Source organism: Exiguobacterium sp. H66, assembly GCF_018618705.1.
Lineage (GTDB): Bacteria > Bacillota > Bacilli > Exiguobacteriales > Exiguobacteriaceae > Exiguobacterium_A > Exiguobacterium_A oxidotolerans.
Genome location: NZ_JACSMQ010000003.1, coordinates 229680 through 393896, shown reverse-complemented (window position 1 = coordinate 393896; position 164217 = coordinate 229680). Strand labels below are relative to the sequence as shown.

Below are 164217 nucleotides of genomic sequence, written 5' to 3'. Positions count from 1 at the left end.
CATTCGATTTTATAATGAGCTGCGGTATCAAAAACGATTAAACGGCTTAAGTCCGCTGGAATTCAGGGCTCAAGCCGTTTAAAAAATTTATATTATTTGACCTGTCTACTTGACGGGGAGCAGTTCATTCAGAGGCAGGCAAGACCCTGCTCGTTGTCCGTTAGGGTCAAGGAGCAACGGCTTGCGCCTCGCCCGAGGCAAGCAACGAAAAAAAGAAGCTGTTTTTGCCTAAGACTATGCTTAGACAGTCGATATTTGACGGGATAGACCATGACACACGAAACGCCGATAATCCCGTTTTTCATACGGAATCATCGGCGTTTTTTCAGGAAGATTCTTTTCGTTTGCGAGAGGTAAATACTCTTCTCACATCACGCGTTTAAACAATTTCTCCAGTTCATATGTCGTCCATTCGATGATGACCGGTCGGCCGTGTGGACACGTGAACGGCATCTCGGTTTGTGACAGGTCGACGATTAACCGTCGCATCATCTCTTCATTCAACGGATGATTGGCTTTGATGGATTTTTTGCAGGCCATCATGATCGCCGCATCTTCCCGGTACTGTTCGATGTCGACTTTTTGTTTTACCAACGCTTCATCCATCAGTTCTTGAATCGTCTCTTCCTGCCGGTGCGCTGGAAACCAGGTCGGCACTTCACGGACGATAAAGCTTTGCGGTCCAAACGCCTCCAGCTCAATTCCGACTTCCAGCAGTAACGGTAATGCTTCTTCCATCCGCTTCATGTCGTCAGATGAAACTTCGAACGTGTACGGCAATAACAGTTGCTGTTGTTGTTCGAGCGGACGACCAAACATCACTTTGTACGTTTCATACTTGATGCGCTCCTGGGCAGCATGTTGATCAATCAAATACATCCCGTCCTCGCCGGAACAGACGATATAGGACGAGTGCAGTTGACCGATGACATCGAGATGGGGAAACTTCGGTCGAGTGTCCTCCGGTTGTCGAACGTTCTCTCCTTCTTCTTCCCGTTGCTCCCCTTCGAAACTGACTGCTTGGTCAGATTGTCGTCCTTCTGTCTCATGAACCGCTTCGCGTTTTGGAATCGGATAGTTCCAGACTGCACGCGACGACGTTTCTTCGATTGGCGCGACGCTGTACGAGAAGTCGAGTCGTTCCTGAGCACTCGGGTCTTTTTTAGGTTTTGGTTTCGTCACTTGCGGAATCAACGTCTCGCGACTGAGTGTCATTCGAATCGTCTCTTGAATCAATTGACATAGCTCCGCTTCCTTCGACAAACGGACCTCCCGTTTTGCCGGATGAACGTTGACATCAATCAATAGCGGGTCCATCGTCACCTCGATGACGGCAATCGGAAAACGACCGATCGGCAGCAGCGTATGATAACCATTCAGGACAGCTTGCGACAAGGCAAAGTTTTTGACCGACCGCCCATTTAAAATCAAGGTGATGTAGTTTTTCGACGCCCGTGTGACTTCGGGTTTAACGAGATGACACGTCAATTGATAATCCGCATTCGATGCTGTCGCAACAAGTGTCCCTTGAATCGTCTGATGCCCGTAGACGCTCGCTAAAGCTTGACGGACGTCACCGGAACCATTCGTCTGAATCAACACTTTCCCTTCATGGACGGCACGGAACTTGACCTCCGGGTGGGCGAACGCCATCCGGTTCAAGACATCGGTGATTGCCGCAAGCTCCGTATGTGTCGTCTTCAAATACTTCAGGCGGGCTGGTGTATTGAAGAATAAGTGTTCGACGGTCAGTTCTGTTCCGCGGTTCATCGCGCTAGCCGAACGCTCGAGTAATTTTCCGTATTCGAGAATCAATTGGACCCCTTCTTGATCGGCTCGTTTCGTCTTCAGCGTGACTTTACTGACGGACGCAATCGAGGCCAATGCCTCACCCCGAAAACCAAGTGTCTTGATCCGGAACAAATCGTGTTCATCCTTAATCTTACTCGTCGCGTGACGAACGAAAGCGAGTTCCGCATCTTCCGGATAAAACCCGTGTCCGTTATCGCGAATCGTCATCCGTTTCATCCCTGCTTCTTCAAGTTCGACATCGACTTGTGTCGCTCCGGCATCGAGTGCATTTTCGACGAGCTCCTTGACGACGGAAGCCGGTCGCTCGACGACCTCTCCCGCCGCGATCCGGTTTGCTAACGAATCCGATAATTCACGAATGATGCCCATCCCTTATCTCCTCACTTTCTGGCTTCTGCTTGCAACCGATACAACGTATTGAGTGCATCGAGCGGTGTCATGTTAATCAAATCAAGCGTCGCAATCGTTTCCTTGACAGGGGCCGGTTCCGCGAACAAGCTCAGCTGATCGATTGGTGCCTCGAGTACTGGCGGTGTGACGTCGACCGGTGGTTTGACGCTTTGATCAGCTTGTTCGAACTCAGACAATAGCACTTCTGCCCGCGAAATCAAGGTTTCCGGTAAATCTGCGAGACGGGCGACATGAATCCCGTAGGATTGATCAGCTTTCCCGTCCCGGACTTCATGCAGGAATACGACGCGTCCGTTTTGTTCGACGGCCCGAACATGGACGTTCGCAAGCTTCGCAATCGTTTCCTCGAGCACCGTCAACTCATGGTAGTGGGTCGAGAAAAGCGTTTTTGCGCCGACCGACTCGGCAATGTGCTCGACAATCGCTTGGGCGAGGGCCATTCCGTCATACGTTGACGTACCCCGACCAATTTCATCCAGCAAGATAAGTGACCGATCCGTCGCTCGTGCCAATGCCTCTTGTGTCTCGACCATCTCGACCATGAACGTCGATTGTCCACTGACTAAATCATCCGCTGCCCCGATCCGGGTGAAGATTTGATCGAAGACGGGAAGTTCCGCCCGTGACGCCGGGACGAACGAACCGATCTGGTGGAGTAAGGCAATCAAGGCGAACTGACGCATGTAGGTTGATTTACCGGACATGTTCGGTCCCGTAATCAATAACATTTCACGCGCTTCGTCTAATGCAATCCCGTTTGCGACGTATTCACCACGTGGTAAGACTGTTTCGATGACCGGATGACGGCCGTCTTCAATCGCTACGCTTCGACCGTTCGTCGTCACCGGACGAACGTAATCATGTGTTTCGGCGATTTCCGCGAGCGCGACGAGGACATCGAGTTCCGCAATCCGGCGGCTGACCCGTTGCAAGCTCTCAATGTGTGTTTTGACTTGGTCACGGACACCACAGAAGAGTTCATATTCCATCGTGATACTTTTTTCTTCCGCTCCGAGAATCAAGGCTTCTTTTTCTTTCAATTCCGGCGTGATGTAACGCTCAGCGTTCGCAAGCGTCTGTTTTCGTTCATACCGTCCTTCTGGGAGCAACTTGGCGTTGGCACGTGATACTTCGATGTAATACCCAAACACACGGTTGTAGCCGATTTTTAACGTTTTAATGCCCGTCGCCTGCCGTTCACTCGCTTCGAGTGTCGCAAGCCACGTCTTCCCGTCTTTTGAAGCCGTCAGCAATTCATCGAGCTCGGCGTTAAAGCCGGTCCGGATCATCCCACCGTCCTTCGTTGAAATCGGTGGGACTTCGACGAATGCCGCATCAAGCAACGTCGTTAACTCGTCATGCGGATCAAGTCCAATCGCTAATTGCCCGAGACGCTGGCTGAGCAGTTCTTCGAGCGCTGCCTGTATCCGTGGAATCAATCGTAACGTCGTTTTCAGTTGGACGAGATCCCGGGCAGAAGCTGTGCCGTAGCCGACTTTTGCGACGAGTCGTTCGAGGTCATAGACTTCTCTTAACGTATCCTTCAACTGGTGCCGCTCAAAGTAGTGTCCAAGCAGTTCTTCGACCGCGTCGAGCCGCTCCGTAATCGTCTGTTCCGACAAGAGCGGTTTTTCAAGCCAACGCTTAAGCATCCGGCCGCCCATCGCTGTTCCCGTGATGTCGAGTAATCCAAGCAACGAACCCTTTTTGTCGCCTGTTCGTGCAGAGCGGACGAGTTCAAGGTTTTTGACCGTATTCGGCTCGAGCTGCATAAAGTCCGTCGCTTCGTAGACAAGCGCCGGTTGTAAGTGCGACAAGGCACGTTTTTGCGTATCATGCATATAGGCATAGAGGACAGCGAACGCATCCGCTTGTGCCGCGTCGATCGCCCGGTCACCGTGTGGATGGCTTTCACGGCGCGTGCTTTCCGTCAACGGAATCCGTAACGACTGTAATGCTGCTGTGTGCTCCGGATTCGTCACGACGATTTCCCGGGGCAAGATGATACTCAGTTCCTTGATGACGGCGTCGAGCGAAGTAACACTCGTCAAAGCACTCTCGCCTGTCGAGACGTCCCCACGGGCAATTCCGAACCGTCCTTCCTGTTCAGCGATTGCGACGAGGTAACGGTTTTCCTTTTCCGTTAAGGACGACATTAACGTACCCGGCGTGATGACTTGAATAACTTCCCGCTTGACGAGTCCTTTCGTCAGCTTCGGATCTTCGACTTGATCACACAGAGCGACTTTATATCCCCGTTCAATCAATTGTTCGATATACCCGTTCGCCGCATGATGCGGCACGCCGCACATCGGAATCGGATGTTCAGCATTCTTCCCGTTCTTCGCCGTCAACGTCAGCTCCAGTTCATGGGCCACTTGTTTGGCATCATCAAAAAACAATTCATAAAAATCACCGAGTCGATAAAATAAAAAGGCATCCGGATAATCCGCCTTAATTGAAAAATATTGTTTCATCATTGGTGTGTTGTGTACTGCTTCCATCTTTCCACCTCATTCGTAGAAAAAGCCGACGGATTTCCGTCGGCTTCCCCATTCGTTTCATTGATTAATAGCCGCAACCGCCGCTTTTGTTTTCAGCTTCCATCCCACTGCCCGTTTTCCCAGCTAAGACATCACCATCCGTTGCTTCGATGATTTGATCCGTAATCCCGTTCGAGATTGTCACCGTGATGTACTGAAGTAAGCCGTTGACTTCTTCTTGCGACTCTTGGAACTGTTGGACGACCGGCATCTCATCGAGCTCAGCAAATAATTTATCCAGTTTTGCTTCAACACGCGCGAGTGCCTCTGTTTTTCCGTAGTGCTGGCAGTTGACTGCCTCTTTTTGGAGGAACTTGATTTGTTTCATCATCTTTTGGACTTTTTCGTTGCCATTGATGTTGGCCTCTGCCGCTTTAAACCGTTCGACTTCTGACGTTTCAGAAATCATTTTCGCGATTTCATTTGCTTTTTCGATGATTTGTTCATCTGTATACATACACATTCGTCCCCTCTATGTCGAGCGGTCAGACCGCTACTCGTCGTTTCTGCGAACGATGACTCGTTCTGTCGCATTCATTATACCGTTCTCACTAGAGGGTGACAAGAATAGTTCCTTATTCAATCGAACGCCACAATAAGTAAGCAGCGTGACTGCGGTACGGGGCAAATTGTTCAGCGAGAACAATCGCTTCATTGACAGTCGGACGAACGCCATTCAAGCGTTCGAATGCCCGCAAGATTCCGATATCGGACGCCGGAAATAAATCTCTCCGCCCATAGCCGAACATCAACACATTTTGGACCGTCCAGGGACCGACGCCTTTTAAGGCAATCAATTGTTCTGCGATGACCGCATCTTCCGCCTGCCGGAGTTGTTCAAAATCGAGATCGGCGGTCGCCGCCCGTAACAAATAATCGACTTTACGACCCGACAGCTGCAGCGCCCGAAGTTGTTCTTCCGAAGCACCCGCAAGTTCAGCTTGCGTCGGTGGAAAAACAACGCCGTCGATTGTCGTCCCGAATGTCCGAAAGACCCGGTCTGTCAAGACGCGTGCAAACGACAGGTTGATTTGCTGATGGATGATGCAGCGAATCAATGCTGTAAACGGATCAACATCGAGCACAAGCCGTTCCGCACCAAACGTTTCAACAATCGGTGCCAGCGTCGTCCGCTTTAATTCAAGGGCCGGGTTCGATTCATCTAAACGAAACCGCCGGCGCATCGCGTCGACCATCGGTTGTTTTGGTCCATCCCCCGCCAACACGATCGTTCGACGATCGTCCGCCCGGATTTGACCAATCCACGGCATTTCGTCGATACGAATTGGAATCCGTAAGGCATCTGCCGATTGTTGCTGTAGCGAATCATTCAACAGGCGGGTCCGGACGCCCTCAAAATCATAATCAGACGTCAATGTTACTTCTTGTTGCCACATCAGAAGTCTCCTTTTACGCAAAAAATAGTTTGACTCCACCTAAAATTAAACCGATGAAAAATCCACAAATCGCTCCGTTGACCCGAATCCATTGTAAGTCGTTTCCGACTTTGTCCTCAATCATATGAATCAACGTTTCCGTATCGAACCGGTTCAAGTTCTCACGGACGAGTCCGCCGATCCGCGCATGATTTTGGTCGACGAACCGGACGAGTTGGTCTTTCATCCAGCGGTCGCTCTCGTCTTTGAACGTCGGATGGTGTTCCCACTCATCAAGCGCCTGGTTCATTAAAGGCAGTGCCCGTTGTTCCCAAAATGCATCTGATATAAAGTACGTCTCTAGCTCTGCGATGCCTGACGTGTAGGCACGATCGAGGATCGGCTCTAAATCAATCCGTTCGATTTCTTGCATCTTCCACGCATCGATTTTTCCTAATCGGACATCATCTTGTGCGAGCTGTGCCAAATTCCGACGGATGTGATCGATGATCGCCAACCGATTTGGATGATGGACGTGTTTCATGTCTTGAATCACACTCAAGAGGACACTTTGGATGACAAGGCTGAGGCGTTCCTCCGAATAGACTTTTTGGACCGTCTTCGCTGTCACCCGTAAGAAGGTATTTTTTTCTTGATCAATCATTGCCTGATAGGCAAGTCGTCCGATTTGATCGCGGATGACGGGGTCTTGCAAGAGTTTTTGTCCGTAACCGAGCAGTTGATCAATCGCCAACTCATCGAGTCGGCGCTCATCGTTCAAATCGATTAAGCGATCGGCTAATTTCTTCGCCGGGTAAGCACGAATCGTTTCAACGATTCGCTCATCGACCGCCTTGATGATTGATGCCCGTGGAAGCTTTCGTAAAATCCCGATCAATAGTTCCGTCACGGTCGATCGAAACGCCGGGACTAACACAAGTGAACGTAATAATTTGATGAAGCGATCTGCAAGCGTCATGTGGCGCAGCTTTTCGACGATGCTTTCTTTGTTCAATAAATCTTTTTCGAGCATCTGGACAATCGATTCGATGACCCGTTCCCGATTTTTCGGCAGCAAGTTCGTATGTGGAATCTTTAAACCGAGCGGATGACGGAACAGGGCTGTAATCGCGAACCAATCGGCGATTCCACCGACGAGACCGGCCTCAAAACCACTTTGAAGCCAAAAAATCCAAGCATTTTCTTTAAACGGTAGCGACGCGACAAAACCGACTGCCATAAAAATCAACGAGACGGTCGCGAGGCGTCGTGTCGAAGATTTTGGTGTGTTCACCTCGTGTTGCAAAACACTTCCTCCTTTTCGTAGAAAGGGATTGATTGAGCGTATAGTTGATTATACGTTACCCCATTCTGATAAGTTTCGACAAGAAAGAGCCCCAGCCTCACCTGACTGGGACTCGTTATGTAATTAAAACGTGTATTCTCCGAATTTTTTGCCGTCCCACGTCGCCGTTGCCGTTGATACGAAATAGACTAATCCGTTTCCGAATGTGTTCTCCATTAAAGAAACAAGCTGTTGTCCGTTCGTTTGTTCGACAAATGCTAACCGAACCTCTTCCTTGCCTTGATAAATTCGTTCATAGACACTCAGTCCTCGGGCATTGATGAACGTTCGTGCCGTTGCAAAAACAATTGGCCCGACTTCCGGACGACGCTCCTGGATGAAGAGTTGACATTTTTCCTCAAAGGGATTCACGCGATTCACTCCTTCTCTCTTTTTATGGTCATGACTACTTACTTCCCGTCTCTCCCTCATCATAATCCTGTTCTGAAAAAAAAGCGACCATTCGGCCGCTTCTTTCATGATTTCACAAAGTCATTCAAATCTTGACACCTAACTGTCGGGCAACATGAATCGCTGACGTCGACGCACCGATTGTCCCTGCCCCCGGAAAGACGGTATCGCCAATGACATAGAGATTCGGGACACCGGTCCGAAATGATGCCGCGCGGAACAAACTCGTTGAACGCAATTGCGGATAACCGCCGACGCCACCGTCCGGTCGTGACGTGTAACGCACCCAGGCGCCCGGTCCACCAGGATGACGTTCGATTACCTGCTCGCGAAAGCCGGGAAACTCCTGTTCGACAATCGTTTCGAATACATCCTGCATTCTTTCAATCTGATGCCCGTAATGTACGTTGTCCGTAGCATCAAAGTAACCAATCGGGACGTGACAGGACATCGTCAATGTCCGTACGCCCTCCGGAGCCCGTTTTACATCACCCGAACGTGATAATGACAAAAAGGCATGACCCGACGGCAACCGTTCATCATGAATTTGTCGAAAGGCACTATCGGATGTAACCAGTTTTTCCGGAAAGGCAGCATAATACGTGAATGTGGCCCATTGCGCCAGTTTCCTTTGTCTTGCGTACGTCCGTTTAAGCGTCCGTAAAAGAGGTGGACTGACGAGACGCTGCATCGCTTCGAGTGGGAGCGCGCCGATGACGACATCCGCTAGCATTAGACGACCGCGACGATCTTCTAGTAAAAAACCATCTGCCGTTTGCTTGACCGACGTGATTTTACGACCAAGTAACATCGTCGCCCCGTCATGTTCTGCCGATTCTTTCAGGATTTCTGCGACTCGATAAAGACCGCCCGGCACATAGTACGCACCGTCGTGATAAATCGATAAGGCAACGGCACCGAGTAACGCGGACGCTTCCTGACCGGTCTGCATACTGTCTAATAAAATCCCGTCCACCAGCCGAGCGAAAACCGATCCTTCCAACCCATGGCGCCGTAACACTTGTCCGACGGTCTGTGTGACGTACGGAAGTAAAGGCAGGCTCGATTGCGCTTCTTTTATTATCAACTGTGCATCGTACAAAGTTCGTACAGGTAGTGCCGGAAGTGACTCCATTAAAGGAGCGACATGACGTTGAATCTTATCGATTTCTTCAAAAAATGCGCCGATTTGATGCGCCTGTTGTGGGAATACATCCTGTAGTTCCCCGATGAATCGAGCACGGTCACGGTAATAGGCAACATCGTGCCCGTCGATTTTAATCGTCATCACAAGATCAAGTAACTCCGTTTCGACATCTAACCCCAAGTGTTGCAAAACCCGGTCATGAATGCCGCCTCGTTGAAAGCCCATCCCGAGTGTCGCGCCGACCGGGTACGTCAAGTCTTTCCGGGTGAATTTGCCTGCGGAGCCCCCCCATTCGCGACTTCCTTCAAGCAATGTCACGTCATGCCCTTCTCGAGCGAGGAGTGCCGCCGCTGTCACGCCGGCAATCCCTCCGCCAATAATCGCGACGCTTTTCATTGATCGTCCTCCTCTTCCAAGACTAGATTTTCTTTAAATAAGAAATCGCGTACTTCGCGGAAGACCGGTTCGCGCCGGTGAATCGTGAAGTGATCATACTTATATGACTTCGTCTGGATGTTGTCCGTATAATCTTCGAGCGTGAACGAACTGTCTAACGGAATCAGATTGAAGTCGCCTCCTTTGGCACCGAAGGAGTAAACAAGGACATCACGCGGCCATGTCTCGAGCCGCGCTTTCAACCGCTCGATCGCCTTTGAGTTCTCTGCTAAATCCTGAATCGCCGGACTGTTCGTATTCGTCCCGAACGGAGCAAGCGTCAAGCCGAGCGTCGCATAATTTGATCCACCAATCGGTGCATCAAGCGTGACGACTTTTCGAATCGTATACGGAAGATTTTCATTCAACGTATATTCGACGACGTCGACTCCGCCCATACTGTGACCAACAAGTTGGATGTCGGTAAACGTCGCCTTTTGTTGCTTGTCATACTGAGCGATCGCGGCTTCAAGCCACGTCTGTTGCTGCGCAAGGCTTGCTTCATCGTCTTCAAAAATGATACGAACGAGCGGGAAACCGGTCGATGAGTCCTTGACTTTACAGGTTACCTTCCCGGTCCGATCAACATCACATCGCCCTCCGTCATCCGCTAACTTTTTTTCCGTAAAGTTTTCAATCATCGGTAAGAAAGTCCGTTCCGTCCCGAACAAGCCATGTACCATGAACGTCGGGACAATCTCCCCCTTCGATTCCGTCACGATTTGCGTTGTCGGCGGCGGGGCACTGGCCGTCTCGTCAGCAAAGATTAACCAAGCACCACCTCCGAGTAACAGACAAACGAGTAGCGAGATACTGATTGTCTGAAGTTGCTTGCGGCGTAATTTCCGCACGTGGTGGATGATCCAAAACGTCAAGAGACCGAGTCCGATCAATAAGACGACCCCTGTGATAATCCAGCCCGTCGGATTCGGAACGTATGCCACGAGTTGCAATTGATTGTCTTTCGTCCCGTATAATTTCCACGAGACGTCATTGTAGTTCGCCCAGTCGATTTTCTCCGCATTTTGCAAAGCGACGACTTCCGGGACGTGCAGTTTAATCTCGATGTCCGCTTGACGGATGTAACGATCGGCTAACTTTTTAACTTGACCTGTAGGATGATAGCCCTTGATATTTAAGCGATCGATACTTAAGTCGATGTTCGTATTTAAACGGTACGTATTAAACCAAAAACCTTCATGCTTGTCCACATCATACGTCGTATCGGGCGGAATCAAGATTCCCCCGACACCTGTCTTCCATTCCTCTTTAATCGAGGCCAAATCTTCAAGATTCGCGAAGGTTTTTTCCATACGAAGTCCTTCATAGTCGTCCTTCGTTTTGAAGGTCGACGCTGCATAGCCGTTTTTTTCAGCCTGCTTCGCATACATCTCCCAGTCCGGATTAAAGTTCAATAATCGTGCGACCGGATGTTCTTTTGCTGCATACGTCGTCTTCAAGGTGACACTTTGATCCAGATGGACAGTCGCATCATACTGAATGCGAATGCAGCCACCGAGCAAAAACGTCAGCATCAGTAAAGACGCCAGCAACAGCTTTTTTTGAATCGTCATAAAGCACGTGCACTTCCTTTCTGAAGTTCTCTTTTCCCTATCATACAATCGAAAAAACAGCCGAATCAATCATCGGCTGTTTTTCTATCCTGTTAAATCAAGTTTAATTCTTGTCCGACTTGTTTGAAGGCTTCGATTGCTTGCTCCAAGTCGTCCCGCGTATGCTCTGCCGTAACGATTGTCCGAACACGTGCTTTCCCTTTGGCAACGGTCGGGAAGGCAATTCCTTGCGCGAAGACGCCGTGAGCACGCAGTTGATCGGACAACTTATGACAAAGCGCTTCGTCCCCGACGATGACCGGTGTGATTGGCGTCGTCGATGTCCCGATGTTAAAGCCAAGATCACGTAGTCCTTGTTTAAAGAACTCTGTGTTTTCCCAAAGACGATCGAACAGTTCCGTCTCTTCTTCCATTACCCGCAGTGCTTCCCGATTTGCTTCGACGACTGCCGGCGGATGTGACGTCGAGAAGAGGAACGGGCGCCCTTTATGGATTAAGTAATCTTTAACATGCTGTTCACACGCGACATACCCGCCAAGGACACCAATTGCTTTCGACAAGGTACCGACTTGGAGGGCGACACGACCGTCAAGCCCAAAGTGGTTGACCGTCCCGCGACCACTTTTTCCTAAAACGCCTGAGGCATGCGCGTCATCGACCATGACAAGCGCATCGTACTTTTCTGCGAGTTCGACGATTTCCGGAAGTGGTGCGATGTTACCGTCCATTGAGAAGACGCCGTCCGTGACGACGAGTCGTGTCCGTGCGTCTTGCGTCTCTTGGAGCGCTGCTTCAAGATCAGCTAAGTCGACGTGTTTGTAAATGCGGCGTTTCGCTTTCGTCAAGCGAATCCCATCGATGATCGAAGCATGATTAAGGGCATCGGAAATGACGACATCCTCTGGTCCGAGCAGTGCCGACAAGACACCGAGGTTCGTCGCAAAACCTGACTGGAAGACGAGTGCTGCTTCCGTATGTTTGAATGTTGCGAGTTCTTGTTCGAACGCTTCATGCATTTCGAGTGTTCCCGCAATCGTCCGGACCGATCCTGTCCCAGCACCGAATTCAAGCGCTGCATCCGCTGCCCGTTTTGCGAGGCGCGGGTGCGCTGCGAGTCCGAGATAATTGTTTGAAGATAGTTGAATCAGTTCTTTTCCATCAATCGTCACACGATTGTGTTGTGCACTTTCGAGTGGTACGAGCTTGCGGAACGTCCCCGCCGCTTTCATTTCCTCTAATTCTGTCCGTAAGTGTTCGAAACCCATTAATTCGTCCCCCTTGGTTGTAGTACAACTTTGCCACATTTCCCTTGGCGCATCAATTCGAAGCCTTCTTCAAATCGCTCGAGCGGTAATGTATGTGTGATTAACGGTTTGACATCGACCTTGCCGCTTGAAAGAAAGGCTGATACTTGGCTCCATGTCTCGTACATCTTCCGCCCCGTGATTCCTTGGACGCGGACCCCTTTAAAGACGACATGGTTCGTCAAGTCGATTTCAACCGGTTTGACGGGCAGACTTAAGATGTTGACATCTCCGCCTGCCGTCACCATTTCAAAGGCTTGACTAATCGCGACCGGATGACCACTCATCTCGCAGACGACATCGATTCCGTCGCCGTCCGTCATCATCATGATCCGTTCGATGACATCATCATGGCGTGAATCAAGAACGACATCTGCGCCCATCGTCTTCGCAAGCTCTAACCGATACGGATTGACATCAATCGCGACGACTTCCGCTGCCCCTGCTGCTTTCGCGACCGAAACGGCCATCAAACCGATTGGACCGCAGCCGACGATGGCGACCGTCTTGGCACTGACGTCGCTTGCAAGTACCGTGTGGACGGCATTTCCCATCGGTTCTTGAATCGACGCGATGCTTGCCGGCATTTCTTCCGGGTTGACCCAGAGGTTTTCTTCCGGCATGACGACGTACTCGGCAAAACAGCCTTGCGTATCGACACCGATGATTTTCGTATTTTTACAAATATGATACTGTCCCCGTAAACACTGTTTACATTGATGACAGACGATGTGTGTCTCAGCTGAAACATGATCCCCAAGCTTCAGACGTTTTGTCCCTTCGCCGAGTTCGACGACTTCTCCCGAAAACTCATGTCCGAACACGTATGGCGGATTGACACGAGACGCGGCCCAGGCATCCCATTCGTAAATGTGGACGTCTGTCCCGCAGATTGAAGTCGCTTCAACGCGAATCAATACTTCACCGCGTCCCGGGACAGGAACCTCGACTTCTTTCAAGACCGCTCCAAAACCACGCTCTTCTTTGACGAGTGCCCGCATCGTTTTTGTTTGCGTCGTCTGTTCTTCCATCGTCACTAACTTTGTCATATTTCCCCGACTCCTTCATGGGTCTTACCTGTTTCTCTAATCGGTAATGACCAAATGTTTAGCATCCCCAAAAACCAAACCATCATTCGACTCTATTTTACATGAATTCCGCAGCGAGTTGGTTAAATGTTTTTTGATTCATTTCAAGATCGGCAAACGTCAGTCCCGTCTCATCATACCCATCGATTTGTGACTGATAGTCCAGCCGCGAATCATCTTGATAAATCAGACCCATGACGAGTCCGTCGTGCTCATGGACGACGCGTTTCGCTGTATCGAGATTTGTTGCATCGTACCCCTCAATCTCGTCCAGTTTCGTCAAATTTTGTTTAAACCAATCGTACGTGTTGACCTTGTTAAACGTCACGCAAGGACTGAACACGTTGATGAAGGCAAACCCTTTATGTTCCGTCGCCTGTTCAATCAGCCGCGTCAATCCTTTCAAGTCGTTCGAGAAACTTTGGGCGACGAACGTCGCGCCGGCCGTCAATGCGAGTTCGACAGGCGAAATACTTTTTTCAATCGACCCTTTCGGTGTCGACTTCGTCTTGAATCCGGGAGCAGATGTCGGCGACGTCTGCCCCTTCGTCAAGCCGTAGATTTGATTGTCCATAACGATGTACGTCATGTCGACATTTCGTTTGAACGCATGAACCGTATGCCCCATCCCGATCGCAAACCCGTCGCCGTCCCCACCGGACGCGATGACCGTCAACTCACGGTTTGCCATCTTGACGCCTTGGGCGATTGGTAGCGAACGGCCGTGGACACCGTGAAACCCATAGGTGTTGATGTAACCAGAAATGCGACCGGAACAGCCGATTCCAGAAATCAAAGCCAGTTCTTCCGGCTCAAGACCGACGTTCGCGACGGCACGTTGAATCGCTGCTTGAATTGAGAAGTCACCACATCCCGGACACCAGTTCGGTTTGACATCATTTCGAAAATCTTTAAAGGTTGCCATTAAAAACGCCTCCTGCTACTACCTGTTCTACGACTTCTGCCGGATAGAACGGATCACCGTTGAATTTCAAGATGTGTTCAATCTTGTCTGCGAACCCACAGTTCATCTGAATCAGTTTCGCGAGTTGACCGGTCGCATTGTATTCGACGACGACGACTTTTTTCGCCCGCTCAAGATGTGGACGGACGAGTTCACTCGGGAACGGGTGCATTTGACGAATATGCAAGTGATCGACTTTCATCCCTGCATGCTCTAGACGTGGCATCACTTCTTCAATCGTCCCGCGCGTCGAATTGAAGCCGACGAACAGGATGTCTGGTGTCTGATGCTGTTCCGTCACAAGGACCGCGTCTGCTAGACGAAATTGATTGAGTTTGCGTAAACGTTTCGTCATTTGATCGACCCGGTTCTTCGTTGCTTCCGAGGGACGTCCTTCTTCGTTATGTTCGACGCCCGTCACGTGATGAATCCCGTGTTTCATTCCCGGGACGACACGCGGGCTGATCCCGTCTTCCGTCACTTCATACCGTTTGAAGTAGTCTTTCCCGGCAAGTTCCGGTAAGTCGCCTTGCAGTAATTTTCCGCGTCGGATTTCGACACGTTCTAAGTCGAGCGGTTCGACCGATTGTTTTCCGAGCGATAACATCAAGTCGGTCAAAAGGATGACCGGACATTGGTATTCTTCTGCGATATTAAAGGCTTCTGCCGCATCATAAAACGCTTCTTCGACCGTCGACGGTGCAAGGACGACTTTCGGAATCTCGCCATGCGTACTGTAAATCATCGCCATCAAGTCCGATTGTTCTTGTTTCGTCGGGAGTCCCGTTGACGGTCCTCCCCGTTGTGTATCGATGATGACGAGTGGTGTTTCCGTCATCCCGGATAACCCGATGGCTTCCGCCATCAACGACAGTCCTGGTCCAGCTGACGCCGTCAAGGCACGGACACCGGCATAGTTCGCGCCAATCGCCATCGTGACAGCTGCCAGTTCATCCTCTGTCTGAACGACCGTTCCCCCGAACTGTGGTAATTTCTTGATTAAGTACTCCATGATTTCTGACGATGGTGTAATCGGGTAAGCGGCCATCAAGCGGGCTCCCCCTGTCACGGCACCGAGGGCAATCGCATCGTTGCCAATCATGAACATGCGTTGCTTCCCGTCGGCCGGTTCCAGGATGAACCGCTCGGCATCGAGTGCCATCTCTTCAAAAGCAGCTGCTCCTTCCCGAATCGCCGATAAGTTCTTTGCGACCATCTCCGGACCTTTGCGACCAAAAATTTGTTCGACGACGGCTTCAAACCGTTCTGGATCAATTCCGAGAATCGCACTTGAAGCACCAATCGCGACCATGTTTTTCATCAGTGCGGTTCCAAGACCCGCTGCAATTTCCGTAAACGCAATCGGATAGAGATCGGCACGCGAAGCATCCGGATTCGTCGGCTTGAACTTTGCGTCGGCAATGATGATTGCCCCCTGGCGTAACTCGTGGAAATTGACATCGATCGTCTCTTGATCAAATGCCACTAAAATATCGAGATCGTCCGCGACGGTCCGAACTTCATGTGTCGCCACACGAATCTTATTGTTTGTATGTCCACCTTTGATGCGTGAAGAAAAGTGACGATATCCATATAAATAATAACCAAGACGGTTGAGGGCAATCGCAAAAATCTCACCTGTCGATTCGATTCCCTCTCCCTGCTGTCCGCCTACTTTCCATGACAATTGATTGTACATCGACGTTCGCTCCTTCTCTGTCCCCTGAAATGATGGAAGCGTCTTACTTTACTATCCTCCCTCATGATACCGATTTACAGATACTTGTACAATCCTCCCCCGGAAATCCGTTCGTTTTTTTGATTTTCGTCACGACAAAAAGACCATCTACTCTAGCCGAGTAGATGATCACGTGTATTTAGGACCTATGTCCGAACGATCTTAGCGTGGTTCAACGATGAGTTTAATTGCAGTCCGTTCTTCGCCATCAATCATGATGTCGGTAAAGGCTGGGATACAGATTAAATCCATGCCAGCCGGCGCAACGAATCCTCGCGCAATCGCGACCGCCTTAATGGATTGATTGAGTGCACCCGCACCGATAGCCTGAATCTCGACAGAACCTTTCTCTCGAAGCACGCCCGCAATCGCTCCTGCGACGGCGTTCGGATTCGATTTAGCTGATACTTTCAGGGCGTCCATGCAATGTACCTCCCAATCAAAAATGACACTTAATCAAAGAATATCGATTGATCCGTCAAATGAATCCGTTCAATCTTCGTTGCTTTTTTCGTCGCATCATCGATATGAATCAAGACTCCATTTAATTGTTCCCGTCCTTCCGCAACTTCAAACCGAGTTGGAAGCTGTGTCTTAAATTTTCGTAAGACATCATCTTTACGCATCCCGAGGACACCGTCCAGTGGACCTGTCATGCCGACATCCGTGATGTAAGCTGTTCCACCGTCAAGCACACGTTCGTCGGCAGTTTGGACGTGCGTGTGGGTTCCGACGACGGCTTGAACACGTCCGTCGAGGTGATAACCCATCGCGATTTTTTCACTCGTTGCTTCCGCATGGACGTCAACGAAAATCGCATCGACTTCCCCTTCGACTTCCGCAATCAACGCGTCAACAGTCCGGAAGGGATCTCCGAGTGCTGGTAAGAAGACCGTTCCTTGGACGTTGATGACGGCAATCTTTTTATTCCCGACCTTTAAGACCATCATGCCACGACCTGGTGTTCCTTCCGGATAGTTTGCTGGACGGACAATCCGGTCAGCGTCATCAATCCAGTCGAAAATGTCCCGATTGTCAAACGTATGATTTCCCATCGTGACGCCGTGGAAACCAAGTTCGAGTAATTGGTGATAAATCGATTTCGTGATGCCACGACCGTGTGCTGCATTTTCACCGTTGACGAGCATGACAGTTGGATTGTACTTCGACTTCAGACGTGCCGTAAATTGTTGTAAGATGTGTCGACCTGGTGCGCCAACGACGTCTCCGATAAATAAAATCTTCATGCTAATTCCTCCAATACATTAAAAAAGTGGCGGTCGCCCGCCACTTTGCTTATTTTGCGTATTCGACTGCTCGTGTTTCCCGAATGACCGTGACCTTGATATGACCCGGATAATCGAGTTCTTCTTCGATTTTCTTCCGGATATCACTCGCCATCTTGTGTGCTAAGACATCATCGACAACGTCAGGACGGACGATAATCCGAACTTCACGACCGGCTTGAATCGCAAACGATTTTTCAACACCATCGAATGATTCTGAAATTTCTTCCAAACGTTCGAGGCGTCGAATGTAACTTTCAAGCGTTTCTTGTCGTGCACCTGGACGTGCTGCTGACAGTGCGTCTGCTGCCGCGACAAGGACGGAGATGACCGAAGTCGCTTCCGTATCACCATGGTGAGAAGCAATCGCATTGATGACTGTCGGATGCTCTTTGTACTTCGTACCGAGCTCGACACCAATCTCAACATGACTTCCTTCCACTTCATGGTCAATCGCTTTTCCGATATCGTGCAGGAGACCTGCCCGTTTCGCAAGCGTGACATCTTCGCCAAGTTCCGCTGCCATCATTCCCGCAAGATGCGCGACTTCAAGTGAGTGGAACAAGACGTTTTGTCCGTAACTCGTCCGGTATTTCAAGCGACCGAGAATCTTGACAAGATCCGGGTGGATTCCATGAATCCCGACATCATATGTCGCTTCTTCTCCGATTTCGCGAATTCGCTCATCGACTTCGCGACGTGATTTGTCGACCATCTCTTCAATCCGTGCCGGATGAATTCGACCGTCTTGGACAAGCTTTTCAAGCGCCATCTTCGCCACTTCACGACGAATTGGATCAAATCCAGACAAGATAACAGCTTCCGGTGTATCATCGATGATTAAATCGATTCCCGTTAATGTTTCAAGTGTCCGAATGTTACGCCCTTCACGACCGATGATTCGACCCTTCATCTCATCATTCGGTAGGTTGACGACAGATACCGTCGTCTCAGCGATATGTTCAGCGGCGAACCGTTGAATCGCGAGGGACAAGATGTTACGTGCTTTCTTGTCGGCTTCTTCTTTTGCTTTTTGTTCGATTTCTTTTTGTAGCATTGCCGCATCATGCAGCGCAGCTTGTTTTGTCTCATCCATGATGATAGCGCGCGCTTCGTCTTGCGAAAGATTCGCAACACGTACGAGCTCTTGGCGACCTTCTTCATACAGATCCTCAACTTTGCGTTCTAACGCTTCAGCTTGTTGCTTCCGCTTCGCGATCTCAGCGTCTCGTGTGTTGATTTGATCTTCCTTTCGGTCGATTGAGTCGACACGGCGATCGAGAGTCTCTTCTTTTTGGAGCAAGCGGGCTTCTTGTTTTGTTAGCTCTTGACGACGTTCACGAAGTTCTTTTTCTACTTCATTGCGAAGTTTAAAGGCTTCGTCTTTCGCTTCGAGTAATGCTTCTTTTTTCGTTGCTTCCGCTGACACTTGTGCCCGTTCGACGATTTTTGTCGCTTCGGTTTCCGCGCCTTGAATCTTTGCTTCAGCAATCGATTTCCGCAAGAAGTAGCCTACGATGAATGCGATGAGCAAAGTGAGGAGAAGTATGATAATCCAAGTTATTGTATCCATGGGTTCACCTCCCCTTTGCAAGGTGTTTCTTAGTTCATTTCGGTTTTTCATCGAAGCTGTCTAAAAAACGTACATCTATATTGTAAGGATAGCACTCGTTCATTGTCAACGAACGGGCGGGAAAGAATTCCTTTGTTTTCCTCTTTTCAACAAAAAACACCTTGAATCGAGGTCACTTCAACGAAAAATCTAAAAAAAAAGATAACGTTCACTCCAGCGAGTAAACGTTATCGATTGTTCGATTCACCTTCAAGAAGGAACCGCCTCTATATTATTCTGCGAATAGATCTTCTGTTTCTTCTTCTACTTCCGCATCAAGTGCACGTTCAACAAGACCGTGGTGTTCACGAATCAAACGTTCGACTTCCTCAGCGACCTCAGGATGCTCGACCATGTATTGTTTCGCGTTTTCACGTCCTTGACCGAGACGTTCTGAATTATAAGAGTACCATGCACCACTTTTTTGAACGATATCGAGATCTGTCCCGATGTCGATTAACTCACCGACTTTAGAAATCCCGAGACCATACATGATATCAACTTCTGCTTGTTTGAATGGTGGTGCAATTTTATTTTTAACGACTTTGATTTTTGTTTTATTCCCGACGATATCCGTTCCATTCTTCAATGCTTCCGCACGACGAACTTCAAGTCGAACAGACGAGTAGAATTTCAAGGCACGTCCACCTGGAGTCGTTTCTGGGTTCCCGAACATGACACCGATTTTTTCACGGATTTGGTTGATGAAGATGACAATCGTCTTCGATTTGTTTGTTGCACCAGACAACTTACGTAATGCCTGACTCATCAAACGTGCTTGAAGACCTACGTGGGAATCACCCATTTCGCCTTCGATTTCAGCTTTTGGTACGAGCGCTGCAACCGAGTCGACGACGAGCACGTCTACTGCACCTGAACGGACGAGGGCTTCAGCGATTTCAAGTGCCTGTTCCCCTGTATCCGGTTGTGATAACAATAACTCATCAATGTCGACACCAAGTTTATTTGCGTAGGCTGGATCTAACGCATGCTCTGCGTCGATGAACGCTGCCTGACCGCCTTGTTTTTGTACTGCTGCAATCGCGTGGAGCGCAACAGTCGTTTTACCAGAAGATTCTGGACCGTATACTTCGATTACCCGTCCACGTGGATATCCACCTGCACCGAGAGCTATATCTAATGTGATTGATCCAGAAGAAATAACAGATACTTTCTGGTCTGCATTTTCACCTAGTTTCATGATTGAACCTTTACCAAATTGCTTCTCTATCTGGCGTAATGCCATTTCAAGTGCTGCTTTACGATCACTCACGTAGCAGGCCTCCTTCTATTTATCTTACTGAGATTATTGTACTTCTTTTGAGACCGAATGACAAGCTTTTTACGAACATTTATTCGCATACTTGGAATTATTCTTATTTCGGTTGAACGGCAATTTTCTTAAGGTATTTCAACAGAAGGAAGTACGCATCTTTTACAGAACGTAATCTAATCATACCACGGTCGAATGCTGGGTAGGTAAATTCAACGACCTCCGTTCCGTCCGGTGTTGCTAGGGCGCAATAGACCGTTCCGACTGCTTTTCCACTATTACTCGTCGGTCCCGCTTCCCCTGTCAACGCAATAGCAAGATTCGATTGATAGAGACGTCTCGCTCCTTCAGCCATCGCAATCGCGACGTCAGCGCTGACGGCCGTTTGTTCGCGCAGCAAGGTTTCGCTAACGCTTAACAGGTTACGCTTCGCTGCATCGTCATAGACGACGGCACCCCCACGAAAGCTGTTGCTTGCTCCCGCAATGTCAGTCAAACCGCTCGCAAAGGCTCCTCCTGTTAAAGACTCCGCTGCCGCAAGCGTAACGCCTGCCTCTTCACAAGTCCGTAAGACGACTTCCGGTAAACTCGTTTCACCATAGCCATAAAAGTATTCCTCGACCTCCGCAAGGACAAGTCGTTCGAGTCCGTCAAGCATCTCGATGGCAACTTGTTCCTGCGCGGCTTTCGCCGTCAAGCGTAACCGTACTTCAGCAAGTTCCGCATACGGTGCGATCGATGGATTTTGGGAGGAACGAATCAAATCGGTCAATCGGTCGTTCAGTGCCGATTCCCCGATTCCGAAAAAGCGAAGTGTTCTCGATTTGATGGTCTCCTGTCCAAACAAATGATCAAAATGATCGGCGATGATTTGCTTCATTTCCCGCGGGACACCTGGTAATAAGATATATTGGTGATCAGCCGTCTTCAGCGACATCCCTGGCGCGAGACCCGCACCGTTCGAAAGGACATCCGCCCCTTCAATGACCAGCGCCTGTTTTTTTTCATTATCCGTCATCATGCGACCACGTGTTTTCAAAAAACCTTCAATACGGTTGTACGCGACTTCGTCAACTTGAAGACGACGTCCGAGCAGCTTAGCGAGCACTTCTTTCGTCAAATCATCTTCCGTCGGTCCAAGTCCCCCCGTGATGACGAGGAGATCGGTACGTGCTTGCGCCTGTTTGAAGACGTCCGTCATCCGCGCCTCATTATCGCCGACGACACTATGATAATGGACATCGATGCCGCAACTCGCGAGCCATTCCGAGAGGTACTGTGCATTCGTATTGGCGATTTCCCCTAATAATAGTTCACTTCCGACCGCTATGATTTCTGCTTTCATCTTTATTCCCCGCTTTCAAAAGTATATAAAAAGACTGTCCGATTTAGCGAACAGCCTTGTTTGAGATAAGTTACATCGATTTCGTAATTAATTTAATGTTTTTCGAGAAATACTCAACGCCTGAGTAAATCGTTAAGATTAACGCCAGCCACATCGTGATTTCAGCGAACGGGATATTCAGTAATGCGAATCCGATGTCGTGGAGCAAGAAAGCGATGATTGACGTCAGTTGAACCCACGTCTTCGCCTTGCCTGAGTTTCCGGCTGCTAAGACGATTCCTTCATCTGATGCGACGAGACGAAGCCCTGTCACGGCAAACTCACGGCAGAGAATGATGACGACGACCCAAGCTGCAACGAAATCGAGCTCTACAAGGTAAACGAGTGCAGCTGCGACTAACATCTTATCAGCGAGTGGATCCATAAACTTTCCGAAATTCGTGACTAACTTATTTTTACGTGCCAAGTAACCATCCAACCAGTCCGTGATGGCAGCAACTGAAAAAATCATCGCCGCAACAAAGTGAGAAACCGGAAGTTCGGCACCAAGAACGTCCCATTGACCCCAGTTTGGGTCGATGGCGAGTACTGCGACAAAGACAGGAATTAACAAGACACGTAATACCGTCAATTGATTAGGCAAGTTCATTCTGGTATCCTCCTCCTTTTTATGTAAGATCAGTAGCTATGCCGTCTTACGGCGTAGCTACTTTCTTCAAGTAAATATTTTGAACGAGGAGCGAACGGTTAAGTTTAAGCTCCTGATCATTGACGACGATTTTATCGATGCCTTTAATTGAACCGATGCGAATCCGAATCAAATCTGTTTTCGCATCTTTGACGACGACCGGGTTCGGATCGGACGCATTGATATGGTCTGGCGCGAGCGCCTCTCCTTCAAGCGATGTATCACGTACTCCGACAAACGGTGACGGCGATGCATCTTTTTTGATGCTGATCGAGACATCCATCGTTTTATCCGCCGGTACTTCATATGTGATATCTTGCCCAGAGGTCGTTTTCGCCACTAGTGGCTTCTTGACTTCCTCTTTCGGTTCTTCTGTCACTTCTTCTTTTGGTTCTTCTTTCGGCTCTTCCGTTGCCAGAACATCCGTCTCCTTACTCGGAGCGTCTCCTTCATCAATCGTCACATCACTCTGTTTCGGTGCTGTCGTATTGGCTTTATCACTCGAATCGAGGAAATTTTGCAACGCATAGTAAAGTGCGACACCAATCGCAAAGATTAACAGGATGATAATGATGTTTGGAATCCACCGTTTGGCAACACTCTTTTTCGGAGCCGTCGACTTCGAATAGGTTGCGCGTCGTGACAACTCGACGACCGGTTGTGCTTCAGGTTCCGGCAAGTCTCGTTTATACGTCTCAAACACTTCGTCTACGTCCAGACCGAGTGCTTCGGCATACGTTTTGATGAAAGCACGTGCATAAAAAGCACCGGGCAATTGATCGTAGGCACCTTCTTCAATCGCGACGATATAGCGCTTTTGAATTTTAGTCGTGCTTTGAATTTGTTCTAGCGAGACACCTAATGTCTCACGTTGTTCTTTTAAGTAGGTTCCGAGCTCGGTCATCGGTAACACACCTTCCATTTTCATTACTTATTTAAAAATTGAACCATTCATTTCCGCCAAGTGCACGTGGAGGTTCGGTCACGATGATTTCTTCGGTCGTGTTGCGTAATTCAATGATGTAATCGAAATCATCCCACGTGTATTCACTCGACTTAACGAACGCATCCGGATGTTCGACGATTTTCGTCGCTGGCAAACGCATGACTTCACGTAAAATTTGCCAATGACGCTCATCGAAGTGCCGTTGGGACACAAGGGCATCGATGATGTAGACGTAGTCGCCCGTCCGTTCATCGTCAAATAACGAAGTTCTGACCGTTTGTTTGATTAAAGTCGACGATAAGAACAACCATTTCTTATTTGCACTGACACTTGCTGCGACGATTGATTCTGTTTTCCCGACCCGCGGCATGCCACGGACACCAATCAGCAGATGCCCATCCTGCTTACATAGTTCAGCCATGAAATCGACGAGAATCCCTAAGTCTTCTCGAACAAAACGGAATGTTTTTAATTCATCACTACTATGGTCGATATAACGACCATGACGAATCGCAATCCGGTCACGCAACTTCGGCTTCCGGAGTTTGACGATTTCAATCGTCGGCATCGTCTTTAAGATGGCTGCGAGTCGCGGTATTTGATCAGGCTGTTTCGTTTGAAGTAACATGCCGCGGCGCTCACGATCAACACCATTGATCGTGACAATCGAGATATGCAGCATCCCCATAAGTGAGGCAATATCTCCAAGCACCCCCGGACGATCGACATTCAATTCGTACTCAAGGTACCACTGTTCGAATTCATCCACTCGCTAGCCCTCCTCGTCTATACGGTTATCCATTCCTCATGTTAAATGATTTTTTGAAAAATGAAAAGCATTCCTCGTTCAATTCTCAAGCGATCACATCCACGCGCCATCAATTTTTAAAATGGCTCCCGAGATATATCCAGCCTCTTCCCCCATCAAAAATGTGATAGCCGAGGCTACTTCTTCTTCCGTCCCGAACCGACCAGCCGGAATCTCCGCTAAGGCTTGTTCGCGATCTTCCTTCGAAAAAACAGCATTCATCGGCGTATCAATCCAACCAGGCGTGACAGCATTGATCCGTCCGTTCATTGCGCCTAGTTCTTTGCTATAGGCTTTTACGAAACCAAGTTGTGCCGCCTTACAGCTCGAATAAACGACTTCCCCGGCTACGCCGAACTCGCCTAAGACACTGCTGACGACAACGATCGACAACGGTGCGGAGAATGGTTTCTTATGTGTCAAGAATTGACTGATGCGAATGAGCGATTCGACGTGCAAGGTCATCATCGATTCAATTGAGTTCGTCGATTGATCGATTAACAATCCACTAAAGCTCGTCCCGGCGATATGGACGAAACCATCGACTGGTGGCAAAGCCTCACAAAGAGAGGCAATCTTTTCCCGATTCGACAAATCGCCTGCGACGATTTCAGTCGTCACAGGCAACTCCTGCACAAATTGCTCAAGCTCGGTTCGGCGTTGATGTGTATGCAAGACAAGTTCATGTCCGGCTGCTGCCAGGCGTCTCGCTGTCGCTAGACCGATGGCACCACTGGCACCTGTAATAAAAATCCGCATCGGTTAGACATATGGTTTGACGATTGAAATCGCTCGGTTCTCAAGCGCAAACAATTCGTCAAAACGTGCTTCAATTTCCTCTTTCGTAATCGAAGCAATCAGTGTCGGTAATGCAAACATGTTCGTGTCCGCTAAAGCATGACGTGAAAACTGATTGGCGATAAATTCCGGCGAATTCAATGCCCGTAAGAATTTCCCTTGCATCATATTCCGCTTTCGGACGACTTCCGTCTCGCTGAACGAGGGACGCTTTGTAAGAAGCTCCTCATACGCTGCGATGAAACGTTCCGGATCTTCCGTTTCCATCCCGAATGTTGCAAAAGCAAATTCTTCTTCGCTCGAATAATCAAAACTGAATGTATCGTCAATCAATCCTTCTTCGTACAAGTCGAGATATGTCGACGAGGTTTGATCAAACAGGAGATGTAGGAGTAACTCACTCGTCATTTCTCGGCGGACTTGTTCTTCGCCGCGAAGTGATTCATCTTTATATCCAATCAAGACTTTCGGTGTCTTGACGTCGAGCTCGAGTTCGAATCGCGGACGTGCGACTTCTTTTGGTTCAACGCCGTAATCGCGTTCGATTGCCGGACGGTCTGTATAATCTTTTTTCGCTTGATTTTGTTTGATCAACTCAAGCGTTTCCGCAGGATTGATGTTTCCGACGACAAACAAAACCATGTTCGACGGATGATAGAACGTCCGGTAACACGTATACAAATCATCGGCTGTAATCTTGTCAATCGACTCCGGTGTACCTGCGATGTCAATCCGAACCGGGTGATTCGCGTACATCGATTCGATGAGTCCAAAAAATAGACGCCATCCTGGATTATCTTGATACATTTGAATTTCTTGCGTAATGATGCCTTTTTCCTTCTCGACACTCTCCGGTGTAAAGTAAGGATCTTGAACGAAGTCAATCAATGTTTCGAGATTTTGCTCGATCAGCGATGTCGCAGAGAACAAATACGCTGTCCGTGAGAATGATGTAAAGGCGTTCGCTGATGCACCGAGACGACCAAATTCTTGGAAGACGTCCCCTTGCTCCGACTCAAACATTTTATGCTCGAGGAAGTGGGCAATCCCGTCCGGTACGCTCACCCAGTCCTCACCTTTTTTGAAACGATTGTCGATTGAACCATAGCGGGTCGTAAACGTCGCATACGTTTTTTCATAACCTTTTTTCTGAAGTAAATAAACAGACAAGCCATTGTCTAATTGTTCGAAAAATACCGTTTCGTCTGTATCATGATACGTTAACTGTTCCATTATTCTTCACCTCGCAATAAATAGACTGCCTCTAATTCGATTTTAGCGGCTAGACGGACGACATCTTCACGCGTAGCCGTCTCGATGATATGAATTTCATCTTCTAGCGTCAATCCACGCATTTTCGATCCGTTCAACCAGCCAATCAATTGTCCGGGTTGATCGAGAATTTGACGACGCGCATTGATGAGCATCGCTTTCGTTTGCGTCAACTCTTCAGCCGTAAAGTTCCCGGCTTTCAAATCGACAAGCTGTTCCTTGATGATTGTTTCTGCCCGTTCCGCTTTTTGAGTTTCGACACCAGAATAAACGTACAAGGCACCGTTCAAGGCTGCGTAGCGGGAAGCTGCGTAATACGCGAGGCTCTCTTTTTCACGGACGTTCATGAACAGCTTCGAGTGCGGGAATCCGCCAAAAAGTCCGTTAACGATTTGCATCCGGATCGAATCAGCAGATGTCGGATCGACTGCAACACGGTAGCCTAAATGTAACTTTCCTTGTTTGATTGGTTGTGTCTCTGATGAACGCTTCACACCGGCGACTTGTTTCAAGGCCGGGATATAATGACTCGTTTTTTCACTGTGCGAAGGCAAGAAGGATAATGCCTCTTCCATTTCGTCACGTGTCACATGACCGACGACGAAAACATCGATCCGGTCGTTTTCAATCATCGACCGATATGTATCGCGCAAGGAGGATGTTGTAATTGCCTCTAATCCTTCGAGCGTACCGAGTGACGACAGTGAAACGGCTTCTCCAGGGGCCATTAACTCAAGAAGACGCTGCTGGGCAAAACGCATTTTATCATCGTAAAGTGAGCTGATCCGTAACGCATGGAGACGCTTTTCCTGTTTGACGAACTGTTCACGGAAGCCGCCTTCGGTTAAGTCAGGATAGAAAATCATTTGTTCGAGCAAATCAAGCGCCTCTTCAAGCAACGTCTCATGCCGTACGAGATCACCTCGTACGACGTCGAGCTGGAATGAAATAACATGCTCTTCGCCGAATTTCGAAGCATCTGCATAAAGTCCCGCATCATATAAGGTTTCGAGTGGTTCACGTAGCGCCTTCATCGATGGATAGGCCGCTGTCGATTTTTCCATGATGTACGGTAAGATCGCCCGGCTCGTCAGCGTTTTTTCTTCAAGTGGTGCAGAAAATGTGACGAGTACGGTCGTTGTCTTGAATTTATCGGTCGGGACGAGATGGTACGTCGTCCCCTCTTTTTTCCATGTTTCGAATGACTGACTCATTTACTCTCCATCCTTTCGTTTAAACACATGTGCACTGCGAAGGTATTCAATATCTGCTGTTTGATTGACTGCATTCTCATAACGCGCTGCGGCAAAGAAAAAGTCACTCAGTCGGTTGATGAATGGCAAGAGGTGACGGGCTTGAGCGACATCGACCATCGAACGTTCAATCCGTCGACAAATCGTTCGCGCAACATGCAGGCTTGCCGCCGCTTCCGTTCCGCCTGGCAAGATAAACTTATCGAGCGGGGGAGATAATTCCGTTAAACTATCAATCCAACTCTCGAGATTTTCTGTCGCAGTTTGACTCAAGCGGGATTCTTTTTGTTCGACGTACATTAAGTCGCTCCCACAATCAAACAAGGCATGTTGAATGACAATCAATTGTTCTTTTACTTCAATCGAAGTTGCTTTTGTCCGTGCGAGGCCGACGAAGCTGTTCAGTTCATCCAGTTCACCCATCAAATCGATTTGCACATCATTTTTTTTAACGCGGCCACCGACGAGCGATGTTTCCCCTGAATCCCCGGTTTTTGTATAAATCTTCATTTTTCTCACTCCTATAGCGAAAGGAAGCGAATCAGAGAGTTCGCTTCCTTTGTTTTTTCGGTAATCGAATTCGGAATGTCGAGCCTTCGCCGAGCTGGCTCTCGACTTCGACCTCCCCTTCATGGGATCGGACGACGTTCACGACAATCGCGAGACCAATCCCTGTCCCCGTCTTGCCACGCGTCCTTGCTTTGTCCGCCTTATAGAAACGATCAAAAACGAACGGGACATCTTCTTCCGGAATTCCTGTACCGGAATCAATTACGGATAGGAATATGTTTTCCCTATCTTCCGTAATGTTAATCTCGATTTGACCATCCTCGGTGTAACGAAGCGCATTGCCGAGTAAGTTCGTCAACACTTGCTCCATTTGATCGGGATCCGCTTCGAACTCGACGTTCGGTCCGACGACGTCAAACGATACACGTTTGTCGCGTCCCATTTGCTTGAATTTTTTAATCATCCGTTTTGCAAACGGGACTGCTTCCATCGGTTCAATCCGTAACTCTTGATGACCTGCCTCCATTCGGGCAAGATCGAGTAAATCATTGACGAGACGCGATAGACGTTGCGACTCATCATAAATGACTGAAGCAAATTCTTTTGTCGCTTCATCGCTTTCCGTCATCCCGTCGACGATCGCTTCCGAGTACCCTTGGAGCATGACGAGCGGTGTCCGCAATTCATGACTGACGTTCGCAACGAAGTCGGCGCGCATCTTCTCGAGCTGCTGCGCTTCTGTCATGTCCCGTAAAACGGCAACAGCACCAATCTGCTCTTCGTGCTCAAGTAACGGACTGACGATAATGATGTAATAACGACCTTCCCGTTCAAAGGAAACGGTCATTTCTGTCTCTGTCCGCATGACGGTCTTGAACAAATCAATCAGTTCTTCCGGAACCGGTGCCCCTGCCAAAAAATCTTCTGCCGGCGGATTTGTCGCGAGCAACTCCCCGGAATCAGAGAACGTCAAGACGCCATCTGCCATACAGCGTAAAATGGATGACAACAGATGTCGTTCTTTATCGAGATCCGTAACATATTGATTCAATTGGCTGCTCATTTCATTGAATGCCAACGCCAAGTCCCCGATTTCATCGCGTGAACGTTGCGTCAGACTTTGGTCGAACTTTCCTTCTCCGGCTTCGACGACAGCTTGACGAATCGTCCGCAGCGGCGCCGTAATGCGCGTCGAGAGGAAGAAGGCGAATACGGTTGTCCCGATGATCGCAAGCAGGACACAGAGTTGAATGATCTGCCTCGCGCCTTCATTCGCCTGTTCAATGTTCGTCAGTTCTTCAATTAAATACGTCGTTCCCGCCTCACTTGATGTGACGAGCGGGGCACGATAGGCGAGTGCTGCCTTGCCATTGAATACTTCATAGTTCCCAATCGCCGTCTCGCCCTCTTCACCGTCAACTGCTTTCCAGTTCTGACGCTCGAGCTCCTTAATCATACGTCGTGCCTTTTCCTCTGAAATATTCGTTTGAATCGTTTCGTCCTTCGTTGTCGCAATCAACGTCGCCCCGTAAATATCCGTAATTTCGACGGCGGTCGCCGACCCTTCCTCTAGCCCATCGTGCGCTTGGAAAACGGTCTCAACTTGTTGACCTAGCTTCGCGAGATGTCCTCGTTCTTGTTCAATGTGAAACGAGTTAAAAAATTCGAGCAACAAAATCGTCAAAGCAATTAAAACGACAGAAACGAGCAGTAAAATCGTTCCCCATAATTTGATGACGACACTCTGTAACCACTTCATCGTCAAGCAGGACTATTCTCGAATTTGTAACCGACACCCCAGACTGTCGTGATCATCTGAGCCGCGTTCGGTGACAAGCGGTTTAGTTTTTCCCGCAATCGTTTAACGTGTGTGTCGACCGTCCGCAAATCACCAAAGAATTCATAATTCCAGACCTCTTTTAATAACTGTTCCCGTGAAAAGACTTTATCCGTCTGCTTCGCGAGAAAGTAGAGCAATTCATATTCTTTTGGCGTCAAGTTGACTTCTTGCCCTTCGACCGTCACGCGGTGGGCATCATTATCAATCGTCAGATGCGGGAAGACGATAACATCTTTCGTTTTTGCATCCGTATGCAAGAACTTCGTTGCGCTGGCACGTCGCAGAATGGCCTTGACCCGAAGCACGACTTCGCGTGGACTGAACGGTTTAACGATATAATCGTCCGCTCCCATTTCAAAACCATGAACACGATTCGTTTCTTCCCCTTTTGCCGTCAACATGACAATCGGCGTCGCTTTTGTTTTGCGCAACTCTTCACAGACCTGCATACCATCGAGCTTCGGCATCATCAAATCAAGTAGAATGACATCATATTCCGTTTCAAGCGCCATTTCGAGCGCCATCTCGCCGTTGTCTGCTTCCTCAATCGTAAAGTTCTCCCGTTCGAGGTACATCTTTAATAAGCGTCGAATCCGTTCTTCATCATCGACGACTAAAATACGAGCTTCTTCTGACATCGGTTGATTCCTCCCATAAACTAGTCTCTCTTCTCTATCCTACTACTCTTTTAGTATACTATGAAACAAAAAGAAAAAACCTCCCTAACCGGTTAGACCGGAAAGGGTGATTGATTCATTTCACGTTTCCTTCAAAATCCAATAGTTGATGCCTGGACGAAGAAAGGGAGTCACCAATCGATGTCATTCATCGATCGGTGACTCCCTGTTTCATCTTTTAGTCAGGCGTAAGAATGAAGACCTGCGACAACGAGGTTGACGAACACCAGGTTGAACATGATGACCCCAAACCCACCGACACATAACCAGGCTGATTTTTTACCGATCCAGCCACGCTGAATGCGCATGTGCAGGTAGAAGACGTAAAATAACGCCGTAATCAATGCCCAAACCTCTTTCGGGTCCCAGCCCCAATAGCGGCTCCATGCCATCTGCGCCCAAATCATCGCAAAAATCAAACCGCCCAGGATGAAGACCGGTAAGCCGATCGCAATCGCACGATAGCTGATTTCATCTGCTGTTTCTAAGTCGATTTTACGGGCGATCGGTTTTAAGCTTTCCGCAAGACGCTTCCGTAAGATGACAAATCGAAGGAGTACGTACAAGACGAGACCACCGATCAGTGACCAAAGAACTGTATTGACTTTGTTCGCGTTCAAGAAGTTCGGCAGTTCGACGACTGCGCCCGATCCCGAAATGACTTTTCCGCCTTCCGGACCAGTCAACACGGGCATCGTATAGTCGTGTTGCATCGTCGCGCCGTTTTTCGCAACATATTCAATCGTCGCATTCGTCGAAAGTGCGTTAAATAACAATCCGACAAGAATATAACCGACCACGCATGTTAACGAAAACATGACGACTTCAAGCCACGTCCGTGTTTTTGATTCTTTTCTGAAATCTGTTGCGTGAATCAAGTAAAGTAATCCTGTCGCGAAGCTGACCGCGAGGATTCCTTCACCAAGTGCAGCTGTCGTGACGTGAATTTTTAACCAGACACTTTGAAGTGCCGGAATGAGTGGTTGGACCTCATCCGGGAACATCGATGCATAGGCGATGACGAGCAAAGCGACCGGCATCGCGACTAATCCTAAAACGTTGTTCCGGTAAATCCCGTAGACAATCAGGAAACCAAGAACCATCATCATCCCGAAGAATGTCGTATATTCATATAAGTTCGACACAGGAACGTGCCCCGCCCCTGCCCAGCGTGTAAAGAAATAACCAAGTTGTGTCGCAAATCCAATAATCGCGAGCGTAAAGGCAATCTTACCTGACCGGCTCGGTCCCTTTTTCCCACTCGTCGCAACCGCAAAAAATCCGGTACTGATGAGATACAAGATAAACGATGTCAGCAGTAAATTCCCACTCAAATTAAGCAAATTCATTCTGATTCCCCCTCTTCCCGCAACTTCTGCCGGTCTTCTAGTTGAGGAAGACCTACTTCTGTCAAGGCGAGATTGGCTTCTTTTTGAAGCCCTAACGCGTTCTTGTTCGTAAAGCCGGCAATCTTAATCCGACCGTTTGTTTCTCTAATCCAAAGGCGACGATGCGGCCAGTACATGCCGATGAGCAGACCCGCCATAAAGATTACTCCACCGATGAACAGGAACGGCAGCGTCAAATCTTTTTTAATCCGCACTCCCGAGATATTCGACAGTTCAGTCCCGGCAAAGCCCATCTTGTATTGATTTTCGTCCCCGCCGACATTGAGCTTAATCCCGATCAGACTCCGTTCGCCTTCCGGGTGCTCCGGTGACTTGATGTTAAAGACGAATGCCGGATTGACCGGCCGTGAAGAATTTGTCGTCGGTTTTCCGTCTTTGACGACGAAGTCCGGTAAAAAGTCTTTTAACTCGACTTCGTAGCCATCCTTCAATTCATACGTCGAGTCCGGGTTGCGTAAATCGACTTCAATCGTATCGACAACTTTTCCGGTTTTTTGATTTTCGATATTAAACGACATCGTCTTGAATTCAGGATCTGCCGCATATTGTTCCTGGAAGACTTGATAGTTTTCGAATTCAAACGGTTGGTTAACGGCCGTTTCACCAGATTTTACTTTTTCAAGTTCCGGTTTAAAATCATCCGTCATGCCCGTCTTTTTATACAACGTCATTTTCGTATCGTAGTTTTTCGGAACACTACCACCCGCTCGTTTCAGCGCTTCACTGAATTTCGCGTCGACCTTTTCCGGGTCATAAAATTCAATGTTGAAGGCATTGTTTTCAAGATAGTACTCGTTGTCCGTCGCTTCGATCGGCAACGTTTCACCTTCACGAAGCCATAGCAACTCATCTTCATGCATCCCTGGTACAATCCGTAACATCGCTCCACCAAAGAATAAAACGAGTCCGATGTGATTGATGTATGGACCCCAACGTCCAAACCGTTGTTTTTCTGCTAATAAAGCGCCGTCTTGTCGACGGATTTTATAGCCTTTCTTTTTTAACAACGGCTCAATCGCGTCAATTTGTTTTACCGTTCCAGCCGTCTCAGCGCCAAATCGCTGACCGCCCATAAAACGGTCAGACTGGATGACCGGTTGTTTCTTCAACGCTCGATAGAGCGGGAAGAAGCGGTCGATCGATACGATGATGATGGATAAAAGTAATAAGGTGATCAGTCCGATGTACCACCACGATTCAAAGAGATTATGAAATCCTAATGCATAGTAGATATCGCCTGCCGTACCGTATTCCTTCCCATAAAATTCTTCTGGCGGTGTCGCTTGCGGGATATACATTTCCTGCGGGAAAATCGTCCCGACACCACTTGCGAGGATGATTAAGCCAATCAACCATAGTCCGACTTTAACGGAAGAGAAGAATGTCCATGTTCGGTCAATCCACGACTGTTTTTTTCGTTTTGAACGAAGCTCTGCTTCTTCATAACGCATGTCCAGTTGCTTATATTCCTGCATCATCAATTCCCCCTCGATGCGTTACTCGTTTGCTTTTTTAATCATTTCTTCCAACTTCGCCTGATCAATTTCACCCTCATACTTTTCGACGACTTCGCCTTCTTTATTGATGATGAATGTGACCGGTAAGTTATAAATGCCGTACGCTTTCTCGACGGAACTGTTCGTATCCATTAAAATCGGATAGTCCGTTCCACCAATTTCCTTGATGAAGCTCGAGACGCGAACCGGTGTTTCGCCGACATTGACGGCTACAAAATTGACATTTTCATCTTGCATCATGCTGTAGTTGTCGTTAATCAACGGCATCTCTTTTTTACACGGTTCACAAAACGTGCCCCAAAAATTAAGCAAGAGTCCTTTTCCAGCATACTCATCCATCGAGTGTTGTTTCTCACCATACAAGTCGACGAGCGTAAAGCCAGGTGCATCGTCTCCCGCCATGACACGACCATTTTTATCGCGTGTCGCTTGATCGACGAACTGCATGATGACGACCGCACCAGCAAACAAGACGATCGTCATAATCATCAGTCGCCAGAATGAGCGTTTCTTCTTTTTTTGTTTAGCGGCTTCGAGCCGCTCTTCCGGGTTTTGCTTCGTTTTTTTCATGTTATACCGCCTCCACCCATATTGTACTTGAAATCGCTTAAATGTTGAGACAATGTGAAATACGTTAATTGTTTTGTCACAAAAAAAGAAAACTCAACCTATAGGATGAGCTTTCCGCTTTACAAATTAACGTTTTTTTGTGTTCTTACGTCTTTTCGTAGGTGGCGCGACGGGATCCGCTAGCTCACGCAATTGATTGACTTCTTTTTTTGAAAGTTCACGCCAGTCTCCTGAAGTGAGTCCAGCTAACGTCAAGAATCCGAACTGCTCCCGCTTCAACTTGATGACTTCGGCGCCGAGTGTTTCGACCATCTGACGGACTTGACGGTTATGTCCTTCGTAGATGACCATCTCGAGGATTGCCGTATTCTTTTTCTTGTCGACATCACGCATTTCGACGCGTGCTTTGCCTGTCTTGAATCCGTCCGGTAAGACGACACCCTTTTCCAGACCTTTGACGTGGTAATAATCCGGCACGCCTTTGATTTTAACGATGTAACGCTTCGGTACTTTGTATTTTGGGTGCAGTAAGAGATTTGAAAATTCACCGTCATTCGTCAATAAAAGTAAGCCGCTCGTATTGTAGTCAAGACGACCGACCGGGAAAACACGATGGCCCGGCGGCACAAGATCAACAACCGTTTTACGCCCCTTATCATCTTCAACCGTCGAGACGACACCTGTCGGCTTATACAGCATATAGTAGACATGCTCTTCCCGTTCGAGCTTGACGCCGTCGACTTCGACTTCAGCACGTCCGCCGACTTTCGTCCCAAGCTCTGTGATGACTTTTCCGTTGACCTTGACGCGACCTTCTGTAATTAATTCTTCTGCTTTGCGTCGTGATGCGACACCAGCTTGTGCGATAATTTTTTGTAGACGTTCCATTAATTTATTCTCTCCTCTAGTGACGGTTCATTCCTGAAAAATAGATCGCCATCCGCTTCGAACGTTTCTTCGAATTCGAGCGGAGGTAACTCCTCGATACTATTGAGACCAAAATGGTCCAAGAAATGATCGGTCGTTTTATACAATTTAGCTCGCCCGACGCCTTTCGCGCGTCCAGCTTCTTCAATTAACCCTTTTGCACTGAGCGTATGAATGACACGCTCGGTCTTGACGCCGCGAATGACTTCGATGTCTGCACGCGTGACAGGCTGCTTGTAGGCGATGATGACGAGCGTCTCCATCGCAGCACGCGACAAACTGTCTTCCGCGAGTGATCCCGCGTAGGCTTGAACGTACGGTGACATCTCTTTTCGTGTCACCATCTTAAAGACGCCACCGGACTCAACAATTTGAAGGACACGTCCTTCCGACTCAAACAATTGCTGGACCGCATGCAGTTGTTCGCGCGCTGCTGCTTCACTGATTTCAAGCACTTGGCTCAGGCCACGTGGATCGATGCCATCATCTCCGACGACAAACAATAGACTTTCAATGATTCGATCATACGCCAATCGGATTCTCCTCCTTCGCCAAGGTCCGTAATAAAATATCGTCGTTCATCTGCTCGCAAGCAATGACTCGTTGTTTAACGAGTTCAAGGACAGCAAGAAAACTGACGACGAGTTCTTCGACTGTCGGTTGTTCCGTAAAGAAGCCAAAAAAGGTCGTCCGTTCTCGCGACAGTACATATTCTGATACGTGAACCATCTGTTGCTCCAGTGTCCGTTCCTCACGTTTGACCGTCTTCGACCGTCTCACTTTCCAGGCAACACGTTGTCGCATTTTTTCATAGGCACGCAACAAATCACTAAATGATAACGTTCCGTTATAGTCATTTGTTTCTGTATCCAGATAACGCAACAGGTCTTCCGGTTGTTTTGAAAAAAGCTCGAGTCGTGCTTCTTCCTTTTCCTTCAACACAACCGCTGCTTCCTTATACGCTTTGTACTCAATCAATTGTTGAATCAAACCTTCTCGCGTCGGCTCCTCATCAAAATCAGGAACCTCCTCGAACTCCGATTGTTCAATCGGTAACAGCTGTTTACTTTTCAGTTGCAAGAGCGTCGCAGCCATGACAAGATATTCACTAGCAACATCGAGTTCAAGATGCTGCATAGCTCGAATATAGGACACATATTGATCCGTCACGATTGAGACGGAAATATCGTAAATGTCGATTTCTAGTTTCCCAATCAAGTGTAACAGTAAATCCAAAGGGCCTTCAAACGCATCCATCTTCACACTATATGATTCCATGATTCTCCCTGCCCATCAACGTTTTTTGCGCCTTAGTATACCATACATCGTTACTGTTCGACTATGCTATATTAAAAGGAAAGGAGGTGCTCTCATGCACCCGATCGAACAATTTACTTTCGAATTCAATATACAAGAAGATTACTTCGAATGCCATGAAGTATTAGAAGAACTGTGGCAAGCCGGCAATCGGACGGACGAATCACTCGTCGCTTTGATTCAATTAGCCGTCGCCCGGTATCATCACCGGCGCGGTAATGTGACCGGCGCGATGCGGACCTATCCGAAAGCCTTTCAAAAAATCGAACGGCATGCAGCGTCGATTACCCAACTCGGCATCGATGCCACGCAACTGCTTACGTTAAAGTCTGCTTTTATGGAGCCCGAATACCGGAGAATCCGCTTACCAGTAGACGAAAGACTCGAACAACGAATGAAGACCCAATCACTCGAACCGCTTGATCGAACCTTTTTAATCGACAAACACCGGTTACGAAACCGGCAAGACGTCATCGACGCAAGGCAAGCCGCACTTAAAAATCGCGGGAAATGGAAAAACCGGCCCTGAAATAAACGGACCGGTTTTTTTCATTGATTTTTCCACTTTTCAACAAGACGACTTGTTTCTTCAGTCGAGCCGATGATATCGAGACGCATCATCTTCGCCGCAGCGTCGAGTAATGTGTACGACATCCGCTCCCCGCGGAACGATGGAGACAATGCGATGTGGCTCAATTCAGCGTGGCCATCCACTAATTGAAAACCGATCACTCCTACGAAATCTTCATCCTGTTTGTAAAGATACAATTGACGATCTTCTTCTTGTTCATAGGCTTGAACCGTTTCAAGCAAATACTTCGGATCCTTCACTTCACACGAAAAGGCGATTAACCCCATCGCGGTCCGTTCATTCAGCTTCTTATATTTTACTAGCATCTGATTCTACACCTTCCTAATTTCAACAACTCTCAGGACCATGAACGACTGAGACTCATTTATTCTACACCTTATCGGCTAGAATTACTTCATTTTTTTGTCGAGAAGGACAAAAAGAAGGAGTGAATCACTTCACCCCACCTTTTCCGAATTATGACTTCGACTTTTCTAACACGGCGATGAATTCACGCATATAGTCAGGTAGATCGGGCGGTCTCCGACTTGAGACGATGTGTCCGTCGACGACGACCGGCTCATCGTGCCACACTGCGCCCGCATTCGTCATGTCGTCCTTGATTCCCGGGGTACTCGTGACGTTGACGCCTTTGAGAATACCTGCTGAAATCAAGACCCATCCAGCGTGACAAATTTGACCGATCGGCTGTTTTGTCTCATCAAAATGGCGCACCATCTCTAAGACGGCATCAAAGCGGCGCAGTAAGTCCGGTGACCAGCCGCCTGGGACGAGAATCGCGTCGTAGTCTGCTGGATTAATGTCAGCAAACGCGATGTCGGAGACGATTGGAACACCGTATTTTCCGACGTACTTTTCATTTGCTTTCTCACCGACGATGTCGACCGTTGCCCCTTCTTCACGTAACCGGTGGACCGGGTACCATAACTCTAAATCCTCAAAATCATTACTGACGAGTTGAATCACTTTTTTACCTTGTAAACGCATCATGAAACGCCTCCTGAAATTCTATTTGTGCCTTACTACCTGTTCCCTTAGTCTAAAAAACAAAAACTCCCCTTCTAGTTGAAGAGGAGTCAGACACTTATGCTTCTACGCGAATTTCTTTAATGCCTGCACCTTGCTTCATTTTTTGAGCATGCTCAAGTCCTGAAGTGACTTGTCCGAAGACTGTATGCACACCATCAAGGTGCGGTTGCGGCTCGTGGACGACGAAGAACTGACTCGAACCTGTGTCGCGACCAGCGTGCGCCATCGAGAGTGAACCTGCTTTATGTTTGTGCGGGTACGAAGTTGACGTTTCACATGGGATTGTTTTCCCAGAACCGCCTGTACCGTTCCCGATTGGGCAGCCGCCTTGTGAGACGAAGCCCGGGATGACACGGTGGAAGTTCAATCCATCGTAGAAGTTCGAGTTCGCAAGGCTCTCGAAGTTTTCTGTCGTAATCGGTGCATCGTCGTTAAAGAGTTCAAAATCAATTTTATTTCCGTCTTCTAATAAGATATATCCAGTTTTTTGCATTGTATACCAACCTTTCGCGCTTTTCAGCTAATGGTGTTCGTCACAAGCAACTTGTGACTCCATGGAACAGTGTACCAAATTTTTTCGGAAAACGCAGGTTTTTTACTCAGTTGACGGCAGAATCTACTATTTCAATTTCAATTTCATCACCGACACGAACGGAAGCTGTTACACCGAGTGGCAATGTCAGAACCGGATCCGTATGACCGAAGTCAGCGTCGAGGACAATCGGGAAGTCGTAGCCGCGTGTTGCCCGTAAAATGATGTCTTTCAATGTAAAGTCCGGATCAAAATCGACCTGACTCTCGAACCGGCCGATAACGAGTGCTGAAATTTCGTCATACACACCAAGATGCCGCAACTGTGTAAAATAACGGTCGATCGTTTCCGGTGTTTCGCTTCCGTCATCTTCGAGCATCAAGACAACATCTTCGAAAGACGGCATATACGATGTACCTGCAAGTAACAAGAGTGTGCCACAGTTTCCGGCAAGAATCGGTCCTGTCCCCTCGCCTGTACGACCAATCAACATCCCCGCATTCGGTTGTCGTTTTTTCGGACGGTCGTCATGTACGTCCCAGCGGAGTACTTCATCCGTCCACTCGGATGAGGCGACGATTTTCCCAATCGGTTCCGTCTGCATCAACGTTCGCTTGAACGACTGTTCAGTATAGTCGTCAAGACCGTCCAGTAGACCGAACTGCGGCAAAATCGCCGGCCCTAAAAACGTCGTCAAACCTGTTTTTGCATAAATCGCAGCATGCAGTGCCGTGATGTCACTATAGCCGAGTAAAATTTTCGGGTTGTCCCGAATCAAGTCATAATCGAGCTCATCTAACAGCTGATGCGAGTTGAAGCCGCCAATCGTCGCGATGATCGCTTTGACTTCCGGATCGCGAAACGCCATATGTAAGTCTTGCACCCGTTCGCCAATTGTTCCTGCCGTATGACTATGGACTGCCGTCGCATTCGGCATCACAAGGACCTGAAAGCCCATCCGTTCCAATGTTTCAATGCCGCGTTGCAATCGGCGCGGCACGTAGGCTGCAATCGCTGATGCGGGTGACACGATCGCGATTGTATCGCCTTCTTTTAATCGAGCTGGTTTCATCTTTTTTCCTCCTTCTTTTTTGGAAAAACCTGACTTTCATCATAACAAAAAAAGTAGCAAATTGGGAAGAAGACCCAACTTGCTACTTTACATGATTTAATCGATGACAGCGTGAACGAGCGGACGTGCTTCCGGTTGCGTTTCACTGATATGATACGCATGATCCATTTTCTCAATTGCTTGATCAAGCGTTTCTTTATTCGAACGAAGTGTCGCGATGACATCGCCGACTTCAACACGATCGCCGACTTTTTTCAATAACGTGACGCTTGCTGCATGATCGATGACGTCTGTTTTCGTCGCTCGGCCCGCTCCAAGAATCATCGCTGCGACACCGACTTCATCGGCGATGATTTCAGAGACATAACCTGCTTTTGATGCCACGAAGTCTTTTTGGTATTTCGTTTCAAGTGCTTTTGACATATCGTCAACGAGTGACGCGTCGCCACCTTGCGCTGCGATGAATTTTTTAAAGACGTCGAGTGCTGCACCGTTCGCGAGACGTGTCTCGAGATCGGCATACGCTTCGTCGAACGTCGGGTAGAACTCACCAAGGACTGCCATATGTGAGGCAATCGTCAAGGCGATGACTTTCAAGTCACGCACATCTTTACCTTGTAAGACTTCGATTGCTTCTTTGACTTCGTTTGCGTTCCCGATTTCGTTTCCGAGTGGCTGATCCATGTCCGTGATGACGGCAATCGTCTTCCGGTTGACACTTTTCCCGATTGAAACCATCTCTGTCGCAAGTGCTTTCGCGTCCTCAAACGACTTCATGAAAGCACCTGAACCCGTTTTAACATCAAGAACGATGCTATCAGCGCCGGCCGCAATTTTTTTCGACATGATTGAACTTGCAATCAACGGAATCGAATTGACTGTTGCTGTCACGTCACGTAATGCGTAAAGTTTTTTGTCAGCAGGTGTTAAGTTCCCTGTCTGACCGATGATTGCCATCTTGATGTCGTTGACTTGGCTGACGAAGGCTTCTTCCGATAATTCAACATCGAAACCAGGGAAGGCTTCCAATTTATCGATTGTTCCACCTGTATGACCAAGACCACGTCCGCTCATCTTCGCAACCGGAATCCCGATTGACGCGACGAGTGGTGCGACGATTAGACTGATTTTGTCACCGACTCCGCCTGTTGAGTGTTTATCGACTTTTTTACCGTGGATTCGTGATAAGTCGATGACGTCACCTGATTCGACCATCGCCATCGTCAAATCTGCGATTTCACGATCTGACATCCCTTGATAAAAAATGGCCATCGACATGGCTGACATTTGATAATCCGGAACGTCTCCGTTCGTGAATCCTTCGACCATTGCTTTAATATCGGCTGTTGGTAACTCGCCACCGTCTCGTTTCGTTGCAATCAAATCTACCATACGCATAATCTATTTCCTCCTCTAAGGTGTTGTTACATTTTTTTGATCGAACCACGGACGAGCGACAGGAAGTGTGCCCGGACCCGTTCCGTCGTTTCGATGACTTCATCGTGATGGAGCGGCTGATCTAAGATACCTGCTGCCATGTTTGATACACATGAGATTCCGAGTACGCGCATGTCTGAGTGACGTGCGACGATGACTTCAGGAACCGTCGACATGCCGACGACATCTCCACCAAGCATCCGTGCCATTTTGACTTCAGCTGGCGTTTCATATGTCGGACCGGTGTTGCCGAAGTAAACGCCTTGACGAACATTGATTCCGAGCTCATCTGCCGTCGCTTGGGCAAGTTCCAGTAATTCTTTATCATACGGCTTCGACATGTCCGGGAAACGTGGTCCCATCTCATCGACGTTTTTTCCGATCAACGGATTCGTTCCGAAGAAATTGATGTGATCTGTGATCAACATGAGATCTCCCGGTTCAAATGCTTCGTTACAAGCACCCGCTGCATTCGTCACGATTAATGTTTCGACGCCGATTGCTTTCATGACACGAACTGGGAATGTGACCATTTCCATTGAATAGCCTTCATAGAAGTGGAATCGTCCTTGCATCGCGACGACTTGTTTGCCTTCGAGCGTCCCGAAGACGAGTTGTCCCGCATGTCCTTCCACTGTCGAAACAGGGAAGTTCGGAATGTCGCCATACGGAATCGCGATTGGATTTTCAATTTCATCAGCCAGTACGCCGAGACCTGATCCGAGAATCAAACCGATTTCCGGCTTTGCCTGCATTTTACTTTCTAAATATGAACGTGTTTCATTCCAGTTGACTGTCATCCAAAATCGCTCCTTTAAAATTAAAGTTCTGTTAAAAAGCTTTTTCCGTGTGCCGGCATTTTAACACCGAAGTTTGCAGCAACCGTCGCTCCAAGATCAGCAAATGTTGCACGCGTTCCTAAATCGTTTGCGACACCGCTCTTTTGGTACGCAAGAAGCGGGACGTACTCACGCGTGTGATCTGTTCCAGCGTGAATCGGATCGTTTCCGTGGTCAGCTGTAATGATTAAGAGATCATCTTCTTGCATCCGCTCGAATACTTCCGGGAGACGTGCATCAAATTCTTCAAGTGCATCCCCGTAACCTTGCGGGTCACGACGATGTCCGAACAAGGCATCGAAGTCAACAAGGTTCAAGAAGCAAAGCCCTGTGAAGTCACGTTCGAGTTGACCAACGAGTTGGTCCATTCCGTCCATGTTCGATTTCGTACGAATTGCATCCGTCACACCTTCACCGTCAAAGATGTCAGCGATTTTTCCGAGCGAAATGACATCGAATCCAGCTGTCTCAAGCTCATTCATGACAGTCCGGTCAAACGGTTTTAAGGCATAGTCGTGACGGTTCGATGTCCGAACCCATGCGCCTTGCTCCCCAAGGAATGGACGTGCGATGATGCGACCGAGCATGTATGGATCGTCGCGCGTGATATCACGTGCATATTCACAAATTCGGTAAAGTTCTTCGAGTGGGACGACTTCTTCGTGGGCTGCAATCTGTAAGACAGAGTCAGCAGATGTATAGACGATCAATGCGCCCGTTTCGACGTGTTCTTGACCGAGCTCATCTAAGATTTCCGTACCAGAAGCTGGTTTGTTACCGATGATTTTCCGACCAGAGAATGCTTCAAGACGGTCAATCAAGTCAGCCGGGAATTTTTCAAAGACACGGAATGGTGTATCGATGCGAAGACCCATGATCTCCCAGTGTCCCGTCATCGTATCTTTCCCCGCCGATACTTCTTCCATTTTACCGTATGATGCGATTGGTGCGGCATCAGCCGAAACACCTTGAACGGCTTCAATATGCGCGAGACCAAGCTTTTCCAGGTTCGGGATATTCAAGCCATTCATATGCTCTCCGATGTGACCAAGCGTATGTGCTCCTAAATCTCCAAATTGTTCCGCATCGGGTGCTTCACCGATACCAACAGAATCCATGACGACTAAAAATACACGTTTGAATTGTTGTGCCATTTGTATTTCCTCCTAATACGTACTGTAATGAACGACTGCCCTAATGATTTTCCCACAAACCGACTAGACAAAACGCTTCATTTGTCTGAAGTCAGACCTTTGTTTTATAAGGAACATCATGCACGTGGATGATGATTCTTATAGACTTCATGTAACCGACCTTTGTTGACATGCGTGTACATTTGCGTCGTCGACAAGTCGGCATGACCGAGCATCTCTTGGACAACCCGTAAATCTGCACCATTTTCAAGTAGATGAGTAGCGAATGAATGACGGAGCACATGTGGCGTAATCTCTTTTTCAATACCCGCTTCTCTTGCACGTCGTTTAATCATCTTCCAAAAACCTTGTCGCGATAACCGGCTTCCCCGACTATTCAAGAAGACATAATCCGTTTGCTGGCCCCCTAAACTGTTTCGTGCTAGTTCGAGATAGGTCGTGACGCTCTCAATCGCTGTCGTGCTGATTGGAATGATTCGCGTTTTGTTCCCTTTCCCAAGACACGATAAGTAACCGAGTTCGAGCTGTAGATCGTTTAACGTCAACTGTAGCAGTTCACTGACCCGCATACCGGTACCGTATAACAGTTCAAGCATCGCCGCATCCCGTCTGACGAGCGGATCGTTTCCGACCACGGAATCAAGCAACTTAACGACGTCCGTTTGACTCCAGACGACCGGGAGCTTTTTTTCTGGTTTCGGTAAATCCAAATGACGTGACGGATCACTCTCCACTTGACGCTCTTCGACCAAATATTGATGGAACGAACGGATCGAACTCGTCGCCCGTCTAACAGTCGACCGTGACTTTTGAGCGTTCAACAAGCTCTCGATATGGAGCACGATATGATGTCGTGTCACGAATTCAAGCGAAGTCACCCCTGCTTGTTCGAGCGAATGAAGATACTGGTTTAAATCATTTCGATAGGCTGCTGCCGTATTTCCTGACATTTGCCGTTCAATGACGAGATAGTTGATAAATGCTTCCAGTTGTTGTCTCACTGAATTCATCCTCTTGGCTTAAGAAATCGCTTACTTTCCCATCATATCAAAGGTGTAAACCGTTGTGAAGAGGTCTGACCTATATTTTCAAAAAGAAAAAACCGCCCTGTGTGTGGAAGGACGGTTAGACAGTTTGTGTTTGCGTTTGTTCAAGCGCTTCACGTGCATGACGCTCCTGACAAACACGGCAAACTCCGTGGAAGGTCAAGCGATGATCTTTAATTTTAAAGTGAAACCGCGAGACGATTTCTTTTTCGACATCTTCTAACATATCATCTAAAATTTCTTCGACGGAACCACATTCGATACATACAAGGTGGTGATGCGAGTGACTCGCCCCTTCTTGTCGTAAATCGAATCGAGATACGCCATCTCCGAAGTTGACCTTATCGACGACTTCAAGCTCCGTCAATAATTCGAGCGTCCGGTACACGGTCGCGAGTCCAATATCAGAGTTTTTTTCTTTCACTAATAAAAAGACATTTTCAGCACTGAGGTGATCCGACTCATGTTCTAGCAGGATACGCACAGTCGCTTCACGTTGGGGAGTCAGCTTATATCCTTTACCGCTCAGCTGTTTTTTAATGCGTTCAACACGACTTTCCATCATAGCGCCCCCTTAGGTCGAAACTGATGCTTTTATCATAGCTGATTCTCAATCAATTTTCAAATTAAAATGATTATCAACTGAAAATCAACCAAATTAGAATCATTTTAATGTACGGATATGCCAATGTTGAATCGCCATGATTGTTTTTGCATCGACAATCGTTCCATTTGCAATCAGTTCTAAGGCCCGGTCAAGTGACAATGTCTGGTTTTCAAGGAATTCATCTGCATCCAGCTGACGTTCACCAGCCGTCAAACCGATTGCTTCATATATATGTACGCGTTCGCTACAAAATCCCGGTGCCCCGTAAAAATCGAAGACATGTTTCAATTCTTCTGCCGCGTAACCTGTTTCTTCTTTCAATTCTCTTCCGGCACAATCAATTGGATTCTCACCCGCCTCAAGTTTTCCCGCAGGAATTTCAATTGATAGCTGTTCGAATGCTTTGCGGTACTGCTCGACGACAATCAAATCACCTTTTTCATCAAAGGCGATGATGGCGACGGCTCCGTTATGATAAACGAGCTCGCGCACTGATGTATTACCGTTTGGTAAGCTGACGACATGCTTTTCGACATTAAAGACTTTTCCTTCATAAATGACTTCTCGTTCGATTGTTTTTTCTTCCATTCCGAACACCTCTTCCTTCTATAACTATCCGCGCCGTAATTTATTCTTTTTATTCAGTATGCCTGTTATCTAATTCCTGATGCAAGTTTGTTTTTTTAAACTCAAAATATGAAACAGTTCCTCAACAGGGGGACGGAGAAATAAATATGATAAACTGTTCTGTAGTAGCACATATCGAAAGAAATGAGGGATTAGTCATGGGACTCGGATTAGGCACAATGACAATATTAAAACGCGGACAAGAAGAAGCAACAGAAATCCTCCGTACAGCGCTCGACGAAGGGGTCATTCATTTTGACACAGCGGACGTCTACGCGAACGGAGCCGTCGAATCGTTGATTGGACAGACATTTTCGCAAGAAGACCGCAGCCGGATTTTCCTCGCCTCTAAAGGCGGGAACCGAATGAATGCAACGGGAACGGGTTGGACGTGGGATCCGAGTTACGAGTACTTAAAACAAGCATGTCTTGAAAGTCTGAACCGACTCGAAACACCTTATCTCGATCTCTATTATGTCCACGGCGGAACGATGGAAGACGACCTCGATGCATCGATTCAAGCCGTGAAGGATTTAAAAGCAGACGGTAAGATTAAGGCCTATGGTCTTTCTTCTTTACGGCCGAACGTCATTAAGTATTGGCTCGAGCATAGTGATCTCGATTATTTGATGACACCTTACTCGTTACTCGATCGGCGCATCGAAGCACTCTTGCCTTTACTCAATGAAAAAAATGTCAAGGTCGTCGCTCGTGGTCCGCTCGCAAAAGGATTATTGACGACCGAGAGTACGTCGCGCCTCCAATCCGTTGACCAGTTCGAGCAATTTAATAAAGAACAACTCGAAGAAACATTGAATTTCTTACAAGACTACCCACTACCCGCGCTCGCTCTCCAAGCAATCGATCAACAAGCCGCAATCGTACTGCCTGGTGCGTCGAGCGTGTCGCAATTACAGGCCAATCTCAAGGCGATGCGGGAACCCGTCACGCTTGAACAAATCAATCACGTCCTAAAAACATTGCCGGTCCATCCTTATACAGCACATCAATAAGGTTTGAGTTTTAGCAAGCCGGGGAATCCTCTTATTTGTAACGTTAACCCTAGAGGAGGAATTTTATTATGGCACGTATTCTAATCGTTTCAACAAGCGCGGATGACATGAACGGACACGCAACAGGACTTTGGTTCGAAGAGTTTGCTGCACCGTTTAACTTATTTAATGAAGCAGGACATGACGTCACTGTTGTTTCTGTTAAAGGTGGCGACGTCCCAATCGATAAAGCATCACTCGTCAAAGAAATTCTGCCGAAGTTCCAAGACGCACGTAAAGCACTAAAAGATACTGCTTCACTCTCAACAGTCGATCCTTCATCGTTCGACGCTGTTTATTTCCCGGGTGGACACGGTGCGGTCGTTGACTTCCCGAACAATCCACAGGTTGCCGGCGCAATCGAAGCAATGGTCAAGAAAGACGGAATCGTCGCATCTGTTTGTCACGGACCTGCCGCTTTCGCTCACGTCATGATTGATGGCAAACCATTCGTCGAAGGTCGTCAAATCAACGGCTTTACAGATGAAGAAGAAAAATCAACAGGTCTTGAAGAGAAAGTTCCATTCTTACTCGAAACAACGTTGCGTAATGAAGGTGCAACGTTCTTGACTTCAGACGCAGGTAAAGAATTCGCAGTCATCGATGGCAACGTCATCACAGGTCAAAACCCAGCTTCAAGTGAAGCTGTCGCTAAATTGATCGTCGCTAAACTCGCGACTGTCTAAAATTTTAGTTGATGCTAAGCACTTCCACTGAACATCAGTGGAAGTGCTTTTTTCGCGTGTAGACAAACTTAGATGGAAGATCACTTGAATGTGATTAGATTAGAAAGCGAGATTTTTTTAGCTTTCTTTAAGATCAGTGAAGATACTCTGTCGTTTTGGAAACAATTCAAGACGGTCCACCTGAAAGGCGTCCCTTTTCGTCGACTCCTACGGGAAAAAATGCGTCTTTGCGTGCTCTTTTATCCCCCACGTGACGTTGTCTACATGCAAAATAGCACCTCCACTGAACAAAGGTGGAGGTGCTGTTTTCACTTCGGGTCATTTCCCTTCGTTAAGCGCCCGCTGAAGCATCAGTATTTCACGTTCGGCTGCCGCAACCGTGCGGTCTTCAATAACGAGCTGCTGCTGTCGTGCTTCAAGCTGCTCGTCAAGGTTCGTACGCTCTTCATCGGTAAACGACTGTTCAACCACACGTTCCCGTCGATACCAACGCTTCGGAATGATTTTTGGTGCTGGTCCTGTCTCAATCGTCCGTTTGATTTCATCGAATGCCGCCTGCGCTTCTGCCTGACGGTCTTGAAGCGGACGAATCTGTTGAGTGAGCACCTGTAATCGTTCGTCGACGAAGGGGCGTGTTTTTGACGCCAACATTTCTTTTACATCCATTCGTAACACGTGTTCTGCTTGCTGACGTTGCATATCTTCTTCGTGATCTGTTGGTTCGAGAAGTTCCACACGGTCGCTGTTTTCAGACTCTGTCAGAATGTCTTCGATTTCACTGATCGACAACCACGAGACATGTCGCATGACGAATTGATCGATTAGCCCCGCATCAACATAGTAGTCTCCGACTTCTCCACCTAATTTCAATTCAGCGGCGGCATATGTTGCATGTCGTTTGATGATGTCATCCGTCTCTTCGTCCAGCCAGTCTTGATAATCTTTAAATACACTCACGTTCTCTCTACTCCCTATCCCATCACAATCAAACACTCGTTTGACTTCTCTTGATTTCTTCGATTGCCCAGTCACACCAATCGAGGTAATTCAGCATCATCCGTAGACCGTATTCACTCGTCAATGTCTCCCCGAGTGTCGCCCCGTTCTCTAAATGATCTTTTCGCCACACTTGCATCATGTCGACCGCAAATTGATGATGCCGTTTTGATTCTTCAAGGTAAGCGATCGCTTCCTCGAGCGGCAAGAGGTGTAACAACGACACGCGCATTAAGTTCTCATCTTTCATTTTCGGCTTAAATTCACTCGGTGCCCGCAGCCAGGCGACGAGCTCTGTTTGGCCTTTATCTGTAATCGAATAGACTTTTTTATCTGGAAGATCCTCCTGGACGATATGAACACTCGTCACGAGTGATGCTTCTTCCATTTTTAATAATTCTCGATAAATTTGCGTATGATGTGCTGTCCAAAAATGCGTCATCTGTTTTTTGAACGTCGTACTTAAATCATAGCCTGTCGCTTCTCCCTGGGTTAGCAGTCCGAGCAGTGCGAATCGTAATCCCACTGGCTGCACCTTCTTTCATCAATAATATATATTGTTAATTATCTCAAATTACGTCGCATTACGCCACTTTGTACTTTTTTAAGCAAAAAAACTGTAGATCGCTGTCTCATCTACAGTTCCTCCTGTCACATGCTAGATTGTTCAATGCTTCGTTCGACCATCGCCCAGTACTCCGGCGGGTGCGGGACGAAGCGGTTCCGCCCGAAACGTTCACCCTCGATGCTGACGACTTCCGTTGTCGTTTCGTCACCTAACGTAGCAAATGCGTCGAATGAAAAAGCGACCAGCCGTTTGACTTCAGTCGCTTGTAAATGATAGTCAGAAATGGCTTGGTTCGATTCCGTCAAAAAGACCTGAGTCCGCTCGCGATCAATGAATCCCGGCAACGTCAGTTCTTCTAGAAAAATACCAACGTGCTCCAACTGATCCATCGCCCGGACGAGTCCGAGCTCTTCTTCGAGTTCACGAACACCATCAGCAACGGTTTCACCGGCAAGTAAATGTCCTGCCGCTGTAATGTCGAGACAATTTGGAAAATCCTTTTTTTCAGTCGCCCGTTCTTGAAGAAGAACGATTCGTTGCTCTCGATTCACGACGAAGCAGTGGAACGTCTCATGCCATAACCCTTCAGCATGTACCCGGTTTCGTGACGCCGTGAATAATGGATGCCCGGCCTGATCCGTGACCATGATTAACTCCTGTTCACTCATCCCAGCACCTTAGAGGCTTGATAGAAGCGCTCGCCTACCGTATACAGCTCTGCAATCAAGAAGACGATCGCAATCCAGATGATTGCACTTGGGAATAACAGCATTGCCGTTAAAAACAAGAACCCCTCTGTCCGTTCAACGAGACCCGGCTGGTATTGGAAAGACTTGATGCCATAATTTTCACTGACTGCCCCAATCGCGAGAAACATCGTCATACCGATGACAAAGGACGCAATTAAAAAGAGCATGACGATTTGTGTTTCCGGAAAACGAAGCGCAATCCCGATCAGCACGGACAACTCGACGATTCGATCTAGTACAAGATCAAGGATCGTTCCAATCGCTGTCGGTTTTTCGCGACGTGCCATCGTCCCATCGACGACATCAAGCATTCCAGAAATCCACAATAAGAGAATCGCAATTCCCATCATGTCATTGTAGACGAAGAATCCTGTTGCCCCTCCGATGATGCCGGAAATGATTGTGACTTGATTCGCCGACAGACCAAGCTTTTTCAAACCGGTCGCCGCTTGGTCGAACACAGGTTGGACCATCTTTCGTGCTCGTGTATCTAACATATTAGTCCTCCTTTCTGACGACATAAACCGTCGTCGCTTCGTCGAACGCTCTTCTTGTCTGAATGACGAGTCGCTCGCCGGTTGCCCGTTCGACTTCATAGAACCGAACACCATATTGGATTAATTCTTTCGTAATCGTAACACGTTCATTTGTTTGATTCGTCGGTCTTAAGACCAACTCGATCGCAGACAGCGGATACCATGTCCCGTCTAAGGCAAGACCATCTCCAAAAAACGGACTCGTCTCGCTTAAAGCAACAGGTCGCCCTTGCTCGATAATGCGTCCTGCCTGCATGACATACACATAGTCCGCCATTGCCATCGCTTCTTCGCGATCATGTGTGACAAGCAACGTCGTCACGCCTTGTTGCTCCGTCAGGCGACGAATCAACGTCCGTAATTCACGCCTCCGCGGCAAATCGAGGCTTGAAAACGGCTCGTCTAATAATAAAAAGTTCGGTTGACTCGCAAGGGCACGTGCTAAGCTCGCACGTTGTTGCTCGCCTCCCGACAGTTGATGGACAAAGTCCGCTTCACGTCCCGGTAACCCGACGCGGTCGAGCCATTCAGAGACTTGTCGGGCGTCCCCTCGCATGCCAAGGCGGATATTCTGCCCGATCGTGAGATGGGGAAACAGTAGTGGTCGTTGAAACAGCATCGTCACTCCGCGTTTACTCGGGACTGTTTTCGTAACGTCACGCTCTCCGAAGTGAATCGTTCCACCTGAGACCTTTTCTAATCCGGCAATCAAGCGCAGTAACGTCGTCTTCCCGCTTCCACTCGGTCCGACAAGGGCAACGCATTGTCCCGAGGCGATGGTTAGATCGATGTCTTGCAAGACGGTCGTTTTACCGAAACGCTTCATCACTTTATTAATTCTTACGTCCATCTAATAACCTCCGAACCCCTTCTATCCATAAGGTAAAGAACAACATTTGCCCTAGATAAATCAAAAATGGTAACCCGATCAACCAAATCGTCGCTTCTTTAGCCGCATCAACCGCATTCCCAGAGTAAAGGGGGAAGACTTCAAGTGCGAGCATCCGAACGACGCCACCGCCGATCAGCACGACGAGTGCATACTGACTAAGTGTGATGACGGTGACGAGCAATGTCACCGATTGTAATGTCGGACGAAGCAACGGTCCGACTAAAAAGAAAAATCGCTTCAAGCGGTTTGCCTCAACAAGGACCGTCTGTTCGAGTAGTTGTTCACCGAGCGCCTGAAATCCGTTCGTATAAAGGCGGACCGTGTACGGAAGTGTCGGTAACAAAAGGACGAGTAACACGCCAAGGAATTGATCAGCCAAACCTAAGCGGATCCACGTCAAATAAAGACCGAATGAGAGCAATAATACAGGTAAAAACAGTGGCAAACTAATCAACAACTCAGCCAGTTGAATGATTCGACCCGTCTGAAAGGCAATGGCTTTCCCTGCCGCATAACCAATTACGTGGTTCAAAAACGTCACTGCTGCAATCATGAAGAGCGTCGTCGTCAACGTCTCGACGATTCGCGGATTTAGAGAAAATGATTTCGGAATGATTCCCAGCAGCGGTGCAACGACGAGACAAGCAATCAATAGCGTAACGATTCGTTGCTTCATTCAATCCGCCCCTTACTGATTCGCTCTGTGATCGGTCGAATCCACCACGTGAAGACGGCTAACATCATGAAGAGCAACGTCGTCAAGACGACACTGATGGCAAAAGCCGTTGGTTGTTGCGACAGGTCTCCTTGCGTATATAAATCAAATACATATACACCAATCATTTTCGGATACGTCACACCAAGCAATGCCGGCACTTCGTAGGCAAATAGAACAAATGCAAAAACGATGAAGCTTGCTTCAAGTGCCGGAAACAAAATAAAAACACCTTTTCCATGCCAAAATCGGCGAATCCTAGATAATCCAAGCAGTTGCCCCAATTCCTCATACCGGTGATCGAGCCGTCGAAAAACAGGAATGAGATAAAAAAAGATGAACGGTGTTTCTTTATATACGTAAGTCAAGATGATACTGAAATGATTCGTCTCATGCGGACCAATCATCGGTACATTACTGAAGTAGAGAATCGCAAGATATGCTGCACCAAGATGCGGGATAAACAGCGGAAGTGCGAGGATTTGTTCCGCCATCCCCCCTCGCCTTGAGAAAAATTGAGCTAAGCCGAAACCGACCCCTAACGAAAGTAACGTGCTACTCAGTGCAACGTACAGACTTAACACAATGCTTTCAAGAAACACAGTATCGCTTAACAATGCACGATAATCGGCGACTGTCGTCATCGATACACTGATGAACAGTCCATAAAGAACCATTCCAGCAATCAAGAAGACGGCGGGGTAAGGATTACCGCGCCACACGTTCCGGCCAATCCTTTCGAATGACCTCGAAGAATTCCGGGTCGAGCTCCGCTCGGACTTTTCCTTCAAATGCATCTGGTGTCGGTGTCGATTTTGCTGCCGGGACATCCTTAAACGCTTGTTGTTCTGTTGACGTCAACGTACTTAAATCAAGACTCGTCCCGTCCCCCCAGTAGGTCGCGTCATATTTCTTCAACTGCGCATCTGCTGATAACAATTCGTTGATTGCAACGAGCGCCCCTTTTGGATTTGGTGCGTTAAACGGAACCGATAGGAAGTGGGTCGACGCAATCGAACCTTCTTCTAAGATGAGCGGACGCGTTTCTTCCGGGAAGGTCCCGGACGCTACTTCCTGTTCGGCCCGGCGTTCATTGAAGCCCATCGTGAACGCGACATCCCCCTTCGCATACAATTGATCGAGCTGAGCGAGCGTCTTCGGATAGGTTTTCCCTTCTTTCCAAAGGTACGGCTTTAAATCGTTTAAATAAGCCCATGTCTTTTTAAAGTCGCTTTTCGGGTTCTTCAACGTTTCATTTGATTCGACCCCATACATGACGTGACGCACAAACGCATTTCCCGTGAAATCCGTCACTTCCGGATAAGTGAATTTTCCTGGGTTTGCTTTGACCCAGTCTTTTAACTCGTTTAAGTCCATCGGTGGTTTGGCAACACTGGCTTGATCATAATGGAACGCAAACTGGACTTTTCCCCAGGCCGCTTCGAGCCCTTCCGTCTTCGTCCCACTATCTGAAGCTTGCGCCGCGGCATCGACTTGCTTGATGTTCGGTAAGACGCGCGCGATGTCACCATATAACAGACCGTCTTTTTTCGCATTTCGGAAATTATCGCCGTTGATCCAGACGACATCAATCACGCCTGTGTCCTTACCGGCTGTTTTTTCAGCACGCAATTTCTGAATGATGTCCGCTGTTTCTATCGGCACTCGCTTCAATGTGATTTGATGCTCTTTTTTCAACTTGGGTGCGACGTACTCGTCGATATAGGCATTGATTCCGTCATCTCCACCCCACATGTACATCCGGACCGTCGTTTTCTCTGCTTCCTGTTCAATCATTTTATAGGATGAACCTAGCACTTCGTCCTTTGCCGGCAAGTCAGAAGTTGCGCCACACCCGGCAAGCAACAACCCACCGACAGCGATACCGATTACTTTTTTTAACATTTTCATTCCACCCCATCATTTTTTGTCAAATCCGGACTTACCGAGCCATTCAATCAATCGGGGACAAACGGCATATGCTTTCGCTGAAAGTTCCATCCACCACGGTGCATTGACCTCTCGTTTTTGACGCTCGATCGCTCGGACCACCGTTTTTGCAAGCGACTCTTTCGATAACAAAATCGAGACGACATTCTTTTCATATTTGCGACTGAGATCGGCGCGAACGAAAAATTCAGTCGCGATCGGTCCCGGATTAACCGTCATCACATGAATTCCTTTTGGTCGTAATTCAAGTCGCAATGCATTCGAGAACTGAAGCAGGCTTGCTTTTGTCATGCAGTAGATGGTCGATTTCGGAGTCGGCAGCTTTCCTGCCTGACTCGCGACATTGACAATCATTCCATTCGGACGCAGGAAAGGTAGACACGCTTTTGTCAACCGAACGGGCGTCAGGACATTGATCCGGTGCATCGATTCAATCGTCTCAATCGAGGTATCCTGCAAGAAACTGAATTCTCCGAATCCGGCATTATTGATCAATACATCAATCATGCCATAGTCGACCTGGATTCGTTCGGCTAAATGCTCCGGTGAATGTTCTAAGTCATAGACGATATAGTCAGCATGCAACTCTCTTGCTAATCGTTCGAGCCGATCGGCACGACGGGCAATCAAAATCAAATTCGCTCCTTGCCGGTTCAACACGCGCGCTAACGCTTCACCGAGTCCGCTCGATGCTCCCGTCAAGACAACCGTTTTATTCATTAGATTCATCCGCTAACTCCCGCCTTCGAATAATAAAGAACCGCGTCTCGTTTTTCGACTGTAATTTGACCGCTTGCGACTAAATAATCGAGTCGTGCTTTCATCTCACTCATCACGAGCGGAAACGATTTTTTTAGACGATTGCCGTACGTCAACTGCGCTAAGTCAAATAACGTCTGCTCTCCTGTCAGATGTTTCAAAAGTTGCTCACCGCGGACCTTACGTTGGAGCAATCGTTCTTCAATCAAGGATGGAACGTCACGGATTGTTTCGCCATGACCGGTGTAGGCGATCGTGATCCGTTCACCTTGAAGCTTTTCGAGCGAGCGCATATATGCAAGGACAGGGCGTTTTATATCGGACGCATCTCCTGCTTGCGGCTGTTCAAGTAACGGGTTCGGCTCAATCCGTGCCAGTAAATGGTCGGCTGCGAACAAAGTTCCGTCTTGGCCGAGAATCCCGATCTGGTCGCTTGCGTGTCCCGGCAGCTCAATCACGCGGTATGTACCTGCCGCCGTGATGGAATCTCCTTCTTTTAGGACATAGTCGAGTTGTCCTTTTCCGAGCCATTTGAGGGCCGACAGATAACTCGGTAGCAACGCTCGTATTTCTTTCGGCACCCCGAACGACATCGCTAAGCGTTGCAAAAAGGCATCGCCACTATTCAAGAAGTCCGTATCCTGTTCTAAATAGGGACGAAGTCGTGCGTGCCCGTAAATCGCAATTCCTTTTTCAGAAAAACGATAAGCCATTCCGGCATGATCGGCGTGGTGATGCGTCACGATTACTTTGTCGAGTTCTTCGACAGACAAGCCGATTTTCTGCAACCCCTCTTGCATGGCGTGCCAAGCTTCTGCCGTATCCGGTCCACAATCAATCAAAATATTTTCAGTCTCCGTTTTGAGGACGTAACAATTGATATCACCGACTGGAAACGGCGTTGGGATCGGTAGCGTGAAGATTTCATCTTTGCTGTTCACTTGGAATCCCCTCATTTCTCTCACTAGTTTCCTTCATTATAGAGAAAAATGAACCTGAGCCGCAAACTTTGTCTGTCACTCTCTTGCATCCCTTCACTAAAGCATACGTAAACCGTCTGGAATTGGATGCAAAAAAAGCGACCTTTCGCAGAATGAAAGGTCGCTCGTTTATTGCAAATCTTATTTTAAATTAAGGACAGTCAGTTTATCACGCGTCATCGAAGCAAGGCTTCGTCCGACACCTTGAACACCAAGTCCAGATGATTTAACGCCGATGAATGGGAAGTGGTCTGGGCCACGTTCCGTCCGACCGTTAATTTGAACAGAACCTGTCTCAAGGGCATCCGCTACAGCGAAAGCTGAATCAATGTTTTCCGTGAAGACACTTGCTTGAAGACCGTATTCCGATTCGTTCGAGTACGCAATCATCTCTTCGACTGAGCTGACACGGATGATTGGTAAGACGGGTCCGAACGGTTCTTCCCAAGCAACACGCATGTCACGTGTCACGTTGTCGATCAGTGTTGGTTCAATCAAGTTGTTCGTCCGGTTTCCACCAGTGACGATTGTTGCACCTTGATCTTTCGCATCCGTAATCAAGCCCTCCACGTAATCCGCTGATTTTGTATCGATCAATGGAACGACGACACTGTCGTCTTCAGGTGAACCGACCGTTAACTTCGCGATCCGTGTTGTTAGTTCGTCAACGAGCGCATCTGCTTGATGATCTAAGACGAATACACGTTTGATTGCTGTGCAACGTTGTCCAGAATAAGAGAACGCCCCACTGATGATGTGATCCGCTGCTAACGAAAGGTCCGCGTCTTCTAAGACGAGTGCCGGGTCTTTTCCACCGAGTTCAAGTACAAGTGGAATCATCGCTGATTGACGAGACAAGTGACGTCCTGTTCCTGTACCACCTGTGAAAGTAATCATATCGATTCCAGGATGTGCTGTTAAATAGTCACCGATGACTGATCCGCGACCTGTCACGACGTTGACAAGACCTGACGGAAGACCTGCTGCGACGAGCGCTTCAATCATCAAGATTCCGCTGATCGAGCCTTGTGTTGCCGGTTTGAAGACAACCGCGTTTCCTGTCATCAACGCCGGTGCAAGTTTTGCTGCCGCTAAGTTGACCGGATAGTTGAAGGGTGAAATCGCAAGAACGACGCCGAGTGGTGCTTTTTTGATGACTGCGAGTTTTTTCGCACTTCCGCCCGGGAATGAATCGCCTTGCATCATTTGACCGTCAAAACGAAGACCTTCTTCCGCTGTATAGCGAATGATTTCCGCAGTCCGTTTGACTTCTTTGACGCCATCTGCACGTCCTTTACCTACTTCACGCATGATGACTTCGCCGATTTCGTCAGCGCGTTTTTCAAGTTCTGTTGCCCATGCATGTAATAATTCAGCACGTTTGTTTACTGGTTGTTTCGCCCAAGTCGTTTGTGCAGCTTTCGCTGAAGCAATCGCACGGTCGACTTCTGATTTCGTCATCGCTTGTACACGACCAACGAGTTCTTCCTTATATGGTGAAGAGATTTCGATTGTCTCTTTTGATTCACTCTCATACCATTGTCCATCCAATAAAAATGTATACGTTGTTTTTGTTGTATTCATTCCACTCTACCTCCATATGTTTTTTCTCTCTGTCACTTCAGTGTGTGGCTGCATAGCTATTGTAAACAATTGGTCAGACAAATGCCAAACATTTTGCTTAACATATTATGAAAGCGATTACAATAGTTTTTTTATTGAATTTGATATGGAATGTTTTACGAAATGTGCCGATAACTAGGCAGAAGTGAATGTGCAGGAACGAAAGGGGATAAATCACGTGTACAATCAACACGATATTTTGTTAGAAGCGGGTACGAATGAATTAGAAATCGTCATTTTCCATTGTGGTCCTTATACATTTGGGATCAACGTCATGAAAGTGCGTGAAATCATCGTTCCGTTACCGATGACACCACTCCCGGGAACACCAGATGCCGTCAAAGGATTAATCGAACTACGCGGTGAAGTCATGACGGTCATCGATTTGCCGACTGTCATCGGTGTAGCCCATGACGAAGCGACGGAAGATCGGTTAATCATCTGTGAGTTCAATGGCGAGAAAAGTGTCCTTCGCGTCGATTCTGTCACGGAAATCAGACGTATCTCGTGGGAACAGATCGATACACCGAACGAACTCGCACGTGGAATCGAAGGATTGACGAACGGCGTCGTCAAGACAGGCGATAAGATGATCATCTTACTCGATTATGAAAAAATCGCCCTTGAATTGTCTCGTAAAGACATCTTCGCACGTGAAGAAGGACGTCGCGTCCAACCGCGTGACCGATCGAACAAAACGATTTGGATTGCCGAAGATTCAGAAATGCTTCGGACACTCATCATTGAGACGCTTGAAGAAGCAGGATATCACGGCTTAAAATGGTTCATCAACGGAAAAGATGCATTTGACGCCTTCGAAGCAGGTAGCGATTGTGACTTGTTGATCACAGATATCGAGATGCCGAAAATGGACGGACTTCATTTATCGAAACGCCTTCGTGAAGACGACCGTTATGCCGAACTGCCAATCATCGTCTTCTCTTCCTTGATTTCAGATGATCTTCGCCATAAAGGTGAATCTGTTGGGGTCAATGCACAAATAACAAAACCAGAAATCGGTCGTTTGATCGAAACGGTCGATTCATACGTCTTGTAAGACGTTGTTGACGGTTATGTCGGAGTTCACTTTCCAGTGAGCTCCGATTTTTCAATTCACAAAAAAAGCGTCCACGAAAACGTGAACGCCGGTTTACTTTTTTCATCAATTACTTGATCGAGTCCGGATTCTTTCCAATAAAAGCATCCAACCAGACTTTTCTGAACTCCACCATAGATTGATCAATGTTTTGCAAAACTTGATTCGCATTTTCAAGCGAACCCGTTTCTGCTTCTTGTTCAAGTTGTTCGAACTCATCTGCCAAATCGTCCGCCGCGACCGAATAGGAGGCACCTTTAAGTAAATGTGCGATTTTTTCTATCTGTCCCGGATCATTGTCATTGATCGCTTGCTCTAGTTCAGGAAATTTACGATCAAACTGCGCAATGTATGTTTCACCAATCTTTTGTAAAAATACGTGGTCCCCACCGGCGATTGAACGTAATTCCTCTAACTTCTTTTGATTAAAAAAAGGCATCTGGTTCCCCCCTCTGGTTTCATTTTAACATTAAATGTCGTAAAAAAAAATCTGAGAATCATTTACACGTCCTATCTTCTGTCCCTATAATAAGCAAGTGAAGAGCAGGAGGGATAGACATATGTTGACGATTTATCGAAGTGATGTGACCGGGGCAGTCAACGAAATTCAAGAATTCACGAAAGGTTCTTGGATTCATCTTGTCAATCCGACAAAAGACGAAGCCGACCAAGTCATTGCTGCCACAAAGATTCCTGAGGATTTTATCTATGACCCACTGGACGTTGAGGAAAAACCTCGTTTTGAAAAAGATGATGAAGGGCTCTTGATGATTGTCGATGTTCCGTACATCGAAGAAGAGTCATCGGGACGACGCTACAACACGATCCCGCTCGGTATCATCGTGACGTCGAGGCATTTCATCACCGTCTGTTCGCAACAACTCGACGTGTTGACCTTGTTCTCGAACGGTAAATTACGGACATTCCGTACGAATTATCGTTCACGCTTTGTATTTCAAATTCTTTATAAAGTCAGCTCTTCTTACCTTCGTTTCCTTCGTCAAATCGATCGCCGAATGGACGAACTCGAAGATGAACTTCAACGTTCGATGCGAAATCAAGAAATTTTTCAACTGATGAACTTACAAAAATCCCTCGTCTATTTCATGACGTCACTTAAATCAAACGATGGTGTTCTTGATCGCATCATTAAAACACCGAGTCTCGAGAAACATGAAGACGATGAAGATTTACTAGAAGATGTTTTCGTCGAGCACCGCCAGGCGATGGAGATGGCACAAATCTATAAAGATATCATCAGTTCGACGATGGATACGTTTGGTTCCGTCATCTCGAACAATGTAAACTTCGTCATGAAGTTTTTAGCCTCAATCACGATTGTTATTTCAATCCCGACAATGATTTCCGGAATGTTCGGGATGAACGTCCATGTGCCGTGGGAAGGTGAAGTCATCGGCTTTTGGATTGTCTTTGGGATGATGATTTTCTTCTCCGGACTTGCTGCCTTTATTCTGTGGCGGAGACGCTTTTTCTAGCACAAAAAACCACTCGCTTTTACATGCTGAAGACGTAGCATGTACAAAAGCGAGTGGCTTTTTTAATTGATTTCGACCGTGACGAGACATAAATCATCGGCCTCATCACTTTGATCGGGCTGAATCAAGTGGTGAATGTTTGGTCCTTGTTGTTCGATCAACTGACGGATCGCACTGATCCCTTCGTCAATCCCTTTGCTATACAGCTCCATGAAACCATCCGTATAGAGGTAGATACATCCAGGAGACGTCAAGTCGATTGTCCGACTCGTATATTGTGAGTCCTCAAACATCCCGACTGGCAATCCAGTGTTCTCGAGGGCGATGATTTGATCCCCCATCCGTAACAAACCAGGTGGGTGTCCCGCATTCGCATAACTAAGTTTCATCTCATCCAAGTCGATGTACAAATAAACGGCAGTAAAATAAATTTCCGTTTCATCCCCTGGGAAAAGGCGGCTCATCTGACGGTTCAGTTCTTCAAGTACTTTTGCCGGATCACCGATGCGATGCACGAGTTCAAACAAGATCGAGCTCATCCCCATCGTAATCAACGCTGACGAGACACCATGGCCCATGACGTCAAACAAGATGATGCCATATTTATTTTGCGAGATGCGGTACCAGGCATACATATCTCCTGCTAGTTTTTTAGAAGGAATATAGGTTGCCATGATTCGAATGTCTTCATCTTCGATATTTGCACTCAAAACACTTTGCTGGAGCTTTTGAGCAAGATCAAAATCTTCTTGTAAGACTTTTTCATATCGTTTCCGTGCATCTATCGCTTGTTTTAATGACATCGCATTTCGAACACGAGCAAGCAATTCCGTTTTTCGAATTGGCTTTGTCGTATAGTCTGATGCTCCCGCATCCAGTCCATCCGCGATGTCCTCTTCATTGGAACGACCGGACACGATGACGATTGGCAGTTCATCTAAACCAAATCGTTTTCGGATCAACCGTGTTGTATCAATCCCACTAATGCCGGGCATCTCTACATCCAGTAATACGACATCTAAGTTGTCGATAAAGGCCGGGTCCTCCATCAATTCAATCGCTTCTTCCCCACTCATCGCTTTTACGACATCGTATCCTTCATTTTCAAGCAGTCGCTCCAAAATCATTAAATTCGTAAATTCGTCATCTACGACTAATATACTCATACCGTCACCTCGTTCCTAAACATGTTAATCTGAACATAGTTTATCACATCATGACCACTTTCGTTTAGACGAACGGACAGTTTTCCGTCATACTAAAAGAGAAGAATGAAAGGAGGAATGGATCATGTGGCTCTATGTTGTTTCCATTCTAATCATCGTGTTTGTCTTAGTTGCTTCAATCATCGTCATTTCAAAAGGCTACGGATATAAAGGCAATCAAGACGATATCGAAATTGACTACGATGAAATCAACCGTAAACTGACTGAAAAGCAGGATGAAGAGAAGCAAAACTAAACAACTTTGACCGTCTGAGACCATTTTAACATCGGTGGTCTTTTTTTGTTGCATGAAAAGTGCATGTTTTCCTTTTTTACGACGAGGGTACATATCTATCATGGTCAACTATTATCTTAAGGGAGTGTCTATTCATGGAACCTAATCTACAAAATGATCCACATGCTGCTCAACAAGAACATCCAAATCGTCAATTCGATCAAGAAGCTTCGTCAGGTCGTCGTGTCAATTTACTTACGGGGATGTTGCTAGGAGCTGTCGTCGGCGGATTGCTTACAATGCTGAGCTCAACGAATCGACAAAACACAAAACAAGGGCTTAGCGGCGCAAAAGATTCCGTTTCATCATTAGCATCTACTATTAAAGAAGATCCGTCAGGAAAAGCTTCACAAGTCATCGAACAAGTAAAAAGCGCTTCAGGAATCATTCAAGAAGTCGCTGGTGACGTCCAAAATGTGTATGACAAGGTCAACAATGAACTTGATACCGTCAAATCGGATGCTTCTTCTGTAAAAGATACTGCAACGGAAGCTAAAGGTGACCTGTCTTCAATCAGTGAAAAAGTGGTCGAAGCAAAAGACGTGGCGCTTGGAAAAGAAGAAGCCCCACAAAACAATCAATCAGACAATTCACAGCAAAATAAATAAACCGTTTTATCAGAAACCATCATGCTTCTGGCATGGTGGTTTCTGACTGTAGACAAAGTGCTATCGGGAGAAAAAGCGTCTGTTTTCGTTGATTACCTCGGGCGAGGCGCAAGCCGTTGCTCCTTGATCCTAGCGGACAACGAGCAGGGTCTTGCCTGCCTCTGAAAGTGCGTTAAAAACGCACTTTTTCCCGTAGGAGTCAACGAAACGTGACGCTTTTTAGATTGCAGACGGTTTAGAGCGCAATCCGTCTCGAATCGCTTTTAAAGCGAAAAGCAATCGGTCGCGACCCTGCAACTCTGCTGTAGCGGCGCGGAAGATTGCCGCTTTGAAGACGAGGCGAGACAGGGAAGCGCGAACGGATTGTACTTCGATACCGCATGTTTACGCTTTTTAATAGTTTGTCTACACGCTGAAACCATCATGCTTCTGGCATGGTGGTTTCTTTAACGTTGTCATAACAATCCATTACTCAAAAAATTTCACGATGATTGCGACACGTTCACGCATACCATATCGTAATACACCAGATAACGGTGTTTTTGCAGGAATCGCATCACTATTCAATCCTACTTTCTTCGCTTCGGTACGAGCACGATACAAATGAAAATCTGACGTCACGATTGAGACTTGATTTTCACCTTTTGGTAATAACGATTTTGAAAAACGTAAATTTTCAGTGGTCGACGTCGATTTGTCTTCGAGCACAAGACGTTTTTCAGAGATTCCTTCGTCAATCATGCCACGGCGCATCGCTTCTGCTTCTGAAATCGCTTCACCCTGCCCCTGCCCACCGCTCAAGATAAAAGTCGTTCGCGGATATTTTTTTCCGTATGCAGCTGCAGCCTGAATCCGGTTTTCCAATATCAGTGACGGTGTTTCCCCTCTCACACCTGCACCGAGGACGATGACAAACGAGTGTTTCCCGTTCGCTGCGGGACGTTTTCCTTCTGCGACAAATAAACCGATACTAAACCAGAAAATGACGAGTCCACCTAAGATTCCGGCTACTACAAGCCGATATCTTTTCAAAACGTGTTTGATCCGTTCCATGAGTCATATGATTCCTTTCAGACTGCTATTTTCGATTACATCCGTTTCTACGATGTTTTTCTAGGAAAAGTTTCAATCAAAAAAACAGGGGCGACTCAAAAATGGGGATGTCTCCCGATTAAAAGGAATCCGGACTTTTTCATGCATACTTCCGGCAAGCACTAAACTATCTTGAACAATAGAAATGACCGATGTTCCCGTGAATCGCGGGAGCAACGGTCATTTGATTAATGGAGGACGGAAACGTCCGTCACACGGATTGATGTTGATCCGACTTCTGAGTCAGACCCCTTTTGCTAGATTAATTTCCCCAAATTGCTGTCGCATATTCTGGATGATCAATGAATGGATTGCGGTTTTTTTGCCATTTTTCAAAAATGATGTCATTACGTTTCTTTTCGAATGCATCGACTGGGTCAAGTTTGTTCCACGCTTTTAACGTCGATAATTTTCCGTGAAGTGGGTTTGAACCATTGTTGACGTTTTCTGACGTCTCTAAGTCGATTTCGCCGCCACCTTCATAACGAACCGCCATATAGAAAATCATCCGCGCGATATCACCTTTGACGCGAGTCGGTGGTTCCCATGAATCACCATCTCGGTTACAATCGCATCCGCTATATTTCGTTCCGCCATTGTCAAAATCAAGGTTTCCCCGAGCACTATTGACGACGACGTCTGACGGACGTAAGTGATGCAAGTCTGTCCCTGGTCCCATGCTTGTTCCGAAGTCCCCATGCGATTTTGCCCAGACATGCTCTCGGTTCCATTGACCGACGTTCCCACCGTTGCTATTTTTTGAAATGGACTTCCCCGTGTACAGTTCGATGACGTTGTTCACATTACCTGGATCTTGATCGGTTTCTTTTAAAGCCGTCCAAACCGTGTCATACGAGACTTCCGTATGATTATCGATGATGTCATGCAGTGATGCTTTTAATGCCGCACCCGTTTTCCCCGCTGCCGGCTGATAATAGGCATCGATTGTTGATTGTGACGTGACCGTCTGTGGTCCCGCTACTACCTTTGTTGAATCTGTTTTGGCGATGACCGGCGTAAAGGCAAGTGATCCTAACGCGAGTGTCGCAACAAGTGCCCCACTGATTTTCGACTTCCAGTTCATGCTTTTTCCCCCTCAGGTTAAGTATGGACATGCAATGTCAAACCGTATTACACTCCCATTTTCACATCACTTGTCTTTCTTATGGAAGATGGACGAAAGACCTCTTCTATTTAGAGGAATCCAGAAATCAGAGTTAGCATAATTGTTCAACGGTTAGAAGGTCCTGTTTTTTAGTGAATCACGAATCAATAAACGATGAATTATTATTTAGAAGAACTATTCTAGAGGCAAAAGTCATGATTTTAAAAGATACATAAATAAGGTTTGAGGATGATATTCCCCACGTTTCAACTTGCTATAATAATTAATGCAAGCGTTTTCATAATTTGATAGAGGAGGCTTTTTGATGAAACATAAAAGCTTGATTGTCGCATCTCTTGCAAGCGTGACGTTTTTAGTGCCACTTGCGCAACCGATTGCAGTAGGGGCAACAGCAGACAACGGGACGATGATGCAATACTTTGAATGGTATTTACCAAACGACGGGAACCATTGGAATCGTCTAGGAAACGACGCTTCTAAGCTTGATCAACTCGGAATTACATCTGTTTGGATTCCTCCTGCCTACAAAGGAACGACCCAAAATGATGTCGGCTACGGTGCCTACGATCTATATGACCTCGGTGAGTTTAATCAAAAAGGAACAGTCCGGACGAAGTACGGCACGAAAACGCAATTGAAATCCGCCATCGGACAATTGCACACGGCTGGAATCGATGTGTATGGTGATGTCGTCATGAACCACAAGGGTGGTGCTGACTTTACGGAATCCGTCACGGCCGTCGAAGTCAATCCGGGTAACCGTAATCAAGAAGTCTCTGGCGACTATCAAATCCAGGCCTGGACCGGGTTCAACTTCGCGGCGCGGAGCAATGCCTATTCAAACTTCAAATGGAAATGGTATCACTTCGACGGAACGGATTGGGATCAATCCCGCTCAAAAAGTGCCATCTATAAATTCCGCGGAACAGGTAAGTCGTGGGACTCGAATGTATCTTCTGAAAATGGAAACTATGATTACTTGATGTATGCAGACATTGATTTCGATCACCCGGAAGTGCAGCAGGAAATGAAAAACTGGGGGAAATGGTACGTCAATGAACTCGGGCTCGATGGATTCCGTCTTGATGCCGTCAAACACATCAAACATACGTATCTCGCAGATTGGTTGACGAATGTTCGTCAGACGACGGGTAAGGAATTATTCACAGTCGCCGAGTACTGGCAGAACGATCTCGGGACGCTTAAAAACTATTTAAGTCAGACGAACTATAAACAATCGGTCTTTGACGCTCCACTTCATTACAAATTCGAACAAGCGAGTAAAGGCGGCGGCTTTTATGACATGCGCACAATTTTTAACGGCACACTCGTCCAAGATAATCCGACGCTTGCCGTCACACTCGTTGAAAATCATGATTCTCAACCTGGTCAATCGCTCGAATCGACCGTTCAATCCTGGTTCAAGCCCCTTGCTTACGCGATGATTTTGACGCGGGAACAAGGCTATCCATCTGTCTTTTACGGGGACTACTACGGAACAAAAGGCTCATCGAACCGCGAAATCCCTGCCCTCGCGTCAAAAATCGATCCGATTCTAAAAGCACGGAAGGACTTCGCGTTCGGGAAACAAAATGATTACCTCGATAACCAAGACATCATCGGTTGGACACGTGAAGGTGTCTCAGACCGGGCAAAATCAGGTCTTGCGACAATCCTGTCTGACGGCCCTGGTGGGAGCAAGTGGATGTACGTTGGGCTTCAGAACAAAGGAGAAGTCTGGACAGACATCACTGGAAACAATTCAGCTTCCGTCACGATCAATGCAGACGGGTATGGTCAATTTTTCGTCAATGGTGGTTCTGTCTCGATCTACCGCCAACAATAATTCGTCGTATTTAAAAGCCCCCATCCGGTACCTTTCCTTTTCAGAAAGGTTCGTGGATGGGGACTTCTTTTCATTCAGCGAGACCGACACTTTCGCGAATCGATTCTTCCTGTTCAATCGCTTCAAGCAGGAAATGGGCGACATCGGCCCGATTGATTTGTTTCGCTTGGTCGGGTACACCGTCAGCTGTTTGGCGGTACATCCCGGTTAACGGACCATTCATCAAACGGAGTGGTCGTGCGACCGTATAGTCGACGTCTGCCTGTTTCAACAAGTCAATCGCTTGCCGGTGATCACGTAAGGGATTCTTTAAGATTTGCTGTGCGAGTAATCCTTGTGCACCTGGTAATTCTTTATCAACACCTGCTGATGCGACGTAACCAATCCGCGTCACACCACTGACTTTCATCGCATTGATGATCCGGACGAGACTTCGTTCTAAAAATCCACTGTAGGCAAGGCTTTCTGTCCCTAACGCCGTCAAAACAGCATCTTGTCCGACAAGCGCCGCATTGACATCCTCTTGATTTAAGACGTCCCCCGTGACGACATGAAGTCGTTCATCTTTTAGTTCCAACTTATCCGGATTACGGACGAACGCCGTCACCTCATGGTCATGCGCAATCGCCTGTTTGACGAGTTCTTGTCCGGTTTGACCGGTTGCCCCAAAAATAATCAATTTCATGCATAACATCCTTTCCCTTTCAAGATCCACTGTTTGAATGATACCCTTACCGCTTGAAAATGAATCGTCTTCCCCCACCCTTATTTTCAGAAAATTATTTTTATTTATTAACAGTGTATGCTAAAATCTCCCTAAGTACATATGGATATTTTTTCCTTAATTAAAAGAACGACCATCTTTTTTCTTCGATAAAGACAGGAAGGCGGAATACATGTGTTACGGCAACGCTTCATCATGTCAATCGGCGTCATTTTAAGCGGACTGTTCTTGTTTCAAACTTTCACGACGTATGTCTACACGCATTACATCATGCCGGATCCTGTTAAGCCTGTTTCGGACGAAAATCTTTTTGAAGGAATACCTGTTAAAAATCAAAATGACGGGATCATCATGTCGGAAACCATCATTACGGACGATGAAATTCTACGTTTCGAACAACAATTAGCACGCTACTCAACCATTTGACCTTGGAGGGATTTCCTATGAAACTACAACAATTAAAAGACCAACTCAATTCGATCTATCTCGGTAAACCGGACGTCATTGATCTCTGTCTGACGGCACTCATCGCAGAAGGACATATTCTACTAGAAGATGTACCGGGAACAGGGAAAACGATGCTCGCCAAAGCGCTCGCTCAGAGCTTTGAAAGTGCCTTCTCGCGGATTCAGTTCACGGCGGATTTGCTTCCGTCCGATGTCATCGGTTCAGACTTCTTCAACTTAAAGACGCAGGAGTTCGAGAATAAGCGTGGACCGTTGTTTGCAAACGTCGTCTTAATCGATGAGATCAACCGCGCCGTCCCGCGGACACAATCGGCATTGCTCGAAGCGATGGAAGAACGTCAAGTCTCGATCGGTGGAACGACCTATCAGATGCCAGCCCCATTCTTCGTCATCGCGACACAAAACCCGATTGAATCGGCAGGAACGTTCCCACTACCGGACGCCCAACTCGACCGGTTTATGGTCGCGATCGAAGTCGGTTATCCGGATTTTGAGAACGAACGCCGCTTGCTGTCTGAGATTTTGACGAACGTCCGCCGATCAGCCGTCGGGATTGCGTCAGGAGGGGACTTGATTTCATGGCAGGAAGAAGCACGACATGTCCATGCGTCGCAAGACGTGCTCGATTATCTGCTGCATATCGTTCAGGCGACACGGAATCATGAACTCGTTGAAGTCGGTGTCAGTCCACGTGGTGCGATTGCCCTGCTTCGCGCGTCCCAAAGCTATGCTTTCTTGAATCAACGCGACTTCATCATTCCGGAGGACATCAAACACCTTGCAAAACATGTCTTGGCCCACCGCCTGACATTGACACTTGAAGGGGGCATCAAGACGACAAAGGCCCAAGTCTTGTACCATCTCCTTGATGCCATTCCAGTTCCTGTCGAGATTGGGTGACGCGGATGAAAATCGAACGTTCCGTCCCCTTTTGGCTCGAACAAAAATTATTTCCCGTCTATTGCATATTGACATTTTTATTCTTATTCCTCCCCGTCGTCTCGGGACTCGGGTTTCTTTTTGCCGCACTCGCGACGATTCATGTCGTCGTCAACCGGACGGAACGGCAACTCCGCCGGGAAGTCGCTTTAGAATGGAAACACTATGAACGATTGATGTTCAACCAAGAACAAACGGATCTCCAGCTGCAACTTTTCGGACTCGAACTTTTTTTTTCACTCGGCCTTAAGGCCTCGCTCCGTCTCCATGCTGCTGACGGGATTGTTTTCACGACGAGTGACGCGCTCCATCCCCACACGTATGATACCGAACTGGTCTTGACGGAAGAATTGTTTACGATCCCAATCCAGACCGTCAAACGTGGTCCGACGGCACTCGACGAAATCATCTTAACGATTCGTCTGCCCTGGCGGATGGGCGTTTACTTATTTTCATTCGACAGTTATCCGCAGTTCACGGTGCTGCCTTCGTTAACGGCACAAGCGACCCCTTTCCTGCTGAACCGCTTACGGATTGGTGATCGTCCGGACCGCTATTCACCATTAAAAAACAAATTGGTCCAGCTTGGATCAAAAGCGTATACGACGGAACCGTCGAAGGACATCGATTGGTACGCGACAGCAAAAACCGGCCGTCTGCAAGCAAAAGTCTATGAGACGAGTAATCAGGACACATTCACCATCGCCCTCAATTTGTCGGGTCCAAGTGGATACGGCTTACATAATCAATCGGAACGCTTCATCGAACAAGCTTCGTTCTTAATCAGTGAGTTGATTAAGGAGGGCTGTAAAGTTGAATTGTTCCTGAACCGTCTTAACGAAGCGAACCACATGACCCACTTGGCGTTAGGTGAAGGACAACCGCACTTGAAGCACGTCCTTGTCCACCTGTCGACGTTATCCGACCGGGATTCCTATATCGCAACAAAACAGTTCGAACGGTATGTCGTGCGTCGAAAACATCTTAACAGTCAGCTGATCCTGGTTGGGAACGACCGGATCCAGGCGATTGGCTGACGATCAAAGAAGGAGGTTTTATCATGGTTTCCCTAGTCATTCGAAAGTCGCTTCAGTTCATCGTATCGTTGGTCGTTTTACTGTGCATCAGCGCCTTACCGGCATTGATCGTCCAGTTACGTCCGAACTTTTCGAATTACACCGATGCGCTCAAACAACAAGTCCTGTTTTTGACTGGTGTCGAACCGATTCTCTATTACAATGTGACCGCACAACAGCTTCGTCCGTTGTTGCCGGACTTACAACCGTTCATCCAGGAGACGCTGCTGATCTTCAGTAGTGCCCTCGTCTGTTCGTTTATCGCCGCACTTGTCTACGCGTTTTTCTTTTATCGCGCGCGTCTGCGGACACGTAACCTGTTGAAGCAGACGACGCGTGTACTCGAGATGGTGCCGGATTTATTTTGGGTGATTTTTTCACAGTACATCATCATCGTTCTTTTTAAGACGACCGGTTTCGACCAAATCGAAGTCGCCGGCGGTTTTGCTGATTCAATCCGTTTCCTTCCGATTCTGACGCTGTCGCTGACGACCCTCTTCTTCTTCATCAAATGGTTGACGGGACAGATTCAAGAAGAGGAAGGAGCCAGCTATATCGAACTTGCCCGCGCCAAAGGGACACACACGAATCATTTATTTTGGTCACACTTGATTCCGAACTTGTTTTATCGGTTCTATCTGTTTTTCCGCGCCAACGTCATCACGATTTTATCGAGTCTCGTCGTCATCGAATACACATTCAATGTCCAAGGTCTGTTTCGGTTCGTAATCATGAATCCGCAACTTCCCGTCTTGCTCGTGACGCTCCTCTTGATTTACTTACCGTTCTTTTTGATTGACTTGATTGCTGAGCTTTGTATTCCAAAAGCTTGGAAAGGTGGTGCTTTATGAGACGTGTCTTATTGCGTGATCCGTTCTTTTGGGGCTGTATCCTGATTTTTGCGACGCTACTCCTACTCAGTGTCGGACATACTCTATTTCGTGACGGACAAGTCGACCAAATCTCGAACCGGTACGCGGCGGATGGGACGTTCCTCGCGACATCTCCACTTGAACCATCGCGTGAGCAGTGGTTCGGAACTGACCGGGCGGGCAACGATTTGTTCCAAATCATGATTGCCGGTGCCAAGTGGACGATTGGGATTTGCTTTGCCGTCGCCTTCGGACGCATCCTACTCGCTCTGTTGATCGGCGTGCCGCTCGCCTTTCGGGGTAAAAGATTAAATACGGCAATTCGTACCGTTCTTGACGGCTTTTTAATTTTACCGATTTCCTTACTGGCCTATTTCATTTTGTTGACAGGCTTATTTTTTGCAAGTCCAGAAGACATTCCGTCCTTGTCTTCCCGTGTCCTCTTTGAGACAGGCGTACTGATTTTACTCGGGTTACCTGCCTTACTGATGTATTTAGTCAGTGAAACGCGTCACTTGTTGACGCAAGAGTTCATGGTCGTCGCCCGAACACTCGGCGGCAGTCCCCATTACCAATTTAGAAAGCACATTTGGCCGCATCTTTTACCGACGCTTGCCATTGTTTTCATGCAACAGTTCGTCCAAACGTTGATGGTCTTGATTCACCTGTCCTTGTTCGGGTTATTTTTCGGCGGGACACTTTCACGCTTTGCGAACGATGTTTCACCAACGATCTTTGAATGGTCTTCCCAGTTCGGTTTCTACTTCCTTCAGTTTTCAGCCGTTTCCTGGATCAATCACCTGTTCCTGATTCCCGCAATCAGCATCGCTGCGCTCGTCTTCCTCGGGAACTTGCTGACGAGTCGTCTCGAGCGTGCCTATCGCTTACGACGTGAACAGCTAATCTTCACGGAACCGGTCGCACAGGCAGAAGCCGCTGCGACACGTTTGACGAATCCGTTTGATTCTGTCTCACCCCACTCCATGACAAAGGAGAAATTATGAAACGAGTGTTCATCATTGCCGTCATTGGTCTCTACATGACGGCATTTGGCTTGTCTTATGTATCTTACGAACAACGTGATGTCACCGTGTCGGACCAGTCACGGATTTTACCGATGCACGTCAAACAAATCCACGCGGCGACGTCGACAAATGACTTGACGGCTTGGGTCCGGCAGCTGGCTGCCAAACAGGAACATATCTCGATTGCCGGTCTGCAACACAGCCAGGGCGCTCAGACCTACCTGCCGGGTGCGACCGTTCTCGATATGAAATCGTACAACCGGATTTTAAGCTATCAGCCGACGCAACGCAGAATCACCGTCCAAGGTGGCGTCACCTGGGCAGATATCCAACAAAAAATCCAGCCCGACCGCCTGGCCATCAAAGTCATGCAGTCGCAAAATATCTTTACGGTTGGTGGTGCGCTGAGCGTCAATGTACACGGTCGGGATATCCGCTATGGTTCCTTACTCGATACAGTCGATTCATTTCGCTTGTTGACTGCGGACGGTACCATCTTGAATGTCAGCCGCACCGAAAATGAGGCGTTATTCCACCTTGTCCCGGGTGGTTACGGGTTGTTCGGTGTCATCCTCGACGTCACCTTACAGTTGACGGAAGACGAATGGTATCAGCAACAGACGATTGCCTTGTCGTACGAAGACTACCCTGCTTATTTTCGGGAACACGTGTTAGAAAACGACTCCGTTCGGATGCACATCGGTCGGATTTCGGTTGCGCCTGACGGATTTTTCCGCGAGATGTATCTAACGAACTATTTACGTTCGAGCCGTGCGGGTCCGATTGAAGACGAACCGTTAAAACAAGAGCGTATCATTGCCTTACCGAAAGCCTTGTTAGGCATGTCACGCTACAGTGATTTCGGAAAAAACCAGCTGTGGTCGTTCCAAAAATCATATTTCTTGAACCAGACCGGTACCAATGAATCACGCAACAACGTCATGCGGTCGGATAGCGCCTTCATGGAGTACACGAACCCGGGCCGGACCGAGCTCTTGCAGGAGTATTTCATCCCGGTCGATGCGTTTGTCCCGTACATCAATCGCATCCGCTCGATCTTAACGCAGGATGACTTAAACGTCTTGAACATCACAATCCGCTACGTCGAACAGGATGAGACGGCCGTATTGTCCTATGCGAAGCAGGATATGTTCGCACTCGTTTGGCTCATCCATACAAAAACCGATCCGGCGTCGCTCGCTAAAACGAAACGAGTTATTCAAAAGCTGATTGATGCGACACTCGATGCGGATGGGAGCTACTATTTACCGTACTATCCGTTTGCGACGCGGCAACAATTCAATCGTGCCTATCCGTCCGCTGCAGCGTTTAAAGCGGCCAAACAACAATATGACCCGCATGCTGTTTTCCTCAATCAATTTTATATCGACTACTTCCAGTAAGGAGATTTTTGATGAACTATCCGCTGTTTCTCCGTGTCCAAAGTATTGTTTTGATGAGCAGTAGCATCATCTTTCCCTTTTACTTGCTCTTGATTCGCGAACTGGGTGACTCGTATGCCCAGTTCGGACTCGCCTATGGTCTCTTCACCTTGACGTCCGCTTTCGCCTACTTAGCCATCGGTCGTTTCAGTGACCGGTTCGGGGACCGAGTCTTACTGGTCGTTCATACGCTTGGCATGGCACTGTTGCTCCTATACATCCCTGTCGTGACGGCAATCAGTCATGTCTATCTCATCCAAATCGCGATGGGTCTCCTTGGTGCCATCCAGAAGAATACGGAAAAAACCGTCCTCGCGCGGCAAGAGATTGCTACGACCGTCGTCGGCCGTCACATCGGGGGCTATCATTTTAAAACGTCACTTTGGTCAGCCGGAGGCATCATCCTTGCCGGTTACCTAATTGACTTCTTGACGATCGGTAGTTTGTTTTACATCATTTCCGTCTGTTATTTCTACGCAACGCTCCGCCTGTTACTCCCATCTGCGACTGGACAAAAAAAGTAAGGTTTGCGGGTATAGAAAGAGAGAAGGGACGTGAAAATGATGATTGAAGTCAAGAACTACTCCCAACGCTTCGGAAAAATCGACGTGTTGACAGATGTCAATTTTTCGATAGGTCCGAGTGAAATCGTCGGGCTGATTGGACCAAGCGGATCTGGTAAAACAACATTAATCAAGTCGCTGATCGGCCTCCAAACCCCGTCAAGCGGAACCGTCACTGTACTCGGGTCACAGCAACCGTCGTTACGTCAGGCAGAAAAAATCGGTTATATGGCACAAGCTGATGCTTTGTATGAGGATTTGACGGCACGGGGCAATTTACGCTATTTCGGCAAGCTGTACGGCTTAAAAAAAGACCGCCTCCGTGCCCGAATTGAAGCCGTCCTCCAGTTCGTCGACTTAAAGCATGATGCCGACCGCCCAATCCATCAATTTTCCGGTGGGATGAAACGCCGCCTCAGTCTTGCGATTGCCTTGATTCATGAACCGACTTTGCTTCTGCTTGATGAACCGACCGTCGGAATTGATCCCGCCCTAAAGAAAACGTTTTGGCATGAGTTCGACCAACTGCGGAAGTCTGGCGTCACCATCCTCGTCACGACACACGTCATGGATGAAGCCGAGCGATGCGATCGTTTATTATTGATTCAACATGGGCGATTGATTGACGCCGGTACCCCTGCGGAATTAATTCAGCGATTCGGCTCAATCGATGAAGCCTTCATCCGAAAGGAGCAAGTCTGATGCAGACACTGACCGTAGCAGAACGTGTCATCTCGCAAATTTTTCGGGACAAACGGACCATTGCGATGATGTTCCTCGCCCCCTATTCGTTCTCTTTTTATTGTCATCAATCCTCGGTTCGAGTTCAGATGAAGTCACGATCGGCACCTTCGACCTACCCAAAACGTTTGACGCGGTTCTCGCATCGAAAACGGCGACGGCGACCTATCCGAGTTATGCGGACGGAAAACAAGCGATGGAAGACCAACAGATCGAAGCATTGATCACGTACCAGGATGATGCTCCGGAGATTTTGATTGAAGGCGGCGACGTCTCGAAAAATGCCCACGCCATCCAAGTCATCCGCGAAACGTTAACGGCCGTCGAGATGAAGCAAGCGACGACAGCGAATGCACAGTTACGTGAAACAGTTGATCAGCTGCAACAACGGCTCGAACAATTGACGAATCAAAAATTGACCGTTCCCCCTACCGCATCACGATCAATGATGGAACCAGATATCCGCTTTTTATATGGAGATCAAGATGCAGAACTGTTTGATCAAATTGCACCTGCCTTGATGGGATTTTTCATCTTTTTATTCGTCTTCATCATCGCCGGGGTCAGTTTCCTCCGTGAACGGTCTAGCGGGACGCTCGAGCGGACCCTTGCTACTCCGCTCAGACGGTCGAGCATCGTCTTCGGATATTTTTTCGGTTTTTTCTTATTCGTCACAATCCAGACGATTTTAATTCAATTATTCATCGTTAATATCTTAAACGTGACACAACAAGGCAACTATTTTCTGTTACTCTTCGTCAATTTATTGACGGCAAGCGTCGCCCTGTCACTCGGACTCCTCCTATCGAGTTTCGCACGGACGGAATTTCAATTGATTCAGTTCATCCCGCTCGCGATCGTCCCGCAAATCTTTTTCAGCGGTCTATTTGATTTGACGGATGCCCCGACCTGGGTCGAAGTCATCAATCGGCTGATGCCGTTGACGTACGCCGCTGATGCCCTGCAAAACATCATGATTCGCGGGTACGGCTTCCGTGAAATTTGGCTCGATCTTGTGGTCCTTGCCGGATTTATGCTTGTCTTCGTCCTCCTCAACATGCGTGCCTTACGGAAACAGCGGCCGGTGTAAGGGCACTTCGTACAAAGGGAATTGACAATCCATTATTTTCCTTATATACTTTAGTCAAAATTGACTGAAATGAGGTCGTCCAATGTAAATTCATCTAAAACACTAACCACTAACTAAATATGATTGATGTGGAGGTTTTTTAGATGAACCGTTTTACGACTTTACTGGTCAGCCAGTGGATGGCGAATGCGGGGGACGCGCTCTACATCGTCGCCCTCATCGCTACCTTGTATCAACAAACAGGACAGGCGAGCACAGCTGCGCTCTTTCCGATTGCCGTAACGGCAGGCATGACGGTCAGCGGCTTCTTTTTCGCCCGCCTTGCGAAGCAGATGCCCCATGCAACGCTTTTGTTGCTCAGTCAGCTCATGAAGACCCTCTCGCTCGCCTTGATCGTCCTGCTTGATTTACCACTCGTGGCGTTGCTCCTTCTCGTGGTTTGGATTGCCTTTCTCGACGGCTTTTCCCGACCGATTGAAAGTGCCTTCATTCCGCAAATCACGACCGATTTCCAAAAAGCAAACAGCATCGTCCAAGGAACGAATCAAGTCGTCCAACTGATCATGTGGCCGCTCGGAGCGATTTTAGTCAGTACAGGGTCGCCCCAGTCCGTCTTATTCGTCTCATTGCTGCTCTTTCTTGTTGCAAGTATCGGAACGGCGTTATTTCGTTATCAAGTGCGCTCCCTTCAAGTGCCTGTAGAAGAAGAAGGTAATGAACCGACGTTTCGTTCAAGTTTGCAGTATACCCGGACTAACGTATCGGCCCGTTTGAATACGGCATTGCTTGGCATCGATGCCTTTGCGAGTACCGCCTGGATTTCAGCGTTATTCCTCGTCTACATCGCTACGCACCTGCATGTGTCGGACAGTTGGTGGGGCATCTTGAATGCATTTTATCTGCTCAGCATGATTGGCGGGAGTTACCAGATGCTGCGACGCCGAAAGCAACGTTCACTGCTACAGTTCAGTGTGTTGCTCTCGATTGCCGCGACGCTTCTGTTTGGTCTCGCTCCGCATGTTGTAGTCGCCTTGATTGCTTGCGTCGTCCAGGGCTACGCCAGTCAACTCCGGGCGATAGAATTAAATACACGGCTTCAAGCAGATACCCCGATTGCACGGTTACCTTACGTTTACAGTGTTCAACAGACCGTCTATACGATTAGCTTTTGTCTCGGGAGTCTCCTGTTCGGTCTTCTCGCCGATTGGCTGAGTATCGAAGTCGTCTATCTCATCGCGAGTATAATCGCGTTGTTAATGATTCGTCCGGCCCGGCAATTACGCAAGCAAGTAGCAACCGAACGGACGCAACAGATTTCCTAAGCAACGGTTCGTTATACAGACGTGGAGCTGAAGGGATGTGTTGGAGATTCCTCGGTTTTTTCCAAACGTTTTTCTGCACACAATGAAACGCCGCTGATTCCGTTTTTCATACGGAATCAGCGGCGTTTTCGATATCTTCCATGACGACGAACACCATGTTTTAAGCAGGCCTTCCCATGTAGCCGTCAAATCGACGATGGCGTCATTCCCATCGTTTGCTTAACCACGCAACGCATAACCAAAGGACGAACGACACGAGACATAGATACACATACGCTATGTCTAAACTCGCCCGCTCACTGATGAATCCGAACCCGAGACCGACGATGATGATCAGCACGCTCTCTAGCCAGGAAGCAATGGAAACGATTGTTGCCCGCTCTTTTGCTGACGCATAAGTTTGCAAGAGACTACTCGTCATCGGCTCCGACTGACCGTATAACAGAAACACCATGAACAGGAAGAGGATACTTGCCATTCCCGTCAAAGAAAAACTGATGACACTTACGAAAAAGACGACTAACATCCCGTTCAAGTTTACCGTCAACGAACCCTTCGTCAATGCGGGCAACAGGTTGCCAACGCCTTGCGCTACCATAATTAAAATGAACACGAGACCAAATCCAGTCACGGGAATGCCACGATCCCGCATTGACAATTGCCAAAATTCTTCGATGAAATTAATCGTCGTCCCGAATAGGACACTAAACAGAAAAATCCGGATCAACATGGGGCGTGTTCTCAGTTCTCGCCAAACGAGACGAAGTGGACGGGCTGTCGATTCTTCAACCACGAGTCGCGTTTCACGTAACGTCAGGCTAACCAGTGTCGCACTCATTAAACTGATGAGCGAAATCTTGTAATGAAATTCAAACATCGTATAATGCGTCAACCAACTGCCGATGAGGGCAGCAAGTCCCGCTGTCATGAGGCTGACTGCATTCAGTCGACCAACTGTCCGTTCGAATCGCTCGACTCGACCGACTTGTTCAAGCGTCTCGTATAAGAAGGCTTCTTCTGTCCCGCTGATCGCAGCAGCCCCGACCCCCGCGAGTACCATCGCACCTAAAAAAGCAGTCAACGTATACGCGTTCAATAGCATTGCGAAGGATAGACATTCTGCCATCATCCCGAAGACAAGAAACCACTTTCGCCCGAAGCGATCGGTGGCTCGTCCGAACGGCAACTCAAGCGACAATTGAGTCAAAGCGAAGACAATTTCTGCGTAAATCACATCGAGAACACTCATTCCACGCGCTTCCCAAAACAACCGCTCAATCACATAAGCAGGTACGAAAGCTGTTGCAAAACGCATCATGTACAATTTACGGACGTTCGCTTGAATCGCCGTTTAACAAGGAGGGCGGATTGTACGCATCAGTCAACATCCTCTCTTATTTTTTAGAAAAACCGTTAGTTTCCATTTCCCGATTTCAAGCAAGTTAATCCCATGTCCGTGATTATATCGTAGATTGACAAAACCCCCTACGCCGTATGGACGCAGAGGGTTTCCTTCATTCAAAATCAGTTATTTCCAGTGTTGGTGAGAGTGCTGTCGGATTTTCTTGAATGATGGGCAATTCGACTGTAAAGCTCGAGCCGGCACCTTCTGTCGAATCGACGTGAATCATGCCTTCATGGGCACGAACGATTTCTTGACAGATTGCAAGTCCAAGTCCTGTTCCACCAATTTTTCGGCTATCGGAATTATCGACCCGGTAAAACTTGCTGAATAACTCTGGCAAGGCGTGACGGGGAATACCGATTCCTTCATCTTGAATCCGAATCCGCAATAAGTTATCGGCAGGTTCGATTCCAATCGTAATCTCGCCGCCATCCGGTGAATACTTGATGGCGTTGTTGATTAAATTACCGAACAGTTGTCGCATTTTTTGTTCATCGGCTTGAATCATTTCGACTGCTGCGTCATCCGTCTCTAGCAAGACAGTATGAGTTTGAGACGAACCGACTTGGAACTCAGCGATTTCACGAATCATCGCTACGACGTCAAGCTCTTTAAAATGATAGTGTTGCTGACTGGATTCCATCCGTTGTACGTCGAGGAAGTCATTGACGAGTCCCGTCAATCGCTCAGTCTCGGCATGAATCGTTTCGAGATAGCGTTGTTGGCGGTTAGGTGTCAACTCTTTTGCTAACATCAGTTCCGTGTAGCCAAAAATCGAAGCGAGTGGTGTGCGCAACTCATGCGACACCGTCGAGACGAATTCCGACTTCATCCGGTCGACTTCTGTTTCGACCGTGACGTCACGCAAGACGAGCATCGTCCCACGGAAACGTCCACCGTAATGAATCCCTTCTGCATAGAGCGTGACGAAACGCTCCTCTTTATTAAGTGATAGCGAAAGACTTTCCGTCGGTACTTGATGACTACAGACTTGATTCATGTACTCAAGAAAGGCATCGTGTTGATCGACTTGAACCGCCAATTCTTCAATTTTGACATCGAGCGTCATCAAACCCTCGTCATTGAACTGATCGTGCGCTGGATGATGGAACAACGCAAGCAATGGACGATTGGCAAAAATCCGGTCTTCTTCGATATACATGACTGCCTCACGAATCGAGTGTAGCAGTTTCGATGTTTTTTCACGTTCCCGCTCAATTTCATCGAACACACGCATCCGTAGTAAGGACAAGGCGAGCTGACGAGAGAACGACCAAATTTCAGCCGTTTGGTCTTCATTGAATTGATCACGGTAACGGACAAGATAGATGCTTGCAATCATCATGTTCGTCGATGGGTCCATGACGGGTACGACCGTTTCATACATGCTATAAGGGTACGGCAACGGATGATCACTCGTCACTTGTTTCGTTGAACGTACGGCTTTTTTATGCATACGCGCTCGCTCAAGTAGAGAAAGTGATGACGTCAAAAGTTTCCGTTCTTGATCGACCGTCATGCCGTAAGAGACGATATCCGTATACTCGTCCTCGTCAAGAAAGACAATCGCTCCGAACTCGGCATCTGTAATCGAGATTAATTTTTCGATGATGGTAGGATAAGCTGTTAACGTCTCGCGTGAAGCGAGCGTTTCTGTCAATTCATTCCGGTACCGCAGATGCGTCTCATTGCGTAACGTCACATCAAGCGCTTCTTCGAGTTCTTCTTGTTGTGTTTGAAGCTCCTCTTGTTGGGCAACTAACTCTTCTTGTTGACTTTGTAATTCATCGTTACTTGAGACGAGTTGCGATTTTTGATTTGAAATCGACGCAGCCATTAAATTAAATGTCGTCGTCAACTCGCCAATCTCGTCTTTTGCATTTAAGACCTCAATGGGTGAAGCATCTTCACCTTTTGCTAATCGACTGCTCTCTCGGTTCAATTGACGCAATTGACGCGTAATTTTCGCGACAAATGGTCGAACGAATAACACGATAATGAATAAAAGAACCGCTAAGTTAATTAAGCCGAGAACTTGAGATGAGTTAATTTGTGCCCCTAGTCGATTTTGGGCAGCGAGTTCCTTCTCATTTAATGAATTACGATAATCCGTAAAGACGGTCTCCATGTCAACGATACTCGAACTCATGTCCGCTGCACTTTTCGTATCGATGTTAAATTTCCGATCTGCATCCAGGTTCGGTGTTTGCGTGACTTTACCGAGCGTCGCCATTTGTAAGAACGGTTCTTCGACTTCACCGTCTTTTTTAGCATCAACATAATTAATCAGGCTCGGCATGACGCGCGTCGTGTAGGCGTCATACAGCTCCCGTGCATCATTCGCGTATTGCTCTTCTTCTGCAAATGCCGCATTTTTTTCGAACCATGTCGTTTGTTGATCGATATTTTGTTGTTTCGCTTTAATTTCCTCTAACATTTCATCGTCTCCAAGTAAGACGAATCCCCGCATCTCATATTGAAGACTTTGCCACGATTCATATAGATTCGTCGCATTGGTCCGGTGTTCATTTAACGTCGCTAGTTCTTGTTTAGCTCCTTGCACCTGCTGTTTCGTATAGAAATATACACCTGCTGATGTCAGTAATAACATTGCTAAAATGATATAGAAAGCGGACATGATTTGGCGTCCGATTGTTCGATTAAGCCATGTTCTCATAAACGATCGATCCTCCCCCTTCTCCTCTAGTTGAATAATACGTATAGGAGATACCTGTCCTTTCTATTGTAAAGGTTTTTTATACTTTTCCATTAAATATGCTCATTTTTTTTTACTTTTCATCTAATTTTAATAAAAATAGTTGTATGTTACAAAAACATGACAAAAAGGTTCGGATTCACTCCTTTTTCGTCAGAAAAAATGCCCCGCCACATACTCGTGACCGGACATTTTTGTTCATGAGTGATGCGAATGGTGTGTCGAATGATGATGGACAGGTGCTTCATCTGCCAAGATTTCGCCGTCGAGCAGACCAAGCCTTGCATACTGTGCCGTGATGTCTTGTTTCGTTACCTCGGTGATTTGGTCTGTCGCGCTGATCAACGTTGAGATTCCTTTCACTAACCGGACCGGTTCTAAATTTGTTTTCTCGACCGGAAACGTCGACAAGGAGCGGAGATAGGCGACGTAGGCTTGTGCCCCGTCTTCCGTCGGTGTAACGAGCTCAGAAGCATGATGGCGCAAATGATTCGTCAAACTGCTTGTCGAGACGCCTTTCGTGACGGCGCTGATCAAGGCAAAAGCCATAAAAGACAAGATTACGATAAAAAAGATGACCATGAAGACCGGCATGTCTGAAAAGAAACTTTCTCCTTCGACGTAAGCCATCGTTCCTCCCGCTTTCAGCAGCGACAGGAGCGGACCCGTAGTAATACCTGACATGAAGATTTCCCCCTATTTCGTTTGATACATGTTCATACGCAAACGACGCACAAAAGGTTTCTAGTTCTTTCCATCTCCAAGCAAAACTTCCGCATTAAACCAATCTTCAACAAACAGGGATCCACCCGGTCCATCAATCTGATAGGAATACAAAACGGAAAAATCGCCTTCCGTCATCATCGGTAAGGTCAATTCGCGTAAGACCACTTTGACTTCTTCTGTCATCGTTGTCTCATACTGAACAAATCCGTCTTCCCGCGTTTGCTGTTCTGTCAAATATGGCAACAACAGTGCTTTGCCAAATGATTGGGGGTCATCGATGACTTCAGCCACTACACCGAATAGTTCTTCCGCTTCAAAAATCAAATCATCGGCTTGTCCGATCGTCACTTCATCGGGAAACCAAACCGTCAATTTTGTTCCTTCCTTCAAAAACCGTTCGAATATCGGAATAAACGCCCTGTTCTCCATTAAATCGTAATGCATCATGACTCTCCTTTCATAAACTCGAATTTTAATTGATCGCGCTCTAGATACAACATCGCCTTGAATGTCCGGCCATTTTTCTTCATCTCGAGCGGCTTTGTTTTTTGAGTCGTTAAGATTTTTTTGACTTCCGCCTGTGTCACGCGCGCTCCGAGGATTGTTTTCGGTAATGTAAAACCGCAGTTCGTTTTTTGATACCCGCTGCAGCCATAAAACTTCCCACGATCAAGCACTTCCGCCTGACAGAGCGGACATGGTCCGACCGGGCGGTTCGTTGCGGCGGCGTGACGCGTTTTTGATTTAACTTGCGACGGATCGACGTGCAGTTGCTCGACACGCGACTTCGCATCATCGACGAGGTGTTGCGACAGTTTTTTCGCTTGTTCGACGAACTGGGCAGCAGACGCTTCCCCTTTACCGATTTGGTCGAGCCGACTTTCCCACTTTGCCGTCATCTCAGGTGATGCCAAGATGCTCCCGCTGACCGCCTCGATTAAAATCCGACCTTTTGCTGTCGGATGGATCTCTTTTTTCTTCAGCTGGATGTAATCGCGTCGCTTTAATCCGTCGATGATTCCGGCACGCGTCGCCTCCGTACCAAGTCCCTCGATTTCTTTCATGATCGCCTGTAATTCATTTTCAAGGACTTTCCCCGCTGTCTTCATGCCGAGGATTAATGTTCCTTCCGTATAGCGTTTCGGTGGCTCCGTTTGTTTTTCAAGTAACTTTGCCCCTTTAATCGGGACGTGTTGTCCGTGTTCGACTGCCGGTAGTTCAACTTCCTTCGCCTCAATTTGCAAGACTTCTTTGAAACCGCGCGCAATCGTCCGGCTGCCTTTTGTCAAGAAACGATCCTGCTCCCTCGTCGTGATGATGTCTGTTTTTTCAGCGCGCGCGGGGGGTGCAAAAGCTGCTAAAAACCGCCGGACGATTAAATCGTACACTTGTGCATCACGCCCCGATAACTTCGCGACCGCTCCCGCTTCTTCTGTCGGGATGATTGCATAGTGATCACTGACTTTCGCAGAATTGACATACCGTTTATCGTGTGTGGGATCTTTCGTCAAAATTTCCTTCAGTCCACCGTATTCCGGTTGCTTCAACAGTCGATTCAAAATCGTCGGGAACTGACCCGCTTCTTCCTTTGAGACGAACGATGAATCCGTCCGGGGATAACTGATCCAACCGCGAATGTAGAGTTTTTGAGCGATATCAAGTGTTTCTTTTGCGCCAAGTCCGAACCGTCGACTCGCTTCCGTTTGCAACAACGATAAACTGAACCAGAACGGCGGTTTCTCGATTTGTTCCGTCTTCGTGATGAACGCAACGATTCCTTCCCCCTTCGTCCGTGCCTTGATTGCTTCCGCGAGTGCCCGATCGGTCAGCTTCGTCTGTTTTTTTTGATCGATGTATTTTCCTTTATACAGCGAAAAGTCAGCCTCGACTTCAAAATAGGTTTCCGGCTTGAACTGTTCGATTTGTTTCTCACGTTCGACGATCAAGGCAAGTGTCGGTGTCTGGACACGCCCCAGCGAAAAGACATCGGCAATGCCTTTTTTCTTCAGTAACGTCGTATAGGCACGCGATGCATTCATACCGATCAGCCAATCGGCGCAAGCGCGGCTCATCGCCTCATGAAAAATATTTTCCGTTGCTTTTCCGTCCAGTAGATTCGCAAATCCATGATCAACGGCTTGCGGCGTCAAACTTGAAATCCACAGTCGCTCGATCGGTTTTGCATTGTTAGCCAGGCGAAGAATTAATCGGACGATTGCCTCTCCCTCTCGCTCGGCATCAGATGCTATAATGATGGAAGTCGTCGTCCGCTCGTTCAACAGTTTTTTAATGACTTGAAACGCTTTGCTTTTCCCTTTCGCGAGCCGGTAATCGAACCGTTCCGGAATGATTGGCAGATGGTCATAGTTCCAGCGTTTCCACTTGGCATCATAATGGGCCGGTTCCTGTAATTCACAAAGGTGACCGACGGCGTAAGCCAGTTTCGCTCCACTCGGGAAACGCTCACACGGTTTGATTTCGATGTATCCGTCCCGCTTGACCGATGGATACGGTGCTGCGAGCTTTTCAGCCTGTTTTGGTTTTTCCGCAATGATCAATTGCATTGTTACACCCTCATTTCCTAACTACAGACACGTGGAGGTACTCATGCCGTATTTTACTTTATTCATGGCGTTATTCTTTATTTCGACATCGGCTATTTTTGTGAAATGGGCAGACACGCCAATCGAGGCCGTCGCTTTTTTCCGAATGTTATTCTCGACGTTTCTTTTACTGCCGCTCATTCAAGTTAAAGAATTGTTCAGCCTCAGTTCCTCAACGATTCGCCACATGATTTTAAGTGGCGTCCTGTTAGCCGGGCACTTTTGGTTATGGTTTCTCTCTCTTGATTATACGACAGTTGCCAGCTCAACGCTCTTCGTAACCGCCAGTCCCATCTTCGTCTTAGTCGGGAACGCCGTCTTCTTTAAGCAACACCCGTCACGAAAAGCGTTGTTTTTCGTCGGCGTCGCCCTGCTTGGCGGCGGACTGGTCGCATACGGTGATATCGCCGTCGGAACACGTGCCTTGATTGGTGACGGGCTGGCCCTACTCGCGACGATTTTAGTCGCCGGATACTGGTTACTCGGGCAACACGTCCGGACAAGCGTCTCGACGAATACATATTCCTTTGCCGTCTATGCTGTCGCGTCCGTCGTTTTGCTGCTGTTCTCACTGATTCAGTCCGTCGATCTCGTCTCGGCGTTTCAAACGGATTGGTTGATTTATGTGTTGCTCGCCATCTTCCCGACGTTGCTCGGGCATAACTTGTTCAACTGGGCGCTGTCCCGTGTCAGTGCGAGCATCGTCAGCATCACGATTCTCGGTGAAGCGGTCTGGGGAATGATTTTCGGGTACTTCTTATTCCAGGAATCGCTGACTTGGATTCAAATCACGGGTGCCGCGCTACTCCTTGTCGGCATCGGTCTGTTCTTACGCCGGAATGAAAAAGACATCCGGGCGCAACTCGTCGCACGTGAAACGGCGACTTCTGTTACTGAATAAGCAAACCGCTGAATGTCCTCCTCTCACCTGCGAGTCGGACGTTCAGCGGTTTTTTTAGTTTGGTTTATCGTCCGGACGAACTTTTGGTAAGCGGAACGTCATCGCGAACGCGACGAGCGCACACAAGACACCGCCGATGAAGACGAGCCGTAACCCGTCTGCTAAGGCCAGTTCCGCCGCCGTATGGACGGCATCTCCATACCGGTTCGCCGTCGTCGCTTGGAAAAACGGATCAATTGAATAACCGGATAATATTTTCGAATCGTTAAACGCTTGAATGATCGATAGATTAAAAATCGTCCCGAAGATGGCGACACCAAGCGTTTGTCCCGTCGTACTCAAAAAGGAGTTGACGGCCGTCGCTGAACCACGGAGCGAGCGACCGACTGATGTTTGCAAGACAACGATGAAGACCGGTTGCGATAAACCGAACCCGATTCCAATCAAGGAAACCGCAAGATAGAGGAACACATCACTCGTCTCACGTGAGATGAAGACTAAAATCAGCATCCCGACGACGAGTAGCCCCATTCCGGTCATCGTTCGATAACGGGGTGACGCCGTCCCAATCGATCGGCCACCAATGATTGCCGTAATCGTCCAAAATAACGAGAGCGGCATCAACATGAAGCCGGCTTCAGTCGGACTTTTTCCGAGGACGCCTTGTGCGAAAATCGGGATATAGGCTGACATCGAGACAAGCACCCAGGCGGAGAAGAACACTGCCAGATTGATCACGGCAATGACCGGATGTTTGATAACAGCCGGTGGTAAGAGTGGATCACTCGCTTTTTTCTCGGCTTGATAGAAAAAGAATAATAAGACCGCACTGATCAAAAAACTACCGATAACCGTCGGACGTAAAAATTGTTCCGCTTCACTTCCTGATAACAGACCGTATAGTAAAGCACTCATTCCGACCGCAAACAAGAGCGCTCCCCGATAATCGATTTTTCGCGACGTCTCCTTCACGGTTTCCTTGTAGAAGACGACGATCATGATGAACGACACGAGCGCAAACGGAACGTTCAACAGGAAAATATACCGCCAGGATAACGATTCGACTAAAAATCCACCGAGGAGTGGTCCAGCAACGCCGGATATCCCCCAAACGGCACTCAAGATTCCCTGAATTTTTCCACGTTCTTCATATGTATATAAATCGCCGATGATCGTCATGGCAATCGGCAGAACCGCTCCTGCTCCGATTCCTTGGACCGCGCGGAAAATGATTAGTGTTTCCATCGACTGCGCAAGCCCACACGCTAACGAAGCGAGTGTAAAAACGCCAATTCCAAATAACAAGACGCGTTTCCGCCCATATAAATCAGCCATCTTCCCGTAAATCGGCGTCGATACTGCCATAAATAAGAGAAATCCTGCAAAAATCCAACTGACGAGCTTCGCCCCATTTAATTCACTTGCCATGACGGGTGTTGCCGTCGCGACGATCGTTCCTTCGATTGCTGCTAAAAAAGTTGCTAACAACAGCGCAATCGTGACATTTTTTCTCATGCTTCCGCACTTCCTTTCTCTTTCTTATCATAACGGTTCTGCCCCTTGTTTCGAAAGTAAATGCTTACTCGGCAGGATTCAAGGGAACAATAGGGAATGGTACAATTAGAAAATGATTCAATTATGTGAATGGAGGATTTTGTTATGTTACGAAAAACTGCTTTAATTACAGGGGCTTCTGGCGGAATCGGACTTGATCTTGCCGTGCTCGCAGCGCGCGACGGGTTTGATTGTGTCTTAATCGCCCGAAACGAAAAAAAATTAACGGAACTTAAAAATGTTCTTGAAAAACGTTATCAAATCAAAGCCTATACGTTCGCAGCGGATTTATCACAGGCCGACAGCGTCTCACGTGTTCTGACGTACCTCGATGAACAAGAATTGACTGTTGATTTGTTATTCAACAACGCTGGTTTTGCGACATCCGGCCGTTTCGCGGAAATCGATCCATCGGAAGACATCGACTCGATTCATGTGAATGTCGTCGCTTTAACGGAACTGACGAAACGTTTGTTACCAGGTATGGTCGATCGTGGCTTCGGACGTATCTTGAACGTCGCTTCCGTCGCTGCTTTCATGCCGGGTCCATACATGAGCGTCTATTACGCAACAAAAGCCTACGTCCTGTCCTTCTCTGAAGCACTTGCTTCTGAACTTGATGGTTCAGGTGTTACGGTTTCATGCCTCTGTCCGGGACCGACGGATACAAACTTCTTTAATCGGGCGAACATCACATTGCCTTTCCAAAGCATGCCGTCACACCTCGTCGCCTTCGCGGGTTACCGCGGTACGCTTAAAGGGAAACGTGTAATCGTTCCAGGCGCGAGCAATCGGGCAATGGTCTCACTGGCTAAATTCTTACCTCGCCGTCTCTTGACAGAATTAACAGGTCGCATCCAGGATCCTGCTCGTCAAGATCAAGACACAACGGAAGAAGATCTCGCGTACTCCAATTAATCGACGCTTTCTTAAAACAAGTCCCGCTAGCTCGGCTAGCGGGACTTGTTTTTATAGAGGAGACTTTTTTAAAAGGTTTAATGTATTTGTTTTTTTCGCTCAAACCGACTCACAAATTGTGTCCGGAGCGTCTTCGGTAACGAAGTATAGCGATACAGATAACGAAACGTGACGGCACTCGTCACCATGAGCATATACCCCGTCGCTAATACAAGTAACCACGCAACACATCCTAAAAAGAGACCCGCTTCAAAGTAAAGTTGTGACATCAATGCCCCTTCAGCGGACGTGATGAGCATCGCTGCCGGAAAAATTGCTGCAGCCAGTAAATAAAAGCCCGCATAGCGTCCACGAACAGTGTGTTTTAACAATAGAATACTGCCAAACAGTAAACAACAACTCGACATAAGTAACAATAAGACGACATATGGTAGTGACACGGATGAACTAAGCATCTTTTTTCACTCCAATCGAATCAGGTTAATGTTCTTTACCCGCCTTTCGGTCGATTGAGTGCAAAATCCGTAAAAAAGTCGGATGAAGTAATAAAATAAAGCAAACATTTCCGATTCCATGTACTAAATCAAATACCCCGCCTGTGACGACAAGTGTCAAAAAAGCTTCTCGTGAAAATTCTGTAAAAATTAAAAAGCCGAGGTTGCTGATCCAGCCATACAAAAATCCGGCGAGAAGCCCGTAACAGGCTAACAGCCCTTTCGATTTCAATAGGGGTACGAGTCCGACGAGACTGATTGCCATGTAAGCAAGCGCTTGAAATAAAACGAACGGTCCGCTCCCTAAGAATAAACTCGACAGGACGACGACCAACAAACCCGCGACTGCACCGACGACCGGACTGACGTAGACGGCAAGTAACAGAACGAGTGCCGTGGCCGGTTGAATGTTCGGCAGACTCGAAAAAAGAATCCGTCCGACAATCGCCGCCGCAGTGACGAGCGCGATGAAGCGTAACATCGCTTCTGACAGCGGTCGACGCTCAAAACGGATAAACAGAATCAAAATGGACAGACAAGCGAGGAGAATCAGTCCCATCCATATAACCTACTTTGTTCTAAAAAAGTAGCCGCCGGACCATCAAACGCAATTTCACCTTGAACGAGATAAAGGACACGTGTCGCGTGACGGATTAAAAAGTCGTCATGCGTCGCCATCACGACTAACTTCATTGGTTGTTCGACGAGTGTTTCGACGAATCGCTGCCGTTGTGCGTCCGTTAATCCTGCTGTCGGTTCGTCAAAATAATAAGCATCGTCGCTCCAGTCAAGCCGTTCAAACAACTGCTGTTTTTGTGAAGCGAACGTGCCCAGTCGACTGTCAACTTGAGGCGCAAGGGCCGGATGCGCAGGTAAGTAATTCTTTCGCCCGCGTCGTTTCACTTTTCCATACAAGGGACGCTCGACGCCGAGTAAGAGCCGTAGCAACGTCGACTTCCCACTCCCGTTGGCACCGACGAGCACCACTCGTTCCCCTGCCGCTAAACTGAGGCGGGATACGTCTAACGCATAGCGCGTCTGCATCGGATAACGATGTTCGACGGCCCGCATCTCATCATAGATGTCTCCTTGAGTTGCTTCCTCGAACACAATCTGTTCTAAATCTGCTTGATCGGTGACTGAATAATAGATACGACATGTAAAACGACGTTCCATCTCACTCAGCAAATCGACCAATCGCCGTTTTCGCACGTGATCTAAAAACAGGAAGGGATTGTCTAAGAAAAGACTTGGCGGTAACGAAGCGAGCGCATATCCAACTGAAACGAGTTGCTGCTCTCCGGATGATAACTCACTTACCTCTCGCTCAAAGAACGGTTCTAGTCCGAGGAGTGTCGTAAGTTCTCCCGCGACAAACAGACTTGTTGTCGCTAGTAAATCCCGGACTCGCCCATGTAGCAGTCGTTCCGGATAGATGATGGGCTGCCCCGCTTCGGCCGCGAGACGCTCAAGCTGTCCGGTCGCTTTGCTGTCGTTTGAAATAATCGTTGGCATCACGAAAAGCTCCTTTCGAACAGAGTAAAATCATCGGCAATACGACTGCACCAACATAAGCATACGAGGTCAGCAACAGACTGCTGACACTAAGCAAAATCACACCCGTCCGAATGTCACGCAGCGTTAGTTTTCGAAGTCTGCTCGGTACGGCGTCAATCGGTAATAAATGATACATCGCCATTCGTTCTAACTGCTCCGATAATGAATGATGCCGATGGCTCATCTTCACTTCCGGCCATGTCCGGAGCAAAGACGGAATTAGTGCAAGCACGAGCCCGGTTAGTCGCGTCAGTCGTGGTAACATCCGAAACAAAGGTCCCATCTGTTCGAGACGAACAAGCGTGAACACGAGTTGACTTGACGTGATAAATAAGGTGATTTGTACGCTGACCGCCAGAATCCCAATCACATCAATCGATGCGCCATAGAGAAGTGGAACCATCATCATCAATGTATAGAGTAGCGGTAACATGAGATAACGAAAGACCTCGAACTGACGAATGGTAATGAAAAAGATGAGATGGACGAGCGCGAGCATTCCTATATGATCCTGCAAGACGAACGGGACCGATAGCATCACCATCAAAAAAAGAGCAACATTCAATGGATGAAGTCGCTCCCGTTCTGTCTTACTGAAAATAAGCCATTGCATCTTTTTCAAATCGCCATTCAAGGCGATCTCCGTCTTGAAGTTCGTAACTTCCCGCTCCGACCTCACCCGGTTTTTCATTGACGCCGAATACCCAGCCGCTGCTTGCTCCAGCTGACTTTTCTCGAACTCCCTCGACGGCTGTGACATAAGCCATCTCACCTTTTCCTGTTTTGACGACATCTAACTTCGTTTCTTCGAGCGCATCCAGCGCCGTCTCTTCTTGATCAAAACACATTGCTTCCTCAAACAACGTCTTGTCCTTTGCATGGTTGACGACCGAGACGTCAACCTTCACGTCGCAGGCCTCTGTTTTCGAGGTTTTAGGCTCCGCTTCCTCAGAACACCCTGCTAAGATAAGTAAACTTCCCGCTAATATCCACTGTTTCATCGAACGACTCCCTTTCGCCTTGATGTCTCAAAGCTGTAATTGTACAACAAAATCTTTTTCTCACGAAGGGATTGTCCGTCCGCCCGCAAATAGGTCAAGCGAATTGCGTTCGCGAGCACGTCTTCTCCTGTATTGACATAAGGGATCAACTCCCCTTGATCATCAATTAATAACACGGTCGCATCTTGTAGACTAAACGTTTCATAAAGACCATCCATATCCATCTCGACATACGGTGTCTTTGATTCATGTAATATTTGTTTAATCGACAGCTGGCGTAACGTATCAAATGAACGAGACGCATCAATCAGTTTCTGGTAATACGATTCGAGCGATCGTTCCAGCACTTCTTCACGTGGTCGATACGTGATTGTGCCTGTGATTTCTTGATAGGAAATGTCATAGCGGACGAACCGCTTCGGGCTTTTAGCAATCACTTCGAACGTCGCATTCCGCAAATTGCCACCCTGGTCAAATAATAGTTCGCTTTGCTCGAGCCGTAACGACTCATCTCCGACCCGCTTCTCAATTTGATTCAACAAGTGATTGAACGACTGATCCGTAATCATCACTCGCCCAATCTGTTGTGTTTCTTCACGGACTGTAAACGTATCGAATGGACCGGCGAATAATTGCAATAAGAAAAATAAAAATCCGAACAAGGCCATATACCGTTTGTAGCGTGAGTTTTTTTGCGGATGAAGCACGATTAAAAATAGAATGATTCCAAGTGGTAACTGAATATCATAGACTGGAAATGAAACGGAACCTAAGCAGGCATAAAAGACAAGTTTCATGTAGAGATAACGTTCTTTTTCCGTCCTTTTTTCTAGTAAGAATGCGAGTAGGACGGCTGCTAATAAAAAGAGTGCCCACCGAATCAATACGTCCATCACTTACGCCTTCACTTGGATGGATTGATGATCCACCATGAGATACGATTCAGGGAATACTTCCCGTGCTTCACGTTCTAAGTGATCCTCTTGCTCGACATAACGGGCTGAGACATGTGTCAATAATAACTTTTTCGCTTCCGCTTGTTTTGCAATTCCCGCCGCCTGACGTGCTGTCGAGTGTCCGAAACGTCCCGCATGTTCTGTTTCGGTATCGGCGAACGTCGCCTCATGAATCAACACATCGACTCCCCGCGCTAAGCGGATGCTCGCTTCGCAAGGTGTCGTATCGCCTAAGACGGCCAACTTCACGCCTGGTTTCGGTTTCCCTAAAAAATCTGCTGACTCGTAAAGCGTTCCCTCAAACTCGAACGAATCGCTTTGTTTAATTTGTTTATAGAGTGGACCGGACGGAATACCGTGCTCCTTTAAGCGATCGACGAGCAACATCCCTGTTTCTTGATGCCCTTCGATCCGGTACCCATACGCTAAAAAACGATGCTCAAGTGCGGCGACCGTAATCGTAAATCCTTCATGTTCGTACGTTTGACCCGCTTCGACTTCAATCACGTCTAGCGGATAGCGTAAATATGTCCCTGTGACACGAAGTGTCGCATCGAGCCACTCCTGTAACCCCTTCGGTCCATAAATCGTCAATCGTGTCGTTCCTTCAAGCGCTGCCCGCGTACTGATGAAACCGGGCAAACCAAAAATATGATCCCCGTGAAGGTGAGTGATGAAAATCGTGCTGACTTTTCGTGGTTTAATCGGACTGTGTAAGATTTGGTGTTGCGTCGCCTCACCACAATCAAACAACCACGTCATCTTCGGGTGCATCAAGGCGATTGACGACACGTTGCGTTGTTTCGAAGGCATTCCTGCTCCTGTACCTAAAAAATAAAATTCCATCTTTTTCCCCTTTTCGTAAAATTAGCATTTTTTATACACAAAATACATCTTTCACACAACGAAGCATGGTAAACTGTACCCATACTGATTCGAAAGGTGGTTTTTTCCATGACCAAAATCGAACGGACCTATGCACGAATCGTACACGAAGCCCGGATGCTGAACGAGAACTATCGGCAAAAGTACGGCAAGTCGATTCAGATTCAAGAAATCGCGACGACCTTATTATGTACTGAAGAATTTGTTCTTGAGTCAATGGAGTTCGTCGAACGTCCTCAATTAACTTAATCGTAAACGAACAAAGAGTGTACCGCAATATAGCGGTACACTCTTTTCATTATCTTCTCACTTATTTGTGATGTAATCGACGAGCGTAACACATAGTTCTGCCGTCTTGACGAGTTCTTCGATCGGCATTCTTTCATTCGTCGTATGGATGTCTTCGTATCCGACGGCTAAGTTGACGGTCGGAATACCGAAACCAGCGATGACGTTCGCATCTGAACCGCCACCTGAATGAAGTAAACGCGGTGTCCGCCCAAGTTGCGCGATTGCAGCTTTCGCAACTTCGACGACTTGATCTCCGTCTTCGAACTTGAAGCCAGGATACATGACTTTGACTTCGACTTCAGCACGTCCGCCGAGTTCAGCGGCTGCTTCTTCAAAGGCAGCTTTCATTTTTTCTGTCTGGGCTTCCATCTTCGGTGCAACGAGTGAACGTGCTTCTGCGAAGATTTCAACATAATCGCAGACGATGTTCGTCGATGGGCCACCACCACTGAATCGGCCGACATTTGCTGTCGTCTCTTCATCAATTCGACCAAGCGGCATTTTCGCGATGGCTTTTGCAGCAATCGTAATGGCAGAGACACCTTTTTCAGGCGCAACCCCAGCATGTGCCGTTTTACCATAGATTTTAGCATTCACTTTCGCTTGTGTCGGGGCAGCCGTGATGATATCGCCCACTTTACCGTCTGAATCAAGGGCAAACCCATAGTCTGCATCGATTTTTGATGGATCGAGGACCATCGCCCCGACAAGACCTGATTCTTCGCCAACTGTGATGACGAATTGAATCTGTCCGTGCGGTTGCTTCGTTTCATTCAAGACATGGACCAGCTCGATGATTGACGCAAGACCCGCTTTATCATCTGCCCCGAGGATTGTCGTACCATCCGTTTTGACATACCCATCCTCGATGATCGGTTTAATCCCTTGTCCCGGGAAAACCGTATCCATATGTGACGTGAAATAAATTTTATCGACACCGTCTTTTGTTGCTGGAAGTGTGACGATTAAGTTATTTCCTTTATGTTCCGTTTTCGATGATGCATCATCTTCAAAGACGTCACATCCGAGTTCTGTGAACGTTTTTTTCAGATGGGCACAAATCTGTGCCTCTTCTTTTGATTCTGAATCGATTTGGACTAACTCTAAAAATGTATCAAGTACACGTTTCTCATTGACCATGCTAGATTCCTCCTCATGTAAGTACTATTCGACTAGCGCTTTTTCAGTATACCATCAACTGACTGATTTGCACTTCAGAAGGGTTGTTTGTACAATAACAGTAATTACGTTTGCATTTTAGAAAGGAGTTGCACCTGTCATGTCACGCCCATCCAAACAACAACGTCTCATCAAGTGGACGACGATTGCGATCTTAGCAATCTTCTTACTTGGTACGTTTGCCTCGACGATGTTTTATTTCTTCTGATCTCGCGACGAAACGCTGCTTTAATTGTAAATATTGCTCCGTTTCTTGCAACATGTGCAACAGCGCGGACCGGACTTCGAACTCTTCACGTGTCGTCGGTAACGGCGAAGCACGGAAGGTCGCGAGTAAGTCCGCCAGTTCTTGTAAAAATAACCTTGCGTCGGCCTCCGGACGGACATTGTCACCAATCGTCCGAAACAGGTCGGCGACTTTTTTGCCTTCTTCGACGATTAACACCAAATCATCGACATTACGGACGATTCCGCGGAGCAGTTCGAACTGTTGCTCCCGCATCCGGAAATAGCTGTAGTCCTCGTCATCATTTCGACGACCGATGGCATTGCCCATCCGTTTTAACGAAGCGTCCTTTCCTTCCCGCAACAAACGTTCCGTTTCTTCGAGCGTCAGCGAATGATGATTGATCCGCCCCGTCTCGATCGCCGCGGCGACTTCAAAGAACAAAGCAGCAATCCGTTTATCGATTTGCTGACGGCGCTCCGTGATGACACGGTCAAGGCTCGGCATATACATATTGACGAGTAATCCGACACCGACGCCAATCAAAATCAAGTAGACTTCATTTAAAAAAATCGCAAGGTTGAGTTGTCGTGCCGTGTAAAGATGCGTCAAGATGACGACACTCGTAATAAAACCGTCCTGTAGACGGAGGCGTTGCGTCAACGGAAGGAATATAATGAAATAAAGTGCTAAAGCAACTGGCCGATAACCGATGATTTCGAAAATCAGGAAACCGATTCCGATGGCAAGAATCGACGCCATGATGCGTTCGTACGATGAACGAATTGATTTTTTCCGCGTCGCTTGAATACTCAAGATGGCGATGATGGCGGCGAAGACATAGTAGTCGAGTTGCATCTGCTCCGCAATCCACATCGCAAGTGCGGCTGCGACGGCCGTTTTTAAAGTCCGATATCCAATGAACATCGAGTTCCCCCCTATTCTTTGTTAGACTACCTATCCTTTACCCAAGTTGTCTATCGATTTTTTGAAGGACGTGATTTTTTGAGTACACGCACGATTCGTCCCGGCCGTCCCGCAAAACGAGCGGGATCCCTGAAAGGACTGTTATTTTTCTTTTTGCTCGGGATCGTTCTATTCTATTTGTTGAAGGACGATCCACCGTCTGTCTTAAAACCGGCTGCTCCGTACATCGCTGAAAAATATCAAGAAGGTCAAGTCGCGACGGAACAAGAATTTGATACGTTCAGCGAAGCGAAAACCTACCTTGGTGACGACCGTGGTGCCGTTAAACGAACCAAGGATGACCGTTATCTCTACTTGACTGGTCCCGGTATCGGGATCGTCGACGAAGGTGGTACGCTCAACATCTATCAAGACGAATCGTTAAAAAAACGGTTGACATATGTCGCGTCCGGTAGCCGTTTAACACTGCGCGACTTCGGTCCAGACGTCAGTCGGATTGAAATTGCCGGTGTCCGCGGCTTCGTCGCGTCGGATCGGTTGACCTTGTATCCCCTTGAACGATCGACGAACCGATCGTTTTACGAACGAACGGGTGACACGTTACGTCACTACATCGTCGCAAACGCCGGACTCGGCGGCTGGATTACCGTCGGACGTGCCCCAAAAGACATTTCGAAGCGGACGACCGACTATGTCGAAGTGACGACGTTGACGAAAGATTTACGGAAACCGACTCCTTTGTCCGCAAAAGAGCTTGATGCCTTCATCAAAAACAATGCGCCCGATAGTCCGTTAATCGGTACTGGGAAGACGTTCAAAAAAGTCGAGCGTGATTTTGATATCAATGCCGCCTATCTCCTCGCTCATGCGATCCATGAATCAAATTACGGTCGGTCGACGATTGCCCGTGAAAAATTCAATCTGTTTGGCGTCAATGCGACGGATATTGCACCTGGTCAAAATGCAACGGCTTATAAATCGCTTGACGACTCGATTCGAAAAACGGGTCAGTTTATCGCCCGCGACTACCTCGCGACGGATGGTAAGTACCACCGTGGACCGTTCCTCGGAAATAAAGCAAAAGGAATGAACGTTTTTTATGCATCGGATCCTTACTGGAGCGAAAAAATCGCTGGTATCCTGTACAAAATGGACGCCTTCTAATTCCGAGATATGATACACTAATGGGCGAGACATTAACCATTGAGGAGTGATTCAGCATGGAAAAAGTATTGATTTTTGGTCATAAAAATCCGGATACGGATACGATTACGTCAGCAATCGCGTACGCTGAACTGAAGAAAGCATTAGGTGTGAATGCCGAAGCGATACGTTTAGGCGAAATCAATGATGAAACACAATTCGCACTCGATCAATTTAAAATCGCTGCACCGCGTCTTGTTACGGCAGTCGCTGCCGAAGCGTCACACGTCATTCTCGTCGACCACAACGAACGTCAACAAAGTGCCGACGACATCGCTGACGTCACGGTCACAGAAGTCATCGATCACCACCGGATTGCGAACTTCGAAACATCGGATCCGATTTACTACCGCGCTGAGCCCGTCGGTTGTACGGCAACGATTTTGAACAAACTTTATAAAGAACATGGTGTCGCGATCAAACCGGAAATCGCAGGTTTGATGTTATCGGCAATCGTTTCCGATTCATTGTTGTTCAAGTCACCGACATGTACGGAAGAAGACATCGTCGCTGCACGTGAACTTGCAGAAATCGCCGGTGTCGATGCAAACGTCTACGGTTTGAACATGCTCAAAGCAGGTGCTGACTTATCGAAAAAATCAATCACAGAATTGATTTCACTTGACGCAAAAGAGTTTTCGATGGGCGCACACAAAGTCGAGATTGCTCAGGTCAATACGGTCGATACAGCTGAAGTGTTACTTCGTCAAGCTGAGCTTGAAGAGCAAATCAATACGATCATTCTCGAAAAAGAACTCGATCTGTTCGTGTTCCTCGTGACTGACATCTTAACAAATAATTCAGTTGCGCTCGTACTCGGACAACAAGCACCACTCGTCGAACAAGCTTATGGAATTGAAGCAACCAACCACCTCGTTTACCTCGAAGGTGTCGTTTCACGGAAGAAGCAAGTTGTTCCAATCCTGACAGATACTGCCGTTAGTTCAAAATAATCGACTACAAAAAAGAAGGAGTTCACTCCTTCTTTTTTGAATACTAATAATGAATGGTTGTTCATTCAGACTAAAGGGGGAGAAGTTAATGGCACAAACGATCATGGTGACAGGCGGTACGAGCGGTATGGGGAAAGCAATGGCACTCGCCTTAAAAGAAGCCGGCTGGAACGTCGTCGTCACAGGACGTGACTTGGAACGGTTACAACAAACGGATCATGAACTAAAGCAGATTGAGGGGGAGCATCTGACCATTCAAATGGATGTTCGTGATACCGATGCCTGTATCGCGGCCGTCAATCAAGCACGGGAAACGTTCGGTCGCTTAGAGGCACTCGTGAACAATGCAGCGGGAAATTTCATCTGTCCGACGGATGAGCTGTCTCCGAACGGATGGAAGACGGTCATCGACATCGTCCTCAATGGGACATTCAATTGTTCACACGCGCTTGTCAAAGGCTGGCAAGAAGATGACGTCAAAGGTGGACAGATTTTAAACATCGTCGCTTCTTACGCGTGGCAAGCTGGAGCCGGTGTCGCTCCGAGTGCTGCCGCAAAAGCCGGAGTCTTGAATTTGACGCGGACGCTTGCCGTCGAGTGGGGGTATAAGTATCATGCCCGCATCAATGCGATCAGTCCGGGGCCGATCGAACGGACGGGTGGTGCCGATAAACTGGCGATGTCACCGGAACACGCGGAACGAATTCGTCGCAATGTACCACTCGGACGGTTCGGGACACCGGAAGAAATCGCTGGACTCGCCGTCTGGATGGTCTCCGATCAAGCAAGCTACTTAAATGGAGAATGCATCGCACTGGACGGCGGTCACTGGCTGAACAAACAACCGTTCTGACTATCACAATCACCTTCCGAAGCGGGAGGTGATTTTTTCATTTCGTTTCTCCTCCAAAAATTAACTATGTTTATAAATCATTATCGAAAGGAAAAAAGAACAATGGAATAAGGGAGGAATCAGTTATGTGGATGGCTTTAGGTTGGGGCGCACTCGCTGGGGGCGCAGTCGTCATCGGGGCATTGATTGGATTATTTTTACCGATGAAGCAACGGTACATCGGATATGTCATGTCGTTCGGTACGGGGATCTTGATTGGGGCAGCGACGTTCGAGCTACTCGACGAAGCCTTGAATAAATCAACGACGTTCATCGTCGCTATCTCGTTCATCGTCGGTTCTCTCGTCTTTACAGGATTTGATTTTTTTGTTTCTTCGCGAGGTGCGAGTAAACGGAAACGTTCGGGTGGTGGAAACGAAGGCACAGGGACTGCCATCTTTTTCGGAACGATTTTAGATGCGATTCCGGAATCGATCATGATTGGGGCAAGCTTATTGTCGGGGAATGTCAGTGCGGCACTCGTTGCGGCGATTTTCGTCAGCAATATTCCGGAAGGTCTCTCGAGTACGACCGGACTTCAAAAAGACGGATTTTCAAAGAAAAAAATCTTAGTCATGTGGGGTGTCGTCTGGTTGATTTCCGCCCTCGCCTCGCTCGCCGGCTATTCCGTCCTCGCCAGTCTGCCGGATATGCAGTTTGCGATGATCGGCGCCTTCGCAAGCGGTGGCATCATCGCGATGCTCGCTTCGACGATGATGCCGGAGGCGCATGAGGAAGGTGGCACGATCGTCGGACTACTCGCCTCACTCGGTCTCATCACTGCCATCATCCTTAGCTGAAGGTCGGTGATTTTAAAAGAGCTTGACGAATAAGGACCGAGCTAGAAAGCCCACAGGACGGAACTATCGGAACAGAGCGCGCGGACGGATTGAGTCTTGAATCAACTCTTGTGTCCGTTTTTCACAACTCCCATTCCGTCTGAAAACGTTCCAAAAATTCAACCATGAACGCATGCCGTTCCTCTGCGATGCCTTTTGCCGTTTCGGTATTCATCAAGTCCTTTAACAAAAGTAACTTCTCATAAAAATGATTGATTGTGCTCGAAGGACTCGTCCGGTCTCCCGGCTTGCGTGGTCTTAAACCGGGTACATGCATCGGTGCTTGGGTCAATGCTCCATACTGGAAGGTCCGGGCGACCCCGATGGCACCGATCGCATCTAACCGATCCGCGTCCTGGACAATTTTCCCTTCCAGCGTCTCAAGTGGTGGACGGTCCCCCCCTTTAAAAGACATCCCGTCAATGATTTGCAGGATCTGCCGCTGCCGGTCGTCCAAGACTTTTCCTGACAAAAACAGGGCGACGGAAGAAAGCGTTCCCCCAAGTTTCGTGTCAGCGACATCATGCAGGAGTGCCGCCAGTTCAATCGTCAACAAATCCCCGCCTTCCGTCGCAGCAATCTGTAAAGCCATTTTCCGGACCCGTTCGATATGGGCATAGTCATGTCCTGAAAAATCCGTCGCGTGAAAGGCACGGACGAACTGTTCCGTTTCGTTAATCATAAAAATCCTCCCACTCCGTCTGCAACAATCCGTAAAGCAACATGTCATGCCGCTTACCATCCCGCTTTAAAAATTGCCGGTACGTGCCTTCGTGGACGAAGCCGAGTCGTTCGTATAGCGCAATCGCACGCTCATTATAGGCAAAGACCGTCAACTGGATCCGCTCGAGGTTGAGCTCATAAAAGCCGTATCGCAGTAAGAGCTGTAATGCTTTTCGCCCATACCCGTTCCCGGCTTCATTTGGATCGATTCCAATCATCAACCAGGCCGTCCCGTTCGACCATAAGATATCTTCAAGGGAGACGACACCAATCAGACGCTCGGCATCCGTCCGACGAACGGCGAACCGAAACGTCTCATGGGCATCACTCGCAAGCATCCCGTTGATTTTTTCATCTGACAAAAACCGATATGGTGTCGCACTCAAGTTGCGTGCAAACATCGCATCGTCAAGAAAGCCCCGGTAGACTTCCGTATCTGCCGCTTGGAAACGTGTCAGCCGGATGCCTTTCCCCTCTAGTAACTTCACTTCAATCATCCTCCTCAAAAAACGCCACCCCTTTGATGAAAGAGATGGCGGTTATGTGTTATAAGACTTTTTCCAAGAATTTTTTCGCACGATCCGTTTTTGGATGATCAAACAACTCGACCGGCGTTCCTTCTTCCATCAAAATGCCTTCATCGAGGAACAGGACACGGTCGGCGACTTCTTTTGCGAAGCCCATCTCGTGCGTGACGATGACCATCGTCATCCCACTTTCCGCCAGTTGCTTCATGACATCGAGGACTTCATTGACCATTTCCGGGTCGAGTGCTGATGTCGGTTCATCGAACAACATGACGTTCGGCTCCATCGCGAGGGCACGGGCAATCGCAACACGTTGCTTTTGACCACCGGATAGCTGGTTCGGGAAATTATCCCGTTTTTCAGCGAGACCCACGCGTTCAAGTAATACTTCGCCCCGTTTGATTGCGTCCTCTTTTGATAAACCGAGGACATTGATTGGGGCATAAATCAAGTTATCGAGCACTGACTTATGAGGGAACAGGTTAAACTGTTGAAACACCATTCCGATGTTTTGACGCGCTTTCGCGATATTCGCTTTCGGTTTTGTCAATTCGAAGCCGTCGACATTAATCATTCCACCTGTCGGTTGCTCCAAAAGGTTGATACAACGTAAGAACGTCGACTTCCCTGAACCCGACGGTCCGATGACTGCGACAACTTCCCCACGACCGACTGTCGTCGTGATGCCTTTTAATACTTCTAACTTCCCGAACTGTTTGTACAGATCGGTGACTTGAATCATAGGTTCCATCTGATTACCCACTCTTTCTCATAGCTTTTTCGACTTGTTGACCAATCAAGGACAATCCCATGACAAGGACGAAATAGACGAGTCCCGCAAATAACAAGGGTTCGAAGTACAATGCTTTTTCTCCACCGACGACTTGCGCCCGGCGCATGATATCGAGAACACCGACTGTCGAGACGAGGGCCGATTCTTTTGTTAACGTGATCAGTTCATTCATGATGGCTGGTAAAATGTTTTTGAACGCTTGCGGTAAGATGATTGACCGCAATTGTTTCATGTAAGGGATACCGAGTGCATCTGCCGCTTCCCATTGTCCACGATCGACTGCTTGAATTCCTGCCCGGATGATTTCCGAGATGTAAGCACCCGAGTTCAATGAAAAGGCGATGACTGCGGATTGATAGCCTGTCGTGACGTAACCCGTCAGTTGCGGTAAACCGAAGTGAATGATTGCCAGTTGCAAAATCAAGGGTGTTCCACGAAAGACTGCCGTATAGGCATGGCCAATGAACCGAATGAATTTGCTTTTCGTAATTTTAAGTGCTGCCACGATGATTCCGATGAACATCCCTGCGATGGCAGCGACGATCACGACTTGGAACAGAACCGGAATCCCTTGCAGAATATATGGGATTGAATCTTGAATCTTTGTAAAGTCTATCATAATCAAACTCCTAACGTCGCACAAAAGGGATGGGGTTACCCCCACCCCTATGCGCTTCTCTTATTTTGCTTCTTTTTGGAACCATTCTTCTGCAAGTTTGTCGATTTCACCTGAATCGATCATCTTTTTCAATTCTTTGTTGAACTCGTCACGCATCTTGTCACCCTTTTTGAAAGCGGCGGCTGAACCCGTCGGTCCATCTTCTTTAATTTCGTACGTTTTTAACGATGCATCTTGATCCATGTATTTGACCGCTACAGCATCTTCAATGATGAGCGCATCAATCCGGCCGGTATTGAGTTCTTGAATGATTTCCGGAATTTTATTCAACGATACGGCTTCACTGTCTTTATAACGATCTTTTGCAAGTCCTTCTTGAATCGATCCAAGTTGAACGCCGATTTTTTTACCTTTTAGTTCATCTTCCGAACTAATCGCTTCATCTTTTGTCATGACGAGGTTCTTTGATTCGAAATAAACATCTGTGAAATCAGCGTTTTTCTTCCGCTCGTCTGTCGGCGTCATTCCTGCCATGACAAAATCAATCCGACCTGAACTGAGTGCTCCGAGTAAGCTACCGAACTCCATATCTTCAATTTTTAGGTCATAACCGAGATTTTTTGTGACTTCCTTTGCGATTGCGACATCAAATCCAACGATGTCGTCCCCTTTCGCCGTATCGATGTATTCAAACGGGAAGTAATCTGCTGACGTTCCCATCGTCAATACTTTACTGTCATCACTTGAACCGCCTGATGAATCATCTGATGCACCACATGCTGCCATCGTAAGTGCGAGAATGCCTGCCATTGCCGTTGCTACTAATTTTTTCATAAATAAATTCCCCTTCCAACGCTCAATTGTCAGAACTTTAACAATAGTATGACTTATGTTTTTTTCTAATTCAATACTAAATAGCTCTGATCCGATTTATTACTTTTAGGATATACGAATATTTATTCATTGTAAAGTATAATTATCTCGTAATAATGCATAAATTGATTCTTTTTATACAAAACATGAGTAAATAACCACTTTTGAATCCGCTTACATTTTTTATTGCTATCCTCGGATTTTAATCAAGGGTACTTTCTAATTTGAAAAAGGGGATGCTATTGATTCGATTCGTCCTTCTTTTTTCATTGCTCTTTCAATAAGTCGGCCTCTGCTTCAGGTGGACTGCTAAAAAAACATCCCTTTCGCGCACACTCACTTTCACGACATACTAAAAACCGTGTTTCAATTAAGAAACACGGCTCCAGACTGTAGTCAAAGTGTTATTGGGCGATAAAAGCGTTTTTTTCGTTGCTTTCCTCGGGCGAGGCGCAAGCCGTTGCTCCTTAGTCCTCACGGACAACGAGCAGGGTCTTGCCTGCCTCTGAAAGTGCGTTAAAAACGCACTTTTCCCGTAGGAGTCAACGAAATGCGACGCTTTTTAGGTAATATCGTATGGAAAAGCCAGACATGCAAACGGTTTAGAGCGCAAGCCGTCTTGAATCGCTTTAGAACCGCGACAGGAAAGCGCGAACTGATTGCACTTAGATATAGCATATTCACTCTTCATAAGCGTTTGTATACACACGTGAGCCGTGTTTCAATTAAGAAACACGGCTCACGTTGATTCATTTATGCGTAAATTTCAATCAATGACTCTAATTTTTCAACAACTTCTTCTGCAGTAAACGATTCGATGTCGAAACGTTCAACCATCGAAAGAATGTTGCCATCTTGCATCAAAGCGAATGATGGTGATGAAGGTGGATACCCTTCAAAGTACTCGCGTGCCCGGTCCGTTGCTTCACGGTCTTGTCCCGCAAACACCGTTACGAAATGATCCGGCTTCACGCCTTCCATTCGATTGACGTAAGCAGCTGCCGGGCGAGCAATCCCACCTGCACATCCACATACTGAGTTGACAAGGACAAGTGTCAATCCTTCACGCTTCATCGCGTCATCGACGCTTTCAGCTGTCTTTAATTCTTCAAAACCAGCAGCTGCCGCTTCTTTACGTGCTGTCTGGACGACGTCTTCAAAATACATTTGGAAATCCATCGGTCTAATTCCTCCCTTATTCGTTCTCTTCCTTATTGTACGAGTTTAGATGAAATCTGTCCAAGTCTGCCGCTTAATTCTTGCGCCAAATATGGTTTCGCATGTAGTAGATCACGGAAGGCGACGTAACGGTCAATTTTTTCTTCCGACGGCTGACGGTCATTTTTATACGCACGAATCAAGACATTTTTTGGTGTATGCTCTAAATCAATGAACTCAAGCAATTGTGTCTCGTAACCGACGAGCGTCAAGATTTCGGCGCGGATTGAATCTGTCGCGAGCGAAGCGAACTTTTCCTTAATCAACCCGTGCTGCAACATGACGTCGAGTGGTGAACAGTCGAGTTGACGATTGAGTTCTTTTTGACAACACGGAACACTTAAGATGACAGACGCATTCCAATCAACGGCGCGGGCCAGGGCGACATCCGTCGCAACGTCACAGGCATGAAGCGTCACCATCAAGTCAACCTCTGTATCCTCATTGTAGTCATGGACGTCCCCGACACGGAACTCGAGATTCGTATAGTCGAGATCGCGCGCAATCGCTGTACATTCTTCGATGACTTCTTTTTTGAGATCAAGCCCGGTCACTTTCAAGTCAAAACCTTTGACGACACTCAAGTAATGATACAGTGCAAACGTCAAATACGATTTTCCGCATCCAAAATCAAGAATCCGTAACGTCCGATTCGTCGGTAATGCGGAAATACTATCTTCGACGAACTCGAGGAACCGATTGATTTGTTTGAATTTATCATACTTTTGCCGTTTGACTTGCCCGTCTTCCGTCATGACACCAAGCCGGACTAAAAACGGTACGGCGACACCATCTTCAAGAAGATGACTTTTTTTTCGGTTATGCGACAGTTCTGCTTGGAGTGGCGACTGTTTTGTTGTCTTTAATGATACTTTCATTTTCTTTGATAACTGGAACTGGACTTCTTCCGTCTCGAAGCGGAACAAAAATTGACGGAATTCTTCCATTAATGCGTCGAGTCGTCCTAAAAATTCGTCGACTCCCAAATTTTCATGTTTAATTATCCGCTCATATTGAAACTCTAATTGGATTGCATACGTATCTTTCAATAGAATCGGTTTTAGTTTGATTCTTCGAAGATCATTCGACTTTTGGCGCGGACCACTGATCGTTGCATGCACGAGAGCAGAAGCCTCGAGCTTTTGAGTGAGTAATTCTTTTACTTGGTGTAATTCCACTGTAGTCCCGTCCTTTTCTGATTGTTCTTTCGAAACTGTAGCAAATTCCACCCTATTCGACAAGTAAGGTAGCTTCATCATTAAAGGAGGAACGAACGATGTTCAAAAAACTTTTATCACAAATCGGAATCGGTGCCGCCACAGTCGATACACGACTCGACAGCGAGCGCTGTGAGCCAGGCGGACAGATTCACGGAACCGTCCATATTAAAGGCGGCAATGTCGACCAAGAAATCGATCGGATTTATTTAGCGTTTAATACACAATATAAAGAAGAAGTCAGGGACAGCACGACATTTACGACGTTCACACTCGATCGTTTTTCGCTTAACGAAGCCGCCTTTACGATTGAAGCAGGTGTCGAACGCGAAATTCCGTTTACGCTTCAAGTACCATTCAATACGCCGCTCTCGATCAGTCAATCGAAGTCATGGATTGAAACGGGTCTCGATATCGCCCAAGCAGTCGATCCGTCAGACCGGGACGCCATCATCGTCCAAGCCAATGACCTCCAATCTGTTATCTTAGAAGCGATGGAAGAACTTGGCTTCCGACTCAAGAAAGCGGACACGGAAAAACTTCCCGGGCGTTACCGGAAGGATTTACCGATCGCCCAGGAACTCGAGTATTCGGCACGCAATACGTACTTCGCCCATAAACTGGACGAAGTCGAACTCATCATGCTCCAAGACCGGTCCGGCATCGACATCGTCTTGCAAATCGACCGTCGTGCCCACGACTTAGGCTCGCTCTTCAGTGAGATGGCGGGTGCGGATGAGACAATGACGAAGCTATCCTTATCGAACCACGATTTGATGGACCGAAACGCCGTCAAACAACAATTAAACGATTTGATTGAGCGGTACAGCTGATTTCCTTACCAGAATCTTCATCATGCCTGTAATCCACCCACAAAAAAACCTGAGCGATTACCATGACTTTCTTTACGAAAGCTGAAAATTGCTCAGGTTTTGTGCGGTCTGCGGTCTGCCGTCTGATCGCGCTGATCGGCAGCGGCTAAAGCTGTGCTTACCGTTTCGTTACTTTTGCTTGACGCGTAACTCCTGTAAAAACACGATCAAACGTTTCTTCCGTCCAGCCCATTTCCCAGAAGAGTAATTCGTAATAACAGCTTTTGACAAAATGTTGTTTCATCCGTTCTCGTTCTGCTTCAGTCGCTTGCGCCGCCAATGCATCGAGACGGTCGACTTGTTCAAAGACGACCCGTTCGAACCATTCTGAACTGTATGTTGCAATCCACTGCTGATAGATCGGTGACGCAGGTGATTTCGTCAACAGTTGTTGTCCGACCTCATAATAGAGCCAGTAACAGGGTAATATCGCTGCAATCGTCTCACCAAGCGTCCCCTCACTCGCATGATGCATATGCGAGACATAGGCATAAGCAGTCGGTGCCGGTTCGAACGTTGCTAAATCTGCTTCCGTGATAGCAAGCGGTTCGAAAAAAGACTGGTGGAGCGACAGCTCAGCCGCATATGTCGACGTCGCATGTTCCGCAAGCTCTGCAATCGTCGCGAAATCTGTAGCTTTTGAGGCCGCGCGGGCTTGAATTTTTGCGAAATGTTTTAAGTAATACGCATCTTGCATGACATAATGCCGAAATTTTTCGAGCGGTAACGTCCCGTCACCAATGCCAGTGACGAATGGATGGGAAAAGCTGCTGTCCCAATACGTTTTTGCGGCTTGCCGAATTTCTTGACTGAATTTCATCCTAATTCCCCCTTTTGTTGAATCAAAAAACGCCACACCCTACGAACAGGGCATGACGTGAAGAGACAACAAAAGAGATGTTCACGCCACTTCCCTCCGTAAGTCCAAACTTAATCAGGTTCAAAGGGTCCGAACGTCTTCGTCGTCTCAGTCGGCCTACCGACTCCCCTAGTGGTCATTATTTAATTCTTGTTTAATTATACCACTTTTTCAGTCAAATCGTCCGTATTTCAGGAAAAACTTAGTATACTGTATGGGGCAGGAGACGCGTGTTCCGTTCCGCCTCAAGACCGATTCCGTTCAGGAACACGTCACTTACAATAGGATTAGTACCTGATACTATCTACTATACTCGGAGGATTCCTACTATGAATAAAGCAACAAAAATCATGACAACAACGCTGTTAGCGTCAAGCTTACTTCTCCCGACTGCTGCTTCAGCAGAACAAGTCGTCGATAAAACGATCATCACGCTCGGTGAATCGCTCGGTGCAAAAGACAAGGCCTGGGTGCTCGCCCGATTGAATGCGCCGGAAGGCATCACGCCCGTCATCGCCACGGCAGCTGATGAGGAAAAATATTTAGGGAAGAACGTTCCCCAATCGCAACTCGGCGGTAACATGTACTCTTCCGCAAAAATTGAACTCGCTGAAAAAGGCGACGGTCTCTCGGTCGCAACCGAAAACATCACTTGGGTCACAAAGGACATGTATTTGAATGCTCTCGTCACAGCGGGTGTGACGGACGCCGATATCACGATTACTTCTCCTTATAAAGTCACCGGTACGTCTGCTTTGACGGGAATCATGAAAGCATATGATCAAACGTCGGCAGAAACCGGTATTAAATTGACGGATGAACGAAAAGATTTAGCCCAACAAGAACTAGCCGTTACGTCCGATGTCGGAAAAACGGTCGGGACGGACAAAGTCGCCGAACTGATGAATGAAATCAAGGCCGAAATCGCAAAACAAAAACCGGAAACCAAAGTCGATATCGAGAATGTCATCATCCAAGTCATTCAAAATAACAACATCCAATTGTCAGACGCCCAAATGGACCGATTGACGTCATTGTTCAGCCAAATGGAGAAAGCAGACTTGAACTGGGGACAAATTGAGACCGGATTAAAAAGTGCCGGTCAAGATATTCAAGCATTCGCGACCTCGGAAGAAACGAAAGGATTTTTCGCAAAATTGTTTGACGGTCTAAGTAATTTCTTTAAATCGATTTCCGGACTGTTCAAGTAACTGAAAACGGTATCATGTCCAGCTTAACATATGGTAAACTGGCTTTATCGAAACGAAAAGGTGGTGTAGAAGATGGGTTTTGCTGCGTGTAAGCATTGGTTGATGGAACAACTTTATCTGTTGCGCGCGATTTTTCATGGAATGGCGTTCTAAGGGATCAGTCTGCCCTTTTTCTAGAACATCCATCTGAAAAATAAAGCAAAGCGCACATTCTACGGTAAACGGAGAGCGCTATTTGCGTTCTCCGTTTTTTTGATGCGCATGAAAGGAAGTTATTGATCATGATATGCGACATCCAACATCTGACAAAACAATTCGGAGGAGCATCCGTCTTAACCGACGTCTCGCTCTACCTTAAACAAGCTGACCGTATCGGATTGATTGGTCGAAACGGAACCGGAAAAACAACGTTACTGCGCTTAATCGCTCAACTCGATGCACCGGACAGCGGAACCATTTATCTAAAAAAAGGACTTTCCATCGGTTATTTGGCTCAAATCCCACAGTTCGCAGAAGAATTGACCGGCCTCGATGTTCTCTGGACCGCATTTGCCCAGGTCGTCGCCTTACGGACGACGATGCATCAGCTTGAACAACAAATGGCAAATGCCGACCACCTCGACGATGTGCTGAACGATTATACGCGCGTGACCGAACAATTCGAACGACAGGACGGGTACCTACTCGATTCAAAAATCCAACGTATGATTAATGGCCTCCACCTCGATGCCTTGCTGACACGTCCCTTTTCTCAATTGAGTGGTGGCGAACAAACGAAAATCTGCCTTGGCCGGATGCTTTTGACGGAACCGGACTTGTTGATCCTCGACGAGCCAACGAATCACCTCGACCTCGCAGCCATCGAATGGCTCGAACAATTTTTAAACAGTTATCCGGGCGCAGTCCTGATTGTCTCGCATGACCGCGTGTTTCTTGACGCAAGTGTCAATTGGATTGCGGAACTAGAAGATGGTGAATTGACGATCTACCCCGGAAATTATTCGGCGTATACGGTCGCGAAAGAACGCCTGCTCCTCGAACAGTTCCACGCCTACACGGAACAACAAAAGAAAATCAAACAAATGAAGGATGCGATTCGGCGGTTACGCCAGTGGGCAAATGAAGCCTCTCCTCCGAGCGAAAAACTGTTCCGAAAAGCAAAAGCGATGGAACGGGCACTCGAACGAATTGAGCGACTCAAACGACCACTTCTTGAAAAAACGGCGCCTGATATCCAATTTTCGTCGCACGGGCAACTCAGTCAAGTCGTTTACCGCTTGACGGATGTTGAGCTTTCAGTTGCCGACCGCAAGTTGTTTACGTCGCTTGACTTCGAAGCCGCGGCGCGTGACCGGATTGGGATCGTCGGTGCGAACGGGAGTGGGAAAACGACGTTATTACGTGTCTTACTCGGACAACTCGAACCGACGAACGGACATGTTACGCGTGGTCCGTCAAATCGCGTCGGATTTTTATCGCAACACGTTGACATGCCGGGTGAAGAGCGACTGATCGATTACTTCCGCTCACGCATTTCGACAGATGAAGGAACAGCCCGGTCCCTGTTAGCCCGTTTCCTATTTTTCGGTCCCCGTGTCTTCTTACCGATTAGTGCGTTAAGCGGCGGAGAAAAAATGCGTTTGATGCTCGCGATTCTTGTCCATTCGCCGCTTAATGTCCTGATTCTGGACGAACCGACGAATCACCTCGACATTGAATCCCGCGAGGCGCTTGAAGAAGCACTCGAGCACTTTGACGGAACGCTGATTGCCGTATCGCATGACCGTTACTTCTTGAATCGACTTTTTTCGAAAACGTACTGGTTAGATGACACGACGGAAATGTTTTCTGGTCCTTACCACTATGCTACCGAAAAACGACAGGCTCGGACAAACATCGAATCAGTGGAACCCGCGCCTATCGAGCGAGCCACCAAGACGCCAGTAACTGAGGCACGTCCACCTTTAAGTACAGACGAACTCGAACAACAGATTCAACAGCTAGAGGATGAAGTGGCTTTACTCGATGCGTCACTAGCGACGACAGAAGATTACGAAGTCCTTGCGCCATTATTCTCAGCGCGTGAACAGCTCGTCAGTCAAATTGATGTCTTCTATGAAAAATTGTTGGCCGTCGATCACTAATCAAAAGGCGCATCATTTCACCACCGCTCGCTTCATTAAGTGCGGTGGCTTTTTATGTTAAAAATGCTTTGATGACGATCTGTTTTTCTGAATCCAAAAAAATATATTTTAAACATTTTAAAAGAAAGTTTCGAAAAAAAGCTTGCAAGTTGTCTGAAAATTCGTATAATTCAACTTATAGCTATTATCACTTTTCAGCAAAAACACTTTGGGAGGAACTATCACATGGATGCATTTCAACAAGCTGTACAATCAGGCGTCGACTTCGCTAACAACATCTTATGGTCTTATATCTTAATCGCCGCTTTAATCGGAGTCGGGATCTACTTCACCATCAAAACGAAGTTCATCCAATTCCGTTACTTGAAAGAGATGTTCCGTGTCACACTCGATAAAAATGAAAAGACAACAGATGATGAAGGTCAGAGTATTACATCCCTTCAATCATTCTTCATCGGTGCCGCGACTCGAATCGGTACAGGGAACTTGGCCGGTGTTACGATCGCCGTCACACTTGGTGGACCTGGAGCGGTATTCTGGATGTGGATGGTCGCCCTCCTCGGTGGCGCAACTGCCCTTATTGAAAGTACGCTTGCTCAAGTCTATAAAGTACGTGATACAGGCAATAACGCTTACCGCGGTGGTCCTGCGTACTACATCGCAAAAGGATTGAACAACCGCGTCCTCGGAATCATTTTTGCAATCTTAATCGCCGTCACATTTGGTCTTATCTTTAACTCGGTTCAATCGAACACGATTGCCGCTGCTTTTGATAACGCCTTTGGAATCGACAAAATGATCGTCGGTGGTATCTTAGTCGTTCTTACAGGCCTCGTCATCTTCGGTGGTGTACACCGGGTTGCGAAAGTTTCAGCAATCGTCGTGCCAATCATGGCGTCACTCTACTTGATCGCTGCAATCTTCGTTGTCATCACGAACATCACTGAACTTCCAGGGGTTTTCGCAATGATCTTCAAGAGTGCATTCGGGATCGACCAAGCTGTTGGTGGATCTGTCGGTGCTGCGATCTCGCTCGGTGTTAAACGTGGTCTCTTCTCGAATGAAGCCGGTATGGGTTCTGCGCCGAACGCTGCTGCTGCTGCTGAAGTTTCTCACCCAGCAAAACAAGGATTCTTACAAACACTTGGTGTTTTCCTCGACACATTGATCGTCTGTACAGCAACAGCAACAATCATCTTACTCAGTGACAGCTACGCTGCCGGTAATGGTGAAGGTATCGCCATGTTACAAAATGCGCTTTCTGAGCAACTCGGTGCCGTCGCACCAGCCTTTATCGCAATCAGTGTCTTCTTGTTCGCTTTCAGTTCAATTGTCGGTAGCTACTACTACGGTGAAACGAACATTGAATTCATCAAGAAAAGTAAATCAACTGTCTTTGGCTTCCGAATTGCTACGATGGCATTTGTCTTCATCGGATCGCTCCTTAGCCTCGGAATGGTTTGGAGTTTCGCCGACCTCTTCATGGCCGGAATGACATTAATCAACTTAACAGCCATCTCGCTCTTAGGTGGAGTCGCAATCAAAGTCATCAATGACTACCAGAACCAACGTAAGCAAGGTCTTGATCCTGTCTTCTCTGCTAAAGCATTAGGTATCGAAAATACCGAATGTTGGGACGATGAAGAAGAAGCGCGTCCAGCTGCTGGTGAAGCTCCACCTGTCGCACGACGTTAAGCATTCCTTTTCTACTAAAAACCTTGGAGGCGCGTGTAATCGCCTCCAAGGTTTTTTTGCTGCGCTAGGATTATCTTGGTCGTCAGTTGGGAAAATAGGAACAGAGAGTCACTAAGGAGGAATTGAATGTGTCGAAGGCCATGTTAATTATTAACCCGTCATCCGGGAAAGAATTAGGTAAAAAATACGCAGAATTTGCAGAAGGAACACTCGCCCAGCGCTTTGCGACGGTCGATGTCCGGTTCACAGAAAAAGAACTCGACGCAACGGAATTTGCACGGACCGCGTCGCACGAGCATTATGATGCCGTCGTCGCAATGGGCGGTGACGGAACGGTCAATGAAGTCATCACGGGAATCGCAGAACAAGACCACCGTCCGACGCTCGGTATCGTTCCACTCGGGACGGTCAACGATTTAGCACGTGCGCTCCATATTCCGACGGATGCCCGCGACGCAATCAGCGTTCTCGAAGATGCTCCGATTCGCCCATTTGATATCGGTAAGTACGGCTCGCATTACTTCATGAACGTGATCGCTGTCGGTCTGATTGCCGATGCCGTCGAAGAAGTGAGTGTCGAACAGAAAACATCACTCGGATCAGTCGCCTACTTCATCGAAGGCTTAAAAGCTTTTAAAGATCACAGCCCCTATCCACTCATATTAAGAGCAAAGGAAAAGACGTTTGATGGGGAAACACCCTTACTCATCGTCTCGTTGACGAATTCCGTTGGTGGATTCGAGTCGTTCGCTAAAGATGCACGTGTCGATGACGGTTTGTTGCATGTCTTCCTCGTCAAACAATTAGGGTTCTTCGACGCCTTACAAGCGTTACCGAAGCTTTTAACAGGTGACTTATCGAACGCTGATCAAATCGAGTACTTCACGACAACCGAAGTCGAAATCGAGTCCGACGAGACACTTTCGATTAACGCAGATGGAGATACCGCGGGTGAGCTCCCAATCACGGTCCGCGTTTTACCTCAACATTTAAATGTCATCGCTCCTACATCTTAATTGAAACAATACTTGCAACCTCCCGCGTTTTCAAAACAGCGGGAGGTTTCTTACGTTCTTTTAAACCCAATAATGCCCATTACAATATATGTTATAGAGTGATAACTTTGAAACAAAACTGAAATATTTCCCCTTTATTTCCGATGCTATAATCATTCTATCAAGAAAACATTTTCTACCTTAACTACATAGAACCTTCACCTTACAATATTGAAAGACTTAGTTTTACTGACGTCCGTCGCCTTTTCCCAATTAGGAGGAACTCACATATGAAGCGTATGTTAACAACAATGACAATGACAGCACTAATGGTTTCAGGCTTCGCTACGACAGGCATCGAAAAAGTCGAAGCAGCAACTACATATAAAGTAAAAGTAATGGCTGACGGTCTCCGTGTTCGAACGGGTCCTTCGACTGCCTATAAAGCAGTCGGAACCGTCAATAAAGGAAAAACATACAAGTACCTCGGTGTATCCGGATCATGGACGAAAATTTCATACTCAGGTTCTTCCCGTTATGTCGCTTCCAAGTATGTCAAAAAGTATAAAGTCACAACAACGACGGCAACAAAAGCATCGAGTAGCTTTTCGCGACCGACAAGTGGTCCAATCACACAAGGATACGGTGCAGCGAGCGGCGTTTACGGTTATACGTTCCATAACGGAATCGATATCGGCGCTGCAACAGGAACTCCCGTCTATGCTTCTGCTGCCGGTAAAGTCATCACGTCTCGTAATTACGGTGCTTATGGCAATTACGTTATGATGACGCACACAATCAATGGACTTGCTTACACGACGGTCTACGCTCACTTGAACAGTCGCTCGGTATATGCCGGTCAAACGATTGCAAAAGGAGCAAAAATCGGGACGGTCGGTGCAACCGGAAATGCCTTCGGCGCCCACCTTCACTTTGAACTACACCGTGGTTCATACGTCTACAGTGCGTCATCTGCTGCAAGCAGTATCAATCCATTAAACTACTTCAATTAACTCAATCACCACTGACTTAAATTCGTCAGTGGTTTTTTTGTGCCTTACGTTTCTCGTGCGTCAAGGATGTCTTAGATGAAAGTTAGACAAAACAATGGTACGGTGATTAAATAAATGCTTTTAAGGAGGGATTCACCTTGAAATCACGCTCACTTTTGTTTGCCGCAACAAGTGCTGCGAGCATCGGAATTCTTGTCGGGTGTCAAGATCAGCCGACAGCAGAAGAACGACTCGCTTCCTATTCAAAGCTTTGGGAAAAACAAGACTATGACAAGATGTATGCCGATTATGTCAGTCAAACGACACAAAAAGAGTACGGTGAAAGTCAGTTCATCGAACGAACGAAAAAATTGAACGATACGCTTGAAATCAAAAATATTTCCATTACTCCGGGAAAAGCACCCGACACAGATGATGAGAAGAAACAACTATTGCCTGTCACCGTCAAATTCGATACGGTCGCAGGACCTGTATCGTTCAAGAAAGAGGTCCCGCTCGTCTACGAGACAAACAAAGATACAGACAATTGGTACGTCGACTGGGATCCTTCCTTCCTGTTCGAAGACTTTGAACAAGCGGATCAAATCAAATTGAACACGCTTACCGCAAAACGCGGTGATTTAATTGACCGGAATGAAAAACCACTCGCGACGACCGGTCAAGGCTTTGAAGTCGGTGTGACAGCTGGCCAGCTGGATGACACGACCAAAAAGAAAGTCGCTTCTCTCCTCGACCGGTCGACGGCTTCGATTGACGACGCCCTATCGGCATCTTGGGTCAAGGACGGTCAGTTCGTTCCGTTAAAAACATTTGATCCGTCTGACGAAGCAACCGTTAAGCGCTTGACGGCACTTAAAGGGGTCAGCGCCAAGGAAACAGAAGTGCGGACTTACCCATACGGTGAAGCGACGTCCCACTTAATCGGCTATGTTGGATCGGCGACCGCTGAAGACGTCGAACAATCGAACAATAAAATCCAAGCTGGTGAACAGGTTGGTAAACGCGGACTTGAACAGGTTTTCGATGATGAACTTCGCGGCCAGTCCGGAACGAGCATCGAAATCGTGAAGTCGAACCAGGACGAACCGGTAACCGTCGCCGAGACGAAGGTCAAAGACGGGAAAGACATTACGCTGACGATCGATGGTGCGCTCCAACAATCGACGTACGAGACGATGAACGGTGAACCGGGTGTCGCAACTGCAATCGATCCAAGAACCGGTGAAACACGGACCCTCGTCAGCTCACCCGGTTTTGATCCAAGTGAGTTCACACTCGGCATCTCGCAAGACCGACTCGATACATTGACGAATGATCAAGATCAACCGTTACTCAATCGCTTCACGAGTGCCTTTGCACCCGGATCCACACAAAAGCCGTTGACGGCTTCCATCGGTCTAAACGCCGGGAAGTTAAATCCCGATAAAGCCTATTCGATTGACGGCTTAAAGTGGAAAAAAGACGGTTTCAACGTCACCCGCATCCACGAGACACCTGACCCTGTCGATTTACACAATGCGTTAGTCTACTCGGATAATATTTATTTCGCGCAATCAACGCTCGAAATCGGAGCCGACACCTTTACGAATGGACTGGAGGCACTCGGTTACGGTGAAAAAATTCCGTTCGCCTATCCGATGCGGGCTTCACAGATTTCAAACGACGGGACCATTTCATCCGACGGTCAATTAATGGATACATCGTACGGACAAGGTCAGATGTTGACGAACATCGTCCACCTCGCTTCGATGTACGAAATCTTTTTGACGGACGGAATCATCTATCAGCCGACGTTACGGGCGGATGAAAAAACGAAACAGATCTGGAAACAGGATTTAATCTCTAAGAACGACGCCTCGATGATCCGGAAAGACTTGTATGATGTCGTCCATGCCGGATATGACTTACCTGCCGACATACAGGAAGTCGCCGTTGCCGGTAAGACAGGTACAGCTGAACTCAAGCAGGCGGGAGAAACGAAGGGGAAGGAAAATGGCTTTTTCGTCGGTTATGACAACGATGACCCGACGTTACTCGTCGCGATGATGATTGAATCGGTCGAGCAGGAAGACCGGGGCAGCCCCTATGTCTCCGGTCTCGTCGCCGAAGTCTTGAAAGAGGCCAAGTAAGACGATTGGTCAAGGGTGCGATTTCAGCTGATGTTTGCTGCAGGGTCGCCCGTCACCGCTTTTTACGAAGAAACGTAAAATGGCCGATGATTCCGTAAAAAGTGGAATCATCGGCCATTTGATTGATGTGGGTCTGACGGATGAGTCAGATCTTTTTTAGTCAGACGTGAAGATCGGGTAACCGGGCTGCCATCAATTGCTCAATCGCCGATCTATCTTCTTGTTGTAACAATTCAACGATTTTACTACCGACGATGACACCTGCGACCGAAGCGCCTAACTGTTTGACGTGTGCCGGCGTACTGATTCCAAAGCCGGCGAGGACCGGAACGGGACTTAGTTCCGCGACATTTGCGAGATGGGCTTCGAGCGACTCACCGAACGTCGTCTGTCCCCCTGTCGTCCCATTGACCGTGACAGCGTAAAGGAAGCCTTCACTTTGATTCGCGATTTTTTGAATCCGTTCGATCGGACTCGTCAATGAAACAAGTTGGACGAGGGCGATGTCTTGTTTATCATGCTTCGCAAAAAACTGCGCACTCTGTTCGAGTGGTAAGTCCGGAATGATTAAGCCGTCGACACCGACTTCGTGACATGTCGCAAGAAATACATCGATGCCGAAGCGGAAAATCGGATTCAAGTAGGTCATGACGACGATCGGGACCGTCGTTTCTTGACGTGCGACCCGAATCGCTTCGAGGACGTCGTGTAAGCTGACTTCGTGTGCCAGCGCCCGAAGACCGGCTTCTTGAATGACCGGACCGTCGGCGACAGGGTCCGAGAACGGGACACCGACTTCGATTGCGGTCGCCCCACTCCGTTCGAGAAATGACAAAATGTCCGGCAGACGGTCGATTCCGCCGTCGCCTCCCATGACATACGGAATAAATGCTTTTTCACCACGGTCATTGACTGTTCGGATTGCTTGTTCTAATCGCATCACGCTTCCCCCTTTAAGGCCGATCTGACCGTCATGACATCTTTATCACCGCGGCCGGATAAACAGATGACGAGAATCTCGTCTTCCGACATGTCTTTCGCAAGCTTCGTCGCATGGGCGACGGCATGTGCCGTTTCGAGCGCCGGAATGATGCCTTCTTTTTGGCATAACAACTGGAGCGCATCGAGTGCTTCTTGATCCGTGACGGCTTCATACTGGACACGGCCGATGTCTTTTAAGAGACTATGTTCCGGTCCAACGCCTGGATAATCGAGCCCTGCTGAAATCGAATGGGCTTCCGTGACTTGACCGTGTGCATCCTGTAGCAAGTACATCATTGACCCGTGTAAGACACCGACTTCCCCTTTCGTCATCGTCGCTGCGTGTTTGCCTGTCTCAATCCCGTCTCCTGCTGCTTCAATTCCGTACAGCGCAACCGTTTCATCATCGATGAACGGATGGAACATACCAATCGCGTTACTCCCGCCACCGACACAAGCGACGATTGCGTCCGGCAACACACCCTCTTTTTCAAGGATTTGCGCCCGTGTCTCTTTCCCGATGACGGATTGGAAGTCACGGACAAGTTCCGGGAACGGATGTGGCCCGAGAACCGATCCCATCAAATAGTGTGTATCCTCAACATGTTTGACCCAGTAACGTAACGCTTCATTAACGGCATCCTTCAGGGTCCGACTGCCCTGTGTGACCGGGATGACCTTCGCCCCAAGCAGTTCCATCCGGAAGACGTTCAATTCTTGACGCCGGACATCCTCTTCCCCCATGAAGATGACACATTCTAAATCAAGTAAGGCACAGACGGTCGCCGTCGCAACACCGTGTTGTCCGGCACCGGTCTCGGCGACGATTTTCCGTTTCCCCATCCGCTCTGCGAGTAGAGCTTGTCCAATCGTATTATTGATTTTATGAGCGCCCGTATGGTTCAGGTCTTCCCGTTTCAAGTAAATCTTTGCGCCACCGATTTCCCGCGTCAAGTGTTCCGCGAAGTAGAGTGGCGTCTCACGCCCGACGTAATTTTTTAAGAGATCGTTCATCCGTTCATAAAACGCCGGATCCTCTTTGACTTCGGCATAGGCCTGTTCCAGTTCAAGGACGGCTTGCATCAATGTTTCCGGAATGTAGCGCCCACCATAAACCCCATACTGACCAAGTGCATCTGGTTGTGAATAACCCATCGTGCTCATCTCCCCTTTACGGCATGTGCGAATGCCAGCATTTTTTGTTGATCTTTTTGAAACTCCGTTTCGATTCCGCTCGAGACATCAACTGCGAACGGTTGATAGCGCGCGATCGCTGCTGCGACGTTCGATGGTGTCAAACCACCTGCGACGAACATCGGTCGTGTACTTGTTAAATCCGTCGACCAATCGAACGGTTGTCCGCTTCCAGCTTGTGGCGCGTCATAGAGAATGTAATCAGCCTCCGTATCGATTGAAGTGGCGCCCGCGACGAGTGCCTGAATGATCGGAACTTTCGTTTGTGTACGAATCGCTTCGTCCACCATACCGTGAATTTGAATCAAATCCAGTCCCACCGTTTCAATCGCCGCTTCGACTTCTTGTAAGGTCGGCGAGACGAACACACCGACGACTTGGACCGTTGCCGGAACCAATTGCCGCAATTCGGCGGCCTCTTCAAGCGTGACCTGACGTTTACTCGGCGCGAACACGAAACCGATGTAGTCGGCGAGTCGGCTCGCGACCACCACATCATCGGCGCGCCGTAACCCGCAAAATTTAATGCGTGTCATAGACCGGTCCGTTGACTGCTTGGATGAAGGCGGCGGGATCCACTGCGCGCATCAGCGTTTCACCGACTAAAATGCCGTCTGCCCCGTCCTGATGAAGCTGACGTGCCTGCTCGACCGTCTGAATCCCGCTTTCACTGATATACCGGACACCCGGACGCTTCGCCTGCAACAGCCGTGTCGATGTCGCTAAGTCGACAGCGAACTTTTTTAAGTTCCGGTTGTTGATGCCGATGATCCGTGCACCGAGCTGTTCTGCTTGCTTCAGTTCCGCTTCATCATGGACTTCCACCAAAACTTCGAGACCGTTTGCGTAGGCATAGTGATACAAGTCTTCCAGTGTCGCTTCGTCAAGTGCCGCGACGATCAATAGGATTAAGCTCGCTCCATGCGCTTTCGCAAGGTCGATTTGAATCCGGTCAATCATAAAATCTTTACAGAGGATGGGCACATCGACCGCATTTGCGACCGCCTCAAGATCCGCCATGCTTCCTTTGAAATACGTCGTATCCGTCAAAACCGAGATGACCGTTGCCCCGCTTGCTGCATACCGTTTTGCTTGAGCGACAGGGTCGACGTCGAGCGAGATGTCGCCTTTTGAAGGAGATGCCCGTTTAATTTCCGCGATGACCGACAAGTCGTCTTGGCCGAGTCGTTCGTGAATCGAACGGTGTAACGGTGACCGTTCAATTTGCTTGACTCCCGACACCTTGAGTTCAGCTATTTCACGTTTTTTCGTTTCAATGATGCGGTCTAAAATATTCATCCGATTGCCTCCTGTCGTTTCGTCTGTTGCAATTGTCGCAGTTTTTCTCGTGCTTGTCCGGAATCGATACTGACGATCGCACAATCGATTCCTTCCCGAATCGTTTTGACCCGTCCTTCCGCGAACAGGGCGATGCCGGCGTTGAGTAAGACCGTATCCCGGTAGGGTCCCGCTTCCCCGTCAAGGACACGTAGTAAGATGTCGGCATTTTCTTGTGCCGCCCCGCCACGGATTGCTTCGAGTGGGGCGACGGTCAATCCGACTTCTTCCGGGTGAAGACTGAAGCGAATCAGTTCTCCGTCGTCGAGTAACACAAGTTGGTTCGTTCCGGCGAGAGACGCTTCATCCATTCCATTCGCTCCGTGTAAGACGATTGCCCGTTTGCGTCCGAGACGGTGTAACGTCAACGCCATCGTCTCGAGTAAATCTTCCCGGTAAATCCCGAGCAATTGTGTTTTTAAAGAGACCGGGTTCGTTAACGGACCAATCAAGTTGAAGATCGTCGGGATCCGTAAATCGCTCCGGACCTTCATGATTTGTTTGACACGCGGGTGCATCCGCTGAGCGAATAAGAACGCAATCCCGTTTTCTTCGAGTCGGTTTGCGAGTTGCTCGGGTGTTTCATCCAGTTTAACACCTAATGCCTCGAGGACATCGGCACTGCCCGTTTTACTCGAGATACTCCGGTTACCGTGCTTGGCGACTTTCGAGCCTGCACCTGCGAGAACGAAGGCGGCTGTCGTACTGATGTTGAATGACTGTGAGCCATCGCCACCCGTCCCACAGTTGTCGATGAAGTCCGTTCCTGTGACGGGAATGTCGAGTGCGACTTCTCGCATGATGGAGGCGAGTCCCGCCAGTTCATCCGCTGTTTCGCCTTTTGCTTTTAAGGCGACGAGGAAGGCCGCGATTTCGCTATCGGTCACGTTCGGTTCAAACAGTTGTCGTGCTGCTTGTTGCATCTCTTCGTATCGTAAATGCTTCGCAGCTGCTAGTTTCGTTAATATCTCTTTCATGTCTTGTCACTCCCCTGTCAGTTCAATGAATCGTTTGACGATTTGTTTTCCGTCGATCGTTCCGACCGACTCTGGGTGAAACTGAATCCCGTATGTCGGGTGTTCGATATGTTCAAATGCCATGATCGTCCCGTCTACTGTTTCCGCCGTAATGCGTAACACGTCGGGTGCGGTCTGCCGGTCGACAATCAGTGAATGATACCGCATGACTTCGAATTGTTCCGTGAGTCCCTTAAATAAGTTCCCGTTCTGTCGAATCATCGATGTCTTGCCGTGCATGATGTCCGTTGCCTGGACGACTTGTCCCCCGAAGGCTTGTCCGATTGCTTGGTGACCGAGACAGACGCCGAGGATTGGAATCGAACCGGACAGTTGTTTGATGACATCTAGACAAATCCCGGCATCATTCGGATTGCCCGGCCCCGGCGATAAAATGATTCCGTCCGGTTGCAAGTCTTGAATGCCTTCGATTGTCATCGCATCGTTACGGACGACTTGTACGGCGGTATGTTCAGCCGCATATTGATACAGGTTATAGGTAAAGGAATCATAGTTATCAATCAATAAAATCATTTCCAAACCTCCAGTAACGACTTCGCTTTATGCAAGGTCTCTTCATATTCGAGCGTCGGGTCCGAGTCATAGACGATTCCGGCACCAGCTTGGACATATGCCGTACCATCCTTGATGACCATCGTCCGAATTGCGAGTGCAAAATCAAGATTTCCACTGACATCGAAGTAACCGACGGCGCCCGCATACACTTCCCGCTTCAGCGTTTCATACTGTTCAATCAATTGCATCGCTCGAATTTTCGGTGCCCCGGAGACCGTGCCGGCAGGCAGACAAGAAATCAAGGCATCGGCTCCTGTCTGCCCGTTCGCCAACGTCCCTTCGACGACGGATACAAGATGCATCACGTTTTTGAAACGTTCGACTTCCATATAGCGTGACACGTTGATGCTTCCGACCTGACAGACCTTGCCGAGATCGTTTCGTCCAAGATCGACGAGCATCCGATGTTCGGCACGCTCCTTCTCGTCTGCAACGAGCTCAGCTGCCAACCGTTCGTCTTCTTGTTTCGTTAGCCCTCTGCGCCGTGTTCCGGCAATCGGATTCGTCGTCACGCGGCTTCCCTTGACCTGAACGAGACTCTCTGGTGACGCCCCGAGGACAATCAACTCACCGAGGTCGATATAAAAGAGATAAGGGCTCGGGTTGTCTTGCCGTAACTTCCGGTAGAAGTGAAACGGATCCCCCGCGAAGGTCGCGTCGAGTCGTTGCGATAACACCAGTTGGAAGACGTCTCCTTTTCGAATATGTTGTTTCGCTTGTTCCACGAGCTGGATAAAATCTTCCTTCTCCATCTGCGGCTGATATGAAATATTTTCAAGGGGACGTTCCAGTAAGGTTTGCTCCCCGGTCCGTTCGAGTTGTTGCTTTCTTTGTTCTAACCGCTCCATCATCTCACTGCGGTCCGTCACACCACCGAGTGACGTATGGACTAAGTGGACGCGATGTTCAAGATGATCATATAAAATGATTTCATCATAGACGGCGAGTAACGCATCCGGTAGGTTCCGATCGACCTTTGGCATCACGCCGATGTTTTCATAGGCGCGAATCGTATCATAGCCGACGAAACCGATCGCCCCACTTAAAAAGGGTAAGTCCTGCTCACTTGTTGGTCGTGTGATGTAGTGTTGCAGTAAATGGACCGGATCGCCGATCGTCGTAACCGATTCGTCCGTCTTTAAATCATGCCGCGTGACTTGATTCCCCTCTGCCCGTAGCAGAGCGACTGGGTCGACCCCGATGATCGAGTAACGTGCATTCCCGGACTGGGTCGAACTTTCGAGTAAACACTTTCGATTCCCGTCGATCCGTCGAAAAATCGAAATCGGTGTCAGCTCGTCCCCGTTCATCTCAAGTCGTTCGATTACTAATTCTTCTGTCTGAATCATCCTGATTTCGCCTCCTGGTATAAAAAAAGTCCTCCACATAGCAATTGCTACATGGAGGACGATTAACTCGCGGTGCCACCTCGATTGGAACGTTTGTTGCGTTCCCACTTTTCCGGTGCTTCCTCACTTCAGGGACACCGTAGCCTACGATAACGGGGGCTTCCGTCATGACCTACTGTAAATTCAGCCATGCTCTCATGAGACCATTCATTAAACCCTCCCTGTGCCGAAGTCCCACCCTTCTCCGGCTCTCTGAAACAGTGATGTGTTTAACTACTTAACTCATTCATCGATTTTTTTATATTGTTGTATACGAAAAGGGTCTTCCTGTCCAGTCATGTGATGATTCACATGAAGGACGGGAAAACCCCGCGGTACCACCTTCGTTGACTATCCAATAGTCCCCTCGAACGAACCGGCGCACCTGATTCGTCGTCCTCGATAACGGGAGGTCACCGTCAGAGCCTACTTCAAGTTCGGTCTGATGCTCAAAAGCCCATTCACCTGTTTCCCGATACTGATTCGCACCACCCATCAGCTCTCTTCAATCGTTTCACAGGCTACTCTTCTTCGTCGTAGCGTTGTGTTGTTCAATTGTTTATTATATTACGTCGCTTCGACCGACCTGTCAACCATTTAGTATAAAGCGAGTTGATCCGGGTCGATTGATTCGAGTGCCTGCTTGACCGTCTGCAGGAATTGACCGGCCACTAACCCGTCCAGTACACGGTGATCGATCGACATACATAAGTTCACCATGTCACGTGCCGCGAACATGCCGTTGACCCAAACCGGGCGCTTGACGATCGATTCGACGGATAAAATCGCCGCTTGCGGGAAGTTCAAGATTGGTGCCGATTGAATCGAACCGAATGAACCCGTGTTATTGACGGTGAACGTACCACCTTGCATCTCGCTTGACGATAACTTGCCAGCCTGTGCCCGTTTACCGAAGTCATCGATCGCCCGAGCGAGTCCTTTAATACTCAATTCATCCGCATGTTTGACGACCGGGACGAATAACGCTTCTTGCGTCGCGACGGCGAGTGATAAGTTGATCGCCCGTTTTTGAATGATCTTATCGCCTGCCCACTGTGAGTTCATGATTGGATGTTTTTTGAGTCCTTCGACTGTCGCTTTCATGAAGAACGGTAAAAACGTCAATTTGACGCCTTCTTGTTTGAAGAACTGATCTTTATGACGATTCCGTGCTTCGACCAAATTCGTCACGTCGACTTCAACCATCAACCAGGCGTGAGGTGCTTCTTGTTTCGAGCGCACCATGTTACTGGCGATTGCTTGGCGAACCCCTGCCGTCGGAATTTCAATATCGCCGTCTTCCGTCGTACTCATCGTCGGTTTTGGCGCAGACTTCGGTGCCGGTGCCTCGACTGCCACTTCCGCTTTTGTCGGTACGGTCTCGATCGTCGGGGCCTCGACAACATCCGGCTGATTGACTTGACCGGATTCAACGAGCTTCAGCAAATCTTTGCGTGTAATCCGGCCGCCCGCTCCCGTCCCGTTGACGTGATCGAGATTAATGCCGTGTTCTGCTGATAACTTCAGCACAGCCGGTGAATAGCGTTTTTTCATCGACTGATCCGTTTCCGTCATCTGCTCTTTTACAGCCGGGATTTCTTCTTCAGTCGCTGCGACTTCCGTCGATCCACCACTGACTTGTAACGTGACGATTGCTTCCCCGACTTGGAGCGTGTCCCCTTCTTCAGCAAGCAGCTTGTCGATGACACCATCAAACGACGATGGTACTTCGGCTGTCACTTTATCGGTGATGACTTCAGCAATCGGATCATACTTTTTGACGGTATCTCCTGGTTTGACGAGCCATAACGAAATCGTTCCTTCCGTCACGCTCTCACCAAGTTGTGGCATCGTTAATGTTTCTGTCTTCATTGACGGGTCCCCCTCAGTACGCGTAGAGCGTCCGGATTTTATCTTCGATTTTTTCGCTTGAGATGTTGAAGAACTTCTCCATCGTCGGTGCGTATGGCATCGCCGGTACATCGGGTCCGCACAACCGTTCGACTGGTGCATCCAAATCGAACAAAGCTTCTTCCGCGATGATTGCCGAGACTTCACTCATGACACTGCCTTCTTTATTGTCTTCCGTCACAAGCAAGACTTTCCCCGTTTTTTGTGCCGCTGCGACGACTGCCGCCCGGTCGATCGGATAGACGGTCCGAAGATCAAGGATATGGACGTCGATGCCGTCTTTTTCAAGACGTGCTGCTGCGTCAAGCGCCATTTGGACACAAAGTCCGTATGAGATGACGGTGACGTCTTCTCCGTCCCGTTTGACATCAGCTTTCCCGATTTCAACCGTGTAGTCTTCTTCCGGAACTTCACCTTTTAACAACCGATATCCCCGTTTATGTTCAAAGAACAGCACAGGATCATTCGAGCGAATCGCTGCCTTCAATAACCCTTTGGCATCGTATGGGTTTGACGGAATGACGATTTTTAGACCCGGCGTCGAATTGAACATCGCTTCGACTGATTGCGAATGGTACAACGCACCATGAATTCCGCCACCAAAGGGTGCGCGGATGACGATTGGACAAATCCAGTCGTTGTTCGAACGGTACCGGATTTTTGCCGCTTCACTGACGATTTGGTTGACGGCCGGCATGATGAAGTCGGCGAACTGCATCTCAGCAATCGGACGCATACCATACATGGCGGCTCCGATCCCGACACCCGCAATCGCACTCTCAGCAAGTGGTGCATCGATGACACGTTCTTCCCCGAACTGCTCGAGCAATCCTTGTGTCGCCCGGAATACTCCACCACGGACACCGACGTCTTCTCCTAAGATAAAGACGGAATCATCCCGTTCCATTTCTTCTTTGATTGCGCTATTGATGGCTTCAATTAAACTTAATGTCGTCATTTCGTTTCCTCCTCGTCGTACACGTAACGAAGTGCGTTTTCCGGTAAGTCATACGCCGCTGCTTCTGCATAAGCCGTCGCTTCTTCGACTTCACGTTCGAGCGTCGTCTCGATTTCTGTCGCTGACTCCTCCGTCAAGACACCCATATCAATCAATTTCGCACGGAAAATCTTGATGCCGTCGCGTGTTTTCAGTTCTGCCAGTTCTTCGGCCGAACGGTATGATTTGTCATCATCGTCTGACGAGTGGGGGACAAGACGTTCAACTTCGACTTCAATCAACGTCGGACCTTCCCCACGAATGCCGCGGTCACGTGCTTCCTTCACGGCCTTATAGACGGCGAGTGGATCAATCCCGTCAATCGTCACACCCGGCATGCCATAGCCGATCGCGCGGTCTGCGACATGTTTCGCTGACAATTGTTTCGAGAGTGGTGTTGAAATCGCATATTTATTGTTCTCACAGAATAGAATGACGGGTAATTTATGAATCCCGGCAAAGTTCGCCCCTTCATGGAAATCCCCTTGGTTCGATGATCCTTCACCAAACGAAACGTACGCGACAAGTGGTTCCTTACGCATCTTCGCAGCCATGGCGATCCCGACCGCATGCGGGACTTGTGTCGTGACAGGGCTTGATCCCGTGACGATGTTTAAAGCACGTGAGCCGTAGTGTCCCGGCATTTGACGTCCACCTGAGTTCGGATCTTCCGCTTTCGCGAACGCAGACAACATGATGTCACGCGATGTTTGACCGAAATGAAGGACGACCCCTAAATCACGGTAGTACGGTAAAATATAATCCGTTCCTTTTTCGAGTGCGAATGCCGCCCCGACTTGCGCCGCCTCTTGCCCTTGGCAAGAAACGAGGAACGGAATCTTACCGGCCCGGTTCAATTTCCACATCCGCTCATCGATTTTTCGTGCCCGTACCATCGTCTCAAACATCTGGATTGCATCCTGCTCCGTCAGTCCGAGCTCAACGAGTTCTTTAAATTCTATTTTTTCCATCAGTTATTCCTCCTTATGCGTGAACCGCTAATCCGTCAACTGCTAATGCTGCTTCACCGAATGCTTCTGACAGGGCCGGGTGCGGGTGAACGAGCTGCCCGACTTCCCATGCCGTCGCATTCAAGACAAGCGCCAGCCCGCCTTCGCTAATCAGTTCCGTCGCTTTTGGTCCGACGATATGGACGCCGACTAAATCGTCCGTTTTGGCATCAGAGACCAGCTTGATGAATCCGGCGGCTTCGCCTTCGATGCGTGCCTTACCGAGTCCGTTAAACGAAAACATCCCCGTTTTGACGTCCATTCCGGCATTTTTTGCTTCAGCTTCCGTCAGCCCGACCGAAGCTGCTTCCGGTACACTGTAGATACAGCGCGGGACAAACGCGTAGTTGAGCGGCGTCGTCGATCCATTGACGATTGCTTCGACCGCTTTTGCGCCTTCAGCGGATGCAACGTGTGCCAGTTGCAGACGTCCGATGACATCGCCAATCGCATAGATATGATTGTCTTTCGTTCGGAAATCATCATCGACTTGAATAAACCCGTTTTCGACGACGATGTTCGTATTCTCAAGCCCAATTCCTTCGATGTTCGCCATCCGTCCGATTGCGACAAGCAACTTGTCCGCCGCAAGCGTCGTGATGTCCCCATTTCGATCAACGTCAATCGTCACACCGGACTCCGTCATCTTGAAGCTGTCACTTTGCGCAGCCGCGCTCGTCAAAATCTTGACTCCGCGTTTTTTCAACTGACGAGCGACTTCACGACTGACCGCCTGATCTTCAGTCGGTAAAATCCGGTCGCTGAACTCGACGACCGTGACATTGACATCAAAGTCCGTCAACATCGATGCCCATTCGATTCCGATGACCCCGCCGCCGATGATGACGATCGAGGCAGGTAACGCATTCATGTCGAGTGCTTCATCCGAGCTGAGGACATATTCGGAATCAAACGACAGACCGGCTAGCGGACGCGGGCGTGATCCTGTCGCGACAATCAATTGACGCGGTAAAATCAATTCCCCTTCCCCTTCTTCCGGTTCGACACTGATTGTCCCTGGCATCGGTGAAAAGATGCTAGGTCCAAGAATCGACCCACGACCATGGAAGACTTCGATTTTGCCTTTTTTCATCAAATGTTGAATCCCGGATTCCAGTCCATCGATGATGTCTTGTTTCCGTTGTTTGACCTGTTCGAATCGTAAAAACGACTCCGGTACGTCGACGCCATATGTAGCGGCGTGTTTGACTGTCTGATAGACCGCTGCTGATTTCAAGAGTGCCTTTGAAGGGATACAGCCACGGTGTAAACAGGTTCCCCCGAGTTTTCCTTGTTCTACGATTGCAACCGTCTTGCCGGCTTGTGCAGCGCGAATTGCTGCGACATAACCGCCCGGTCCGCCACCTAAGACAACGACGTCGAATTCTCTAGCCATGTTGGTTCGCCTCCATATTCCTTAACTTCTTCTTCTCCACGTAAAACGCGTATTACACCTTCCGCAAGTGCACGTAACTCATCTTCACCCGGAATCCGGATCACTTGTCCGAGGTGTGCGATGCGTTCTTCGATTGCACTCGTCAACCGGTCACTGTATGCTAAGCCACCCGTTAAAATGATGGCATCGATTTGACCATATAAGACTGCACTTTGGGCAGCAATTTCTTTTGCAATCCGGTAAGCCATCGCGTCGTACAGTAAGGCAGCCTTCTCGTCCCCGGCATCGATTCGACGTTCAATTTCGATTGCGTCAAATGTCCCTAGGTGCGCGACAAGTCCGCCTGACCCTACGACCAGACGCTTCATTTCCTCGAGTTTATACTTGGTACTATAACATAGTTCTACTAGTTGACCAACAGGAAGGGACCCGCTTCGTTCCGGCGAAAATGACCCTTCCCCGTCAAGACCATTATTGACATCGATGACCCGTCCGTCGAGATGTGCACCGACGGTAATCCCGCCTCCCATGTGTGCGACGATCAGACGCATTTCCTCATACGGCATCTCTACTTGTTTCGCATATCGTTTCGCGACTGCTTTTTGATTCAAGGCATGAAAAATGCTTTTGCGTTCAAGTTCAGGTAATCCCGTAAGTCGGGCAATCGGCTCAAGTTCGTCTACAACGACCGGGTCGACGATGAACGATGGGATGGATAATGTCCGGGCGATTTCGTCTGCTAATAGACCTCCAAGATTCGATGCATGGACGCCAAAAATACCACTCAACAAATCTTCACGCATTTCCTGGTTGACGGCATACGTCCCACTGACGAGCGGACGAAGCAGGCCACCGCGCCCGACAACCGCCGTAAGCGCTTTCAATTCAATCTTTTCTTGTGCCAATACATCCAACACCACTTGACGCCGTATTTCCAGCTGAGCGCGAAGCGGTCCTCCGACCGCTTCAGCTGGGTGGCGTAACGTCTTCGCAAACAACTGCTCCGTTCCTTCGAAGATTCCAATCTTCGTCGAAGTCGAACCTGGATTGATCGTTAAAATACGTTCGCTCATCTGAATCCTCCTCTTATCCGCGTGACCCTAAGATATTTTTATCACGACGTAAGAATTGACTGCGTGCACTGCGCATCGTCGCAATCCGCTCTTCTGCCATTTTTTCAGCTGCACGATACGTCGGCAAGTGGTCACGTTTTGAAATCTCGATGACTTTTGCGACAGCGTCATACACAAGTTCAACTTTTTTCATTGCCCGGTCACGGTTGTATCCATCCAGTTCGTCCGCGACGTTGATGACACCACCTGCATTGATGACGAAGTCTGGCGCGTACAGAATACCGCGTTCTTCGAGCATGTCACCGTGGCGATCTTCTTTCAGCTGGTTGTTTGCCGCACCGGCGATGACTTTGACTTTCAGTTGAGGAATCGTTTCGTCGTTCAATGTTGCCCCAAGCGCACATGGTGCGAAGATATCGGCGTCAACGCTGTAAATTTCATCTGGTCCGACAATTAAAGCACCGAATGCTTCTTCCGCACGACGTAAGGCATCTTGATTGATGTCCGTGACGATTAATTTTGCACCTTCTTCATGGAGATGGCGGCAAAGATTGAATGCCACGTTCCCGACACCTTGAATGGCAATGGTTTTTCCACCAAGCGAATCTGTTCCATAAACTTCTTTGGCTGCCGCTTTCATCCCGCGGTAAACACCGTACGCTGTGACCGGTGACGGGTTTCCGCTTGAACCGAAGGCTGGACTGACACCTGTCACGAAATCTGTTTCCATATGAATATAATCCATGTCAGCGACCGTCGTATTGACGTCCTCTGCTGTGATGTAACGCCCGTTCAATGACTGGACATAACGGCCGAACGCACGGAATAATGCTTCTGATTTTTGAGTTTTTGCATCACCGATGATGACGGCTTTCCCGCCACCGAGGTTGAGGCCCGCTGCTGCATTTTTATACGTCATCCCTTTTGATAAACGAAGAGCATCAACTAATGCTTCTTCGTCAGATGCATAGTTCCACATACGAAGACCGCCAAGTGCAGGGCCGAGCGTCGTATCGTGGATGGCGATGATGGCTTTTAACCCCGAAACTTTATCATGACAGAACACGACTTGTTCATAATCTTCCATTTCCATTGTTTCAAAGATACTAAAGCGTGTTTCTACATTTGTTTCAACCATTTTAAGTTCCTCCTCAGATTGTTTGTTTGATTTTTTTCGTTTGTTGCGCATTAAGTAAAGCAAAGGCTAATGAATAGAGTTTCGCTTCTGCCGTATCTGCCCGACTTGTCAATACGACGGGTGCTTTCGCTCCAACTAAAATGGCTGCGACTGAAGCATGTGCAAAATACATCAGTGATTTATAAATGACGTTCCCGACTTCAATTTGTGGCACGACAAGAAGATCTGCTGCCCCCGCAACGTCACCTGTCAGTCCTTTTTGTTTGGCTGCGTCTAAATTGACGGCGTTATCAAGCGCGAGTGGTCCATCGACAAGGCAACCCTTGATTTGACCGCGGCGGTTCATCTGTGTCAATAAGGCGGCGTCGATCGTCGCCTGCATTGTCGGATTAACGACCTCGACTGCTGCGAGGACGGCTACTTTCGGAAGTGTATAGCCGATTGCGCGAAGTGCCGATACCCCGTTTTCAATGATGTGGACCTTATCTTCAAGCGTCGGTGCGATATGGATCGCGGCATCCGTCAAACCAATTGCCGATTCGCGACCTGGTACTTCAAACAATGCGACATGAGATAAGACGTTCCCCGAACGTAATCCCATCTCTTTGTTCAGAACGGCTTTCATGAACGTTGCTGTCGGAACAAGTCCTTTCATCAAGACGCTCGCATCCCCTTTACGTACAGCGTAAGCTGCACGTTCTGCTGCCTCTTGAGCAGTCGCAGTGTGTGTGATCACAAATTGCGACTCTGATAATCCACGTGCATGGATCATCTGTTGAATCCGGGTCGCATCCCCAAATAAATGAAAGCGAGCTAAATCATGTTCAATTGCAAGTGCGACGGCATCCATGACTTCTTCGTCATCTGCGGAAGCAATCGCAACAATCGAGTCCTCTAGCTCAGCAGCTTGTTTCAGCATTTGATCAAACTTCACTTTGTTTCCCCCTAACCTGTCATTCAATTATTTATTAGCAATTTTCGTGCCAATATGAAAACGCTCTCTTTTCGGCATGAACCCCTTCTTAATTTTGCATTTAATTGCATTCAATGCAATATGTTGCACGCAAAAAATTGCAAATTATTGATAAATATTAAATCGCTCCACTTTATAATACAAAGCACGCAAGGAAATGCCGAGTTGTTTTGCGGCTTCTGTTTTATTGCCATCAAAAGCCTCGAGAGCTTCGCGAATCAAACGTTCCTCGACATAAGACATCTCGTCAGACAGATGCTTAATTTCTTTTTTAGGACGTTCAACTTGTTTTTTAGCGACCGGATGATCGAGCTGAAGGTGGCCTTTTCGCAAAACATCTTCCGTCTTGTCCGTAAAGATCAACGCACGACCGATGACATTCTCAAGCTCACGGACATTTCCTTTCCACTCCTGCTTTCGAATCACTTCCAGTGCATCTTCCGAAATCCGGGCGACGGACCGGCCATAACTTTGATTTAACTTCCGTAGCAAGTGCGTTGATAGCGGCAAAAGATCATCCGGGCGTTCACGCAAGGCTGGTATATGAATCGGAAGGCGATTGATCCGGTAGTAAAGATCTTCGCGAAACTCACCGGTAATGATTTTTTGCTCCAGGTTCGCATTTGTCGCTGCAATGATTCTTACATCGACCGGTACCGATTTCGTCCCACCGACGCGAACGACTTCATTTTCTTGTAAGACCCGTAATAACTTCACTTGTACATCGAGCGGCAGTTCTCCAATTTCATCAAGAAAAAGTGATCCGCCATGCGCCTCTTCAAAATAACCACGCTTTCCACCACGGCGCGCTCCCGAGAACGCTCCTTCTTCATAACCAAACAGCTCACTCTCTAACAGACTTGGAGCGATTGCTGCACAGTTAACACGGACAAGCTGTTCGTATCGCCGCTCACTCGTAGCGTGAATCGCATGCGCAAACAATTCTTTGCCTGTTCCTGACTCTCCCCGAATCAAGACATTAACCGGCATCGTTGCAGCAAGCTTTGCTTGATCGACGACGAAACGCATCGCTTCACTTTCAGCGATGATATCGTCAAACGTATATTTCGCCTCGAGTGTCCGAATTTTTTGACGTGCCGCCTTCAATTCTTTCGCGAGCGCCTTCATTTCAGAAATATCACGAATGACACCAACCGACCCCCGAACTTGCCCATCCACGACGACCGGTTCCGCATTGACGATGATATCACGTCGATCGTGGCCAATCTTCATCCGCGCATCACGAACACTTTCACCCGTCTCAAGGACGCGCAGGTGAACCGATTCCTGCATCCCGATGTCAGCGCTTGCTGGTTTACCGATGACATCCTGTCCACTGTACCCCGTCATTCGTGTATAGGCTGGATTGATTAACATCGTTTGCCCATCTTGATCGGCAACCGAAATCGCCTCACTTGTACAATGGATGATGGCTTCAAGCATTCGTTCTTTTTCTGTCAGCCGTTCAATCAGAACGCGTACGAATTCCCCCGGCAGAACGGCTGCTTCGGGAAAGAATTGAATCAACTGTTCGAATACGCCACGTTTTCCCGTCGCATCGATGATGAAGTCGACCGTCGTTCCTTCAAAGGCCGTCCAAGATGTCTCAACACGAATTTCTCCGCGTCTTGCCAGCTGAAGACCTGGTGCTTGTTCATTTGAATCAACGACTCCGATGACCGTCAAGAGCGGTGAACGTTGGAAGGCATGTAGCACTTCCGTCCCGCCTTGTCCGGCACCAACAATCAGAAGATGGTGCATCGTTATTCCCCCTTTGAAACTGCTTACATCTTTATCCTACCTATAATAAAACAAGAGGGCAAACCCGATTCGCAGTCTTACCTGATTTTTGATACAATACGCTTGGAAAGGGGTCACTTCTATGCGAATCATCGGACTACTAACTTTATTAATTCCTGGCATCATTGGAGCTATCGGAATCAAACTTATGCGTGACAGTGTCTTTTTAATTGCCCAGTTCCCGTTTGCATACCTTGGGGACTCGGCCTATGTATATGTTTTACAGGGGTTTGTCGGACTCGCCTTAGCGATGGGTGGGATTGGTTTTGTCGCAGGGTATGTTTTTTATCGTGATAAGAAACGTGGAAAAGTCTCCGAACGGTATCAAAAAAAGTGAACACAGAAAAAGGTCCCCATCTCTTGAACTCATTTCAAGCGCGGGACCTTTTACTCATATAAAGTTGGATTCACGTACGGATGAACTCCTCTCATAGTAGAACTATTCGTGTACTTCAATACCATAGGTTGTCCTCTTAATGAAGAGGTTGAAAGAAATCAGATCTGGCTATCGAGCGATCGATAGAATGGTGATACTACTCCATTATCTGACTGTACTTGGACCTAGGTGAAGCTTAATGTCATCCGCTTCGAGCAGTAACACTTTCGGTTGCTAACAATCACTGCTAGACAACACTCCTTTTCACGAACTGTACTTGTATTTCGGACATTTACGTTACCTTCCACTTTCCCCTTGCTTTGAAATCATGGAAGTCCCTATCACTTCGAGATTCTCATCTAGAAATGATACGAAAGGTCTTGATAAAACATCTATCAAGAGAATGTTGTCCATCATTCTTGAGCTATTTACAGGTAGCGTCCTGAGATGAGGCTTGTGGAATGGGTTCTCCGGAAACCGATTCGACTCGACGTTCATCTGACGTCTTTCCAAATGATTTGGTACCTTTATTATAACAAACATTTCAGTTTATGCAATGTTTTTTTATTGAATATTCTAATAAATATAAATAATTTCTTTTATTACTTCGTCACTCGCGCCTCTCACATCTCCCCCTCTTCGTTCTCACGGACGAGCTATCAGCTTTACAAGGTACTCTTTCTAGCAAAAATCATTTTGATTCACAGTAAAGACCACTCGATCTCACGGATCGAGTGGTCAATTTCAAGACGGTTTCATATAATTTGAGACGTACGAGATGAACTCGGAATTTTTCGGACTCTTTTCTTGTTCAATCCGACCTGTGAACAGGGTATGTTCACTCATCCCTTCTTTCCAGGCCGATTTAATTGCATGACGCATCGCACGCTCGACACGAGATGACGTCGTCACGTGGTTGCGTGCAATCGTCGGATATAACTCTTTTGTGATTAATCCGAGCAGTTCTTCACGTTCTAAAACGAGCCCAACCGCATCTTTTAAATAGGTGAATCCCTTAATATGCGGCGCAATCCCGACTTCTCGTAAAACGGTCGCTATTTTCGAATCCATCGTTTCCGGTTGAATCGTTGGATTATTGTTCGTCACAAGACGAATTTTGTTGACTAACTGATTCATGCTGAACGGTTTCAACAAGAAATAAGCAGCACCTAACGTCACTGCCTGTTGTGATACCTCATCTTTACCGAAGGCACTCAACATGATGACAGCCGGATTATTTTTTTGTTTCATCAATTCTTCGAGGACCCCTAATCCATCCAGGTGCGGCATGATGATGTCTAGCAACAACACATCGGTCTCGACTTCTTTTAATTTCTCAAGACACTTCTCCCCATCATATGCGACACATACCACTTCCATATCCTCTTGAGTAGCGAGATGCTGGCGAATCAATTCGACCATCTCTCGGTTGTCATCTGCGATCCCGACTCTAATCAATCCTTACACCCCATTTTTAAGCGATTCCTTCATACTCATTGCTTGGTCCATCAATTCTTCCGCATGACGAAGCGTCAAGTCCGTCATATGTGTTCCGGAAATCATCCGTCCAAGCTCATTTCCACGGTCTGCTTCCGTCAAGACGTTGACCTGTGTCGTCGTCCGGTCCGTCTCTTCGACTTTACGAATGTAGAGATGCTGATCCGCCATCGAGGCGACTTGCGGCAAGTGTGTAATACAGAGCACTTGTCCTTCAATCGATAGACGATAGATTTTCTCCGCCATTGCTTGCGCGACCCGTCCCGATACCCCCGTATCGACTTCATCAAAAATAATTGATGCGACGCCGAGCGAACGCGAGAAGATTGACTTGAGTCCGAGCATGATCCGAGATAGCTCCCCTCCGGAAGCGACTTTCCCGAGCGATTTAAACGGTTCACCCGCATTGGTCATGATATAAAATTCAATTTGATCGATTCCATTTTTTCGTAAGGCCGGCGTTTTTCCATCTTGCATGAACCGAATTTCGAACCGTGCTTTTTCCATGTAGAGTTCACGCAGTTCTAAATGAATCGCCTCGCCAAGCAACTGTGCCGCTTTTCGGCGTGCCTTCGATAGCTTATTGCCAATCTCAAACAGCTCACTTTCAAGCAACTCGACTTCTGCCTTTAGCTTTTCAATGCGTTCATCACGATTCGTCATCGTATCAAGCTCAATCCCAATTTTTTCACCATAGGCGATGACTTCCTCGATTGTCGCACCATATTTCCGCTTCAGCTGTTGGAAAACAGATAAGCGCTGTTCAATTTCGTCTAACCGGTTCGAATCGAATTCTAATGTCTCAAGTTGATCACGAATCGCGTACCCGACTTCTTCAAGACCGTAAAAAGCGCTCGCGATGGCATCACTTTGATTCGCGAACTGATCATCGATGCTCGATGCTTGTTGCAGCTCCCGCATCGCATCCCCAACTGAATCAATCCCGCGCATTTCATCATGAAGCGCATCGTAGGCGGCTTTTAACGAATCGTGCAACTTTTCGAAGTTCGCGAGTCGGTTCCGTTCACTCAACAGTTCATCTTCTTCTCCTTGACGAAGGTTCGCACTCGTGATTTCTTCTGTCTGAAATGATAATAAATCAATCCGTTGTGCAAGTTCCTGCTCACTCTGTGCCAGTGATTGTAATGCCATCCGTTTTTCCTCGTACAGCCCGAACTTTTTTTGATACTCGTGCAGACGCGAGGAAATCGTCTCATGACCAAAATCATCAAGAATCGATTGGTGGTACGTATTTTCCATCAAGTGTTGGTGTTCATGTTGACCATGGAGATCCACGAGCACACGACCGAACTCACGTAAAATCGTCAGCGTGACGAGCTTATTATTGACACGACAAACACTTTTACCAGAAGCAAATAAGTCTCGGCGTAAAATGATGGATCCATCTTCGACGTCGATGCCATATTCTTCAGCTAATGTGTAGACCATATGCCCGTCCTCAATCATGAACAGTCCTTCGAGTTCCGCCTTATCTTCGCCATAACGAACAAATTCAGCAGAACCCCGTCCGCCAATCAATAAACCGATTGCATCGAGGACGATGGATTTACCAGCACCCGTTTCTCCAGTCAAGACAGTCATTCCTTTTTTGAAATGAATCTGCAGCTGGTCAATGATCGCGAATTGTTTGATCGATAATTCAGCTAACATCTTGTCAACTCCTTAAAGCATCCCTAAAATTCGTTCCGTCACTTCTTTTGCTGTATCTTCACTTCGAGCAATCATTAAAATCGTATCATCGCCACAAACCGTCCCGAGCAGTTCCGACCAGCCTAAGTGATCGAGTAGGACACCGATTGCATTGGCGTTACCCGGTAAGACATGCATGACAATCAAATTTTGAGCAAAATCAATCGAAATAAAGCTATCACCTAGTAAACGGCGTAATTTCCCTAATGGATTAAAACGCTGATCGGCAGGCAAACTATACTTATAACGGCCATCGTTTAACGGCACCTTTACAAGATGTAGCTCCTTAATGTCTCGTGATACAGTCGCTTGCGTCACTTTGTATCCAGCATTCCGAAGTTCTTCGACCAATTCATCTTGAGTCTCGATTTCAGATTGCGTAATGATTTCCCGAATCTTAATCAACCGTTGCCCCTTTGTCATCCTTGCACCTCGCTATATTCTTCGCTGTTACTATTGTAATCCAATAAATCATGAAAAGTCCACGTTTGCCATTTTTCGTACAGGTCGAAAAAAGAAGCAGACTCCAACATGACGAAGTCTGCTTCCATGATAGTTTTCTTTTTTACAACGCTTGATGTGCCAGACGAACCGTATCCGCTGGGTCAACGATTGTTTCCATGCCGGGTGTTGTCAGCTGCGCATGTAAGAGAAACTCGATATTTCCTTCACCACCTGTAATCGGTGAAAAATCAAGTTGCTTCACATGGAACCCTTCACGAATGAAGAATTCGACCATCTCCTCAAGAACTCGTCCGTGAACACGTTCATCCCGAACGATTCCTTTTTTCCCGACATCGTCCCGTCCCGCTTCAAACTGTGGTTTGACGAGGGCAATGACGTCGCCCTCCTCAGCTAAAATCGTTTTCAGTGGTGGAATGATGAGACGAAGTGAAATAAAGGAGACATCGATTGTCGCGAAACTTGGTTGAACAGGAAACATGTCTCGTGTCGCATGACGGAAATTCGTTTTCTCCATCGCCGTCACACGAGGATCTGACCGAAGTTTCCAATCGAGTTGATTTGATCCAACATCAAGGGCGTACATATGTGCCGCACCATTTTGAAGGGCACAGTCCGTAAAACCACCTGTTGATGAACCGATATCGAGCCCTATCCGGTCCGTCACGTCGATGTCAAAGACCTCAAGTGCCTTCTCCATCTTAAAACCACCGCGCCCGACGTATGGCATCACTTGTCCTTTAACGGCCAAGTCGATGTCGGACTTCATTTTTTCTCCTGCCTTCTCTAATCGTTCCGTTCCACTGAAGACGAGCCCGGCCATGATCGTCCGCTTCGCTTTTTCACGTGTTTCGCATAAACCGCGCTCGACGAGTAACACGTCGAGACGGATTTTTTTAACATTTTCCATTAATCGTTACACACTCTGTTTCTTTCCTTGATTGACAAAAGCACGTACTTCTTCCGCGATTTGTCCAGGTAATAATCCGATTTCTTCAAGTAGCTCATTGACGCCACCGTGCTCGATATACCAATCTGGAATACCGAATCGTTTGACGCGCGGGAACGCTTCCTGCTCATTCGCATGTTCAAGAACTGCAGAACCGAAGCCGCCTTTTAAGACTGCTTCCTCCAGCGTGACGAGTGGAATACCTTCCGCATACAGTGCCTCCAACATCTTTCCGTCGAGTGGCTTGATTGTCCGCGCATTGATGACACGAACAGACAGTTCTCCCTCGAGCAGATCTGCGATTTTCAACGCATCTTGGACTTGTGGTCCGAATGCCATGATTGCAACATCCGTTCCTTCACGTTCGACTTCCCATGTATCGAGCGAAATTTCGTGTAACGTCTCATCCATCGTTACACCGATTCCTTCCCCTCTTGGGAAACGGACAGCAATTGGTCCTTCATACTTCACAGCCGAATAAAGTAAATGTTGCAGTTCGTTCTCGTCTTTCGCCATGACGATCCGGATATTCGGAACGTGGCGCATGAACGCGATATCGAAGACGCCTTGGTGTGTTTCTCCGTCTGCTCCGACAAGACCTGACCGGTCAATCGTAAACGTCACGTCAAGATTTTGACGCGCGACATCGTGGACAAGTTGATCGTAAGCTCGCTGGAAGAAGGTCGAATAAATGGAAACGACGGGTTTCATCCCTTGCGTCGCTTGACCCGCCGCGAACGTGACGGCATGTTGTTCCGCAATCCCGACATCAAACATTCGGTTTGGGAACTCCTTCTCAAAGCAATCGAGTTTTGAACCGACGCTCATTGCCGGTGTAATCAATGTTAATTTTTCATCATCTCGTGCCATCTTCGTCAACGTATTCGCGACCGTGAATGAATAACTCGGCGCTTTCGATTTACCTTTGATGACTTCACCAGACTCCATCTTGTATGGTCCGAGACCATGCCAGGTTCCAACTCCATCATATTCAGCTGGGCGATACCCTTTTCCTTTTTTCGTGATGACATGAAGCAGGACAGGACCTTGCTCTTTTTTGACGTAATTCAACTGTTCAATCAAATCCGTCAAGTCATGTCCATCGACTGGACCGTAGTAGTTAAAACCGAGTTCTTCAAAGAACATTCCTGGAACAAGTGCTCCTTTGACGGCTTCTTTTAGTTTTTCACTACCTTTTTCAAGACTTCCACCAATCAGCGGGATTTTCTTGATTAATGTCTCAAGTTCATCTTGCGCATAACGGACTTTACGTGAAGAACGAATACGACCTAACATCTGATGCATCGCACCGACGTTCGGTGCAATCGACATCTCGTTATCATTAAGGATGACGATGACATTTTGTTGTTCCGCACCGATGTGGTTTAAAGCTTCAAGTGCCATTCCACCAGTCAATGCACCATCTCCGATGATCGCAATCGCGCGGTCGTCATTTCCTTTTAACTCGTTTGAGACGGCAATACCCATCGCCGCCGACAACGAGGTCGAACTATGCCCAGTTTCCCAGACGTCATGAATGCTTTCATTTCGTTTCGGGAATCCGCATAATCCTTTGTGTTTGCGTAACGTATCAAACTGTCCCGCACGTCCCGTCAAGATTTTATGCACGTATGCCTGGTGACCGACATCCCAAACAAATTTATCGTTCGGACTATCAAATTCTCGGTGAAGTGCTAATGTCAATTCGACGACACCTAGATTCGGTGCTAAGTGACCACCCGTCGTAGCCAATTCTTCAATCAAAAAGCGTCGGATGTCGCCTGCGAACACATCGAGTTCTGAGACTGACATACGCTTTAAAAATGACGGATCCTGTATTTCTGTCAACTTCATACCTTACCGCCTCTTTTCCTTACATTCTTATATCGTTTGTACCCTACATTGTACTAGAACAATCTAATGAACGCCACATAACTGGCACATAAAAAAGACGACGCCAGGCGTCGTCGATCTCAATGGTCACGCTTGACGACGAAGTCGAGCAAGTCCTTAAGTGTCGTCGCTTCGACCGATAACGCATCAATCGCTTCCTCAGCAGCTTGTACTTGTGCCGCAAGAGCCGTCTTCGCACCCTCTAAACCAAGTAGTTTCGGATAGGTCGCTTTGTCGTTTCCTTCGTCACTCCCGACCGGCTTACCAATCTTTTCAGCATCTCCCGTTACATCTAAAATATCATCTTGAATTTGGAAGGCGATTCCAAGATGACGTCCGTAACGTTGTAAGTAGACTACATCATCTTCATTTGCTCCAGCAAGGATTCCTCCTGCCTCAACAGCAAACACGAGTAATGCCCCCGTCTTGCGCCGATGAATCGATTCAAGAGCCTCGACATCATCAATGCCACCACGTTCACCGAGCATATCGTCAAGCTGTCCACCGACCATCCCGGCCGCTCCAGCTGCCATGGCGAGACGCTCGAGCAACTGAACCTTGATGTCTGCCGACGCGTCCGTCTCGAGTAAACAGGTAAAGGCATTCGTCAACAACGCATCCCCTGCTAAAATCGCTGTGGCTTCGTCAAACTCGATATGGTTCGTCTTACGCCCGCGACGCATGTCATCATCGTCCATTGCTGGTAAATCGTCATGGATTAAAGAATATGTATGAATCATCTCAAGCGCTGCTGCCGTCGCGTCCCCTGTTGTCCGCGAGACATCGTATGCATCAAGGACAGCATAAATCAACGCCGGGCGGACACGCTTTCCTCCAGCATCGAGTGAATAGCGCATCGAAGCACGTAATTGTTCTGGTGCATCGAGTCGGGTCATAAATGATTCGAGCGCACGCTCGACTTGAGCTTTCCATTCCATCAAGGCAATCATTGTGCTCCCCCTTTTTCACGTAACGTTCCATCTTGTTCCAAGATTAAATCGAGTTTCTTTTCAGCTGTCGATAGTTTCCCCTGGCAAAGAGCCGTCAGTTTTACACCTTCCTCATACAACGTCATCGCTTGCTCAAGTGGGGCTTCCCCTTCTTCAAGCAATTCGACGATTTCTTCTAAGCGTTCTAACGCCGCTTCAAATGATTGTTCCGTGTCCATCTCACTCATCCTCTCGTTTCGCTAGAATACTTCCGTCATGAAACTGAATCCGGAAGGCGTCATCCGTCACTTGTTTTACCGATCGAACGACCTCTCCGTTTTGTTCGACATACGTATAACCACGTAATAAGACACGGGTCGGACTAACCGAGTCAAGGCGTGCCACCATTTGGTGCAATCGCTCATGCTTCATCTTCATGTACGGGCGAATCCGTTCCAACTGTTTACGCATCCGCTCAACTTCACGCGACTGTTCTTCAAGACGCTCCCGAACCGGAATCCGTGCTAAACGGTTCGATAGGTTCAACACGCCTTGCTGTTTCGTTAAAATGAGTTGTTTTCCGATCCGATTCAAGTTCATATCGGCCCGGTCAAGGCGCTCCTGTTTTAATCCAAGCAAAACGCGGGGGGACTTTAATCCATAACTCATCGCAAGCCGGGTCACTTGTTCCCGTCGGCTCTTGACGAAATAGTCATAGTTTCGTGTCAAACGTCGACTCAGTTCACCGACTCGTTTTTCCAGTTCGGCCGCCTCTGGTGTTACGAGTTCGGCTGCAGCAGTCGGTGTCGCTGCCCGGACATCCGCGACGAAGTCACTGATGGTAAAGTCCGTTTCATGACCGACTGCAGAAACAATCGGGATCTGCGACTCATAAATCGCCGTCACGACGTTCATTTCATTGAACGCCCAAAGTTCTTCGATCGAGCCGCCACCGCGACCAATGATTAACACGTCACACGCCTGACGCGCATTCATCTGTTCGATGGCACGAGTAATTTGCGGTGCCGCCTCTTTCCCTTGAACGAGCACTGGGGCGAAGACGATTGCCGCTTGCGGATACCGTCTCCGTAGTGTCGTCGCGATATCGTGAAGTGCCGCACCTTTTGGTGATGTGATGATTCCGACACGTTGCGGAAACGCTGGGAGCACTTTTTTTAACGCTGGATCGAACCACCCACGTTCTTCGAGTTGTTCTTTCAAACGGACGAAAGCTTCATACAGGGCGCCGACGCCATCTTCCGTCATCCGCTCGACGTAGAGTTGCATCTCGCCGGAAGCGAGATAGACGGATAACCGCGCCGTCATGACGACACGCATCCCGTCTTTGATCGGTGATTTCAGGCGACTTGCGTCACGTGCGAACATGACCGCCTTCATCCGTGACTGGTCGTCCTTCAACGTAAAATAAAGGTGACCGGAAGAGTGTCGTTTAAAGTTCGACACTTCTCCCACCACCTGCACTTGCTGTAACAGCGAATCACTTTCAAGTTCACGTTTCACATACCCAACGAGCTCGGAAACTTGAAGTGGGTCATTCATCGTGCTGCCTCGATTGTATTATGGAGCAACATCGTGATCGTCATCGGACCGACACCGCCAGGAACGGGTGTGATCATCGAGGCGACCTCTTTGACCGAATCAAATTCGACGTCCCCGACCAGTTTACCGTCAACACGGTTGACACCGACATCGATGACGACAGCATCCGGCTTGACCATATCTGCCGTAATCAATTTTGGAACACCAACAGCGACAATCAAGATATCCGCTTGACGCGTCATCTCAGAAAGGTTTGCCGTCTTCGAGTGGCAGTAGCTGACTGTCGCGGATTCATTTAAAAATAACATCCCGACCGGTTTGCCGACGATTTGACTCCGACCGACGACGACGACGTGGCTACCTTGGATCGGAACATTCATTTCTTTGACGAGGTGCAGAATTCCATTTGGGGTACATGGTAAGAACGTTGGTTCACCGATCATCATTTTCCCGACTGAGACCGGATGAAACCCATCGACGTCTTTGTCCGGTGAAATAGCGAAGATGACTTTACTCTCGTCGATTTGTTCCGGCAGCGGCAGTTGAACGAGAATTCCGTGGACACTCGCGTCTGCGTTTAGTCGTTCAATCAACTGGAGTAACTCCGATTCTGATGTTTCTGCCGGTAAACGAATCAAATCCGACTCCATGCCAATTTCTTGTGCCGCTTTTTCTTTCCCGCGGACATACGATTGGCTTGCTGGGTCTTCACCGATTAATACAACGGTCAATTTCGGTTGAATACGTTGTTCTTTCAGACGTGCGACTTCTTCTTTCAGCTTCAAACGATACGATTTTGCGATTTCTTTCCCATCGATTACTACTGCCATGATTTGTCCACTCCCCCAAAAAATTCGTTTCACTCTGCACCTTGAAAAAGGTTATCTTTATCTACTTATGAATTTTCTTTGACTGCTTGTTGTGCGACCTTACCAAGCACACCATTGACGATTTTCGTTGCTTCTTCGTCTGCGAACGCTTTTGTTAATTCGATTGCTTCGTTGATTGTAACGCGGATTGGAATTTTCGGTTCGAACATCAATTCATAGACGGCAAGACGAAGAATCGTCCGTTCGATGTTACCAAGACGCTCAAATGACCAGTTGACGAGCGCTGCCCGTAAATGTTGATCAATCTCATCCTTGTTCGTCTCTACACCAACTACTAATTGCTCTACAAATGTATCATATTCTTTGCCTTCTACTGCGAATTCAATGGCCTCTTGTGCAGACAAGTCAGAAAGTTCCATTTGGAACAAAGATTGTACTGCGAGTTCGCGTGCCATGTGTCGTTTCATCATGATTTCACGTGCTCCTTTTTTTGTCGTTCTCAATCAATTAGTTTAGCACATTCCCCTTTTAAAAAACATAGTGAACGCCAAAAAGACGGGAGTAAAATCCATCGACTCCCGTCATCGTTCATTTTACGATTGCTGCTTTTAACTCACGTTCCGCAAACTTCGTCGTGAAGGTTCCCCGGCGGAATACAGGATGCTGTAAGACCTTTTGATGGAACGGAATTGTCGTTTTGACACCCTCAATCCAAAATTCAGCCAAAGCACGCTCCATTTTCGCACAAGCTTCCTCGCGCGTCTCTGCATGGACAATCAATTTCGCAACCATCGAGTCATAGTACGGAGGAATCATGTAACCTGGATAAACGGCACTATCGATTCGGACACCCATACCACCTGGCGCGACGTATTGTGTGACGCGACCCGCATGTGGTCGGAAATCGTGATCTGGATCTTCTGCGTTAATCCGGCACTCGATTGAATGCCCACGGAACTCGATATCCTCTTGTTGAACTGCTAACGGGTGGTCGAGCGCGACTTGAAGTTGTGCTTGAACAAGATCAAATCCTGTAATCATTTCTGTCACCGGATGCTCGACTTGAATCCGAGTATTCATTTCCATAAAGAAAAATTCTTCTGTTTCTTCGACAAAAATGAATTCGATTGTTCCGGCACCCGTATAGTTGATGGCTTTTGCCGCTTTGACAGCTGCCTCTCCCATTTTCAACCGTGTCGCTTCGCTGACGGCTGGCGAAGGAGCTTCTTCAATCAGCTTCTGCATCCGCCGTTGCACCGTACAATCTCGTTCTCCGAGGTGAATGACGTTCCCGTGTCGATCGGCAAGCACTTGGACTTCGACGTGACGGAATTCTTCGATGAAACGCTCTAAATAAACATCGCTGTTGCCAAATGCTTGTTTTGCCTCGCGACGTGTTTCTTCCAGTCCATCAACCAGTTCCTGTTTTGTCCGGGCAACACGAATCCCGCGCCCTCCGCCACCTGCCGTCGCTTTAATGATGACCGGATAACCGATTTCTTCAGCGAGACCAATTGCTTCTTGATCCGTCACCGTTCCGTCAGAGCCCGGCACGACCGGGACACCACATTCAATCATCGTTTTTTTCGCGACATCTTTAATGCCCATCTGGCGAATCGCTTGCGACGTCGGACCGACGAATTGAATACCACATGCTTCACACATCTCCGCGAAGTCAACGTTTTCAGCCAGGAATCCGTATCCCGGGTGAATCATCGTTACGTTTCGATTTGTCGCAACGGCGAGAATATTCGTCACATTCAAATAAGAAGACGTCGAACTGACATCGCCGATGCAATATGCTTCGTCTGCCATTCGGACATGAAGTGCTTCTCGATCCGCTGTCGAATAGACAGCAACCGTCTGGATCCCAAGTTCCTTAGCCGCACGAATAATCCGAACGGCGATTTCTCCACGGTTCGCGATTAGTAGTTTTTCCATTCCCATCACCCCGCTCAAGGACGAATCCGGAAGAGTGGCTGACCAAATTCAACAAGGTCTCCATCTGCGACGAGAATTTCGACGACAGTTCCGGCAATTTCCGAATTTAAGTTATTGAATAGTTTCATCGCTTCTAAAATGCAGACGACTTGACCCACTTCGATTTGATCGCCGACTTTGACGAAAGCAGGTTTTTCAGGATTTGCACGTGAATAAAACGTACCGACCATTAGCGCGTTAATTGTGACCGTATCATCCTTCTCTTCCATGACTTCAGGTACAACAGCCGGCTTTTGTGCCGTTTCCACTACTTTTTGCTGGACAGGTGCTGCCGCGACCGCGTCGTGCTGAGATACTACGACACCGTCCCCTTGTTTTTTAAGCTTTAATTTATACGTGTCTGTTTCTAGAGAAAGTTCATTTACGTTTGATTGATCAAGCATTTCTAACACTTGTTTCAACTGATCGATTTTCATCTTCTTTCCATCCCCCATCTAAACATTCATTCTTAATATTATACCAGGTGCTAATGCCTACTCAAATATTAAGTTTAACTGGTCATACCAGAGGATGCAAGTGCCGGCGAGTGAAAAAATACCCCTTGACTCGGAAACGAGTACGAAGGGGCATTGGCATATCTGTATTATCCGTTGTAGCGTCCTGTGAAATCACCTGTCCGCGTATCAACTGTTACTTTTTCTCCTGCTTCGATGAAAAGCGGCACATGGATGATGTGACCCGTTTCAACTGTCGCATTTTTCTTGACGTTAGAAGCTGTATCGCCTTTGACACCTGGCTCTGCTTCAACAATCGTCATAACGATCGTGTTCGGAAGTTCGAGTCCGAGAATTTCGCCGTTGTAGACTGCGATTTGAACTTCCATGTTCTCAAGGAGATATGGAAGTGCTGCTTCAACTTGTGCTGTCGTCAATTCAAGCTGCTCATACGACTCCGTGTCCATGAAGACATACGTTTCACCCATTGGGTAGAGGTATTGCATTTTGTTACGCTCGATGTGGGCACGTTCGACGCGCTCGCCACCACGGAATGTCATCTCTTGGATGTTCCCGTTACGGATGTTACGCATTTTTGTCCGCACGAATGCTGCACCTTTACCAGGTTTTACGTGTTGGAACTCAAGGACTTGCCAAATCATTCCGTCTGAAGTTTTAATCGTCAAGCCTGTTTTTAAATCGTTTACTGATACCATACTGGTTCCTCCTAAATGTTCATCTTACTTAGAGTGTAATGAGTTCTTTCGATGAAGACGAAAGAATTTCGCGCCCTGATTCGGTAATCAAGACATCATCCTCAATTCGGCATCCACCAACTTGTGGCACATAGATTCCTGGTTCGACTGTCACGATCATCCCTGGTTCGAGCTTCGTTTCCGAACGGAACGAAAGTCCCGGTCCTTCATGCACCTCAAGACCAATGCCGTGACCAGTCGAGTGACCGAAGTATTCGCCATAACCAGCTTCTTTGATGATGTCACGTGTTAACGCGTCTGCTTCGATTCCAGTAATCCCTGGACGAAGTCCGTCTACGCCCGCAAGTTGTGCTTGTAAGACCGTATCGTAGATTTTTTGTAACTCGGAATTAATTGGACCGACCGCAATCGTTCGCGTAATGTCAGAGACGTAACCGTTCAACAATGCACCAAAGTCGAGTGTTACGAGCTCACCCGTTTCAATCACTTTTTGGCTCGCGACACCATGCGGTAACGCTGAGCGGTAACCAGATGCGACAATCGTATCGAATGAAGACGACGTCGCTCCATGCTTACGCATGAAGAATTCGAGTTCGTTCGACACTTCGAGTTCTGTTTTCCCCGGCTGGATGTACGTCAAAATGTGTTCAAAGGTAGCGTCTGCTAGTTTTACCGCTTCCTTAACCATCTTAATCTCTGATGAATCCTTAATCAAGCGTAGGTTTTCGACGATTCCGGTCGTTGGAATCAGTTCGATTGCAGAAGCTTCATCATATGCTTCGAATAAACCAAGTGTCATCGTATCTTTTTCGACCCCAACCGCTCGCACGCGTGCGCCTGCGATGAGTTCACCCATCGTCGCCGGAATCGACCGATCGATTTGAACGATTTCCATTCCTTTGACTTGATCAGCAGCTTGCTCCGTATAGCGGAAATCCGTCACGAAATAAGCATGTTCTGCCGTAACGAGACACGCGCCACTTGAACCGGTGAATCCTGAAATATAGCGAATATTTTCTGCCTTCGTCACGATAAGTCCTGGTAAGTCACGTTCTTTTAAAGCGGATTGTAATGCTTCAATACGATGTTGCATGTCTGTTTCCCCCTTTAAATTATGTAGCGTCCGGATGAAGTAACGCTTCAGTAGCGAGTATATACCCCGTCATCCCAAGTCCACTGATGACACCACGACAGACCGGTGCGATGAGTGAGCGATGTCGAAACTCTTCTCGCGCATGAACATTCGATAGGTGCACTTCGATTGTCGGCACTTCAATCGCTGCGATCGCGTCACGTAAGGCGATACTCGTATGTGTGTATGCAGCTGCATTCAACACAATGCCATCATACCCCCGCGCTGCATGTAGAGAATCAATCAGCGTTCCTTCATGGTTCGATTGTTCAAACGTAAACTCAACTTCCGGAAAACGTTCCATCATCAACGTTTCTAAATCATTCAACGTCTTTGCACCGTATGTTTCCGGCTCACGCGTTCCAAGTAAATTCAAATTCGGTCCATTTAAAACCAATACGCGCACATCATCACCTCCATTCGTCCTTCTGATTGTATCATAAGACGTTTTCCGTCTCCTAAAGATTCACCCGTCATCAAGCAGTCCCCCATAGTTTTTTTGAATAGAATCTAGTAAACTGACGATACACGATATTTTATTTGAGATAGGATGCGTTTAAATATGAAAACCGCAAAAGCTCCCGTCGGTGGACAAGCCATCGTCGAAGGCGTAATGTTCCAAAATGCGACACATGCTGTTTCTGCAATTCGTCGAAATGATGCGACGATTGAGACATTTGAACAGAAAAAGCCGATTCGTCCACGGATTGCGATTGGTAAACGAATCCCGCTTCTCCGCGGACTGTTCGCTCTTGTCGAATCATCTGCGAATGGAGCAAGCCACATGAACTTCGCAAGTGATCGTTACGGCGTTAATCCCGGAGAGGAAGAACCCGAAGAAACGAATCAAGGACAATTGACAAAATGGCTCGGCGTCGCTTTACTTGGTGTTTTATCATTCTTTTTCGGAAAGTTACTGTTTACGCTGTTGCCGGCATTCTTAGCCTCACTATTCAGTTCTTTCCCAGCATTATCCGGCCACTTCGTCCAAAACGTCATCGAGGCGTTGATTAAGCTGACCCTACTGTTTGGATATTTGTACTTGATTTCATTGACACCACTCGTCAAACGATTGTTTCAATACCACGGGGCGGAACATAAAGTCATCAATTGTGTCGAATCCGGTCATCCACTGACCGTCGAAAACGTCAGAAGAAGCAGCCGCCTCCATTATCGTTGCGGTTCAAGCTTCCTGATCTTCACAGTCATCGTCGGTTTCTTCGTTTATTTAATCGTCCCGACCGATCCATTATGGGTTCGACTCGCCTTCCGAATCGCTTTACTTCCCGTTGTCATCGGTCTGTCTTTTGAAGTTCTTCAATTAACAAATAAAGCCCAAAATATCAAGGGATTACGTGTCATCGCCTTGCCAGGCCTATGGTTACAGTACTTGACGACAAAAGAACCAGACGATTCACAGATTGAGGTTGCGATTTATGCGTTTGAAGCACTCGAAAAACAGGAAGATAACATACATGAGAATGCACTGGGTTAATCGATAACAGGGGTGATAATATGATTAGACAACGGATCGGCTCTACATTCGCACTTATCGTGTTACTGTTTGCTTTCGTCGGCTTTGGATATAAGCTTATCAATGATCCTGGCGGTCTGTTTTCACAATTACTGTTCGTTGCAGTTGTGGCGGGAATCATTTTCTTGATCTTTAAGTTCATGACGCGCAATAGCGGTGCTGCAAGCGGCGGAAACGCACAATATCGAAAATCAGTCGCGCAATCGAAAAAATTGCACGGTAAACGAGATCAAGGTCCGCGTCGAACAGACTTTAAGAAAAAACAAATCAAAACGGCGACGAAATCTTCGACTTCGAACAAAGTACGCCCACTTCGCGATCGGTCGAAAGGTCCTAATTTGACCGTCATCGAAGGTAAAAAAGGCAAAAAGAAAAAACGTGCTTTTTAATATTAAAAAGAGAGAGCTGCTAAAACGCAGCCCCTTCTATCGTTCGACCGTCAGCGACTCGTGTCTGCTGACGGTTTTTTATTCTGTCTCGACCCAACCAATGTACGGCAAATTGCGATACTCTTCTGCACAATCGATGCCATAGCCGACGACGAAGTAATCCGGAATCTCAAATCCAACATAATCTGCCGTCAACTCGACTTCACGACGCGCAGGTTTATCAAGTAACGTACAAATCTTCAAAACACCGGGTTTATGCAATTTCATATGCTCGCACAAAAAGCTCAGTGTATGTCCCGTATCAATAATGTCCTCGACAACAACAACATACTTCCCTTCGACATCCAGGTCTAAATCTTTTTTCAATTGAACGCGTCCAGAAGAGACCGTCTTCGCACCATATGATGAACAGGCAACGGTATCGATTTGAACACTTCCTTTAATTTGCCGCATCAAGTCCGCTGCAAAAACCATCGACCCTTTCAACACGACGACAAGGACAATTTGACGCCCGGCCGCATCCCGTTCAATCTCGATTGCGAGTTCACTCACTTTTTTAGCTAAATCAGTTTCTGAAACCAATTTTTCTTTGATGACGATTTCCATAGTATCCGGGTGAATTTCCACCCGTCACCCCCTTCGGTCATTTTCATCGTCAGTATAGCATAATCCGTTCAATTCACGTACTTTTTTATTATTTTATAACTAAACGTTCGTTTATAAGGCGTTTAACGTAAAAAAACAAGCCCACTCAGTCTTCTGGGTGTGCTTGTTGATAATTATGAAGTTCTTCCTGTAAAGCCGGACGTTCAGCGAAAAATTGAATCATCCCATTGATTTTATCAAGTGCTTCGATACTCAAGTGATGTTCAATTCCCTCGACATCTTTATAGATTAGTGACTCTTCTACGCCGACAAGGCGCAAGAAATCTTCTAACAGCGCATGCCGTTCGACAAGTCGTTTCCCAATCTTTCTACCTTTTGCAGTCAACATGAGACCACGATACTTTTCGTAGACGAGGTACTCTTCACGGTCTAACTTTTGCACCATCTTCGTTACAGAAGAAGGGTGTACTCCTAATAGTTCTGCGATATCCGATACACGGGCATACCCTTTTTCTTCGATCAAGATATAAATTTGCTCTAAATAATCTTCCATACTCGGAGTCGGCACGACATCACCTTCCAATCTTTCGCTTTAACGTTTCCAGTTCCATTCATCACTACGATACTTCTCGGCTAACTGTTCAATTTCCTGCCATTGCCGCTCATTGAATTCAAGCGGAACGAATTCCAATTGAAGCGCATCCTCAAAACCACGTGTAAACGCATCACGAACTTCCTCGAATGACACTTCCCGGCCCGCGAGTTCATTCAAGGCAACCGCTTTCCCTGCAAAGCGTGACTTCATCCGTTGACGCATCGTTTCATCTTCATAAAGGAAGCAGTCAAACAATTCACCTTCATCAACCGATAGAGGCACTGATCCATGCTGAAGCACAACGCCTTGATGACGAACTTGAGCACTCCCCGCGACTTTCCGTTTTCCGACTGCCAATTCATAGTAAGAGGCTGCATCAAAACAAACGGCCGATTTCGGCTTTCGTAACTCTTCCTTTTCTTCTTCCGTCATCGGAACTGAAAATTCAACGGGAATACCGAGGTGATGATAGCCTTTCCGGATTCCTTCCGTCAACAGGCGATAACTTTCGATTACAGTTCGTGGTAGTCCTTCTGTCGCCTCTTGAATGACGACACTATATGTGAGTTCATCCGCATGTAAAACCGCTCGACCACCAGTCATCCGTCGAACGATTGGGATACCGAGTTCTTCAATTCGCTTTCGATCGATATCACGTGTCGCACGCTGGAAATGACCGACACTGAGTCCGCGTGGTTCCCATGAGTAAAAACGAAGCGTAGGCGCAATCTCTCCTCGCCCGACAAAAGCAATCAATGCTTCATCAATTGCCATGTTCATTGCCGGCTCTAATGCTTCGGTCGTCAATACTTGCCATTTCTTTACCAAGCGAACACCCCCAAAACGTTTCCGTATAAGTGTATCAGACCCTTTCTATCCTGCGCAACGACGAGTCGATTGCCGAAATCGATTTCGTTTACTATAATGATAGAGATGTTATATGAACGAAGGGGTTGGAAGTTGAATATGGAAACAGGCACAATCATCACAATCGTCTTATGGGTGGCATTGATTGCTTATGTCGTCTGGCGTTTCATGCCAGTCAAAGGCATCACAAAACTCTCGCAAGAGGAATTCCGCGCGAACTACCGTAAGGCACAAATCGTCGACGTCCGGGAAACACAAGAATTTAAAGGGGGTCATATCGTTGGCGCGCGTAACATTCCGGTTAGCCAAATGAAGATGCGTTCGAAAGAGCTTCGTAAAGATATGCCGATCTACTTGTATTGCCAAGGCAGCATGCGCTCTTCACAAGCAGCTAAAGTCTTGAAAAAAGCCGGCTACACGAACTTGTACCAGCTTAAAGGCGGTTTCAAACAGTGGACTGGAAAAGTCAAACGTAGCTAATTCACTATTCAAGCGAAGAACCCTTCCTACGCCTCAGGCTCAGGAAGGTTTTTTTCGCTTGTCGACTCATTGACGAGACGCTCTGATTAAAGAGGTCGTGAACGACAAAAATAGGCATAGAAATGACCGATGATCCAGTAAAAATGGAATCATCGGTCATTTAATTAATGTCGACCGGAAACGTCCGTCATAGGAATCGATCTTAGTCTGACTTACGAGTCAGTTCGTTTTCAGTAACCGTTATGCATGGACTTCCTGTTTCGGCTCATAACGCAACACCGGTTTACGCGCCGCCAATGTCTCGTCCATCCGTTTGACGACCGTCGTATGCGGTGCGTTCAGGACGACGTCTGGCGTTTCTTCGACTTCACGTGCGATTTGGAGCATCGCGTCACAGAACGCATCGAGTGTTTCTTTCGATTCCGTTTCCGTCGGCTCAATCATGATACACTCTTCGACATTCAACGGGAAATAGATTGTCGGTGGATGGTAACCGAAATCAAGCAGTCGTTTTGCGATATCAAGCGTCCGCACGCCAAGTGCCTTTTGGCGACGACCCGACAAGACGAACTCATGTTTACAATAGACATCATACGGTGCGTCATATGCGCCTTTGAGGCGTGCTAACATATAGTTTGCGTTCAAGACAGCTTCTTTCGAGACACGGGCGAGACCTTCTCCGCCCATCGTCCGAATGTAGCTGTAGGCGCGGACATTAATCCCGAAGTTTCCGTAGAATGGTTTGACACGTCCGATTGCATCTTTGCGATCATAATCAAGGATGAATCCTTCGTCTGTTTTTGCGACGATCGGTTTCGGTAAATAAGGGATCAAGTCTTGTTTGACACCGACCGGACCTGAACCAGGACCACCACCACCGTGAGGACCGGTAAACGTTTTGTGGAGGTTCAAGTGAACAACATCGAAGCCCATATCGCCGGGACGTGCAATCCCCATGATGGCATTCGAGTTTGCTCCATCGTAATACAATTTCCCGCCTGCTTCATGGACTGCTTTTGCGATCTCGACGATATCCGATTCAAACAATCCGAGCGTGTTCGGGTTCGTCAACATTAAAGCCGCTGTATCGTCTCCCACTTTGCTCTTTAAGTCTTCTAAGTCAACAAGACCTCGTTCATCTGACAAGACCGTCACGGTATCAAATCCTGCGACAGACGCCGATGCCGGGTTCGTGCCGTGTGCCGAGTCTGGAACGAGTACTTTCGTCCGTTTGAAGTCGCCGCGCGCATGATGATAGGCTTTGATCAACATCAATCCAGTCCACTCTCCGTGTGCCCCTGCTGCTGGTTGAAGCGTCACTTCATCCATTCCCGTGATGACTGCTAACTTTTCTTGTAAGTCATACATCAAACCGAGCGCTCCTTGAATGCTCTCAACCGGTTGAAGCGGATGAATGTGGGCAAACCCGGGAAGTCGTGCCATATCTTCATTGATTTTAGGATTGTATTTCATCGTACATGAACCGAGCGGATAGAACCCGGAATCGACACCGTGGTTTCGGTTTGAAAGTGCCGTGTAGTGACGGACAAGATCCAGTTCCGAAACTTCCGGTAACGCGACATCTTCTTTTCGTACAAAAGAAGATGGCAACATGTCTTCGATTGCTTCTTCTTCGACCGTCGCGAGTGGTAACGCATATGCGACACGACCGGGTTTTGAGATTTCAAAAATCAATGTTTGTTCACTTGATTTATGCATGAGTTAATCCCCCTAACGCTGACACGAATTGATCGAGCTCTTCTTTCGTCCGTAATTCTGTTGCACAGACAAGCATTTCACGACTTCGTTTTGCGTCGTATGTGCCGAGCGGCAATCCACCGATAATTCCCGCTTTAAGCAATTGACGACTCGCTTCTTCCGCATCGATTGGTAATTCGACGACGAATTCATTAAAGCTCGGTCCATCATCGACGATGCGGAAGCCGGCTGCTTTCAATGATTTTTTCAAGGCATGTGCCGTTTGCAAGTTGCGGACCGCTAAATCACGAATCCCTTGTTTTCCGAACGCGCTCATCGCGATCGATGCCGCCAATGCGTTCAACGCTTGGTTGGAACAAATATTTGATGTCGCTTTATCACGACGAATGTGCTGTTCGCGAGCTTGGAGCGTCAAGACGAAACCGCGTTTGCCATCCTCATCCACTGTCTGACCGACGAGACGACCCGGAATTTTACGCATTAAGGCTTTTGTCGTCGTGAAGTAGCCACACGTCGGTCCACCAAAACTTTGGGGAATCCCGAACGGTTGGCAATCGCCAATCGTAATATCCGCACCGAGTTTCCCAGGTGCTTCAAGCAGTCCGAGGGCAAGCGGATTGGCCGAGACGATAAATAAACCGCCTTTTGCATGTGTTGCATCTGCTAACGCTTGTAAATCTTCGACGCGTCCATAAAAGTTCGGGTATTGGACGATGACACATGCGATATCATCAAGTCCGTCTAATTGTTCGATTGCCGTCTCGCCGTCCCGTAACGCAAGCGTCTCGACATCGAGCCCCGGCCCTTTCGCATACGTCCGAACGACATCATGTGCTTCCCGATGAACCCCATTCGACAAGACGATCGTCTTTTTCTTTTTATGGGCACAGGCAAGCATTGCCGCTTCCGCTAGTGCTGTAATGCCGTCGTACATCGATGAGTTCGCGACATCCATTCCTGTCAATTCACAAATCATCGTCTGAAACTCGAAAATCGCTTGCAGTTCCCCTTGTGAGATTTCAGGTTGATAGGGTGTATACGCCGTATAGAATTCTGAACGCAACAACATATGATTGACGACAGCCGGTGCATAGTGATCGTAAATGCCTGCACCGAGGAACGATGGATATTGCTTCGTATTCATATTTTGGTCAGCAAGCTTCGAGAGTGTCCGAATCAAATCTGTTTCCGGTAGCGGAATCCCGACTTCTTCTAACGTCCCTTGGTCGCGGACAGCGGCTGGAATGTCTGCTAGTAAATCTTCAATCGAATTTGCACCAATCGTCTGTAACATCTCTTTTTCATCTTCTTGCGTCATCGGTAAATAACGAAAATCCATCTATAAGTCCCCCTTAGTTGGCTCGACGATAAAACGGTGTGTTCACACGTTTTGCGGCTAGTTTCTTTCCACGTACTTCCACTTCGAACTGGTCCTCTGTCGCATATTCTGCTGGCACGAGCGCCAAGGCAATGGCTTTACCGATTGTCGGCGGCAACGTCCCTGTCGTCACAAAACCAACAGTCTCTCCATTCAGTAAAACCGGAGCATCCTGACGGACAATCCCTTTATCGACGAGTTCAAGTCCAATCAAACGGCGTGGTGCGCCTTGTTCTTTTTGTTGTGCGAGCACATCTGACCCGATGAATTTTTTCGCTTGTGGTTTGACGGCAAACCCCATCCCTGCTTCGATCGGTGAAATCGTCGCCGATAACTCATGACCATAGAGTGGTAAACACGCTTCAAAACGTAAAGTATCACGCGCGCCAAGACCACATGGAACGACACCTGCTTCAAGTAGTGTCTTAAAGACATGTTCTGCATCTGCTGCCGGCATATATAACTCGAATCCATCTTCTCCCGTATAACCACTGCGCGAAACTAACATGTCGATGCCTGCCACTTTCCCGTAAACGAACCGGAAAAATTTAATTTCATTTAATGCGAGCTCCGTCATCGCCGACAGGACTTCTTCTGCTTTAGGACCTTGGACGGCAATCTGCCCATACGCATCCGATTGGTTTTCAAGTAACACGTTTCCTTCTAGATACGAACGAAGATGCGCTTCATCTTTCTCGATATTCGAGGCGTTGACGACTAGTAAATATTTTTCCTCTTCCAGTCGATATACAAGCAAGTCATCGACCGTCCCACCATCTTCTTGACATAAAACATTGTATTGAGCCTGTCCAATAGCGATCTTAGAGATATCATTCGACAGCGTCTTTTGAAGAAACGCTAATGCTTCAGGACCTGTCACTAACAATTCTCCCATATGAGATACATCGAACATCCCTACTTGTTCACGTACTGCAATGTGTTCTTCCTTGATTGATGAAAACAGAACCGGCATTTCAAACCCTGCAAAATCGACCATTTTCCCCATCGGTGCGATCGTTTCAAACAATGGCGTTCTCTTCAATGTCGTCTGACTCATACATATCCCCCTATTTACGAACATTTTATGTTCCTTTTCTCTTTAATGTTCAACTTTCATTTACATTCTATCAACTTCAAACCTATTTTTCTAGGTTTATTCGGAAATTGAACAAAACTAAAGAGAGAAAGGACGAAGTCCCTTCTCTCCTATTGTTTCACATTCGCTCAATGAAAGCCATTTCAAAATTGCTTGAGTCCAGCTGTATGTTGAACTTCTGTTGAAAGTCGTTGCCCTTCAACCATTAGTTGACGCGCCCCTTGCTCAACACGCTTCCCTTCACTCACAAGATGATCGACATTTCCTTTAATTTGATCAATCCGATTCGTCGTATGGTCGACGCCTGCCTGCAACGTTTGCTGACGGATCGTAAATCGCTCCAACAACTGTTTTACAAGCCGTAAGTCTTGTGAAATCTTCTTTTTATAAAGCACAAATCCATAAGCAACTAAGCCGAGGATCGCTACTACAATGATTCCAAGGTTAATCCAAATCATGACTTTTCCTCCAATACCGATTCTATTTCTGCCGTTAGCTCCCGAATCGATTTCATTCCCTCTAAACGAAGATCCGCACCGTCTGCATAGATAGGACGTCTGCGCATATACAAAGACTTCACAGTCTCGTACTTCCCTACTAAGGGACGATTTCGGTCCGACTCAATTCGTCTCCAAATCGAATCGAATGGTGTATCAATCCAGATTACCGTACCCGTTTCCTTCATCCATGTACGATTTTCGGGTCGTTCAATGATTCCACCACCTGTGATGACAATTTGAGATTGACTGTTTCGTAACAATTCGCTTTCGCGCGCTCGAAACCCTGCCTCACCATGTGCTGCAAAAAAATCAGCAATTGATTGACCATACTCTTGAACAAAACGTTCATCCAGTTCATCTACGTCATATCGTTCGCTTAACTTCCGACCAATCGCTGTTTTACCAGTTCCCATAAAGCCAATTACATAAACCTTATCCATCCGAAACGACCGCCTCGATTCTTTGTCCATTATCTAAGACTGCTTCCATTTTAAAGCCTTTATCCGTTCGGATACAAGTAACTCGTCCAATCGGATAACGGATCGTCTCATCTTGGCGACAGTCATGTGATGCCGCTCTGACAAGGGACTCGAGTTGAAGCGCCTCTTGCTCTAGCTTATACTGTTTGATGGTCTCATCCATCCGCATACAACCTAGTAGCATCATGGCACCAATTCCTATCAGAATCAATAAGGTTTGAATCAGGATGAACCCGGTTTCTTGCAGGCGTAAGTTCGAGACCGCTGATTGAGTTCGATTACGATTCGGGCACCGTCTTCTTTGATTCGATAATGCGTCACGTCGTGGGCATACGTCAGTTCGCCTCCAAACTCTTTTTTGAGCCGTATTTGATTTTGTACACGAACGAGCCGCCATTTAATCGGCTCCTCTCCTGGATCGACATCCCGCCCCCTCAGCTCTTCTCCTACTAATCCACACTCAATGCTGCGCCACATCAATCGTTCGACGGTATGAAAAAACAGGTCCTCTTCCATCCATTCTGTTTGGTTGGCGTTGCTAACGAGTTGTGTCATCGTCAATAATCCAAGGAGTAATAGAGGACTCAACCAAAGGACCATTGAAATTTCGAGGAGGGTCGTTCCGGATTCGGCTCGCAAGGCATAACGTTTCAAGACACCACTTCCCTTCCTCGACACGATACCCCGTCGAATCACCCGCCACTTGCTTCGATGCCATCTCGTCCAAGCGCCGTGTCTCAACAATTAACTGTGTTTTTTGTTTTTCGAAATTCAAGTAAGGATCAATCGCTAATACTAAGAACAAACTGATGGCGACAAGTGAAAGTGTCACTTCAAGGAGAGTGAATCCACGCTCTTCCTCCGAGCAAACAACTCTTTTTACCTTTGACCGCATGCCATTTCACCTCATTTGTTGAATCAACATTTGATAATTTCCGAGGAGGAATTTTATTTCATATTCTTGTTTTGCTGAACGGCAGTACCAGGTCGAGGCATAGGTCGAATGATAACTTTTAAAGTAAATCACTCGCCCGGTCGTCGGGATGATACAACTATGACCAGGTTGAAACGTTCTCTGCCACAGGATTCGATCGTTCACCATGATAAAATATCCCGTTCCGTCTGCACGCCATCGAAATTGAATGGTATTTTGATTATCCGTTTTGGAGTATTGCAGTAACCGTAACGTCTGAAAATCTTGCCGCATCATCGCAATATCTTGTTCGAGTAAATAAATTGCCGGGCGCCGATCAATAACAGTCGGCAATAACAATAAGCACAGCAGACCTGTAATCATTAAGACTCCACTCATTTCAATCAATGTAAACCCGTCACTTCGTAAGTTCGCCTGTTTTTGAATCATAGGTATACGTCTCCTGATCGCAGAGCAGTTCATTTGGTTTTTCAGCAGTACCACGGTTAATCGTCTGCAATGTTTCCGGATATTTTTTTTCTTTCGCATAGTAGAGGTTGACCTCGGAACGAATGACACGGATGTTCGCTTCACAACTAACACCTTTCGCTTGATCTTTCCCGCTCGTCATCGTCGGAATTAATACGAGCAGCAGTAGCGAAATAATTAATAAGACAGCAGCCATTTCAAGTAAAGTGAATCCAAGTTCGTTTTTCAAGAATCGTCTCATAATCAAAACTCCTTCTTTCTTCAAAATGGAAGTTGTTGAATCGCCAGTTGGATCGGGTAGTACAAAATAAAAAATAAGCTGCCTGTCATGATCGTCAAGCCTCCATACAAGACCGGTTCAATCAACAGCAGTTTTTTCTCTAACTCTTCTTCAATCGATTCATGCAACAAACTGGCTTGTGCTAGCAATAATGGACCTAAGTCACCACTTTCTCGAGCAAGGTGAACGAGCCCAACGGTTTCAACATCAATGATTTTTTCTTGTAAGATGGCTTCAGATAACGAGGTGCCCGCTTGTTGATGTTGGTGAAGCATCGCGTACATTTGTTGTTTCTTTCCCGTCTGCCCCTGTTCAAGCGAGCGGAAAGCCTCTTCTAACGAGAAACCTGCGTCAATAAAGGAACCAATCTCAATCGTAAACAAGTAACTGTAATACAACTGAAGGAGTTTCTGAATGATTTTAAACTGTAATAGCCGTTTGACCGGAATCAGACGAAAGGTGAGAAGGAGGATTGAAAGTAACAGAATCGGAGTCGCTGCAAGGACGTACTTGGCTGAAGGGTGTAAAATCAAGACTAAAAAGCGCGGAAGACTTTCTGGACTCGACATCTCGAGCAGGGAAGGAAACACGTAGAGGGCATAAAACATGAAAAGTAACATCAAGCTTGAGGCGAGGACGAGTGGATACCGCGCCATTTTCCAAAATTTCTTTTTCATTTGATTTTCTAACTCCAGCAAGCGAATGACCTGTTGTAAAATCATCAAGGGGCGTTCCGTTTGATCACCCACCTGAAGCAGACGTTGGAGCGAAGGGGACAAGGCGAGTGGTTCTAATGCGATGGATAACGGATTTCCGCTCTCTAACCGACGTTGGATTTCTTCAATGACCGGCAGAAGGATCGGCTCTTCGAATCGTTGTAAGATTTCTAACGTTTCTTTCGTCGAAATGCCTTTTGACAATAGTCGATGAAATCGGTTTAAAAAGCGACATTTGCTGTTCGTGTTAAGTTTTCTACTGTACAGTGGACATGCCCCTCCTCCCGGTAAAGATGAATGATTTTTTTACAGACCGCTAACTCCTCCCCTGAAATCCCTAGTGATTTTAAGCGTAACAACACTTCATTGACTGTTCCGGCATGTAAAGTAAATACGACGACGTGCCCACTAAGAGCAGCATTGATCGAGAGTCGTGCCGCTTCAGCAGTTCGAACTTCCCCAAAAGCAATCCAATCCGGGTCTGCCCGAAGAATTTCCTCAAAACAACGTGTCGCGTCAAAACCGGCCTTTTCATTTAACTCAAGCTGTAAGACACCAGGAACCGTACATTCGACGGGGTCCTCGACAGAGATGATCCGCTTGCCTTCCATCGATGCCATCAAGGAATAGAGCATCGTCGTCTTACCTGCCCCCGTCGTCCCAGAAATGATGATACAACCGTGACTTTGTTGTTGAAGCCATTCTAAATCCTCAATCGGATTGAGAAGCGTCGATGCAATCTCACTCGAGACAACCGCCCGATAGAAGCGCCATGACATCGCGTCCCCGTGACGACTTGGTAAAATCGAGACCCGCATCCCGCTTTCGTCAACCGGATAGACACCACTTTGCGGAATCCGTTCATTTTGTTCTTTCAAGTTGGATTCATACCGAATATGACTAACGATTGAACTGTATTGACTAAAAGGGATTGCTTCTTGTTCCTTTAATCCGTCGGCCGTCCTACAAATGACACGCGCCATCTGTTCATCTGGAACAAAATGCACATCGGTGACACCACCTTTTGCAAATCGCTGAATCAATTGACTGACAAGTTCTCTCAACATGACACCTCCTTACTTAAAAAAGTACAAAAAAAAAGAAGCCCGAACAACTCGGCTTCTTTAAGATACTTGGGCGATTAAGCGTGCTTTGCGCTTCGCTAGTGTTTCAAGACCTGGTTTATCATACCCGATTACGAGTTGTTTGCCATCAGTAATGATTGGACGACGTAACAGTTTCGGATTATCGCTCATCAATCGGAGTAGTTCGCTTAATTTCATATCCTCTACATCAATCCCAAGATCTTTGAAAGCTTGGCTGCGTGTTGCGAGTAAACTTTCGATGCCGTCTGTCGATAATTTCAACAATTCCATCAATTCGTCCACTGTCGGAGCATTTCTGAACAGATGGCGTTCTTCTACATCAACATGTTCCTCTTTTAACCATGATTTCGTTTTACGACAAGATGTACAGCTCGGATACGTGAAAAATATCAACTCATTTGCCATTGTTGCTCCTCCTCTCAAAATATGCGCTTCTCATTACAGAAACTATACCACGGTTTTTTTGCTTTGTACACCTTTTGTACAACTATTGTACAACTTTTTATTAAACTTCATCTTTTGTTCACAGTTATTCCTCAACAAACACTAGAACATGATGGACGGATGATTGTTTGCTTGGTAAAATAAGTACGTATATTGACTATCTGTCGGATTTAGGGGGTTATATGAATGGGGAGAATGTACCGCGTACTCGGATTTTGGACTGGAATCATTGCAGTCATGGCATTTATCGGCGCACTCGGCGGCGACGCGAGCTCAAGTGAGCATACGGATTCATTTTTAGTTATGGGCTTTGTCTTCTTGGCACAAACTGTCTTCTTTGCAGCATTAGGCTATCTTCGCCTAACTGAAAAAACGTATGTCTACATCTTTGCAGCTTACTTAACAGTATTCTTTATCGTCTTCACGTATTGGTCCAACTTCCAGATGTAAAATAAAAAAACGCCTTCTCTTCAATCGAAGAGAAGGCGTTTTTTTACACGTAATCAAAAGAACGGGTTGTTCTTAACTTCTTGACGCAATGTTGTCGTCGGACCATGTCCAGGGTAAAACGTCGTGTCATGCGGCAATTCAGCGATGATTCGATCAATCGAGCGCATCAACGTGTCTTGGTCGCCACCATGTAAGTCCGTCCGCCCAACACTCTGCTTAAACAACAAATCACCGGCAAAGGCAACCCGCTCATTTTTGAAGTAGAACGTAACGCTACCAGGCGAATGCCCAGGCGTTTCGAGAACATGCATGTTAAAACTACCGATTGAGAGTGGTCCAGGCTCTAACCGATGCTCAGCCGGTTTGACTTTGACCGGCGGCACACCAAACTTAGACGATCCATTTAAATCGGGATTCGCCAACCATTTTGCTTCTTTTTGATGAAGATAGACTGGAGCCGATGTGAATCGTCTCAACATGTCAACGCCACCGATGTGATCAAAATGAGCGTGTGTTAAGAGGATTGCTTCGACTTGCGCGTTCCGCTGTTCGATTTCGTCAAAGAAACGCATATCTTCCGTCCCCGGATCAATGACGAGACATTTCCCATCTCGAAAAAGAAGGTATCCGTTTTCCGAGGCGATACCTGAAGTAATACTTACGATTTCCATATGATCAGACTCCTTTTAAACATCATTCTTTTCTACTATACACGAAATTGTCGAAAGTTCCCTCTTCCCCCTCTCGACTTTAGGCGGATAGTCAGCTAAACTAAAAAGTGAGATTTAAGTGAAATCTTCGTGAACTTCATAACGTGATTTTTAAGGGGGAGTACGTCATGCATTTGGATCAACCAATCGGTTGGCTTTTCTTCATCGTAGCACTCGTCGGTGTTTGGGCCGTCGTCCGTTCACTTAAGAAACGCCAAATGTTTCCACTCGTATTTGCTGGACTGACTGTTGTACTATTCGGCTGGTTCGGTATTGCGACGCTGATTTTCGGTGGAATCCCATCGTAATCGTTGGATAAACATTAAAAAGGTGAGCTTTCTCGTCGAGAAGGCTCACCTTTTTTTGTCGTCATAAGTCTTGCGAAACGAATCATGCGAACAAAAGAAAGCCGAAATCCCTTAAGACGTAGAGGGATTTCGGCTATTTTAGTGTTTATCACGACTTATTTAGACTTTTGTAAGAAACGTAGCAAGTCACCGTAAATGACTTTGTCCGACAGACCGAGTTCTTTTTCTGACTGCTTGACTGCCTCTTTACAGATGGCTCCATTTTCTTCATCCGTCACTTCTTCACCTGTTTTCCGGTCATAACACGTTTCTTGTGTATAAACGGTTTTATCGGTGATGATAGACCCATCACGGAACAAGGCGTAATCTTTATGTTCTTTTGAGAACAAGTCTGTTCCGAATAAGACTTCATCCTTAAAGTCTTTTCCTAATAGGTGGAGCAACGTTGGTTTCATGTCGATTTGACTCGCCACTTCTTCGTGCTTCACACCTTTAGTTTGTCCTGGTAAGTGAATGACGAACGGAACACGTTGCAACTGAGCGACGTCATATGCCGTCAACTCATCTTTTTCGAGGAGTTCCGCCATCGCCGCGTTATGGTTCGTCGAGATTCCGTAATGGTCACCATACAACATGAAGATTGTATCGTCCCATGTACCATCCTCTTTCAGACCATCGATGAACTTACCGAGTGCCATGTCTTGGTATGCGAGGGCTTGGACATAATGATTCAATGTCGTCGAGCTCGTCTCAAGCGGTGGGACAAGTTCATCTTCCGGTTTCGGCATTTCGAACGGATAGTGGTTCGTCAATGTGATGAACTTCGAATAAAACGGACGTGGAAGATCTTTCAACATTGGTAACGACTGTTCAAAGAACTTGTCGTCGAGTAAACCCCACTCCGTTAAATCATCCGGGTTACCGAGATCATAATCTGTCTCCGAGAAGAAACGATCGACACCAAAACTATTGTAAACGATGTCACGATTCCAGAACGATTTATTGTTCGCATGGAACACGGCAGAATAATAGCCGTCTTCTTTTAACATCTCTGGTGTTGCCCGGAATTCATTTTCCCCATTCGTAAAGAACGCAGAACCACGACCAAGTGGATAGATTGAATTCTCTAAGATGAATTCAGCATCCGATGTCTTCCCTTGTCCCGTATTATGGTAGAAGTTATCCCATGAATGTGACTCTTTAATTAATTTGTTTAAGTTCGGTGTGATTTCTTGACCATTCGGCGCTTTCAGACCAACCGCAAATGATTGGGCCGATTCGAATGACATCACGATGACGTTTTTACCTTCGTACTTACCGAACATGACCGGGTTCGGCTCAGCATACTTCGACGCGACGAAGTTTTGAACTTCCGACAATTCAGAACTGTCCGCAAGAGCTTTTTGTGCTGATGTTTTTGATTGAATCAACGCGTCATACATATGGAAGTTAAACGTTCCGATATTTTTGACGAGTAGTTCGCGGTCAAATGCCCGTGTCAATAGTTCCGGACGTTCCGTTTCAGCAAGTGCCAAGTTTCCAAGGAAGACAGCAGTTGCTGCGACGAACGCTAAAATCGCGCGTCCTCGTGACGCGACATTTTTAGACATGTCCATTTTCCGTAAGAAGAATGGAAGAATCAATAGATCGCCGACAATCAATAAGTCTGCCCATGTCAACAATGATGTAAGCGATGCTGAGACCGTCTCAGCATTTGATGTTTGGAACAAGACCGGTAACGTCAAGTAGTCATTGAAAAAGCGGAAGAAAATGATGTCCGCATAAAGAACGAGCGTCGCCAGGACGAGTATTCCGTAGATGAACCATTTTTGAACGTTACCACGGAAGAAGAAACTAAATCCAAACATGAAGAGCGCCGAACTGATTGGATTAATCAGTAAGATGAATGCTTGTGCTGAATTCGTAATCGGAACATCGAAAAACAGCGTGTATGCTACATACGTTTTTAACCAAATCAACAATGTCGCAATCCAAAAAAGTTTATGTTCTGTGTAGGTGCTTTTCACACCTTGGCCTACCTTTAGTCGCATGCGCGACCAAATGCCAGAGTCTTGCTGCATAAAAACCTGCCTCCTAATATACGTGTGTTCTTGACCTGGAACTTTTACACGTCAATCCATATTCTATTTATACCCGTATCACGTGAAAATTTTACGCTTACTTTTACAAAAATGCAACCTGAACAAAGCAGATACTTAACAATCACATACTTTCCTTACGTTTGTAAACAAAAAAAAGATTCGCAAAAGCGAACCTTTTTCTGAAATTTAATGAAATCATTTTTTCAAGAACATTTGTTTCGCAAGCCATGCACAACCGATGACACCTGCGTCATTCTCAAGTTCAGCAATTTTGAAAGTCGTCGACTCAAACACACGCGGTAACGCGAAGCGTTCAAATTGTTTTTTGAGCGGTACCATCAAAGCATCCCCTGCTTTTGAAACCCCGCCACCGATAACGATCATTTCCGGATTGATGCTGTTCGCGAGATTCGAGATTGCTAATCCGAGATGGAACGTCACTTCCTCGACGACTTCCGTCGCAATCCGGTCGCCCTTCGTATAGGCATCGAAGACATCCTTCGCCGTCACGGCTTGAATATCGTTCAGGACCGTTTGCTGTCCTTTTCGTTTTTCGAGCCCGAGACGTGCCACACCGGTCGCAGAGGCGATCGTTTCAAGACATCCTTTTCGTCCACAACCGCACAGGACGCCGCCTTCTGCTAACATCGTGATATGCCCGATTTCTCCTGCCATCCCGACTGTCCCGTGAACGATTTGACCGTTCGTAATCAATCCACCACCGACGCCTGTCCCGAGTGTCACAGCAAGTAACTCCGTCGCTCCACTACCGGCACCTTTCCACATCTCACCAATTGCCGCTGCATTCGCATCATTTTCAATAACAGCCGGTAAACCCGTCAATCGTTCAAATTCACCAATCAACTCAAAGTTATTCCAACCGATGTTGACGGCACGTTCGACGACACCGGTATTAAAGTCGATGAAGCCTGGTGCACCGATTCCGGCACCAACGAAGTCTTCCGGGCGTTTATTACTCTCTTTACATTTCTCAAAAAAA

At 47.6% G+C, this 164217-nt stretch carries 168 protein-coding genes, 1 riboswitch and 2 other annotated features (1 of these 171 cut by a window edge); of the genes, 38 read left to right on the top strand and 130 right to left on the bottom strand.

The annotated features are described in order from the left end of the window. Positions 1-366: 366 nt before the first annotated feature. The 32 genes from mutL to KNP88_RS07805 form a co-directional block, all read right to left on the bottom strand. Entirely contained in the window at positions 367-2181 is a 1815-nt protein-coding gene (mutL, locus tag KNP88_RS07960) for a DNA mismatch repair endonuclease MutL (RefSeq protein WP_214893136.1), read from the bottom strand. A gap of 11 nt (positions 2182-2192) precedes the next feature. Further along, positions 2193-4727 (bottom strand): DNA mismatch repair protein MutS, encoded by a 2535-nt coding sequence (gene mutS, locus KNP88_RS07955; RefSeq protein ID WP_214893135.1) that lies wholly within the window; start codon positions 4725-4727, stop codon positions 2193-2195. 64 nt (positions 4728-4791) lie between these two features. After that, positions 4792-5229, bottom strand: a complete 438-nt coding sequence (locus KNP88_RS07950) for a YlbF/YmcA family competence regulator (protein ID WP_029333202.1) — start codon at positions 5227-5229, stop codon at positions 4792-4794. 112 nt (positions 5230-5341) lie between these two features. Further along, positions 5342-6163 carry a DNA-3-methyladenine glycosylase family protein gene (locus KNP88_RS07945; RefSeq protein WP_214893134.1) on the bottom strand — a complete coding sequence of 274 codons (822 nt, stop codon included), beginning with the start codon at positions 6161-6163 and terminating at the stop codon, positions 5342-5344. 13 nt (positions 6164-6176) lie between these two features. Then, a complete protein-coding gene (locus tag KNP88_RS07940; RefSeq protein WP_214893132.1) occupies positions 6177-7448 on the bottom strand; it encodes a DUF445 domain-containing protein in 1272 nt (423 codons plus the stop codon). Positions 7449-7571: 123 nt separating this feature from the next. After that, positions 7572-7859, bottom strand: coding sequence for a hypothetical protein (locus KNP88_RS07935; RefSeq protein WP_029333199.1), 288 nt, complete (start codon positions 7857-7859; stop codon positions 7572-7574). 124 nt (positions 7860-7983) lie between these two features. Next, positions 7984-9441, bottom strand: a complete 1458-nt coding sequence (locus KNP88_RS07930; RefSeq protein WP_214893131.1) for a phytoene desaturase family protein — start codon at positions 9439-9441, stop codon at positions 7984-7986. Further along, complete coding sequence (locus tag KNP88_RS07925) at positions 9438-11054, bottom strand: alpha/beta hydrolase (protein WP_214893130.1); 1617 nt, start codon at positions 11052-11054, stop codon at positions 9438-9440. Before KNP88_RS07925 ends, KNP88_RS07930 begins: the two co-directional genes overlap by 4 nt. 92 nt (positions 11055-11146) lie before the next feature. After that, positions 11147-12319: a glycine C-acetyltransferase gene (locus KNP88_RS07920; RefSeq protein ID WP_088836711.1), complete on the bottom strand. Its 1173-nt coding sequence runs from the start codon at positions 12317-12319 to the stop codon at positions 11147-11149. Next, a complete protein-coding gene (gene tdh, locus KNP88_RS07915) occupies positions 12319-13407 on the bottom strand; it encodes an L-threonine 3-dehydrogenase (RefSeq protein ID WP_214771647.1) in 1089 nt (362 codons plus the stop codon). The genes KNP88_RS07920 and tdh overlap by 1 nt, the downstream gene beginning before the upstream one ends. Positions 13408-13504: 97 nt before the next feature. Next, a complete protein-coding gene (locus KNP88_RS07910; RefSeq protein ID WP_214801088.1) occupies positions 13505-14371 on the bottom strand; it encodes a 2-oxoacid:ferredoxin oxidoreductase subunit beta in 867 nt (288 codons plus the stop codon). After that, entirely contained in the window at positions 14358-16109 is a 1752-nt protein-coding gene (locus tag KNP88_RS07905) for a 2-oxoacid:acceptor oxidoreductase subunit alpha (protein ID WP_088836708.1), read from the bottom strand. The genes KNP88_RS07910 and KNP88_RS07905 overlap by 14 nt, the downstream gene beginning before the upstream one ends. Positions 16110-16310: 201 nt before the next feature. Then, positions 16311-16571, bottom strand: a complete 261-nt coding sequence (locus KNP88_RS07900) for a stage V sporulation protein S (protein WP_029333189.1) — start codon at positions 16569-16571, stop codon at positions 16311-16313. 29 nt (positions 16572-16600) lie between these two features. Further along, the gene (locus tag KNP88_RS07895; protein ID WP_088836707.1) at positions 16601-17395 is read right to left on the bottom strand and encodes a TIGR00282 family metallophosphoesterase; all 795 of its coding nucleotides are present in this window, start codon (positions 17393-17395) and stop codon (positions 16601-16603) included. Between the two features lie 49 nt (positions 17396-17444). Further along, the gene (gene rny / locus KNP88_RS07890) at positions 17445-19007 is read right to left on the bottom strand and encodes a ribonuclease Y (protein WP_029333187.1); all 1563 of its coding nucleotides are present in this window, start codon (positions 19005-19007) and stop codon (positions 17445-17447) included. Between the two features lie 271 nt (positions 19008-19278). Then, positions 19279-20319, bottom strand: coding sequence for a recombinase RecA (gene recA, locus KNP88_RS07885; RefSeq protein WP_029333186.1), 1041 nt, complete (start codon positions 20317-20319; stop codon positions 19279-19281). A gap of 103 nt (positions 20320-20422) precedes the next feature. Next, positions 20423-21664 carry a competence/damage-inducible protein A gene (locus KNP88_RS07880; protein ID WP_214893129.1) on the bottom strand — a complete coding sequence of 414 codons (1242 nt, stop codon included), beginning with the start codon at positions 21662-21664 and terminating at the stop codon, positions 20423-20425. Positions 21665-21734: 70 nt separating this feature from the next. Then, the gene (pgsA, locus tag KNP88_RS07875) at positions 21735-22313 is read right to left on the bottom strand and encodes a CDP-diacylglycerol--glycerol-3-phosphate 3-phosphatidyltransferase (protein ID WP_088836705.1); all 579 of its coding nucleotides are present in this window, start codon (positions 22311-22313) and stop codon (positions 21735-21737) included. A gap of 46 nt (positions 22314-22359) precedes the next feature. Beyond that, on the bottom strand, positions 22360-23256 hold the full coding sequence (locus tag KNP88_RS07870) for a helix-turn-helix domain-containing protein (RefSeq protein WP_214893128.1): 897 nt from the start codon (positions 23254-23256) through the stop codon (positions 22360-22362). A gap of 31 nt (positions 23257-23287) precedes the next feature. Further along, the gene (locus KNP88_RS07865; RefSeq protein ID WP_214845353.1) at positions 23288-24067 is read right to left on the bottom strand and encodes a DUF3388 domain-containing protein; all 780 of its coding nucleotides are present in this window, start codon (positions 24065-24067) and stop codon (positions 23288-23290) included. Positions 24068-24160: 93 nt separating this feature from the next. Beyond that, positions 24161-24865, bottom strand: a complete 705-nt coding sequence (ymfI, locus tag KNP88_RS07860; RefSeq protein WP_214845351.1) for an elongation factor P 5-aminopentanone reductase — start codon at positions 24863-24865, stop codon at positions 24161-24163. 3 nt (positions 24866-24868) lie between these two features. After that, positions 24869-26137 (bottom strand): EF-P 5-aminopentanol modification-associated protein YfmH, encoded by a 1269-nt coding sequence (yfmH, locus tag KNP88_RS07855; RefSeq protein ID WP_029333180.1) that lies wholly within the window; start codon positions 26135-26137, stop codon positions 24869-24871. After that, positions 26137-27390 (bottom strand): EF-P 5-aminopentanol modification-associated protein YfmF, encoded by a 1254-nt coding sequence (yfmF, locus tag KNP88_RS07850; protein ID WP_088836701.1) that lies wholly within the window; start codon positions 27388-27390, stop codon positions 26137-26139. Before yfmF ends, yfmH begins: the two co-directional genes overlap by 1 nt. Next, positions 27391-27939 carry a cob(I)yrinic acid a,c-diamide adenosyltransferase gene (locus KNP88_RS07845; protein WP_088836700.1) on the bottom strand — a complete coding sequence of 183 codons (549 nt, stop codon included), beginning with the start codon at positions 27937-27939 and terminating at the stop codon, positions 27391-27393. It lies immediately after the preceding gene. 31 nt (positions 27940-27970) lie between these two features. Next, a complete protein-coding gene (locus tag KNP88_RS07840; RefSeq protein WP_214893127.1) occupies positions 27971-29698 on the bottom strand; it encodes an ATP-binding protein in 1728 nt (575 codons plus the stop codon). Between the two features lie 2 nt (positions 29699-29700). Continuing rightward, a complete protein-coding gene (locus KNP88_RS07835) occupies positions 29701-30417 on the bottom strand; it encodes a response regulator transcription factor (protein WP_029333177.1) in 717 nt (238 codons plus the stop codon). A gap of 221 nt (positions 30418-30638) precedes the next feature. After that, on the bottom strand, positions 30639-31805 hold the full coding sequence (gene ccsB, locus KNP88_RS07830; protein WP_029333176.1) for a c-type cytochrome biogenesis protein CcsB: 1167 nt from the start codon (positions 31803-31805) through the stop codon (positions 30639-30641). Next, positions 31802-33340: a cytochrome c biogenesis protein ResB gene (gene resB / locus KNP88_RS07825; protein WP_251132130.1), complete on the bottom strand. Its 1539-nt coding sequence runs from the start codon at positions 33338-33340 to the stop codon at positions 31802-31804. Before resB ends, ccsB begins: the two co-directional genes overlap by 4 nt. A 21-nt stretch (positions 33341-33361) precedes the next feature. Beyond that, the gene (locus KNP88_RS07820; RefSeq protein WP_029333174.1) at positions 33362-33952 is read right to left on the bottom strand and encodes a redoxin domain-containing protein; all 591 of its coding nucleotides are present in this window, start codon (positions 33950-33952) and stop codon (positions 33362-33364) included. A gap of 126 nt (positions 33953-34078) precedes the next feature. Continuing rightward, positions 34079-34840 carry a pseudouridine synthase gene (locus KNP88_RS07815; protein WP_014969990.1) on the bottom strand — a complete coding sequence of 254 codons (762 nt, stop codon included), beginning with the start codon at positions 34838-34840 and terminating at the stop codon, positions 34079-34081. Further along, positions 34840-35412, bottom strand: coding sequence for an SMC-Scp complex subunit ScpB (gene scpB / locus KNP88_RS07810; RefSeq protein ID WP_029333173.1), 573 nt, complete (start codon positions 35410-35412; stop codon positions 34840-34842). Before scpB ends, KNP88_RS07815 begins: the two co-directional genes overlap by 1 nt. Beyond that, on the bottom strand, positions 35402-36157 hold the full coding sequence (locus KNP88_RS07805; protein WP_088836696.1) for a segregation/condensation protein A: 756 nt from the start codon (positions 36155-36157) through the stop codon (positions 35402-35404). The genes scpB and KNP88_RS07805 overlap by 11 nt, the downstream gene beginning before the upstream one ends. 94 nt (positions 36158-36251) lie before the next feature. On the opposite strand from KNP88_RS07805, the gene KNP88_RS07800 reads away from it, so the two are divergent. After that, positions 36252-36725 carry a DUF309 domain-containing protein gene (locus tag KNP88_RS07800; RefSeq protein WP_214845349.1) on the top strand — a complete coding sequence of 158 codons (474 nt, stop codon included), beginning with the start codon at positions 36252-36254 and terminating at the stop codon, positions 36723-36725. A 20-nt stretch (positions 36726-36745) separates the two neighbouring features. On the opposite strand, the gene KNP88_RS07795 is transcribed toward KNP88_RS07800, so the two are convergent. The 10 genes from KNP88_RS07795 to KNP88_RS07750 all read right to left on the bottom strand — a co-directional run bounded on the left by KNP88_RS07795 (position 36746) and on the right by KNP88_RS07750 (position 45092). Continuing rightward, complete coding sequence (locus KNP88_RS07795; protein ID WP_088836695.1) at positions 36746-37093, bottom strand: GNAT family N-acetyltransferase; 348 nt, start codon at positions 37091-37093, stop codon at positions 36746-36748. Between the two features lie 151 nt (positions 37094-37244). Further along, entirely contained in the window at positions 37245-37775 is a 531-nt protein-coding gene (locus KNP88_RS07790; RefSeq protein WP_214893153.1) for a type 1 glutamine amidotransferase domain-containing protein, read from the bottom strand. Between the two features lie 97 nt (positions 37776-37872). Then, the gene (locus KNP88_RS07785) at positions 37873-38310 is read right to left on the bottom strand and encodes a peptidylprolyl isomerase (protein WP_088836693.1); all 438 of its coding nucleotides are present in this window, start codon (positions 38308-38310) and stop codon (positions 37873-37875) included. A 106-nt stretch (positions 38311-38416) separates the two neighbouring features. Then, the gene (locus KNP88_RS07780; RefSeq protein WP_214771635.1) at positions 38417-39421 is read right to left on the bottom strand and encodes a S66 family peptidase; all 1005 of its coding nucleotides are present in this window, start codon (positions 39419-39421) and stop codon (positions 38417-38419) included. A gap of 96 nt (positions 39422-39517) precedes the next feature. Then, complete coding sequence (locus KNP88_RS07775) at positions 39518-40819, bottom strand: pyrimidine-nucleoside phosphorylase (protein WP_214893126.1); 1302 nt, start codon at positions 40817-40819, stop codon at positions 39518-39520. 26 nt (positions 40820-40845) lie between these two features. Further along, positions 40846-41658 (bottom strand): purine-nucleoside phosphorylase, encoded by an 813-nt coding sequence (locus tag KNP88_RS07770; protein WP_029333165.1) that lies wholly within the window; start codon positions 41656-41658, stop codon positions 40846-40848. Between the two features lie 20 nt (positions 41659-41678). After that, a complete protein-coding gene (deoB, locus tag KNP88_RS07765; RefSeq protein WP_088836690.1) occupies positions 41679-42851 on the bottom strand; it encodes a phosphopentomutase in 1173 nt (390 codons plus the stop codon). Positions 42852-42967: 116 nt separating this feature from the next. Continuing rightward, a complete protein-coding gene (xerD, locus tag KNP88_RS07760; protein WP_088836689.1) occupies positions 42968-43852 on the bottom strand; it encodes a site-specific tyrosine recombinase XerD in 885 nt (294 codons plus the stop codon). Positions 43853-43976: 124 nt separating this feature from the next. Beyond that, positions 43977-44459 (bottom strand): ferric iron uptake transcriptional regulator, encoded by a 483-nt coding sequence (gene fur / locus KNP88_RS07755; RefSeq protein ID WP_088836688.1) that lies wholly within the window; start codon positions 44457-44459, stop codon positions 43977-43979. A gap of 102 nt (positions 44460-44561) precedes the next feature. Further along, on the bottom strand, positions 44562-45092 hold the full coding sequence (locus KNP88_RS07750; protein WP_088836687.1) for an NUDIX domain-containing protein: 531 nt from the start codon (positions 45090-45092) through the stop codon (positions 44562-44564). Positions 45093-45289: 197 nt separating this feature from the next. Here KNP88_RS07750 and KNP88_RS07745 point away from each other — a divergent pair, with 197 nt between their 5' ends. Beyond that, on the top strand, positions 45290-46144 hold the full coding sequence (locus tag KNP88_RS07745) for an aldo/keto reductase (protein WP_088836686.1): 855 nt from the start codon (positions 45290-45292) through the stop codon (positions 46142-46144). Between the two features lie 68 nt (positions 46145-46212). Beyond that, on the top strand, positions 46213-46869 hold the full coding sequence (locus tag KNP88_RS07740) for a type 1 glutamine amidotransferase domain-containing protein (RefSeq protein ID WP_029333159.1): 657 nt from the start codon (positions 46213-46215) through the stop codon (positions 46867-46869). Positions 46870-47187: 318 nt separating this feature from the next. Here KNP88_RS07740 and KNP88_RS07735 read toward each other — a convergent pair whose 3' ends face one another. From KNP88_RS07735 to KNP88_RS07685, 11 genes are all read right to left on the bottom strand, one after another. Beyond that, the gene (locus KNP88_RS07735) at positions 47188-47826 is read right to left on the bottom strand and encodes a hypothetical protein (protein ID WP_214893124.1); all 639 of its coding nucleotides are present in this window, start codon (positions 47824-47826) and stop codon (positions 47188-47190) included. Positions 47827-47854: 28 nt separating this feature from the next. Then, positions 47855-48391 (bottom strand): PadR family transcriptional regulator, encoded by a 537-nt coding sequence (locus KNP88_RS07730; protein ID WP_088836684.1) that lies wholly within the window; start codon positions 48389-48391, stop codon positions 47855-47857. A 125-nt stretch (positions 48392-48516) separates the two neighbouring features. Continuing rightward, positions 48517-49080: an NUDIX hydrolase gene (locus KNP88_RS07725; RefSeq protein ID WP_251133015.1), complete on the bottom strand. Its 564-nt coding sequence runs from the start codon at positions 49078-49080 to the stop codon at positions 48517-48519. A gap of 17 nt (positions 49081-49097) precedes the next feature. Then, positions 49098-49679 carry a CDP-alcohol phosphatidyltransferase family protein gene (locus tag KNP88_RS07720; RefSeq protein WP_029333155.1) on the bottom strand — a complete coding sequence of 194 codons (582 nt, stop codon included), beginning with the start codon at positions 49677-49679 and terminating at the stop codon, positions 49098-49100. Position 49680: 1 nt separating this feature from the next. Further along, complete coding sequence (locus tag KNP88_RS07715) at positions 49681-50568, bottom strand: ABC transporter ATP-binding protein (protein WP_214771618.1); 888 nt, start codon at positions 50566-50568, stop codon at positions 49681-49683. Further along, the gene (locus tag KNP88_RS07710; protein WP_029333661.1) at positions 50552-51286 is read right to left on the bottom strand and encodes an ABC transporter permease subunit; all 735 of its coding nucleotides are present in this window, start codon (positions 51284-51286) and stop codon (positions 50552-50554) included. The genes KNP88_RS07715 and KNP88_RS07710 overlap by 17 nt, the downstream gene beginning before the upstream one ends. Then, positions 51283-52047, bottom strand: coding sequence for an ABC transporter permease (locus KNP88_RS07705; RefSeq protein ID WP_088836681.1), 765 nt, complete (start codon positions 52045-52047; stop codon positions 51283-51285). Before KNP88_RS07705 ends, KNP88_RS07710 begins: the two co-directional genes overlap by 4 nt. Next, on the bottom strand, positions 52034-53230 hold the full coding sequence (locus KNP88_RS07700) for an ABC transporter substrate-binding protein (protein WP_214893122.1): 1197 nt from the start codon (positions 53228-53230) through the stop codon (positions 52034-52036). The genes KNP88_RS07705 and KNP88_RS07700 overlap by 14 nt, the downstream gene beginning before the upstream one ends. Before the next feature lie 15 nt (positions 53231-53245). Then, positions 53246-54004, bottom strand: coding sequence for an SDR family NAD(P)-dependent oxidoreductase (locus KNP88_RS07695; RefSeq protein WP_214893120.1), 759 nt, complete (start codon positions 54002-54004; stop codon positions 53246-53248). Beyond that, positions 54001-54975 (bottom strand): MBL fold metallo-hydrolase, encoded by a 975-nt coding sequence (locus KNP88_RS07690; RefSeq protein WP_214893119.1) that lies wholly within the window; start codon positions 54973-54975, stop codon positions 54001-54003. The genes KNP88_RS07695 and KNP88_RS07690 overlap by 4 nt, the downstream gene beginning before the upstream one ends. 180 nt (positions 54976-55155) lie before the next feature. Then, positions 55156-56598, bottom strand: a complete 1443-nt coding sequence (locus KNP88_RS07685; RefSeq protein WP_214893117.1) for an NADP-dependent glyceraldehyde-3-phosphate dehydrogenase — start codon at positions 56596-56598, stop codon at positions 55156-55158. A 217-nt stretch (positions 56599-56815) separates the two neighbouring features. Between KNP88_RS07685 and KNP88_RS07680 the strand changes: the two genes are divergently transcribed. Beyond that, the gene (locus tag KNP88_RS07680; RefSeq protein ID WP_088836676.1) at positions 56816-57694 is read left to right on the top strand and encodes a chemotaxis protein CheV; all 879 of its coding nucleotides are present in this window, start codon (positions 56816-56818) and stop codon (positions 57692-57694) included. A gap of 109 nt (positions 57695-57803) precedes the next feature. Here KNP88_RS07680 and KNP88_RS07675 read toward each other — a convergent pair whose 3' ends face one another. Beyond that, positions 57804-58172 (bottom strand): Hpt domain-containing protein, encoded by a 369-nt coding sequence (locus KNP88_RS07675; RefSeq protein ID WP_214893115.1) that lies wholly within the window; start codon positions 58170-58172, stop codon positions 57804-57806. A 121-nt stretch (positions 58173-58293) separates the two neighbouring features. Between KNP88_RS07675 and KNP88_RS07670 the strand changes: the two genes are divergently transcribed. Beyond that, positions 58294-59229 carry a magnesium transporter CorA family protein gene (locus tag KNP88_RS07670; RefSeq protein ID WP_029333146.1) on the top strand — a complete coding sequence of 312 codons (936 nt, stop codon included), beginning with the start codon at positions 58294-58296 and terminating at the stop codon, positions 59227-59229. Positions 59230-59291: 62 nt separating this feature from the next. Here the strand turns inward: KNP88_RS07670 and KNP88_RS07665 are convergent, their stop codons facing one another. Next, positions 59292-60395, bottom strand: coding sequence for a PP2C family protein-serine/threonine phosphatase (locus KNP88_RS07665; RefSeq protein WP_088836674.1), 1104 nt, complete (start codon positions 60393-60395; stop codon positions 59292-59294). Positions 60396-60519: 124 nt separating this feature from the next. On the opposite strand from KNP88_RS07665, the gene ytzI reads away from it, so the two are divergent. Together ytzI and KNP88_RS07655 are read left to right on the top strand one after the other, a co-directional pair. Then, positions 60520-60690 (top strand): YtzI protein, encoded by a 171-nt coding sequence (gene ytzI / locus KNP88_RS07660; RefSeq protein ID WP_152638925.1) that lies wholly within the window; start codon positions 60520-60522, stop codon positions 60688-60690. A 134-nt stretch (positions 60691-60824) separates the two neighbouring features. Next, positions 60825-61337 carry a YtxH domain-containing protein gene (locus tag KNP88_RS07655; protein ID WP_088836673.1) on the top strand — a complete coding sequence of 171 codons (513 nt, stop codon included), beginning with the start codon at positions 60825-60827 and terminating at the stop codon, positions 61335-61337. Positions 61338-61805: 468 nt separating this feature from the next. Here KNP88_RS07655 and KNP88_RS07650 read toward each other — a convergent pair whose 3' ends face one another. Both KNP88_RS07650 and KNP88_RS07645 read right to left on the bottom strand, forming a co-directional pair. Then, a complete protein-coding gene (locus KNP88_RS07650; protein WP_214893113.1) occupies positions 61806-62390 on the bottom strand; it encodes a YdcF family protein in 585 nt (194 codons plus the stop codon). A 301-nt stretch (positions 62391-62691) separates the two neighbouring features. Then, positions 62692-63513 (bottom strand): endonuclease I family protein, encoded by an 822-nt coding sequence (locus KNP88_RS07645; RefSeq protein ID WP_214893112.1) that lies wholly within the window; start codon positions 63511-63513, stop codon positions 62692-62694. 346 nt (positions 63514-63859) lie between these two features. Here KNP88_RS07645 and amyS point away from each other — a divergent pair, with 346 nt between their 5' ends. Continuing rightward, positions 63860-65401 (top strand): alpha-amylase, encoded by a 1542-nt coding sequence (amyS, locus tag KNP88_RS07640; protein WP_088836670.1) that lies wholly within the window; start codon positions 63860-63862, stop codon positions 65399-65401. Between the two features lie 70 nt (positions 65402-65471). On the opposite strand, the gene KNP88_RS07635 is transcribed toward amyS, so the two are convergent. Further along, on the bottom strand, positions 65472-66086 hold the full coding sequence (locus tag KNP88_RS07635) for an NAD(P)-dependent oxidoreductase (protein WP_088836669.1): 615 nt from the start codon (positions 66084-66086) through the stop codon (positions 65472-65474). Positions 66087-66299: 213 nt separating this feature from the next. Between KNP88_RS07635 and KNP88_RS07630 the strand changes: the two genes are divergently transcribed. The 10 genes from KNP88_RS07630 (at position 66300) to KNP88_RS07585 (ending at position 75662) form a co-directional block, all read left to right on the top strand. Continuing rightward, entirely contained in the window at positions 66300-66551 is a 252-nt protein-coding gene (locus KNP88_RS07630) for a hypothetical protein (RefSeq protein ID WP_214893111.1), read from the top strand. Between the two features lie 17 nt (positions 66552-66568). Beyond that, positions 66569-67492 carry an AAA family ATPase gene (locus tag KNP88_RS07625; protein ID WP_214893110.1) on the top strand — a complete coding sequence of 308 codons (924 nt, stop codon included), beginning with the start codon at positions 66569-66571 and terminating at the stop codon, positions 67490-67492. 5 nt (positions 67493-67497) lie between these two features. Continuing rightward, the gene (locus KNP88_RS07620; RefSeq protein ID WP_214893109.1) at positions 67498-68568 is read left to right on the top strand and encodes a DUF58 domain-containing protein; all 1071 of its coding nucleotides are present in this window, start codon (positions 67498-67500) and stop codon (positions 68566-68568) included. 23 nt (positions 68569-68591) lie between these two features. Further along, on the top strand, positions 68592-69458 hold the full coding sequence (locus KNP88_RS07615) for an ABC transporter permease subunit (RefSeq protein ID WP_214893108.1): 867 nt from the start codon (positions 68592-68594) through the stop codon (positions 69456-69458). After that, positions 69455-70483, top strand: coding sequence for an ABC transporter permease subunit (locus KNP88_RS07610; protein WP_214893107.1), 1029 nt, complete (start codon positions 69455-69457; stop codon positions 70481-70483). Before KNP88_RS07615 ends, KNP88_RS07610 begins: the two co-directional genes overlap by 4 nt. Next, complete coding sequence (locus tag KNP88_RS07605) at positions 70480-71907, top strand: FAD-binding oxidoreductase (RefSeq protein WP_214893106.1); 1428 nt, start codon at positions 70480-70482, stop codon at positions 71905-71907. Before KNP88_RS07610 ends, KNP88_RS07605 begins: the two co-directional genes overlap by 4 nt. An 11-nt stretch (positions 71908-71918) precedes the next feature. Then, positions 71919-72470, top strand: a complete 552-nt coding sequence (locus KNP88_RS07600) for an MFS transporter (RefSeq protein ID WP_214893105.1) — start codon at positions 71919-71921, stop codon at positions 72468-72470. Between the two features lie 39 nt (positions 72471-72509). Then, positions 72510-73211, top strand: coding sequence for an ABC transporter ATP-binding protein (locus tag KNP88_RS07595; RefSeq protein ID WP_214893152.1), 702 nt, complete (start codon positions 72510-72512; stop codon positions 73209-73211). A 100-nt stretch (positions 73212-73311) separates the two neighbouring features. Beyond that, entirely contained in the window at positions 73312-74340 is a 1029-nt protein-coding gene (locus KNP88_RS07590) for an ABC transporter permease (protein WP_251137162.1), read from the top strand. A gap of 143 nt (positions 74341-74483) precedes the next feature. Next, complete coding sequence (locus KNP88_RS07585; RefSeq protein ID WP_214893104.1) at positions 74484-75662, top strand: MFS transporter; 1179 nt, start codon at positions 74484-74486, stop codon at positions 75660-75662. Between the two features lie 202 nt (positions 75663-75864). Here the strand turns inward: KNP88_RS07585 and KNP88_RS07580 are convergent, their stop codons facing one another. The 5 genes from KNP88_RS07580 to KNP88_RS07560 all read right to left on the bottom strand — a co-directional run bounded on the left by KNP88_RS07580 (position 75865) and on the right by KNP88_RS07560 (position 83073). Then, complete coding sequence (locus tag KNP88_RS07580) at positions 75865-76980, bottom strand: MFS transporter (protein ID WP_251137161.1); 1116 nt, start codon at positions 76978-76980, stop codon at positions 75865-75867. Positions 76981-77176: 196 nt separating this feature from the next. Next, the gene (locus KNP88_RS07575; protein WP_214893103.1) at positions 77177-79744 is read right to left on the bottom strand and encodes an ATP-binding protein; all 2568 of its coding nucleotides are present in this window, start codon (positions 79742-79744) and stop codon (positions 77177-77179) included. Positions 79745-79981: 237 nt separating this feature from the next. Next, complete coding sequence (locus KNP88_RS07570; protein WP_214893102.1) at positions 79982-80467, bottom strand: hypothetical protein; 486 nt, start codon at positions 80465-80467, stop codon at positions 79982-79984. 60 nt (positions 80468-80527) lie between these two features. Then, positions 80528-80953 carry a hypothetical protein gene (locus KNP88_RS07565; RefSeq protein WP_214893101.1) on the bottom strand — a complete coding sequence of 142 codons (426 nt, stop codon included), beginning with the start codon at positions 80951-80953 and terminating at the stop codon, positions 80528-80530. After that, on the bottom strand, positions 80953-83073 hold the full coding sequence (locus KNP88_RS07560; RefSeq protein ID WP_214893100.1) for a type IA DNA topoisomerase: 2121 nt from the start codon (positions 83071-83073) through the stop codon (positions 80953-80955). The genes KNP88_RS07565 and KNP88_RS07560 overlap by 1 nt, the downstream gene beginning before the upstream one ends. A gap of 43 nt (positions 83074-83116) precedes the next feature. Between KNP88_RS07560 and KNP88_RS07555 the strand changes: the two genes are divergently transcribed. Continuing rightward, on the top strand, positions 83117-84013 hold the full coding sequence (locus KNP88_RS07555; protein WP_214810768.1) for a DMT family transporter: 897 nt from the start codon (positions 83117-83119) through the stop codon (positions 84011-84013). A gap of 54 nt (positions 84014-84067) precedes the next feature. Here KNP88_RS07555 and KNP88_RS07550 read toward each other — a convergent pair whose 3' ends face one another. Continuing rightward, positions 84068-85528 carry an MDR family MFS transporter gene (locus tag KNP88_RS07550; protein ID WP_088836657.1) on the bottom strand — a complete coding sequence of 487 codons (1461 nt, stop codon included), beginning with the start codon at positions 85526-85528 and terminating at the stop codon, positions 84068-84070. 144 nt (positions 85529-85672) lie between these two features. Between KNP88_RS07550 and KNP88_RS07545 the strand changes: the two genes are divergently transcribed. After that, positions 85673-86485 carry an SDR family NAD(P)-dependent oxidoreductase gene (locus tag KNP88_RS07545; RefSeq protein ID WP_088836656.1) on the top strand — a complete coding sequence of 271 codons (813 nt, stop codon included), beginning with the start codon at positions 85673-85675 and terminating at the stop codon, positions 86483-86485. Between the two features lie 77 nt (positions 86486-86562). On the opposite strand, the gene KNP88_RS07540 is transcribed toward KNP88_RS07545, so the two are convergent. From KNP88_RS07540 to rnz, 7 genes are read right to left on the bottom strand one after another with little or no spacing between them, the layout of a single operon-like run. Next, entirely contained in the window at positions 86563-86940 is a 378-nt protein-coding gene (locus KNP88_RS07540) for a hypothetical protein (RefSeq protein ID WP_214765347.1), read from the bottom strand. Between the two features lie 25 nt (positions 86941-86965). Then, on the bottom strand, positions 86966-87538 hold the full coding sequence (locus KNP88_RS07535) for an ECF transporter S component (RefSeq protein ID WP_214893099.1): 573 nt from the start codon (positions 87536-87538) through the stop codon (positions 86966-86968). Beyond that, positions 87529-88494: an ATP-binding cassette domain-containing protein gene (locus KNP88_RS07530; RefSeq protein WP_214893098.1), complete on the bottom strand. Its 966-nt coding sequence runs from the start codon at positions 88492-88494 to the stop codon at positions 87529-87531. Before KNP88_RS07530 ends, KNP88_RS07535 begins: the two co-directional genes overlap by 10 nt. After that, positions 88448-89149 (bottom strand): hypothetical protein, encoded by a 702-nt coding sequence (locus KNP88_RS07525; RefSeq protein ID WP_214765353.1) that lies wholly within the window; start codon positions 89147-89149, stop codon positions 88448-88450. The genes KNP88_RS07530 and KNP88_RS07525 overlap by 47 nt, the downstream gene beginning before the upstream one ends. Next, a complete protein-coding gene (locus tag KNP88_RS07520) occupies positions 89127-89537 on the bottom strand; it encodes a DUF4430 domain-containing protein (RefSeq protein WP_214893097.1) in 411 nt (136 codons plus the stop codon). The genes KNP88_RS07525 and KNP88_RS07520 overlap by 23 nt, the downstream gene beginning before the upstream one ends. Continuing rightward, on the bottom strand, positions 89534-90430 hold the full coding sequence (locus tag KNP88_RS07515; protein WP_088836650.1) for a hypothetical protein: 897 nt from the start codon (positions 90428-90430) through the stop codon (positions 89534-89536). The genes KNP88_RS07520 and KNP88_RS07515 overlap by 4 nt, the downstream gene beginning before the upstream one ends. Positions 90431-90433: 3 nt before the next feature. After that, complete coding sequence (gene rnz, locus KNP88_RS07510; protein WP_214893096.1) at positions 90434-91339, bottom strand: ribonuclease Z; 906 nt, start codon at positions 91337-91339, stop codon at positions 90434-90436. Positions 91340-91447: 108 nt separating this feature from the next. On the opposite strand from rnz, the gene KNP88_RS07505 reads away from it, so the two are divergent. Beyond that, complete coding sequence (locus KNP88_RS07505; RefSeq protein ID WP_029333114.1) at positions 91448-91627, top strand: hypothetical protein; 180 nt, start codon at positions 91448-91450, stop codon at positions 91625-91627. A gap of 57 nt (positions 91628-91684) precedes the next feature. On the opposite strand, the gene KNP88_RS07500 is transcribed toward KNP88_RS07505, so the two are convergent. Both KNP88_RS07500 and KNP88_RS07495 read right to left on the bottom strand, forming a co-directional pair. Continuing rightward, the gene (locus tag KNP88_RS07500; protein WP_088836648.1) at positions 91685-92809 is read right to left on the bottom strand and encodes a M20/M25/M40 family metallo-hydrolase; all 1125 of its coding nucleotides are present in this window, start codon (positions 92807-92809) and stop codon (positions 91685-91687) included. A gap of 205 nt (positions 92810-93014) precedes the next feature. Then, on the bottom strand, positions 93015-94001 hold the full coding sequence (locus KNP88_RS07495; protein WP_214893095.1) for an aromatic acid exporter family protein: 987 nt from the start codon (positions 93999-94001) through the stop codon (positions 93015-93017). Positions 94002-94079: 78 nt separating this feature from the next. On the opposite strand from KNP88_RS07495, the gene KNP88_RS07490 reads away from it, so the two are divergent. The 4 genes from KNP88_RS07490 (at position 94080) to KNP88_RS07475 (ending at position 97849) form a co-directional block, all read left to right on the top strand. Then, positions 94080-95165 (top strand): N-acetylglucosaminidase, encoded by a 1086-nt coding sequence (locus KNP88_RS07490; protein ID WP_214893094.1) that lies wholly within the window; start codon positions 94080-94082, stop codon positions 95163-95165. Positions 95166-95221: 56 nt separating this feature from the next. Then, positions 95222-96157, top strand: coding sequence for a manganese-dependent inorganic pyrophosphatase (locus KNP88_RS07485; RefSeq protein WP_029333110.1), 936 nt, complete (start codon positions 95222-95224; stop codon positions 96155-96157). 88 nt (positions 96158-96245) lie between these two features. Continuing rightward, positions 96246-97010 (top strand): 2,4-dienoyl-CoA reductase, encoded by a 765-nt coding sequence (gene fadH, locus KNP88_RS07480; protein ID WP_088836645.1) that lies wholly within the window; start codon positions 96246-96248, stop codon positions 97008-97010. Between the two features lie 125 nt (positions 97011-97135). Further along, positions 97136-97849 (top strand): ZIP family metal transporter, encoded by a 714-nt coding sequence (locus KNP88_RS07475; protein WP_214893093.1) that lies wholly within the window; start codon positions 97136-97138, stop codon positions 97847-97849. 121 nt (positions 97850-97970) lie between these two features. Here the strand turns inward: KNP88_RS07475 and KNP88_RS07470 are convergent, their stop codons facing one another. The 7 genes from KNP88_RS07470 to KNP88_RS07440 form a co-directional block, all read right to left on the bottom strand. Then, positions 97971-98570, bottom strand: coding sequence for an HD domain-containing protein (locus KNP88_RS07470; protein WP_214893092.1), 600 nt, complete (start codon positions 98568-98570; stop codon positions 97971-97973). After that, the gene (locus tag KNP88_RS07465) at positions 98563-99099 is read right to left on the bottom strand and encodes a GNAT family N-acetyltransferase (RefSeq protein WP_214893091.1); all 537 of its coding nucleotides are present in this window, start codon (positions 99097-99099) and stop codon (positions 98563-98565) included. The genes KNP88_RS07470 and KNP88_RS07465 overlap by 8 nt, the downstream gene beginning before the upstream one ends. Positions 99100-99157: 58 nt before the next feature. Continuing rightward, on the bottom strand, positions 99158-99880 hold the full coding sequence (locus KNP88_RS07460) for an amino acid ABC transporter ATP-binding protein (RefSeq protein ID WP_088838454.1): 723 nt from the start codon (positions 99878-99880) through the stop codon (positions 99158-99160). A gap of 13 nt (positions 99881-99893) precedes the next feature. Beyond that, complete coding sequence (locus KNP88_RS07455) at positions 99894-100553, bottom strand: amino acid ABC transporter permease (protein WP_214893150.1); 660 nt, start codon at positions 100551-100553, stop codon at positions 99894-99896. Positions 100554-100610: 57 nt separating this feature from the next. Then, positions 100611-101384 carry a transporter substrate-binding domain-containing protein gene (locus KNP88_RS07450; RefSeq protein WP_214893090.1) on the bottom strand — a complete coding sequence of 258 codons (774 nt, stop codon included), beginning with the start codon at positions 101382-101384 and terminating at the stop codon, positions 100611-100613. Between the two features lie 792 nt (positions 101385-102176). Next, complete coding sequence (locus KNP88_RS07445; RefSeq protein WP_214893088.1) at positions 102177-102602, bottom strand: BrxA/BrxB family bacilliredoxin; 426 nt, start codon at positions 102600-102602, stop codon at positions 102177-102179. A gap of 32 nt (positions 102603-102634) precedes the next feature. Continuing rightward, entirely contained in the window at positions 102635-103819 is a 1185-nt protein-coding gene (locus KNP88_RS07440; RefSeq protein WP_214893086.1) for a class I SAM-dependent methyltransferase, read from the bottom strand. Positions 103820-103917: 98 nt separating this feature from the next. On the opposite strand from KNP88_RS07440, the gene KNP88_RS07435 reads away from it, so the two are divergent. Beyond that, the gene (locus tag KNP88_RS07435; RefSeq protein ID WP_214893084.1) at positions 103918-104691 is read left to right on the top strand and encodes a sporulation protein; all 774 of its coding nucleotides are present in this window, start codon (positions 103918-103920) and stop codon (positions 104689-104691) included. Between the two features lie 157 nt (positions 104692-104848). On the opposite strand, the gene tenA is transcribed toward KNP88_RS07435, so the two are convergent. After that, positions 104849-105550: a thiaminase II gene (tenA, locus tag KNP88_RS07430; protein WP_214893082.1), complete on the bottom strand. Its 702-nt coding sequence runs from the start codon at positions 105548-105550 to the stop codon at positions 104849-104851. Positions 105551-105624: 74 nt separating this feature from the next. Then, positions 105625-105730, bottom strand: a riboswitch (TPP riboswitch). 188 nt (positions 105731-105918) lie between these two features. On the opposite strand from tenA, the gene KNP88_RS07425 reads away from it, so the two are divergent. The 6 genes from KNP88_RS07425 to KNP88_RS07400 all read left to right on the top strand — a co-directional run bounded on the left by KNP88_RS07425 (position 105919) and on the right by KNP88_RS07400 (position 114776). Beyond that, positions 105919-106800, top strand: a complete 882-nt coding sequence (locus tag KNP88_RS07425; protein ID WP_159172678.1) for a DUF1002 domain-containing protein — start codon at positions 105919-105921, stop codon at positions 106798-106800. Between the two features lie 281 nt (positions 106801-107081). After that, on the top strand, positions 107082-108944 hold the full coding sequence (abc-f, locus tag KNP88_RS07420) for a ribosomal protection-like ABC-F family protein (RefSeq protein ID WP_251137159.1): 1863 nt from the start codon (positions 107082-107084) through the stop codon (positions 108942-108944). Between the two features lie 225 nt (positions 108945-109169). Next, entirely contained in the window at positions 109170-110639 is a 1470-nt protein-coding gene (locus tag KNP88_RS07415; RefSeq protein ID WP_029333096.1) for an alanine/glycine:cation symporter family protein, read from the top strand. Positions 110640-110767: 128 nt separating this feature from the next. Next, positions 110768-111655 (top strand): diacylglycerol/lipid kinase family protein, encoded by an 888-nt coding sequence (locus KNP88_RS07410; RefSeq protein WP_159172679.1) that lies wholly within the window; start codon positions 110768-110770, stop codon positions 111653-111655. Positions 111656-111924: 269 nt separating this feature from the next. Next, positions 111925-112647 (top strand): M23 family metallopeptidase, encoded by a 723-nt coding sequence (locus KNP88_RS07405; RefSeq protein ID WP_159172680.1) that lies wholly within the window; start codon positions 111925-111927, stop codon positions 112645-112647. A gap of 137 nt (positions 112648-112784) precedes the next feature. Then, entirely contained in the window at positions 112785-114776 is a 1992-nt protein-coding gene (locus tag KNP88_RS07400; protein WP_214893080.1) for a penicillin-binding transpeptidase domain-containing protein, read from the top strand. Positions 114777-114936: 160 nt separating this feature from the next. Here the strand turns inward: KNP88_RS07400 and trpA are convergent, their stop codons facing one another. The 15 genes from trpA to KNP88_RS07325 form a co-directional block, all read right to left on the bottom strand. Beyond that, complete coding sequence (gene trpA, locus KNP88_RS07395; RefSeq protein WP_214893079.1) at positions 114937-115716, bottom strand: tryptophan synthase subunit alpha; 780 nt, start codon at positions 115714-115716, stop codon at positions 114937-114939. Beyond that, complete coding sequence (gene trpB / locus KNP88_RS07390) at positions 115716-116912, bottom strand: tryptophan synthase subunit beta (protein WP_214893078.1); 1197 nt, start codon at positions 116910-116912, stop codon at positions 115716-115718. Before trpB ends, trpA begins: the two co-directional genes overlap by 1 nt. Before the next feature lie 5 nt (positions 116913-116917). Next, complete coding sequence (locus KNP88_RS07385; protein WP_214893077.1) at positions 116918-117487, bottom strand: phosphoribosylanthranilate isomerase; 570 nt, start codon at positions 117485-117487, stop codon at positions 116918-116920. After that, on the bottom strand, positions 117474-118250 hold the full coding sequence (gene trpC, locus KNP88_RS07380; protein WP_214893076.1) for an indole-3-glycerol phosphate synthase TrpC: 777 nt from the start codon (positions 118248-118250) through the stop codon (positions 117474-117476). The genes KNP88_RS07385 and trpC overlap by 14 nt, the downstream gene beginning before the upstream one ends. Beyond that, positions 118247-119266, bottom strand: a complete 1020-nt coding sequence (gene trpD, locus KNP88_RS07375) for an anthranilate phosphoribosyltransferase (RefSeq protein ID WP_214893075.1) — start codon at positions 119264-119266, stop codon at positions 118247-118249. The genes trpC and trpD overlap by 4 nt, the downstream gene beginning before the upstream one ends. 6 nt (positions 119267-119272) lie before the next feature. Next, complete coding sequence (locus KNP88_RS07370) at positions 119273-119839, bottom strand: anthranilate synthase component II (RefSeq protein ID WP_214893074.1); 567 nt, start codon at positions 119837-119839, stop codon at positions 119273-119275. Continuing rightward, positions 119836-121230 carry an anthranilate synthase component I gene (gene trpE / locus KNP88_RS07365; protein ID WP_214893072.1) on the bottom strand — a complete coding sequence of 465 codons (1395 nt, stop codon included), beginning with the start codon at positions 121228-121230 and terminating at the stop codon, positions 119836-119838. The genes KNP88_RS07370 and trpE overlap by 4 nt, the downstream gene beginning before the upstream one ends. A gap of 51 nt (positions 121231-121281) precedes the next feature. Next, positions 121282-121529 (bottom strand) — a binding site (T-box leader). A gap of 52 nt (positions 121530-121581) precedes the next feature. Beyond that, positions 121582-121816 (bottom strand) — a binding site (T-box leader). 50 nt (positions 121817-121866) lie between these two features. Further along, positions 121867-123141 carry a dihydrolipoamide acetyltransferase family protein gene (locus tag KNP88_RS07360; RefSeq protein ID WP_214893070.1) on the bottom strand — a complete coding sequence of 425 codons (1275 nt, stop codon included), beginning with the start codon at positions 123139-123141 and terminating at the stop codon, positions 121867-121869. 13 nt (positions 123142-123154) lie between these two features. After that, entirely contained in the window at positions 123155-124138 is a 984-nt protein-coding gene (locus KNP88_RS07355; RefSeq protein WP_088836623.1) for an alpha-ketoacid dehydrogenase subunit beta, read from the bottom strand. Further along, positions 124135-125148, bottom strand: a complete 1014-nt coding sequence (locus KNP88_RS07350) for a thiamine pyrophosphate-dependent dehydrogenase E1 component subunit alpha (protein WP_214893068.1) — start codon at positions 125146-125148, stop codon at positions 124135-124137. Before KNP88_RS07350 ends, KNP88_RS07355 begins: the two co-directional genes overlap by 4 nt. A gap of 13 nt (positions 125149-125161) precedes the next feature. After that, the gene (gene lpdA / locus KNP88_RS07345) at positions 125162-126583 is read right to left on the bottom strand and encodes a dihydrolipoyl dehydrogenase (protein ID WP_214893066.1); all 1422 of its coding nucleotides are present in this window, start codon (positions 126581-126583) and stop codon (positions 125162-125164) included. Then, positions 126553-127656 (bottom strand): butyrate kinase, encoded by a 1104-nt coding sequence (gene buk, locus KNP88_RS07340; RefSeq protein ID WP_214893063.1) that lies wholly within the window; start codon positions 127654-127656, stop codon positions 126553-126555. The genes lpdA and buk overlap by 31 nt, the downstream gene beginning before the upstream one ends. A 13-nt stretch (positions 127657-127669) precedes the next feature. Next, the gene (locus KNP88_RS07335; protein WP_088836620.1) at positions 127670-128794 is read right to left on the bottom strand and encodes a Leu/Phe/Val dehydrogenase; all 1125 of its coding nucleotides are present in this window, start codon (positions 128792-128794) and stop codon (positions 127670-127672) included. Between the two features lie 13 nt (positions 128795-128807). Beyond that, complete coding sequence (gene yqiS, locus KNP88_RS07330) at positions 128808-129728, bottom strand: phosphate butyryltransferase (protein ID WP_214893061.1); 921 nt, start codon at positions 129726-129728, stop codon at positions 128808-128810. Positions 129729-129872: 144 nt separating this feature from the next. Next, positions 129873-131528 carry a sigma-54 interaction domain-containing protein gene (locus KNP88_RS07325; RefSeq protein WP_214893059.1) on the bottom strand — a complete coding sequence of 552 codons (1656 nt, stop codon included), beginning with the start codon at positions 131526-131528 and terminating at the stop codon, positions 129873-129875. A 121-nt stretch (positions 131529-131649) separates the two neighbouring features. Between KNP88_RS07325 and KNP88_RS07320 the strand changes: the two genes are divergently transcribed. After that, the gene (locus KNP88_RS07320) at positions 131650-131904 is read left to right on the top strand and encodes a DUF2627 family protein (RefSeq protein WP_088836617.1); all 255 of its coding nucleotides are present in this window, start codon (positions 131650-131652) and stop codon (positions 131902-131904) included. 783 nt (positions 131905-132687) lie between these two features. Here the strand turns inward: KNP88_RS07320 and spo0A are convergent. The 15 genes from spo0A to aroQ all read right to left on the bottom strand — a co-directional run bounded on the left by spo0A (position 132688) and on the right by aroQ (position 146462). After that, positions 132688-133401, bottom strand: coding sequence for a sporulation transcription factor Spo0A (gene spo0A, locus KNP88_RS07315; protein WP_214893056.1), 714 nt, complete (start codon positions 133399-133401; stop codon positions 132688-132690). A gap of 3 nt (positions 133402-133404) precedes the next feature. After that, positions 133405-135111, bottom strand: coding sequence for a DNA repair protein RecN (recN, locus tag KNP88_RS07310; RefSeq protein WP_214810742.1), 1707 nt, complete (start codon positions 135109-135111; stop codon positions 133405-133407). A gap of 12 nt (positions 135112-135123) precedes the next feature. Continuing rightward, positions 135124-135573, bottom strand: a complete 450-nt coding sequence (ahrC, locus tag KNP88_RS07305; protein ID WP_088836615.1) for a transcriptional regulator AhrC/ArgR — start codon at positions 135571-135573, stop codon at positions 135124-135126. A 142-nt stretch (positions 135574-135715) separates the two neighbouring features. After that, positions 135716-136522 (bottom strand): TlyA family RNA methyltransferase, encoded by an 807-nt coding sequence (locus KNP88_RS07300; protein ID WP_214893054.1) that lies wholly within the window; start codon positions 136520-136522, stop codon positions 135716-135718. 6 nt (positions 136523-136528) lie between these two features. Beyond that, entirely contained in the window at positions 136529-138415 is a 1887-nt protein-coding gene (dxs, locus tag KNP88_RS07295; RefSeq protein WP_159172691.1) for a 1-deoxy-D-xylulose-5-phosphate synthase, read from the bottom strand. Between the two features lie 119 nt (positions 138416-138534). Beyond that, complete coding sequence (locus KNP88_RS07290) at positions 138535-139404, bottom strand: polyprenyl synthetase family protein (RefSeq protein ID WP_214893052.1); 870 nt, start codon at positions 139402-139404, stop codon at positions 138535-138537. Then, positions 139401-139622, bottom strand: a complete 222-nt coding sequence (locus tag KNP88_RS07285) for an exodeoxyribonuclease VII small subunit (RefSeq protein ID WP_029333071.1) — start codon at positions 139620-139622, stop codon at positions 139401-139403. The genes KNP88_RS07290 and KNP88_RS07285 overlap by 4 nt, the downstream gene beginning before the upstream one ends. 1 nt (position 139623) lies before the next feature. Next, positions 139624-140943: an exodeoxyribonuclease VII large subunit gene (gene xseA / locus KNP88_RS07280; protein WP_088836612.1), complete on the bottom strand. Its 1320-nt coding sequence runs from the start codon at positions 140941-140943 to the stop codon at positions 139624-139626. Next, complete coding sequence (folD, locus tag KNP88_RS07275) at positions 140940-141773, bottom strand: bifunctional methylenetetrahydrofolate dehydrogenase/methenyltetrahydrofolate cyclohydrolase FolD (protein WP_088836611.1); 834 nt, start codon at positions 141771-141773, stop codon at positions 140940-140942. Before folD ends, xseA begins: the two co-directional genes overlap by 4 nt. A 65-nt stretch (positions 141774-141838) precedes the next feature. Next, a complete protein-coding gene (gene nusB / locus KNP88_RS07270) occupies positions 141839-142240 on the bottom strand; it encodes a transcription antitermination factor NusB (protein WP_239456902.1) in 402 nt (133 codons plus the stop codon). A gap of 121 nt (positions 142241-142361) precedes the next feature. Further along, the gene (gene accC, locus KNP88_RS07265) at positions 142362-143714 is read right to left on the bottom strand and encodes an acetyl-CoA carboxylase biotin carboxylase subunit (protein ID WP_251137158.1); all 1353 of its coding nucleotides are present in this window, start codon (positions 143712-143714) and stop codon (positions 142362-142364) included. 14 nt (positions 143715-143728) lie between these two features. After that, complete coding sequence (accB, locus tag KNP88_RS07260) at positions 143729-144190, bottom strand: acetyl-CoA carboxylase biotin carboxyl carrier protein (RefSeq protein WP_088836609.1); 462 nt, start codon at positions 144188-144190, stop codon at positions 143729-143731. Positions 144191-144357: 167 nt separating this feature from the next. Beyond that, complete coding sequence (gene efp / locus KNP88_RS07255; protein ID WP_088836608.1) at positions 144358-144924, bottom strand: elongation factor P; 567 nt, start codon at positions 144922-144924, stop codon at positions 144358-144360. A gap of 28 nt (positions 144925-144952) precedes the next feature. After that, complete coding sequence (locus tag KNP88_RS07250) at positions 144953-146017, bottom strand: M24 family metallopeptidase (RefSeq protein WP_029333064.1); 1065 nt, start codon at positions 146015-146017, stop codon at positions 144953-144955. Positions 146018-146036: 19 nt separating this feature from the next. Next, positions 146037-146462: a type II 3-dehydroquinate dehydratase gene (aroQ, locus tag KNP88_RS07245; protein WP_088836607.1), complete on the bottom strand. Its 426-nt coding sequence runs from the start codon at positions 146460-146462 to the stop codon at positions 146037-146039. A 156-nt stretch (positions 146463-146618) separates the two neighbouring features. On the opposite strand from aroQ, the gene KNP88_RS07240 reads away from it, so the two are divergent. Both KNP88_RS07240 and KNP88_RS07235 read left to right on the top strand, forming a co-directional pair. Beyond that, positions 146619-147551, top strand: a complete 933-nt coding sequence (locus KNP88_RS07240) for a DUF1385 domain-containing protein (RefSeq protein WP_088836606.1) — start codon at positions 146619-146621, stop codon at positions 147549-147551. 20 nt (positions 147552-147571) lie between these two features. Further along, complete coding sequence (locus tag KNP88_RS07235; protein WP_088836605.1) at positions 147572-147979, top strand: SA1362 family protein; 408 nt, start codon at positions 147572-147574, stop codon at positions 147977-147979. 78 nt (positions 147980-148057) lie between these two features. On the opposite strand, the gene hpt is transcribed toward KNP88_RS07235, so the two are convergent. The 3 genes from hpt to KNP88_RS07220 form a co-directional block, all read right to left on the bottom strand. After that, positions 148058-148585 (bottom strand): hypoxanthine phosphoribosyltransferase, encoded by a 528-nt coding sequence (gene hpt / locus KNP88_RS07230; protein WP_088838449.1) that lies wholly within the window; start codon positions 148583-148585, stop codon positions 148058-148060. A gap of 145 nt (positions 148586-148730) precedes the next feature. Beyond that, complete coding sequence (gene mntR / locus KNP88_RS07225; RefSeq protein ID WP_029333059.1) at positions 148731-149153, bottom strand: transcriptional regulator MntR; 423 nt, start codon at positions 149151-149153, stop codon at positions 148731-148733. Between the two features lie 24 nt (positions 149154-149177). Beyond that, entirely contained in the window at positions 149178-150008 is an 831-nt protein-coding gene (locus tag KNP88_RS07220; protein WP_214893048.1) for a lipoate--protein ligase family protein, read from the bottom strand. 138 nt (positions 150009-150146) lie between these two features. Between KNP88_RS07220 and KNP88_RS07215 the strand changes: the two genes are divergently transcribed. Beyond that, the gene (locus KNP88_RS07215; RefSeq protein ID WP_029333057.1) at positions 150147-150527 is read left to right on the top strand and encodes a rhodanese-like domain-containing protein; all 381 of its coding nucleotides are present in this window, start codon (positions 150147-150149) and stop codon (positions 150525-150527) included. 240 nt (positions 150528-150767) lie between these two features. Here KNP88_RS07215 and gcvPB read toward each other — a convergent pair whose 3' ends face one another. The 13 genes from gcvPB to KNP88_RS07150 all read right to left on the bottom strand — a co-directional run bounded on the left by gcvPB (position 150768) and on the right by KNP88_RS07150 (position 159608). Further along, positions 150768-152246 (bottom strand): aminomethyl-transferring glycine dehydrogenase subunit GcvPB, encoded by a 1479-nt coding sequence (gene gcvPB, locus KNP88_RS07210; RefSeq protein WP_214893046.1) that lies wholly within the window; start codon positions 152244-152246, stop codon positions 150768-150770. Then, on the bottom strand, positions 152239-153585 hold the full coding sequence (gcvPA, locus tag KNP88_RS07205; RefSeq protein WP_214893044.1) for an aminomethyl-transferring glycine dehydrogenase subunit GcvPA: 1347 nt from the start codon (positions 153583-153585) through the stop codon (positions 152239-152241). The genes gcvPB and gcvPA overlap by 8 nt, the downstream gene beginning before the upstream one ends. 13 nt (positions 153586-153598) lie before the next feature. Then, the gene (gene gcvT, locus KNP88_RS07200; protein WP_214805186.1) at positions 153599-154681 is read right to left on the bottom strand and encodes a glycine cleavage system aminomethyltransferase GcvT; all 1083 of its coding nucleotides are present in this window, start codon (positions 154679-154681) and stop codon (positions 153599-153601) included. Positions 154682-154863: 182 nt separating this feature from the next. Then, positions 154864-155178 (bottom strand): hypothetical protein, encoded by a 315-nt coding sequence (locus KNP88_RS07195; protein ID WP_214893042.1) that lies wholly within the window; start codon positions 155176-155178, stop codon positions 154864-154866. Beyond that, entirely contained in the window at positions 155175-155660 is a 486-nt protein-coding gene (locus KNP88_RS07190) for a shikimate kinase (RefSeq protein ID WP_088836600.1), read from the bottom strand. The genes KNP88_RS07195 and KNP88_RS07190 overlap by 4 nt, the downstream gene beginning before the upstream one ends. Further along, a complete protein-coding gene (locus KNP88_RS07185) occupies positions 155653-155886 on the bottom strand; it encodes a hypothetical protein (RefSeq protein ID WP_251137157.1) in 234 nt (77 codons plus the stop codon). The genes KNP88_RS07190 and KNP88_RS07185 overlap by 8 nt, the downstream gene beginning before the upstream one ends. A 35-nt stretch (positions 155887-155921) precedes the next feature. After that, positions 155922-156353 carry a hypothetical protein gene (locus KNP88_RS07180; RefSeq protein WP_251132500.1) on the bottom strand — a complete coding sequence of 144 codons (432 nt, stop codon included), beginning with the start codon at positions 156351-156353 and terminating at the stop codon, positions 155922-155924. Continuing rightward, positions 156238-156594: a prepilin-type N-terminal cleavage/methylation domain-containing protein gene (locus KNP88_RS07175; RefSeq protein WP_214805181.1), complete on the bottom strand. Its 357-nt coding sequence runs from the start codon at positions 156592-156594 to the stop codon at positions 156238-156240. The genes KNP88_RS07180 and KNP88_RS07175 overlap by 116 nt, the downstream gene beginning before the upstream one ends. Before the next feature lie 6 nt (positions 156595-156600). Continuing rightward, positions 156601-157062: a prepilin-type cleavage/methylation domain-containing protein gene (locus KNP88_RS07170; protein ID WP_239456852.1), complete on the bottom strand. Its 462-nt coding sequence runs from the start codon at positions 157060-157062 to the stop codon at positions 156601-156603. Beyond that, the gene (locus KNP88_RS07165) at positions 157031-157342 is read right to left on the bottom strand and encodes a competence type IV pilus major pilin ComGC (RefSeq protein WP_214893040.1); all 312 of its coding nucleotides are present in this window, start codon (positions 157340-157342) and stop codon (positions 157031-157033) included. Before KNP88_RS07165 ends, KNP88_RS07170 begins: the two co-directional genes overlap by 32 nt. A gap of 20 nt (positions 157343-157362) precedes the next feature. Continuing rightward, positions 157363-158301 (bottom strand): type II secretion system F family protein, encoded by a 939-nt coding sequence (locus KNP88_RS07160; protein WP_251137156.1) that lies wholly within the window; start codon positions 158299-158301, stop codon positions 157363-157365. A gap of 17 nt (positions 158302-158318) precedes the next feature. Further along, positions 158319-159164 (bottom strand): ATPase, T2SS/T4P/T4SS family, encoded by an 846-nt coding sequence (locus KNP88_RS07155; RefSeq protein ID WP_251137155.1) that lies wholly within the window; start codon positions 159162-159164, stop codon positions 158319-158321. A gap of 57 nt (positions 159165-159221) precedes the next feature. After that, the gene (locus KNP88_RS07150; RefSeq protein WP_029332995.1) at positions 159222-159608 is read right to left on the bottom strand and encodes a Spx/MgsR family RNA polymerase-binding regulatory protein; all 387 of its coding nucleotides are present in this window, start codon (positions 159606-159608) and stop codon (positions 159222-159224) included. A 225-nt stretch (positions 159609-159833) separates the two neighbouring features. On the opposite strand from KNP88_RS07150, the gene KNP88_RS07145 reads away from it, so the two are divergent. After that, positions 159834-160097 carry a DUF2626 family protein gene (locus KNP88_RS07145; protein WP_012369782.1) on the top strand — a complete coding sequence of 88 codons (264 nt, stop codon included), beginning with the start codon at positions 159834-159836 and terminating at the stop codon, positions 160095-160097. Positions 160098-160150: 53 nt separating this feature from the next. On the opposite strand, the gene KNP88_RS07140 is transcribed toward KNP88_RS07145, so the two are convergent. Next, entirely contained in the window at positions 160151-160768 is a 618-nt protein-coding gene (locus tag KNP88_RS07140; RefSeq protein WP_088836596.1) for an MBL fold metallo-hydrolase, read from the bottom strand. A 167-nt stretch (positions 160769-160935) separates the two neighbouring features. On the opposite strand from KNP88_RS07140, the gene KNP88_RS07135 reads away from it, so the two are divergent. Continuing rightward, complete coding sequence (locus KNP88_RS07135; protein WP_029332993.1) at positions 160936-161115, top strand: DUF2759 domain-containing protein; 180 nt, start codon at positions 160936-160938, stop codon at positions 161113-161115. Positions 161116-161270: 155 nt separating this feature from the next. Here KNP88_RS07135 and KNP88_RS07130 read toward each other — a convergent pair whose 3' ends face one another. Further along, entirely contained in the window at positions 161271-163196 is a 1926-nt protein-coding gene (locus KNP88_RS07130) for an LTA synthase family protein (RefSeq protein WP_034801229.1), read from the bottom strand. A 216-nt stretch (positions 163197-163412) separates the two neighbouring features. Beyond that, positions 163413-164217, bottom strand: partial view of an ROK family glucokinase gene (locus KNP88_RS07125; protein ID WP_157898463.1) — the 3' portion only. The gene runs 152 nt beyond the window's last position; only the last 805 of its 957 coding nucleotides appear in the window; the start codon falls outside the window, past its right edge — the gene reads right to left on this strand; its stop codon occupies positions 163413-163415.

What these genes read in the sequence shown, in the direction of transcription:
- mutL (WP_214893136.1), bottom strand. Translation starts at nt 2,181, where the DNA reads ATGGGCATCATTCGTGAATTATCGGATTCGTTAGCAAACCGGATCGCG.
- mutS (WP_214893135.1), bottom strand. Translation starts at nt 4,727, where the DNA reads ATGGAAGCAGTACACAACACACCAATGATGAAACAATATTTTTCAATT.
- KNP88_RS07950 (WP_029333202.1), bottom strand. Translation starts at nt 5,229, where the DNA reads ATGTGTATGTATACAGATGAACAAATCATCGAAAAAGCAAATGAAATC.
- KNP88_RS07945 (WP_214893134.1), bottom strand. Translation starts at nt 6,163, where the DNA reads ATGTGGCAACAAGAAGTAACATTGACGTCTGATTATGATTTTGAGGGC.
- KNP88_RS07930 (WP_214893131.1), bottom strand. Translation starts at nt 9,441, where the DNA reads ATGAAAAGCGTCGCGATTATTGGCGGAGGGATTGCCGGCGTGACAGCG.
- KNP88_RS07925 (WP_214893130.1), bottom strand. Translation starts at nt 11,054, where the DNA reads ATGACGATTCAAAAAAAGCTGTTGCTGGCGTCTTTACTGATGCTGACG.
- KNP88_RS07920 (WP_088836711.1), bottom strand. Translation starts at nt 12,319, where the DNA reads ATGGGTTTCGAACACTTACGGACAGAATTAGAGGAAATGAAAGCGGCG.
- tdh (WP_214771647.1), bottom strand. Translation starts at nt 13,407, where the DNA reads ATGACAAAGTTAGTGACGATGGAAGAACAGACGACGCAAACAAAAACG.
- KNP88_RS07910 (WP_214801088.1), bottom strand. Translation starts at nt 14,371, where the DNA reads ATGGCAACCTTTAAAGATTTTCGAAATGATGTCAAACCGAACTGGTGT.
- KNP88_RS07905 (WP_088836708.1), bottom strand. Translation starts at nt 16,109, where the DNA reads ATGTACAATCAATTGTCATGGAAAGTAGGCGGACAGCAGGGAGAGGGA.
- KNP88_RS07900 (WP_029333189.1), bottom strand. Translation starts at nt 16,571, where the DNA reads ATGGACGCCCTGAAAGTATCAGCTAAATCGAATCCGAACGCCGTCGCA.
- KNP88_RS07895 (WP_088836707.1), bottom strand. Translation starts at nt 17,395, where the DNA reads ATGAAGATTTTATTTATCGGAGACGTCGTTGGCGCACCAGGTCGACAC.
- rny (WP_029333187.1), bottom strand. Translation starts at nt 19,007, where the DNA reads ATGGATACAATAACTTGGATTATCATACTTCTCCTCACTTTGCTCATC.
- KNP88_RS07880 (WP_214893129.1), bottom strand. Translation starts at nt 21,664, where the DNA reads ATGAAAGCAGAAATCATAGCGGTCGGAAGTGAACTATTATTAGGGGAA.
- pgsA (WP_088836705.1), bottom strand. Translation starts at nt 22,313, where the DNA reads ATGAACTTGCCTAATCAATTGACGGTATTACGTGTCTTGTTAATTCCT.
- KNP88_RS07870 (WP_214893128.1), bottom strand. Translation starts at nt 23,256, where the DNA reads ATGACCGAGCTCGGAACCTACTTAAAAGAACAACGTGAGACATTAGGT.
- ymfI (WP_214845351.1), bottom strand. Translation starts at nt 24,865, where the DNA reads ATGCGGATTTTTATTACAGGTGCCAGTGGTGCCATCGGTCTAGCGACA.
- yfmH (WP_029333180.1), bottom strand. Translation starts at nt 26,137, where the DNA reads ATGGAACAGTTAACGTATCATGATACAGACGAAACGGTATTTTTCGAA.
- yfmF (WP_088836701.1), bottom strand. Translation starts at nt 27,390, where the DNA reads ATGAGTCAGTCATTCGAAACATGGAAAAAAGAGGGGACGACGTACCAT.
- KNP88_RS07845 (WP_088836700.1), bottom strand. Translation starts at nt 27,939, where the DNA reads ATGAAGATTTATACAAAAACCGGGGATTCAGGGGAAACATCGCTCGTC.
- KNP88_RS07840 (WP_214893127.1), bottom strand. Translation starts at nt 29,698, where the DNA reads ATGAAGTGGTTACAGAGTGTCGTCATCAAATTATGGGGAACGATTTTA.
- KNP88_RS07835 (WP_029333177.1), bottom strand. Translation starts at nt 30,417, where the DNA reads ATGTCAGAAGAAGCTCGTATTTTAGTCGTCGATGATGAAGAACGGATT.
- ccsB (WP_029333176.1), bottom strand. Translation starts at nt 31,805, where the DNA reads ATGAATTTGCTTAATTTGAGTGGGAATTTACTGCTGACATCGTTTATC.
- resB (WP_251132130.1), bottom strand. Translation starts at nt 33,340, where the DNA reads ATGCAGGAATATAAGCAACTGGACATGCGTTATGAAGAAGCAGAGCTT.
- KNP88_RS07820 (WP_029333174.1), bottom strand. Translation starts at nt 33,952, where the DNA reads ATGAAAAAAACGAAGCAAAACCCGGAAGAGCGGCTCGAAGCCGCTAAA.
- KNP88_RS07815 (WP_014969990.1), bottom strand. Translation starts at nt 34,840, where the DNA reads ATGGAACGTCTACAAAAAATTATCGCACAAGCTGGTGTCGCATCACGA.
- KNP88_RS07805 (WP_088836696.1), bottom strand. Translation starts at nt 36,157, where the DNA reads ATGGAATCATATAGTGTGAAGATGGATGCGTTTGAAGGCCCTTTGGAT.
- KNP88_RS07800 (WP_214845349.1), top strand. Translation starts at nt 36,252, where the DNA reads ATGCACCCGATCGAACAATTTACTTTCGAATTCAATATACAAGAAGAT.
- KNP88_RS07795 (WP_088836695.1), bottom strand. Translation starts at nt 37,093, where the DNA reads ATGCTAGTAAAATATAAGAAGCTGAATGAACGGACCGCGATGGGGTTA.
- KNP88_RS07790 (WP_214893153.1), bottom strand. Translation starts at nt 37,775, where the DNA reads ATGCGTTTACAAGGTAAAAAAGTGATTCAACTCGTCAGTAATGATTTT.
- KNP88_RS07785 (WP_088836693.1), bottom strand. Translation starts at nt 38,310, where the DNA reads ATGCAAAAAACTGGATATATCTTATTAGAAGACGGAAATAAAATTGAT.
- KNP88_RS07780 (WP_214771635.1), bottom strand. Translation starts at nt 39,421, where the DNA reads ATGAAACCAGCTCGATTAAAAGAAGGCGATACAATCGCGATCGTGTCA.
- KNP88_RS07775 (WP_214893126.1), bottom strand. Translation starts at nt 40,819, where the DNA reads ATGCGTATGGTAGATTTGATTGCAACGAAACGAGACGGTGGCGAGTTA.
- KNP88_RS07770 (WP_029333165.1), bottom strand. Translation starts at nt 41,658, where the DNA reads ATGACAGTCAACTGGAATGAAACACGTTCATATTTAGAAAGTAAAATG.
- deoB (WP_088836690.1), bottom strand. Translation starts at nt 42,851, where the DNA reads ATGGCACAACAATTCAAACGTGTATTTTTAGTCGTCATGGATTCTGTT.
- fur (WP_088836688.1), bottom strand. Translation starts at nt 44,459, where the DNA reads ATGGAAAGTCGTGTTGAACGCATTAAAAAACAGCTGAGCGGTAAAGGA.
- KNP88_RS07750 (WP_088836687.1), bottom strand. Translation starts at nt 45,092, where the DNA reads ATGGAAGAAAAAACAATCGAACGAGAAGTCATTTATGAAGGAAAAGTC.
- KNP88_RS07745 (WP_088836686.1), top strand. Translation starts at nt 45,290, where the DNA reads ATGGGACTCGGATTAGGCACAATGACAATATTAAAACGCGGACAAGAA.
- KNP88_RS07740 (WP_029333159.1), top strand. Translation starts at nt 46,213, where the DNA reads ATGGCACGTATTCTAATCGTTTCAACAAGCGCGGATGACATGAACGGA.
- KNP88_RS07725 (WP_251133015.1), bottom strand. Translation starts at nt 49,080, where the DNA reads ATGGTCACGGATCAGGCCGGGCATCCATTATTCACGGCGTCACGAAAC.
- KNP88_RS07720 (WP_029333155.1), bottom strand. Translation starts at nt 49,679, where the DNA reads ATGTTAGATACACGAGCACGAAAGATGGTCCAACCTGTGTTCGACCAA.
- KNP88_RS07715 (WP_214771618.1), bottom strand. Translation starts at nt 50,568, where the DNA reads ATGGACGTAAGAATTAATAAAGTGATGAAGCGTTTCGGTAAAACGACC.
- KNP88_RS07710 (WP_029333661.1), bottom strand. Translation starts at nt 51,286, where the DNA reads ATGAAGCAACGAATCGTTACGCTATTGATTGCTTGTCTCGTCGTTGCA.
- KNP88_RS07700 (WP_214893122.1), bottom strand. Translation starts at nt 53,230, where the DNA reads ATGTTAAAAAAAGTAATCGGTATCGCTGTCGGTGGGTTGTTGCTTGCC.
- KNP88_RS07695 (WP_214893120.1), bottom strand. Translation starts at nt 54,004, where the DNA reads ATGAATCTAATGAATAAAACGGTTGTCTTGACGGGAGCATCGAGCGGA.
- KNP88_RS07685 (WP_214893117.1), bottom strand. Translation starts at nt 56,598, where the DNA reads ATGAATACAACAAAAACAACGTATACATTTTTATTGGATGGACAATGG.
- KNP88_RS07675 (WP_214893115.1), bottom strand. Translation starts at nt 58,172, where the DNA reads ATGCCTTTTTTTAATCAAAAGAAGTTAGAGGAATTACGTTCAATCGCC.
- KNP88_RS07670 (WP_029333146.1), top strand. Translation starts at nt 58,294, where the DNA reads ATGTTGACGATTTATCGAAGTGATGTGACCGGGGCAGTCAACGAAATT.
- KNP88_RS07665 (WP_088836674.1), bottom strand. Translation starts at nt 60,395, where the DNA reads ATGAGTATATTAGTCGTAGATGACGAATTTACGAATTTAATGATTTTG.
- ytzI (WP_152638925.1), top strand. Translation starts at nt 60,520, where the DNA reads ATGTGGCTCTATGTTGTTTCCATTCTAATCATCGTGTTTGTCTTAGTT.
- KNP88_RS07655 (WP_088836673.1), top strand. Translation starts at nt 60,825, where the DNA reads ATGGAACCTAATCTACAAAATGATCCACATGCTGCTCAACAAGAACAT.
- KNP88_RS07650 (WP_214893113.1), bottom strand. Translation starts at nt 62,390, where the DNA reads ATGGAACGGATCAAACACGTTTTGAAAAGATATCGGCTTGTAGTAGCC.
- KNP88_RS07645 (WP_214893112.1), bottom strand. Translation starts at nt 63,513, where the DNA reads ATGAACTGGAAGTCGAAAATCAGTGGGGCACTTGTTGCGACACTCGCG.
- amyS (WP_088836670.1), top strand. Translation starts at nt 63,860, where the DNA reads ATGAAACATAAAAGCTTGATTGTCGCATCTCTTGCAAGCGTGACGTTT.
- KNP88_RS07635 (WP_088836669.1), bottom strand. Translation starts at nt 66,086, where the DNA reads ATGAAATTGATTATTTTTGGGGCAACCGGTCAAACCGGACAAGAACTC.
- KNP88_RS07625 (WP_214893110.1), top strand. Translation starts at nt 66,569, where the DNA reads ATGAAACTACAACAATTAAAAGACCAACTCAATTCGATCTATCTCGGT.
- KNP88_RS07620 (WP_214893109.1), top strand. Translation starts at nt 67,498, where the DNA reads ATGAAAATCGAACGTTCCGTCCCCTTTTGGCTCGAACAAAAATTATTT.
- KNP88_RS07615 (WP_214893108.1), top strand. Translation starts at nt 68,592, where the DNA reads ATGGTTTCCCTAGTCATTCGAAAGTCGCTTCAGTTCATCGTATCGTTG.
- KNP88_RS07610 (WP_214893107.1), top strand. Translation starts at nt 69,455, where the DNA reads ATGAGACGTGTCTTATTGCGTGATCCGTTCTTTTGGGGCTGTATCCTG.
- KNP88_RS07605 (WP_214893106.1), top strand. Translation starts at nt 70,480, where the DNA reads ATGAAACGAGTGTTCATCATTGCCGTCATTGGTCTCTACATGACGGCA.
- KNP88_RS07600 (WP_214893105.1), top strand. Translation starts at nt 71,919, where the DNA reads ATGAACTATCCGCTGTTTCTCCGTGTCCAAAGTATTGTTTTGATGAGC.
- KNP88_RS07595 (WP_214893152.1), top strand. Translation starts at nt 72,510, where the DNA reads ATGATTGAAGTCAAGAACTACTCCCAACGCTTCGGAAAAATCGACGTG.
- KNP88_RS07585 (WP_214893104.1), top strand. Translation starts at nt 74,484, where the DNA reads ATGAACCGTTTTACGACTTTACTGGTCAGCCAGTGGATGGCGAATGCG.
- KNP88_RS07580 (WP_251137161.1), bottom strand. Translation starts at nt 76,980, where the DNA reads ATGATGCGTTTTGCAACAGCTTTCGTACCTGCTTATGTGATTGAGCGG.
- KNP88_RS07575 (WP_214893103.1), bottom strand. Translation starts at nt 79,744, where the DNA reads ATGAGAACATGGCTTAATCGAACAATCGGACGCCAAATCATGTCCGCT.
- KNP88_RS07570 (WP_214893102.1), bottom strand. Translation starts at nt 80,467, where the DNA reads ATGTCAGGTATTACTACGGGTCCGCTCCTGTCGCTGCTGAAAGCGGGA.
- KNP88_RS07565 (WP_214893101.1), bottom strand. Translation starts at nt 80,953, where the DNA reads ATGCATTACGATTTAATGGAGAACAGGGCGTTTATTCCGATATTCGAA.
- KNP88_RS07560 (WP_214893100.1), bottom strand. Translation starts at nt 83,073, where the DNA reads ATGCAATTGATCATTGCGGAAAAACCAAAACAGGCTGAAAAGCTCGCA.
- KNP88_RS07555 (WP_214810768.1), top strand. Translation starts at nt 83,117, where the DNA reads ATGCCGTATTTTACTTTATTCATGGCGTTATTCTTTATTTCGACATCG.
- KNP88_RS07550 (WP_088836657.1), bottom strand. Translation starts at nt 85,528, where the DNA reads ATGAGAAAAAATGTCACGATTGCGCTGTTGTTAGCAACTTTTTTAGCA.
- KNP88_RS07545 (WP_088836656.1), top strand. Translation starts at nt 85,673, where the DNA reads ATGTTACGAAAAACTGCTTTAATTACAGGGGCTTCTGGCGGAATCGGA.
- KNP88_RS07540 (WP_214765347.1), bottom strand. Translation starts at nt 86,940, where the DNA reads ATGCTTAGTTCATCCGTGTCACTACCATATGTCGTCTTATTGTTACTT.
- KNP88_RS07535 (WP_214893099.1), bottom strand. Translation starts at nt 87,538, where the DNA reads ATGGGACTGATTCTCCTCGCTTGTCTGTCCATTTTGATTCTGTTTATC.
- KNP88_RS07530 (WP_214893098.1), bottom strand. Translation starts at nt 88,494, where the DNA reads ATGCCAACGATTATTTCAAACGACAGCAAAGCGACCGGACAGCTTGAG.
- KNP88_RS07525 (WP_214765353.1), bottom strand. Translation starts at nt 89,149, where the DNA reads ATGCAATGGCTTATTTTCAGTAAGACAGAACGGGAGCGACTTCATCCA.
- KNP88_RS07520 (WP_214893097.1), bottom strand. Translation starts at nt 89,537, where the DNA reads ATGAAACAGTGGATATTAGCGGGAAGTTTACTTATCTTAGCAGGGTGT.
- KNP88_RS07515 (WP_088836650.1), bottom strand. Translation starts at nt 90,430, where the DNA reads ATGGACGTATTGATTCGGTGGGCACTCTTTTTATTAGCAGCCGTCCTA.
- rnz (WP_214893096.1), bottom strand. Translation starts at nt 91,339, where the DNA reads ATGGAATTTTATTTTTTAGGTACAGGAGCAGGAATGCCTTCGAAACAA.
- KNP88_RS07505 (WP_029333114.1), top strand. Translation starts at nt 91,448, where the DNA reads ATGACCAAAATCGAACGGACCTATGCACGAATCGTACACGAAGCCCGG.
- KNP88_RS07500 (WP_088836648.1), bottom strand. Translation starts at nt 92,809, where the DNA reads ATGGTCAATGAGAAACGTGTACTTGATACATTTTTAGAGTTAGTCCAA.
- KNP88_RS07495 (WP_214893095.1), bottom strand. Translation starts at nt 94,001, where the DNA reads ATGTTCATTGGATATCGGACTTTAAAAACGGCCGTCGCAGCCGCACTT.
- KNP88_RS07485 (WP_029333110.1), top strand. Translation starts at nt 95,222, where the DNA reads ATGGAAAAAGTATTGATTTTTGGTCATAAAAATCCGGATACGGATACG.
- fadH (WP_088836645.1), top strand. Translation starts at nt 96,246, where the DNA reads ATGGCACAAACGATCATGGTGACAGGCGGTACGAGCGGTATGGGGAAA.
- KNP88_RS07475 (WP_214893093.1), top strand. Translation starts at nt 97,136, where the DNA reads ATGTGGATGGCTTTAGGTTGGGGCGCACTCGCTGGGGGCGCAGTCGTC.
- KNP88_RS07470 (WP_214893092.1), bottom strand. Translation starts at nt 98,570, where the DNA reads ATGATTAACGAAACGGAACAGTTCGTCCGTGCCTTTCACGCGACGGAT.
- KNP88_RS07460 (WP_088838454.1), bottom strand. Translation starts at nt 99,880, where the DNA reads ATGATTCAAGTCACCGATCTGTACAAACAGTTCGGGAAGTTAGAAGTA.
- KNP88_RS07450 (WP_214893090.1), bottom strand. Translation starts at nt 101,384, where the DNA reads ATGAAAAAATTAGTAGCAACGGCAATGGCAGGCATTCTCGCACTTACG.
- KNP88_RS07445 (WP_214893088.1), bottom strand. Translation starts at nt 102,602, where the DNA reads ATGGATTTCCAAATGTATTTTGAAGACGTCGTCCAGACAGCACGTAAA.
- KNP88_RS07435 (WP_214893084.1), top strand. Translation starts at nt 103,918, where the DNA reads ATGTTCAAAAAACTTTTATCACAAATCGGAATCGGTGCCGCCACAGTC.
- tenA (WP_214893082.1), bottom strand. Translation starts at nt 105,550, where the DNA reads ATGAAATTCAGTCAAGAAATTCGGCAAGCCGCAAAAACGTATTGGGAC.
- KNP88_RS07425 (WP_159172678.1), top strand. Translation starts at nt 105,919, where the DNA reads ATGAATAAAGCAACAAAAATCATGACAACAACGCTGTTAGCGTCAAGC.
- abc-f (WP_251137159.1), top strand. Translation starts at nt 107,082, where the DNA reads ATGATATGCGACATCCAACATCTGACAAAACAATTCGGAGGAGCATCC.
- KNP88_RS07415 (WP_029333096.1), top strand. Translation starts at nt 109,170, where the DNA reads ATGGATGCATTTCAACAAGCTGTACAATCAGGCGTCGACTTCGCTAAC.
- KNP88_RS07405 (WP_159172680.1), top strand. Translation starts at nt 111,925, where the DNA reads ATGAAGCGTATGTTAACAACAATGACAATGACAGCACTAATGGTTTCA.
- trpA (WP_214893079.1), bottom strand. Translation starts at nt 115,716, where the DNA reads ATGCGATTAGAACAAGCAATCCGAACAGTCAATGACCGTGGTGAAAAA.
- trpB (WP_214893078.1), bottom strand. Translation starts at nt 116,912, where the DNA reads ATGGGTTATTCACAACCAGATGCACTTGGTCAGTATGGGGTTTATGGT.
- KNP88_RS07385 (WP_214893077.1), bottom strand. Translation starts at nt 117,487, where the DNA reads ATGACACGCATTAAATTTTGCGGGTTACGGCGCGCCGATGATGTGGTG.
- trpC (WP_214893076.1), bottom strand. Translation starts at nt 118,250, where the DNA reads ATGAATATTTTAGACCGCATCATTGAAACGAAAAAACGTGAAATAGCT.
- trpD (WP_214893075.1), bottom strand. Translation starts at nt 119,266, where the DNA reads ATGAAAGAGATATTAACGAAACTAGCAGCTGCGAAGCATTTACGATAC.
- KNP88_RS07370 (WP_214893074.1), bottom strand. Translation starts at nt 119,839, where the DNA reads ATGATTTTATTGATTGATAACTATGATTCCTTTACCTATAACCTGTAT.
- trpE (WP_214893072.1), bottom strand. Translation starts at nt 121,230, where the DNA reads ATGATTCAGACAGAAGAATTAGTAATCGAACGACTTGAGATGAACGGG.
- KNP88_RS07360 (WP_214893070.1), bottom strand. Translation starts at nt 123,141, where the DNA reads ATGAAGACAGAAACATTAACGATGCCACAACTTGGTGAGAGCGTGACG.
- KNP88_RS07355 (WP_088836623.1), bottom strand. Translation starts at nt 124,138, where the DNA reads ATGACGACATTAAGTTTAATTGAAGCCATCAATAGCGCAATCAAAGAA.
- KNP88_RS07350 (WP_214893068.1), bottom strand. Translation starts at nt 125,148, where the DNA reads ATGGAAAAAATAGAATTTAAAGAACTCGTTGAGCTCGGACTGACGGAG.
- lpdA (WP_214893066.1), bottom strand. Translation starts at nt 126,583, where the DNA reads ATGGCTAGAGAATTCGACGTCGTTGTCTTAGGTGGCGGACCGGGCGGT.
- buk (WP_214893063.1), bottom strand. Translation starts at nt 127,656, where the DNA reads ATGAGCGAACGTATTTTAACGATCAATCCAGGTTCGACTTCGACGAAG.
- KNP88_RS07335 (WP_088836620.1), bottom strand. Translation starts at nt 128,794, where the DNA reads ATGGTTGAAACAAATGTAGAAACACGCTTTAGTATCTTTGAAACAATG.
- KNP88_RS07325 (WP_214893059.1), bottom strand. Translation starts at nt 131,528, where the DNA reads ATGCACCATCTTCTGATTGTTGGTGCCGGACAAGGCGGGACGGAAGTG.
- KNP88_RS07320 (WP_088836617.1), top strand. Translation starts at nt 131,650, where the DNA reads ATGCGAATCATCGGACTACTAACTTTATTAATTCCTGGCATCATTGGA.
- recN (WP_214810742.1), bottom strand. Translation starts at nt 135,111, where the DNA reads ATGTTAGCTGAATTATCGATCAAACAATTCGCGATCATTGACCAGCTG.
- ahrC (WP_088836615.1), bottom strand. Translation starts at nt 135,573, where the DNA reads ATGACAAAGGGGCAACGGTTGATTAAGATTCGGGAAATCATTACGCAA.
- KNP88_RS07300 (WP_214893054.1), bottom strand. Translation starts at nt 136,522, where the DNA reads ATGGAAAATGTTAAAAAAATCCGTCTCGACGTGTTACTCGTCGAGCGC.
- dxs (WP_159172691.1), bottom strand. Translation starts at nt 138,415, where the DNA reads ATGAAGTTGACAGAAATACAGGATCCGTCATTTTTAAAGCGTATGTCA.
- KNP88_RS07290 (WP_214893052.1), bottom strand. Translation starts at nt 139,404, where the DNA reads ATGATTGCCTTGATGGAATGGAAAGCTCAAGTCGAGCGTGCGCTCGAA.
- KNP88_RS07285 (WP_029333071.1), bottom strand. Translation starts at nt 139,622, where the DNA reads ATGGACACGGAACAATCATTTGAAGCGGCGTTAGAACGCTTAGAAGAA.
- xseA (WP_088836612.1), bottom strand. Translation starts at nt 140,943, where the DNA reads ATGAATGACCCACTTCAAGTTTCCGAGCTCGTTGGGTATGTGAAACGT.
- folD (WP_088836611.1), bottom strand. Translation starts at nt 141,773, where the DNA reads ATGGCAGTAGTAATCGATGGGAAAGAAATCGCAAAATCGTATCGTTTG.
- nusB (WP_239456902.1), bottom strand. Translation starts at nt 142,240, where the DNA reads ATGAAACGACACATGGCACGCGAACTCGCAGTACAATCTTTGTTCCAA.
- accC (WP_251137158.1), bottom strand. Translation starts at nt 143,714, where the DNA reads ATGGAAAAACTACTAATCGCGAACCGTGGAGAAATCGCCGTTCGGATT.
- accB (WP_088836609.1), bottom strand. Translation starts at nt 144,190, where the DNA reads ATGAAAATCGATCAGTTGAAACAAGTGTTAGAAATGCTTGATCAATCA.
- efp (WP_088836608.1), bottom strand. Translation starts at nt 144,924, where the DNA reads ATGGTATCAGTAAACGATTTAAAAACAGGCTTGACGATTAAAACTTCA.
- KNP88_RS07250 (WP_029333064.1), bottom strand. Translation starts at nt 146,017, where the DNA reads ATGCAACATCGTATTGAAGCATTACAATCCGCTTTAAAAGAACGTGAC.
- KNP88_RS07240 (WP_088836606.1), top strand. Translation starts at nt 146,619, where the DNA reads ATGAAAACCGCAAAAGCTCCCGTCGGTGGACAAGCCATCGTCGAAGGC.
- KNP88_RS07235 (WP_088836605.1), top strand. Translation starts at nt 147,572, where the DNA reads ATGATTAGACAACGGATCGGCTCTACATTCGCACTTATCGTGTTACTG.
- hpt (WP_088838449.1), bottom strand. Translation starts at nt 148,585, where the DNA reads ATGGAAATCGTCATCAAAGAAAAATTGGTTTCAGAAACTGATTTAGCT.
- KNP88_RS07215 (WP_029333057.1), top strand. Translation starts at nt 150,147, where the DNA reads ATGGAAACAGGCACAATCATCACAATCGTCTTATGGGTGGCATTGATT.
- gcvPB (WP_214893046.1), bottom strand. Translation starts at nt 152,246, where the DNA reads ATGCATAAATCAAGTGAACAAACATTGATTTTTGAAATCTCAAAACCC.
- gcvPA (WP_214893044.1), bottom strand. Translation starts at nt 153,585, where the DNA reads ATGGATTTTCGTTATTTACCGATGACGCAAGAAGATGAAAAAGAGATG.
- gcvT (WP_214805186.1), bottom strand. Translation starts at nt 154,681, where the DNA reads ATGAGTCAGACGACATTGAAGAGAACGCCATTGTTTGAAACGATCGCA.
- KNP88_RS07195 (WP_214893042.1), bottom strand. Translation starts at nt 155,178, where the DNA reads ATGATTTGGATTAACCTTGGAATCATTGTAGTAGCGATCCTCGGCTTA.
- KNP88_RS07190 (WP_088836600.1), bottom strand. Translation starts at nt 155,660, where the DNA reads ATGGATAAGGTTTATGTAATTGGCTTTATGGGAACTGGTAAAACAGCG.
- KNP88_RS07185 (WP_251137157.1), bottom strand. Translation starts at nt 155,886, where the DNA reads ATGATGCTACTAGGTTGTATGCGGATGGATGAGACCATCAAACAGTAT.
- KNP88_RS07175 (WP_214805181.1), bottom strand. Translation starts at nt 156,594, where the DNA reads ATGCGGTCAAAGGTAAAAAGAGTTGTTTGCTCGGAGGAAGAGCGTGGA.
- KNP88_RS07170 (WP_239456852.1), bottom strand. Translation starts at nt 157,062, where the DNA reads ATGATTCAAAAACAGGCGAACTTACGAAGTGACGGGTTTACATTGATT.
- KNP88_RS07165 (WP_214893040.1), bottom strand. Translation starts at nt 157,342, where the DNA reads ATGAGACGATTCTTGAAAAACGAACTTGGATTCACTTTACTTGAAATG.
- KNP88_RS07155 (WP_251137155.1), bottom strand. Translation starts at nt 159,164, where the DNA reads ATGTTGAGAGAACTTGTCAGTCAATTGATTCAGCGATTTGCAAAAGGT.
- KNP88_RS07150 (WP_029332995.1), bottom strand. Translation starts at nt 159,608, where the DNA reads ATGGCAAATGAGTTGATATTTTTCACGTATCCGAGCTGTACATCTTGT.
- KNP88_RS07145 (WP_012369782.1), top strand. Translation starts at nt 159,834, where the DNA reads ATGGGGAGAATGTACCGCGTACTCGGATTTTGGACTGGAATCATTGCA.
- KNP88_RS07140 (WP_088836596.1), bottom strand. Translation starts at nt 160,768, where the DNA reads ATGGAAATCGTAAGTATTACTTCAGGTATCGCCTCGGAAAACGGATAC.
- KNP88_RS07135 (WP_029332993.1), top strand. Translation starts at nt 160,936, where the DNA reads ATGCATTTGGATCAACCAATCGGTTGGCTTTTCTTCATCGTAGCACTC.
- KNP88_RS07130 (WP_034801229.1), bottom strand. Translation starts at nt 163,196, where the DNA reads ATGCAGCAAGACTCTGGCATTTGGTCGCGCATGCGACTAAAGGTAGGC.